226 protein-coding genes, 2 tRNA genes and 6 pseudogenes (1 of these 234 only partly in view) are annotated in these 223,083 nt (G+C 61.9%); 83 read left to right on the top strand and 151 right to left on the bottom strand.

The features are described from left to right. The 3 genes from V1286_RS11635 to V1286_RS11625 form a co-directional block, all read left to right on the top strand. Window positions 1-27: the end of an RNA polymerase sigma factor region1.1 domain-containing protein gene (locus V1286_RS11635; protein ID WP_334479688.1), read on the top strand. The gene continues 150 nt to the left of window position 1, outside the view; 27 of the gene's 177 nt are visible here — the last part of the coding sequence; its start codon lies off the left edge, out of view; its stop codon occupies window positions 25-27. Window positions 28-102: 75 nt separating this feature from the next. Further along, window positions 103-867 carry a thermonuclease family protein gene (locus V1286_RS11630; protein ID WP_334479686.1) on the top strand — a complete coding sequence of 255 codons (765 nt, stop codon included), beginning with the start codon at window positions 103-105 and terminating at the stop codon, window positions 865-867. Between the two features lie 56 nt (window positions 868-923). Next, window positions 924-3,383 carry a hybrid sensor histidine kinase/response regulator gene (locus tag V1286_RS11625; protein WP_417021127.1) on the top strand — a complete coding sequence of 820 codons (2,460 nt, stop codon included), beginning with the start codon at window positions 924-926 and terminating at the stop codon, window positions 3,381-3,383. A 32-nt stretch (window positions 3,384-3,415) separates the two neighbouring features. Here V1286_RS11625 and V1286_RS11620 read toward each other — a convergent pair whose 3' ends face one another. Next, window positions 3,416-6,076 carry a bifunctional diguanylate cyclase/phosphodiesterase gene (locus tag V1286_RS11620; RefSeq protein ID WP_417021248.1) on the bottom strand — a complete coding sequence of 887 codons (2,661 nt, stop codon included), beginning with the start codon at window positions 6,074-6,076 and terminating at the stop codon, window positions 3,416-3,418. A 152-nt stretch (window positions 6,077-6,228) separates the two neighbouring features. Then, a complete protein-coding gene (locus V1286_RS11615) occupies window positions 6,229-6,762 on the bottom strand; it encodes a hypothetical protein (protein WP_108518326.1) in 534 nt (177 codons plus the stop codon). Window positions 6,763-7,075: 313 nt separating this feature from the next. Here V1286_RS11615 and V1286_RS11610 point away from each other — a divergent pair, with 313 nt between their 5' ends. Then, complete coding sequence (locus V1286_RS11610) at window positions 7,076-7,639, top strand: phosphatase PAP2 family protein (RefSeq protein WP_334479681.1); 564 nt, start codon at window positions 7,076-7,078, stop codon at window positions 7,637-7,639. A gap of 72 nt (window positions 7,640-7,711) precedes the next feature. Here the strand turns inward: V1286_RS11610 and V1286_RS11605 are convergent, their stop codons facing one another. Further along, a complete protein-coding gene (locus tag V1286_RS11605; RefSeq protein ID WP_334479680.1) occupies window positions 7,712-8,203 on the bottom strand; it encodes a YciE/YciF ferroxidase family protein in 492 nt (163 codons plus the stop codon). Window positions 8,204-8,274: 71 nt separating this feature from the next. Then, complete coding sequence (locus tag V1286_RS11600; RefSeq protein WP_334479678.1) at window positions 8,275-8,727, bottom strand: PPC domain-containing DNA-binding protein; 453 nt, start codon at window positions 8,725-8,727, stop codon at window positions 8,275-8,277. A gap of 211 nt (window positions 8,728-8,938) precedes the next feature. On the opposite strand from V1286_RS11600, the gene V1286_RS11595 reads away from it, so the two are divergent. Both V1286_RS11595 and V1286_RS11590 read left to right on the top strand, forming a co-directional pair. After that, window positions 8,939-9,838 carry a DUF6328 family protein gene (locus V1286_RS11595; protein ID WP_334479676.1) on the top strand — a complete coding sequence of 300 codons (900 nt, stop codon included), beginning with the start codon at window positions 8,939-8,941 and terminating at the stop codon, window positions 9,836-9,838. 180 nt (window positions 9,839-10,018) lie between these two features. Next, the gene (locus V1286_RS11590; RefSeq protein ID WP_334479674.1) at window positions 10,019-10,369 is read left to right on the top strand and encodes a hypothetical protein; all 351 of its coding nucleotides are present in this window, start codon (window positions 10,019-10,021) and stop codon (window positions 10,367-10,369) included. 81 nt (window positions 10,370-10,450) lie between these two features. On the opposite strand, the gene V1286_RS11585 is transcribed toward V1286_RS11590, so the two are convergent. Beyond that, the gene (locus V1286_RS11585; RefSeq protein WP_334479672.1) at window positions 10,451-10,738 is read right to left on the bottom strand and encodes a hypothetical protein; all 288 of its coding nucleotides are present in this window, start codon (window positions 10,736-10,738) and stop codon (window positions 10,451-10,453) included. Between the two features lie 196 nt (window positions 10,739-10,934). Here V1286_RS11585 and V1286_RS11580 point away from each other — a divergent pair, with 196 nt between their 5' ends. Beyond that, on the top strand, window positions 10,935-12,773 hold the full coding sequence (locus V1286_RS11580) for an alkaline phosphatase family protein (RefSeq protein ID WP_334479670.1): 1,839 nt from the start codon (window positions 10,935-10,937) through the stop codon (window positions 12,771-12,773). Between the two features lie 19 nt (window positions 12,774-12,792). Here V1286_RS11580 and V1286_RS11575 read toward each other — a convergent pair whose 3' ends face one another. From V1286_RS11575 to V1286_RS11540, 8 genes are all read right to left on the bottom strand, one after another. After that, window positions 12,793-12,972: a hypothetical protein gene (locus V1286_RS11575; protein WP_108518311.1), complete on the bottom strand. Its 180-nt coding sequence runs from the start codon at window positions 12,970-12,972 to the stop codon at window positions 12,793-12,795. A 42-nt stretch (window positions 12,973-13,014) separates the two neighbouring features. Continuing rightward, complete coding sequence (locus V1286_RS11570) at window positions 13,015-13,251, bottom strand: hypothetical protein (RefSeq protein WP_334479668.1); 237 nt, start codon at window positions 13,249-13,251, stop codon at window positions 13,015-13,017. Between the two features lie 311 nt (window positions 13,252-13,562). Continuing rightward, window positions 13,563-14,240 (bottom strand): hypothetical protein, encoded by a 678-nt coding sequence (locus tag V1286_RS11565; RefSeq protein WP_334479666.1) that lies wholly within the window; start codon window positions 14,238-14,240, stop codon window positions 13,563-13,565. A 374-nt stretch (window positions 14,241-14,614) separates the two neighbouring features. Continuing rightward, the gene (locus V1286_RS11560; protein ID WP_334479664.1) at window positions 14,615-15,169 is read right to left on the bottom strand and encodes a hypothetical protein; all 555 of its coding nucleotides are present in this window, start codon (window positions 15,167-15,169) and stop codon (window positions 14,615-14,617) included. Then, on the bottom strand, window positions 15,166-17,010 hold the full coding sequence (locus V1286_RS11555) for a caspase family protein (protein WP_334479663.1): 1,845 nt from the start codon (window positions 17,008-17,010) through the stop codon (window positions 15,166-15,168). The genes V1286_RS11560 and V1286_RS11555 overlap by 4 nt, the downstream gene beginning before the upstream one ends. 17 nt (window positions 17,011-17,027) lie before the next feature. Continuing rightward, window positions 17,028-18,833, bottom strand: coding sequence for a caspase family protein (locus tag V1286_RS11550; RefSeq protein WP_334479661.1), 1,806 nt, complete (start codon window positions 18,831-18,833; stop codon window positions 17,028-17,030). 64 nt (window positions 18,834-18,897) lie between these two features. Continuing rightward, complete coding sequence (locus V1286_RS11545; RefSeq protein WP_334479658.1) at window positions 18,898-20,757, bottom strand: caspase family protein; 1,860 nt, start codon at window positions 20,755-20,757, stop codon at window positions 18,898-18,900. Between the two features lie 822 nt (window positions 20,758-21,579). Beyond that, window positions 21,580-22,170 carry a hypothetical protein gene (locus V1286_RS11540; RefSeq protein WP_334479657.1) on the bottom strand — a complete coding sequence of 197 codons (591 nt, stop codon included), beginning with the start codon at window positions 22,168-22,170 and terminating at the stop codon, window positions 21,580-21,582. Here V1286_RS11540 and V1286_RS11535 point away from each other — a divergent pair. Then, on the top strand, window positions 22,133-22,453 hold the full coding sequence (locus V1286_RS11535; protein ID WP_334479656.1) for a hypothetical protein: 321 nt from the start codon (window positions 22,133-22,135) through the stop codon (window positions 22,451-22,453). The genes V1286_RS11540 and V1286_RS11535 overlap by 38 nt on opposite strands. 193 nt (window positions 22,454-22,646) lie before the next feature. Then, a complete protein-coding gene (locus V1286_RS11530) occupies window positions 22,647-23,306 on the top strand; it encodes a peroxiredoxin (protein WP_334438931.1) in 660 nt (219 codons plus the stop codon). 98 nt (window positions 23,307-23,404) lie between these two features. Here V1286_RS11530 and V1286_RS11525 read toward each other — a convergent pair. The 3 genes and pseudogenes from V1286_RS11525 to V1286_RS11515 form a co-directional block, all read right to left on the bottom strand. After that, a pseudogene (locus V1286_RS11525) lies at window positions 23,405-23,806 on the bottom strand (DUF2177 family protein). A gap of 108 nt (window positions 23,807-23,914) precedes the next feature. Next, window positions 23,915-25,651 (bottom strand): methyl-accepting chemotaxis protein, encoded by a 1,737-nt coding sequence (locus V1286_RS11520; protein WP_334479654.1) that lies wholly within the window; start codon window positions 25,649-25,651, stop codon window positions 23,915-23,917. A 130-nt stretch (window positions 25,652-25,781) separates the two neighbouring features. After that, window positions 25,782-26,657 carry a DMT family transporter gene (locus tag V1286_RS11515; RefSeq protein ID WP_334479652.1) on the bottom strand — a complete coding sequence of 292 codons (876 nt, stop codon included), beginning with the start codon at window positions 26,655-26,657 and terminating at the stop codon, window positions 25,782-25,784. Window positions 26,658-26,985: 328 nt separating this feature from the next. Here V1286_RS11515 and V1286_RS11510 point away from each other — a divergent pair, with 328 nt between their 5' ends. Next, complete coding sequence (locus V1286_RS11510) at window positions 26,986-29,187, top strand: cation:proton antiporter domain-containing protein (protein ID WP_417021247.1); 2,202 nt, start codon at window positions 26,986-26,988, stop codon at window positions 29,185-29,187. A 125-nt stretch (window positions 29,188-29,312) separates the two neighbouring features. On the opposite strand, the gene V1286_RS11505 is transcribed toward V1286_RS11510, so the two are convergent. Next, entirely contained in the window at window positions 29,313-29,759 is a 447-nt protein-coding gene (locus tag V1286_RS11505; RefSeq protein ID WP_108518287.1) for a hypothetical protein, read from the bottom strand. Window positions 29,760-30,096: 337 nt separating this feature from the next. Between V1286_RS11505 and V1286_RS11500 the strand changes: the two genes are divergently transcribed. The 5 genes from V1286_RS11500 (at window position 30,097) to fabA (ending at window position 33,295) form a co-directional block, all read left to right on the top strand. Then, window positions 30,097-30,354: a hypothetical protein gene (locus V1286_RS11500; RefSeq protein WP_334479648.1), complete on the top strand. Its 258-nt coding sequence runs from the start codon at window positions 30,097-30,099 to the stop codon at window positions 30,352-30,354. A gap of 153 nt (window positions 30,355-30,507) precedes the next feature. Further along, window positions 30,508-30,584, top strand: a tRNA-Arg gene (locus V1286_RS11495). Window positions 30,585-30,899: 315 nt separating this feature from the next. Continuing rightward, window positions 30,900-32,090: an ImmA/IrrE family metallo-endopeptidase gene (locus V1286_RS11490; protein ID WP_334479647.1), complete on the top strand. Its 1,191-nt coding sequence runs from the start codon at window positions 30,900-30,902 to the stop codon at window positions 32,088-32,090. Continuing rightward, window positions 32,090-32,590, top strand: a complete 501-nt coding sequence (locus V1286_RS11485; protein ID WP_334489624.1) for a DUF4411 family protein — start codon at window positions 32,090-32,092, stop codon at window positions 32,588-32,590. The genes V1286_RS11490 and V1286_RS11485 overlap by 1 nt, the downstream gene beginning before the upstream one ends. A 174-nt stretch (window positions 32,591-32,764) precedes the next feature. Next, window positions 32,765-33,295: a bifunctional 3-hydroxydecanoyl-ACP dehydratase/trans-2-decenoyl-ACP isomerase gene (fabA, locus tag V1286_RS11480; RefSeq protein WP_334479645.1), complete on the top strand. Its 531-nt coding sequence runs from the start codon at window positions 32,765-32,767 to the stop codon at window positions 33,293-33,295. A gap of 547 nt (window positions 33,296-33,842) precedes the next feature. Here the strand turns inward: fabA and V1286_RS11475 are convergent. The 4 genes and pseudogenes from V1286_RS11475 to V1286_RS11460 form a co-directional block, all read right to left on the bottom strand. Beyond that, window positions 33,843-34,190, bottom strand: a complete 348-nt coding sequence (locus tag V1286_RS11475; protein ID WP_334479643.1) for a hypothetical protein — start codon at window positions 34,188-34,190, stop codon at window positions 33,843-33,845. A gap of 335 nt (window positions 34,191-34,525) precedes the next feature. Next, window positions 34,526-34,903, bottom strand: a pseudogene (locus V1286_RS11470) (EAL domain-containing protein); the annotation flags it as partial. A gap of 19 nt (window positions 34,904-34,922) precedes the next feature. Then, window positions 34,923-35,939 carry an alpha/beta hydrolase gene (locus V1286_RS11465; protein ID WP_334479641.1) on the bottom strand — a complete coding sequence of 339 codons (1,017 nt, stop codon included), beginning with the start codon at window positions 35,937-35,939 and terminating at the stop codon, window positions 34,923-34,925. A 479-nt stretch (window positions 35,940-36,418) separates the two neighbouring features. Further along, window positions 36,419-37,588, bottom strand: coding sequence for a cupin domain-containing protein (locus V1286_RS11460; RefSeq protein WP_334479640.1), 1,170 nt, complete (start codon window positions 37,586-37,588; stop codon window positions 36,419-36,421). Between the two features lie 231 nt (window positions 37,589-37,819). On the opposite strand from V1286_RS11460, the gene V1286_RS11455 reads away from it, so the two are divergent. Continuing rightward, the gene (locus tag V1286_RS11455; protein WP_334479638.1) at window positions 37,820-38,284 is read left to right on the top strand and encodes a hypothetical protein; all 465 of its coding nucleotides are present in this window, start codon (window positions 37,820-37,822) and stop codon (window positions 38,282-38,284) included. Window positions 38,285-38,303: 19 nt separating this feature from the next. Here the strand turns inward: V1286_RS11455 and V1286_RS11450 are convergent, their stop codons facing one another. Continuing rightward, window positions 38,304-38,771, bottom strand: a complete 468-nt coding sequence (locus tag V1286_RS11450) for a hypothetical protein (RefSeq protein WP_334479636.1) — start codon at window positions 38,769-38,771, stop codon at window positions 38,304-38,306. Between the two features lie 142 nt (window positions 38,772-38,913). Further along, window positions 38,914-39,495, bottom strand: a complete 582-nt coding sequence (locus tag V1286_RS11445) for a hypothetical protein (RefSeq protein ID WP_334479634.1) — start codon at window positions 39,493-39,495, stop codon at window positions 38,914-38,916. Window positions 39,496-39,770: 275 nt separating this feature from the next. Between V1286_RS11445 and V1286_RS11440 the strand changes: the two genes are divergently transcribed. Next, entirely contained in the window at window positions 39,771-40,166 is a 396-nt protein-coding gene (locus tag V1286_RS11440; RefSeq protein ID WP_334489623.1) for a VOC family protein, read from the top strand. Window positions 40,167-40,342: 176 nt separating this feature from the next. Here the strand turns inward: V1286_RS11440 and V1286_RS11435 are convergent, their stop codons facing one another. Continuing rightward, window positions 40,343-40,792 carry a hypothetical protein gene (locus tag V1286_RS11435; RefSeq protein WP_334479633.1) on the bottom strand — a complete coding sequence of 150 codons (450 nt, stop codon included), beginning with the start codon at window positions 40,790-40,792 and terminating at the stop codon, window positions 40,343-40,345. 236 nt (window positions 40,793-41,028) lie between these two features. On the opposite strand from V1286_RS11435, the gene V1286_RS11430 reads away from it, so the two are divergent. Continuing rightward, the gene (locus V1286_RS11430; RefSeq protein ID WP_025590730.1) at window positions 41,029-41,379 is read left to right on the top strand and encodes a GrlR family regulatory protein; all 351 of its coding nucleotides are present in this window, start codon (window positions 41,029-41,031) and stop codon (window positions 41,377-41,379) included. Window positions 41,380-41,386: 7 nt separating this feature from the next. Here V1286_RS11430 and V1286_RS11425 read toward each other — a convergent pair whose 3' ends face one another. Continuing rightward, window positions 41,387-44,068 carry a PAS domain S-box protein gene (locus tag V1286_RS11425; RefSeq protein ID WP_334479632.1) on the bottom strand — a complete coding sequence of 894 codons (2,682 nt, stop codon included), beginning with the start codon at window positions 44,066-44,068 and terminating at the stop codon, window positions 41,387-41,389. A 118-nt stretch (window positions 44,069-44,186) separates the two neighbouring features. Next, the gene (locus V1286_RS11420) at window positions 44,187-44,963 is read right to left on the bottom strand and encodes an AraC family transcriptional regulator (protein ID WP_334479631.1); all 777 of its coding nucleotides are present in this window, start codon (window positions 44,961-44,963) and stop codon (window positions 44,187-44,189) included. Window positions 44,964-45,048: 85 nt separating this feature from the next. On the opposite strand from V1286_RS11420, the gene V1286_RS11415 reads away from it, so the two are divergent. Beyond that, window positions 45,049-45,471: a nuclear transport factor 2 family protein gene (locus V1286_RS11415; protein ID WP_334479629.1), complete on the top strand. Its 423-nt coding sequence runs from the start codon at window positions 45,049-45,051 to the stop codon at window positions 45,469-45,471. Between the two features lie 7 nt (window positions 45,472-45,478). Here V1286_RS11415 and V1286_RS11410 read toward each other — a convergent pair whose 3' ends face one another. The 11 genes from V1286_RS11410 to V1286_RS11360 all read right to left on the bottom strand — a co-directional run bounded on the left by V1286_RS11410 (window position 45,479) and on the right by V1286_RS11360 (window position 57,498). Beyond that, window positions 45,479-46,402, bottom strand: coding sequence for a DMT family transporter (locus V1286_RS11410; protein ID WP_334479627.1), 924 nt, complete (start codon window positions 46,400-46,402; stop codon window positions 45,479-45,481). 131 nt (window positions 46,403-46,533) lie between these two features. Continuing rightward, window positions 46,534-47,334: an NUDIX hydrolase gene (locus V1286_RS11405; protein WP_334479626.1), complete on the bottom strand. Its 801-nt coding sequence runs from the start codon at window positions 47,332-47,334 to the stop codon at window positions 46,534-46,536. A gap of 4 nt (window positions 47,335-47,338) precedes the next feature. Further along, window positions 47,339-48,295 carry a dihydrodipicolinate synthase family protein gene (locus V1286_RS11400; RefSeq protein WP_334479625.1) on the bottom strand — a complete coding sequence of 319 codons (957 nt, stop codon included), beginning with the start codon at window positions 48,293-48,295 and terminating at the stop codon, window positions 47,339-47,341. Window positions 48,296-48,412: 117 nt separating this feature from the next. Beyond that, entirely contained in the window at window positions 48,413-49,294 is an 882-nt protein-coding gene (locus V1286_RS11395) for an SDR family oxidoreductase (protein WP_334479624.1), read from the bottom strand. A gap of 202 nt (window positions 49,295-49,496) precedes the next feature. Continuing rightward, a complete protein-coding gene (locus V1286_RS11390) occupies window positions 49,497-50,357 on the bottom strand; it encodes a MaoC/PaaZ C-terminal domain-containing protein (protein ID WP_334479623.1) in 861 nt (286 codons plus the stop codon). A 198-nt stretch (window positions 50,358-50,555) separates the two neighbouring features. Then, window positions 50,556-50,945, bottom strand: coding sequence for a Zn-ribbon domain-containing OB-fold protein (locus V1286_RS11385; protein WP_334479622.1), 390 nt, complete (start codon window positions 50,943-50,945; stop codon window positions 50,556-50,558). Continuing rightward, window positions 50,945-52,093, bottom strand: coding sequence for a thiolase domain-containing protein (locus V1286_RS11380; protein ID WP_334479621.1), 1,149 nt, complete (start codon window positions 52,091-52,093; stop codon window positions 50,945-50,947). Before V1286_RS11380 ends, V1286_RS11385 begins: the two co-directional genes overlap by 1 nt. A 1,070-nt stretch (window positions 52,094-53,163) precedes the next feature. Then, window positions 53,164-53,550: a DUF1330 domain-containing protein gene (locus tag V1286_RS11375; protein WP_334479620.1), complete on the bottom strand. Its 387-nt coding sequence runs from the start codon at window positions 53,548-53,550 to the stop codon at window positions 53,164-53,166. Between the two features lie 302 nt (window positions 53,551-53,852). Then, window positions 53,853-54,425, bottom strand: coding sequence for a tetratricopeptide repeat protein (locus tag V1286_RS11370; RefSeq protein WP_334479619.1), 573 nt, complete (start codon window positions 54,423-54,425; stop codon window positions 53,853-53,855). Between the two features lie 52 nt (window positions 54,426-54,477). Beyond that, window positions 54,478-56,298, bottom strand: coding sequence for a hypothetical protein (locus V1286_RS11365; RefSeq protein ID WP_334479618.1), 1,821 nt, complete (start codon window positions 56,296-56,298; stop codon window positions 54,478-54,480). A gap of 216 nt (window positions 56,299-56,514) precedes the next feature. Beyond that, window positions 56,515-57,498, bottom strand: a complete 984-nt coding sequence (locus V1286_RS11360) for a transporter (RefSeq protein ID WP_334479617.1) — start codon at window positions 57,496-57,498, stop codon at window positions 56,515-56,517. A 918-nt stretch (window positions 57,499-58,416) separates the two neighbouring features. Here V1286_RS11360 and V1286_RS11355 point away from each other — a divergent pair. Then, entirely contained in the window at window positions 58,417-59,049 is a 633-nt protein-coding gene (locus V1286_RS11355; RefSeq protein ID WP_334479615.1) for a nucleoside deaminase, read from the top strand. 76 nt (window positions 59,050-59,125) lie between these two features. On the opposite strand, the gene V1286_RS11350 is transcribed toward V1286_RS11355, so the two are convergent. Beyond that, on the bottom strand, window positions 59,126-59,701 hold the full coding sequence (locus V1286_RS11350) for a methyltransferase family protein (protein WP_334479614.1): 576 nt from the start codon (window positions 59,699-59,701) through the stop codon (window positions 59,126-59,128). A 482-nt stretch (window positions 59,702-60,183) separates the two neighbouring features. On the opposite strand from V1286_RS11350, the gene plsY reads away from it, so the two are divergent. Beyond that, on the top strand, window positions 60,184-60,858 hold the full coding sequence (plsY, locus tag V1286_RS11345; RefSeq protein ID WP_334479613.1) for a glycerol-3-phosphate 1-O-acyltransferase PlsY: 675 nt from the start codon (window positions 60,184-60,186) through the stop codon (window positions 60,856-60,858). A 100-nt stretch (window positions 60,859-60,958) separates the two neighbouring features. Here plsY and V1286_RS11340 read toward each other — a convergent pair whose 3' ends face one another. Then, complete coding sequence (locus tag V1286_RS11340) at window positions 60,959-64,456, bottom strand: indolepyruvate ferredoxin oxidoreductase family protein (RefSeq protein ID WP_334479612.1); 3,498 nt, start codon at window positions 64,454-64,456, stop codon at window positions 60,959-60,961. A gap of 277 nt (window positions 64,457-64,733) precedes the next feature. On the opposite strand from V1286_RS11340, the gene V1286_RS11335 reads away from it, so the two are divergent. Together V1286_RS11335 and V1286_RS11330 are read left to right on the top strand one after the other, a co-directional pair. After that, on the top strand, window positions 64,734-65,945 hold the full coding sequence (locus V1286_RS11335) for a cytochrome c (protein ID WP_334489621.1): 1,212 nt from the start codon (window positions 64,734-64,736) through the stop codon (window positions 65,943-65,945). A 201-nt stretch (window positions 65,946-66,146) separates the two neighbouring features. Next, a complete protein-coding gene (locus V1286_RS11330; RefSeq protein ID WP_334479610.1) occupies window positions 66,147-66,584 on the top strand; it encodes a hypothetical protein in 438 nt (145 codons plus the stop codon). 72 nt (window positions 66,585-66,656) lie between these two features. On the opposite strand, the gene V1286_RS11325 is transcribed toward V1286_RS11330, so the two are convergent. Continuing rightward, window positions 66,657-67,469 (bottom strand): isocitrate lyase/PEP mutase family protein, encoded by an 813-nt coding sequence (locus V1286_RS11325; RefSeq protein ID WP_334479608.1) that lies wholly within the window; start codon window positions 67,467-67,469, stop codon window positions 66,657-66,659. Window positions 67,470-67,537: 68 nt separating this feature from the next. Beyond that, window positions 67,538-67,846, bottom strand: a complete 309-nt coding sequence (locus V1286_RS11320) for an NIPSNAP family protein (protein WP_108518412.1) — start codon at window positions 67,844-67,846, stop codon at window positions 67,538-67,540. 214 nt (window positions 67,847-68,060) lie between these two features. Here V1286_RS11320 and V1286_RS11315 point away from each other — a divergent pair, with 214 nt between their 5' ends. From V1286_RS11315 to V1286_RS11305, 3 genes are all read left to right on the top strand, one after another. Continuing rightward, window positions 68,061-68,759, top strand: coding sequence for an ArsR/SmtB family transcription factor (locus V1286_RS11315; RefSeq protein ID WP_334385871.1), 699 nt, complete (start codon window positions 68,061-68,063; stop codon window positions 68,757-68,759). A gap of 305 nt (window positions 68,760-69,064) precedes the next feature. Beyond that, entirely contained in the window at window positions 69,065-70,090 is a 1,026-nt protein-coding gene (locus tag V1286_RS11310) for an alpha/beta fold hydrolase (protein ID WP_334479605.1), read from the top strand. 84 nt (window positions 70,091-70,174) lie between these two features. Continuing rightward, window positions 70,175-70,429 (top strand): GCG_CRPN prefix-to-repeats domain-containing protein, encoded by a 255-nt coding sequence (locus tag V1286_RS11305; RefSeq protein WP_108518213.1) that lies wholly within the window; start codon window positions 70,175-70,177, stop codon window positions 70,427-70,429. Between the two features lie 195 nt (window positions 70,430-70,624). Here the strand turns inward: V1286_RS11305 and V1286_RS11300 are convergent, their stop codons facing one another. Together V1286_RS11300 and V1286_RS11295 are read right to left on the bottom strand one after the other, a co-directional pair. Then, on the bottom strand, window positions 70,625-70,966 hold the full coding sequence (locus tag V1286_RS11300) for a twin-arginine translocation signal domain-containing protein (protein ID WP_334479604.1): 342 nt from the start codon (window positions 70,964-70,966) through the stop codon (window positions 70,625-70,627). A gap of 241 nt (window positions 70,967-71,207) precedes the next feature. Continuing rightward, window positions 71,208-71,522, bottom strand: a complete 315-nt coding sequence (locus tag V1286_RS11295) for a hypothetical protein (protein WP_334479603.1) — start codon at window positions 71,520-71,522, stop codon at window positions 71,208-71,210. 221 nt (window positions 71,523-71,743) lie between these two features. On the opposite strand from V1286_RS11295, the gene V1286_RS11290 reads away from it, so the two are divergent. Beyond that, entirely contained in the window at window positions 71,744-72,991 is a 1,248-nt protein-coding gene (locus tag V1286_RS11290; protein ID WP_334479601.1) for a glycerophosphodiester phosphodiesterase family protein, read from the top strand. Between the two features lie 115 nt (window positions 72,992-73,106). Here the strand turns inward: V1286_RS11290 and V1286_RS11285 are convergent, their stop codons facing one another. The 5 genes from V1286_RS11285 to V1286_RS11265 all read right to left on the bottom strand — a co-directional run bounded on the left by V1286_RS11285 (window position 73,107) and on the right by V1286_RS11265 (window position 77,621). Beyond that, a complete protein-coding gene (locus tag V1286_RS11285) occupies window positions 73,107-73,454 on the bottom strand; it encodes a hypothetical protein (protein WP_334479600.1) in 348 nt (115 codons plus the stop codon). An 82-nt stretch (window positions 73,455-73,536) separates the two neighbouring features. Continuing rightward, window positions 73,537-74,526 carry a Bug family tripartite tricarboxylate transporter substrate binding protein gene (locus tag V1286_RS11280; RefSeq protein WP_334479599.1) on the bottom strand — a complete coding sequence of 330 codons (990 nt, stop codon included), beginning with the start codon at window positions 74,524-74,526 and terminating at the stop codon, window positions 73,537-73,539. A 214-nt stretch (window positions 74,527-74,740) separates the two neighbouring features. After that, a complete protein-coding gene (locus V1286_RS11275) occupies window positions 74,741-75,535 on the bottom strand; it encodes a hypothetical protein (protein ID WP_334479598.1) in 795 nt (264 codons plus the stop codon). 277 nt (window positions 75,536-75,812) lie between these two features. Continuing rightward, window positions 75,813-77,072, bottom strand: a complete 1,260-nt coding sequence (ftsZ, locus tag V1286_RS11270) for a cell division protein FtsZ (RefSeq protein ID WP_334479596.1) — start codon at window positions 77,070-77,072, stop codon at window positions 75,813-75,815. Window positions 77,073-77,123: 51 nt separating this feature from the next. Further along, window positions 77,124-77,621 carry a hypothetical protein gene (locus V1286_RS11265; protein WP_334479594.1) on the bottom strand — a complete coding sequence of 166 codons (498 nt, stop codon included), beginning with the start codon at window positions 77,619-77,621 and terminating at the stop codon, window positions 77,124-77,126. Between the two features lie 243 nt (window positions 77,622-77,864). Here V1286_RS11265 and V1286_RS11260 point away from each other — a divergent pair, with 243 nt between their 5' ends. From V1286_RS11260 to V1286_RS11250, 3 genes are all read left to right on the top strand, one after another. Next, window positions 77,865-78,074, top strand: coding sequence for a hypothetical protein (locus tag V1286_RS11260; RefSeq protein WP_334479593.1), 210 nt, complete (start codon window positions 77,865-77,867; stop codon window positions 78,072-78,074). Between the two features lie 145 nt (window positions 78,075-78,219). Then, complete coding sequence (locus tag V1286_RS11255; RefSeq protein ID WP_334479592.1) at window positions 78,220-78,570, top strand: cupin domain-containing protein; 351 nt, start codon at window positions 78,220-78,222, stop codon at window positions 78,568-78,570. A gap of 225 nt (window positions 78,571-78,795) precedes the next feature. Then, entirely contained in the window at window positions 78,796-79,251 is a 456-nt protein-coding gene (locus V1286_RS11250; protein ID WP_334479590.1) for a VOC family protein, read from the top strand. 136 nt (window positions 79,252-79,387) lie between these two features. On the opposite strand, the gene V1286_RS11245 is transcribed toward V1286_RS11250, so the two are convergent. The 3 genes from V1286_RS11245 to V1286_RS11235 all read right to left on the bottom strand — a co-directional run bounded on the left by V1286_RS11245 (window position 79,388) and on the right by V1286_RS11235 (window position 81,836). After that, entirely contained in the window at window positions 79,388-80,056 is a 669-nt protein-coding gene (locus V1286_RS11245; RefSeq protein ID WP_334479588.1) for a Fic family protein, read from the bottom strand. After that, window positions 80,056-80,229 (bottom strand): hypothetical protein, encoded by a 174-nt coding sequence (locus V1286_RS11240; RefSeq protein WP_334479585.1) that lies wholly within the window; start codon window positions 80,227-80,229, stop codon window positions 80,056-80,058. Before V1286_RS11240 ends, V1286_RS11245 begins: the two co-directional genes overlap by 1 nt. Window positions 80,230-80,303: 74 nt before the next feature. Further along, window positions 80,304-81,836 carry an acyl-CoA carboxylase subunit beta gene (locus tag V1286_RS11235; protein WP_334479583.1) on the bottom strand — a complete coding sequence of 511 codons (1,533 nt, stop codon included), beginning with the start codon at window positions 81,834-81,836 and terminating at the stop codon, window positions 80,304-80,306. 133 nt (window positions 81,837-81,969) lie between these two features. Here V1286_RS11235 and V1286_RS11230 point away from each other — a divergent pair, with 133 nt between their 5' ends. Both V1286_RS11230 and V1286_RS11225 read left to right on the top strand, forming a co-directional pair. Continuing rightward, window positions 81,970-82,383: a DUF4260 domain-containing protein gene (locus V1286_RS11230; protein ID WP_334479581.1), complete on the top strand. Its 414-nt coding sequence runs from the start codon at window positions 81,970-81,972 to the stop codon at window positions 82,381-82,383. A 261-nt stretch (window positions 82,384-82,644) separates the two neighbouring features. Next, a complete protein-coding gene (locus tag V1286_RS11225; RefSeq protein ID WP_334479579.1) occupies window positions 82,645-83,148 on the top strand; it encodes a hypothetical protein in 504 nt (167 codons plus the stop codon). Between the two features lie 39 nt (window positions 83,149-83,187). Here the strand turns inward: V1286_RS11225 and V1286_RS11220 are convergent, their stop codons facing one another. Both V1286_RS11220 and blaOXA read right to left on the bottom strand, forming a co-directional pair. Next, entirely contained in the window at window positions 83,188-84,564 is a 1,377-nt protein-coding gene (locus V1286_RS11220; protein WP_334479577.1) for a serine hydrolase, read from the bottom strand. 76 nt (window positions 84,565-84,640) lie between these two features. Then, window positions 84,641-85,459 (bottom strand): class D beta-lactamase, encoded by an 819-nt coding sequence (blaOXA, locus tag V1286_RS11215; RefSeq protein ID WP_334479575.1) that lies wholly within the window; start codon window positions 85,457-85,459, stop codon window positions 84,641-84,643. A 152-nt stretch (window positions 85,460-85,611) separates the two neighbouring features. On the opposite strand from blaOXA, the gene V1286_RS11210 reads away from it, so the two are divergent. Next, window positions 85,612-86,724 (top strand): hypothetical protein, encoded by a 1,113-nt coding sequence (locus tag V1286_RS11210; RefSeq protein WP_334479574.1) that lies wholly within the window; start codon window positions 85,612-85,614, stop codon window positions 86,722-86,724. Window positions 86,725-86,741: 17 nt separating this feature from the next. Here the strand turns inward: V1286_RS11210 and V1286_RS11205 are convergent, their stop codons facing one another. From V1286_RS11205 to V1286_RS11180, 6 genes are all read right to left on the bottom strand, one after another. Then, entirely contained in the window at window positions 86,742-87,008 is a 267-nt protein-coding gene (locus V1286_RS11205) for an EscU/YscU/HrcU family type III secretion system export apparatus switch protein (protein ID WP_334479572.1), read from the bottom strand. Then, entirely contained in the window at window positions 87,005-88,591 is a 1,587-nt protein-coding gene (gene fliK, locus V1286_RS11200; RefSeq protein ID WP_334479571.1) for a flagellar hook-length control protein FliK, read from the bottom strand. Before fliK ends, V1286_RS11205 begins: the two co-directional genes overlap by 4 nt. A gap of 106 nt (window positions 88,592-88,697) precedes the next feature. Continuing rightward, window positions 88,698-89,093: a DUF2158 domain-containing protein gene (locus V1286_RS11195; protein WP_334479569.1), complete on the bottom strand. Its 396-nt coding sequence runs from the start codon at window positions 89,091-89,093 to the stop codon at window positions 88,698-88,700. Between the two features lie 197 nt (window positions 89,094-89,290). After that, on the bottom strand, window positions 89,291-90,082 hold the full coding sequence (locus V1286_RS11190; RefSeq protein WP_334479567.1) for an ATP12 family chaperone protein: 792 nt from the start codon (window positions 90,080-90,082) through the stop codon (window positions 89,291-89,293). 143 nt (window positions 90,083-90,225) lie between these two features. After that, window positions 90,226-91,452 carry an amidohydrolase family protein gene (locus V1286_RS11185; RefSeq protein WP_334479565.1) on the bottom strand — a complete coding sequence of 409 codons (1,227 nt, stop codon included), beginning with the start codon at window positions 91,450-91,452 and terminating at the stop codon, window positions 90,226-90,228. A gap of 96 nt (window positions 91,453-91,548) precedes the next feature. Continuing rightward, window positions 91,549-92,745, bottom strand: a complete 1,197-nt coding sequence (locus tag V1286_RS11180; protein WP_334479564.1) for an RluA family pseudouridine synthase — start codon at window positions 92,743-92,745, stop codon at window positions 91,549-91,551. 131 nt (window positions 92,746-92,876) lie between these two features. Between V1286_RS11180 and V1286_RS11175 the strand changes: the two genes are divergently transcribed. From V1286_RS11175 to V1286_RS11155, 5 genes are all read left to right on the top strand, one after another. Continuing rightward, the gene (locus V1286_RS11175; protein ID WP_334479563.1) at window positions 92,877-93,812 is read left to right on the top strand and encodes an alpha/beta hydrolase; all 936 of its coding nucleotides are present in this window, start codon (window positions 92,877-92,879) and stop codon (window positions 93,810-93,812) included. A 118-nt stretch (window positions 93,813-93,930) separates the two neighbouring features. Further along, the gene (locus tag V1286_RS11170; protein ID WP_334479561.1) at window positions 93,931-94,365 is read left to right on the top strand and encodes a hypothetical protein; all 435 of its coding nucleotides are present in this window, start codon (window positions 93,931-93,933) and stop codon (window positions 94,363-94,365) included. Between the two features lie 24 nt (window positions 94,366-94,389). Further along, complete coding sequence (locus V1286_RS11165) at window positions 94,390-95,070, top strand: winged helix-turn-helix transcriptional regulator (protein ID WP_334479560.1); 681 nt, start codon at window positions 94,390-94,392, stop codon at window positions 95,068-95,070. 12 nt (window positions 95,071-95,082) lie between these two features. Next, window positions 95,083-95,478: a TfoX/Sxy family protein gene (locus V1286_RS11160; protein ID WP_334479558.1), complete on the top strand. Its 396-nt coding sequence runs from the start codon at window positions 95,083-95,085 to the stop codon at window positions 95,476-95,478. Next, entirely contained in the window at window positions 95,475-95,762 is a 288-nt protein-coding gene (locus tag V1286_RS11155) for a YciI family protein (RefSeq protein ID WP_334479556.1), read from the top strand. The genes V1286_RS11160 and V1286_RS11155 overlap by 4 nt, the downstream gene beginning before the upstream one ends. A 120-nt stretch (window positions 95,763-95,882) precedes the next feature. Here the strand turns inward: V1286_RS11155 and V1286_RS11150 are convergent, their stop codons facing one another. The 4 genes from V1286_RS11150 to V1286_RS11135 form a co-directional block, all read right to left on the bottom strand. Then, window positions 95,883-96,548 carry a tetratricopeptide repeat protein gene (locus tag V1286_RS11150; RefSeq protein ID WP_334479555.1) on the bottom strand — a complete coding sequence of 222 codons (666 nt, stop codon included), beginning with the start codon at window positions 96,546-96,548 and terminating at the stop codon, window positions 95,883-95,885. 47 nt (window positions 96,549-96,595) lie between these two features. Continuing rightward, window positions 96,596-97,930, bottom strand: coding sequence for a replication-associated recombination protein A (locus V1286_RS11145; RefSeq protein WP_334479553.1), 1,335 nt, complete (start codon window positions 97,928-97,930; stop codon window positions 96,596-96,598). Beyond that, window positions 97,927-99,321: a DegQ family serine endoprotease gene (locus tag V1286_RS11140; protein WP_334479551.1), complete on the bottom strand. Its 1,395-nt coding sequence runs from the start codon at window positions 99,319-99,321 to the stop codon at window positions 97,927-97,929. The genes V1286_RS11145 and V1286_RS11140 overlap by 4 nt, the downstream gene beginning before the upstream one ends. A gap of 83 nt (window positions 99,322-99,404) precedes the next feature. Further along, a complete protein-coding gene (locus tag V1286_RS11135; RefSeq protein ID WP_334479549.1) occupies window positions 99,405-99,782 on the bottom strand; it encodes a winged helix-turn-helix transcriptional regulator in 378 nt (125 codons plus the stop codon). Between the two features lie 122 nt (window positions 99,783-99,904). On the opposite strand from V1286_RS11135, the gene V1286_RS11130 reads away from it, so the two are divergent. The 5 genes from V1286_RS11130 (at window position 99,905) to V1286_RS11110 (ending at window position 105,100) form a co-directional block, all read left to right on the top strand. Further along, the gene (locus V1286_RS11130; RefSeq protein ID WP_334479547.1) at window positions 99,905-100,918 is read left to right on the top strand and encodes a zinc-binding alcohol dehydrogenase family protein; all 1,014 of its coding nucleotides are present in this window, start codon (window positions 99,905-99,907) and stop codon (window positions 100,916-100,918) included. 152 nt (window positions 100,919-101,070) lie between these two features. Beyond that, window positions 101,071-101,715, top strand: a complete 645-nt coding sequence (locus V1286_RS11125; protein ID WP_334479546.1) for a hydrolase — start codon at window positions 101,071-101,073, stop codon at window positions 101,713-101,715. Between the two features lie 193 nt (window positions 101,716-101,908). Then, window positions 101,909-102,886, top strand: a complete 978-nt coding sequence (locus V1286_RS11120; RefSeq protein WP_334479545.1) for a Bug family tripartite tricarboxylate transporter substrate binding protein — start codon at window positions 101,909-101,911, stop codon at window positions 102,884-102,886. A gap of 7 nt (window positions 102,887-102,893) precedes the next feature. Continuing rightward, window positions 102,894-104,387, top strand: a complete 1,494-nt coding sequence (locus tag V1286_RS11115) for an amidase (protein WP_334479543.1) — start codon at window positions 102,894-102,896, stop codon at window positions 104,385-104,387. Between the two features lie 341 nt (window positions 104,388-104,728). Further along, window positions 104,729-105,100: a hypothetical protein gene (locus V1286_RS11110; RefSeq protein ID WP_108518126.1), complete on the top strand. Its 372-nt coding sequence runs from the start codon at window positions 104,729-104,731 to the stop codon at window positions 105,098-105,100. Between the two features lie 65 nt (window positions 105,101-105,165). Here V1286_RS11110 and V1286_RS11105 read toward each other — a convergent pair whose 3' ends face one another. The 34 genes from V1286_RS11105 to rpsL all read right to left on the bottom strand — a co-directional run bounded on the left by V1286_RS11105 (window position 105,166) and on the right by rpsL (window position 125,925). Beyond that, window positions 105,166-105,510 (bottom strand): DUF1236 domain-containing protein, encoded by a 345-nt coding sequence (locus V1286_RS11105; protein ID WP_334479541.1) that lies wholly within the window; start codon window positions 105,508-105,510, stop codon window positions 105,166-105,168. Window positions 105,511-105,659: 149 nt separating this feature from the next. After that, complete coding sequence (locus V1286_RS11100; protein WP_334479540.1) at window positions 105,660-105,956, bottom strand: DUF1330 domain-containing protein; 297 nt, start codon at window positions 105,954-105,956, stop codon at window positions 105,660-105,662. Between the two features lie 8 nt (window positions 105,957-105,964). After that, a complete protein-coding gene (locus tag V1286_RS11095) occupies window positions 105,965-106,765 on the bottom strand; it encodes an SDR family NAD(P)-dependent oxidoreductase (protein ID WP_334479539.1) in 801 nt (266 codons plus the stop codon). Between the two features lie 136 nt (window positions 106,766-106,901). Next, on the bottom strand, window positions 106,902-107,318 hold the full coding sequence (rplQ, locus tag V1286_RS11090) for a 50S ribosomal protein L17 (RefSeq protein WP_334479538.1): 417 nt from the start codon (window positions 107,316-107,318) through the stop codon (window positions 106,902-106,904). Between the two features lie 118 nt (window positions 107,319-107,436). Beyond that, window positions 107,437-108,468, bottom strand: a complete 1,032-nt coding sequence (locus V1286_RS11085; protein WP_108518115.1) for a DNA-directed RNA polymerase subunit alpha — start codon at window positions 108,466-108,468, stop codon at window positions 107,437-107,439. A gap of 105 nt (window positions 108,469-108,573) precedes the next feature. Beyond that, complete coding sequence (gene rpsK, locus V1286_RS11080) at window positions 108,574-108,963, bottom strand: 30S ribosomal protein S11 (RefSeq protein ID WP_006021048.1); 390 nt, start codon at window positions 108,961-108,963, stop codon at window positions 108,574-108,576. 117 nt (window positions 108,964-109,080) lie between these two features. Beyond that, window positions 109,081-109,449: a 30S ribosomal protein S13 gene (gene rpsM, locus V1286_RS11075; protein WP_025588626.1), complete on the bottom strand. Its 369-nt coding sequence runs from the start codon at window positions 109,447-109,449 to the stop codon at window positions 109,081-109,083. Between the two features lie 185 nt (window positions 109,450-109,634). Further along, window positions 109,635-110,483 carry an adenylate kinase gene (locus tag V1286_RS11070; protein ID WP_334479532.1) on the bottom strand — a complete coding sequence of 283 codons (849 nt, stop codon included), beginning with the start codon at window positions 110,481-110,483 and terminating at the stop codon, window positions 109,635-109,637. Between the two features lie 79 nt (window positions 110,484-110,562). Further along, window positions 110,563-111,894 (bottom strand): preprotein translocase subunit SecY, encoded by a 1,332-nt coding sequence (gene secY, locus V1286_RS11065; RefSeq protein WP_334479530.1) that lies wholly within the window; start codon window positions 111,892-111,894, stop codon window positions 110,563-110,565. A 148-nt stretch (window positions 111,895-112,042) separates the two neighbouring features. Continuing rightward, entirely contained in the window at window positions 112,043-112,531 is a 489-nt protein-coding gene (gene rplO / locus V1286_RS11060) for a 50S ribosomal protein L15 (RefSeq protein WP_334479528.1), read from the bottom strand. Window positions 112,532-112,606: 75 nt separating this feature from the next. Further along, the gene (gene rpmD / locus V1286_RS11055; protein WP_057849116.1) at window positions 112,607-112,801 is read right to left on the bottom strand and encodes a 50S ribosomal protein L30; all 195 of its coding nucleotides are present in this window, start codon (window positions 112,799-112,801) and stop codon (window positions 112,607-112,609) included. Window positions 112,802-112,838: 37 nt separating this feature from the next. Further along, window positions 112,839-113,414 carry a 30S ribosomal protein S5 gene (rpsE, locus tag V1286_RS11050; protein WP_028349043.1) on the bottom strand — a complete coding sequence of 192 codons (576 nt, stop codon included), beginning with the start codon at window positions 113,412-113,414 and terminating at the stop codon, window positions 112,839-112,841. Window positions 113,415-113,475: 61 nt separating this feature from the next. Continuing rightward, window positions 113,476-113,835, bottom strand: coding sequence for a 50S ribosomal protein L18 (rplR, locus tag V1286_RS11045; protein WP_334479525.1), 360 nt, complete (start codon window positions 113,833-113,835; stop codon window positions 113,476-113,478). Window positions 113,836-113,846: 11 nt separating this feature from the next. After that, window positions 113,847-114,380, bottom strand: a complete 534-nt coding sequence (gene rplF, locus V1286_RS11040) for a 50S ribosomal protein L6 (RefSeq protein WP_334479523.1) — start codon at window positions 114,378-114,380, stop codon at window positions 113,847-113,849. A gap of 16 nt (window positions 114,381-114,396) precedes the next feature. Continuing rightward, a complete protein-coding gene (gene rpsH / locus V1286_RS11035; RefSeq protein ID WP_057834252.1) occupies window positions 114,397-114,795 on the bottom strand; it encodes a 30S ribosomal protein S8 in 399 nt (132 codons plus the stop codon). Between the two features lie 14 nt (window positions 114,796-114,809). Next, window positions 114,810-115,115 carry a 30S ribosomal protein S14 gene (gene rpsN / locus V1286_RS11030; protein ID WP_025588640.1) on the bottom strand — a complete coding sequence of 102 codons (306 nt, stop codon included), beginning with the start codon at window positions 115,113-115,115 and terminating at the stop codon, window positions 114,810-114,812. A 44-nt stretch (window positions 115,116-115,159) separates the two neighbouring features. Beyond that, entirely contained in the window at window positions 115,160-115,717 is a 558-nt protein-coding gene (gene rplE / locus V1286_RS11025) for a 50S ribosomal protein L5 (RefSeq protein WP_334479521.1), read from the bottom strand. After that, complete coding sequence (gene rplX, locus V1286_RS11020; RefSeq protein WP_108518098.1) at window positions 115,710-116,024, bottom strand: 50S ribosomal protein L24; 315 nt, start codon at window positions 116,022-116,024, stop codon at window positions 115,710-115,712. Before rplX ends, rplE begins: the two co-directional genes overlap by 8 nt. Next, entirely contained in the window at window positions 116,024-116,392 is a 369-nt protein-coding gene (gene rplN / locus V1286_RS11015) for a 50S ribosomal protein L14 (RefSeq protein WP_011473865.1), read from the bottom strand. The genes rplX and rplN overlap by 1 nt, the downstream gene beginning before the upstream one ends. Before the next feature lie 84 nt (window positions 116,393-116,476). Further along, window positions 116,477-116,725: a 30S ribosomal protein S17 gene (gene rpsQ, locus V1286_RS11010; RefSeq protein ID WP_057843583.1), complete on the bottom strand. Its 249-nt coding sequence runs from the start codon at window positions 116,723-116,725 to the stop codon at window positions 116,477-116,479. 11 nt (window positions 116,726-116,736) lie between these two features. Next, window positions 116,737-116,943, bottom strand: coding sequence for a 50S ribosomal protein L29 (gene rpmC / locus V1286_RS11005; RefSeq protein ID WP_108518096.1), 207 nt, complete (start codon window positions 116,941-116,943; stop codon window positions 116,737-116,739). Between the two features lie 4 nt (window positions 116,944-116,947). Continuing rightward, window positions 116,948-117,361, bottom strand: coding sequence for a 50S ribosomal protein L16 (gene rplP / locus V1286_RS11000; protein WP_025588649.1), 414 nt, complete (start codon window positions 117,359-117,361; stop codon window positions 116,948-116,950). 32 nt (window positions 117,362-117,393) lie between these two features. Next, complete coding sequence (gene rpsC, locus V1286_RS10995) at window positions 117,394-118,092, bottom strand: 30S ribosomal protein S3 (RefSeq protein WP_108518094.1); 699 nt, start codon at window positions 118,090-118,092, stop codon at window positions 117,394-117,396. A gap of 19 nt (window positions 118,093-118,111) precedes the next feature. Continuing rightward, window positions 118,112-118,498 (bottom strand): 50S ribosomal protein L22, encoded by a 387-nt coding sequence (gene rplV / locus V1286_RS10990; RefSeq protein WP_247515603.1) that lies wholly within the window; start codon window positions 118,496-118,498, stop codon window positions 118,112-118,114. A gap of 10 nt (window positions 118,499-118,508) precedes the next feature. Then, window positions 118,509-118,787: a 30S ribosomal protein S19 gene (rpsS, locus tag V1286_RS10985; RefSeq protein ID WP_247515602.1), complete on the bottom strand. Its 279-nt coding sequence runs from the start codon at window positions 118,785-118,787 to the stop codon at window positions 118,509-118,511. 12 nt (window positions 118,788-118,799) lie between these two features. Then, window positions 118,800-119,633 (bottom strand): 50S ribosomal protein L2, encoded by an 834-nt coding sequence (rplB, locus tag V1286_RS10980; RefSeq protein ID WP_334479517.1) that lies wholly within the window; start codon window positions 119,631-119,633, stop codon window positions 118,800-118,802. A 12-nt stretch (window positions 119,634-119,645) separates the two neighbouring features. Continuing rightward, window positions 119,646-119,945, bottom strand: coding sequence for a 50S ribosomal protein L23 (locus V1286_RS10975; protein ID WP_108518085.1), 300 nt, complete (start codon window positions 119,943-119,945; stop codon window positions 119,646-119,648). Continuing rightward, window positions 119,942-120,562: a 50S ribosomal protein L4 gene (gene rplD, locus V1286_RS10970; protein ID WP_108518082.1), complete on the bottom strand. Its 621-nt coding sequence runs from the start codon at window positions 120,560-120,562 to the stop codon at window positions 119,942-119,944. Before rplD ends, V1286_RS10975 begins: the two co-directional genes overlap by 4 nt. A gap of 1 nt (window position 120,563) precedes the next feature. After that, entirely contained in the window at window positions 120,564-121,283 is a 720-nt protein-coding gene (gene rplC / locus V1286_RS10965; RefSeq protein WP_108518080.1) for a 50S ribosomal protein L3, read from the bottom strand. Between the two features lie 52 nt (window positions 121,284-121,335). Next, entirely contained in the window at window positions 121,336-121,644 is a 309-nt protein-coding gene (rpsJ, locus tag V1286_RS10960; protein WP_002712302.1) for a 30S ribosomal protein S10, read from the bottom strand. Window positions 121,645-121,733: 89 nt separating this feature from the next. Continuing rightward, on the bottom strand, window positions 121,734-122,924 hold the full coding sequence (tuf, locus tag V1286_RS10955; protein ID WP_334479514.1) for an elongation factor Tu: 1,191 nt from the start codon (window positions 122,922-122,924) through the stop codon (window positions 121,734-121,736). A 40-nt stretch (window positions 122,925-122,964) separates the two neighbouring features. Then, window positions 122,965-125,037 (bottom strand): elongation factor G, encoded by a 2,073-nt coding sequence (fusA, locus tag V1286_RS10950; RefSeq protein WP_334479512.1) that lies wholly within the window; start codon window positions 125,035-125,037, stop codon window positions 122,965-122,967. 30 nt (window positions 125,038-125,067) lie between these two features. Then, window positions 125,068-125,538, bottom strand: coding sequence for a 30S ribosomal protein S7 (gene rpsG, locus V1286_RS10945; RefSeq protein ID WP_108518073.1), 471 nt, complete (start codon window positions 125,536-125,538; stop codon window positions 125,068-125,070). A 15-nt stretch (window positions 125,539-125,553) separates the two neighbouring features. Then, window positions 125,554-125,925 carry a 30S ribosomal protein S12 gene (gene rpsL / locus V1286_RS10940; protein ID WP_108518071.1) on the bottom strand — a complete coding sequence of 124 codons (372 nt, stop codon included), beginning with the start codon at window positions 125,923-125,925 and terminating at the stop codon, window positions 125,554-125,556. A 677-nt stretch (window positions 125,926-126,602) separates the two neighbouring features. Here rpsL and V1286_RS10935 point away from each other — a divergent pair. Further along, on the top strand, window positions 126,603-127,826 hold the full coding sequence (locus V1286_RS10935) for an FAD-dependent oxidoreductase (RefSeq protein ID WP_334479510.1): 1,224 nt from the start codon (window positions 126,603-126,605) through the stop codon (window positions 127,824-127,826). On the opposite strand, the gene V1286_RS10930 is transcribed toward V1286_RS10935, so the two are convergent. From V1286_RS10930 to rplJ, 7 genes are all read right to left on the bottom strand, one after another. Then, window positions 127,769-129,796, bottom strand: coding sequence for an ABC transporter ATP-binding protein (locus V1286_RS10930; protein ID WP_334479508.1), 2,028 nt, complete (start codon window positions 129,794-129,796; stop codon window positions 127,769-127,771). The two genes, V1286_RS10935 and V1286_RS10930, sit on opposite strands and share 58 nt — an antisense overlap. Before the next feature lie 164 nt (window positions 129,797-129,960). Next, a complete protein-coding gene (locus V1286_RS10925) occupies window positions 129,961-132,015 on the bottom strand; it encodes an FAD-dependent oxidoreductase (protein WP_334479506.1) in 2,055 nt (684 codons plus the stop codon). 252 nt (window positions 132,016-132,267) lie between these two features. After that, complete coding sequence (locus V1286_RS10920) at window positions 132,268-133,365, bottom strand: helix-turn-helix transcriptional regulator (RefSeq protein ID WP_334479505.1); 1,098 nt, start codon at window positions 133,363-133,365, stop codon at window positions 132,268-132,270. Between the two features lie 160 nt (window positions 133,366-133,525). After that, the gene (gene rpoC, locus V1286_RS10915) at window positions 133,526-137,725 is read right to left on the bottom strand and encodes a DNA-directed RNA polymerase subunit beta' (protein WP_334479504.1); all 4,200 of its coding nucleotides are present in this window, start codon (window positions 137,723-137,725) and stop codon (window positions 133,526-133,528) included. Window positions 137,726-137,879: 154 nt separating this feature from the next. Next, window positions 137,880-141,998, bottom strand: a complete 4,119-nt coding sequence (gene rpoB, locus V1286_RS10910; protein ID WP_334479503.1) for a DNA-directed RNA polymerase subunit beta — start codon at window positions 141,996-141,998, stop codon at window positions 137,880-137,882. A 370-nt stretch (window positions 141,999-142,368) separates the two neighbouring features. Beyond that, entirely contained in the window at window positions 142,369-142,746 is a 378-nt protein-coding gene (rplL, locus tag V1286_RS10905) for a 50S ribosomal protein L7/L12 (protein ID WP_334479502.1), read from the bottom strand. 51 nt (window positions 142,747-142,797) lie between these two features. Next, window positions 142,798-143,316, bottom strand: coding sequence for a 50S ribosomal protein L10 (rplJ, locus tag V1286_RS10900; RefSeq protein WP_334479501.1), 519 nt, complete (start codon window positions 143,314-143,316; stop codon window positions 142,798-142,800). Window positions 143,317-143,961: 645 nt separating this feature from the next. Here rplJ and V1286_RS10895 point away from each other — a divergent pair. Genes V1286_RS10895 through V1286_RS10885 form a run of 3 tightly spaced genes read left to right on the top strand, consistent with a single transcriptional unit; the run spans window position 143,962 to window position 145,745 of the window. Beyond that, window positions 143,962-144,339, top strand: coding sequence for a hypothetical protein (locus tag V1286_RS10895; protein WP_334479500.1), 378 nt, complete (start codon window positions 143,962-143,964; stop codon window positions 144,337-144,339). Continuing rightward, complete coding sequence (locus V1286_RS10890; protein ID WP_334479499.1) at window positions 144,332-144,880, top strand: carboxymuconolactone decarboxylase family protein; 549 nt, start codon at window positions 144,332-144,334, stop codon at window positions 144,878-144,880. Before V1286_RS10895 ends, V1286_RS10890 begins: the two co-directional genes overlap by 8 nt. Beyond that, window positions 144,858-145,745 (top strand): sigma-70 family RNA polymerase sigma factor, encoded by an 888-nt coding sequence (locus V1286_RS10885; protein WP_334479498.1) that lies wholly within the window; start codon window positions 144,858-144,860, stop codon window positions 145,743-145,745. The genes V1286_RS10890 and V1286_RS10885 overlap by 23 nt, the downstream gene beginning before the upstream one ends. 3 nt (window positions 145,746-145,748) lie before the next feature. Here the strand turns inward: V1286_RS10885 and V1286_RS10880 are convergent, their stop codons facing one another. From V1286_RS10880 to secE, 5 genes are all read right to left on the bottom strand, one after another. Further along, on the bottom strand, window positions 145,749-146,702 hold the full coding sequence (locus tag V1286_RS10880; protein ID WP_334479497.1) for a 2-hydroxyacid dehydrogenase: 954 nt from the start codon (window positions 146,700-146,702) through the stop codon (window positions 145,749-145,751). Between the two features lie 122 nt (window positions 146,703-146,824). Next, a complete protein-coding gene (rplA, locus tag V1286_RS10875; RefSeq protein WP_334479496.1) occupies window positions 146,825-147,517 on the bottom strand; it encodes a 50S ribosomal protein L1 in 693 nt (230 codons plus the stop codon). A gap of 6 nt (window positions 147,518-147,523) precedes the next feature. Further along, window positions 147,524-147,952, bottom strand: coding sequence for a 50S ribosomal protein L11 (rplK, locus tag V1286_RS10870; RefSeq protein WP_334479494.1), 429 nt, complete (start codon window positions 147,950-147,952; stop codon window positions 147,524-147,526). Window positions 147,953-148,110: 158 nt separating this feature from the next. Further along, the gene (nusG, locus tag V1286_RS10865; RefSeq protein ID WP_247787048.1) at window positions 148,111-148,641 is read right to left on the bottom strand and encodes a transcription termination/antitermination protein NusG; all 531 of its coding nucleotides are present in this window, start codon (window positions 148,639-148,641) and stop codon (window positions 148,111-148,113) included. A 20-nt stretch (window positions 148,642-148,661) separates the two neighbouring features. After that, window positions 148,662-148,853: a preprotein translocase subunit SecE gene (secE, locus tag V1286_RS10860; RefSeq protein WP_334439133.1), complete on the bottom strand. Its 192-nt coding sequence runs from the start codon at window positions 148,851-148,853 to the stop codon at window positions 148,662-148,664. Window positions 148,854-149,112: 259 nt separating this feature from the next. On the opposite strand from secE, the gene V1286_RS10855 reads away from it, so the two are divergent. Then, window positions 149,113-149,403, top strand: coding sequence for a hypothetical protein (locus V1286_RS10855; protein WP_334479492.1), 291 nt, complete (start codon window positions 149,113-149,115; stop codon window positions 149,401-149,403). A 32-nt stretch (window positions 149,404-149,435) separates the two neighbouring features. Here the strand turns inward: V1286_RS10855 and V1286_RS10850 are convergent. Next, window positions 149,436-149,511 (bottom strand) — tRNA-Trp (locus V1286_RS10850). Between the two features lie 163 nt (window positions 149,512-149,674). Here V1286_RS10850 and V1286_RS10845 point away from each other — a divergent pair. After that, on the top strand, window positions 149,675-150,898 hold the full coding sequence (locus tag V1286_RS10845) for a serine hydrolase domain-containing protein (protein WP_334479490.1): 1,224 nt from the start codon (window positions 149,675-149,677) through the stop codon (window positions 150,896-150,898). Between the two features lie 137 nt (window positions 150,899-151,035). Here the strand turns inward: V1286_RS10845 and V1286_RS10840 are convergent, their stop codons facing one another. Together V1286_RS10840 and V1286_RS10835 are read right to left on the bottom strand one after the other, a co-directional pair. Further along, window positions 151,036-151,803, bottom strand: coding sequence for an SDR family NAD(P)-dependent oxidoreductase (locus V1286_RS10840; protein ID WP_334479488.1), 768 nt, complete (start codon window positions 151,801-151,803; stop codon window positions 151,036-151,038). 88 nt (window positions 151,804-151,891) lie between these two features. Then, entirely contained in the window at window positions 151,892-152,599 is a 708-nt protein-coding gene (locus V1286_RS10835) for a histidine phosphatase family protein (RefSeq protein WP_334479486.1), read from the bottom strand. A 139-nt stretch (window positions 152,600-152,738) separates the two neighbouring features. Between V1286_RS10835 and V1286_RS10830 the strand changes: the two genes are divergently transcribed. Further along, window positions 152,739-153,524 (top strand): SDR family NAD(P)-dependent oxidoreductase, encoded by a 786-nt coding sequence (locus V1286_RS10830; RefSeq protein WP_334479485.1) that lies wholly within the window; start codon window positions 152,739-152,741, stop codon window positions 153,522-153,524. Between the two features lie 75 nt (window positions 153,525-153,599). Here V1286_RS10830 and V1286_RS10825 read toward each other — a convergent pair whose 3' ends face one another. Genes V1286_RS10825 through V1286_RS10810 form a run of 4 tightly spaced genes read right to left on the bottom strand, consistent with a single transcriptional unit; the run spans window position 153,600 to window position 157,263 of the window. Further along, window positions 153,600-153,956: an NIPSNAP family protein gene (locus V1286_RS10825; protein WP_334479483.1), complete on the bottom strand. Its 357-nt coding sequence runs from the start codon at window positions 153,954-153,956 to the stop codon at window positions 153,600-153,602. 45 nt (window positions 153,957-154,001) lie between these two features. Then, a complete protein-coding gene (locus V1286_RS10820; RefSeq protein WP_334479481.1) occupies window positions 154,002-154,913 on the bottom strand; it encodes a DMT family transporter in 912 nt (303 codons plus the stop codon). Between the two features lie 3 nt (window positions 154,914-154,916). Further along, entirely contained in the window at window positions 154,917-155,975 is a 1,059-nt protein-coding gene (locus V1286_RS10815) for a phosphotransferase family protein (RefSeq protein ID WP_334479480.1), read from the bottom strand. A 55-nt stretch (window positions 155,976-156,030) separates the two neighbouring features. Continuing rightward, entirely contained in the window at window positions 156,031-157,263 is a 1,233-nt protein-coding gene (locus tag V1286_RS10810) for an acyl-CoA dehydrogenase family protein (RefSeq protein WP_334479479.1), read from the bottom strand. A 214-nt stretch (window positions 157,264-157,477) separates the two neighbouring features. Between V1286_RS10810 and V1286_RS10805 the strand changes: the two genes are divergently transcribed. Together V1286_RS10805 and V1286_RS10800 are read left to right on the top strand one after the other, a co-directional pair. Beyond that, the gene (locus V1286_RS10805) at window positions 157,478-158,170 is read left to right on the top strand and encodes a TetR/AcrR family transcriptional regulator (RefSeq protein WP_334479477.1); all 693 of its coding nucleotides are present in this window, start codon (window positions 157,478-157,480) and stop codon (window positions 158,168-158,170) included. Between the two features lie 432 nt (window positions 158,171-158,602). After that, window positions 158,603-158,929: a hypothetical protein gene (locus V1286_RS10800; protein WP_334479475.1), complete on the top strand. Its 327-nt coding sequence runs from the start codon at window positions 158,603-158,605 to the stop codon at window positions 158,927-158,929. A 10-nt stretch (window positions 158,930-158,939) separates the two neighbouring features. Here the strand turns inward: V1286_RS10800 and V1286_RS10795 are convergent, their stop codons facing one another. The 5 genes from V1286_RS10795 to V1286_RS10775 form a co-directional block, all read right to left on the bottom strand. Then, window positions 158,940-159,332 carry a RidA family protein gene (locus tag V1286_RS10795; RefSeq protein ID WP_334479474.1) on the bottom strand — a complete coding sequence of 131 codons (393 nt, stop codon included), beginning with the start codon at window positions 159,330-159,332 and terminating at the stop codon, window positions 158,940-158,942. Window positions 159,333-159,425: 93 nt separating this feature from the next. Next, complete coding sequence (locus V1286_RS10790) at window positions 159,426-160,652, bottom strand: CaiB/BaiF CoA transferase family protein (protein ID WP_334479473.1); 1,227 nt, start codon at window positions 160,650-160,652, stop codon at window positions 159,426-159,428. A 237-nt stretch (window positions 160,653-160,889) separates the two neighbouring features. Continuing rightward, a complete protein-coding gene (locus tag V1286_RS10785) occupies window positions 160,890-163,229 on the bottom strand; it encodes an ABC transporter substrate-binding protein (RefSeq protein WP_417021126.1) in 2,340 nt (779 codons plus the stop codon). A 431-nt stretch (window positions 163,230-163,660) separates the two neighbouring features. Then, the gene (locus tag V1286_RS10780) at window positions 163,661-163,912 is read right to left on the bottom strand and encodes a hypothetical protein (RefSeq protein WP_334479471.1); all 252 of its coding nucleotides are present in this window, start codon (window positions 163,910-163,912) and stop codon (window positions 163,661-163,663) included. A gap of 81 nt (window positions 163,913-163,993) precedes the next feature. Beyond that, on the bottom strand, window positions 163,994-164,923 hold the full coding sequence (locus tag V1286_RS10775; RefSeq protein ID WP_334479469.1) for an AraC family transcriptional regulator: 930 nt from the start codon (window positions 164,921-164,923) through the stop codon (window positions 163,994-163,996). A 164-nt stretch (window positions 164,924-165,087) separates the two neighbouring features. Between V1286_RS10775 and V1286_RS10770 the strand changes: the two genes are divergently transcribed. The 6 genes and pseudogenes from V1286_RS10770 (at window position 165,088) to V1286_RS10745 (ending at window position 170,200) form a co-directional block, all read left to right on the top strand. Then, window positions 165,088-165,258: a hypothetical protein gene (locus V1286_RS10770; RefSeq protein WP_334479468.1), complete on the top strand. Its 171-nt coding sequence runs from the start codon at window positions 165,088-165,090 to the stop codon at window positions 165,256-165,258. A 117-nt stretch (window positions 165,259-165,375) separates the two neighbouring features. After that, window positions 165,376-166,329 carry a helix-turn-helix transcriptional regulator gene (locus tag V1286_RS10765; RefSeq protein ID WP_334479467.1) on the top strand — a complete coding sequence of 318 codons (954 nt, stop codon included), beginning with the start codon at window positions 165,376-165,378 and terminating at the stop codon, window positions 166,327-166,329. Window positions 166,330-166,353: 24 nt separating this feature from the next. Further along, window positions 166,354-166,985: pseudogene (locus tag V1286_RS10760) on the top strand (helix-turn-helix transcriptional regulator); the annotation flags it as partial. Window positions 166,986-167,129: 144 nt separating this feature from the next. After that, entirely contained in the window at window positions 167,130-167,393 is a 264-nt protein-coding gene (locus V1286_RS10755; protein WP_334479465.1) for a hypothetical protein, read from the top strand. Between the two features lie 546 nt (window positions 167,394-167,939). Next, the gene (locus tag V1286_RS10750; protein ID WP_334479464.1) at window positions 167,940-169,145 is read left to right on the top strand and encodes an NAD(P)/FAD-dependent oxidoreductase; all 1,206 of its coding nucleotides are present in this window, start codon (window positions 167,940-167,942) and stop codon (window positions 169,143-169,145) included. Window positions 169,146-169,246: 101 nt separating this feature from the next. Continuing rightward, window positions 169,247-170,200 carry an MBL fold metallo-hydrolase gene (locus tag V1286_RS10745; RefSeq protein WP_334479462.1) on the top strand — a complete coding sequence of 318 codons (954 nt, stop codon included), beginning with the start codon at window positions 169,247-169,249 and terminating at the stop codon, window positions 170,198-170,200. 193 nt (window positions 170,201-170,393) lie between these two features. On the opposite strand, the gene V1286_RS10740 is transcribed toward V1286_RS10745, so the two are convergent. From V1286_RS10740 to V1286_RS10695, 10 genes are all read right to left on the bottom strand, one after another. Then, entirely contained in the window at window positions 170,394-171,587 is a 1,194-nt protein-coding gene (locus V1286_RS10740) for a M20/M25/M40 family metallo-hydrolase (RefSeq protein ID WP_334479461.1), read from the bottom strand. A gap of 180 nt (window positions 171,588-171,767) precedes the next feature. Beyond that, window positions 171,768-173,171: an amidase gene (locus tag V1286_RS10735; protein WP_334479460.1), complete on the bottom strand. Its 1,404-nt coding sequence runs from the start codon at window positions 173,169-173,171 to the stop codon at window positions 171,768-171,770. Window positions 173,172-173,305: 134 nt separating this feature from the next. Beyond that, window positions 173,306-174,067, bottom strand: a complete 762-nt coding sequence (locus tag V1286_RS10730; RefSeq protein WP_334479459.1) for an SDR family NAD(P)-dependent oxidoreductase — start codon at window positions 174,065-174,067, stop codon at window positions 173,306-173,308. A 78-nt stretch (window positions 174,068-174,145) separates the two neighbouring features. Further along, window positions 174,146-174,856, bottom strand: coding sequence for an ABC transporter ATP-binding protein (locus V1286_RS10725; RefSeq protein WP_334479458.1), 711 nt, complete (start codon window positions 174,854-174,856; stop codon window positions 174,146-174,148). Continuing rightward, window positions 174,846-175,565, bottom strand: a complete 720-nt coding sequence (locus V1286_RS10720) for an ABC transporter ATP-binding protein (protein ID WP_334479457.1) — start codon at window positions 175,563-175,565, stop codon at window positions 174,846-174,848. Before V1286_RS10720 ends, V1286_RS10725 begins: the two co-directional genes overlap by 11 nt. Window positions 175,566-175,567: 2 nt before the next feature. Next, window positions 175,568-176,641, bottom strand: coding sequence for a branched-chain amino acid ABC transporter permease (locus tag V1286_RS10715; RefSeq protein WP_334479455.1), 1,074 nt, complete (start codon window positions 176,639-176,641; stop codon window positions 175,568-175,570). A 12-nt stretch (window positions 176,642-176,653) separates the two neighbouring features. Continuing rightward, on the bottom strand, window positions 176,654-177,520 hold the full coding sequence (locus tag V1286_RS10710) for an ABC transporter permease subunit (protein WP_334479453.1): 867 nt from the start codon (window positions 177,518-177,520) through the stop codon (window positions 176,654-176,656). Window positions 177,521-177,635: 115 nt separating this feature from the next. Beyond that, complete coding sequence (locus V1286_RS10705; protein WP_417021125.1) at window positions 177,636-178,874, bottom strand: urea ABC transporter substrate-binding protein; 1,239 nt, start codon at window positions 178,872-178,874, stop codon at window positions 177,636-177,638. 32 nt (window positions 178,875-178,906) lie between these two features. Then, the gene (locus V1286_RS10700; RefSeq protein ID WP_334479451.1) at window positions 178,907-179,902 is read right to left on the bottom strand and encodes an acetamidase/formamidase family protein; all 996 of its coding nucleotides are present in this window, start codon (window positions 179,900-179,902) and stop codon (window positions 178,907-178,909) included. Between the two features lie 17 nt (window positions 179,903-179,919). Further along, window positions 179,920-181,320, bottom strand: a complete 1,401-nt coding sequence (locus tag V1286_RS10695) for an amidase (RefSeq protein WP_334479450.1) — start codon at window positions 181,318-181,320, stop codon at window positions 179,920-179,922. 422 nt (window positions 181,321-181,742) lie between these two features. Here V1286_RS10695 and V1286_RS10690 point away from each other — a divergent pair, with 422 nt between their 5' ends. The 3 genes from V1286_RS10690 (at window position 181,743) to V1286_RS10680 (ending at window position 184,812) form a co-directional block, all read left to right on the top strand. Further along, window positions 181,743-182,918: a transporter substrate-binding domain-containing protein gene (locus tag V1286_RS10690; protein WP_334479448.1), complete on the top strand. Its 1,176-nt coding sequence runs from the start codon at window positions 181,743-181,745 to the stop codon at window positions 182,916-182,918. After that, on the top strand, window positions 182,915-183,514 hold the full coding sequence (locus tag V1286_RS10685) for an ANTAR domain-containing response regulator (RefSeq protein ID WP_334479446.1): 600 nt from the start codon (window positions 182,915-182,917) through the stop codon (window positions 183,512-183,514). Before V1286_RS10690 ends, V1286_RS10685 begins: the two co-directional genes overlap by 4 nt. 326 nt (window positions 183,515-183,840) lie before the next feature. Further along, on the top strand, window positions 183,841-184,812 hold the full coding sequence (locus V1286_RS10680) for a tripartite tricarboxylate transporter substrate-binding protein (protein WP_334479445.1): 972 nt from the start codon (window positions 183,841-183,843) through the stop codon (window positions 184,810-184,812). A 153-nt stretch (window positions 184,813-184,965) separates the two neighbouring features. Here V1286_RS10680 and V1286_RS10675 read toward each other — a convergent pair whose 3' ends face one another. The 3 genes from V1286_RS10675 to V1286_RS10665 are packed head-to-tail and all read right to left on the bottom strand — an operon-like array spanning window position 184,966 to window position 187,592. Then, the gene (locus V1286_RS10675) at window positions 184,966-185,799 is read right to left on the bottom strand and encodes an N-acyl homoserine lactonase family protein (RefSeq protein ID WP_334479443.1); all 834 of its coding nucleotides are present in this window, start codon (window positions 185,797-185,799) and stop codon (window positions 184,966-184,968) included. Window positions 185,800-185,826: 27 nt separating this feature from the next. After that, a complete protein-coding gene (locus tag V1286_RS10670) occupies window positions 185,827-186,204 on the bottom strand; it encodes a carboxymuconolactone decarboxylase family protein (protein WP_210205915.1) in 378 nt (125 codons plus the stop codon). 44 nt (window positions 186,205-186,248) lie between these two features. Further along, window positions 186,249-187,592, bottom strand: coding sequence for an MmgE/PrpD family protein (locus V1286_RS10665; RefSeq protein ID WP_334479439.1), 1,344 nt, complete (start codon window positions 187,590-187,592; stop codon window positions 186,249-186,251). 97 nt (window positions 187,593-187,689) lie between these two features. On the opposite strand from V1286_RS10665, the gene V1286_RS10660 reads away from it, so the two are divergent. The 12 genes from V1286_RS10660 to V1286_RS10605 all read left to right on the top strand — a co-directional run bounded on the left by V1286_RS10660 (window position 187,690) and on the right by V1286_RS10605 (window position 199,939). Next, on the top strand, window positions 187,690-188,664 hold the full coding sequence (locus V1286_RS10660) for an NAD(P)-dependent oxidoreductase (protein ID WP_334479437.1): 975 nt from the start codon (window positions 187,690-187,692) through the stop codon (window positions 188,662-188,664). Between the two features lie 32 nt (window positions 188,665-188,696). Continuing rightward, window positions 188,697-190,094: an MmgE/PrpD family protein gene (locus V1286_RS10655; protein WP_334479436.1), complete on the top strand. Its 1,398-nt coding sequence runs from the start codon at window positions 188,697-188,699 to the stop codon at window positions 190,092-190,094. Window positions 190,095-190,224: 130 nt separating this feature from the next. Beyond that, a complete protein-coding gene (locus tag V1286_RS10650) occupies window positions 190,225-191,163 on the top strand; it encodes a branched-chain amino acid ABC transporter permease (protein ID WP_108518395.1) in 939 nt (312 codons plus the stop codon). Beyond that, window positions 191,160-192,950, top strand: a complete 1,791-nt coding sequence (locus V1286_RS10645; protein WP_417021124.1) for a branched-chain amino acid ABC transporter ATP-binding protein/permease — start codon at window positions 191,160-191,162, stop codon at window positions 192,948-192,950. Before V1286_RS10650 ends, V1286_RS10645 begins: the two co-directional genes overlap by 4 nt. Further along, entirely contained in the window at window positions 192,937-193,644 is a 708-nt protein-coding gene (locus V1286_RS10640; RefSeq protein ID WP_108517981.1) for an ABC transporter ATP-binding protein, read from the top strand. Before V1286_RS10645 ends, V1286_RS10640 begins: the two co-directional genes overlap by 14 nt. A 30-nt stretch (window positions 193,645-193,674) precedes the next feature. Beyond that, window positions 193,675-194,931 (top strand): ABC transporter substrate-binding protein, encoded by a 1,257-nt coding sequence (locus V1286_RS10635; protein WP_334479432.1) that lies wholly within the window; start codon window positions 193,675-193,677, stop codon window positions 194,929-194,931. A 37-nt stretch (window positions 194,932-194,968) separates the two neighbouring features. Further along, complete coding sequence (locus V1286_RS10630; RefSeq protein ID WP_334479430.1) at window positions 194,969-196,204, top strand: ABC transporter substrate-binding protein; 1,236 nt, start codon at window positions 194,969-194,971, stop codon at window positions 196,202-196,204. Window positions 196,205-196,223: 19 nt separating this feature from the next. Further along, window positions 196,224-196,604: a carboxymuconolactone decarboxylase family protein gene (locus V1286_RS10625; protein WP_212032507.1), complete on the top strand. Its 381-nt coding sequence runs from the start codon at window positions 196,224-196,226 to the stop codon at window positions 196,602-196,604. A 15-nt stretch (window positions 196,605-196,619) separates the two neighbouring features. Next, complete coding sequence (locus V1286_RS10620) at window positions 196,620-197,393, top strand: 3-hydroxybutyrate dehydrogenase (RefSeq protein WP_334479425.1); 774 nt, start codon at window positions 196,620-196,622, stop codon at window positions 197,391-197,393. A 33-nt stretch (window positions 197,394-197,426) separates the two neighbouring features. Further along, window positions 197,427-198,167, top strand: a complete 741-nt coding sequence (locus V1286_RS10615; protein WP_334479424.1) for an SDR family oxidoreductase — start codon at window positions 197,427-197,429, stop codon at window positions 198,165-198,167. 28 nt (window positions 198,168-198,195) lie between these two features. After that, window positions 198,196-198,912, top strand: a complete 717-nt coding sequence (locus V1286_RS10610; RefSeq protein ID WP_334479423.1) for a GntR family transcriptional regulator — start codon at window positions 198,196-198,198, stop codon at window positions 198,910-198,912. A 55-nt stretch (window positions 198,913-198,967) separates the two neighbouring features. Next, window positions 198,968-199,939: a tripartite tricarboxylate transporter substrate-binding protein gene (locus V1286_RS10605; RefSeq protein WP_334479422.1), complete on the top strand. Its 972-nt coding sequence runs from the start codon at window positions 198,968-198,970 to the stop codon at window positions 199,937-199,939. A gap of 170 nt (window positions 199,940-200,109) precedes the next feature. On the opposite strand, the gene V1286_RS10600 is transcribed toward V1286_RS10605, so the two are convergent. Continuing rightward, window positions 200,110-200,487 carry a YbaN family protein gene (locus V1286_RS10600; RefSeq protein ID WP_334479419.1) on the bottom strand — a complete coding sequence of 126 codons (378 nt, stop codon included), beginning with the start codon at window positions 200,485-200,487 and terminating at the stop codon, window positions 200,110-200,112. Between the two features lie 453 nt (window positions 200,488-200,940). After that, window positions 200,941-201,330 carry a hypothetical protein gene (locus V1286_RS10595; protein ID WP_334479418.1) on the bottom strand — a complete coding sequence of 130 codons (390 nt, stop codon included), beginning with the start codon at window positions 201,328-201,330 and terminating at the stop codon, window positions 200,941-200,943. A gap of 360 nt (window positions 201,331-201,690) precedes the next feature. Here V1286_RS10595 and V1286_RS10590 point away from each other — a divergent pair, with 360 nt between their 5' ends. The 3 genes from V1286_RS10590 (at window position 201,691) to V1286_RS10580 (ending at window position 206,272) form a co-directional block, all read left to right on the top strand. Next, a complete protein-coding gene (locus tag V1286_RS10590) occupies window positions 201,691-202,371 on the top strand; it encodes an aldo/keto reductase (protein ID WP_334479416.1) in 681 nt (226 codons plus the stop codon). Between the two features lie 395 nt (window positions 202,372-202,766). Then, complete coding sequence (locus tag V1286_RS10585) at window positions 202,767-204,701, top strand: alpha-1,4-glucan--maltose-1-phosphate maltosyltransferase (RefSeq protein WP_334479415.1); 1,935 nt, start codon at window positions 202,767-202,769, stop codon at window positions 204,699-204,701. Between the two features lie 5 nt (window positions 204,702-204,706). Next, window positions 204,707-206,272: a putative maltokinase gene (locus tag V1286_RS10580; RefSeq protein WP_334479413.1), complete on the top strand. Its 1,566-nt coding sequence runs from the start codon at window positions 204,707-204,709 to the stop codon at window positions 206,270-206,272. Here the strand turns inward: V1286_RS10580 and glgX are convergent. The 3 genes from glgX to V1286_RS10570 all read right to left on the bottom strand — a co-directional run bounded on the left by glgX (window position 206,269) and on the right by V1286_RS10570 (window position 209,631). Further along, entirely contained in the window at window positions 206,269-208,500 is a 2,232-nt protein-coding gene (gene glgX, locus V1286_RS10575) for a glycogen debranching protein GlgX (RefSeq protein ID WP_334479412.1), read from the bottom strand. The two genes, V1286_RS10580 and glgX, sit on opposite strands and share 4 nt — an antisense overlap. A 699-nt stretch (window positions 208,501-209,199) precedes the next feature. Then, window positions 209,200-209,343: a putative zinc-binding metallopeptidase gene (locus V1286_RS38880; RefSeq protein ID WP_417021246.1), complete on the bottom strand. Its 144-nt coding sequence runs from the start codon at window positions 209,341-209,343 to the stop codon at window positions 209,200-209,202. A gap of 75 nt (window positions 209,344-209,418) precedes the next feature. Next, window positions 209,419-209,631 (bottom strand): hypothetical protein, encoded by a 213-nt coding sequence (locus V1286_RS10570; RefSeq protein WP_334367569.1) that lies wholly within the window; start codon window positions 209,629-209,631, stop codon window positions 209,419-209,421. A gap of 686 nt (window positions 209,632-210,317) precedes the next feature. Here V1286_RS10570 and V1286_RS38875 point away from each other — a divergent pair. Further along, window positions 210,318-210,392 (top strand): annotated as a pseudogene (locus V1286_RS38875) (transposase); the annotation flags it as partial. A gap of 178 nt (window positions 210,393-210,570) precedes the next feature. On the opposite strand, the gene V1286_RS10565 reads toward V1286_RS38875, so the two are convergent. The 3 genes from V1286_RS10565 to V1286_RS10555 form a co-directional block, all read right to left on the bottom strand. Further along, window positions 210,571-210,825, bottom strand: coding sequence for a hypothetical protein (locus V1286_RS10565; RefSeq protein ID WP_334479411.1), 255 nt, complete (start codon window positions 210,823-210,825; stop codon window positions 210,571-210,573). 188 nt (window positions 210,826-211,013) lie between these two features. Further along, the gene (locus V1286_RS10560; protein WP_334479410.1) at window positions 211,014-211,973 is read right to left on the bottom strand and encodes an IS481 family transposase; all 960 of its coding nucleotides are present in this window, start codon (window positions 211,971-211,973) and stop codon (window positions 211,014-211,016) included. A 777-nt stretch (window positions 211,974-212,750) separates the two neighbouring features. Next, window positions 212,751-213,032, bottom strand: coding sequence for a hypothetical protein (locus tag V1286_RS10555; protein WP_334479409.1), 282 nt, complete (start codon window positions 213,030-213,032; stop codon window positions 212,751-212,753). A gap of 290 nt (window positions 213,033-213,322) precedes the next feature. Between V1286_RS10555 and V1286_RS10550 the strand changes: the two genes are divergently transcribed. Next, window positions 213,323-213,574: a cupin domain-containing protein gene (locus V1286_RS10550; protein ID WP_334490256.1), complete on the top strand. Its 252-nt coding sequence runs from the start codon at window positions 213,323-213,325 to the stop codon at window positions 213,572-213,574. A 384-nt stretch (window positions 213,575-213,958) separates the two neighbouring features. On the opposite strand, the pseudogene V1286_RS10545 reads toward V1286_RS10550, so the two are convergent. Further along, window positions 213,959-214,297 (bottom strand): annotated as a pseudogene (locus V1286_RS10545) (ATP dependent DNA ligase); the annotation flags it as partial. 35 nt (window positions 214,298-214,332) lie between these two features. On the opposite strand from V1286_RS10545, the pseudogene V1286_RS10540 reads away from it, so the two are divergent. Further along, window positions 214,333-214,800, top strand: a pseudogene (locus V1286_RS10540) (SOS response-associated peptidase family protein); the annotation flags it as partial. Between the two features lie 54 nt (window positions 214,801-214,854). Here the strand turns inward: V1286_RS10540 and V1286_RS10535 are convergent. The 3 genes from V1286_RS10535 to V1286_RS10525 form a co-directional block, all read right to left on the bottom strand. Continuing rightward, window positions 214,855-215,094 carry a helix-turn-helix domain-containing protein gene (locus V1286_RS10535; protein ID WP_247832113.1) on the bottom strand — a complete coding sequence of 80 codons (240 nt, stop codon included), beginning with the start codon at window positions 215,092-215,094 and terminating at the stop codon, window positions 214,855-214,857. A gap of 193 nt (window positions 215,095-215,287) precedes the next feature. After that, window positions 215,288-215,560, bottom strand: coding sequence for a hypothetical protein (locus V1286_RS10530; protein WP_334479407.1), 273 nt, complete (start codon window positions 215,558-215,560; stop codon window positions 215,288-215,290). A gap of 196 nt (window positions 215,561-215,756) precedes the next feature. Next, window positions 215,757-216,332, bottom strand: a complete 576-nt coding sequence (locus V1286_RS10525; protein ID WP_334479406.1) for a hypothetical protein — start codon at window positions 216,330-216,332, stop codon at window positions 215,757-215,759. Window positions 216,333-216,952: 620 nt separating this feature from the next. On the opposite strand from V1286_RS10525, the gene V1286_RS10520 reads away from it, so the two are divergent. Both V1286_RS10520 and V1286_RS10515 read left to right on the top strand, forming a co-directional pair. Then, window positions 216,953-217,147 (top strand): hypothetical protein, encoded by a 195-nt coding sequence (locus tag V1286_RS10520; RefSeq protein ID WP_057852314.1) that lies wholly within the window; start codon window positions 216,953-216,955, stop codon window positions 217,145-217,147. Next, the gene (locus V1286_RS10515) at window positions 217,144-217,374 is read left to right on the top strand and encodes a hypothetical protein (RefSeq protein ID WP_057852315.1); all 231 of its coding nucleotides are present in this window, start codon (window positions 217,144-217,146) and stop codon (window positions 217,372-217,374) included. Before V1286_RS10520 ends, V1286_RS10515 begins: the two co-directional genes overlap by 4 nt. Before the next feature lie 48 nt (window positions 217,375-217,422). Here V1286_RS10515 and V1286_RS10510 read toward each other — a convergent pair whose 3' ends face one another. The 4 genes from V1286_RS10510 to V1286_RS10495 all read right to left on the bottom strand — a co-directional run bounded on the left by V1286_RS10510 (window position 217,423) and on the right by V1286_RS10495 (window position 219,727). Continuing rightward, window positions 217,423-217,653 (bottom strand): hypothetical protein, encoded by a 231-nt coding sequence (locus V1286_RS10510; protein ID WP_057852316.1) that lies wholly within the window; start codon window positions 217,651-217,653, stop codon window positions 217,423-217,425. Continuing rightward, window positions 217,637-217,879, bottom strand: a complete 243-nt coding sequence (locus tag V1286_RS10505; RefSeq protein WP_334479405.1) for a hypothetical protein — start codon at window positions 217,877-217,879, stop codon at window positions 217,637-217,639. The genes V1286_RS10510 and V1286_RS10505 overlap by 17 nt, the downstream gene beginning before the upstream one ends. Window positions 217,880-218,646: 767 nt before the next feature. Then, window positions 218,647-218,784 carry a hypothetical protein gene (locus V1286_RS10500; RefSeq protein WP_334479403.1) on the bottom strand — a complete coding sequence of 46 codons (138 nt, stop codon included), beginning with the start codon at window positions 218,782-218,784 and terminating at the stop codon, window positions 218,647-218,649. 667 nt (window positions 218,785-219,451) lie between these two features. Then, window positions 219,452-219,727 carry a hypothetical protein gene (locus tag V1286_RS10495; RefSeq protein ID WP_275186094.1) on the bottom strand — a complete coding sequence of 92 codons (276 nt, stop codon included), beginning with the start codon at window positions 219,725-219,727 and terminating at the stop codon, window positions 219,452-219,454. Window positions 219,728-220,279: 552 nt separating this feature from the next. Between V1286_RS10495 and V1286_RS10490 the strand changes: the two genes are divergently transcribed. Together V1286_RS10490 and V1286_RS10485 are read left to right on the top strand one after the other, a co-directional pair. Then, on the top strand, window positions 220,280-220,525 hold the full coding sequence (locus V1286_RS10490; RefSeq protein ID WP_057852319.1) for a DUF2934 domain-containing protein: 246 nt from the start codon (window positions 220,280-220,282) through the stop codon (window positions 220,523-220,525). Between the two features lie 217 nt (window positions 220,526-220,742). Beyond that, window positions 220,743-220,931 (top strand): hypothetical protein, encoded by a 189-nt coding sequence (locus V1286_RS10485; protein ID WP_334479402.1) that lies wholly within the window; start codon window positions 220,743-220,745, stop codon window positions 220,929-220,931. Between the two features lie 645 nt (window positions 220,932-221,576). On the opposite strand, the gene rocD is transcribed toward V1286_RS10485, so the two are convergent. Further along, the gene (rocD, locus tag V1286_RS10480; RefSeq protein ID WP_334479401.1) at window positions 221,577-222,791 is read right to left on the bottom strand and encodes an ornithine--oxo-acid transaminase; all 1,215 of its coding nucleotides are present in this window, start codon (window positions 222,789-222,791) and stop codon (window positions 221,577-221,579) included. Between the last annotated feature and the right edge of the window lie 292 nt (window positions 222,792-223,083).

The following is a 223,083-nucleotide window of genomic DNA, read 5'->3' as shown; positions in this document are numbered from 1 at the left end:
CGAGGAATAGACGTCAGAGAGGCGTAGGGCCGCCGCGCTTGGTTCATTGACGCCAGCATGTGCTAGAACGCATCGGTGCAAAATCTATTTAAAGTGAAACAGATGCGGTCACAAATTTTTCTGGTTGCGGCGTTGCTATCGATCGTACTTCCGGCCAGCCAGAGTTCGGCCACCACCGCCGTCGTTCGGGATGGCGGCACGCTTCAGCTTGGCAATGTCACCTACCGGCTCGACGGCATCGATGTCCCGACCGTCGACCAGCTCTGCATCGACGAACACGCCGATAGCTGGACCTGCGGGATCGAGGCGCGCGATCAACTGACAAAACTGATCGGCGGTAAACAGGTCCGCTGCGACGATCTCGGCCCCGATCCCGCCTACAAGAAACGGCGCATCGGCGTCTGCAAGATCGAGGGTGAAACGACAAGTCTCAGCCAGTTGCTGGTCCGCAACGGCTTTGCCTTGAATGTCGAAGCCGCCGCCAGCGGCCGCTTCCAGGTAGACGAGGCCCGCGCCAGGGAAGACCGCCAGGGATTGTGGAAAGGCTGCTTCGCCGCGCCACGCGAGTTCCGCGCCGGCAAGAAGGACGGCGCCCTGCTCGGCGCCGCGTGCCGTACCGATCGCGACCGCGAAATCCGCGAGGCCCTGTTCCCAGAGGATCTCGTGATGCCGGCGGGCTGCAACATCAAGGGCAAATACGCCGTCCGCGCGCGCGTCACCGGGAACCTCGGCATCTACCACCTGCAGATGTGCCGCTCCTATCCGGGACTGACCAAGCCGGATCGCTGGTTTTGTTCCGAGGAAGACGCGCAGGCCGCCGGGTTCCGCAGGGCCTATAACTGCCGCGCGGCAACAAAGAGCAAATGAAGCTGGCAAAGCCGCCGGCTCCTGTGTGAGAGTACCGCCAGAGGTTGCTGGCGCGCATGACCCCTTCCGACACTTCAAACGTTCTGCCTGAAGCTGCCGCTGATCGCTTGCGGCGACATCTCCAGCAAATCGCGAGCGAACGCGATCGGGCTCATCGCGCCCTGCAGGAACGCGAAGCCGAGCTGGCGCGGATTCAGCGCATCGCCGGCGTCGGCGGTCTCGAAATCGATTTCCGCGACGGCGTCAAGAACCGCCGCTCCCCCGAATATCTGCTGGTTCACGGCTTGCCGCCCGAGGCGACCAACGAAACCTACGAGGAATGGGTCAGCCGAATCCATCCCGAGGATCGCGAGCTAACGGTCCAGCATTTGTTCGGCGTACTGAAGAGCGAGAGCGAGGACTATTCGGCCGTATACCGCATCGTGCGACCGAATGACGGCGCGACCCGCTGGATCCGCGTCGTCGCCAAGATCGAGCGCGACCCTGATGGCCGTGCGCTGCGCCTGGTCGGCGCCGATTGCGACGTCACTGCTCAAATGCTGGCGCAGGCAACCTTGCGCGAAAGCGAGGAGCGCTTCCGCCTGATCGCCAACAGCGCGCCGGTGCCGATCTGGGTCACCAAGCTCGACCGCACCCGCTCTTTTCTCAACCAGGCCTATCTCGATTTTCTCGGGCTGCCGTTCGAGGAAGCCATCGTGTACGACTGGCGCAAGATGCTGCATCCGGACGACCTGCCCCGTTTCCTGAAGGAATTGGCCGCGGGCGAGGCCTCGCTCAAGCCGTTCACGCTGGAAGCCCGCTACCAGCGCGCCGACGGCGACTGGCGATGGATGCGATCGGAATCCCTGCCGCGCTGGGATCCGACCGGCGCCCACATCGGCTTCATCGGTGTCGCCCACGACATCACATCAGCCAAACAGGCCGAGCACGATCTTCGCCGGCTGAACGACATCCTCGAATTGCGGATCACCGAGCGGACGGCGCAGCTGGAATCCAGCGAAGCCCAGATGCGCGCGATCCTGGAAACCAGCCATCAGTATCAGGGGCTTTTGAACCAGCACGGCGATCTCCTGTATGCCAACAAGACCGCGCTTGCCGGAATCTGCTGTGACGCCGGCGACGTGGTCGGCAAGCCGTTCTGGGAAACGCCGTGGTTTTCCGGCACCGAAGGCATGCGCGACGCCGTCCGGGACGCCTTCATGGCCGTGATGCGGGGCGAAGAAGCCCAGATCGAAATGCGACTATGCCTGCCGATCGGCGAGCGTTATTTCGACTTCGTGATGCGCCCGTTGCGCGATCAGCACGGCGCGATCGTCGGCGCGGTGCCCGACGCCGTCGACATCACCGAGCGCCGCCTGGGCGAGGAAGCGCTGCGCCAGTCGCAGAAGATGGAAGCGGTCGGACAATTGACCGGCGGCGTGGCGCACGATTTCAATAATCTGTTGACCATCATCCGCTCCGCGACCGACTTCCTGCGCCGCCGCGAACTGCCGGAAGAGCGGCGCCGGCGCTACATCGACGCTATTGCAGAGACCGTGGAGCGCGCCTCCAAGCTGACCGGGCAGTTGCTGGCGTTCGCCCGCAAGCAGCCGCTGAAGCCGCAGGTATTCAATGTCGGCACCCAGGTCGAGGCGGTGGCGCAACTGATCCGCCCGCTGGTCGGCGCCCGGGTCAGGATCGACCTCGACATCGCCGATCTCCATTGTTTTGCGATCGCCGATATCGCGCAGTTCGAAACCGCGCTGATGAATCTCGCCGTCAACAGCCGCGACGCCATGAACAGCGAGGGCCGGCTCATCATCCGCGTCCGGAAAGTGGATGTCATTCCCCCGCTCCGCGCCCAGCCCGCCCGCGACGGCGACTTCGTCGCCATCACCGTGACCGACACCGGCTGCGGCATTGCGTCCGAACTGCTCGAGACGATCTTCGAGCCGTTCTTCACCACCAAGGAAGTCGGCAAGGGCACCGGCCTCGGCCTCAGCCAGGCGTTCGGCTTTGCCAAGCAGTCCGACGGCGACATTGCGGTCGCGAGCGAGCCCGGCCTGGGCGCGACGTTCACGATCTACCTGCCGCAGGCCGCGATGCCGGCCGATGCGGTCGAGGCCGCCGCGACCGGCAGCGAACCCGCCGCGCGCGGCCGCGGCTATCGCGTGCTCGTCGTCGAAGACAATGACGACGTCGGCCAGTTCTCTACCGAGCTCTTGGAAGATCTCGGCTACACGGTCCGCCGCGTCGCCAGCGCGGATGCCGCGCTGGCGATCCTTGCCGAGGACGAGTTTTCCGCCGACCTGGTGTTTTCCGACGTCATCATGCCCGGGATGAACGGCGTCGAGCTCGCCGGCATCGTGCGCGAGCGCTATCCCGGCCTGCCCGTGGTGCTGACCAGCGGCTACAGCAACGTGCTCGCGGAGAATGCTCACCGCGGCTTCGAGCTGATCCAGAAGCCCTATTCGGTGGAACTGCTGTCGCGGATTCTCAGGAAGGCGATTTCCGAGGCACGGCCGCAGGAGGCCTAAAGCAACCTGGTCTTGAGCCTTACCTGGGGGCCCTACGCCGCGTCCTCGACGCCTGCCCTGCCCGATGCCAGCAGCGCGCGGATTTCCTGCGCCGGGCGCGCCGCGCTGAACAGAAAGCCCTGCATCTGGGTACATCCGAGATTCTGCACGGTCTCGCGCTGCTGCAGCGTCTCGACGCCTTCTGCCGTGGTGATCATGTTGCGGTCGGCGGCGATGCTCACCACCGCGCGGATGATCGAGGCCGACGAGGAGTTGCGCGTCACTTCCTTGACGAAGGAGCGGTCGATCTTGATCTTGTCGAACGGGAAGCGCTGCAGATATTGCAGCGAGGAATAGCCGGTTCCGAAATCGTCAAGCGCGATGTGAACCCCGAGCGCGCGGAGCTGGTTCAGCGTCGCGAGCGCCGCGTCGTCGTCCGCGATCAGGACGGCTTCCGTGATCTCCAGCTCCAGCCGGCGCGGGTCGAGCCCGGTCTCGGAGAGGACAGAAGCGACCTTCAGCGATAGCGTTTCCGACCGGAACTGGATCGGCGAGACGTTGACGGCGATGCGGACATCGGCCGGCCAGGCCGCCGCTTCCGCGCAAGCCGTGCGCAGCACCCACTGCCCGATCTCCTCGATCAGGCCGGTTTCCTCGGCCACCGGCACGAAGTCGGCCGGCGAGACCATGCCGCGCACCGGATGCCGCCAGCGCAATAGCGCCTCGCAGCCGGTGACACGATCGCTGCCCAGGTCGACCTGCGGCTGATAGTGCAGTTCGAAGCCGCCCTGCGCCAGCGCCGCGCGCAAATCCGCCTCCAGCTCGCGGCGATGATTGGCCTGCTGTTCCATCGCAGGATCGAAGAAGCGATAGGTCCTGCGGCCGGCCGCCTTCGCCGCATACATCGCGAGATCGGCGTTCTTCAGGAGATAGAACAGCTCCGAGCCGTCGCGCGGGGCGATCGCAATGCCGATGCTGGCATCGCTGGAAAGCTGGTGGCCGTGGCAGTCGAACGGGGTGCGCAGCGCCTGATAGATCCGCGTGACCAGCGCGTGAACGTCCTCGCCGCTCTCGATGCCGTGCTGAAGGATGGCGAATTCGTCCCCGCCGAGGCGGGCGATGAAATCTTCGGGGCCGACTGACTGCCGCAGCCGCTCCGCCACGCCCTTCAGGAATTCGTCGCCGATCAGATGTCCCAGCGTGTCGTTGATGCGCTTGAACTCGTCGATGTCGAGATAGAGGATCGCGAATTCGCGCCCCTCGGTTTCCAGCAGCAATCCTTCCGCATGGCGCTGGAACAGCGAACGGTTCGGCAGATTGGTCAGCGCGTCGTAATGGGCGAGATGTTCGATCCTGGCCTGGTCGCGCCGCCCTTCGGTGACGTCTTCCAATGTCGTCGCCCAGCCGCCGTCCGGCGAGCGCTTGAAGATCAGCCGGATCGTGCGGCCATCCGGCGTCGAGGTCACGGTGTCCTGAACCAGGCTGCTGTTGGGGTCGAGAAACCGGGCGCAATAGGCGTTGACGTCGCCGACAAAGGAGCCGCGCTCCTGACGGTGCCGGATCAGGTCGCGCAGATGACAGCCGGGTTTGACCACGTCGGCCGAGAGGCCGAACATGTCGATATATCGCCGGTTGCAGATCACGAGGCGCCCCGAGGCATCGAACAACAGCAGGCCCTGCGTCATGTTGTTGATGGCGGTGTCGAGATGCTGGCTCTTCTCCGAGAGCTTGCGCTGGGCTGCGGCATGCTGCTGGCGTAGCTGACGCTCGATCAGGAAGACCATACCGATCACGACGACGATCGCCAGCGCCGCCGCAAAGAATTGCAGCCTGGTCTGCGCCCGCCAGTCGGCGAGTGCGGTCTCGGTCTTCGTGGTCGCGACGATCAGGATCGGAAAGTGCATCAGCGACTTGACCGCGCCGACCTTTTCTTCCGACAATCTCGCACTGGTGAAGCGTCCCGATATGTTGCCGTCCACGGCCAGCGCGCGTTGAAACGCCTCGGTGCCGGCAACATTGAAGCCGATCAGGCTGTCGTTCTTGGGATAGCGGGCGATGATGGTACCGTTGCGGTGAATCATCGAGATCGCGGTACCGCTGTTGAGCTCCAGCGATCCAACAAAAGCGTCGAAATGCGAAGGCTCGACACCGCGGCTGGCGAAGCCGATGATCTCGCCGTTCCGGCCAACGATCCTGCGCGCAAACAGGGTGGTCCAGTTCTTCGTCACCTTGCTGACGACCGGCTCGACGATCACGTCGGACGTCGGTCTCCCGGATGTGAACTCCTTGAAGTACTGGCGGTCGGCGATGCTGAGGTCCGGCACCGGCCACATCTCGGAGGAATTGATCAGCCACCCCTTGGCGTTCCACAGATTCAGCGCGCCGACATGCGGCAGCGCCGAGAGCTTGGAGCGGAGCATCTCGTGCGCGCTTAAGCTCGACATTCTCTGTTCGAATTCATCAGACGTGTCGACCCCATCGGCCTGCATGCCGGCGACGACGTCCTCGTGTACGTGTTGGAGATCGCTCAGTTGCTGGTCGAAATGCCGCGACAGCAGCAGCGCGCTGTTGTTGAGTTCGCGCTCGGCGACTTCCAGCGCCCGCTCGCGATATTGCATGGCGAAATAGCCGGTGCCGAGCATGATTGCGATCACGAGCACCGCAGCGCTTAAGATCAGCCACTGGATGGCACTCAACCTGATCCGCCACGGCATGCCGCCGTCAAACAGCGGCTGGCTCTCCGCGACGATGTCTTGCGATGAATTATTCAGCATTACCGCTGCCCCCACAGGCGCTTGTTGTAGGGAACACAACCCAAAAGGGCGTTAGCAAAATGAGTTATCGCGAGGTTAACGCGGCGGCGGAATCAGGCGGTTTCGGTTTCCGCCAGTTCGTCTTCCTTGAGGCTGCACTCGATCAGCGCGCCGTCGATCGTGAATTTCGAAAACAGCGAAGCCGGCGGCGAGGCCTGCAGCGCCGCGAAGTATTGTGAATCTCCGGGGCTCTTCAGGAAGAAGCGGATGTGGTTGGCCGACATCGTGTCCCTCGACAGCCACACGATGCCGGAGAACAGCGCCACCATCATCTGGGCGTATTGGCCAGCGTCTGCGATGCCCAGTTCATAGACCGGCGACACCAGGATAAAGCGCGCCCGCAGGATCGGCGACGGGAATTTGCTCATCATCAGGCGGCTGACCTGGCAGGCCGCATGAATCCGCTCGCCGTCGGAAAGGCAGTACAGGCTGGGATGGTCGCCGTCCTTGGTCAGGGCATCATAGGTCGTGAAACTTCCCGTCGAAAAGGTCGAAAAGTCCTCGCCGACGCTTTCAGCGTCCTTCTTCCACTGGCCCTTGATCGACCGCCAGGACCTGTCCGGCTCTTTCATCGGCAGAAGGCGCATGACTAACCAGAGGTTAATGCAGGAATTGATGCCGGTATTTTACGGACGGCGGCTAAACGTTTGCTTACGCTGGCGCCTGTCCGCGCAAATATTTGTTCGGCCTCGTAAAACTACTACCTTGGGGGCGTTTTGCCGCGGCGTTTCCTCGCAGTGTCGGCCTCGCTGCAGCCAGTGAAAGCGACCACAGGAACGATCGGGCCCGGTGCGGGTTTTCCCGTATCGACGTTTCTCTCCCCCGCGACGTCGAACTCGAACCCCGCCGAACATCCATGGACGGGTTGGCAGGGATCCTTTTATTCCGGTTGAAAGACGGATGATGGCGCTGTTTCCGATACGGCCAACTCAGGCCGACATCGAAATCGCGGAACGGATTTCGGATCACACCCGTCCGGAAGTCGAACAGATTGCCAAGATCCTCACCTGGGGCGCCGACGAGCACGTCGTTTGCGCGCTCGCCGCAGGCTGGTGGCTCTACTGCAGGCATCGAAGCGCGCGCCATCGCACCGACAGCAACCATATCCTGCTGACGACGGTCGCCGCTACGCTTCTGCCGCATCTGTTGAAGTCGATCTTCGACCAGAGACGCCCCGACCGTCTGATGGTCCGCGGGCACCTTCACGGCGTGCCGTTTTCGGGAAAACCTCTCGACGCCTTTCCATCCGGCCATGCCATCCATGTCGGCGCGCTGGCATCGGCGGCCGCCGTGCTGCCGCCCGCGCAACGCAGCCTGGCCTGGTCGATCGGCGCGGGCCTGGTCCTGACGCGGATCGTTCTCTTGGCGCACTGGACCAGCGATGTGATCGCCGGCCTTGCGATCGGCGCTGCGGTCGAACGACTGCTCCGACGCTGGACGGGTTTCGGATTGTCGCACAGATAGTCGAGGCTTGCGGCGTCTCGTGCAGACAGGGCCGGCGGCGCTCGCCACGGCGCCGTCGGCCGGCTTGCGGTCTTACGCCGCGGCCTCATAGTTGACAGCGGTCTCCGCGATCTTGGTCAGGGTTTCGTCGGTCTTCTTCTCTTCTGTCAAAGTCTGGTCGATCAGCTTCACAGCTTGCGGATTATTGAGCTTGGCCGCCCAGGCTTTCAGGGTGCCGTAGCGCGAAATCTCGTAATGCTCGACCGCCTGGGCTGCGGCCAGCAGGCCGGCATCGAGCGCAGGCGTATCGGCATACTCCTCCATGATCTCCTTGCCTTCATCGAGGATGCCCTCGATGGCATCGCACTTCTTGCCGCGCGCAGCCTTGCCGAGCAGCTCGAATATCTGTTCCAGGCGCTCGACGTGCCCCTCGGTCTCATCATGGTGCTTTTCGAACGCGCCCCGCAGCTTGTCCGAATTCGCGGCCTTCGCCATTTTCGGCAGCGCCTTCAGGATCTGCTTTTCGGCGTAGTAGATGTCCTTGAGCGTATCGAGAAATAGTTCGTTGAGATCCTTCTCAGCCATGTCGTCCTCCATTGTTTGGCAGGCGGACAACATGGGATTGAACGTAATGTTCCTAAGCCGCGCGCGACGCCTCAACCGCGCGCAGCCGCAAGATCGATCAGCGCAATCCCGAGGTCCGGCCGCTTCTTTCGTCGAAGTGTTGCCGGGACTTCGGTCAGGACCACCTCGAGCGTTGGCCTCACCGTGCCTGCCAGCAGGTGGCCGCCGCGGGTCGAGCCGTCGGCGAGCCCCAGCACGATGTGGACATGGAGGCTCGGCTTGCCGTCATCGCCGACGGCGATGTCTCCGATCGCACTGAGAACCTCGCATTGCTCATTGACCTCGATCTTGCGGTAGCTCTTCGAGGCGATGTCGAACCAGCCGACGGTGGCCCGCTCGAAGGCGCCGATGGCGGTCAGGGAGGCCGCGGAAATCCCTGCTTCATTGGCGAAGCGGGTGAGCACTGCAAACGCCTCCTCGCCCGTGTCAAGAATGATGACGTGAACCTGCGCCTGCTCGTCGGCGCCGATGCGCTTGCTCTTCATGGGTAACCTCGCAATTGCCGTTCAGGCCGCGCCACGTCTGCAGCTCGACGGTTGCGCCAGCCTCCTTGAGGCGGATCGCGCGGCACTCCCGTTCAATCGGCGTCGCCAGACATCGTTCCAAGCGGCTCGAATTCGAGCAGGTTCGCGATGCCGCAGGCGAGCCGCCCTGGAACTCCGCAATCTGAGGGAAGTTCAATAGGCGGAGATAGCGATGGATGTCGAAAGCCGCCTGAAGACTGCGCTCGATGAATCGAGGCTCCTGATCCTCGGAGCCCAAGTGCTGTTCGGATTCCAGTTCGAGGCGGTTTTTCAGGAACGCTTTCCGGACGTCTCCGACGCAGCGCGGCATATGCATGGTGCGGGGCTTGTGCTGATGCTGATGAGCATCAGCCTCCTGATTGCCCCTTCGCTGTTTCATCAGATCATCTTCGCCGGCGACAGCCGGGTGGGAGCCATCGCAACGGCAACGACGCTGGCAGGCATCAGCCTGCTGCCGCTGACCGTCGGATTGGGCATCTCGGCCTTCGTGGCCCTCGAACATATTTTCGGCCGCACCTTCGCTATCGCCGCCGGCTCGTCATTTACCGCCGTCGGCCTGGCGCTGCTGTACGGCCTCGGCTTTGCGCTGAGACGGGATCGGAAGAACCAGATGCAGGAAATGTCCAACGAGACCTCGCTGAAATCCAAGATCGAGCAGATGCTGACGGAGGCCCGGGTCATCATCCCGGGCGGCCAGGCGCTTCTCGGGTTTCAACTGATCGCCACCTTCACGAAGGCGTTCAACGAGCTGCCGGACCTGTTCAAATATATCCATTGTGCCGCGCTGTGTGCGGTGGCGCTAGCCGTCATCCTCTTGATGACACCCGCCGCCGTTCACCGCCTGGGCTTTCAGGGCGAAGACGATCCGGATTTCTTCGAGATCGGCTCCCGTCTTGTGATCGCCGCCTCGATACCATTGGCCATCGGCATTGCCGCTGACGTCGCAGTGGTGTTCTTCAAGACCACCGACGATACGGTCATAGCGCTGAGCGCCGGCGCGATTGCGCTGGTCGCGTTGCTTGCGTTCTGGCTGGTTTATCCGATCTGGCACCGCGCTCGCGTTTCAGGATAGTCGCGGATGGAAGGCACATTTCGACAGCGTTGCCGGAACGCTACGTTCCGTTTTTTGGACCCCAAGGCGGAACTGAAACCTCACATCCGTTTGAAGTAATCCGATCACGATATCGGAACGGTCGCTGGCGCCCCTCGTTGGCCCCAGGTCACTGCAAGGCCACTCAAACGGAGGCAACTTATGAACTTGAAGCTCCTGACCGCAGCCGCAGTTCTTTCTACTGCCGTCGCGGCGCCGGCACTGGCGCAGGATGCTCACGGAAGGTCGGATGCCATCCGGCAGTATCAGACCAGCGACCGCTACTATCATCGACACGGCGGATTCTGGCCGGGTGACGTAGCGGCCGGCATCGTCGGCGGCGCCATCGGTACCGCGGGCGCGATCGCCACAGCGCCGTTCCGGAACGACGTCTACGCGTATAATGACGGCTATTACGGGCGCCGCTACTATGGCGGCTACAACAGCGGTTTCGTCTGTCAGCCCGGAACGACGTTCTGGGGTGACGACGGTCGACGTCATATCTGTCAGTAACAAGAGCGCATGAAAGACTGGAGAGGCGGCCCCGCGGCCGCCTCTTTTCTTGTGACTTGCCGGTTAAATCCGCAACCGACGTCAGGTAACTGATGAGGCGCGCCTGGGCCGACCCTTCTTGCCCGGCGGATCGCCGCCGCGATCCACCCGGCTCACACGCTGGGCACGCTCCTTGTCCCGCGGCTGCTCCTGTCCGCGTTCGTCGCGGACGATGCCTTGGTCATGGCCGCCCTCGTCGTGGTGGCCGCGTCCCGGCTCCGTCGCCTCGCGTTGCTGCTCCTTGCCCTCCTTCACCAGCAGCTCATCTCCGAGCATTTGCCCGATGATCTGTTTGGTCTGGGCTTCGGCTTTCTGTTGGAACTTGCTCATGGCTGGCCTCCTGCCAATGAAAACGGCGCCGGGGCTCCGATGTTTCCTCCGCGAGGCCCAACCTTTGACGGGGCGCGGATGCTTGCTGCCCGCCCTTGAGGCCGGTTCCACACAATGTAACAATCCTGTCGCAGAGCAAAACTAAACGGAAAGCGGCGGCGGATCGCCGCAACTGCTTTTCTGTGGGGGGAACCAGATGCGCCACACAACCCTGTTGCTATCAGCCGGTCTGATCGCACTCATCGCGGGCTCGGCATCCGCGCAAAACGCCACCCCGCGTAACCTGATCCTGTTCGTACCGGACGGTTTGCGCGGCCGCATCGTGACGCCGCAGACCGCGCCTGCGATGGCCGAGGTACGCGACAAGGGCGTCAACTTCAAGAACTCGCATTCGCTGTTCCCGACCTTCACCATGGCGAACGGCTCGGCGATGGCCAGCGGCCATTACCTCGGCGATACCGGCACCTTCAGCAACACGATCTACACCGGCCGCCCCATCGCCCACTCCAACAACACGGTGACGCCGTTCCTCGAGGTCAATCCCGTCCTGCTCGAGGTCGACGAGCATTTCGGCGGCGACTATTTGAACGAAGAGACGCTTTTGAAGATGGCGCGCGAGAAGGGCTACAGCACCGCCGCGATCGGCAAGCTTGGTCCGACCTATCTTTTCGACCATACCGACGGTGGCAAGAATTCCATCGTGATCGACGACTCCACCGGTAGCAAGAATGGCGTGCCGCTGTCCGATGAAATGAAGGACGCGCTGATCAAGGCCGGCCTCCCCTTGGTGACGACCCCGCGCGGGGAAAACAGCAAGGCCGGCGACGCCAAAACACCGGGCACCACGACGGCGAATGTCGCGCAGCAGGCCTACATGGCCGACGTCGCGGCCAAGGTCGTATTGCCGATGTTCAAGGCGCGCAACAAGCCGTTCGTACTGGTGTTCTGGTCACGCGATCCCGACGGCAGCCAGCACAATACCGGCGACAGCCTCAACACCATCACCCCCGGCATCAACGGACCGACCTCGATGGCCGGCATCAAGAACGCGGACGATAACCTGGCGCAGTTGCGCAAGGCGCTGGACGAACTCGGCCTTGCGGCGACGACCAACATCATCGTCTCCTCCGATCACGGCTTCTCGACGATCTCGAAGGAGAGCAAGACCAGCCCTGCGGCGAAGATCGCCTACGAAGACACGCCGAAGGATTTCCTCCCCATGGGCTTTCTCGCCGTCGATCTGGCGAAGGCGCTGGACCTGCCGCTGTTCGACCCCAACGACAAGAACGCGCGCGTCGCCGACAATGCCCATCCCAAGGCAGGCAACGGCCTGTTGGGCAAAGACCCGGCAAAACCCGATCTCGTGGTCGCGACCAATGGCGGATCGGACCTGATCTATATCCCCGGCAAGGAACGCAAGCTCGCGGACCGCACCATCAAGGCGCTGCTGGAACAGGATTACGTCAGCGGCCTCTTTGTCGATGACGAACTTGGGAATTTCCCCGGCACGCTGCCGATGTCGCAGCTCGGCCTCAAGGGCAAGGCGGTCGTGCCGCATCCGTCGATCGTGGTCAACTTCCGCTCCTGGTCGTCGGGATGCGAGGAGCCGACCAACTGCTCGGTGCAGATTGCCGACACCGTGCTGCGCCAGGGCCAGGGCATGCATGGCAGCTTCAGCCGCGGCGACACCTTGAATTTTGCGGCGGCGATCGGGCCCGACTTCAAATCGGGCTATGTCGATCCCCTCCCCGTCAGCAATGCCGACGTCGGCGCCACCGCAGCTAAGATCATGGGACTGACGCAAAAGGCAAAGGGCAAGCTGATCGGCCGCGTCATGACCGAAGCCATGCCCAATGGCGCAACGCCGATGGCCTATGCCGGCACCGTGAAATCGAAACCGGCGGCGAACGGCCTGCGCACCGTGCTCAACTTCCAGCGCGTCGGCTCGCAACGCTATTTCGACGCGGCGGGCTTTCCCGGCCGCACGCTCGGGCTGGATGCGGAAGGCGGCAAACAGAAAACGGCGGGGAAATAACCCCGCCGCATGTATCGGACTATCCGATGAGCCATAGCCCCTTGTGGATGTCGAATTTCACCAGGCCTTCGTCGCGCATTTTCAGAAGCAGGGATTGGCAGGCTTCCTCATTCGGAAGATTGGCACGCCGCATGAGTTGGTAAGCCTTCTGCGGCTTCTCGCGGAGCGCATTCAGGATATTCTCGCGATCTTTCAGCATGACTGGTCCTAAAATCCAAAACTGGCGTTCATGATGAACCGCTCAGGCGATAACGAGTTTGATCGGGCCGTCTTCAAGATTTCCCGCCGCGAGCGCGTCGCGTGCCATCTTTTCGACAACAGGCCAGTTTGCGAGAAGATATTTTTGGGCCAGCGCCTTCGTCGGCAGCTCGGTTTGCAGAATGCAGCTATGCCGCGCATTCCCGTTCGCGATCTGAAAGGATACCGCTTGCGGCCCCTCGATCATCTCTTGTTCAGTGGGTTTGGCGGCAATCCGCATTCGTTAGGTCCTTTGTGATTTCTGATTTGGCCATGCTGTCGGGATCGGCATCGAGCGCCGCACGTTGGCCCGTCTCTTAGCGATTGCGAATGAACGACCGGCGGCCAGCTAGGACTGATCGTCCTCGGCCTCCGGGGATCGCTTCGGCCTCTGATCCGCGATTGGCTGCGTGTTGCGGACCGCCTCGGCCAGCATGAGGCGCAACTCATCCTTCGTCATCGGTGGTTGCCGCGTGGTCGATGCTTTCCATTGTGCCATGAGAGGCTATATGGGGATGCCGGGGTGAGATTTAAACCCCCTGGCTCGCCCCATCAGTGTCCCAGCACGCCTTTTAGCCCGGTGTAGATCGACCCGCCGGCCGTCACCACCAGGCCGGCGAGCGGACCAAGGGTTTTCATCAGTTCCTGTATCCGGCGCGCCCGTCGGCGCATGACATCCGGCCCCACATGCTGGCCAAACATCCGGGCGAGCCGCACCGCTACAGCACTCGGGCGGCCTGAAGCCGCGATCGCATTCGGCAGCGAGCGAAGGATCAGCATGACCAGCAGATTTCCCGTCAAATAGGCCAGCATGATACTGAGCGCGTATTCGACGGCCTCGCGCCATTCGCGGAGGCTCTCCGGCAGGATCGGTACCTTGTCGACAACTCCGATGGTGATCAGCATGGCCATCACGCTGAGGAAGGCTGTGGCGATTCCAAACCCGGCGGCCCCCCTCACCCCGATCTTGTTGACGGCGTAGAGCATCACCCCGAACGGAATCGGGATGATCACTGACGCGATCCGCAGGTAGAGCGCGGAAACATCCAGCAGGATCGTCACAACGACATGCGCGGCGAGCAGCAGAAGCGCCGGGATCAGGACATAGAGCGCCGCGTGCCGCAGCACGAAGCGAACCGGACGGTCCAAAAACGCGAGTTGCGTGTTGACCCGGTCCAGCTCCCGCTGGAGCCGGTCAAGTTCCGCTACGAGGTTCTGGTTTTCGATCACAATCGGCTGCACGACACGGAGATCCCTGCTGCAATGCCTGCAGATGAGAGCCTCGTCCTTAATCGTCTCGGCGCAGAAAGGGCATTCCATCAGGCGATCAATCTGCCCATGGAAGATTGGAACGCGACAAGGGTTCGCGCGCGATTTGTCTGATCAATCTTCATGCGCTGACCGGCCTGCGCCGAAGCGACTCGAGCCGGGCCTTTGCCTCAACGAGCTCGGCCCGCAAGCGATCCCGCTTTTGCGACAGCGCCTGATGTTCGGCGGCCAGCGGCAAAGGAACGGCCGTATCCCGTCCGCAGGCCGCGCAGACGAGCGTATGCTCATCCTTCTCCGTTTTGCAAAAGAAGCAAGCTTCCGGCATCCCTGCCCCTCTAGTGTGCGACGCTGAGCAAAAATGTCGTCGCCGTGCGACGTCCCTCGGAATCATGGACTTCCACGCGGACCAGATGTTCGCCCGGCGGGGCTTCGGCGTCCGGAATCTCGATGCCCGTCGGCTGGGCATAAGGCTTTATTCTTGACGTCAGATCGACGTTTGGCATTTTCAGGTAAGTCACACGAAGCGAGTCGAGATTGATCGTTGCACCGCCGAATCCCCGAAATTTGAGCTGCAGACGTAGCGGGGAACGCGCCTCACTGGCATCGGGACCGGCAAGGTCGATACGCGGTCCGCGCGTGATGGCGCGAGCGGCATGAACGCCTTTTGGCGTGGGAAGCTGCGCTTCTTCCGGCGTGATCAGGACAACGCCTGCTTTGGCAGTCGGCGGCGGCTGCAATATGAAAATGAACGCCGCCAGAAATCCCGCGCAAAATATCTTCACAATACAGCCCCCGATCAGAGCGTTAAGTATTTTCATCGATCGAAGCTTCAAACCAGACACGTCCGACGGCAACCCAACAGCCGCCGCACTGTTTGCACAACTGGTCAATTACAGACTTCGACATTTGCAGGCGTTCCGCTTTTCGACCCCGTTACACTGCCCACAACCAGCCGGCAGCCCTTTTGTACGGGTCGGCAACCGCCGTGACCGCAGACAATCTGACCCGACCCTGCCACCGGCTTCGTGGATGGTGATTCAACTTGCTTTCGTTCCGTATCGGGCATCGGCTGTACACGTTCTCGAATTGCGGCTGGCTTCCTTGTTTCTTGAATCTTTTCGCACTCATTTTCGTTACCAAGCCGATAGCCGGCCCGGCACGTAATCTTTGTGCATCGATCTCCGTCCGCCCTATATCCGGTCTCACAAATCAGCGGGCAAACGCGCGTCGTTTTGCCCTTGACGACATCCAATGCATCGACGCTCGCAACCTTGACCTCCAGCTTCATCCCCGCGTGCTTGTTGAACAGATCGAGCGACCGCTGCGAGGCCGCATTCCAGTTGCCGTCCACCGCGCCGGTGTTGCAGCCGACCCGGCGCAGCTCGGCCTGAAGCGAGCGAGGAAGATCGACCGCCTTGGGTTGCTCGGAGTTGTCGGCCGACGGCGCTAACGCGGCGAGCTTTTCTTCCTTCGCCTTCTTTTCGGCAGCAGCTTCGGCGTCTGGAGCAGCCTTTTTGGCCTCGGCGGCAGCCTTGGCCTCTTCGGCCGCTTTGACGCGCTCAGCCTCCTTCTCGGCGGCCTTCGCAAGCGCTGCCGCCTTCGCGCGCTCGGCTTCCGCGACCTTCGCCTCTTCGGCCTTTTTCGCCAGCTCGGCAGCGACACGGGCTTTCTCGGCGGCTTTCGCCTGTTCCGCAGCTCTGGACTGCTCTGCGGCCTTGGCGCCTTCGATCGCGAGCCGCGCCTGCTCGTCCTGGGCTGCCTTGGCCTTGTTGGTGGCTTCGATCCGCACAGCTTCCGCAGCGAGCTTGTCACGCTGCGATTTGGCGAGCGCTGTATAAAAACCTGACGGATACTTCTCGATGAAGGCATTCCAGACGGGCTTGGTTGCTACCTGGAGCGCGAACTCATAATCGCGCCGCATCGTGGCGTCCTGATCGACCGGCGCAGCAACCGCCGCGGGAGCGGCTGGAACCAACGTTACATCGTTGCCACCCAGCGAGCCGTACACGAACGGTTCCTGCGCATTGCCCGTCGCCTTCAAGACATCGTCGCGGACGAAGCCGAACGCCTTGCGAAGATCGAGGCCCGGTTTGGCGAGGTGATTGACCAGCGCCGCGGCGAACGGGCTGTTCTTGCTGTCGCCGTCGGAAGCGGTCGATCCGGCCTTCGCAGCAAAGGCGATCATCGTGTTGGGGCTGGAAGGCTCGACCTTGGCCAGCCCGCGGCCGATCGCGCGGGACGCAATCGTTCGCTTCATGTTTTTGGCGAACGGGTTGTCCCGGCAGGCATCAAGGATTACCAGCCGCAATTGCTTCGCCGGCTCGACTGCAACCAGTACACGGTCCAACGACAGCGTCTCGTCCAGAACATCCGTATCAGTCTCAAGCGTCGCGTCGACCGGGATGAGATAGTTGGTGCCATCCAGCTCGATGCCGTGCCCGGCATAATAGATAACCGCAACGTTCGCGTCGCGGCTCCTGTTGCCGAAGTCGCGCAGCGTCTTGCGCAACTCGCCGACGGTCAGGTTCAGCTTGGACTCGACGGTGTCGAAGCCTGCCGACTTGAACATCGCAGCAACAGCCGCCGCATCGTTCGCGGGATTGCTGAGCTTGGCCACGTTCCGGTAGGCCGAATTGCCGATCACCAAGGCCACGCGTTTGTCAGCCAGCGCGGGCTGGCCAGCCAGGAAAATGAACCCGACCGTCAAAAAGATGTTTAGCAAAGCGCGCATTAAAAATTCCAATAATCTCAATTGCAGATCTCAACTTGATCGACACCACGGCCCGATCCGCCCTGACGTTCAACGCGGCAACCGCTTCTTACAGGGCGGCAACCTTGCATCGTACAAAATATCTGCCCGGATGCCTGCGGCTTTGCCGGAGCCGCGTCGGCTTTGGCGCGTTCAGGTTTGTCGCGTTGTGCTTTCGGTTCTTCCCGCTTTGCCGTCGGCTTCTTCACTTCGATCTTTTCACACATGTTGTCGTCGCCAACTTCGTAACCCGCCCTGCACGTGATCTTCGTGCAACGGTCACCATCAGCTTTAAATCCATGATCGCAAATCAGCGGGCAAACGCGCGTCGTTTTGCTCTTGACGACATCGAGCGCATCAATGCTGACGACCTTAACGTCCAGCTTCATCCCCGCGTGCTTGTTGAACAGATCGAGCGAACGCTGCGAGGCCACATTCCAGTTGCCATCCACCGCGCCGGTGTTGCAGCCGACCCGGCGCAGTTCGGCTTGGAGCGACCGGGGAAGGTCGATCGCCTTGGGCTGATCGGATTGGTCAGCCGGTGGCGTCAGCGCGGCCAGCTTTTCCTGGCTGGCCTTATTTTCGGCAGCGGCCTTGGCTTCTGCGGCCGCCTTGGCTGCTTCCACCGCTCTGGCTTCGTCCGCCGCCTTTGCTATCGCCGCGGCCTTCACACGCTCCGCTTCTGCGACCTTCGCCTCTTCGGCCTTCTTGGCCTGCTCGGCGGCGATGCGGGCTTTCTCGGCGGCTTTGGCTTGCTCGGCAGCCTTGGCCTGTTCCGCGGCCTTCGCACCCTCGATTACGAGCCGGGCCTTTTCTTCCTGCGCTGCCTTGGCCTTGTTCGTGGCGTCAATTCGTGCCGCTTCGGCCGCCAGCTTGTCGCGTTGCGCTTTTGCGAGCGCCGTGAAAAAACCGGATGGATACTTTTCGATGAAGGCATCCCAGACTGGCTTGGTGCCAATTCGCTCGGCGTAATCGTAATCGCGCCGCATCGTGGCGTCCTGATCGACCGGCGCAGTCGGCGCAGATACGACCGGCGCGGCGGGCACGAGCATCACGTCGTTACCGCCCAACGAACCGTAGACAAACGGCTCCTGCGCATTGCCGGTTGCCTTCAAGACATCGTCGCGGACGAAGCCAAATGCCTTGCGAAGATCAAGTCCGGGCCTGGCGAGATGATTGACCAGTGCGGCTGCGAACGGACTGTTCTTGCTGTCGCCGTCGGATGCGGTCGATCCGGCCTTCGCGGCAAACGCAATCATCGTGTTGGGACTGGAAGGCTCGACCTTGGCGAGACCGCGGCCGATCGCGCGGGACGCGATCGTTCGCTTCATGCTTTTTGCAAACGGGTTATCCCGGCAGGCATCGAGGATGACCAGCCGCAATTGCTTGGCGGGTTCGACCGCTACCAGCACACGGTCGAGCGACAGCGTCTCGTCCAGAACATCTGTATCGGTTTCAAGCGTCGCGTCGACCGGGATGAGATAGTTGGTACCATCAAGCTCGATGCCGTGACCGGCGTAATAGATAACCGCGACATCCGCGTCGCGGCTCCTGTTGCCGAAGTCGCGCAGCGTCTTTCGCAACTCGCCGACGGTCAGGTTCAGTTTGGACTCGACGATGTCAAAGCCTGCGGACTTGAACATCGCGGCAACGGCTGCCGCATCGTTCGCGGGATTGCTGAGCTTGGCCACGTTCCGGTAGGACGAATTGCCGATCACCAAGGCCACGCGTTTGTCAGCCAGCGCGGGCTGGCCAGCCAGGAAAATGAACCCGACCGTCAAAAAGATGTTTAGCAAAGCGCGCATCAAAAAAACTTCCAAATCGGCATACCGAATCCTAGATCCAAACACCGCGCACTTCGTCAGCCGCTCAGTTGCAAACTTCGATCTGTCCGCTGGCGCCTGAGACATATCCCGGCGCTCCGGGCCTCACGACTTGAATGCTACAGCCTTTGCCTACCGGCCTGCATCCTTGACCGGTACAAAATATCTGGCCTGAGGCTTGCGGCTTCGAAGGGGTCGATTCTAACTTGCCGCGCTCTGCCTTGTCGCGCTGCACCCTCGGTTCTTCGCGCTTTGCAGTAGGCTTCTTCGTCTCGATCTTTTCGCACGTGTTGTCATCGCCGACCTCGTAACCTGCACGGCAGGTAATCTTCGTGCAGCGATCGCCATCGGCCTTGAACCCATGATCGCAAATCAGCGGGCAAACGCGCGTGGTTTTGCTCCTGACGACATCGAGTGCATCGACGCTCGCAACCTTGACCTCCAGCTTCATCCCAGTGTGCTTGTTGAACAGATCGAGCGACCGCTGCGAGGCCGCATTCCAGTTGCCGTCAACCGCTCCGGTGTTGCAGCCGACCCGCCGCAGTTCGGCTTGTAGGGAGCGAGGGAGGTCGATCGCCTTGGGCTGATCGGACTGGTCGGCCGGCGGCGTGAGCGCGGCGATTTTGCTCTCGCTTCCCCTCTTCGCAGCGGGCTCCTTTTCTACTTCGGCGGCTTTCAACCTCGCGGCCTCCGCAGCCTTTGCTTCCTCGGCGGCTTTTACTGCTGCTTTCGCGCGCTCGGCTTCGGCAAGTTTTGCTTCTGCCGCGGCCTTCGCACGCTCGGCTTCCGCTACCTTCGCCTCTTCGGCCTTTTTCGCCAGCTCGGCAGCGACACGGGCTTTCTCGGCGGCTTTGGCCTGTTCGGCAGCCTTGGCCTGCTCCGCGGCTTTGGCGCCTTCGACGGCGAGGCGCGCCTGCTCGTCCTGGGCTGCCTTGGCCTTGTTCGTGGCCTCGATCCGCGCGGCTTCAGCCGCGAGTTTGTCACGTTGCGCCTTGGCAAGTGCAGTAAAGAAGCCGGACGGATATTTCTCGATGAATGCATCCCACACCGGCTTGGTGCCGACCTGAAGTGCGAATTCGTAGTTCCGCTGCATCGTAGCGTCTTGATCGGTCGATGCGGCTGCCGGGGGTACAGGCGCGGCTGGCACGAGCGTCACGTCGTTGCCGCCCAACGAGCCATAGACAAATGGCTCCTGCGCGTTGCCGGTTGCCTTCAAGACATCGTCGCGGACGAAGCCGAATGCCTTGCGCAGATCAAGGCCCGGTTTGGTGAGATGATTGACCAGCGCGGCTGCGAACGGGCTGTTCTTGCTGTCGCCGTCGGATGCGGTCGATCCCGCCTTCGCCGCAAAGGCGATCATGGTGTTGGGGCTGGAAGGCTCGACCTTGGCCAATCCCCGTCCGATCGCGCGGGACGCGATCGTGCGCTTCATGTTTTTGGCGAACGGGTTGTCCCGGCAGGCATCAAGGATTACCAGCCGCAATTGCTTCGCCGGCTCGACAGCGAACAGCACGCGGTCGAGCGGCAGCGTCTCGTCCAGAACATCCGCGTCCGTCTCGAGCGTGGCGTCGACGGGAATCAGATAGTTGGTGCCATCCAGCTCAATGCCGTGCCCGGCATAGTAGACAACGGCGACATCGGCATCCCGGCTCCTGTTGCCGAAATCGCGCAGCGTCTTGCGCAACTCGCCGACGGTCAGGTTCAGCCTGGACTCGACGGTGTCGAAGCCTGCGGACTTGAACATCGACGCAACAGCCGCCGCGTCGTTCGTGGGATTACTCAGCTTGGCCACGTTCCGGTAGGCCGAATTGCCGATCACCAGCGCCACGCGCTTCTCGGCAAACGCGGGCTGGCCAGCCAGCAAAGTCAGCCAGGCCGTCAGGACCACTCCCAAAAACGCGCGCATCAGAAAATTTCCAAATCGGCAATGAAAACCGACACTAGCATCGAATTTAGCGGTCACAATACGTAGGAATGCCGAGCGGTTAATGTGACTTAAGTCACAGTCCTCGGTCGTGGCTTTCACTGACGTAGGCGTCGACCGCTCGGCGCGCGTCCAAAATGCCGCAAAACGCGCTGCGCGTAAAAACGAATTTCACCAGCCGGTTCAACGTGATTTGGGTCGTCCAGATTGCGCGGCAAAAATATACCGCTTCCACCGCCGGGCAAATCACCCGCATAACTCCGCGCGTCTCACCCAATTGAGGGACGCTCGCGATCGTCACGAACGTGCGGTGAGATGCGGTGGACGCTGGTGGCGCGCTAGACGTACGCGCCGGATGCGTACGGTGAAGTCGTGTGGTTCGGGCGCCGCGGTGCTGGCGCTACGTTGGCGGGAAGCGTCCCGCCAATAACGGAGGCAAAAGAGCCGTTCTCCGGGAAGAGCACGAAGTAAGCCGTAAAGCCATTGCGCAGGGAAGGCCGGGATGCTCCGCCTGTACCTGTATGCTCGTGTGCGTGTTCTTCTGTGCACGTTGCACACGAGACCGCGGGTGCAGCAAGCACCCGGTCTTCCCTGCGCCCTCTATTTCGAGGAGGGCAAACGAAGATGCAAACCTCGGACGCAATGCGCCGCGAGATCGCAAAACTGTATCTACCGTCATTGCGAGCCATCCGGCGGCGCTTCGCGCCGACCGGGTGGCTCGCAATGACGGCCTCATCAGCGGTGCCAAAACAAAACGGCGGGGAATGACCCCGCCGTCTTCAGGTCAGTGATCGCCAGATGAACTTACAGCATCCCCATATCCAGCATGCCCGGCAGTTGCGCGAGCGGGAGCGCGGCGGCGCCGATCAGGGTTGCGACCAGCGCTGTGAGGCGGTGGTTAACGCGGCGCTTGCCGCGCATCTGGCTGGCAAGCCATTCCAGCACCTTGGTATCGATCTTGGCGGCTTGCGTCGGCGCCCAGCTCTCGATGTCGGTATCGGGCGACAGCGCCACCGTGCGCGGCGGCACCGGCAGGCCGGATTCGGACGCCGCATGATGGGCGACCGCCTTGGCCAGCAGGTCGTCGAAACGTCCGTCGTCGGTACGCTCGGCGGCGGCGTCGCTGATTTCAAACAGCGCCTCGACTTCGGCGCGGCTCACCGGCTGATGCTCGACCGCGCTGACGGTCAGGATGCGCGCGCACCAGGCAGCGTCATCGGCATCGAGCGCGCGGGAAAAATGGATACGGCCCTTGGTCGTGGGCCCCTCGCCAGTGATCACGCCGTCGCGCACGATGGTGAGCGCGTGCGCCGCGGTCTGGCGGCAGGACGGTTGCGGGACGTCGTCGGATGTCTCAATGGACGTTTCAGTGGTCTTGGCAGTCGGGGCAGGCATAGTTGCACTTCTCGATTTCTTTTTCAGGTCCAGCATTTCCATACCGGGCATGAACGAGCGGTTAACGATTCGAAACTGGCATTTCGAGATTTTTACATGGTTGCCAATTGGTCGCTGTGATGCCGGTCACGGTTCAGGCCAAAGCACCCACAACGCACCCTCGGGTGCAAAGCGGCCCGGCGTGATGCGGGCGATAAAAGGCGACATCGGGGCAGCGGCGGCAGAAAAGTGGAACAGTGTTGAAAAGATTGCGATCAAACAAAAGGATAGCTCCAGAACCTGACTCATCTTCGCCAAATGCGGGAGCAAACGGGTTCTTTTCGTCGCAGAGGCGCGGATCAAAAGAAGATGCTAGGAGTTCCGGGCTTGCGGAGAAGGATCTCACCTTTTGCGCTAACTGGTTCACTTAACCGCCTCAGACTCGTATAATGCTAGAGACGAATTCTCCTGTAACTTTAATAAGATGAGGTCACATCATGGCACTCCCTATTGGCGCAACCGCCCCCGATTTCGAAGCCCAGACCACCGAGGGAAAAATCAAATTCCACGACTGGATCGGCAATAGCTGGGCGCTCTTGTTCTCGCACCCGAAGGATTTCACGCCGGTTTGTACCACCGAACTCGGCGCTCTCGCGAAGTTGAAGCCGGAGTTCGACAAGCGCGGCGTCAAGCTGATGGGCCTGAGCGTCGATCCCGTCGACCGGCATTCGAAATGGTCCGAGGACATCAAGGAGACGCAGGGTGCTGCGCCGAACTATCCGATGATCGGCGATACCGACTACAACGTCTCCAAGCTTTACGAGATGCTGCCGGCTTCGACCTCGGGCGATCCTCTCACCCGCACGCCTGCAGACAACCAGACCGTCCGCAACGCGATCGTGATCGGCCCCGACAAGAAGATCAAGCTGACGATCGTCTATCCGATGACCACCGGCCGCAACTTCCAGGAGATACTGCGCGCGATCGACTCGCTGCAGCTGACCGCAAAGCATCGCGTCGCGACGCCGGCCGACTGGAAGCAGGGCGAGGACGTCATCATCGCAGGCTCCGTCAGCGACGACGAGGCGAAGACGATCTATCCGGCCGGCTGGAAGGCGCCGAAGCCCTACATCCGGATCGTGCCGCAGCCGAAGTGACGAATTGAGATGGCGTAGGGTGGGCAAAGGCGCGCTTGCGCCGTGCCCACCATCAAGAGCGATGCAAGAAGTGGTGGGCACGCTACGCTTTGCCCACCCTACATTTTCGGCACCACCCAATCCGCCACGAGCAATCCGGCGGTCGAGGAGACCGCCGTCACGAACGCCCCCCACGCGACGTCGACGATCGCGACCGGCTAACTCCAATGCTTGAGCAGCGCCAGCGAGGTCAGGTCGAAAGTCGCGTAGCAAAAGAAGCCGAACAGCGCGCCATAGAGCAGCGTGGATTGCCAGGTAGCGCCCTGCCCGCCGCTGACGAAGGTCACGACGCCAGCAACATAGATCAGATAGAACAGGATCGCGGGTGCGAGCTTGATCTCGCCCAGCATGTTGCCGACCTGGGAGGCGAGGAAGTCCCTGGCGACGACGCCAAGGAACAGAAAATCAAGGGGGAGGATGACGAGCAGCGTCACCAGATAGAGCGCGGCGTATCGGTTCACGGAAGCCCTCCAGCCCGGGAAACGAGGGGCATTCGCAGTATGGGGAAACTACGAATCCGGAAGCTTCCGGTTTCACCGGCGGCGGGCGCCGCAGCCGTGACGCTTCCGTCAGGCGGCGCGGACGCGGTCGAGGAATTTTTCGACCTCGGCCTTCAGGTGCAGGCTCTCGCTCGACAGATTCTGCGCGGAGGCAAACATCCGGCTCGAGGTCTCGCCGGTCTCGTCGGCGCCCTGCGCGGCGTTGCGGATGTTGGCCGCAACGTCTGCCGTGCCGCTGGCCGCCGCGCGAACGCTCTCGGCGATGTTCTGGGTAGCGCCGCGCTGCTGCTCGACCGCCGCCGAGATCGAGGTGGCGATATCGCTGATGCGTTCGATGGTCTGGCCGATCGCCTTGATCGCGCTGACCGACTCTTCGGTCGCAAGCTGCATGTTGCCGATCTGGCTGGAAATCTCCTCGGTCGCCTTCGCGGTCTGGCCGGCGAGGCTCTTGACCTCCTGCGCCACCACGGCAAAGCCGCGGCCGGCATCGCCCGCCCGCGCCGCCTCGATGGTGGCGTTGAGCGCCAACAGGTTGGTCTGCTCGGCAATCGAGGTGATCAATTTCACCACGTCGCCGATCCGGGCGCCGGCTTCGGACAATTCGTTGATGCGCTGGTCGGTGGCAGCCGCCTGCTTGACGGCGTCGGCCGCGATCCCGTTCGATTCCTGGACCCGGCGGGTGATTTCGGCGATCGAGCTGGAGAGCTCGTCGGAGGCGGTCGCCGCGGTGCGGACATGCTCGGAGGCGGTCTCCGAAGCGCCGGCCGACTTGCCCGACAGGCCAGCCGTAGTCCGCGCGGTCTCGGTGAGCTGCTGCGCGACACGCTCGAATTCGCTGGAGGAGTTCAGCACCTTGTCAAGGATGCTGCCGACGCTGGTCTGGAACTCGTCGACGAAGCTCCGCAATTCAGTCTTGCGCTGCTCGGCAGCGGCGGCGGCAGCCGCAATCTGTTCGTCGCGCAGGCGACGGCGTTCGACCGAGTTGTTCTTGAAGACCGCGAGAGTACGCGCAATCTCGCCGATCTCGTCCATTCGGTCGTGGTAGTCGACCTCAACCTCGGTGTTGCCGTTGGCGATTGCCGTCAGCGAGGCCGTGACCGAGATCAGCGGCTTGGTCACCCGGCGCACCAGCACCATGGTCAGCATCATCACGAGCAGCGCAGCGATGCCGGCTGCGATCGCCATGTTCTGAATGGCGTGCGACAGCATGCTCTCGTAGTGCGCCATGGGAATGCCGACATAGAGAAGTCCGATCACCTTTCCGGCCGGATTCATGATCGGGTAGTAGGCCGTCATGAAGGTCTTGCCGAACAGCGTCGCCGGCCCCCGGTAAGCCTCGCCGCGACGCACGACCGCCTGCCCCGGATGGTCGGGGGCGAGCTGGGTGCCGACGGCACGGTCGCCGTTCTCCTTCTTGACGTTGGTGGTGCGGCGAACGAACTGGTTGCTGGCATCGTCATAGACGAAAAGCGTCGCGTTGCCGCCGGTATAGCCGACCGCGCGATCGACGATCGCGTGGTCCTTGAACTCCGGCATTTTGGAAATTTCGGCGCGGGCGACGGCCCCGTCCTTGATCGTAATCTTGGCGTCGCTGTAGGTCTCGGCAAACGCCAGGCCCAGGGTGCGCAGGTTGACCTCGATATCCCGCAGCGCCCGATCGCCGAACTCGGAGGTAAGCGACCAATGGGCCGCTCCCACCACCAGCGCGGTATTGACCGCAATCAGAAGGATGGCCGAGATAACGGCTTTGGTGCCGAGCCGCAGCTTGAGCGCCGGCAGGAACTTTCCAATGGATTGCGTGGTCATACGAGAAATCCCCCAAAATCGTGCCCAATCTGACCCGTTTTGCTTACGATCGCCTTAATGGGCACAACCCAGAGAAAATATTGAGAAGCCTCACGAAATTTATACGTGCATGAAGGTCGAGAACTCTACTTCAAACTGAACGGCGGTTGACCACCAGCACCGCAGCAGCACAGGCGATCATGCCGACAATCGAAACCGCGTCGAGCTTCTCGCCGAACAGCACATACGCCATCAGCGACGTCACGGCCGGGACCAGATAGAACAGGCTCGCCACCGACGTTGCGGCCGAGCGGCGGATCAGCCAGTACAAGAGTCCGATCGACCCGATCGACAACACCACGGCAAGCCAGGTCAGCGCCAGGATGAACTCGGTGGTCCAGTGCACCACATTGGTCTCGAACAGCCATGCGCCGAGGCCGAAGAAAATCGTCACCGCGACGTATTGCACGAGATTGCCGGAACGCCAGTCGATCGTGCTGCAGTAGCGGCGCTGGTAGAGCGTGCCCAAGGTGATGCTGACCAGCGATATGGCCGAGGCAAGCCATCCCCAACCCGCCTCGCCGCTCATCGGCCGGTCGTGCAGGATCAGCACGACGCCGGCGAGCCCGAGCAGCAATCCGCCCCATTGCAGTGGCGTGACGCGTTCGCCGAGCCAGCGGCTTGCAAGCGTCGAGGTAAGAATCGGCTGCAGCCCTGGGATCAATGCCGAGAGCCCCGCCGGAATCGAATGCGCGATCGCGATCGCCGTGCCGCCGAGATAGATTCCATGCACCAGAATGCCGGCGACGGCGCTGTGCGCGATGCCGATGCGATCCGGCCAGCGTGGCCGCGCGATCGCCACGATGATCGCCATCAGCCCCACGACGCAGGCCATGCGGATCGCGAGATAGGTCAGCGGCTCGGCATTGTTCAGCACATATTTGGTGCCGATGAAGCCCGTGCTCCAGAGCACGACGAAAATCGCCGGCGCCGCGCGCGCGGCCATTTTTTCGAAGTCGCCAGTCATTTGCGCCCCTGTTGCCCGATCATATGCCGTGCGGCAAGGACTGATCGCGCCGGGCTGCCGAGCGCAACCACCCCGGCCGCGATCCAGGCGCCAAACATTCGTTCAACTGCCAACGCCGCGCGGCCGGATTCGCGTTCGATTCAGAAATCGGCACTGCCTCCTCATGCCAAAGGTCCGTTAGCCGCTTGAAACCAATCATCATGAACGCAATTGACCCCGGGAAGGCACGGAATCCAAAACTTCCGGATCGCGGATTTTGGGGAATTAAGCGATGGCAATCAGATGGTGCCGGTCGCGAACCTTGTGGACGCTCGCTGCATTCCTGCTGATGACAACAGTCGTCAGCGCTGAGGGCGAAAAATCAGCCCGTCCATCCGAATTCCTGCTGCTGGCCCAGATCGCGCTCCTGGTAGCGGTCGGACGCGGGCTCGGCGAAATCATGCAGCGGATCGGCCAGCCATCCGTGATCGGGGAACTGTTGGCCGGCCTGTTGCTGGGCCCTTCCCTGTTCGGATGGCTCTGGCCCGCCGCCCATGCGGCGATCTTTCCCCCCTCGCCCGAACAGAAAGCGCTGATCGAGGGCATCGCGCAGGTCGGCATCCTGTTGCTGTTGCTGCTGACGGGGATGGAAACGGACCTCAAGTTGGTCCGCAAGGTAGGGCGTGCGGCTGCCTCGGTATCGATTGCGGGGATCGTGGTCCCATTCATCTGCGGCTTCTCGCTCGGCCAGGTTCTGCCGCAGAGCCTGCTTCCGCATCCCGAAACCCGCCTCGTGGCCTCGCTGTTTCTAGGTACCGCGCTCTCGATCTCGTCGGTAAAAATCGTCGCTGTGGTCGTGCGCGAAATGAACTTCATGCGGCGGAATGTCGGCCAGATCATTGTTGCCACAGCCATCATCGACGACACCATCGGCTGGATCATCATCGCCATGATCTTCAGTCTGGCATCGCACGGCACGCTCGATGTTTCTTCCGTCGGTCAGGCCGTGCTTGGTACCCTTCTCTTCCTGGCCATCAGCTTCACTGTCGGTCGACGGCTGGTATTCCGCCTGATTCGCTGGACCAACGATTATCTGGTGAGCTCAGCCGCGGTGATCACCGTCATCCTGCTCCTGATGAGCACGATGGCGATGATCACGCACCTGATCGGGGTTCATACCGTGCTCGGCGCGTTCGTCGCCGGCATCCTGGTCGGCGAATCGCCGATCCTGACGCGGCAGATCGACGAGCGCTTGCGTGGCTTGATCACGGGTCTGTTCATGCCAGTGTTTTTCGGTATGGCCGGCCTGAGCACGGATCTGACCGTGCTTCGGGATCCTGGTCTGCTGATGCTGACGGGCGCGCTGGTGTGCATCGCCAGCATCGGAAAATTCGGCGGCGCGTTTGCGGGCGGCGCGCTTGGTGGGCTCACGCCAAGGGAATCCTACGCGCTGGCAACCGGAATGAATGCGCGCGGCTCGACCGAAGTCATCATCGCCACCATCGGTCTTTCCATGGGAGTACTTAGCCAAAATCTGTTCTCGATGATCGTGACGATGGCGATCCTCACCACCATGGCGATGCCGCCGATGCTTCGCGGCGCGCTTTCCCGTCTTCCGCTCGGGAAGGATGAAAAGGCGCGCCTTGAGCGCGAGGAGTTCGAGCAAAAGGATTTTGTCGCGAATCTCGAGCGCCTGTTGCTCGCCGTAGATGAAGGCGCGAATGCGAAATTTGCCTCTCGTGTCGCGGGCCTGCTCGCAGGAACGCGTGGCCTGCCAATTACGGTTCTTCATGTAGGTGCCCGTGCAAAGCAACAGGAAGGAAAGCGCCAGGATGAAGAGAGCCACGAAGCGGTCGTAAGAGAAGCCGCCACGAAAATCGCAGAGGCCGACCAAGAGAGCGTGGGCGACGTCGAGATAACGACGCGCGCCCGGGCTCAAAAGGCCGCCGATGCCGTCGAGGAAGAGGCGCGAAAGGGATTCGATCTTCTCGTTGTCGGAATGGAGAATGTCTTGGGCAAAGACGGCTTCGACCAGAAAGTCGAAGACGTCGCCTCGGGCTTCAAGGGGCCTGTTGCTCTCGTTGCGGCAAAGGGCGTCCACCTCAAGCAACCCGCGGGTGCGGAGTTCAGGATCCTGGTTCCGGTTTCCGGAAGTGCCGTATCGCGACGCGGTGCGGAGGTCGCGGGCGCGCTGGCGCGCTCGAGCCCTTGTCCACTCAGGGTGGTTTATGTGTCCACGACGAGGGACAAAGGCGCGCGCCGGCGCGGCGCCAGCATGTCACTCGCGCGCGAGGAAGGTATTTTGAAAGACGCCGCCGCGGCAGCGGCCCGCTATGATGTCGACGTCAGAACGACGCTGCGTGCGAATGCGACTCCTGAAGAGGCCATCTTGCAGGAGATCGAGACCAGCGGCGCCGATCTCGTCATATTGGGGGTCGATCGGATGAAGGGGGATGCGCTGAACTTTGGCGGCGTAGCCGCCGCGATTCTCAGCAAATCAAAAGTGTCGGTGTTGCTGATCGCGGACGGAGAAGCCAACCGGAAAGACTAGAGCATTATCGGTTCTGATTGAATCAGAACCGAAGCTCTAGATTCTTGTTTTGACGCGTTTTCTTTACGCGAACCGGTATCCACTTCGCTCAAAAACGCTATAAGCCGCGGTAGACTTGCTGCGCCTCACCACTCTTCCGGGCAGGCATCGACGATCTTCCAGAGCTCGCCGCCGTTCTTGATTTTCTTCATCTCGGTGGTGAGCCCGCCATTGCGGCGGATCCAGTCCTTCACGGTGTCCGGGTAATAGGACATCAGGTCTGACGTCCCTTCCAAACTCGTGACCTTCATGCCGAAGGTGAAGGCCTTGTCGTAATAGGCCTGGTGGAAACCGAGGCTCGCCTTCGGCGTCACGCAGATCTTGTTCATCGGCACGATGCCGAACACCAGCGTGCAGGCCGAGTTGCAGATGCCGTCGATGATGACGCGCTCCTTGCGGTCGCGGATGCGCTTGTACTTGGCCTTGTACTCCTCGACATATCCGCCGTGATCGCGCCTAATATGCAAGTCGGCGCGCGCTGGCGTCGCGACCAGAACCGAGAGGGACAGCAGGGCAAGGGGCGTGATGCGCATGGGTCGATCGGGAACCGGATAGCCTTTGTCAGACGCGGGATAAGTCGGCCCGTAGAGTCAGGACCGGACAGCAAAACTTTGGCCGGACTGTGTTGGGAATTCGTTAAGCATCCCTTGAGGCCAAAAATGGGCGCGTTACGGTGCTTTTCCGCAGCTTTTCTACCCGCTTCTCCTAGAATGCGAAATCAGATCAGCCAAAATGTCAGGGAATACGGGCTTCGATCGAATCAGAGGTTCAGCATCTATCATATTGTTTTGACGTGCTTTTCTTCACACCAACGGCTATCCGCTCAGCTCGAATTCGCACCTGTTTCTGTGAAACTTCCGGAGAATCGAAATGACCAAAGCGAAGTTTTTCGTTGCCGCCACCCTCCTCGCCACCGCGACCCTCGCCCCAGGTCTGGCCGACGCCCGCCATAATCGGCACCACCTGCACAATTGGGGGCTGCCCTACCCGATCAGCTACCTGCACAATTACGGCCCCGGCCTGCAGCCCGGCACCTTCGCCTATTACGACGGTCCCTCTACCATCCTCTGCCGCCAGGGCGCGGCCGCCTATATCGGCCAAGACCGCCGGCGGTATCCCTGTTACTAGCTAAAGCGTTTTCCAGTGAAGTGGGGACCGGTTCGCGTCAAGAAAACGCGTCTAATCGAGAATCTAGAGCCCCGTTCCGATCTCAATCGGAACAGGCTCTAGGCATCCACTGCTGGCCCTGCCGGGCCAAGTCTGATAATCGGCAGACCGCACGCGCTCGTAGCTCAGCTGGATAGAGCATCGGATTTCGATTCCGAGGGTCGGGAGTTCGAATCTCTCCGAGCGCGCCAGTGATTTCAATCAGTTAGCTGCCATCCTCATCTTCCCGTAGAAGCGGTTCACCGTGCGGGGTTGACTCACGTTCTTTCTATGTTCTCATGCGTGGATCAGGCCGATCTACTGCGACCCGAAAAGCGATCCATCTGGGTTCTCGGCAGTACTTTCGAAGGTCCGGCGACTGCGACGCCGCACCTTCGCAACCGCACCAGGCGCCCGTTATTTCGAGGTTGAGACAAGCAATCGGGGCGCACTTCTGGAATAAGCCGCATAGCATCGACTGATGAGCGCACGATAAAATTTACAATTTGCGGTAGGGTGATTCCGTTATGGCAAGCTCCGCACGGAAGAAAGAGCCAATTCCATTCAACGCCGACGTGCTCAAATGGGCGCGAGAATGGCGTGGCCGATCCGTGGACGAAGTAGCGTCGAAGCTTAAGCAGCCAACTCAGAAAATTCTCGATTGGGAAGACAAGAAAAGTGGGACCGCACCGACCGTCCCCCAGGCTAGATCTCTTGCTGAATTTTATGAGAGGCCATTCCTAGAGTTTTTTCGTAGTGCCCCGCCTCCCGTAAAAGAGCCAGAACTGGTCCCCGACCTTCGACGCCCCCGAGATGCCAAAAGGCTGAACGCTGAGCAAGAGCGCGATCTGAGGTCCATCCAATCGTGGGCTGAAGCTCAACGGGATAATGCGATCGATCTCTTTAGCGAGATTGGGGAAGAGCCACCGCCCCTCCCGACAGAGCTGCATGCAGCCGTCGCGAACAACCCTAATACTGTGGCGGACGAAGCGAGGAATGCTCTCCATTTTGATATTTCCGAGCAAACGGCACTCAGGTCTAAGCAGCATCTCCTCCCTAACGTTCTACGTAACAAGTTCGGCAGCGCCGGAGTCCTAACTTTCCGAAGAAGCGAGCTTAAGAAGCTTGGAATTCGCGGCATCTGCATTTTTGCAGACCCTCTTCCGGTGATCGTCTACGGAAACGAATCTCCGTCTGCCCAGGCGTTCACGCTGGCGCACGAACTTGCACACATCGTGCTCGGCCACAGCGGAATCATTGGACCAGTCAGAAAGAATTCATCGCCAACTGAAAAATGGTGCGATCAATTTGCAGCATCATTCCTCATGCCACAGAAAGATGTGCGTGACGTTGTTGGCGCAATGCCAAATACGCCCGCTGACGAGATCAGCGACAGTGACCTTTCAAGGTACTCACGTCATTTTTCTGTCAGCCGGCACGCGATGCTTATTCGGCTAGTTCATCTCGGATATGTGAAAGAGTCCTTTTACTGGAACAAAAAGAAATCTCAATTTGATACTGAGGAAGCCAACTTTAAGCAGTTTGGACGTGCCGAGTATTATGGCACGCGATACCGCAACACACTTGGCGATCTCTACACCGGACTAGTGCTGCAAGCGTGGACGTCGGGCCGGATTACAAATCACAATGCTGCAGAATTCATGGGCATTAAGAATTTTTCTCATCTCAACGATATTCGCGAGCATTTTTGGAAGTGATGAAGAAGTATTGCTTCGACACCTCAGGCATTTCTAATCCCTTGGAGTCGATGCCCGAAGACATACACGAATCTCTGTGGACAGGATTCAAGGCAAAAGTGCTGGAGAGCGGAATCGTCGCTGTCACGCAAGAGATATTCACGGAGATGGAGCACATTCCCGGCTCGGTTGGCCAATGCATCAAGGATAATAAGGACAACATCCTCTTGGAAGTCGGAGAGGATTGGGATTGGGGAACCTACATCGACCACTGCAACAATATGGAAGATCAGCACAAGGATTCAATTTCGGAGTTCATCGGAGGCACGAAGAAGACAGTTGGCTTGACTGACATTTCAATCATAGCGTTAGCAAAGACACTAAAGCTCCCAGTGGTCAGCATGGAGTCGCCAGTAACGAGTCAATCCAAGAAACTGCACATTCCGGATGTGTGCAAGCTTCAGTCGGTTGACCATCTGACATTTAGCGAGTTTTGCCGGAAAGAAGGTCTAAAGTTCTAAATTTCCGTCGTGCTGAGCGAACAACGACCCGATCCGGAGAAACTCACGGATGAAATTTGGGCCTTCATAGCCGGAGCCCTGCGCCTGACGGCTGGCGCCGGCATCAAAAAAACCGAACGCGACAAAGTCGCCTGACGCCGAGCTAGCGGCAGCCAAACGCCGAAGGAGTTTGCCTTGTCCAACCCTCGCGACTTTCACGCGCCGCAATCGTCCTACACCAAGGAAGATCTGCTCAGATCGAGCGAAGGCGGTTATTTCGGCCCGGGCAATGCCCAGCTGCCGGCACCGCCCATGCTGATGATGGACCGTATCACCGAGATCAGCCTGGACGGCGGCGAATTCGGCAAGGGCCACGTTATCGCCGAGCTGGATATCACGCCTAGCCTCTGGTTTTTCGACTGCCACTTTCCCAGCGATCCCGTGATGCCGGGATGTCTGGGTCTGGACGCCATGTGGCAGATCGTCGGCTATTGGCTTGGCTGGTCGGGCTCACCGGGCAAGGGCCGCGCCGTCGGCGTCGGCGAGGTCAAGTTCCGGGGGCATATAACGCCAGACGTCAAGCGCGTGCGCTACGAAGTCAACATGCGCCTCGTAAGGCGTGGCAAGCTGGCTGTTGGCATTGCTGACGGCAGCGTGTTTGCCGACGACGCATGCGTGTATCTCGCCAAGGATATGAGGGTCGGACTGATCGCACCTGCAATCTGAGATGCGGTCCGAGGAGACTGTGGCCTTTTCATCGGCCGCAGCCCACCGCGCCCCTCACAGCCGAGCGCCGTCAAATAGCAGCGGGCATGCCGATCAGGAACAAATCCAGATGATCGCAACCGCAATCGGGAGACCCAAACCAAGCGCGCCGAAAATCGCCAGGACGAATTCGGAAAGCAGACTTGCCTGGTGTCGTACGCCAGGTGACGACATGACGTTACTCCTTGGAGCCCCGCGAGCCTCAGCCCGCCCCCAAGATGAACGATCAATAGCGCCTCGGACCAAAGCCCGTGGCGACTCTCTACAGAGGGGCAATGCTGGGGCGTTATGGTTAACAAGTGGTTAATGGCATAAAGAGAAGTTTGCAGACCGCGCCTTGACGACGCGCCGCTTGATCGTGAATCGCGTGCCGGCGGTGCACACGCCGTTTCGGCCAATGTTCCGGAAGCGCGCCTCGCCGGCATCGTCGGCCGCTCCCCCGTCTCGCCCGCCGCCGTCAAGGAATAGCGCCTACTCGGCGCCATTCCTTTTCAGCGGCGCACGCCGATCAGAATGAGCAGCCATACGCCGTGAGCGAGGCCTTCGTCGCATCCAGCGTCTGCTTGCAGGTCGATTCCATGGTCGCCTTCGCCGATGGATTCTTCGCCATGTCGACCCACGCCTTGCGCGTCTGGTCGATCTGCGTCTTGTACATCGCGCGCTGTGCCTCGGGGACCTTGGAGACGATGCAGGCATCGTATTTGGTCAGGAAGTCGTCACAGGCTGCGATACCCGTGCTCTGCGCGTGAGCCGAGGTGACGCCCGCGAGCAAGGCGATGCCCGCCGCGAGTGACAGCACTTGTCGGCGGTTCGCGCTCGAACCTGCCGCGGCCTTCGATGTTGCTTGACGCATCATTCTTATTCCTCTGTATCAACTGAATAATTCGGATCGCCGGCAAGCGCCCGGCGCCGCCCTGTATCTCCACGACCTATCCGCAAAGCGTCGCGCGCCGACAACCGGTCGGCGTTGCGCACGTTGAGCAGTTCAAGCGTTGAGCAGTTCGAGGCGAGACCGGGCACCTTCGTGCCGGCCACGAATAAATGTTCCGTCAATTTGGCGACATTAAGGGTGACAGCATGGTGACATTGCGACGGCCCACGCGATCAATGACAGGTTGTCGCCATCATGTGCGGTGCGATTCCGCTGCACTGTGCGGCAACGGCGCTACGACATCAGGTGTCGATCGAATCTCACCCGGCCACGGCGGCGAGTCGCGGATGATCCGACATGCGGTAGCTAGCGATGAAGCTCTCGACCTCACCTTGCGGCATCGGCTTCGCAAAGAAATATCTTTGCATCGTCGAGCAACCGAGACGGCCGATGATCTCGACCTGCTCGGCCGTTTCCACACCTTCGACCACGCAGTCGAATTTCAGGTTGCGGCACAGGTCGATCACCGTCTTGACGATGTTGCGGGCGTTGTCCTGCGTCGCGATATTGCGAATGAAGCCGCGGTCGATCTTGATCTTGTCCGGCGACAATTGATGGACATAGCTCAGGCTGGACTGCCCCGACCCGAAATCGTCCAGCGCCACCTTCAATCCCATCGATCGCAGAATCCTGCACCGCTCGTAATCGGCACCCGCCTTACGCGGCTGAGGTGTCGATCGAACGGCGTATCACCCGCCGCACTTCCGCATTGGACAGGAACAAATCGTGGTTGATGATGCCCCAGCCGGCCTCGGAGGCATCGATGACGCGCACCCCGAGTTGCTCGATGGCGGCTTTCTCGGCGGCGCCGACCCGTGTCATCCCGCCAGCCAGTCGTCCCGACAGCGCCAGAGCGCGGTCGTTCGTCGCGGCGACGACGGTGATCTTGCGGCCGAGCGGACCGATGCGGACAACCGCCGACGAGAACACGTCCATATCGATGTCAGGTGAGGCAAACACCACGGCCCCGATCTTGTCCGTAACGCTGTCGCCATTTCGCGCATAGAGCTGGCGCAGGCTTTCGAGCGTCAGCATGGTGCCCATACTGTGCGCGACGATGTGAACACGGCCGACGCCGGGAGCCGTGACGGCGGATTGGAGCACGCGTTCGAAGCCATCGCGCGACCACATCGCGCTGTCACGGTCATAGGCGTAGTCGAACAATCCCGCCTTGGACGGCCAGGAGAAGACCATCGTCTGGCCGCGGAATTTGATGCCATCGGCAAGATGTGCGGCATCGAGCGCCGCTGTCTCAAATGTCTGCTTGAAACCGTGCACGTAAATCAGGACGTCGCCTCCGCCGCTGGCGAGAAGATCGCTGACCTCTCCCGACACCGGCTCGACCCCGTCGAGACGCCAATCGCCAATACCGGCTGCGGCGAGCGAGAAGCGGCTCTCGTCAGGCGGCACCAGCTTCGCCCGGCCGACGGTCATCCTTGTCGCGCGCTCCGGCCCGAACCAGGGTTTCGTCCGCCCGCCGTTCACCGGCTTGCGCGTGGTTGCAACGAGCAATGTCGGCTCCACCGAGAGCGACGCAGCATCGTAACGCGCGCCCGTCGCGCCCAAGCTGGCGCAACCGCCGAGCGCGAGCACGCTGGCTGAGGACGCAATCCCGCGCAGGAACGCGCGGCGGGACGTAATAGCCTCGTCTTGCAGCAAATGTCGAACGATCACGCGGAACCTTTGGGAACACGGCCTTCGCAGACCTGCCGCCGCAGGTCTCTCGAACTAGGATGGCGAGAAAAGGGCGGGCGACGACGATCGAACGTCCAGTTCCGTCGCGATTCCGTGATCCGCAGCCGGCGCAACGAAACCATTTCGATCCGCCGCGAAGTCCTCCGGAAACAAAGGTCCCCTACGGTGTTATCAATCAAACCACGGGGTTAGATCATGTTTGTATCGGTCCTCAACCTCATCTACCGCGAGTTCCTCAAGCGTGCCCTTCTCGGCATGACCATACAGGGAGGAAGGCTATGACCGAGGTCGTGACGGCATTCCTTATCTTCGTCAGTATCGGCATATTCCTGGCTCACGCATTTGACGCCTACCGCCTGCGCTAGATCGGCGCGATAGCATACGGACGCAATTGCGCCACGAGATCAGTCGACGTTTTAATGCACGCTTGTTAATCCAGGCTTGGCGGCCCTCTCCTATCAGGCGCCATCCTTGCCGGCGATGAACACGTCGCGATCCGGGAATTTTCCGAACACTTCCGCCGGCTGGCCAAAATTCGTGGCGAGCACATCCTTTGGATTTGCCGCGATCCATTGCGACAGGTCGATGGTCTCGTAGATGCCGGCATTGAATCCGATCAGGATGCGCGCCGGTCCGCTGCCGACATTCTCGATCGAGTGACCATAGCCCTGCGGGATGTAGCCGACGTCGCCCTTCTGCAATCGCTCGACCCGGTAGCGGCCGTGCGAGCCGAACAGAGTGACGCTCACCTCACCCTCGACGACGTACTGCCACTCGTCGGCGTTCGGATGCCAGTGCAGCGTCCGCAGCGCGCCGGGATCGAGATCGAGTACGACGCCCGTGATCGTCTTCGCAATCGGGAAGCTCAAGGAATCGACGCGCCACTCGCGGCCGCCCCGATAGGTCGCATGCGGCGGCTGCGCCAGCAGGCGGTATTTATGGGTCTGCGGCGGCAGCTTCCAGCCCTGCAGCGGCTTCGACGGCTCGGCAGGCGGCAGATTGCCGCGCGCAAAATACACTTCCTCCTTCGGAAACGTTGCGAACGCTGCTTCGGGCAGGCCGAAATTCTTCGCCAGCAGCGCCGGCGGCGTATGTCCGACCCAATCGGTGATGCTGAAGGTGCCGAATTCGGAGAAGTAGCCGTTGTCGAAGATCAGGATGAAGTGACAGGGCTTGTCGCCGAGGCATTGCAGCATGTGGCCATGGCCGCGCGGGAAGTACCAGACGTCGCCGGGATCGAAATCGTTGGTCTCGGCGAGGCCACCTGGGTCAACGACGGTGGTGCGGACGCGGCCCTCGAGAACGAACGCCCATTCCGCCGCGGTGGCGTGCCAATGCAGCTCGCGCATCGCGCCGGGCTCAAGCCGCATCGAGACGCCGGCGATCCCCTTGGAGATCGGCAATTGCGCAACGGTCGCCTCCTTGCCGTAACTGTTGCCGATGACCTTGCCGTCCGACTTCTCCAGCGCGAATTTGAAGGTCGGCAGATCCTTGCCCGCGAGCGTTGGGTCCGGAACATTGTTCATGAAGCTCGGGTCGCCGCCGGCGGCCGGCTGCGCTCCGCCCAGCGCTGCCAGCGAGGCAATGCCTGCGGCGGCCAGAAACTCCCGACGTTGCGGATCGGACATTGATGCTCTCCCTCTGCGGGCCAGCGAAAATGCTCCGGCGCCGCCCACGCGACCGCCGAAGGGAGTGCCCACTAGACTACAAAGCTGGCGATGGGGTGTGTCGACCACAAGCCGGAGCGGCCCGGGGCAACGAGACGTCAAGCAAGGTCCGGCCCTCCGGGCCGCCGCGGGCTCAATTGAATGGCTATTAAATCAACAAGTTAGACAGACGCTCGGGGATGATGCTAGAGAATGCAGGCGCGCAGCGGGACTTCGATTCCGAGGGCTCGGGAGTTTCTGGTCTCTCCAGGCGCGCTCGTTCGGCTTGCAGCTATTCGGACATTTCACATGAGAAAGATCATACTGACGCTGGCGATCCTGTATCCGGCGGCGGCGCTGGCTCAGGGGACCGCCCCCGCCAATCCTCCGACCATTGGCGGCAAACCGCTGGTTGTGGTCGGGTCGCAGAAAGCTGCTGCGGGCAAGAAGGAAAAAGAAAAGCCTTTATCGGTCGCCCAGAAGTTGCAGGCCTGCCAGGACATCGACGATGCGACCAAGGAACGGCTGAATTGCTACGACGCCGTTTATGCGCCGCAGCCCAAGCCGAAGGCGCCGGCAGCGAAGGGCGTCAATGACTGCCGCTTCCTCAAGGAGGAAGACGAGCGGCTGACCTGCTACAACGGTTTTGCGGATAAGATTCCGAAGCTGCCGCGCTAACTAAATCAGGCGGGGCACCCTACCAAGTGCTGTTCCAGTTCGAACCGCCGAAGAAGCCGAAATGCGACTGCTGCGCGACCCGCATTTGCGGCGGCTGCGCGAACTGCATCGGCGGCGCCTGACGGCTCTTGGCGATCTTGCGCTTGCGCTGAACCTGCGGCTCGGGCTTCTTCGCCTCCGGGGGCACGAACTGGGCAAACGTCTCCCGCGCGCGGGCCTGGGCGGTGGCATCGGCCGAGGCCACGGCAGGCACCGACGGCGCGACGGCCCGGGCCGTCACAGTCGGCGGAACAATCGTCGGAAGGCTGGTGTCATAAACCACCCGCTCCGGCGGCTTCTGGTCGGAACGAATGCGAACCACGGTCTTGTCGACCGAAGGAGCGGTCTGGCTGGCCACGACGGCCTGCTGCGGGACGAGCGCATCGATCGCCAACAACAGCGCGAGCAGCACTCCGCCGACAAACAGGAAATAACGCGCTACGGGCATCGATCTCGCTCCCCCCGCGCGAGCACCGCGCGGTTCAATCGCCTAACGGGCGATACACCAGTTAGTTCCTACCCCACCGGCAAGGTTCAAAGGCGGCGATCACATTTTCGGGTACGGGAGCGCGCGTTTGATTCGCACAGGGTTAAATTCGGCTGGCTGTAACCACTGAACATTTCGCCTTATTTGCGTTGACGTTGACGAACCCGACCAGCATGCCGGCATAGCGCTTCCGGCTCTTCATGTTCACGGTATCGGGAATGATACGCCTGCGGTCGGTCAGGTGGCTGCCGTCCCGGCGGGCGAAACTGCAGGCGATTTCGATATCCCTCACCGCGTAGTCATTGGCGTTGCGGAGCGTGAAGGTCACCAGCGCTTTCGAGCCCAGTCCGCCCCTTCGCCACGACTGCGAAATAATTTTCAGGCCGTCGAGCGGCGACGTGGCGGACTCCACCGTTTCCGGCGGCGCGATGTCGAGAGGCGCGGCAGCGGGGTTGGCATCGGTCGGCGCCGGGCTCGACAGGGTCGCCTGGGTCCCGGCCGTGTCGTCGTTGCGGGATGTATCCTGCGTGACGGGGGTGACTTCAGGCGGCGTTGCGGTGGCATGCCCCTCGGCATCGCTTGCTTGCGGGAGCATCAACCATATGGCGCAGCCCGCGATGGCGATGGCCGGTAGCACGGCGAGCCGTGCTTCGGACTTCCCGAACGACCACCCGGCGATTCTCATAGCCGCGCCCTCACCCCGCAGCGCCGGCGATTGCCGTGCCGCGCACGAAAAAAGCCCTACGGGCGTTTCCCCGTACGGCTTCTGTCACGACCGCCGCTGTACGGATCCCGCCGCCCGTCAACAATCACCCAGAGCAGAAATGGTTTCATGCCACCTCGACAATATTGCATTGCGGCGGCGGCCCGACCGGGATGGAATTGCGGATGCGCGGCGGCTACATTGGCCGCGCCGCAACCGGCCTTGAGCGCCGCAACAACAATAATGGGGAGACCGAAATGCCGACCGTCGATTGGGCAGTTACTTGGGATCATGTTCATCTGCGCAGCCCGGATCCCGAAGCGACCGCGGCCTGGCTGGAAGACATCCTGGGCGGCGAGATCATCCGTGGTCCCGGGCGGATCGACGTCAAGCTCGGCGGCGCCAATGTGTTCATCGCACCCGTCACCGCCGGCGACGGCGTCAACACCCCGCCGGTGACGCCCTATCAGGGTCTCGACCATTTCGGCCTGACCGTGAAAAACATCGACGCGGTCGCCGCCGAGATCAAGGCCAAGGGCGTCGAGTTCACGAAGGAGCCGACCACCATCCGGCCCGGCGTACGCATCTGCTTCATCCGCGGGCCGCAGGGCATTTCGATCGAGCTGCTGGAGCGCGACAAGAAATACGCGTGAGCGTCGCTTGATCCTCATGGTGAGGAGCGCGACACGCGCGTCTCCGGACGATGCTGCGCATCGCCGTGCGAACCATGAGGCCACAAGCGGGCCTGCATCATTCGAGACGCCGCTGGCGCGGCTCCTTCGGAATAAGCGCAAGAGCGCTTATTCCGAAGATGAGGATTGATGGTTGCTCACGTCATGCTGCCCGGCATGAAGCAGCGGATGCTCAATCCTTGATAACCGCGCATCGGCCAGACCATGGTTCGGCCGACGCGATTCGGTTCGGTGATCACGGCGTCGTCAGGCACCTCGTGCCATTCGCCGTCGATCCGCACGCGGTAATGCCCGTTGCCGGACTCCCAATCGACATCGCTCAGCGCATATCCATCAGCGTCGGAACAGCACGGCCCCTTGCCGCTTCTCAGACTGTCGAACCATTGCTTCAGCGGTGAGTTGGCATAGCGCCCGTCGGGATCGCGGGCCTCGCCGCGATCGGCGGCGAGCGGCAACATCAACAACACGCTGCCGATCATCATCCACTTTTTCCAGCGGCCCGCGCGATGACGGCCCGTAGTTTCACGGTTGCTGTTTCCGATGTATGGGTGCGGCACGTGGCCGCCGGAATTGATCCAGTTGGTCACCTGTTTCTCTTGCTCCAGCACCCGCCGGCCGGTGCCATACTGGACTATGCATTTCGCGGGCCAACTTGATTCGGTCCATCGTCCATCACCCTCGCATCACGTCGGAGTGGTACGCTTCGCGTTTGCTTCCTTACGGGGAATTGGCAGGCAACCTGACGCGTTGACGGTGCATGCCGCACTTTGGCATAACTCCTTGACCGGCTTCCGTGGGCGCGGCGGCCGGCATCTGGGACGTCATGAAGAACGGGCTCTATTCGATCCACGTCACCCTGCTGGATGGGCGCATCGGCAAGGGCAGTGGCGTCATTCTGTTCCGGGACGGCCAGATCCTCGGTGGCGACGCCTATCTGTTTTATACCGGCAGCTACACCGTCAAGGGCGATACCTTCAAGGGCGAGGTCCTGGTGCAGCGCCACACCACCCCGCGCGACAATGACAATCCGCTGTTCGGCGGACCTAATCCCGTCGGCATCGGCGTATCCGGAACTTTCACCGACACCCGCGGCAGCATGAATGGAACCGCGCTGGTCGGCAAAGCGAGCCAGATCTTCGGCGCCACACTGCACAAGCTGGCTGACATCAATTAGCAGTTCCCTATTCCGCCGCCTGTTCCAGCGGCGCGGTGCGCGGCAGGATCATCTGGATGCGCGTGCCGCCGCCCGGCTGGGAATCGAGATCAAGCCGGCCGCCCAATCGCGTCGTCACAATGCTGTAGACGATGTGCAGGCCGAGCCCGGTGCCGCCCTGGTCGCGCCGCGTGGTGAAAAACGGATCGAAGGCGCGGCGGCGGACGTCGAGGCTCATGCCGATGCCGTTGTCCGAAAAGATGATCTCGACATTGTCCTTGCCGGACTCGCGCACCTGGATATCGACCGTGCCGGGCTTGCCGTCCGGGAACGCATGCGCCACCGAATTGAGGAACAGGTTGGTGAGCACCTGTCCGTAGGGACCAGGGTAGCTGTTCATCATCAGGTTGGGCTGGCACTCGACATTGAGCGTCAGATTGTGTTTGCGCAGGCCCGGCCGCAGGCTCATCACCACCTGCTCGGTGAGATCGCCGAGGTCGAAAGAGCGCTGGTCGGAATAGTTGCGGTCGGCGGCGACCTGCTTGAACGACTGGATCAGCTCGGCGGCGCGGTTGAGGTTGGCGACGAGCTGTGATGATGCATCGCGGCTGGTCTCGAGAAAATCGTTCAGGCTGGAGCGCCGCAGTTCGCCGCGGGCGACCTCCGCGGTAAAGTTCGACGTCTTGCGCTCCAGCGCGGACGCAACCGTCAGGCTGATGCCGACGGGGTTGTTGACCTCGTGGGCTACGCCCGCCACCAGCCGGCCCAACGCCGCGAGCTTTTCCGCCTCGATCAGCGAATTCTGCGTCTCGCGCAAGTTCCGCAGTGCCCCCTCCGCCGAGTCCTTGGCCTTGCGCATCTCGGATTCGACGCGCTTGCGCTCGCCGATGTCGAGCGCGACGGTGACGATGTTCTCGATCTCGCCGGCCGCATCGAGGATCGGCAGCTTGTTGACCAGCCATTGCCGCATATGGCCGGACGCATCCTTGTATTCCTCCTCGTAAAAGCCGAGCTCCTTGCCGGCCGCCAGCACCCGCTTGTCGGGCTCGTCGGTCTTTGCGGCGCCGTAGCGCGACATCAGGTCGGCGGTGGTGCGGCCGATTGCATCCCCCGGTTCGACCCCGAAAATGCCGGCCATATAGCGGTTCATCAGGACATAGCGGAGTTCCTTGTCCTTGACGTTGATGACCGCCGGCACGGTGTCGATCACCATTTGCAGCAGGCGGCGGCCTTCGGCGATCGCGTCCTCGGCCCGCTTCTGGTCGGTAATGTCGCGCACCGTTCCCTCGTAGCGGACGATGACGCCGGCCTCGTTGTGCACGGCGCTGGCGCTGTCGGAGAGCCAGAGCACCAAGCCGTTGCGCGTGCGAACCTGGTACTCGTATTCACGGACCATGCCGTCGCGCTGCATCAGCCGCTCGTATTCCGCCCGCGCCTCCGGATGGACATAGACCGTACCCGCGATGTCGCCGATGCCGTTGATCAGATCCTGCGGCGTGGCATAGCCCATCATCCGCGCCAGCGCCGGGTTGGCGTTCAGCAGCGTGCCGCCGGGCGTCGTGACATAAATTCCGTCGACCGAGGACTCGAACAGCTTGCGGTAACTTTCCTCGGCAAGCCGCTGTTCGGCGAGCGCGCGCACCGCCGCCTCGCGCGCCGCGTCTGCGTCGACCAGCGTTTGCCGGAATACTTCGGCCGCGCGGGCAATGTCACCGATCTCGTTGTCTACATCCGTCGCCGGGATCGAGGCGTTCTTTTCGCCGCCGGCCACCGCGCGGATCGAGGTTGCGATCGCGCCAAGCGGACGCACGGTGCGGCGAACCACCAGCAATGACGCGAATATCCCGATCAGCACGCCGGCGGTGCCAAGCACGATGCTCTGCCACTTCGCTTCCGCCAGCGTCCTGGCAAAATCACGCGAGAGGACGCGACCCCGCCGCTCACTGACCTCGCGCAGCAATTCCGTGACGCGCTGGATCAGGCGGCCCTCTGCGCCCAGCACTTCCTTGTCGATGTCTGATATCTGCCCTTCGCGCCTCGATATGCCGATAATCACGTCGGCATAACCATCAACAGCCGCGCGAAGCTTCGGCTCCGTAATGGTCATCGAGCGCATGCCCTCTGCGGCATTTTCGGCAGCGGATGGATTACGCGCCAGCAGCGCCGAGGCGATCCGGCTCTGGGCCTGAAACAATGCCGATGCAATGTGAGGATCGGGCGTGTCGGCGATCGCGGCATCGAACTTCTCCCGCAGGGGCGGCAGGGCCACGATCATTTCGGCGCGGCGATTGATCAGCGCGGAAATGCGCTCGATGCCGTTTCGATAGGTCGTCAGGCGCTCGGTGACGCCGTCGATCATGTCCTGCTGCTCGGGGGCGAGCTCCAGCCGCGTCTTCTTCAAGACGTCGCCGAGCGCGGTCGCGGCTTCGCCGACCTGGACCGACTGCGTGCCGGGGTCGGTAACGAAATCCCGCGCGGCGAGCCGCAATTCGTTCATGCGGCGGTCGATGTCCTGGGCGAGGTCGCCGACGCTCTGCAGCCGCTGCAGCTCGGCAAAGGTCGAATCGATGTGGCGGATGGCGATGACACTGGCGGTCGAGGTGATGATAATCACCGCCAGCACCAGCATGAAACTGCCGAATGTCAGTTGGCCGATCGAAAGCGAGAACGATCGCGGCGGCAGCGAATTCGGCGGCGTTTCAGCGGTCATGTGGGTCGGGGCCGGCTCCTATCGGGGCGCAATATACGATTTATTTCGGGCCATGGGGAACATGCCGGCCGGTGGTTAATGGCGTTATATAAGTCGAATTCCTCGGGGGTGGCCCGGCTCACAGCCCGGTCACACTTGGGCCCCCCGGGCTCAGCGCCCTCGCCAAATCCGACGGCGTCATGCCGAACATGTCGCGAAAAGCGCTGGAAAAATGCGCCGAGCTGGCAAAGCCGGCGGCGTGGGCCGCTTCCGTAAGCGAGGCGCCCTCGCCGCTGGCGCGAAGCGCCGCGCCCATCCGGTTCCAGATGCGGTAGCGCCGCAGCGGCACCCCGGTCTCCGCCTTGAACAGGTGCAAAAACCGCGATGGCGACAGGCTCGCCCGCGCCGCCAGGGTCGTCAGCCGATGGGCGCGCTGCGGTTCATCCCGCATATGCCGTAGGGCTGCAGCGATGCGCGCGCTGGTTTTCCCGCGCGTCCCCACACCCAGCAGTTCGCCGAGCAATGCGCGTCCCTCCTGCGGCGCGATCCGGCTTTCGGCCAGACCGGTCATGATTTCGATCACGCCGGACTCTTCCCTGAGGTCGAAGGCAGCCCGCGGCGTTGCGTTCGTCATCCGCGCGATCAACGCCTTGAGGTCGCGCCCCAACGGATCGACATAGAGGAATGCCATCCGGCCCCGTTCGATGCGCAAATGATGCAGGCTGTTGGGCAGGATCAGCACGCTGCGGGCTGCGCGATAATGCGCCGTGCGATCCGCCGGATCGTCAGCGACTTCGAGCGGCTCTTCGAGGCCGACGGCAAGGACGGCGGTCGCATTCCGGTGCGGCGTCAGCCCGAAGGCCGGGCCCAGATACAGCACCCGTGCGCCCCACCCGATCAGTTTCGCTGCCGTCATTGCGCGCATAGCCAGTTCTTGAAAGCCCGGATTGTCGGGTGGATCTAATGTCAGGGATGGCAATGATCCCCCGAGATGGACAAGGATGGCAAATAACCGGTCCGAAATCGAGCACCAGGCCGCGATTGAGCGCACACGACTGGTCGTCAGCCGCTACGCGAGCGCATGGCTCGCTGGCGACCACGCAGCGCTTGCCGCCTGTTATCATGACGACTTCACGCTGCATTATTTCGGCCGCAACCCGCTGGCTGGCGACCACGCCGGCAAGGCCACAGCGCTCGGCATCCTGGCCGAGGTGACAAGGCGGACCAATCGCAAACTGCTTGCCATCGTCGATGTCATGGCCGGGCCTGAGCGTGGTGCGCTGCTGGTTCGCGAGCGTTTCGAGCGCGACGGCAGGACGGCCGAAGTCGAGCGCCTGCTGGTCTATGCCGTGCGCGACGGACTGCTGTCCGAATGCTGGGTCTACGATCAGGACCAGGCGCAGGCCGACGCCTTCCTGACGTGAAGTCCGTTCAGGCAGCCTCCCCGATCGGTCTCGTCTTCCGCGCCGGAATTGTCATCGCGGCGACGCCGACGACGACACAGGCGAGCCCGATCCAGGCGGTCGAACTCAACTGCTCGCCGAGGAAAACCACGCCGACCGCGACGCCGATCGGCACGCGCAGATAGGCCTGCGCCGTGGCGCCGATCGATCCCAGGGTCCGGATCAGGCGGAAATAGATCACGAAGGCGAGCGCGGTGGAAAACACCGCGAGCGCGAGCAGCGCCAGCATCGAACCGGCCGACGGCTGCAGCGTCCACGGCCGCTCCAGTACCAGGCTCACCGGAATCAGGATCGCCGCGCCGCACAGCAACGATCCCGCCGCGGGCACAATCGGATCGAGATCCCTGAACCCCCGGCCGAGGATGGCGGCGCCTGCGTAAGCGATGGCGGCAAGCACCATCGCGAGCTGGGCCGTCAGTTCCTCGCCGAAGCCGGCCAGCGCCTGCATCCCGACGATCAGGCAGATGCCGGCCATCCCGGCGAGGACGCCGAGCAGCTTCCGTGACGTCACCGCCTCATGGCGCGTGATGGCGAGCGTCAGGAAAAACGTGAATATCGGCGCCGTGGAGTTGAGGATGGTTGCCACCCCCGCATCCAGCGTCCGCGATCCCCAGGCAACCATCGTCCATGGGATGACGCTGTTGAGGCAGGTCTGGAACAGGAAGCGCCGCCAGGTCGTGGCATCGACGGGCATGCTCACGCCGCGCCAGCGCATGATGGCCAGCAACAGCAATCCGGCAATCAGCGTACGGCACGCGATCAGGGTGATCGGCGGGATGGTCGCAACGCCGATCCGGATGAAGGTATAGGACGCCCCCCACAGCGTCGCGAGCGCAAGCAGCAGCGCCAGTTCGGTCGCCGCGCTGGCGCGCTTGGGATGGCTATCGCCCATGTCCGTCTTTTCCCGGTCTCGATCAATTCCGGGACGGACATTACAGCCGGACGCCCGTCGATACTTCGTTATGCACCGAAGTGTGGATGCAGCTTTCGCCCACGGCGGGGGCTTCGCGCGCGACGGACGCGTCAGCCGACCGAGCCGACCTCGAACACCTCGCCGTCGTAACCGGCTTCGAGGGGAATCCGGAGCTGGCGGCCGCCATTGTTCCGGGTCATGACAGGCGTCACGGTGACGACGGATTTGCCTCTGGAGTCGTCGAGTGCTGCCTTTACGCTCGCCTGCTTGCCGAGCTTGATCAGGTTGCGCGTGGTCGGGAACGGCAGCTTGAAGCGCCCGCTCTCGCCGCCTTCCAGCGCCTCGCGCGGCGAGACCCAGATCGAATCGGTGGATTCCTTGCCGTCGTGGGCGCCGATCTGTTCGGGCGGTGCGGCGGCGAGGAAGAACCAGGTGTCGAACCGCTTGGGCATTCCCTCCGGCGTGATCCAGTGCGCATAGGGCACGAGTTCGTCGAGCGCCAGCACCATGCCGTTATCGGAGAGCACCTTGAGGAAAGTGATCTTGCCGTCGCAGAGGTCGGCGCGATGCGCCGCCTCGATTTCGCTCGCGCGCTTGGCGTCGACCAGCACCTTAGACCCCTTCGGCCGCGCCAAAAGGATACCGCTCTCCTCAAAGGTTTCGCGGATCGCGGCGATGCGGAAACTCAAGGTGGCCTCGTCGAGCCCCTCGCCGCCCGAGTAAAGCGCCGGCGTCGCGATGATCTCCTTGTCGCCTTTGTCGACGCTGCCGCCGGGGAACACCAGCGCGCCGGAATTGAAGTCGATTTCATAATGGCGAACCATCATGAAGACCTCGACCTCCTTGGCGGCAGCGCTGTCGCGCAGCAGCAGGATGGTGGATGCGGGACGCGGGGCGACGGTTTCGGCCATTGGACTAGCCTGCCGCGCTGGATTGCGGTTGCAGATTGGCGCGGCGGTCGACGCGCGCCACCCGTGACAACAGATAATCGACCTCGGCCTTTGCGGTTGCCGTAATCGTCGCGCCGGGCTTGCGCTGCGCGCTGGACGAAATGATGCCGCGCTTCTGCAATACGTATTTGCGCACAGCCAGGCCTGCGCCGGGCTGCTGCTCGTAACGGATCAGCGGCAGATGGGCGTCGAACAGGTCGTGCGCGGCATCGCGCTTGCCGGCCTTCGACAGTTTTACGACGTCGATCAGCAATTCCGGGAAAGCGTAACCGGTCATGGCACCGTCGGCGCCGCGCTCCATTTCGAAATCGAGGAACAGTCCGCCATTGCCTACGAGAATTGAAAGCGGCCGCAGCGAGCCGTCTTTCTGATAGCCGCGCAGCGTGGAGATCTTCTCCAGGCCGGGCCAGTCCTCATGCTTGAGCATCACGCAGGACGGCGAGTCCATCACGATCTTGCGGATCACGGCCGGCGTGAAGATGACGTTGAGCGTCAGCGGATAGTCCTGCAGCACCCAGGGAATCTCGTCGCCGATCGCTTCCTGCGCCTGCTTGAAATAGCCCGTGATCTGGTCGTCGGTGCGCAAGTTCGGCGGCGGCGCGATCATCACGCCGGCCGCGCCCGCATCCATCGACGCTTTCGCCAGCGAGCGCATCGAAGCAAATCCCGGCGCCGAGACGCCGACGATGATCTGCATGTTCTTGGCGCGCTTGACGAAGCGAACCGCCACCTGCTCGGCTTCCGCCGCATCGAGCTTCGGCGCCTCGCCCAGGATGCCGAGCACGGTGACGCCGTCGCAGCCGACTTCGGCGTAGAAGTCGGTCAGCCGATCGATGGATTTCTCGTCGATGCGGCCGTCATCGTGGAACGGGGTCGGCGCGATGGCGAAGGTGCCGGCGGCCTGGGCGGTGAGTTTGGTCATCGAGTACCTCTATCCTTTTCGTCATTCCGGGGCGCGAAGCGAACCCGGAATCTCGAGATTCTCAGGTGCGCAATTGCGCACCATAGTTCGATGCTTCGCATCGCCCCGGAACGACATTTACTTGAATCGCCGCGCCGACTTCTTGATATCCTCCTCGGAGAAGAAGATGTCCTTGGCGTGGGTAACGATATCCTCAGCCTTCCACCCCGTAAACGGCGGCGTCCAGCCTTCCATTTCCATCATCCGCATCTCCCGCACGCCGCGCGGGCCGGAGACGCCGAGCACCTTGCCGGTCTGGTCGCCCGACAAATCGCTGACCATGTATAGCACGGCCGGCGCGATGCCGTCCGGGCCCAGCGCGGCGCCGGGGTTCTCCTTATAGCGCGGCAGGTCGGCGGTCATGCGGGTCAGCGCGCCCGGGGCCAGCGTCCAGATTCGGATGTTGTATTTGCGGCCCTCGATCGCCAGCACGTTCGACAGTCCCCAGATACCGCCCTTGGCGGCGCCGTAATTGGTCTGGCCGAAATTGCCGATCAGGCCCGAGGTCGAGGACGTGTTGACGATGACGCCGCCGCCGTTCTCGCGCATCCATTTGAACACCGGCTGGGTGCAGCAGAAGGTGCCTTTGAGGTGCACCTTGATCACCCTGTCCCAGTTGGCCTCCTTGGCTTTTGCAAATGTCTCGTCGAGCAGGATGCCGGCGTTATTCACCAGAATGTCAGCGCGGCCGAAATTCTTGATGGCGTCCTCGAACACGGATTGTCCGCCTGCGATGGTCGAGATGTCGGATCCGTTGGCGACGGCACGGCCGCCCTCTTCCTTGATCGCGTTGACCACCTTCTGCGCCATCGACACGTCGGCGCCGGAACCGTCGCGGGGACCGCCGAGGTCGTTGACCACGACCGCCGCGCCCTCGCGCGCGAACAGCTTTGCGTAGGCCTCACCGAGCCCGCCGCCTGCACCGGTGATGATGGCAACCTTGCCGTCGAGTAGTCCCATGGTGTTTCTCCCTTTCGGTTTCTTCCTTAACCTCGCCCCGCTTGCGGGGAGAGGTCGAAATTCGCATAAGCGAATTTCGGGTGAGGGGGTACAAGTCTATCCAGCAAACCAGACTCGCGGTGAGAGCCCCTCACCCCAACCCTCTAAGAGCGAGCTTCGCTCGTCTCGACCCCGCGAAGAGCGGGGCGAGGGAGCGCACCGTCTAACCCAGCACCGTCTTGCCGCTCTTGATCACGGTGACGCCTCTCGCCTTCACCTTCGCTTCGAACGAGACGACATTGCCATCCTTCCACAATTCCATCGTCACGGTCTCGCCGGGAAACACCGGCGAGGAAAAGCGCGCGACGTGTTGCTTGAAGGCGGACGGATCGTAATCGGCATAGGTCTGCAGCACGCCGCGGCAGGTGATGCCGTAGGTGCACATGCCGTGCAGAATCGGCCTCGGAAAGCCGGCCTTCTTCGCAAACTCCGGATCCGAGTGCAGCGGGTTGCGGTCGCCGCAGAGGCGATAGACCAGCGCCTGGTCCGGCCGCGTCGTGATGTCGACGATCTTGTCGGGCGCGCGGCTCGGCACCTTGTGCGGCTCGGGTTGGCCTTCGGACGGCCCGCCAAAGCCGCCGTCGCCGCGCGCGAAACGCGAGGCAACCAGCGTGGCAAGCTTCTCGCCGTTCTCATCCTTCAGCACGGTCTGGTGCCGGATGACGGCGCCCTTGTCCTTGCCCTTGTCGAAGACGTCGAGCACGGTCGAGTCGGCCGTGATCTTGGCCGCGCCCGGCAGCGGCTTGTGGAAGGTGATGTCGCGCTCGCCGTCGACCACCATCACGCGGTTGAGATTCATCTCGCCGGGTCCTGACCCCCACGCCGCTACCGAGGCGAAGGTCGGTACGACCTTGAGGGGACGCGGGGTGAAGGTGCCTTCGTTGACGTAGGCGAGTTCGTTCTCATCCATGGGGTCGGCGCCCATGCCGATACCGTAGGCGTAGAGCATCACCTCACGGTCGGTATAGGCATATTTCTGGCCGAGATTTTTCAGGGCCATGAGCTGTTCGTAATTGATCGGCATCTAGTAGTTCCTCTCCCGAACTTTCTTCTTCAGCGGCGCCAATTGCAGCGCCCTCTCCCCTTGTGGGAGAGGGCATCACCGGCAGCAGCCACAAACTCGCTTGGGTGAGGGGTTGGCTCCGCAAGCACAGTGCTCGCGGTGAGAACCCCTCATCCGGCGCTTCGCGCCACCTTCTCCCACAGGGGGAGAAGGTACTTCTTAGGCCGCCGTGAAGAACGGCAATGGCGCGCCGTCGGTCGGCTTGAACACCACTTTCACCTTCTGGCCGATCTTCAGCTTCTCAAGATCGCAGTCGACAATGTTGGTCTGCAGCGACGGGCCTTCCTTCAGCGTGACATAGGCGATCGCGTACGGGCCGGTCGGCGACTTGCGCATCAGGCTGTAGGTGTAGATCGTGGCTTCACCGGAAGCTTCTTCCCACACCGTCTTGTCGGAGAAGCAGAACGGGCAGATCGAGCGCGGGAAGTAATGCGGCTCGCCGCAGGCGGTGCAGCGCTTGATCATGAACTTGCCGGCCTTGGCCGCTTCCCAGAACTGCGCGGTCTCGGGATTGGTCACCGGCGCCGGATATTTTTTCGTTTCAGCCATCACACGCGCTCCAGAATGCAGGTTGAGGCGGCGTGACGCACGCCGAGAAGTCCGCCGGTGCCATGGGCGATTGCGAGGTCGCAATTCGGCACCTGCACCTTCGGATGGGCTTCGCCGCGCAACTGGCGGACCGCCTCGAGAATTTTGGTCATGCCGCCGCGGTTGACCGGGTGATTGCTGCAGAGGCCGCCGCCGTCGGTGTTGAACGGCAGCTTGCCGACGCCCGAAATCAGATTGCCGTCGGAGACGAACTTGCCACCCTCGCCCTTCTTGCAGAAGCCGAGGTCTTCGAGCTGCATCAAAACCGTGATGGTGAAGCTGTCATAGATCGAGGCGTATTTGATGTCCTTTGGCGTGATGCCAGCTTCCTCGAAGGCGCGCGGGCCGGACCAGACGCCAGCGGAATAAGTCAGGTCGAGATCCTTGCCGCCGCGCGGGCCTTTCATCGCTTCGCCATGGCCGATCAGCCGCACCAGCGGCTTCTTCAGGCTCTTTGCGATTTCCGGCGTCGTCACAATCATCGCGCCGCCGCCATCGGTGACGACGCAGCAATCCATGCGGTGCAGTGGGTCCGAGATCATCGGCGAGTTGATGACGTCCTCGACGGTGACGACCTCTTTCAACATCGCGTGCGGGTTGTACTGGGCGTGATGGGAAGCCGCGACCTTGATCCAGGCGAGCTGTTCGCTTGTGGTGCCGTAGTCGTGCATATGGCGCATGGCACACATGCCGTAGGCATTGTGGGTGGTGGCCCCATAGGCCGCCTCGAAATCGGCTTCCGCGCCCGCGGCGCGCGGCGGCATCACCCCGGTGCGCGGCTTGCCGGCGAGCGTGACCAGCGCGATCGAGCATTTGCCCGCCGCGATCGCCTCTGCGGCGTGGCCGAGATGGATCAAATAGGAACAGCCGCCGGTCTCGGTGGAATCGACGTGACGCACCTTCAATCCGAGATAATCGACCATCGGCCAAAGCCCGCCCGGGGCGTCGCCGGCGCAGAAATAGCCGTCGATGTCGGCCTTGGTGAGCCCGGCATCTTCGATCGCGCCCTTGGCGACCTCGGCATGCAACTGCGCAGTTGATTTATCGGGTGCGTGCCGGGTGGGATGCTCGTAGATCCCGGCAATGTAGGCTTTGCCCTTGATGGTCAAATCGTTCTCCGTTGGCGTTTCTTCTTCCAGGTTTTTTTCTGGCCTGTCGCCGCTCCCTTGGCAAGCGCCGAAATATTCCGCCGGGCGAGACGGTAGCGACTGGACTCAAGTCGGGATGATTATCGACGGAAATCGTATCAAGTCGTGAGAGGCGGATATGCCGGTACGCTCTCGCGGCGCAGCGCGCCCGAGTTGTACCTGATCGCTTGCCCCCTCAGGGATGAGAGGGCGCAGGGAAGACCGGGTGCGCGCTGCACCCGCGGTCTCGTGTGCAATGGCACAAAGAAGTGCGCACACGAGCATACAGGTCCAGCGGAGAGCATCCGGCCTTCCCTGCGCAATGGCTTGACGGCTTATGGCGCGCTCTTCCCGGAGACGAATTCCTCTTGCCTCCGTCGCTGCCGGATTGACGGCCCAACGAACCCGGTTGGATTCGATCAGCCTCCGCCAGCTTGACACCAGCCACGGGTGCCAGAACCACACGCTTTTGCCGTACGCAATAACGCCGCTCGTCCTGCGCGGATCGATCGCTCACAGCCTCAAGACAAGCTTGAGGCCGCCCTGCAATGCCTCGCGCGCGCAACGCCATCGCGTCCACCGCAACCCGCACTCCACGTATCGTGACGACGCGTACGCCCCTCTTCGATGAGGCGGGATGGCGCGAAGATGGAGCTGATTTGGGGGAAATGAGAAGCGATATATTTTTGCCACGCAAACTGGACGGCCCAAATCACGTTGAATTGGCTGGTGAAATTCGTGCTTTGGCGCAGCGCTTTTCATGGGCTTGGGTTAGCGGGTCGGGCTGTCGCGCACCCGAAACGCTTACTGATTTGCCCGTCCGGCGACCGGCAAGAGCGATGCCTTCAATGGGAAACCGAACAACAGCACTTCCGAAATTACCCCGTCATCGGACATGAAGCAGACATACCAAGATCGACGCGAATGACTCATCTCCGACATCACCTCGCCCGCAGGCCCTCACAGAACCGCTCCTGCCCTTTGGTGGCGCGGAAGGAAGAAGGCCGCCAGCTAAGGCGGCCTTCAATCCGGCACGCCCGTTGTCCGAATAGCTATTGAGGTACCCCCTCAACGGCGTAGCTGCGGAACTTCGCCATGCTGTTGCGGAGCGGCAAGAGGTCTTTGAAGGCCGCTGAATCGCGATACGCTTGGATTTTCTCAACGCTATCCCACTGTTGGATAACAACGCGTGCTTTCGGCGGCTCTCCTTCGATTGTCGTGGTCTTACCTCCGGCGGCAAGGAACTTGCCGCCAGCAGCTTTGATGGCGGCCTGAGCCTTCGGGACGTAGTCCTTCACGTAGGCCTCCATGTTCGAGGGCTCGATTTCAACGACTTGGTATACCGGTGGCTTAGCCTGGGCATGGAGTCCTTCAACCGCGACTGTACCGAGTCCGAAGCCCGCCAGCATCGCTAATGTCACTGAATGGTGAGTCTTCATGACGTTTCTCCCTTGTCACTGCGAAAAGGTCGTGCTGGCTCGCACGACCGTGCGATTGCGAAAAAGCACCGGCTAAAAGATCGTCGGTCTATTGAAGTGCGACGCCTGCCGACAGCATCGACGCTGCCAATACGAAACGGGGACTTCGGCACGCCCCAGTGGCAGCTCGAGGACTAACTCGATGTCCGTCCATTCAGCCTACAACGTCGGCCGGGTTGTCGTAAGAGTACAGGACAGACTAGGCCCTCGCGTTCCAGTCTCTCTCGCTGAAAGGCGTGGCGCGGCCGGCCGATGAATCGATCTCAATGCCCGGCCAGCGTCTTGTACGCGGCAATCGCACGCTTGAGGTCGTCGTACTCCTCGCAGGGAAGCAGGCAGAGATTTTCCAATGCCACCAACAATTGCTGTGCTTTGGCCGGTTCGCCCAGCACCAAATAAGCTTCACCGAGATGCTCATGCGCGCTGCGGTGGCGGGCATTCAACAGCAGTGCTTTCTGATAATGGCCAATCGCTGGCCCCATCTGACGCATCCGCCGATAGGCGTAGCCGATGTAGTTCTGGATATCGGCATTGGTCGGGTCACGCAGTGCCGCGAGTTCGAACGCCGCGATTGCGCCACTCCAATTCTCTGCGCGCAGCGCCTTTTTGCCAGCCTTGAAATCGGGATCGAGTTGGGCCCAGTCGGCGTCCGGTGCAACGGAGGCCATGGAGGTGCAGATCGGCCAGGCTTCGGCCGTGGCGGCGGTCTCAACCGGACGGTCGCGTACGCCGACCAGCGGTGCGATCGCGGTCCGCCAGCCCGGCGTTATGATATGGGCGGCCACGCCGCTCACGAGCACGCCGAGCATCATTGCCAATGCGACTGCGCGGATCATCGCTGTCTTCTCGAACTGATGGCTGCCGGGCGCCGGGCCGGCAGCCAAGGGACTATTTTCGCGCACTACCTATCGTGTCATCCTGGCGCGCATATGCCCGGGCCACACGGATTTCCTGCCGCTCCGTATCGGCATTGCTGGCGAGGTTCACCAGCTTGTCAAAGTAGTCGGACGCCTTTTGACGATCACCGGCGCTGTCGGCGGCGCGGGCGGCTCCCCAGAATGCGCGGAAGCGGTTGGGCGTCTGCTTGAGAGCGGTCTCGAACTCGTTCAGGGCCGCGGCGGGCTGGCCCGTCTCAAGGAGTAGTTCGCCAAGCAATTCGCGGAACGGATAGAGACGATTCTCCATCGCCACATGCTTGACGCTGCCATCTTCGCCATCGGCGGCGGCGCGCATGAACCGCTGCGCCTGATCGGTCGCGCCTTCCTTCAGTGCGATCCAGGCCAAAACGGCAAGCATCTGCTCCTCGGTCCGGTCCGCCCAGTAGGACTGGTCGGCGCGCTGCAGTGTCGTTTGCAACGCCTTCATTGCTTCGATCTCTGCTTTGGCGCCCGAGAGATCGCCGGTGCGCGCCATGCCCAGACCGCGTGTAAAGCGGACCAACGAATCCGCCATGGGATATTGGGTGGCGGTTATCGGCAACGCGGCAGCGCCGGCCCAATCCGCCCGTTCCAGGACGTAACGCGCCGGCATCGCGGCCTTGGCGGTAAAATGAACGAAGTTGATCGGACGATCGCCGCGGTCGGCGGTGGCGAGCGACTTCTTGATCATCGCCTCGGCCTTGGCATCCTGCGCGAGTTGCAGATGGGCGTAGACCGAAAAATCCGACGCGTGATAGTAGTCGGGCTGGATCTCGAGCGACGACGCGTTCGAGGCGATGGATTCTTCCCAAAGCCCGACCATCGAGTAGATATGCGACGGCATGTGCCGGGCGTGTGGCACGGCCGGCGCAATGCCGGCATAGCGCCGCGCCGACGCGATTCCCTTCTCGGCAAGCGGCGCGAAGTCGTAGGCGTGGATGAGGTAGTGCGTCACGCCTGGATGCTGCGGATTCTGCTCGAAGAGTTTCTCCAACAGCGCCGCCGACCTGATCTGATTGGCGTAGGTGAGATCGCTCTTCGGTGCCGAGGCTTGAAGCGTCAGCGCGTAATAGACCTGCGCCTCGTAGTCATCAGGATAGGTTTGCGCCACCCTCTCCATCGCGGCACTATAGGCTGCCAGTCGGGCATCCACGGCCACCTTGTCATGATCGCGGAAATAGACGCCAAGGGCATCGATCCAATCGCGCTCCCGCTGCGTCTTCGCACCCGTTGCCTGCGCTTTTTCGATTGCTTCCCAACCCGCCTGGGCCTCGGCTCGCGTCGGCGTAGTGGCAAGGGTGTTACCGAGGCGATCCATCGCCACGCCCCAATACGCCATGGCGCAAGTGGGGTCCTGCTTCAGGATCTCTTCGAATTTGCGGCGGGCAATCAAGAACCAGTACGAATGGAGCATGGCGACGCCGCGGTCGAACTCGACTTGCACAGCGGGGTCGCAGGAGGTAGCGAAGGTTACCTTACCGAGCTTGTCGTCTTGCTGGCCGATTGCGCCGCTGATGAGCGCCGCACTGATCAGGCCGGCGGCAAATAAGGTTCGTCCCGATTTCGCGTTCATCGTGAGTCTCCTCTGGGCCTTGCGAGTGATCGTCCGTAAGCTTGAGTGATCAGATACCTCTCTGTCCCTCATTCTCCAGTTTCGACCTATTGCCCTGTGTCCGTGCGTTACACGCACCGGCCACTGCGCGGCACTTGCGCGTGCAACCAGTCTTGAATGAATGTGCGATGCTTGCTGTTGAAGGCACCGACGTCGCCCCCAATCACAGGATTTCGGCACGATCTATCTGGCGCTGATCGACCGAAGTCTAACTCTCTTTCCACGCCCTCGAAAGAGCGGAGAGTTGAGTAGCGGAATGTGCACAAAGGCGGGCATTTGACCGCAGCTTTGGATCCATAGGTTCCGCGCCGGGGTGGGCGGAGCGAAGCGTGCCAGCCGGGGCGATGCCTGCTTCGCGGGCATGCCGGCAGAGGCTCGTGTCACACCATGATCGGCCTACAGCGCCTTGGTCCGCCTGAGCAGCCACCAGGTCAGTCCTCCCGCGGCGATCACCAGCAGCAGCGCGTACCAGGTGCCGCCGTCGCCGCTCTGGAACGGCATGTCCTTGGTGTTCATGCCGAAGAAGCCGGTGACCAGCGTCGAGGGCAGCATGCACGCGGTCAGGACCGACAGCGTGAACAGGCGGCGGTTGGTGATCGCCGTCATGCGGCCGGCGATCTCGTCCTGCAGCAGCCGCGCGCGCTCATAGATCGCGCTGAATTCGTAGTCGAGCGCGTCGAACTTCTGCGCCAGCTTGCGCATTGCCGACAGCAGGGTTTCGGATTCAATGTCCTCGCGCGTCTCCAGGCGGTGAAACAGCGCCCGGATCTGCGAGAGCTGCCGCCGCGTGCGGATTGCTTGCAGGCGCACGCGGCCGAGCCGCAATCGCTCTTCGTCGATCTCGTCGTGCAGCACATGATCCTCGACGATGTCGAGCTCGTCGCCGAGGCCCGCCGAATAGCGTCCGATCACATCGGCGAACTGGTCGACGATCGCATCGAACAGCGACACCGGCGTGGGAAACTTGCGGCCGCTATCGATCGCACGCCGTGTCAGCTCGATCGCGCGCAGCGGCTTGCGCCGCGCGGTGACCATCAGCTTCGACGAGATCGCAAAGTGGACCCGCAGGAGATCGTCGCCCTCCTGCATGAACTCCTGATGCAGGTCCGGCAAAACGCCGGCGATCTCCTCGTCGAAGATATCGAGGCGGATATGCTCGTCGGCATCGATCAGGGTCTCGCGCGCGACATCGGACAGCGCAGCACTCCTGGCGAGCCAGTCGTGGCAGCGACGGTTGGACAGATTGAAATGCAGCCACAGCCAGCCGTGCGGATGGGCAAGTTCCGCATCGAGGTTGGCGACATCGAGCTTCGTCGCGGAGCCGTCGCCCTCGAAGCGATAGGCGGAGATGATGCCGATATCGGCGAGGACCTGGTCCATCCGCTAACCCGTTGCTGTTGTGAAGCAGGCCATGCGTCAACGCAGTGACAAGCTGATGACGACTACACCCCATCGAAGCTCTGGAGACAAGCTTTTGATTCAATTGAGCAGTTCATCGGGCGTGCGGTCGCTGATCTTTCTGAAATTGGATCGCAAGCCGTTGCATAGCTCCCCGGCCAGATCTGCAATTCTCGCCATACAGTGGGGTATTGCCCCAAAGGGCAATGCGCCTCCTACGATGTTTTGGTAGGCTAGAGCAGCCTGACAAGGACTCGTCGTGTCTGAACCTCAAAAGTAACGTCAGGCCGTCGCTTCGGGCCGGCGTTGAACGTGCCCGATTGAGCCGCTGCGCTGGTCGAAGGCGTCGTCAGCCGCATCTGAACGACAACGCGAAGGAGCCGACAACTTGACTTAAATGGAGCACCCGAATGACACACATAATGCGAGCGTGTTCAGTACTCATTGCGGTCACGCTAGGCTTGGTAGCAGTAGCGACGCCAGCACCTGCCCAGAACCAATGCGTGGTGTCGGGATCACCGCCAGCAGGCTGGGGCTTTAACTCGATCGGCTATATCATGATCGCTTCCGGGGGCAGTTGTTTGTTTACCATCAATATTTCGGGCGAAATATTGAGTTCGAGAGTTTCACAAAGACCGGCGCACGGGAAGTTGCAAAGGCTCAACAGGTCCTCTTACGTATACACATCGCAGGCAGGATATAGAGGCAGCGATGCTTTCTCCGTTCAAGCGACAGGCAAGAGTCCGACCAGTTCCGGCACGTCAGTAGCTACCGTTAACGCAACCATACAATAGTCGTTCTAACCCTCCGTCAGGATGATCGCCCGCTGTGCGAACCATAGCGGGTGGTAAAGCGGCGCCGATGTGCTGCAAAAGTCAGTGCCATGACCAAGTCAGTGCCATGAACAAGCATGATTCAGAAGCATTCGATATAGCAATGATGCGCCGCTGCGTTGCTCTGGCACAATCCGCGAGTTCAAGGAGGGAATACCCGTTTGCAGCCGTCATCGGACGACGAGGCGAATTCATTTGCGAATCGTTCAATATGGTCAGAAACGAACGAGACGTTACGCGGCACGCCGAGATGGTCGCAATTTCTTCAGCTCAGAAAAAATTAGGGTCAACGAGCCTTGATGAGTGCACGATCTATTCAACTATTGAGCCCTGCGCGATGTGTTCTTACGCCATCCGGGAAAGCAGGATCGGCAGAGTGATATTCGGCCTGCGATCCCCGGTAATGGGCGGTAACTCACGATGGAATATTCTAACCGATGCCGGTTTGTCCTCAACATTGCCGGAGGTGTTTGCTTCCCCGCCCGATGTCGTGTCAGGATGTCTGCACGACGAAGTTCAGAAGGTTTTTCAGAAGCGGAATCCGTTCATCTGGGAATTCGTGAAAGCTCGAAGGATATTTGTAGATGGCTCCGGAGATGATCGCGCCGGGACTTTAAAAGGCAAGATGCGAGTTGGGCGCGGCTCGCGCCTTGCAACTTGGGCAAGGGTTTTGGTTGTTGATCGCTTTTGGCGCGGTTAGGATTCTTCACATCCCTGATGTCCCCCAATTGGTTTATTGGGTCTGTCCCGTTTGGATTGTTATCTCCGACGCGCTCCTAGAGAAGGTACGGGATGATCATCTTGGTTCGCTGTCGATAGACCTCAAAGCGCTCGCCAAATGTACGGCTGAGCAGTTTCTCCTCCGCGCGGGCGCGCCAGGCCAAGGTCGGGACGATCCCCGACAGCGCAATAAAGAGAGCCGGCCAGCTGCCGAAGGCGAGCGCTTCGCCCATGACGAGCAGTGCAAGGCCCAGATAGATGGGGTGTCGCACGAGGCGATAAGGGCCGGTTGTGACGAGTCCGGTGCTCTGATCTGCTTTGGGCGCGAAGCTCCAAGCGGCACCGAGCTCGGCCCGGCATCTGACGACGAGAGCGGCGCCCATTAGCGCAAGAAGGGACCCTGACAGCGCCAGCAGCAGTGCCGTGAAACCGGCGGGGCTGCTGGAAAAGATCAGAAGCGAAAGGAAGAACAGGCCGAAAGCAGTGAGGTTTGCCACCAGCGGTGCTCGGTCGCCACGATCCTGACGTGCTCGCGTCTTGGCTTGTCCGCGAGACCAGCTGACTGTCAACAACGTGAGTCCCGCAAAGGCCAGCAGGGCGACGATACGGAGGACGATGGTCAGTGTTAACATTTCTTAGGCGCCGAGTCGCATCAGATAGAGCGCGATGGGTAGCGGGAGTATGGAGAGCACATAGCTCACCGCAAGGGCAGCGACCGGCCGGTTCCAAGCATTCTTCGGAATGAATATCATTCCGCCCTTCTCAAAAGGGTGTCTAGCATTGTTCAGCGTGAAAATTCCGCTGCCTTTCATAGCATAGAAGGCTCGTCCATCCGCAAGTATCGGTGGATCGGAATGCCCCCACCGACCGGCACCTGCTGGGACCCAAGGTGAGATTGTCGGAGCCTATGGCGGGGCCGACCTTGATGCAGTGCGTAGGTGGCAAAGCGAAGCGTGCCCACCGTTGACGCCGCGAATGTTGATGGATGGTGGGCACGGCGTTTTGCGCCTTTGCCCACCCTACGGACTGAATCCGTCTACAATGACCCATGACGGTCAAAGAGGTAGACGACCAGATGATGATCGCCTGAAATCAGAGCGTTGAGGTGAATCCCATGGTTTTCTGGATAGCGAGCGTGGTTGGATTGGCGATCGCCTATCTCTTCGGTTCTACGCCCACGGGCTATCTGGCGGGGAAACTGCTCAAGGGCATTGATATCCGGGAGCATGGCTCCAAATCCATTGGAGCAACGAACGTACTGCGGACCCTGGGGAAATGGCCTGCGCTGGTGGTGCTCCTGGTGGATGTGCTGAAAGGTGCGGCGGCGATCGTCTTTGCCCGCTGGTTTTATGCATTGCCGTCCGTCACGCCACCGGCAGCGCTTGATCTGCAAACCTGGGTGCCATGGGCTGTTTGCCTGGCCGGACTTGCCGTGTTGATGGGGCATGGCCGTTCGATTTGGTTGAATTTTACAGGTGGCAAATCCGCTGCGACGGGGCTCGGCGTGTTGCTGGCGATGTCTTGGCCGGTAGGTTTGGGTGCTGCGACGGTTTTTGGCGTTGTGCTGGCTATTTTTCGGATTGTTTCCCTTAGTTCGATGCTGGCGGCGTTGACTGCGATCGCCCTCGTCTGGGCTTTGGAGCAACCGTTGCCCTATCGGTTACTGGTGATGGCAGGTGGCATTTACGTGATTGCGCGCCATCGTGCCAACATTCAGCGGCTACTGGCTGGGACAGAGCCACGCCTGGGGCAAAGCAGCCCAGAAGCGAAAATGGAATCGCAAATTTAGAATCGTAGGGTGGGCAAAGCGAAGCGTGCCCACCATTGCGAGCGGAATGCTTGATGGTGGGCACGGCGCAAGTGCGCCCTTTGCCCACCCTACGGCAGCCCTACTCCGCCGCTATCTGTCGCGGCGCTGGCGGCGGACTGACGAGATCGGCTGCCAACTGCGCGTAGCGGGCTTTGGCGTCCTGCACCGCCTTCTCCTTCACCGGACCGTAGCCGCGGATGCGGTCGGGCAGCGCGAGAATTTCGACAGCGGTATCGTGCGTGACCGGCGACAGCAGGTCGAGCACGGTGGCGACGTCTTTCTCATAGCCGGCGATCAGGTCGCGCTCGAGCTTGCGGTCGGGGCTGTAGCCGAAGATGTCGAACGGCGTGCCGCGCAGGAAGCGCAGTTTTGCCAGCGTCCGGAAAACCGGCATCATCCACGCGCCGAACGCGCGCTTCTTCGGGCGACCGAGTGCATCAAGGCCGCCGCCGAGAATGGGCGGCGCGAGATTGAAGTTGAACTTGAACTCGCCTTCGAACTGGTCGCGGAGCTGCTTTTCGAAACGGCCGTCGGTGAACAGCCGCGCGACTTCGTACTCGTCCTTGTAGGCGAGCAGCTTTGCGTAGTTGATCGCAACCGCCCGCGGCAGCGCTTCGCCATAGCCGCCATCGGTGGCCGCATCGCGCACTCGCTTCACCAGACCCCGATAGCGCTCGGCGAGCGCGGCATTTTGATATTCGGCGAGGTGCGCGCTGCGATGGGCGATGATTTCCTCCAGCGACATCGCATCCAGCGTCTTCGGCGCGACCGTCTCGTCCTGGCCCTTCATCATCGCCTCAAGCCGCGCCGGATCGGCAGCGGCGAGACGGCCGAGCTGGAAGGCCTGCGTGTTCATCTTGATCGAGACGCCGTTGACCTCGATCGCCTGCAGAATAGCCTTCGCCGTCAGCGGCAGCAGGCCCTTCTGATAGGCGTAGCCCAGCATCATGATGTTGGTGGCGATGGAGTCGCCGAGCAGCGCTTCGGCCGGCTTGGTGAAATCGTAGAACGACGAATCCTTGCGCAGCTCGGTCTCCAGCACATGGTTGACCTTGCGGCTCTGGAAATTGAAGTCGCGGTTGAGGATGAAATCGGCGGTCGGAATGACGTGGGTGTTGATGACGCCGACGGTGCGGCTGGCTTCGCAGAGCGTGATGGTGTCCTTGGCAGCGGCCACCACCTCGTCGGCAGCCATCACGAGATCGGCGGTGCCGGTAACGATGCGCGAACAGGTGACGTCGGCGGTGTGTTCCGAGAGACGGACGTGGCTCAGCACCGCGCCGCCTTTTTGCGCGAGGCCGGACATGTCGAGGATCATGCTGGCCTTGCCCTCGATATGCGCGGCCATGCCGAGCAGCGCGCCGATCGTCAGCACGCCGGTGCCGCCGACGCCGCCGACGGCGATGTTGTAGGGCCGCTCCAGCGAGGGGAACGAGGCCGGCTCGGGCAGATCATCGAGGCTTGCGTCACCGAGGCTTGCCGGCGCGCGGCGGCGCGGCTTGCCGCCGTCGATGGTGACGAAGGACGGGCAAAAGCCCTTCAGGCACGAATAGTCCTTGTTGCAGGTCGACTGGTTGATGGTGCGCTTGCGGCCCATCTCGGTTTCCAAAGGCTCCACCGAAATGCAGTTCGACTGCACAGAACAATCACCGCAGCCTTCGCAGACGGCCGGATTGATCATGACGCGGCGCGCCGGATCTTCCATCAGGCCGCGCTTGCGGCGGCGGCGCTTTTCGGCGGCGCAGGTCTGCACGAAGACGATCGCCGAGGTGCCCTTCAGGGTGCGGCAGGTTCTCTGGACAGTGTCGAGTTCGTCGCGATGCGCGACCTTGACGCCGGGGGCGATGTCGGAGGCCGGATAGGCGCCGGGATTTTCCGAAACGAGATAGATATTGCGGATGCCTTCCGAATGAAGCTGGAAGGTGATCTGCTGCGGCGACAATTCGCCGTCGACATGCTGGCCGCCGGTCATCGCGGTCGCATCGTTGTAGAGAAGCTTGTAGGTGATGTTGGCGCCTGACGCGATCGCCTGGCGGATCGCGAGGCTGCCGGAGTGGAAGTAAGTGCCGTCGCCGAGATTGGCGAATACGTGCTCTTCCTTGGTGAAGGGCGCGACGCCGACCCACGGCACGCCCTCGCCTCCCATATGGGTATAGGTCTCGGTGTTGCGGTCCATCCACAACGCCATGAAGTGACAGCCGATGCCGGCGAAGGCGCGGCTGCCTTCCGGCACCTTGGTCGACGAGTTGTGCGGGCAGCCCGAGCAGAAATACGGCGTGCGGGTGACGGGGGCGACCGCCTGCATCTGGGTCGCCTGCCGGCCGTTGAACCAGTCGGCCTTGGCGCGAAGCATCGCGGCGATTTCGGGATTGAGATTAAGTCGAAGCAGGCGCTCGGTCAGTGAGCTTGCGAGCGAGGCGACGCTAAGTTCGGCGGCGAAAGTGAGAAAACGCTTGTCGTGATCGTCCATCTTGCCGACGATGCGGGGCCGGACGTCGTCGCGCCAGTTGAACAGCTCCTGCTTGACTTGATTTTCGACGATCTCGCGGCGCTCTTCGACGATGAAGATTTCCTCGAGGCCCACGGCAAAATTGCGAACGCCTTCCGGCTCCAGCGGCCAGGGCATGCCGATCTTGTAAAGCCGCAAGCCGATCTTGGCGGCGACTTCCTCGGTGATGCCGAGCTCGCGCAGCGCCTGACGGATGTCCTCGTAGCTCTTGCCTGACGCCATGATGCCGTAGCGGGCATTCGGCGAATCCATGGTGATGCGGTTGATCTTGTTGGCGCGCGCAAACGCAATCGCAGCATAGCCCTTGTAATCCTGCAGGCGCAGGTCCTGCGCATAGCGATCATCGGGCCAGCGCAGGTTGAGTCCACCCGGCGGCATCTCGAAATCGGTCGGGATCGCGAATGGGGTCATCTCGTCGGTAAGGTCGATCTCGGCGGTGGTTTCCACCGTCTCGGTGATCACCTTCATGCCGACCCAGCAGCCGGAGTAGCGCGACATCGCGATACCCAGCAGGCCCATCTCGATGATTTCATGGATGCTGGAGGGATAGAGATACGGCATCAGCGCGGAGATGAAGGCGTGGTCCGACTGATGCGGAACGGTCGAGGACTTTGCGCCGTGGTCATCGCCGGCGAGGCAGAGCACGCCGCCGTTTTTGGCCGAGCCTGCCGTATTGCCGTGTCTAAAGACGTCGCCGCAGCGGTCGACGCCGGGGCCCTTGCCGTACCAGATGCCCACCGCGCCATCATATTTGGCGCCGGGCGAAAGGTTGAGCTGCTGCGACCCCCAGATCGCGGTCGCCGCGAGATCCTCGTTCACGCCGGGCTGAAACTTGATGTTGTATTGTTCGAGGTGTTTTCGCGCGGCGAAGAGCTGCTGGTCGTAGCCGCCGAGCGGCGAGCCGCGGTAGCCGGAAATGAAGCCCGCGGTGTTCAGCCCCGCGGCGCGGTCGCGGCGGATCTGGGCCATCGGCAGGCGGACCAGGGCCTGGATGCCGGTCAGGAAGATGTGCCCTGTACCTTGGGTGTATTTCTGATCGAGACTGATCGGACCCTGGTTGATTCCCATTGCACCCTCTTGAGCCTGGATCGGGATGACTGTTTTTAGCTAGTCATCTGAGCTTGTTAGAACCAGTCTATGTCGGATTTTCTTGGCCACGCACTACAAATCTCGCCCCCAGCGCCGCGCTTTCAAAGATCGCAATTTCGTGCCGGGAATAACGGCGCAGCTTTTCGGTTTGTGTCGTCCGGGAGCCTCGGCGCGAAACGGCATGACATCCCTCCCCTGTCCGCTTTCGCGCTATAACGCCCCGGGAGGCCAGATGGTGCAGGGACCACGCCTGATGATGCGGACGATTCTCGCTGCCATGCTTTTGTGCACTGCGTTCGAGCGCGGCGAGGTCCATGCCCAATCTGAGCCAACTGCTGAGGATATCGCGCGCGGCAAGGCGCTGACGGAAGCCGGCGACTGCGCGAGCTGCCATACCGCCGATCCCGCAAAACCGTTCGCCGGGGGCAAGCGGATCGATACCCCGTTCGGCGGCATCTACTCGTCCAATCTGACGCCGGATCGCGCGACGGGCTTGGGCGCCTGGAGCAATGACGATTTCTACCGCGCCTTGCGCTTCGGCGTGGCGCGCGACGGCTCGCGCTATTACCCGGCCTTCCCCTATCCGAATTTCACCAGGCTGACGCGCCAGGACATTTTCGCCATTCGCGCCTATCTGGCGACGCTGACGCCGGTGAGCAATGCGCCACGTGCGCCCGAGCTGCGCTTTCCGTTCAACTATCGCGTCGTAATGCGTGGCTGGAACTGGCTGTTCTTCAAGCCCGGCATTTTGACGCCCGACCAGCAAAAGAGCGCGGAGTGGAATCGCGGCCGCTATCTGGTCGAGGGCGTCGCACATTGCGGCGCCTGCCATACGCCGAAGAACATGTTTGGCGCCGACAGACGCGGCCAGAAGTATGGCGGCGGGCGGGTCGCGGGCATGTTCGCGCCGCGGCTGGACGGTGCTGAACGTAGCGGCCTGAAATCCTGGAGCGTGGAGGACATCACCGAGTATCTGCAGAGCGGCCGCAACGCCAGGAGCCATGCCGGCGAGCTGATGTCCGAGGTCGTGGTCAATTCGACCTCGAAGATGAGCGATGCGGATGTCAGAGCCATCGCGGTTTACCTGAAGGACCTGCCGGTGGGCGCGCCGGAACCGAAGGTCACCCCGCCCTCGCCGGCACAAATGGCAGAAGGCAAAAAACTCTATGACGGCGCCTGCATCGCCTGCCACGAAGAGGATGGCTCAGGTGCGCCGCGAATCTATCCGCCGCTGCCCGGCAACGCCAATATGCAGTCCGCCGATGCCACGAGCACGCTGCGCATCATCCTCGACGGCGCGGAAACCGTGACGACGCCGCGCGCGCCGAACAAGGGATCGATGCCGGCCTATGCCGCGAAGATGACCGATCAGCAGATTGCCGACGTGACGAACTACATCCGCAATGCCTGGGGCAATGCGGCACCGCTGGTGACGGCGGAACAGGTCGCGAAAGCGCGGCGCAAATGATCGTGTCCCGCGCACGCGGTGCGCCGCAGAGCCGGGACCCAAGCCGTGCCACGGACCCCTGGATCAGCAGCGATCACGCCGCGAGCGCGGCGCTACCTCACATGGGAACTGAGGTTCCAACATTACGGGGTTGCAACATCGGCGCGGAACATCCGGGCGCGCCAGCCATTGTCTTCGGGATGCTAACGGAGGAACCCATTCATGGCTTACCAACCCAATCCGAACGATCCCTACCGCCCCGGCCTGAGCGATGAAGAAATCCGCCATCAGGCCCGCCTCAACAATCTCGACAATGAGTTGCAGGCCGATCCCGGCCTCGGTGAGGGTCCTCCCAGCGGCGCCAAGGTCGCCATGTTCGCCGTCGCCATCGCCGTGGTGCTGGGCGCCCTGTTCTATGGTCTCAACAATACGACCGTGAACCAGGCGGGTACCTCGCCGGAGAACCGGACCGCGCAGCAGACGCAGCCGGCTAACCCTGCGGCGCCTCCGGGCATGCGTGACGTAACGCCGCGCAGCAACGCCGATCCGGGTACGACCACGGGTGCGGCGACGAATCGCCCGACGCCGCCATCTCCGCCCAGCACGGACATGAACAAGTCGACCACGCCGCCTGCGGACAACGCGCCGGCCAAGCAGTAACGGTCATCATCCGAAACAACGCGCAGCGGGCCGACCGGCCCGCTGCTTTTTTGTGGCTCGCTGACTTTGGCGCTAGCTGAACATCTTGTTGAGTTCGCCGCCGGGATAGCCGTTCGCGAATTCGGTGAACGTCCCCTGCTCCGCCATCTCCTTTGATGCCTTCATGAAGCCGGCCCATGCCATCCGCGCCAGCGAGGCGCCGACGCTGATCCGGCGCACGCCGAGATCGGAGGCCGCCTTCAGCGACGGGCCGGCCGCGCCGACCAGGAGATTGACGGGCTTTGGATGCACCGCCTTCACGACAGCCGAAATCTCTTCAGCCGTCGTGATGCCGGGCGCATAGAGGCAATCGGCGCCCGCCTCGGCATAGGCGGTGAGCCGGCCGATCACGAGCGTCAGATCCTTCTGCCCGCGCAAAAACGCCTCGCAGCGGCCGGTGAGCAAGACGCCGCTATTGTCGGCATCGATGGCTTTGCGCGCCGCGCTGATGCGATCGATCGCAAGCGCGCGATCGAACAGCGGTTTTGCGTTGTCTCCGGTAAAATCCTCGATCGAAAGGCCGGCCACGCCGGTTTTCACGGCGCGGGCGACGTTGACAGCGACCTTGTCCGGTTCGTGGGCAAAGCCGTCCTCGAAGTCGGCATTAACAGGAATATCGACCGCCGCGCAGATCGCGGCCAGATGGTTGCAGACGTCGTCGACGGTGACGCGGTTGTCGGCCTTGGCAATCGTCCAGGCAAAGCCCGCGCTGGTGGAAGCCAGCGCCTTGAAGCCGAGATGCTGCAAGGCTACCGCGCTGCCGACATCAAAGGGATTGGGGATGATGAAGCATCCGCTCTCGTGCAATTTCCTGAACGCGGCGCGTTTGTCAGCAGGTGTCAGCATGGGTCGCTCCCCTCAATGTTTGTTGGCGCCGCGTAGATAGGAACGCAACGCCTGTTCTGCCAGACGCCTCACGCCACGACCTTGCGCAGGAAGGTCCGCTCCTCAGTGAGGATGAACTTGTTCTCCTCGGCGAAATTGAAATTGGCCATGCCCTCGCTGTCGGCGCGCAGCCGTGCGCGGTAGCTTTCATAGGCGGCGAGACTCTCGAACGAGATCAGCGCAAACGCGATGTTGTTGGTGCCCTCATGCGGCATCCAGTAGCCGAGCAGGTCGCCGCCGCATTTCGGGATGATGGTGAGCCAGTTTTTTGAGTATTGCTCGAACTGGGCGCGTTTGAACGGATCGAGCTGGTAGCGGATGAAAACGGTGATGGTCATGGCGAATCTCCGATGGTTCCACGTCATTGCGAGCGCAGCGAAGCAATCCATCGCGCAACACGCGGATAGATGGATTGCTTCCGCCTTCGCTAAAGCTACGGCGGACAAGTCGTCGCTTCGCTCCCTTGCGCAAACGCTTCGCGTTTGTCGCAGGCAATGACGGCAGAGAGAATACCCGCTTGCCCGACGTCAATGCTTCGGCTATCATCGAACTATGAAAGCAGGCCCCGATATCGCCATGGTCGCCTCGCTCGTCGGCGATCCCGCGCGTTCCAACATGCTGACCGCGCTGATGACCGGCCGCGCGCTGACCGCGAGCGAGCTGGCGCACCAGGCCGGCATCACGCCGCAGACCGCGAGTTCGCATCTGGCGAAACTCGAAGCCGGCGGCCTGATCGAGCCTGAAAAACAGGGCCGTCACCGCTACTACCGCCTCACCGGCCCCGACGTCGCGCATGTGCTCGAAGGCCTTGCGGGCCTTGCCGAGCGCGCCGGTCACACCCGCGTGCGTACCGGACCGAAAGAGCCGGCGCTGCGGCGGGCGCGGATCTGCTACGACCATCTCGCCGGCGATCTCGGCGTGCAGATGCTCGACAGCCTGCGCAAGCAGCGGCTGGTCCGGCAAACAAAACAGGACATCGAACTCACCGGCGAGGGCAAGCGCTTTATGGCCGAGGCGCTGCAGATCGACACGGAGGCGCTGGCCCATCCGCGCAGGCCGGTCTGCAAGGCATGCCTCGACTGGAGCGAACGCCGCCATCACCTCGCCGGCACGCTGGGGGCAGCCGTGATGAACCGGTTCACCGAACTCAACTGGGCAGCGCGCGATCCTGCGCCGGGCAGCCGCGTCGTGAATTTTACGCGCACCGGCGAAAAGCGGTTCGCCGCGCTGTTTGGCAGCGAGCCGGCCTAGCGTTCCCACCTGGAAGGAATTACGCCGGCTTGGCCTCGTGGTTCTCCCGGCGATGCGGAGCCTCGTCCGAAGACGGCGTGGAGCCTGTCATTACTTTGCGAGACTTTGCGAGCGCAATTGCGCTCGTCATCACTTTGCGAGCGCATTGCGCTCGTCATCGGGCCGCGCTACGCGCGGACCCGCTGGCGCCTCCTCACCATGAGGGTCGACCAGCTCATGCTCTCGCCAAAACGTGAAATGGAAAGTCTTTACACTGCGCGACGTCCGCATCAATACGCACCTGCCTTCAGAACAGGAGCCTTGGGATGCGACGAACATTTGTTGGTGTGCTGGCAGCCGCCTTGTCCGTACTGTCGCTGTTGCCTGCAATCGCAGCGGAAACTGAGCGACCCGCTCAACGCGAGCCCTACGGCATCGGGCTCGAGGGTTTTGCCTATCCCTACCCCGTCCACCTGTTGCCGCTGGTGAACGACGGCGAACAGGTGCGGATGGCCTATATGGACGTAGCTCCCGCGCAGCCGAACGGCCGCACCGTGGTGCTGCTGCATGGTCGCAATTTCCCATCGAGCTATTGGGCGCCGGTGATCAAGACGCTGAGCGATGCCGGCTATCGCGTGGTGGTGCCGGACCAGATCGGCTTCGGCAAATCCTCCAAGCCGCAAGGCGACCTGCATTTCGATACGCTGGCGCGCAACACGATCGCGCTGCTCGATCATCTCAACATCGCCAAGGCCGACATCGTGGCGCATTCGCTCGGCGGCATGCTCGGCGTGCGTATCGCGCGCGCCTGGCCCGACCGGATCGCGCATCTGGTGCTGACCGCTCCCATCGGCCTGGAGGATTATCGGCTCTACGTGCCGCCGACGCCGACCGAGAAGATCTTGGAGAACGAGGACAAACTCACCGCGGACGGCTATCGCAAGCAGCTCGAGACCAACTACGCGCTAAAGCTGCCGCCCGAACAGGTCACACCGTTCATCGACGCGCGTTTCAACATCAAGGGCAGCGCCGAATATCCGCGCTGGCTGCGCGCCTTCGTCAGCTCGGCGCAGATGATCTACCGCGAGCCCGTCGTGCACGAGATCCCGCTGATCACGCAGCCGACGCTGTTCGTGATGGGCGCCGACGATCACAACGCGCCGGGACGCGCGAATGCGCCGGAGGCGCTGCGCGCGAAAATGGGGCAGAACGCCGAGCTCGCCAAAGCGCTCGCCGCCAGGATGGCCAAGGGCCGGGCCGAGGTGGTGGCGAATACCGGCCATCTGGTATTTTTGGAGGCGCCGGCCAGATACAGCGAACTGGTGCTCGGATTTCTGGCCGTCGCCCCATGACAAATCACGACATTCATGTTCCATTCAGGTGTTCGTGACTAGGTTCCGACCGTGCCGCCTTGCGGCCAAGAACGGGAGAAAACATTGAAGTACCTTTTCGCAGCAGTTTTGGCCCTGGGCACCGTTGCCAGCTTCAGCGCGGCGGAAGCCGCAGGCGGATGCGGCCCCGGCTGGCATCGTGGCCCCTATGGCGGCTGCCAACCCAATCGGCGGGCCGTTGTGGTTCGTCCAGGCCCGGTCGTCGTGGTGCGGCCCGCAGCTCCGGTCGTCGTGGTGCGGCCCGGCCGCGGTTGCCCTTACGGCACCGTGTGGCGGTATGGACGCTGCCGCGCTTACTGACATTCCCAAAGTATGACAAAAGCCCCGCTCGCGCGGGGCTTTTTTTATTCCTTGCAAGCCCGTTCCGATAAAATCGGAACGGGCTTTCAATTTTTGATTTGACGCGTTTTCTTGACGCGAACCGGTCTCCACCCACGGATCAAGTCCGAGGGCATGCTTCGCGGGAAAACGCTCTGAACAATCCCTGACGGCGACTTACCAGTAGTAACGACGACGGCGCCAGTAGCGGCGGCGCCAACGACGGCGGCGATGCCAGCCCCAATACCTGCGACGCCAGCGGCGGCGGCGCCAACCCCAGTGCCGGCGGCCCCAGCCGCGATGACGGCCGCGGCCACGGCCCCAGCGCACTTCTTCGGGTGTGAGGCGATCGACCTCCTCGCCCGACGTGACGGCGGGTTGGGCATCAGGATTGACGGGCAGTTTGGCGTCGTCAGCGAGCGGCGCCGGCATCAGCGGCGCGGCCTGCGCGCTCGCTGCAAGCGCGACACCGCCCGCGGCAAATCCAAAGGCGAGTTTCAGAAAGTGGCGGCGTTCCATCACATCTCCTCCTCCGTCTGCTGGGTGCGAAGAAGAGAGTTTCAAGCTGCCTAGATGAACGCGCGGTGAACTGCGCGTTCAGCTTTGCCGCGAACGAAGCCGATCCGGAATTATTTTCGTAGCGCTGCTACTCGCAGCGGAACATTTGTCGCCGCTGCGGCATTTCTGCATCGTGCGCGCGTGTGATCCGGCTTCGCTCTGCGAGCTACGCCGGACAAGCTTCGCGGGAACGACTACCGTCTTACGCCACGCGCTCCTCGGCAAGCACCAGCACATCACGCGTGCGCGTCACGTCCGGCCAGTCGCGGTTGAAATCAGCGATCAGGCGCTTCATCTCCGGCCCCTCGATCGCGCGGTCGAGCGCAGTCTTGTCGGGGAATTGGTACATCGCCTGGTGCAGCGATGGATCGGTGAGGCTCCAGTAGCGCCATGCCTTCACGGCCCCGAACGATTTCATCGCATCCGGCAGATGCTCGCGTGAATACCAGGTGTCGAATGCTTGGCGCTTGGCGGGGTCAGCCACGGTGGCGCGGACGACGAAAAAGGCTGCAGGCATGATTTTCTCCCAGGAATTGTTCTTGTAGGGTGGGCAAAGCCAACGGGTCGCGCGAATGCGCGCCCGATGACAGGCTCCGCGTGCCCACCATCCATCAACAACGGTGCAAGACATGGTGGGCACGCTGCGCTTTGCCCACCCTACACACCTTTCAACACGCAACTGTCACATGCTCCGTGATATCAAGGCCGCACGCAACGCGTTATCCGAGGGATCACCCTATGCCTGCCCGCCATCGCTCCGCCCTTCTCGCAGCCCTCTGGCTGTTGACGGCGGCCGTTCCCGCCCTTGCCGACGACATCATGCTCCCCCGCGAGCCGCAGATCGGGCCGCGGCCATTTTACCTGGTCGACAAGATGAAGGACGGGCCGCTGAAGCAACAACTCAGCCAGTGCACCGGGCCGTTTCGCAAGACCGACTTCTCCATCGGCCACCGCGGCGCGGCGCTGGAATTCCCAGAGCATACGAAAGAGTCCTATGTCGCGGCCGCCCGGATGGGCGCCGGCATCATCGAGTGCGACGTGACCTTTACCAAAGACCGCGAACTGGTCTGCCGCCATTCGCAGTGCGACCTGCACACCACGACCAACATTTTGACGGTGCCGGAGCTTGCCGCCAAATGCTCGCAAGGATTCAGCCCGGCCGATCCCGCCACCGGCAAGAAGGCCTCGGCAAAGTGCTGCACCTCTGACATCACGCTCGCCGAGTTCCGTCGGCTCACCGCGAAGATGGACGGCTTCAATCCGGATGCGAAGACGCCGGAGGAATACCAGAACGGCACGCCGCGCTGGCGCACGGATCTTTACGCCAATTCCGGCACGCTGATGACGCATGACGAGAGCATCGCGCTGATCAAGAGCCTGGGCGCCAAATTCACGCCGGAATTGAAAGCGCCGGAAGTGCCGATGCCGTTCGACGGCGATTACAGCCAGGAGAAATACGCTTCGCAAATGCTGGACGCCTACAAGAAAGCCGGCATTGCCCCGGGCGATGTGTTTGCGCAAAGTTTTAATCTCGCCGACGTGCTCTATTGGGTGAAGACCGAGCCGGCGTTCGGGGCGCAGGCGGTGTATCTCGAGGACCGCTACGAGAAGCAGGGTCTCGATCCCAATAAGCCCGACACCTGGAAACCCTCGATGGCGGAATTGAAGGCGCAAGGCGTCGCGATCCTCGGCCCGCCGATCTGGACCATGCTGACGCTGAACGACAAGCGCGAGATCGTCCCCTCCGAATACGCCAAGGCCGCGAAGGCCGCCGGGCTCGACCTGATCGGCTGGTCGCTGGAACGCGACGGCCCGCTGCACAAGGGCGGCGGCTTCTATCACAAATCGATCAAATCAGTGGTCGATCGCGACGGCGATACGCTGACGGTGCTGGACGTGCTGGCAAAGCAGGTCGGCGTGCGCGGCATGTTCTCGGACTGGCCGGCGACGACGACGTTCTATGCGAGTTGCACCGGGATGAAGTGAAGAGGCTTCGTAGGGGCAAAGGCGCATATGCGCCGTGCCCACCATCTCTGTGAGGCAGCAAAAGCGGTGGGCACGCTTCGCTTTGCCCCCCTACGCACTGCCTTTGCGAGGCACGTCAACTCAGTTTCATGGGGCTATCCCCGACCACCCGGAGATCGATCCTGCCGATCAGATCCGAACGGAGCGCCTCGGCGGCGCTGATGGCGTCGCTGGTCTGCCGCAGCGTGCTGACATTCGATCCGAGCGACACGATTCCACCCAGCACCGCGGCGATCGACCCGAGGGCAACGACCTGACTGGACCCGAACAGGCCGAGCATCATGACGAGCAGCAAGGCTGCGCCGCCGGCGATGGCCACCTTGGAAAACAGAATGATCTTTCGGCATCGCTCCGAGACTTCGGCAAGCTCCTCAAGCCGCTCCTCGATGAGCGAAATCTCGTCGGTCGGGTCGTCCTCAGCCATCACATTCAAGATCGAGCACCAAGCGGTTTCGTAGGGTGGTTAGCGTAAGCGTACCCACCCTACCCGCTGGTCGGCTTTCGCGCTAGACGGGCTCCAGGCCGAGCGCCTGCGCGCTCTCGATCCAGGTCGGCAATTCACGCTGATACAGGGCGTTGCTTTCCTTGAAGCCGAGCGCCGGATCCAGCACGAAGGTAGAGAGAACTTCCTTCACCTTGGGATCGCCATTGGCCGCCACGCACAGTTCCGCCAGCCGATCGACGATCGGTTGCGGGGTCGCCTTTGGCAACGCCCAGCCGGTGAAGCCGCTTACCGTGAAGAACTTCGATGTCGCGCCTTGTTCAGGCAGGGTCTTGATATCAGGGATCGCGGCGACCTTCTTCGAATGCACCGCGAACACAACGCCTTTATTGCCTTGCAGGACGGTTTGGGCTGCCGTGTAGCTGCCCATCGCGACATCGAGCGTGCCGTCCAGCAGCCCCGTCCACATCGGCGCCTCGCCCCGGTAGTGGATCGGTTCGATCTTGAGATCATACTGCTTGTTGAGTTCGTTGATCGTCATGTGCGGCACCGAGCCCGCGCTGTAGGTGCCGAAGTTCACTTGCCCCTTCTTGCGCGCGAACGCGACGAAATCGTCCAGCGTCTTGACGCCGGACGCCAGGCTCGCGACCAGCGGCAGCCCGGCGCCCGGGATGATGCTGACGAGGGTCAGGTCTCGATCCATGTCGTAGCCGGGGTTCTTCATCATGACCCGGTTCATCACATAGGTGGTCGAGATGGAGCACAGGATGGTGTGGCCATCCGGCGCCGCGCGCGCGACTTCCGCCGCGCCGATCGAGCCGGAGGCGCCCGCCTTGTTTTCGACGACGACGGTCTGCCCCACCTGCCTGGAGATGAAATCGCCGAAGGCGCGCGCCAGCAGGTCGGTCTGCCCGCCCGCCGGGTAGCTGCAGACCATCCGGATATTCCGCGACGGCCACGCGGCTTGCGCCGAGGCGCTGCGCGCGAGCAAAGGCATCGCGGCGGCCGCCGTACCGGCAGCGATGAAGTGACGGCGATTGATTCTCACTGACATTGATTCCTCCCTGATTTTTCAAGGGAGCGTAGCGCATCGTCCGGCTACCGCCACATGCCAAGGCCGGGACAGATTGGCGCACTTAACGAAATTCGCGTCAGGCGCGCCAACTCAATGAATGGTATTTGCGTCGGCTATATTCCGAGCGCTGGAAAATATTGCGACCAGCGAGAGAGGCGACACAGCCTTCGGTGGACGGCGGCGCCTGTGAAAACTACTGTTGTCGGGCCTGCAACTGCACTGGCGCCCGCGCTTGCTTCGGCGGAAGCGTCGACACGGGTTTGCGCGCAGCGTTGGCAACCCGCCGTGGCGGATTGGCTGATGTAGCAGCAGGTGTCGCGGCAGATGCCGGCACTGATGTCCTGAGCCGCAGATTCTGCTCGGAGGCGCTGGAGATCGCGCGCGCCATTTGTTCCTGGTGTTCTTGGCCCGCCTTGAGCTGTTCGGCAGTCCTGGCATTTTCGCGGGCCAATGCTTCCTGGGCGGCCTTGAGCTGCCCGATCTCCTGCTGCACGCTTGCGAGATCACGCGCCATCGTTTGGAGCGACTGCGTCACCTCGGGTGGGATCGCGGCGGGTGCCGCGTCTTGCGGCGCGATCGGAGCCGGAGGTGACAATTGCGAAATGGCCGCGTCCGCCGCAGCCACCTGAACAGGTGGCGGGCTCTGCTGGGCGGCGAGCTCCGGTGTTGCCGACGGCAACGACGAAGCCAGTTGCGGCGCCCACCGCGAGATCATCTGCCTGGCCGTCTCGCCATAGGACTGCGAAGCGAAAGCAGCAAAACAGATGCCCGCTGTCAGCAGCAGGCCCATGAAGCCGCGCAGCGCCGGCCTGCCACGCGACGGCCGACGAAGCTTGCTCACGGCCTGCTTCCGCGCGGCATCGTCCTCCATCCTGGAAATCTGTTCATTGACACGCGCGAGTTGCTCATCCGCGCTGGCGATCTGCTCATAAGCATGTGCGAGCCGTTCATCGGCGCGCGCGACCAGCTCCAAGTCTTGCGTGGACAATCCTTGCGTAGACAGTCCTTGTGTGGACAGTCCTTGCGTGGACAGTCCCGGACTAACATCGCCCGGACTGACATTGCGAGAATCGGTTTGCTTGGTGTTCGCCGAGGACTCCATAGGCGCCTCCTCCCAGTTTTGCCGTCAACTGAACGGGCGATCGTCGGATTGTGGACACTCCCTACCGCCGTTTTGACCAAAGCAAGGCTGGAGGATGGAAAGTATAGGGCAACAGCCCTTCAGGAACCGCCTGGGAGAAGACCAGGGCCCGCGGCAGCACGGCTCAGTTCGCCTTGCGGCTCAGGAAGGCCGGGATATCGAGAACCTTTTCCTCGACCGGGTTGCGTACGGGCGCGGCGCGGCCGAACGGATCGAGGCGCTGCGGCGCCGCCGGCCGCGCATGTTCCGCGACCGGCCTTGCCGGTCGCACTTCGGGGTGGCGGGCCACCGGGAGCATCGACGGATTCTCAAATCGCGGTGGCGATACACTGCGCTCGATCCGCTCTGCGGTTCGGCGCCTGTCGTTGCTCAGCCGGCTGGCGAGGTCCGTCAGTGAGCTTTCCGCCGGCTGGCGCTCGCGCGCCGCGCCGAGATTATCGATGCCGGTCGCCACCACCGAGACGCGGACGACGCCGTCGAGGCTGGCATCGAAGGTGGCGCCCACGATGATGTTGGCGTCCGGATCGGCCTCGTCGCGGATGCGGGTGGCGGCCTCGTCAACCTCGAACAGCGTCAGGTCCCTGCCGCCGGTGATGGAGACGATCAGGCCGCTGGCGCGCTTGATCGAGGGATCCTCGATCAACGGATTGGAAATCGCGGCCACCGCGGCGTTGAGCACGCGCTTGTCGCCGGAAGCCTCGCCCCTGCCCATCATGGCCTTGCCCTTCTCGCGCATGACCGAGAGAACGTCGGCAAAATCGAGATTGATCAGGCCTTCCTTGACGATGAGGTCGCTGATGCAGGCGACGCCCGAATAGAGCACCTGATCGGCCATCGCGAAGGCATCCGAAAATGTGGTCTTCTCGTTTGCGACCCGGAACAGGTTCTGGTTCGGGATGATCAAGAGGGTGTCCACCTCCTTCAGCAGTTCCGCGATGCCGGCTTCGGCGTAACGCATGCGGCGCTGGCCTTCGAACTGAAATGGCTTGGTGACGACACCGATGGTGAGGATACCGAGTTCGCGCGCGGTCCTGGCGATAATGGGGGCGGCACCTGTGCCGGTGCCACCGCCCATGCCGGCGGTGACGAACACCATGTGCGCGCCGTTCAATTGCTCACGGACCGCCTCGATGGCCTCTTCCGCTGCCGCGCGCCCGATGTCGGGCTGCGCGCCAGCGCCAAGACCGCCGGTCACCTGCCTGCCCATCTGGATGACGCGCCCGGCCTTCGAACTGGTGAGCGCCTGGGCATCGGTATTGGCAACGATGAAGTCGACGCCTTCGAGCCCGGCCTCGATCATGTTGTTGACGGCATTGCCACCGGCGCCGCCGACCCCGCATACAATAATGCGCGCCTTCAACTCGCGGATATCAGTGCTAGACATTCTTGCCCCACGATTGCTCCGCGACGCTGCGGAATGAGAAGACTGGGATAGCTACCCACGTGCCGCCTTGCGGTCTGATTCCACCAGGGTCGCGGCGAGCTGCCCCAGCCGGCGTTCCGTCTTGTCGATCGAGCTGTCAGTTCGGGCACGGGCCCGCAGGACTGCCACCTCCCCCTCAAGCCGCGCAGCCGCCTCTCGGGCGGCCGTGGTCTCGGCAGCCGCATGCAGCAGCTCGGTCACCAGGCGTTCCGCGCGCTCGCGTTCGCGCTCGAAATCGGCGCGGTGACCGGCGGCCATTGCTTCGAGCTGCACGATCTCGGCCTGCAGTGCCACGACCTTGGCCGTCAGCTGGGCGACGGCGCCTGCCTGGCGACGGCCCGGCGGCTGTGGCGTGTGCCTTATTTCGGCGAGATCAACGCTCACCAGCGCCTTGCCGTCGTCCGACAGCGAGCGCGGCAGCCGGAGCCGCCTGGCAAGCGAACGGGCGGCCACGGGCGAGATGTTCAGGCGGGCGCCGAGGGCGTCATAGGTCAGAGTCTCAACGGACATCGGCTGTTCTCCCCGAACGAACCGGGCGGTAATCCGCTAGTGGTAACAGGCAATGACCGCAGGCTAGGCCGGCATGGTTAACAGAGGGTTAACGGAGCGAGCGGCGCGCCGCCGATGCGGAGCCTGCCGCGGCAGCCGTGACCATCTGACCTCGCTCGCGGGCGACGATTGAGCGCGTCGAAAGCTGGCGCGGGATCAACAGGTTGCGGTATATTTGGGGATAGCGGCTGAGGCGCGATGCCCATGGACGACGAACAACTCGCTGACCTGCACAGATTCCTTGCCGAGTACCATCGAAAGCTCGCCAAGGACGCCGTGCTCGACGTCGTGCAACAATATCACTCCGACCTCGCGCAGCGACTCGCGGACGAGGCCGCGCTGATACCGAGGCGAACGGCGATCGCGCAGCGCCTTCGGGACGGCGAGCAGCAGAAGAAGAACAATCTGGAGTGATGAGGCGCGGCGCGGCAGTCTCAGCTTCATAGGATGGATAGAGCGGAAGCGAAACCCATCCTACTGCCCATTTCGTGAAGGCCAGCGCAAGGCTATCATCGCGCATCACCACGCGTTGGGGACGGATGATCCGAGGGAGGCCGTCATGAACCAGCCGCAGCCAGTCAAGGACGCCAGTCCGCTGTACGAAGTCGAGCGTCGCGCCGAGCACGCCGCACGCCCCGGCTTTCGCATTACGGAGTTGCAGCTCTCCGCAACCCAGAAGGTGCCGTGGCACACCCACACCAATGTGTCAGATACGTTTTACGTCCTGGAAGGCCACATGCGGCTGTTCCTGCAGGATCCGAAAGAGGAAGTGAATTTGCAGCCCGGCGAAGTCTATGTCGTCAAACCTGCGCGACCGCATCTGGTGACCAACGGCGGCACGACGTCGCTCACCTTCCTGGTTCTGCAAGGGGTCGGCGAATACGATTTTGTTCCGCTGGTGTCGCGTTAGGCTGAGCATGATGTCGAGGAATGCTCCGCGCGATCTGCAGAAGCGTGCGCCTGCGCGCGCACGCAAAACCATCGCGTCATCGTGATGACGCGGAACCCGCGACCCTGCCGTCGCGGCAATGAACCTGTCACACTTTCTACAAACAACCGCGTGAAAATCCAAAGGAACAAGGGGGAATGTTGGGTCGTTCTGCTGCAGGCGTCATCCAAACCAGAGGAGACAGCTATGGCAACTAAAGTAAAACCCGTTCCTGAAGGATATCACACCCTCACGCCCTATCTCGTCGTCGACGGCGCGGAAAGGATCGTCCAGTTCATGAAGAGCGCATTCGGCGCACAATTCGTGTTCGAGCCGATGATGCGGCCCGACGGCAAGATCATGCACGCGGAGCTCAAGATCGGCGATTCCGTCGTGATGATTTCCGATTCTTCCGAGCGCGCAAAGGCCACCTCGGCCATGCTGCACCTCTACGTGCCCAATGTGGATGCGGTTTACCAGATGGCGCTGAAGGCCGGCGGCACGTCGGTGATGGAGCCTTCGGACATGTTCTATGGCGATCGCAGCGGCGGCGTGACGGACCCGGCCGGCAATCACTGGCACATCGGCACCCACGTCGAGGACGTTTCGCCTGCCGAGCTCAAGAAGCGCGCGACGGAATTCATGAAGCAGCAGGCAGCCTAGCGCCCTCGCTGTAGAACAATGCGGGGCGGGTTAGGCGCAGCCGTAACCCGCCCCGCACCCGTTGCCACGGAAAGATGGCGGGTTACGCTGGCGCTAACCCGCCCTGTACCTACGCGCTGCGCGCTAGGCAACGAGCCTACTCAGGCAGCCTCCCGCCCGCGGCCTGATAGAATCCCGCCAATTGCTTCGCAAGCAATGTAGCTAAGAGATCCTCCATCTTTGACACGTCGATTTTTCCTTCGCGACACGCCGCATCAGCCGCATCGAGCGCTTCGAAATAGGGATTACGATTATCGACGATCTGGTCGGGAATAGTCGGTGTGCCTGGCAGTATTGCTCCCGCTCGAATTGAAAGCACGACGTAAGATACTATTCGCGAGGTCCGCCCGTTGCCATCGGCGAATGGATGAATCCAGTTCAATCGCCACATCAAATATGCCGCGAGATGGATCGGCGTGCTCTCATTCCAACGATCGTTGACATAGTCGCACATGTCTTCGACCAATTCGGGAACTAAATGCGCACCGACTGGCTCATGCTTGCTGCCTTCGATGGCAACGCCTCCGGGTCGATAGTTTCCCGCATAGGCGCTGATCCCCGCAAGCGCTTCTCGCTGCAATCCAAGTATAAGCGAGGGACGAAGCTTGAACGAACCTCGGTCCAGCGAGCTATGGATAGCGCCTATCGCTGCGTCATATTGGCGGAAGCCATTTCGTGCTTCGGCTGCAGCTTTAGCTTGGGGATCAGAAATAAGTTCAGGCTCAAGCGCGCGGCTATCTCGCCGGTCACGCTCGCTGCCCGTCATTACTTTTCCTTGGCCAGCTTTTCAGCTTCGCGATCGACCATCTCTCGCGTAATTAGCTCATTTTCAAAGTGAGTATTGCCGTAGACAAAGCTTCGTCGCTGTTGTTCCCGATGTTCCGCGGTAGGCTTGGCCGTCTTAGCGGCTTCAATGAGCTTTTTCAGATCGTCAGTCATGGCGATAGTATACTCGAATCGATTGAGGGTGCCACGTCATTTTACATAGCCACTTGGACCAAACTCCAGTCCTCTCACAACGGCAAATTGTCGTGCTTCTTCGCCGGCATCTCGACCTTCTTGTCTTTCAGCATCGCCAGCGCGCGCGCGATCCGCTTCCTTGTCGAGTGCGGCATGATGACGTCGTCGATGTAGCCGCGTTCGGCCGCGATGAAGGGGGACAGGAAGCGGTCTTCGTATTCCTTGGTGCGTTTGGCGATCGCATCAGGGTCGTTCATATCGGCACGGAAGATGATTTCCACCGCGCCCTTGGCGCCCATCACGGCGATCTGGGCGGTCGGCCAGGCGTAGTTCATGTCGGCGCCGATTTCTTTGGACGCCATCACGTCGAACGCGCCGCCATAGGCTTTGCGGGTGATTATGGTGACGAGCGGCACCGTGCATTGCGAGTAGGCGAACAGCAGTTTCGCGCCGTGCTTGATCAGGCCGCCATACTCTTGAGCTGTGCCCGGCAGGAAGCCCGGCACGTCGACGAACGTCACGATCGGGATGTTGAAGGCGTCACAGAAGCGGACGAAGCGCGCGGCTTTCCGTGAAGCATCAGAGTCGAGCACGCCCGCCAGCACCATCGGCTGGTTGGCGACGAAGCCGACCGTGCGGCCGGCGATGCGACCAAAACCGGTGACGATGTTCCGGGCAAAGGTCTCCGAGATTTCGAAGAAGTCGCCCTCGTCCACGACCTTACTGATCAACTCCTTCATGTCGTAGGGCTTGTTCGGATTGTCGGGGATCAGCGTATCCAGCGACATGTCCACGCGCTCGATATCGTCAAAGCTCGGCCATTCCGGTACGCCGTCGGTGTTGTTGGACGGCAGGAAATCGATCAGCCGGCGCATCTGCAGCAGCGTCTCGACGTCGTTCTCGAACGCGCCGTCGGCAATCGAGGAGCGCGTGGCGTGCACCGAGGCGCCGCCGAGCTCTTCGGCCGTCACCACCTCGTTGGTGACGGTCTTCACCACGTCGGGGCCGGTGACGAACATGTAAGAGGTGTTCTTCACCATGAAGATGAAGTCGGTCATGGCGGGCGAATAGACGTCGCCGCCGGCGCACGGGCCCATGATGACCGAGATCTGCGGGATCACGCCCGAGGCAATAACGTTGCGGCGGAACACGTAGGAATAGCCCGCGAGCGCCGCGACGCCCTCCTGGATGCGCGCGCCGCCGGCGTCATAGAGGCCGATGATCGGCGCCCTCGCCTTCATCGCCATGTCCTGCAGCTTTGTGATTTTCAGCGCATGGGTCTCGGAAAGCGAGCCGCCGAACACGGTAAAATCCTTGGCGAACACAAACGTCTTGCGGCCATTCACCGTGCCCCAGCCGGTGACGACGCCATCGCCCGGCACTTTGGTTTTTTCCATGCCGAATTCGGTCGAGCGATGCTCGACGAACATGTCGAATTCCTCGAACGAGCCCTTGTCGAGCAGCAGTTCGATGCGCTCCCGCGCGGTCAATTTTCCGCGGGCGTGCTGCGCCTCGATGCGCTTTTCGCCGCCGCCGAGCTTGGCGCCGGCGCGCCGTTCTTCGAGGGTGTCCAGGATATCCTTCATGCTGCTCCCGCCCGCCTTTGCTGCCGATTTAGGGGCCTTCTAACACGGCATTTTCCGATCCGGAAACACCCTTCCGGCCTCTGGTACCGCCGCCCGGCGAACCCTATATCCGCATCCTGATCAGGGGAATGGAATGACCGATACTGCTAGCGCCGACACCTCAGGCGCCGTCACCGGGGGCGTGCGCACGGTGCTCCGGCTGGAAGGATTAGCGCTCTTTATCGGCATGACGCTGCTTTATTATATTTGGGACGGCGACTGGTGGGTTTATGCCATCCTGTTCTTCGCGCCGGACCTCAGCTTTGCGGCCTACCTGTCGGGACCGCGTTTTGGCGCACTCATCTACAACACCGTGCACAGCTACCTCGCGCCCGTCGCGATCATGACGACCGGATTTGCCACCGCCTCGCCGCTCATTCTCTCGATCGCCATGATCTGGCTGGCCCATATCGGCTTCGACCGCGCGCTCGGCTACGGCCTGAAATATACCAGCGGTTTTGGCTTCACCCATATGGGGCGGATCGGGAAGCCGACCATCAAGGCTTAGGCCGGCGATTTTCGATTCAGGTGAACTGAACGCCGATCTGCGTCGGCTTGCGCCAGACCACGGCGCAGCGCCGCGCGGTGGACTCCATTTCCATCAGAAGCTGAAAGCTGTCGCCCAGGAAGCGCGCAAGGCGGTGAGCGAATCCCTGCAGGCGCTGTTGAAGCTGGGGTAGCGGCGGCGTGATGGAACCCGCCCCACAAGTCAGGCGGCGGTGAAACCAATGAACCCGTTTGCAGTTCTGGCGTTGATGGCCATACCGAAATGGAGGCCATCAAGATGTCTGGATCCAGTTTTACCCAAAAGGCGCTGCTGTTTGCGGTGTTATGCCTGCCCTTAGGCGCAGCCGTGGCCGCACCTGTCTCGCCTTTCGTCGCCATGGCAGGTACGTGGTCCGGCGGCGGTGTTCTCAGCACTAGCGACGGACAACAAGAGCAATTGCGCTGCCGCGCGACGTACAACGTCGCCGGAAGCGGCGAGCAGCTTCGGCTCAATCTGAGGTGCGCCAGCCCAAGCTATAATTTCGATCTCGCAAGCGACGTTGAATACCGTGGCGGCGCGATCTCGGGTTCATGGAGCGAAGCGAGCCGCAACGCATCCGGGACACTTTCCGGACGGGCGGCCGGCGATCACGTCCAGGCTGCAGCAAGAGGCGACAGCTTCTCGGCCAGCCTGTCGTTGACGACGCGTGGCGGACGGCAGACGGTGTCGATCCAGCCTCAGGGCACCAACATCACGTCCGTCTCGCTGGCGCTGAGCCGGCGTTAGCGATATCGGCGAGGCGATCCGGCGCACGGCGATCCAGCCTTACGGCAGCCGCTTGCCCGGCATGTCCTTGCCGTTCTGATGCAGCGTCAGCGACGGCGCCACGCCGCCTTCCGGCCGAGCGAAGCTGACCTGCGCGTCAACCACGCGATAGAAAAACTCGGCCTCGCTCTCGGCGAAGACCTCGAACTCGCGCTGCGCCGTCGCCTGAATGTACAGCCGTCCGCCATCGGGGCGCACCGTCAGGATGAAGGTCGGCGTCACCTCATATCGGCCGGCATAACTTGCGAGAATTTGCGGATCGACCGGCACCTGTCGGCGCAGCCTGGGAAGCGCGTAAGCGGCATTGATGAAATGCATGCCCGCACGCGTATTGGCCGAGTAGTCGGCGGCATTGGACAGCAGGATGCGGGCACGCTTGCTCTTCGTCGAAAATCCGACAAATGATGCGTAGCCGCCGGTGCCGCCATCCTTCCAGACGATCTCATCATTGTGAAGGGTCGAGATAAACCAGCCTTGCCCGACCAATGGCGTACCCTGGCCGGTCGGCCGGCGCTCGGCGAAGGTCATCTCCATGGCAGCCGCCAGCGGCGTGCGCCGGTTACCCAAGCTCACGTCCAGAAACGTAAAAAGATCGTTCGCCGTCGAGCGGAGCGCACCGGCGCCCGCCAATGTCGGAATGTCCCAGTTTGCCACCGGCGCGAGGCTGGCGTCGTGACCACGCGCCAGGCGTTCCTTCATGGAAGGCGACAGTGCAATGCGGGTGCTGTCCATTCCGAGCGGCGCACAAATACGCGAGACCACGAGTTCCTCGTAACTCGAGCCCGCACGCAAGGCGAGCGCATGGCCCAACAGGCCGAAGCCCAGATTCGCGTATTCATAATGCGTTCCGGGCGCAAACGATAATTTGTAACTGGCTAGAAAATCGTAGAGCTGCCCGACCGTGTAGTCTGCATAGGGATTGTTCTTGTCAGCCGGCTTGAAGTTGGAGGGCAAGCGCGGCAGGCCCGACGTGTAGGTCGCAAGATCGAGCAGCGTGATGGGTTTGCCATCGAACTCGGGCACGTGCACGTCGCGCGGCAGAAATTTGGCCACGGGATCGCCGGGCGAGACTTCGCCACGCACCACCATGTCGGCAAACAGCAACGCGGTGAAAACCTTGGTGATCGAACCGATCTCGAAAACCGTGTCGACGTCGAGTGCACGATTGCTTTCAGAACCGGACTGCCCGTACGCGAAAACGCTGCGCCGGTCACCGTCAAGACCGCCCGCGACAAGCCCCAGGCTTTCGCGCCCGACATCCACGCGCTCCCTGAGAACGGCTGCCACGCTCTCTTCCGACGACGCCTGTGCCCAGGCGCGGGCGGGCCCAAGCGAAAGCGCCAACCCTCCCAGCACGATCGAGCGGCGAGACAACATGCAGAGCCCCATAGCGGCGAGTGACGCTAGTCCGGCGTACTCCTGTGTGCCAGTAAAGTCGGCGTGGATCGGTTCGTCAAATCGCCACGATATCGGCAAGGCACTGCTGCACCACCGTCATGCGGGCGGCGATGTGGCTTTGCTCCTTGCAGTCCATGTTCATGGCGAACACGGTGGGGGAAGAGCCCTTCTCGACCCAGCCGACCATCCAGCCCAATGACGGCTTGCCCTGCTCGGCGCCCAGAAGGCCGCTCTTGGCGCGGATGGTGGCGTCGCCGACCTTCGTCACGGTGAGGATATCGCGCGTCAGTTCCTGGCTGCGCTTGGACACCGGCAGCACGCCGCGGCGCAACCGGTCGACGAAGTCGATCTGCTGAATGGGATCAATGCGAAGGTTTCCGGTGAGCCAGAACTGGTCGATGCCACCGCCGATGTCGCGGTTGCCATAGTCGAACAAGTCGAGATATTTCTGCATGCGCTCGGCCCCGATGCGCCGGGCGATTTCCTGATAGACCGGCACGGCCGACACCGCGATCGCCGAGCGCAGCGTGTGGTCCTTGTTCCAGGACTCGATGCTGCGCGTTACGCCGTCCCACTTGAAGACGTCCTTGTCGGGGTCCTCGACCACGCCGGTCTCCAGCGCGATGATCGAATTCGGAATCTTGAAGGTCGAGGCCGGCAGCCTGCCCTCGCCCGAGCGCACCTTGTCGCTGGCGATGATCAGGTAATCGTCCACCTTGTAGGCGACGAAGGTACCCGTCGTGCCGAGATCGAAAAAGCGCTTGGAGAGATCGTCGCGAAACTCGCTACGCTGGTAGGAGACATTGGCAAGGGCGCGCGCGGGCACGAAAGAGGTCGCGGCAAGGAGACCGAGCGCTTGGCGGCGATTGATCACGGTTGTATCCGAATTGGTTGAGGATGCGGAAATGATGCTAATGGCATCGTGGTAAAACAATGACAACCAAAATCTCAGATAGCAATTCTTCGGCCAATACGAAGGTCCGATTTCGCGTTAAATTGCTGCCGATCTGACGATGGAGCGTTTGCTTGCGGCTGATATTTCTTCCCATGATCTTCTGCCTGGCCGCCAGTTCAGCCGCCGCCGCGCCGTTCGTGCCGCCCGGCGTCACGCCGCCCGACTACGTCGTCACCATGAAAGAGACATTTGCTGATCGCAAGGGAAGCAGTATCAGGGTCGTGACCCGTCATGGCGAATGGACCCGCAGCGACAGCACGTACGCCACCCCACCCGAGACCGCCTATTATCGGCACGGCAGCAATGCCTACGTCATTGACAACGGATGGATCAGCCACTTTCTGCGCAATGTCAAACTCGAATACGACCACCAAGCCCGCAACACCGGCGAGCGGCAGACCCATCTCGGTGAAAGCTGCACGGTGTGGGAAACGGCGCGGAGCAAAGCCGATAGCCCAGCCCGGCATAGCTTCACCGACCTGAGCTGCTTCACCGATGACGGCATCGAGTTGTGGCGCCGGAGGTCCGGTGCCCAAGGTATTAGTTGGTCGGCCGAGGCGATCCGGGTCGAGCGTCGGCCGGTTGCAGCCGAGGACGCCCGGCTGCCGCGCGCGCTGCTGGCGCTGAACTGGTGGGACCGAAAGGACTCCGCGAGCTCGACGGCGGCAGAGCATGAGACGGTCATGGAGCTTTCGGAAGAAAGGATACTTCCGGACGGATCGAACCCGGCTTCGCCTACCGTTCGCACGACGCGCCGGGCTGGCCCGTGGCTATTCAAGGAAGTGATCGCAGGCACACAGCGGAAGATCGAGATTTCCCATGATTCAATCCGGATGCGCTTGACGTACAAGAGCGGCGGGGCCGACGTGGAAGAGGAACTCACAATCGCGAGGCCCGACTCCGAACGCGCGAAGCCCGTCCACACCTTCCAGCCTGTTCCCAGCGACCGCTACGATACCGTCCTCGGCGAACGCTGCCGCTGGTTCGACATGACTCCCGGAATGGCCGATGCCAGCACGAGTGCGTGTTTCACAGATGACGGCATCATGCTCAAAGAAGACCATCGCTCCAGGATCTACCGGGGCACGTGGACCGCAACGCGCATCGTCCGGCGCCCGGTCGCGATCGACGAAGTCAAGCCGCCGGCCGAACTGCTGCAGCCGCGCACATGGGACCTCGACTGACGCGGTTTCGCGCGAAGCTAGCGCACGCGGCCCGACAGGCGCAGCACGAAGATCAGCACTTCGGCGACCGCCTTGTAGAGCTCCGGCGGAATTTCTTCGCCGAGCTCGACATGGGACAACGCGCCCGCCAGCACCTCGTTCTCCTCGATCGGAATGTCGTGGGCCTTGGCGAGTTCGATGATCTTCGCGCCGATGACGCCCTTGCCCTTTGCCACGACCCGCGGGGCGCCGGTCTTGTCATAGTGCAGCGCGACCGCAAGCTTGCTTTTGGTATCGACGCTCATAGCGCGCGGTCCAGAAAATGGCCGGCACGGGCGGCGCGCGCGAGCTGCGGCGGCGCGCCGTCGCGGATCACGATATCGCCGGGCTGCAATTCGGCCCGGCTCAGCGCCTGGCTCAGGTCGGATGCGCCGTCGCGCAGTTGCTCCGCCGTCACCGGCCGTTCCGCCCAGATCCGCACCGAGGTCTTTTCGCCCATGAGCGATATCAGCGCATGAACCGGGCCGGCCGGCTCGACGTCGAGCGAAAATCGCGCCCGCCACACCCGTTTGGCGGCCTCGACTTCCTCGCTGCCGCCATCGCGGGAAATCTCGAACTGCGCCATCGCCGTGCCCTGCGGCGTCGCGAACGGAATTTCGAAATTCCAGCGCGGCGCATTCATGTCGGCCTTCGGCGCCGAAGTGTCGATACGATCAGGCAAGGACGCCACCTGCAGCAGGGTTTGCCGCGCGATGGCGGCATCGGTGTCATCGAGCAGATGATGCGCGGTTGCTTCGAGCGGCGCATGCGGCGCAAGCGTCGGCGATGCAATCGGCTGCGCGGCCGGAAGCGCGCCGCGGACGGGTGGCGGCGGCGTGTTGGTGTGGAAGGCCACGTCGCTGCCTCGAACGTCTTTCGGCGTGGCGGCTATCCGCGCCGGGGTGCCAAGCTCCTGCAGCGCTTCCTGCAGCAGGTTCAAGGTCGCGCCGGCCGAAGGTCCGGCGTCGAGCACCGCCGCAAGCGGACTGCGGGCGGCCTGGCCGGCCAGCGCGAGGTTTTCGGCGGCCGGCAACCGTGCCTGCGGCAGCAGGATTTCCGGCATATCGAGATTGGGCGACGCAGACGGTGCAAGGTTCGCGGCGGCGGCCTGTGGCGGCGCGGCTTGTTGCGCCCCGGCCGGTGTCGCCGGCGTTGCGTTACTGCCAAGCGCCGACTGCAGCGTCTGGCGAAGCACGATCAGCGCGGCCTTGAGATCGGGAACGCCGCTCGGGGGAACTGAACCCGCCGCCAGCGACGCCTCGAGGAAGATTCCGGATTTCTGGAACGCGGTCTTGATGTCGCCGCCGTCGAGGTTCTGATCGAGGCTGGTCTGTTGCGCCAGCACCTGCGCGATCGCCGCCTGCAATTTTGGCGGCAGGTTGCTGGAGGAAACCGCCGCGCCGAGATTGGAAAACAACGGCGCCAGACTGTCCTGTTCGGTGACCGCGGCCTGCGCGGCTGCGGAGACGGCTATGCGCTCCAGCGGCGTCAGCACATTTTTCGGTGACACGATGGCCGGCCGATTGGCTGCGGCATCGGCCAGCGCATCGGGTGACAAAATGATGGCGTCGGCCGCGGCATCGCCGCCCTGCCCCAGCAATGCGAGGCGGATGCCGCCATCCTTGCTCTGCATGACCGCAAGCTGCAGGTTCTGGCCCTGCTGCAACGGAATTTCCGAGGCCACGTCGATCGAGAGGCTGGCGATCGCAATCCGCACCAGATTGGCGGACAACACCTTCAGGACCTGCGCGTTGACCACGCTCCCCGGCTGCAGCACGAGCTCGGGCGCAATGCCGCCAGCCTCTTGGGCTGATAGCACCGGGAGAACGGGATTGATTGATATCGCCATGTCATGAGGTCTCGGCCAGACTGCAGACTAACCAGGCGTCGTAAACCTCTCGTTAATACTCTGCCCTTTCGGGCCCGTTAGTAGCGGCAGTTCCACTTGCGCGCCGTCAGGCAGCGACACCCTTGGGAGCCTGTGCGGTCTCCGGTTGTTCAACAACGGTGTTTGCGGACTTTGGCCGTTTGGCCATCTTGCTTGAAACTTCACCCCCGGTATCCGCCGGGGTGTTCATGGCGGCGACCATCTCATCAAGAACCATCTTGTATTCGCCGGCGACCTCCCCCAAACGCGCCTTTCGTTTCCTTGAAGAGTTCTTCTGCAACCGTGCGGGTTCGATCGCATCCTGTCCGAACCGTACGCGCTGAAGCTTCTCGCCGACAAACCAGACGCAGACGATCCCCGTGACTTTGTTGTCATCGAAAATATCGGTGTTCACCGCATCCACGGTCATGACCGGACCGCCGGATTTCAGCACCACGAGATTTCCCGGTTTGAAAACGGTCATTCGCAGATCCGCGGTCAACAATTTTGATGAGCGCAACTCGCGGCAACAATCGTTTCGTCTTGAGGTTGCCGCACCTGCCAAAGCAAGACGCAAACCCAATACGACGCGCGATTGTCCAGACAATGCGCCGTCACCATGCCGATACGTGCAACTTATACTAGCACATCGCCCCGATTCGCGGTGGGCGGAAGCCGATCTCAGCGCGAGGAAGGCGCGCCGGGATTCAATTCCTTGAGAATGCGCACCGCGGCCCGGAAATCGACCAGCCGGGCGGCCCGGCGGGCCGCCACCTCCTCGTCCACGCCCCATTTTTCGGCGTTCCAGTCCTCATCGACATAGGCAGCCGCCCAGACCTGATCGGGATCGCGGACGCCGTGCAGCAGCGCCAGCGCCAGTAGCGCCGAGCCCGTCAGCGTCGTCACCACATGCAGGGCGGCCACCGACCAGGGGTCGGCCGGAAACACGCCGCGGGCGGCCTTGATCGCCTGCGGCGGCTGGGCGGCATGCACGATGCCCTCGGACAGGATGAAATGGGCGCCGAGTTCGTTCGCGGCCCAGGACAGTACCGGGTCCCAATGCGCGGCTTCGCGCGCGACCAGCGCCTCGGGATGGCCGGCGCGATAGAACAGCAAATCCGTGCCGAGGTATTTTGCGGCATCGTCGGCCACGGCATCGACGCGATCGGTGATCTCGGCGACGCTGTTGGCAAAGCGCGTCAGCGGCATGGTCAGGGGATCGATGGTCTCGCCTTGGGCATTCCATTCCGCGGCGATCGCTTCCGCGATGGCGCTGGCCGGCGCGACGACCTGCCGGCCGGAAGGCGTGCGGATCGGCTTGCCGTCGAGCGTGACGGCAAACCCGCCATCGGCCACGGCCGTGCCGGCCTCCTTGTAGAAGCGCTTGCGCCGGGGAGTGCGCGTGGCGCGTCGCACCGCCTCCTCCGGATCGAGCGGCGAATGTCCGGCGACTTCATCGAATAGTTCACGCATGCGGGTCTCGGCTTCCGGCAGTCGATGAATAATCCAGCCCCGACAATACGATATCGGGGAATGCAAATAAAGCCGATGAGGCCGTTGCGGAAACTACTTGCGATTTTGGATCCGGCAATGGGCTGTGCCGGGTTCCGCTGACTTCAGAGCTTTTGATAGATCACCTTGCCGGCCCGGATGGTGTAGGCAACCCTGGCCAGGTTCTTGACGTCGGCAACGGGATCGCCGTCTAGCACCACGACGTCGGCGTCAAACCCCTTCTCGACCCGGCCCTTCTTCGCGGCCTTGAAATACTGCGCGGGATTGGTCGTCAGCGACGCCAGGATCTGGCGTTCCGACAGCGCACGGTGCATCAGCTCATATTCGAGCGTAGTGTCGTAGAGCTGGATGTAGCCGACGTCGGTTCCGAACAGAACCGTACCGCCGCTCTCGGAGAAGCTCTTGAGCTGGCCGACAATGTTGTCGACGATGCGCGCGACGATCTCGGGCGGCAACGGCAGCTTCGCAAACAGGGACAATGTCGGCGTCAGCGCAATCCCCTGCTGCTTGAAGCGCGCGAGCTGCTCGGGAGGATAGCCCGGCTGCCTGGCGACGGTATGCGCCATCACGTCGACCCCGGCGGCGATCACGGCCTCAACACCGGCCGTATTCTGGGGATGCGCGAACACCGGCTTCCCCTGCGCGTGCGCGATATCGACCGCGGCCTTGGCAACGGCCACGTCCATGTTGACGACCGGCTTGTCCTCCCCCTTGTAGGAGCCGGTGAACAGTTTGATACCGTCCAGGCCGGCCCGCAGATAGCCGCGCGTCATTTGCGCAGCTTCGTCGGGCGTGGCGGCTTCGGGGAGTTGCATCTCCGGCGGCAGATAGGCGGGATGACCGCCCCTCGGAAAGATGCTGCCCGCCGTATGGATGTCTGGACCCAGCACCTCGCCCGAGTTGATCCGCCGTCGCAACGGCAAGGTATCGCTCGGGTCGGAACCAACGTCCCACACCGTCGTAAAACCCCACCGCGTCAGCATCTCCCGCATATGCTCCTGCAACGGCGCGGCGGGTGCAGAGCCCGCGTTCTTCCAGACGGCTTGCGTGAAATGGACGTGGCTGTTCCAGAAGCCCGCAACAACAGTCTTTCCGGTGCAGTCAATGACCTTCGCATCCGAGGGAATTTGAACTTCGTTGCGGCTGCCGATTGCAGTAATGACGCCGTTGGTCGTGACGATGACCGCATCGTCGAGCGGAACGGCGTCAGGCGACGCGTACGCCTTGCCGCCCACAAGGGCGAGGGTCTGCGCATTGGCTGTAGTGCCGATGCCGATGGCCGCCGCAAGAAGGCAATAGACAAGCGCGGCGCGGAGCAGATATCCAGTCATGCGGAGCCCTCAATTGAATAACACAGCCGACAATACCTGATGCGTGCGCTACCGGTTTGACAGTTGTTGCGCAGACCCGCGCGTCACGTATCTGTGTTATTCCTCCGGCGCGTTCTCGATCGGATCGAACCGGTCGTGCTCCAGTCCCAGCAAATTCCAGGATTGCAGCATGTGCGGCGGCAGCGGCGCGCTGACGTCGATCACGCCGCCGCGCGGATGCGGGATCACGATCCGCCGCGCCAACAGATGCAGCCGGTTCTGCAGGCCGCCCGGCAGCGCCCAGTTCTCCTTGTTGAAATATTTGGGATCGCCGACGATGGCGTGGTCGATATGGGCCATATGGGCGCGCAATTGATGGGTTCGCCCGGTGACCGGCTTCAGCGACACCCAGGCGAGTTTTTGGGCGGAGGTCTCGACCACGGCATAGTAGGTCACCGCGTGGCTGGCGCCCTCGTCGCCGTGTTTTGCAACCCGCATGATGCTGTCTTCCTCGCTCTCTTCCTTGGCGAGGTAGGTCGAGATGCGGCCCTGCTTCGGCTTCGGCACGCCGGCCACCAGCGCCCAGTAGATTTTTCGCGCCGAACGGTGGCGGAACGAGCCGGTCAAGGCGGTCGCGGCGAAGCGGGTTTTCGCGATCAGCAGACAGCCCGACGTTTCCCGGTCCAGCCGGTGCACCAGCCGCGGCTTCTGTCCCTTGGCGTCGCGCATCACCTCCAGCATGTCGTCGACATTTCGCGTGATGCCGGAGCCGCCCTGCACGGCAAGCCCCGCGGGCTTGTTCAGCACCATGACGTCGGCATCCTCGAAGATGATCATCTCCTTCAGCGCCTTCAGTGTTTTGGTGGCGGCTTCGGACAGCGGGCCCGCGCCTTTCGGCGTTTCGAGCTTCAGCGGCGGAATGCGAACGCTCTGCCCCTCCTCGAGCCGGTCCTTGCTGTCGGCGCGCTTGCCGTTGACGCGCAATTCGCCTTTGCGAACGATGCGCTGGATGTGGGAGAACGACAACCCAGGAAAGCGCGCCTCGAGGAAGCGATCGACGCGCATGTTGTTCTCGTCCGCGGTGACGACGACGGTCTGGACCTTGGTCGGGAGCGGCGGCGGCTCGGGCGCGACCTTCGCCGGCTCGGCGACAAAAGGCTTTGAAGCACGGAGTGGCGAGGCCGCAAACCGCGCCGCTGGCTTTCCGCCCGCGCGATGTGCCGGGGCCCGCTCGGCCTGCGAACCCCGATACGGACGCGCACCCTTGGGGCGATCGCCCGCGGGGCGGAGAGGTCTCTTGACGCGTCGGCTCATGTGGCTGCGGCTCCGAAAGTTATGCGGTTGGGTAGCGCAAAAGCAGCGAATCGTCACGGCGAATTCAGTACAAATCAGGGGCCGGATCGGCCAAGTTAGGCCAAACAACCAAGAAACGTGGGGTAGTCCGGATGAAATTACCAAGATCGGCTTTGACCGTTCTGGCGGCAATGGTCGCTAGCACGGCGTGGGCGCAGATGCCGGAGGATCTGGCCTGGAAGCTCCTGGAACTCGGCCGCGTCATCGACCCACCCAAGACGGTAGAGCTCTACGCGCCGCTGCAGGAAAAAGAGCCGTATCAGGACGTCAAGGTCGAGCGGGACGTTAAATACGGTCCCGCAGATCGCAATCTGCTCGATATCTTCGCACCGGATAACGTGACATCGGCCCGGCCGGTGCTGATCTTTGTCCACGGCGGCGCCTTCGTCGGCGGCAACAAGCGGACCACACCGATCAGCCCGTTCTACGACAACATCATGCTATGGGCCGCAAGGAACGGCTTCGTCGGCGTCAACGTCACCTATCGGCTCGCGCCACTGGCACCCTGGCCGGCGGGCACCGAGGATATCGCCGCCGCGGTCAAGTGGATCACCGACAAGATCGGCGAGCGTGGCGGCAATCCCGCGCGCATCTACCTGATGGGACATTCCGCCGGCGCGGTTCACGTCGCAAACTATGTCTCACATCCCGAATTCCACAAGGTGAAGGGTGGCGGCCTCGCCGGCGCGATCATGCTCTCGGGAATTTACGACCTGACCGCGACACCGCTCGCCGATACCGGGCGCGCCTATTTCGGGGCCGATCCCGCGCGCTACGCCGAACGGTCCTCGCTGTCCGGTTTGGCAACAACGGATATCCCCCTAATGATAGCCGCCGCTGAACTTGATCCGGAAGGCTTCGTGCTGCAATTCGATCTCGCGAAAGAGGCGAGTTGCAAACGCGCCGGCGGATGCGCGCGCACTTTCCTGCTGCCGCAGCACAGCCACATGTCGGAGGTGTATTCGATCAACACCGCCGACACGCGCCTGACCGATCAGATCCTGGATTTCGTGAAGACAGGGAAATAGCGACGGAATTCAGGGCGCATTACGGCCTTGCGCCCGGAACGCCGTTACAGCTGCCACGAATATTGACTCCAGATTTTATAGTATGTACTATAAAAAATGTAGTAAGCTGGAGCCTCCGATGTCAGCAGCATCCGATGTCGCCCGCCCAACCGGCGTCCGCAGCTTTTGGCTTGGCTTTGCCGCCTATCTGCTTCCGTCCTTTCCGATCGCCTTCGTCTGGCATCTCGTCCTGTTCGAGCAGAAGTACCACGCGCTCCAGATCTATCGCGACGAGCCGGTGATTGCCTTCGGACTGGCTTCGATGATCATCCAGGGCGCGATCTTCTCGTGGTTGTTCCCGCGCGTATTCACCCAAGGCAGCGGCTCCTTCGTGAAGGACGGGCTCTTGTATGGTCTTGGCGCGGGCCTGCTGTCGTGGTCATTCACCACACTCGCGGTCGGAGCCAAGAATGTGATGGTTTCCGTGCCGGACTATGTGCTGCTCGAAACCGCGTTCACGATCCTGCAATTCGCCATCGTGGGTCCATTGATCGCGCTTGCCTACCGAAGATGATGCGGAGGACACCAGCCTAGAGGCATGAGCAACCTTCACTATCCGCAATTCTGCGCACTTGCCCGCGCGGCGGAAATCATCGGCGAGCGTTGGACTCTCCTGATCATTCGGGAGCTTCTTCTCGGGCCGAAGCGATTTGGCGATCTCCTAGATCATCTTGACGGCATGAGCCCAACCTTGCTGACAACGCGCCTCACCGCCCTGACCGAATGCAACGTCGTGCGGCGGACCGTCTTGCCGCCTCCGGTCAATGCACAGGTGTACGAGCTGACGGAGATCGGCCGGGAGATTCAGCCCGCGATCCGGGAGTTGATCCGCTGGGGCGGCCGCTTCCTGTTTCCGCCGGTGCCGGGCGACACGTTCGAGCCGGATTGGGTGCTGCTCGGCCTTGATGCCATTGCGAAGCGCTCACCCGTGCCGGAAATCAGGGTCGGCCTCGTGGTCACCCATGGCAAGAAATCGGCCGGCTTCACCGTCGCGGGCAGCAGCGTCGGAACAACGATTCAGAGAGGCCTCACCGATTGCAAGGGGACGCTGGAAGCCCCGTTCGACGCGGTGCTGCAGATTGTCGGAATGAGCGTATCGCTTCAGGACGCGATTGAGGCGAAGCGCGCCACCGTAAGCGGCGCAATCGCGCTCGTACGCAAGCTTCCCCTTCTGTTCGACCTCGCGGATCGCCGGCGGATCGCGCCCGCTGCAAACTGACAGGAGGGACCGGTGGCCTGGACGAAATCACCGCAGTCGCTGATCGATCTGTTCGAGAAGTCGGTTCCGTCAGGCACAAGCGTTTCCCGCCGCAAGATGTTCGGCTACCCGGCGGCCTTCGCCAACGGAAACCTCTTTATCGGGCTGCATCAGAACGATTTCATCATACGGCTATCGGAGAAGGATCGCGCCCGGTTCAGCGCCGAATTCGGCGAACGGCCCTTCGAGCCCATGCCGGGCCGGCCGATGCGTGAATATGTGCGATTGCCCGGCGAACTGCTAACCGACCCGCGCAGGCGCGCATCCTGGATCGATCTTTCGCTGCGCTATGCCGAGGCCATCGTGCCCAAGGCGAAGCCTCCAAAGAGAAAGCAAATGCCCCAACCGGTGAAAAGGAGTCGCACGTGAAGAAATTTGTGCTGTTGCATTACGGATTTGAGAAGCCTACCCCGGAAATCATGGCCGCCTGGGGCAAATGGTTTGAAGCAACCAAGCCGCATACCGTTGACACGGGCGGCTTCAGCAGTGGTCGCGAAATCTCGAAGGGCGGAACGAAGGACCTTCCGCTCGGGCCCGACTCCATCACCGGCTTCACGATCGTCAACGCGGCAAATCTCGACGACGCCGAGAAGATGGCCCAAGGCAACCCCTACATTTCGAGCATTCGTGTCTACGAAGTAAGGTCGGCTTGACGCGAAAGACGTTGCAGCGAACGGCGCGGTTCAGCGGCACTGCTGATGCGCCGTTTCGGCTGCGGCATGACAACCGCGTCGCCCGGCTAGTCTAAGCGGCTTGAGCTATTTGCACTCGAGCTATTTACACTGGGCGACGTTTCTGACCGCCGTCAGATCGCCCATGGAATTGTTGGACGGACGGTGCTTGGCAGCCTCCTCCGCCGCCGCGCAGGCCGCCGCCGCGTCGCCATTCTGGAAGCGCGCCCAGGCGAGATTGGTCCAGGCGTCGCCAAAATCCGGCGCGTCCTTGACCGCCTGTTCCAGCACGGACTGCGCATCACGCGGTCGTTTGGCGACCAGCAGGAAGCGGCCATAATCGGCCTTGAGGGCCTTTACCGGGTTGGGCCGCTCCAGCGCGATCCGGAAGAACTCGTCCGCGGCATCCAGGTCATTGAATCGCGCTTGGGCAACCACCGCGAAGCCATGATAGACGCGGCTCTGTTCAGGCAAAATGAGAAACGCCTGATTAAATCGCACCGCGGCTTCCTTGATCTTGCCGGTATTTATCGCTCTCCAGCCACGCATCGTCGTTTCGTCGAAAGCCTTTTCACGCGAGCCGGCGGCTCCCACGATGGCGTCTACAAATTTTTCATCAGCGGCCTTCTCCTCCGGACTCTTGACCGCGAATCCAAAAAATGGCTGCTCGTTGACCGGCGCGGAATACGTCCGCTTCGTCACTTGCACGCCCGGCACGACCTCGACGGTCTCGGCAGCAGCCGCAAGCGTGGACGCCAGCGCCGCCACAAAGGCCGTGGCGCGAATGGTCTGTACAAGATAGTTCCCGAAACTGTTCATTCGCGCTCACGTTCCCTTCGCAACTTCGCCCAGTAATCCAGCCGCTTGCGGATTTCGCGCTCGAAGCCGCGATCTGGCGGATCGTAGAAGGTCTGCCGCCCCAGCGCTTCCGGAAAGTAGTCCTGCCCGGAGAAGGCGTCCGGCGCGTCGTGGTCGTATTCATAGCCGGAGCCATAGCCTTCCGACTTCATCAGTTTGGTCGGTGAATTGAGAATATGTTTTGGCGGCAGCAGCGATCCGCCCTCCTTCGCCGTCCGCATCGCAGCCCCAAAGGCCTTGTAGGCGGCGTTCGATTTCGGCGCGGTGGCGAGATAGATCACGGCCTGCGCGATCGCGAGTTCGCCTTCGGGAGACCCAAGAAAATCGAACGCATCCTTGGCGGCATTGCAGATCACCAGCGCCTGAGGATCGGCAAGGCCGATATCCTCGACCGCCATCCGCACCACGCGCCGTGCCAGGAACAGCGGATCCTCGCCGGCATCCAGCATGCGCGCGAGATAATACAGCGCCGCATCCGGATCGGAGCCGCGCACCGATTTGTGCAGCGCGGAGATCAGATTGTAATGGCCGTCGGCGGATTTGTCGTAGATCGGCGCGCGGCGCTGCAAAATTTCCTGCAACTGCGCGGCGTTGAAGATTTCATCCTTGCGCGCGGCGCGCCAGACCTCTTCGGCCAGCGTCAGCGCGGCGCGACCGTCGCCATCGGCCATCCGCACCAGCACGGCGCGCGCCTCCGGATCGAGCGGCAGTTTCCGGCCCTCGATCTTTTCGGCATGCGCAAACAGTTTTTCGATCGCGGCGGCATCGAGCGAATGAAACACCAGCACCCGCGCCCGTGACAGAAGCGCGGCGTTGAGTTCGAACGACGGGTTTTCCGTGGTGGCGCCGACCAGCACCACGGTGCCGTCTTCCATCACGGGCAGAAACGAATCCTGCTGGGCGCGGTTGAAACGATGCACCTCGTCGACGAACAACAGCGTGCCCTTGCCCATCTCGCGGCGGGCGCGCGCCGCGTCGAACACCTTCTTGAGGTCGGCGACGCCGGAAAACACGGCCGAAATCTGCTCAAAATGCAGTTCGGTGGCATCAGCCAGCAGCCGTGCCACCGTGGTCTTGCCGGTGCCGGGCGGCCCCCAGAACACCAGCGAGCCCAGCGTGCGCGTGGCCAGCATGCGCGTCAGCGCGCCGTCGGCACCAAGGATATGATCCTGGCCGACGACGTCGGCGAGCGTGCGCGGGCGCAGCCGGTCGGGCAGCGGATGCGGCGCATCCTGCTCCATCCCCGCCGCGGCGAAGAGGTTGGTCGCCTCGCGCGGTTGTTTCGGGCTCATCCGCCCAGCGTCACGTTGATCTGCTGGCCGCCGCGCACCACGACGATGCGCCAGAGCCTCGACGATACTTTCGACGCCTTGTCGAGGTCGCTGGTCTTGGCGATCTTCTGGCTGTTGACCGCAAGGATGATGTCGCCCTTCTGGAACCCGACGCTGGCCGCAGTGCCGCCATCGGCGAGATCGATCACCACGACGCCCTCGGTCTGGGAATCCAGATGCAGCTCGTCGGCAATCGCCGGCGAAATATTGGCGACCTTGGCGCCCTGGAACGGCGAGCGCGCGGTGAGCACGATTTCATCGCGGTTGGTGTCGGGGGCGGTCTCCAGCGGCACCGTCAGTTTCACGGTCTTGCCGGCGCGCTGCACGTCGATCTGCGCAGCGCCGCCGAGCTGCCTTGTAGCGAAGCGGTAGTCGAACGCGTTAGGCTCGTCGATCGTCTGGCCTTCGATCGCAACAATCAGATCCGAAGGCTTCAGCCCGGCGCGGGCAGCCGGACTGTTCGGCGCGACATTGGCGACCAAGGCGCCGTTCGGCAGTTTCAGCCCGAGCGTCTCGGCGATTTCGGGCGTCACCGCCTGCAGTTTCGCGCCCAGCCACGGCCGCTTGACGGCCTTGCCGCCGCTCTTGGCGGACGCCACGACCACGCGCACCATGTTGGCCGGGATCGCAAAGCCGATGCCTTGCGAGCCGCCGGAGCGCGAGAAGATCGCGGTGTTGATACCGACGAGCTTGCCGGTCATGTCGACCAGCGCACCGCCGGAATTGCCGGGATTGATCGCAGCGTCGGTCTGGATGAAGAACTGGTAGTCGGTGATGCCGACCTTGGTGCGGGCCAGTGCCGAAACGATGCCGTGGGTGACGGTCTGGCCGACGCCGAAGGGATTGCCGATCGCGAGCACGACGTCGCCGACCAGCAGTTCATCCGAATTGGCGAACTCCAGCGTGGCGAATTTCTCCCTGCCGTCCTTCACGCGCAGCACGGCCAGATCGGTGCGGCTGTCCTTGAGCACGATCTCGGCCTCGAACTCGCGCTTGTCGGCCAGCGAAATCTTGACCTGATCGGCGCCCTCGATGACGTGGTTGTTGGTGACCACAAGCCCCGCCGGATCGACCATCACGCCCGATCCGAGCGAGCGCTGCATCTGCTCGGGCTGCTGGCCGGGCACGCCGAAGAAGCGGCGGAAGACCGGGTCGTCCAAAAGCGGATTTCGGTTCTGCACAGTCTTCGCGGCATAGACGTTCACCACTGCCGGCTGCGCGCGCTGCACGATCGGCGCGTAGGACAGCCGGAGCTCGGCGCCCGAGGCCGGCACGCGCCGGTCCTGCGCCAGCGCTGGTGTTGCAACGACTGCTGCAACCAGCAGCAGGGCGAAGGAGCGGATCAAATTCATGCGAAAATCCTGGAATTTGGCGCCACACATATAGTCGCGCGGCGGCAACGAGAGAAGATAAAGTGGGACACAATACCGGCCAGTCAGGCCGCGCGATCGGGCGTTTCGACGGCGTCGGGCGCAGGCCCGCAGGATAGCCGTTCCTGATGGCCCTCGCCCCACGCCCGCAGCGTCTCGATCACGGGCCGCAGGCTCTCGCCAATGTCCGACAGCGTGTATTCCACCCGCGGCGGCACCTCGGCATAGACCTTGCGAACCACGAGCTTGTCGTCCTCGAGCGCCCGAAGCTGCTTGGTCAGCATGCGCTGGGTAATCCCCGGCATCCGCCGCCGCAACTCCCCGAAGCGCTGGGTCCCGGCCTGCAGGTGGAACAGGATCACGCCCTTCCACTTGCCGTCGATCAGGTCAAGCGTCGCTTCGACCGCGCAACCCGGCCGGTGGGCAAAATTCCGCCGTTTCATGGATTTTTCCCAATAGTATACAAACAGGGACTAGTTCCCCGAATTTACAGTACTTGCCAAGTTGATGCTAGCGCGACAGTTAGGCCCTAATCGCTAAATCAGGCAACCAGGAGGGCACGGACATGAAAGCCGTCGGCTACAAAAAATCGCTCCCCATCGAGGACGCGCAATCGCTATTCGATTTCGAAACCGCAAAGCCGGAACCGAAGGGTCGCGACGTCAGGGTCGCCGTCAAGGCGATCTCGGCCAACCCGGTCGACTACAAGGTCCGCAAGCGCGCCGCCCCGCCCGAGGGCGAGACCAAAATCCTCGGCTACGACGCCGCCGGCATCGTCGATGCCGTAGGTCCCGACGTAACCCTGTTCAAGCCGGGTGATGAAGTGTTTTACGCCGGGTCGATCCTGCGCCAGGGCACCAATGCGGAATTTCATCTGGTCGACGAACGGATCGTCGGCAAGAAGCCGAAATCGCTATCGTTCGCGCAGGCCGCCGCGCTGCCGCTCACTTCGATCACCGCTTGGGAGTTGCTGTTCGACCGACTCGGCGCCGTGCCGGGGAAGAGCGTCGATCCGCGCACGCTGTTGATCACCGGCGGCGCCGGTGGCGTCGGTTCGATCCTGATCCAGCTCGCGCGCCGCCTCACCGGCCTGACGGTCGTCGCCACCGCCACGCGCCCCGAGTCGCAAAAATGGTGCCTCGACCTCGGCGCGCATGCCGTGATCGACCATTCCAAACCGATGAAGGAGCAGACCGAGAAGCTGAAAGTGCCGCCGGTCGCCCTGGTCGCGAGCCTCACCTTCACCGACCAGCACTACAAGGCGATCGCCGATTTTATCGCGCCGCAAGGCAAGTTCGGCCTGATCGACGATCCCCCGGAATTCACGGTCTCTGCCTTCAAGGGCAAGGCGGTCTCGATCCATTGGGAATCGATGTTCACGCGCTCGTCGTTCCAGACGGCTGACATGATCGCTCAGCATCATCTGCTCAACGATGTGGCAGATATGATCGACAAAGGCGTGCTGCGCACCACCCTTGACCAGACTTTTGGCACCATCAACGCGGCCAATCTGAAGCGGGCGCACGCATTGCTAGAGTCAGGCAAATCGCGGGGCAAGATCGTGCTGGAGGGATGGTAGCAGGCGGATTTGATGGCGGTCGATCACGGAATGCTGGTCGCGAGTGCAATGGCGCACCGGAGAGGATGAAACCGCGACCGCTATATGATTGGGTCTGATACAGGTTAGATCATCAATGACGACTGCTTCACTTCGACTCGAAGGAGAACAACGTGGCAAAGACAAAGACCCAGCCCGAGCCCGTCCGCGACCCCAAGGCCGATCATCTTCTGACCCCGCAAAACTGCGTTCTGGTCCTGATCGACTACCAGCCTGAGCAGTATTCGACCGTGACCTCATCCTCCCGTGAGGAGATCACCCTCAACGTGGTTGCGCTGTGCAAACTCGCTCAGGCCTACAGTATCCCCGTGGTGCTCTCGACGGTCGCGGTAGGCATGGGCGTGAACGAAGGCACGATTCCGGCGATCCGCGAGGCTCTGCCGGGAGTGGAAGAGATCGACCGCACGGGCGTCAATGCCTGGGAGGACGAGGACTTCCGCAAGGCCGTCCAAGGCACGGGGCGGCGCAAGGTGGTCATCGCCGCGCTTTGGACCGAAGTCTGCCTGGCCTTTCCGACCCTCGACATGCTGGCCGAAGGCTACGAGGTGTATCCGGTTGCCGACGCTGTGGGCGGCATCTCGCCGACCGCACACACGCGTGCGTTTGACCGAATGATTCAGGCGGGGGCAAGACCCATCACTGCGATCTCGTTCGGCTGCGAGATCATGCGCAACTGGGCGCGCGGAGATTCCGACAGTCTGCGACACGTCATGCGATGGTATTTCCCCGAGCATCGCCATCTGCACAAATCAGCTTGAGGGACGCAGAGGTTGTGCTGCGGACTTATGGAAAATGTGGCGCCCTCCCCGGCTAGAGGGTGGCAGGAGGCCCAACAACAGGGTTGATCGGGACGTCGATTCAAGGGACGCTGCTCCATCGATCCGGGATGGCTGTCGCCGAAAACCCGGCGCGAATTGCCGGGGACACGGAAGACAGGAGACCTGTTTCGACATGATACGGATGTTTCTGACGGCCGCGATAGCGTCGGCCTGTGTGGTGGGCTGTGCCTCGATCGCAACAGCGCAAGGTAGCTACCCCGAAAAACCGCTGCAGTTGATCGTGCCCTTTCCGGCGGGCGGCGCCTCCGACGTCGTCGGGCGCATCCTTGCCGGCGAGCTCGAGACCCGTCTGGGCAAGCCCGTCATCGTGATCAATCGCCCCGGCGGCGGCACCACGATCGCCGCCAAGGAGGTCGCCATCGCGGCTCCCGATGGCTACACCCTGTTCTCCAGCTCGAATTCGACCTTCACCTTGCAGAATGCGGTGAAGGAGAACGTGCCGTATGACAGCGCGAAGGATTTCGAGCCGATCGCCCAGACCGGCACCATAACGATGGTGCTGGTCACCAATCGCGACAATCCGATCAAGGACGTTGCTGCGCTGGTTGCGGCGGCCAAGGCCAATCCAGACAAGCTATCGCTGGCTTCCTTTGGCGTGGCGACCATTTCGCATTTTGCCGGCGAGCTGTTCAAATCGAGTGCCGGCATCAAGATGGTGCACCTGCCCTACAGGGGCAGCGCGCCGGCGATGAACGACCTGATTGGTAAGCACATCGAGTACCACGTCGATACCGTGATCGCGATCAGGCCGCAAATAGAAGCCGGCACGGTTCGCCCGCTGGCGGTGTTCTCCGCCAAGCGCTCGCAGTTCCTCCCCGACGTTCCGACGCTCGCCGAACTCGGTTATCCCAATATCGACCTTGTCTCCTGGGGTACCGTGGTCGTGCCGAAGGGAGTCCCGCCGGCCATTCGCGATCGGCTGACCTCGGTGCTGGAAGAGGCGATCGCAAGCCCTGCGGTGATCGAGCGCTTTAAGAAGGTCGGATACGAAGCCGGCTTCAAGCGTTATTCGGACTGGCCGGGTTTCATCGCCAAGGAAACCGCGGAGATGAAAGAACTGGCCCTCAAGGGCGGGATCAAGGAAGAGTAATCCCGACATGACCGAGCCGTGCGATCTGCCCGCGGTAACGGCCCGGGCGCTGATCGGCGAGCGCAAGCTTTCGCCGGTCGAACTGATGGACAGTTGCATCCGGCGGATCGAGGAGATCGATCCCGCCGTCAATGCGGTCATTGCGCGCTCGTTCGAGTCCGCGCGCGCAACGGCGCGGGAGAGCGAGGCTGCCGTGATGCGCAGCGATGCGCTCGGCCCGCTGCACGGGCTTCCGCTCGGGGTGAAGGACCTGATAGACGCCAAGGGGCTGCCGACGAGTTTTGGCAGCGTGCTGTTCACGGACAACATCGCGGCCGAGGATGAAGCTATCGTTGCGATGCTCAAGCGCGCGGGCGCGATCGTCATCGGCAAGACCAACGTCCCCGAATGGGGCGCCGGCGGCAACACCCGCAACGCGCTTCATGGCGCCACCGGCAACCCGTTCGATCCCGAGCGTTCCGCCGCCGGCTCGTCCGGCGGATCGGCGGTCGCGCTTGCCACCGGCATGGTGCCGATCGCGACTGGGTCGGATACCGGAGGTTCGGTGCGAAACCCCGCCGCGTTTTGCGGTGTCGTCGGCTTCCGCCCCTCGCCCGGGCTGATCGCCAGCAACAGCCGCAACATGGCATGGCTGCAAATCTCACAGCTTGGACCAATGGCGAGAAATGTATCGGACGCCTGCCTGATGCTTTCCTGCATGCTGGATCGCGACGCGCGGGATCCGCTATCGGCGATCCTTCACGCCGGCGGAACGCCCGAACGTGCGACCTATCGCAATCCGCCAAGGGTCGATCTCGCTACCTTGCGGATCGCAGCGACATCCGATTTCGGATTTGCGCCGACGGAGCGCGCCATCGCTGCGACATTCGAGAGGAAGCTCGCGACATTCGGATCGGCGTTCCGCAGCCTCGAATGGACCCATCCGGACTGCAGCCATGCCGACGAGGTGTTCCGCATCCTGCGCGCCGTCGCATTTCTGGGGCGTCACCGTGAACTCGCCGAGAAATATCCGGACAAGGTGGGCCCCAATATTCGCGACAATGTCGCCGAGGGGCTCGGCTATTCCGCGCTCGACGTGGCGCGTGCGCTGTCGCTGCAGACCGCGCTCTATCGGAGCTGGCAGACATTCTTCGGCGCGCATGATTTTGTCATCGCGCCAACGGTCACGATCAGCCCGCGGCCGTGGTCGGAGCTCTACCCAGCCATGATCGACGGCACGCCGACCAAAAGCTATTTCCACTGGCTGGCGCTGGCCTATGCCGTCACCAATGCCGGACATCCGGTGGTGGCGATACCGGCCGGCCGCGACGGCGCCGGATTGCCGTTCGGTATCCAGATCATCGGCCCGCGCGGCGGCGATGTCGCAACGCTTGCCGTTGCCCGCGAGATCGAGGCGCTGCTTGCCGCCAATCCGGAGACGGCCCGCCCCGTCCCCGATCTCGCCTGGCTGCGCCGTCAGCCGCCAATTTCCTCCCGGCCGGGTTTTCTAGATTTCGACTGAGGCGATACTCGTCCGTGGCTCGCTTGCTGGAAAACGGCGTGCCGCGCGGCAAGATCGCCTGGCGTGATGGCCGATGTTCGCAGCGCAGCGCGAGCAGTATTCTCGCGCTGCAACGAGTTCCGGACCGTGAAAAAAAATGGTGCTTCGCGACGGCGGCTCCTTCCCCGTCGCCTGAACACCCATTCATGAAAATTAAATCTGCCGCCAAAGCCGTTTGGAAGCCGGCACTTAGGCAACGAACTTCACTCGAATGTGTTTAGCGAGTGTCTGTTTTTGCAAAAGAATGAACTTCGCTCGAATGTAATGTGGCTGGCGTCTGTCTTTAAGGAAAGGAGTGGTCCATGAGGAAAGCACCTTTAGCTCTGGCTGCTGCGGCGGTCCTGGGCATGACGGCCGTAACGGCGCCATCGCCGGCGGAAGCCCACTGGCGCGGAGGGGGATGGGGACCAGGCTTGGCCGGCGGACTTTTGGCGGGAGCGATAATCGGCGGCATCGCATCCAGCGCTTACGCCTATGGTCCGGGTTACGGATATTATGGCGGCTACCCGGGCTATTACGGCGGGTACGCGCCGGCTTACTATGGTGGGTATTACGGCGATCCCTACTATCCTGTGGTTCGCTATCGTCGCGTGATCCGCCCGGCGTACGCCTACTATGGCGGTCCGCGATTCTATGGTCCGCGGTATTATGGCGGCTATTGGCGTCGCTGGTGATCCGGCAAAATGAAAAAGGGCCGCCCGATTGGCGGCCCTTTTTTGCATGGCGCTGCGAGAGCACCTTAGTCGATTTCATGCACCACGGTACGGGTGCCTGGATCGACCAGCATCACGCGGTCGTTCGAGTAGACGTAGCGATACTTCGTCACTGACGGGCCCCAATCCGAAGGCACCGGCACGAGTTCGACGTCGGTCGGCACCTTGGCGCCAACCACGATCCGTTCCCGTGTTTCCACCGGACGGATCTTGTGCTCGGTCACATAGCTCTTGATCCGGGTGCGATATTCCGGCTCGATCCGGACTGTCGCGCCAGCGGCTCCGGTCGTCGTCTCGACGGTAGTAGTCTGCGCATTGGCCATCGTCGCAACCAGCGACGCTGCCGCCGCAATCATGAATAGCTTCTTCATCTGGTTCCTCCTCAAACCGCATCAATGCGGCTGCAGGGAAAACAGATTTTTCTCGCTCTTGTTCCGAGAGGAATGCGGCACTGCAATGCATTGAATGCGCAAAGTTATCGCCTGATGCGCCGCTCTCAGCGCGACATCGCATTGCAACCTCAAGCCAGCGGCACGCCCTCAACGAAGATCAGCCGCCGATCGAGCGCCGTCTGCCGCACTTTCAGGGCCTCCGCATATTCCGGCGATGCGTACCATTCGCGTAAACGTTGCATCGTCGGAAATTCGACGACGATGATGGTTTTCGGCGGCGGGCCGCCTTCGATCAAGTTTGCGCCGCCGCCGCGGACCAGATAGCGACCGCCATAGTGCGCTATCGTTTTCGCGGCGGTGGCGCGATAGGCCCCGAAGCTTGCCGCATCGCGCACATCGACTTCGGAAATAACATAGGCCGACATCTCGCACCTCACGCGATGGTCTGAATCAATCCGCCTTCTGCCCGCAGCGCGGCGCCGTTGGTGGCGGAAGCCTCTTTCGAACTGACGTAGATCACCATATTGGCGATCTCCTCGACGCTGGCAAAGCGCTGGATCAGCGATCCAGGGCGATGCTGCTTGATGAACTGCGCGGCCGCATCCTGCTCGGACTGGCCGTTCTGCCTGGCGAGATCGGCAACGAAAGTCTCGACGCCTTCGGACATGGTCGGCCCCGGCATCACTGAATTGACGGTAACAGCGGTACCCCGGGTCAATTCGGCAAGACCGCGCGAAACGGCGAGCTGCGCCGTCTTGGTCATGCCGTAATGGATCATCTCCTTCGGGATCATCAGCGCCGACTCCGAGGCGATGAAAACGATACGGCCCCAATTCCGCTTCAGCATGCCCGGCATGTAGGCGCGCGACAAACGGATGCCGGACATCACGTTGATATCGAAAAAGCGGCTCCAGTCCTCATCCGGAATATCGAAGAAGTGCTTCGGCTCGAAGATGCCGGCGTTATTGATGAGAATGTCGACATCAGGCAGCGCCGCAACCAGGGCCTTGCATCCCGCCGCCGTCGAGACATCAGCGGCAACACCCCGCACCTTGCCGCCGGCCTTGTCAGCAGTCTTGCCGAGCGCGGCAACCACGGCATCGACCTTGGCTTGCGTCCGGCCATTGATCACCACGTCCGCGCCTGCAGCAAGGAGGCCCTTGGCAATTGCGTGGCCGATACCGGAGGTGGAGCCCGTCACCAGCGCCGTCTTGCCCGAAAGATCGATTTTCATCCGTCATCTCCATCGTTGATGACAGCGATATCGGGAGCGGCGGATACGATCACAATTGCAGCCAGCGCGCGTCAGATGCGCAAATAAAAAGCGGCGCCCCGGGGGACGCCGCTTTCGAAACGAATGTAGACGGAGCTTACGCCGCTTCCGCTTCCTTTTCCTGCACCGGGCCGGAATCCTGGCCCTTGGCATCGACGTCGCGGTCGACGAACTCGATCACGGCCATCGGGGCGTTGTCGCCGTAGCGGAAGCCGGCCTTGATGATGCGGGTGTAGCCGCCCTGGCGGTCCTTGTAGCGGGTCGCCAGCGTGTCGAACAGCTTCTTGACCTGATCCTTGTCGCGCATTTCCGAGATCGCCTGGCGGCGCATGGCCAGCCCGCCCTTCTTGCCGAGGGTGACCAGCTTCTCGACGATCGGGCGCAATTCCTTCGCCTTCGGCAGCGTGGTGACGATCTGCTCGTGCTTGATCAGCGCCGCGCACATGTTGGCGAACATCGCCTTGCGATGCTCGGCGGTGCGGTTGAGCTTACGATGAACCTTGCCGTGACGCATTGAACTATTCCTTCTATTCGTCGCGACGGTTCGTCGGACTTGTTGCTCAGGTGGGCTGCCTGCGTTCGCCCGTTAAAAAGCGCGACGAAACATCATCGCGCTCTGGCTTGTTGTTCGATCAGTAGTGATCTTCGAAGCGCTTGGCGAGCTCGTCGATGTTCTCCGGCGGCCAGCCCGGCACTTCCATGCCGAGATGCAGACCCATCTGGGCCAGCACTTCCTTGATCTCGTTCAGCGACTTGCGGCCGAAGTTCGGGGTGCGGAGCATTTCCGCTTCCGACTTCTGCACGAGGTCGCCGATGTAGACGATGTTGTCGTTCTTCAGGCAGTTTGCCGAACGCACCGACAGTTCGAGTTCGTCGACCTTCTTGAGGAACGCCGGGTTGAAGGCGAGATCGGGGATGATCTCCTGCGCCACTTCCTTGCGCGGCTCTTCGAAGTTCACGAACACGTTGAGCTGGTCCTGCAGGATGCGAGCGGCATAGGCCACCGCGTCCTCCGGCGAGATCGCGCCGTTGGTCTCGATCGTCATGGTCAGCTTGTCGTAGTCGAGGATCTGGCCTTCGCGGGTGTTCTCGACCTTGTAGGAGACCTTGCGCACGGGCGAGAACAGGCTGTCGACCGGGATCAGGCCGATCGGCGCGTCCTCGGGCCGGTTACGCTCGGCGGCGACATAACCCTTGCCGGCGGCGACCGTGAACTCCATGCGGATTTCCGCGCCCTCGTCCAACGTGCAGATCTGCAGGTCGGGATTGAGCACCACGACGTCGCCGACGGTCTGGATGTCGCCGGCGGTGACAACGCCCGGGCCGGACTTCTTAACGACCATGCGCTTGGGGCCTTCGCCCTGCATCTTGATCGAGATGTCCTTGATGTTGAGCACGATGTCGGTGACGTCCTCGCGAACGCCCGCGATCGAGGAGAACTCGTGCAGCACGCCGTCGATGTGCACCGACTGCACGGCGGCGCCCTGCAGCGACGACAGCAGGATGCGGCGCAGCGCGTTACCGAGCGTCTGCCCGAAGCCGCGCTCTAGCGGCTCGGCGACCACAGTCGCGAACCGGGTCGCGTCGGTGCCCGGCGATACCTGCAGCTTGTTCGGTCGAATGAGTTCTTGCCAATTTTTCTGGATCGTCACTTTGTCACCCATGGGCCAGTCGATCTGCCTTCAAATCACCGGCGTTGGAGATCGCGGATCAGTCCGCGGAAAATTCCAAAAGCAACTGCGGGCGGCAAAACCGCCCGCAATCGAATGTCAGACGCGCCGGCGCTTGCGCGGACGGCAACCATTGTGCGGGATCGTCGTCACGTCGCGGATCGACGTCACAGTGAAGCCCGCCGCCTGCAGCGCACGAAGCGCCGATTCACGGCCCGAACCGGGGCCTGCAACTTCCACTTCCAGCGTGCGCATGCCGTGTTCCTGCGCCTTCTTGGAAACGTCTTCGGCCGCGACCTGCGCGGCATAGGGGGTCGACTTGCGCGAGCCCTTGAAGCCCATCGTGCCGGCCGAGGACCAGGCAATGGTGTTGCCCTGCGCGTCGGTGATGGTGATGGTCGTGTTGTTGAACGACGAATTGACGTGCGCGATGCCCGAGGCGATGTTCTTGCGTTCGCGACGGCGTACGCGGGTGGCTTCCTTGCCCATTACCTAAAACCTTCCTGTGATCTCAAACGCCGCCGTACTGCCAGCGGCTACACCTAAGAAGCGAACGGTGAGCGGCGAATAATTCTATTCGCTGCTCACCATCTGCTATTCGAAAAATTACTTCTTCTTGCCGGCGATCGACTTGGCCGGGCCCTTGCGCGTGCGCGCGTTGGTGTGGGTGCGCTGGCCGCGCACCGGCAGGCCGCGACGATGACGCAGGCCGCGATAGCAGCCGAGGTCCATCAGCCGCTTGATGTTGATGCCGGTCTCACGGCGAAGATCGCCTTCGACGAGATAGTCGCGGTCGATCACTTCGCGGATCTGCAGGACTTCCTGGTCGCTCAGCTGGCTGACGCGACGATCGAGGGGGATCTTGACCTTCTCGACGATCTCGGCCGCGTTCTTCTGGCCGATGCCATGAATGTACTGGAGCGCGATCAGAACGCGCTTGTTGGTCGGGATATTCACGCCGGCAATACGGGCCACGGACTTCTCTCCTGTCGCCGATCCCTCATGGGCCGGCCTTAAGTTCTTGCTATCTCGGGCAGGTTTCCGCAAACGCGAACACGACGCCCTTCCCCTCATCTGCTTCGGGGCCCGGCATCGTCAAAAACTATCCGACTTGGATGCGGGGCTTATTAAAGGATTCAACTCGGTTTCGTCAACCGCCTCTATCGCTTAGCTCGCTTTTTCGTGACCTTTTTGGCAGGCCTCGAAGTGGTCTTTTTTGCTGCCTTTTTGGCCTTGGCGGTTCCCCGCCCCTTGGCCAGCGAAGCGGCCTTACTAGCCGCCCTGGAAGCCGGTTTGGTGGCCTTACGGGCCGTTTTGACGGCCTTCTTGGCGGTTTTGGCGGCCTTTTTGCCCGTGAGCCCGGCAGTCTTCCTGGCGGCTCCCCTGGCCTTCCGGGCCGGCGCCGCCGCTCTGGGTTCCACCGCCCCGATCGCCGACAGGATCCGGTTGATCTCGCGGGTGACGTGCTCGATGGTCATCATCCCGTCGACCGTCAGGAGCTTCCGGCGCTCGGAATAATAGTGAATCAGCGGCTCGGTCAGCGAACGGTAGTTCGCCAGCCGCTTCGACAGCACTTCGGGGGTGTCGTCGATTCGCACTTCCTCGCCACGGGCCCGCATCTCGGCGACGCGCGTCTCGACGCGGTCCAACAGCGCGCTCTCGTTGACGCGCAGTTCGACCACGGCGTCGAGCTTGATGTGCTTCTTCTTCAGGAGTTCGTCGAGGGCGGCCGCCTGCGGCACCGTGCGCGGAAAGCCGTCGAGGATGAAACCGTTCTTCATGTCAGGCTGGTCGAGACGGTCGGAGATGATCCCGATCACGATCTCATCCGGCACCAGCGCACCGCTCGCCATGATATCCTTGGCCTGCAGGCCGACCGGCGTTTGGGATGCGACCGCCGCGCGCAGCATCTCGCCGGTCGAGAGCTGGATGATGCCGTACTTCTGAACCAGCCGCTGTGCCTGGGTTCCCTTACCCGCACCCGGCGGACCCAAAAGGATCAATCTCATGACTTTTCGCCCCCCGGCTTGGTGAGCGAAACGCCGCACACCCTCTTATTGAAATTCAGACCGCAGCGTTTCCGCGAGATCAGCGGCGGCGGCCCCTCAGCTTGGATTTCCTGATCAGCCCCTCATACTGATGGGCCAGCAGATAGCCCTGCACCTGCGCCACCGTATCCATGGTCACGCTGACGACGATCAGGAGCGAGGTACCGCCGAAATAGAACGGCACCGACGCGTAGGAAATCAGGATCTCGGGAATCAGACAGACGATCGCCAGATAGATCGCGCCGAGCACGGTAACGCGCGACAGCACGTAATCGATATATTCGGCAGTGCGCTCGCCCGGCCGGATGCCCGGGATGAAGCCGCCATGCTTCTTCAGATTGTCGGCGGTCTCGGTCGGGTTGAACACGATCGCGGTGTAGAAGAATGCGAAGAACACGATCAGGCCCAGGTAGAGGATCAGGAACAGCGGACGGCCGTGGCTGAGCTGGGTGTTGAGCCACTGGAACCATTCAGGGCCCTTGCCGGCGTTGAAATTCGCAACGGTGGCCGGCAGCAGCAACAGCGACGAGGCGAAGATCGGCGGGATCACGCCTGACGTGTTGAGCTTGAGCGGCAGATGCGAGGACTGGCCCTCGAACATCTTGTTGCCGACCTGTCGCTTCGGATACTGGATCAGAAGCCTGCGCTGCGCGCGCTCCATGAACACGATGAAGGCGATCACGGCGACCGCCATCACGATCACGACCAGGATCAGGGCGGTCGACAGCGCGCCCTGGCGTCCCAGTTCCAGCATGTTGGCCAGCGCCGAAGGCAGCTCGGCGACGATGCCGGCCAGAATGATCAGCGAAATGCCGTTGCCGATGCCACGCGAGGTGATCTGCTCGCCGAGCCACATCAGAAACATGGTGCCGCCGGTCAGCGTGACCGTGGTGGAGATCAGGAAGAACATCCCGGGGTCGCTGACGACGTTGCCGGCGCCCTGAAGTCCGATCGCGATGCCGTAGGCCTGGAACGTGGCGAGAACCACCGTGAGGTAGCGGGTATACTGGTTCAGCGTCTTGCGTCCCGCCTCGCCTTCCTTTTTCAAGGCTTCGAGCTTGGGCGATACCGTCGTCAGGAGCTGGATGATGATCGATGCCGAGATGTACGGCATGATGTTCAGCGCGAAGATCGCCATGCGGTTGATACCGCCGCCGGCGAACATGTTGAACATGCCGAGAATGCCGCCGGCCTGCGACTTGAACACCTGCTCCCAGATCGCGGGATCGATGCCGGGCAGCGGGATGTAGGTGCCGAGCCGATAAACAAGCAGCGCACCCAGCGTGAACCAGATGCGCTTCTTCAGTTCGTCGGCTTTCGCCAAGGCGCCGAAATTGAGGTTTGCCGCAAGTTGTTCTGCTGCTGAGACCATGTTCAGGCTTTCTCCCGCCGCCCCTCAAACCGCCGCCCCTCCCCCGGGGCGATCGGCAGACGCCGGACATTATTTGGTGCTCGGCTTCGATAAGTCCATTGCTCTCACGTGCGGATCGCCCGCGACAAAACGGGCGATGACGCAGATGTTACGCCGCCTCGCCTTCGTCCTTCTTGGCCGGGGCCAGGATCTTCACCGTGCCGCCGGCCTTCTCGACCGCCGCGACCGCCGATTTCGAGGCGCCATGCACCTCGATCGCGAGCTTGGCCTTGAGTTCGCCGCGGCCGAGCAGCCGAAGGCCGTCCTTGGCGCGACGGATCACGCCGGCCTTCACCAGCGATTCGACGGTGACGGTTTCCTTGGCGTCGACCAGCTTGGCGTCGATCGCCTCCTGCAGCCGGTCGAGATTGATCTCGGCGAACTCGAGCCGGAAGATATTGTTGAAGCCGCGCTTCGGCAGGCGGCGATGCAGCGGCATCTGGCCGCCCTCGAAGCCCTTGATGCGCACGCCCGAACGCGCGGTCTGGCCCTTGCCGCCGCGGCCCGAAGTCTTGCCCTTGCCCGAACCGATGCCACGGCCGACGCGCATGCGCTTCTTGCGCGAGCCGGCGTTGTCGGCGATATCGCTGAGCTTCATCGTTAGTTTCCCTTATCCTTGGAGCATGATCTTAGCCGAAAACCGGTACCCACTTTTCGGGATCATGCTCCGATCTTACTTCTCGCCGACGACGCGGACGAGATGTTGAACCTTGGCGATCATGCCGCGAATTGCAGGCGTATCCTGCAGCTCGGTGACACGACCGATCTTGTTGAGCTTGAGGCCGATCAGCGTCGCACGCTGCGAGTGGTGGCGGCGGATCGCGCTGCCGGTCTGCTCGACCTTGATCGTCTTTGCGGCCTTGGCCATCGTCTTAACTCCAAAGAGCGCTTGAAAATCGCGCCGGTTATTCAGCCACCACTTCGGCATCGCCGCCGACGCGGCGCGACTGCAGCGTGGACACCTTGATGTTGCGGCGTGCGGCCACCGAACGCGGAGAATCCTGATGCTTCAGCGCGTCGAAGGTGGCGCGAACCATGTTGTAGGGATTCGACGAGCCGATCGACTTCGCCACCACGTCCTGGATGCCGAGCGTTTCGAACACCGCGCGCATCGGGCCGCCGGCGATGATGCCGGTACCGGCCGGAGCGGCGCGCAGGTAGACGCGGCCGGCGCCGTGGCGGCCGGCGATGTCGTGATGCAGCGTGCGGCCTTCGCGCAGCGCTACGCGCGTCAGGTTACGCTTCGCCGACTCGGTCGCCTTGCGGATCGCCTCGGGAACTTCGCGCGCCTTGCCGTGGCCGAAACCGACCCGGCCCTTTTGGTCGCCGATCACGACCAGCGCCGCAAAGCCGAAGCGCTTGCCGCCCTTGACGACCTTCGCCACGCGATTGATGTGGACGAGCTTGTCGACGAACTCGCTGTCGCGCTCTTCGCGATCCCTGCTCCGTTCGCGTCCGCCGCGTTCGCGTTCACCTGCCATGGTGTTTTCCAATCTTTAGGGGAGTAATGCCCCTGTCCTCGTAATTATCCAAAACAGTTCGTTAGAAGCTCAGTCCGCTTTCGCGGGCCGCATCTGCGAGCGCCTTGACGCGCCCGTGATAGAGATACTGACCGCGATCGAACACCACTTCCTTGACGCCCTTCTGCACGGCGCGTTCCGCCAGCAACTTGCCGACGGCCTTGGCCGCATCGATGTTGGCGCCCGTATTGCCGCCATCGCGCATGGTCTTTTCCAGCGACGAGGCGGAAGCGAGCGTTTCGCCTTTCAGGTCGTCGATGACCTGGGCGTAGATATGCTTCGACGAACGGAACACCGACAGACGCGGACGTCCATTGGCGGACCGGCGCAGCGAGTTGCGCACGCGCTGCTTGCGCCGGGCATTCGTGACCTTGATTGACATGACCGGCTCCGTTACTTCTTCTTGCCTTCCTTGCGGAAGATGAATTCGTTGGCGTACTTCACGCCCTTGCCCTTGTAGGGCTCCGGCGGACGGTAGGCGCGGATTTCCGCGGCGACCTGGCCGACGCGCTGGGAATCGGTGCCCGTGATCGTGATCTCGGTCGGCTTCGGCACCACGATGGTGATGCCTTCCGGGATCGCGTAGACGACGTCGTGGCTGTAGCCGAGCGCGAGCTGCAGGTTCTTGCCCTGCAGCGCAGCACGGTAACCGACGCCGGTGATCTCGAGCTTCTTCTCGAAACCCTTGGTGACACCCTCGACCAGGTTCGCGACCTGCGCGCGCGCAGTGCCGTACATCGCCTGCGCGCGGTTGGTCTTGAGCTTCGGTGCGACCTTGACCTCGCCGCTCTCGAACTTCACTTCAACGTCGTCATGCACGACGAACTGAAGCTGGCCCTTCGGCCCCTTCATCTTGACGGTCTGCCCCTCGACGGTCGCCGTCACACCGGACGGGATCGGAACGGGCCGTTTGCCAACACGTGACATGGCTCTAAATCCTTCCTCAGAACACCGTGAAGAGAATTTCGCCGCCCACATTCGCGTCACGCGCGGCGTGGTCAGCCATGATTCCCTTTGGGGTCGACAACACCGAAATACCGAGACCGTTGTTCACGCGCGGCAGGTTCTTCACCGAGGCGTAAACCCGACGGCCCGGCTTGGAGACCCGCTCGATCTCGCGAATGACGGGCTCGCCGTCGAAATATTTCAGCTCGATCTCGAGCTCGCTGCGGCCCGAAGCATGTTCGACGCTGGCGTAGCCGCGGATGTAGCCCTCGGACTTCAGCACTTCGAGCACGCTGGCGCGCATCTTCGAGCCCGGGGTCGACACCTTGGACTTCGAACGCATCTGCGCGTTGCGGATGCGGGTAATGAGATCGCTGATCGGATCGTGCGTTGACATCTTGACGACCCTCCTTACCAGCTCGACTTCACGAGCCCGGGAACCAGGCCCTTGGAGCCGAGTTCACGCAGCGCGATGCGGGAAAGCTTGTTCTTGCGGTAGTTCGAGCGCGGACGACCGGTCAGCTCGCAGCGGTTGCGGATCCGCGTCGCCGACGAATTGCGCGGCATCTGGGCGAGCTTCAGCGTCGCCGCGAACCGCTCTTCCATCGGCCGGGTCTTGTCGGCGATGATCGCCTTCAACTTCGCACGCTGCGGGGCGGCGTTCTTCGTCATCCGCTTGCGCCGGTTGTTCTTCTCAATCGAACTCTTCTTTGCCATGCTTGGCTCCTGGGTTTCCGCGTTTGAGAGGCTTTAGTGGCTTCTCACTGCCGGAACGGGAAATTGAATGCGGTCAACAAGGCACGCGCCTCGTCGTCGGTCTTGGCCGTGGTGCAGACCGTGATGTCCATGCCGCGGGCTTCCGAAACCTTGTCGAAATCGATTTCGGGGAAAATGATGTGTTCCTTGAGGCCGAGCGAGTAATTGCCGCGACCATCGAAGCTCTTCGGATTGAGGCCACGGAAGTCGCGCACGCGGGGCAGCGCCACGTTCACCAGGCGGTCGATGAATTCGTACATCTTGGCCTTGCGCAGCGTAACCTTGCAGCCGATCGGCTGGTTCTCACGCAGCTTGAAGGTCGCGATCGCGACGCGCGAATAGGTCACGACCGCCTTCTGGCCGGCGATCTGCGTCAGTTCGCCAGCCGCGGTCTCAGCCTTCTTGCGGTCGTTGACGGCATCGCCGACGCCCATGTTGAGCACGACCTTGTCCAGCCGCGGCACCTGCATGACGTTGGCATAGCCGAACTTTTCAGTCAGCTGGCCACGAATGCTCTTGTCATACTCCGCGCGCAGGCGCGGTGTGTAAGCGGTATCAGCCATCGATCTCTGCTCCCGAGCTCTTGGCAATGCGTACCTTCTTGCCATCAGCCTGAATCTTGAAGCCCACGCGGGTCGGCTTTCCGTCTTTGCCGACATAGGCGATGTTGGACAGGTGGATCGGCGACTCCTTGGAGATGATGCCGCCTTCCTGGTTCTGGGTCTGCTTCTGGTGACGCTTCACCAGGTTGACGCCGCGCACCAGCGCCTTGTTCTCGGCGGGGCGGACCTCGAATACTTCGCCGGTGCGGCCCTTGTCGCGGCCGTTCAGCACGATGACCTTGTCACCTTTCCGGATCTTGGCAGCCATCACAGCACCTCCGGCGCAAGCGAGATGATTTTCATGTGGTTCTTGGCGCGCAGCTCGCGCGGCACGGGCCCGAAGATACGGGTGCCGACCGGCTCCGACTGATTGTTGATCAATACGGCGGCGTTGCGGTCGAAGCGGATGACCGAGCCGTCGGCGCGCCGGATGTCCTTGCGGACCCGGACCACGACGGCCTTCATCACGTCGCCCTTCTTCACCTTGCCGCGCGGAATCGCTTCCTTGATCGACACGACGATAACGTCGCCCACGGTGGCATAGCGGCGCTTGGAGCCCCCGAGCACCTTGATGCACATGACACGGCGTGCGCCTGAATTGTCGGCCACGTCGAGGTTGGTCTGCATCTGAATCATTGATGCACCTCGTCCTCTTTCTGTTGCGCTCGAATTAGCGCCTAAAATTTTTCCTGATTACCCGTCCGGCCAAGCCGAACGAACTCAGGCGGTTTTCTTCTGCTCGCCCCGGACCACGGTCCAGCGCTTCAACTTGGAGATCGGCTTGCTCTCCTCGATCCACACCATGTCGCCCGGCTTGAACTCGCTGTTCTCGTCGTGCGCGTGGTAGTTCTTGGAGCGGCGGATCGTCTTCTTGTAGATCGGATGGGTGAAGCGGCGATCGACGCGCACCACCACCGTCTTGGCTTGCTTGTCGCTCACGACCACGCCCTGAAGGGTACGTTTCGGCATAATAAGGCCTCTTACTTCTTCTTCGCGCGCGTTTGCGCGGCGATGGTCTTGATGCGGGCGATGTCGCGGCGGGCTTCGCGCAGCCGCGAGGTGTTCTCCAGCTGCCCGGTGGCGCGCTGGAAACGCAGATTGAAACGCTCCTTCTTCAGATTGAGGACGGCGTCCTCTCTCTGGTCGTCGCTCATCGCGCGGATGTCTTCAACTTTCATCGGGGCCATGACGTTACTCCGCAATGCGCGCGACGAAGCGCGTCTTGATCGGCAGCTTGGCGGCGGCAAGCGAGAGCGCCTCCTTGGCGGTCTGCACCGTGACGCCGTCGATCTCGAAAATCACGCGGCCGGGCTTGACCCGCGCCACCCACAATTCCGGCGTCCCCTTGCCCGAGCCCATGCGGACTTCGGCGGGCTTCTTCGACACCGGCAGGTCCGGAAACACGCGGATCCAGACCCGGCCGGCGCGCTTCATGTGACGGGTCAGCGCGCGGCGCGCGGCTTCGATCTGGCGGGCGGTGATGCGCTCGGGCGCCATCGCCTTCAGGCCGAATTGACCGAACGACAACGTCGCACCCGAAGTCGCAACGCCGTGGATACGGCCCTTATGCGCCTTCCGGAACTTCGTTTTCTTTGGTTGCATCATGGCTTTAAGCCCTCAAACCTTCTTCTGATGTCTCACGCTGCGTCGCGGCGCGGACGTGCGGTGTCGCCTTCGGCCATCTTCTTGTCCTGGGCCATCGGATCGTGCTCGAGGATCTCACCCTTGAAGATCCAGACCTTGACGCCGCAGGTACCGAACGTGGTGAACGCGGTCGCCACGCCGTAATCGACGTCGGCGCGCAGCGTGTGCAACGGCACGCGACCTTCGCGGTACCACTCCATGCGCGCGATTTCGGCGCCGCCGAGACGGCCCGAGCAATTGATACGAATGCCTTCGGCGCCGAGACGCATCGCCGACTGCACCGCCCGCTTCATGGCGCGGCGGAAAGCGACGCGGCGCTCGAGCTGCTGGGCGATCGATTCGGCGACCAGGGTAGCGTCGAGCTCCGGCTTGCGGATTTCGACGATGTTGATGACGACGTCGGAAGCCGTGATGTCGGCAACCCGCTTGCGCAGCTTGTCGATGTCGGCGCCCTTCTTGCCGATCACCACACCCGGACGCGCCGAGTGGATCGTCACGCGGCACTTCTTGTGCGGACGCTCGATCACGATGCGGGCGACGGCCGCCTGCTTGAGTTCCTTGTGCAGGATCTCGCGGATCTTGACGTCTTCATGCAACAGCTTGCCATATTCGTTCTTGCCGGCGAACCAACGGGAATCCCACGTGCGGTTGATGCCGAGACGCAGTCCGATTGGATTGATCTTTTGACCCATCGTTTTCTCCCGCGCCGCTTTAAGCGCTTGCCTCGGCCTCGACCTGACGAACCACAATGGTCAGGTGCGAGAACGGTTTATAGATACGCCCCGAACGGCCGCGGCCGCGCGGTGAAAAACGCTTCATCACGATGCCGTTGCCAACATGCGCCTCGGCGACGACGAGATCGTCGACCTCGAGGTCGTGGTTGTTCTCGGCGTTCGCGATCGCCGATTCCAGGCACTTCTTGACGTCGACCGCGATCCGCTTGCGCGAGAACTGCAAATCGGCGAGCGCAGCCGAAGCCTTCCGGCCGCGGATCAGCTGCGCGACAAGATTGAGCTTCTGCGGGCTGACGCGCAGCATCCGGGCAACTGCCTTGGCCTCGTTGTCCGCGAGGACACGTTCGCGCTTTGGTTTGCTCATCGTCTATTCCTCAAGCCTTCTTGGCTTTCTTGTCGCCAGAATGGCCATGGAAGGTACGGGTCGGCGAGAACTCGCCGAACTTGTGACCCACCATTTCCTCGTTGATCGATACCGGCACATGCTTCTGGCCGTTGTAGACACCGAACGTCAGGCCGACGAATTGCGGCAGGATGGTCGAGCGGCGGCTCCAGATCTTGATGACGTCGTGACGGCCCGACGCGCGCGCAGCATCTGCCTTCTTGAGCAGAGAGGCTTCGACGAACGGGCCTTTCCAGACTGAACGTACCATGTCCGGCGTTCCTTACTTCTTCCGCTTGTGGCGGCTTAGGAGGATGAATCGATTGGTCGACTTGTTCGAACGGGTCTTCTTGCCCTTGGTCGGCTTGCCCCACGGGGTGACCGGGTGGCGGCCGCCCGAGGTGCGGCCTTCGCCGCCGCCGTGCGGATGGTCGATCGGGTTCATGACGACGCCGCGGTTATGCGGACGCCAGCCGAGCCAGCGGGTACGACCGGCCTTGCCGATCGAGATGTTCATGTGATCGGGGTTCGACACCGCACCGATGGTGCCGCGGCAACGACCGTGCACCAGGCGCTGCTCGCCCGAGTTCAGGCGCAGAATGACGTAGTCCTGGTCGCGACCGACGATCTGGGCGTAGGTGCCGGCCGAACGTGCGATCTGGCCGCCCTTCCCGATCTTCATCTCGATGTTGTGGATGATGGTGCCGACCGGCATGTTGCCCATCGGCATGACATTGCCGGGCTTGACGTCGACATAGTTGCCGGCAACCACGGTGTCGCCCGCAGCCAGACGCTGCGGCGCCAGGATGTAGGCCTGCTCGCCGTCCTGATACTTGATCAGCGCGATGAACGCGGTGCGGTTCGGATCGTACTCCAGCCGCTCGACGACGGCGGGAACGTCGACCTTGTTCCGCTTGAAGTCCACCAGGCGGTAGGACTTCTTGTGGCCGCCGCCGCGGAAACGCACGGTGATGCGGCCGGTGTTGTTGCGGCCGCCGTTGCCGAGCTTGCCCTCGGTCAGCGCCTTCACCGGTTTGCCCTTGTAGAGGGCCGAACGGTCGACCATCACCAGCTGGCGCTGGCCCGGCGTCGTCGGATTGTATGTTTTCAATGCCATCGCTGTGTCGCCTTATAGTCCGGTAGTGACGTCGATGCGGTGGCCCTCTTCGAGGGTCACGACAGCCCGCTTCACGTCCGACTGCGAACCGAAATTGCCGCGGAACACCTTGGTCTTGCCCTTGCGGACCAGCGTATTCACGCGCTTCACCTTGACGTCGAACAGCTTTTCGACGGCTTCCTTGATTTGCGGCTTGGTCGCCTTGCTGGCGACCCTGAACACGACCTTGTTGTGCTCGGACGCAACCGTCGCCTTTTCGGTGACGACGGGCGCTACGATCACATCGTAATGGCGCGGATCGATATTCTTCATTTGAAGCGCGCCTCCAGCGCATCGACTGCCGCCTTCGTCAGCACGAGCTTCTGACGACGCAGAATGTCATAGACGTTGATGCCCTGGATCGGCAGCACGTCGATATTCGGAATGTTGCGCGCAGCGGTCGCGAAACCGGCATGCACCTCGGCGCCGTCGATGATCAGCGCATTGGTCAGGCCCAACCCTGAGAAATGACCGACCAGCGCCTTTGTCTTGGCGTCCTTGACCTGCGCATTGTCGATCACGATCAGGCCGCCGTCCTTGGCCTTCGCCGACAAGGCATGCTTGAGCGCCAGCGCGCGCACCTTCTTCGGCAGGTCGGTCGCGTGCGAGCGAACCACCGGACCGAACGCACGGCCACCGCCGCGGAACTGCGGCACGCGGGCCGAGCCGTGACGTGCACCGCCGGTGCCCTTCTGCTTGTACATCTTCTTGCCGGTGCGCCAGACGTCGGCGCGGCCCTGCGTCTTGTGCGTTCCGGCCTGGCGCTTGTTGAGCTGCCATTGCACGCAACGCTGGATGATGTCGGCGCGCGGCTCGAGACCGAAGATCGCGTCCGAGAGCTGGACCGATCCGGCTTCCTTACCTTCAAGGGTCGTGACTTTCAGTTCCATCTCACGCGCCCTCCTGCTCGGCCGGAGCCTGAGCCTGCTCACCGCCGGCGACCTTGAACTTGCCGGGCTTCGGAGCTTCCTTCGGCAGCGGCTTCTTGACGGCGTCGCGCACCGAGATCCAGCCGCCCTTGGAGCCGGGAACGGCACCCTCGACGAGGATCAGGCCGCGCTCGACGTCGGTCTGCACCACACGCAGATTAAGCGTGGTGATGCGATCGACACCCATGTGACCGGGCATCTTCTTGTTCTTGAAGGTCTTGCCGGGATCCTGACGTCCGCCGGTCGAACCGATCGAACGATGCGAAACCGACACACCGTGGGTGGCGCGCAGACCGCCGAAATTCCAGCGCTTCATGCCGCCGGCAAAACCCTTACCGACCGAGGTGCCGGTGACGTCGACGAACTGGCCGACCACGAAATGGTCCGCCTGAATCTCGGCGCCAACCGGGATCAGCGCGTCCTCGGACACGCGGAACTCGGTGACCTTCCGCTTGGGCTCGACCTTGGCGACCGCAAACTGGCCGCGCTCTGCCTTCGGCAGATAGACGGTCTTGCGGGTACCCGAACCGAGCTGCAGCGCGACATAACCGTTCTTCTCGGTCGTGCGGTGGCCCAGCACCTGGCAATTGCCCAGCTTCAGCACGGTCACAGGGATATGTTCGCCGGTCTCCGTAAAGACCCGCGTCATCCCGACCTTTTGTGCGATCACTCCGGAGCGCATCGGCGTGCTTCCTGTTCTTTCTGTCCGCTAACTTCGGACGATCCTGAAAATCTTAGAGCTTGATCTCGACGTCGACACCGGCGGCCAGGTCGAGCTTCATCAAAGCATCGACGGTCTGCGGGGTCGGATCGACGATGTCGAGAAGGCGCTTGTGGGTGCGCATCTCGAATTGCTCGCGGCTCTTCTTGTCGACGTGCGGTGAACGGTTGACGGTGAACTTCTCGATGCGGGTGGGCAGCGGAATGGGTCCGCGAACCTGGGCACCGGTACGTTTCGCCGTGTTCACGATCTCGCGGGTCGACGTATCGAGGATACGATGGTCGAACGCCTTGAGACGGATGCGAATATTTTGGCCGTTCATTGCCGTTGTCTCTTTCTTCGTCGCTTGATGCGAGTAGTGAGCGGCGGATAGCGAATGAAACCATTCGCTATCCGCTTTTCGTTTTCTCTTTACTCGATGATGGAGGCGACGACGCCGGCGCCGACGGTGCGGCCGCCTTCACGGATCGCGAAGCGCAGCTTTTCTTCCATCGCGATCGGCACGATCAGGTGCACTTCCATCGCGATGTTGTCGCCCGGCATCACCATTTCGGTGCCTTCGGGCAGATGCACGACACCGGTCACGTCGGTGGTGCGGAAGTAGAACTGGGGCCGGTAGTTGGTGAAGAACGGGGTGTGACGACCGCCCTCTTCCTTGGTCAGGATGTAGGCCTCAGCCTTGAACTTGGTGTGCGGCTTGACCGAACCGGGCTTGCACAGCACCTGGCCACGCTCGACTTCCTCGCGCTTGGTACCGCGGAGCAGCGCACCGATGTTGTCGCCGGCCTGGCCCTGATCGAGCAGCTTGCGGAACATTTCGACGCCGGTGACGATGGTCTTCTGGGTGTCGCGCAGACCGACGATTTCGATTTCCTCGCCGACCTTGACGATGCCGCGCTCGACGCGACCGGTCACAACGGTGCCGCGGCCCGAGATCGAGAACACGTCTTCGACCGGCATCAGGAACGGCTGATCGATCGGACGCTCCGGCTGCGGAATGTAGGAGTCGACGTTCTTCATCAGCTCGAGGATGGCGTCGTGACCGAGCGCCTTGTCCTTGTCTTCAAGGGCAGCCAGCGCCGAACCCTTGATGATCGGGATGGTGTCGCCCGGGAATTCGTACTTCGAGAGCAGTTCGCGGACTTCGAGCTCAACGAGTTCGAGCAGTTCCGGATCGTCGACCATGTCGCACTTGTTCAGGAACACGACCAGCGCGGGAACGCCGACCTGACGGGCGAGCAGGATGTGCTCGCGGGTCTGCGGCATCGGGCCGTCGGCGGCCGACACGACCAGGATCGCGCCATCCATCTGGGCTGCGCCGGTGATCATGTTCTTCACGTAGTCGGCGTGGCCCGGACAGTCGACGTGGGCGTAGTGCCGGTTGGTGGTTTCGTATTCGACGTGGGCGGTCGAGATCGTGATGCCGCGCGCCTTCTCTTCCGGCGCCTTGTCGATCTGGTCGTACGCCGTGAACGTCGCACCGCCGGTTTCAGCCAGCACCTTGGTGATCGCTGCGGTCAGCGATGTCTTGCCATGGTCGACGTGACCGATGGTTCCGATGTTGCAGTGCGGTTTATTACGTTCAAACTTTGCTTTGGCCATTTGACTCTCCGTTCAGTCGTTAGCTTTGAACCAACGACAATCAGGCAAACTTCTTCTGGACTTCTGCCGACACGTTCGCCGGCGCTTCAGCGTAGTGATCGAATTGCATCGTAAAGGTCGCGCGTCCCTGGCTCATCGAGCGCAGGTTATTCACGTACCCGAACATGTTCATGAGCGGCACCATCGCGTTGATGACGTTGGCGTTGCCGCGCATGTCCTGGCCCTGGATCTGGCCGCGCCGCGAATTCAGATCGCCGATGACGGAACCGGTATAGTCTTCCGGGGTCACCACCTCGACCTTCATGATCGGCTCGAGCAGAACGGACTTGCCCTTCTGCAGCGCTTCGCGGAATGCCGCGCGCGATGCGATTTCGAAGGCCAGAGCCGAAGAGTCGACGTCGTGATACTTGCCGTCGACCAGCTGGACCTTGACGTCCACCACCGGGAAGCCGGCGACCACGCCGGAGCCCATCACGCTGTTGAGGCCCTTTTCGACGCCGGGGATGTATTCCTTCGGCACCGCGCCGCCGACGATCTTCGATTCGAACTCGTAGCCCTTGCCGGGCTCGTTCGGCTCGACGATGATCGACACTTCGGCGAACTGACCGGTACCGCCGGTCTGCTTCTTGTGCGTGTACTTGACTTCCGCGCGCTTGGTGACCCGCTCGCGGAACGCCACCTGCGGCGCGCCGATGTTGGCGTCCACCTTGTAGGTACGGCGCAGGATGTCGACCTTGATGTCGAGATGGAGTTCGCCCATGCCCTTGAGAATGGTCTGGCCGGACTCCTGGTCGGTCGACACGCGGAACGACGGATCTTCGGCGGCGAGCTTCGCAAGTGCTACGCCGAGCTTTTCCTGGTCGGCCTTCGACTTCGGCTCGATCGCGATCTCGATCACCGGCTCCGGGAATTCCATCTTTTCGAGGATCACCTGCTTGTCGGGATCGCACAGCGTGTCACCGGTGCGCGCTTCCTTCAGGCCCGCCAACGCGACGATGTCGCCGGCATAGGCTTCCTTGATGTCTTCGCGGTTGTTCGCATGCATCAAAAGCATACGGCCGATACGCTCTTTCTTTTCGCGGGTCGAGTTCACGACGCCGGTGCCGCTCTGCAGGATGCCCGAATAGATGCGGCAGAAGGTGATGGTGCCGACGAACGGGTCGTCCATGATCTTGAACGCGAGCAGAGCCAGCGGCTCCTTGTCGTCGGCCTTGCGCACCACTTCATTGCCATCGTCGTCGGTGCCCTTGATCGCGGGCACGTCGACCGGCGACGGCAGATAGTCGACAACGGCGTCGAGCAGCGGCTGCACGCCCTTGTTCTTGAAGGCCGAGCCGCACAGCACGGGATAGAAGGCGCCGGTCAGCACGGCTTTACGGATCAGCCGCTTCAGCGTCGCTTCATCCGGCTCGTTGCCGTCGAGATAGGCGGCCATCGCGTCGTCGTCGAGCTCGACGGCGGCTTCGATCATCTTCTCGCGGTATTCCTTGGCCTGGTCGACCATGTCGGCCGGGATATCGACGTAGTCGAACTTCGCGCCGAGCGATTCATCGTTCCAGATGATGCCCTTCATGACGACGAGGTCGACGAGGCCCTTGAAATTGTTCTCGGCACCGATCGGAAGCTGGATCGCGATCGGCTTGGCGCCGAGGCGGTCAACGATGTCGGCGAGACACTTGAAGAAGTCCGCGCCGGTCTTGTCCATCTTGTTGGCGAAGACGATGCGCGGAACCCTGTACTTGTCGCCCTGGCGCCAGACGGTCTCGGTCTGCGGTTCGACGCCCTGGTTGGAATCGAGCACGCATACGGCGCCGTCGAGCACGCGCAGCGAACGCTCGACTTCGATGGTGAAGTCGACGTGGCCGGGGGTGTCGATGATGTTCAGACGCTTGCCGTTCCAGAACGCGGTGGTCGCAGCGGACGTGATCGTGATGCCACGCTCCTGCTCCTGCTCCATCCAGTCCATCGTCGCGGCACCTTCGTGCACTTCGCCGATCTTGTGGCTCTTGCCGGTGTAATAGAGGATGCGCTCGGTGGTCGTGGTCTTGCCGGCATCAATATGCGCCATAATACCGAAGTTGCGGTAATTCTCTATGGCATGAACGCGGGGCATGGGCTGTTCCTTAAAATCCGTGTTTCGCCGTTACCAGCGATAGTGCGAGAAGGCGCGGTTGGCTTCCGCCATCCGGTGCACGTCTTCACGCTTCTTGACGGCATTCCCCCGGTTATTCGATGCGTCGAGCAGCTCGGCCGAAAGCCGCTCCGTCATCGTCTTTTCGTTGCGATCGCGCGCTGCCGTGATGATCCAGCGAATGCCCAGCGCCTGGCGGCGAACCGAACGCACTTCGACCGGCACCTGGTAAGTGGCGCCGCCGACGCGGCGCGAGCGCACTTCGATGGTCGGCATGACGTTTTCGAGCGCCTGCTCGAACACCGGCAGCGGGCCCTGCTTGGTCTTGGTTTCGATCATGGCGAGCGCGCCGTAGACGATGCTCTCGGCGGCGGACTTCTTGCCGTCGTACATGATCGAGTTCATGAACTTCGTGATGATGACGTTCCCGAACTTCGGATCCGGGTTCACTTCACGCTTTTCAGCAGAATGGCGACGAGACATCTGATCTGTTCCCGCTTACTTCGGACGCTTCGCGCCGTACTTCGAACGACGCTGCTTACGGTTCTTGACGCCCTGGGTATCGAGGACGCCGCGGAGGATGTGATAGCGCACGCCGGGCAAGTCCTTGACGCGGCCGCCGCGGATCATGACCACCGAGTGCTCCTGAAGGTTATGGCCTTCACCCGGGATGTAACCGATCACTTCGAAGCCGTTGGTCAGGCGCACCTTGGCAACCTTACGAAGCGCCGAGTTCGGCTTCTTCGGGGTCGTGGTGTAGACGCGCGTGCAAACGCCGCGCTTCTGCGGCGACTGCTGCAGCGCCGGCACCTTCTTGCGTGACTTCTGCACCGCACGCGGTTTTGCGATCAGCTGGTTGATCGTCGGCATGTCAGCCTTCACCCTTTAGTTCGCGCGAAACCTTGAATGGCTTTCGCAGATTCTTCTCGGAACTAGCCGTTCCGTTCGGCCCGCCCTGCGTGAAAAAACATCCACGCAAAACGAAATCGCGCCAACCACCCATCGCTGAGCGGAAAGCGCTTCGACGCCACAGAGGACCGCAAGCACAGGCCGATCAGCGGTCGCTGTCCGGCCTGGTACCGAGGTCATGCATCCGAGTTCACTCTCAAGAGGACGTGCTCAAGAGAACTAAAATCGTCCTGGCATTGCCTAGCAATATGATCGACAGCGTTTGAGCGGCATTCGTCGAGGTTGGTGCCCGTCCAGGTCCCTTAGGAAACTTCCGTAAGGATTTGAAAGGGTGTTCCGTTCCGACGCTGGCGTTGCTCACCGCCTGTCGTTAAGTGGCCGTCTTCTATAAGCGGTGGATAGCTAAGTCAAGCGAAACGAGAACGCTGGAAACGCCTATGGCGTCTGCGGATTCAGTGCTTCGCGCGAATTCGGCAAGTTCAAAATGGCGGCGCCCCGCCTCCCTTGAGTCGCGCCAGCCGCTAATTTTACCCGGATAAAAATATCCGGAAACACTAAATACTGGTTCCACTTTTTCCCGGCTAAGCCTTTGTTTGCCTTTCGGGGCGCAAAACTACCGCTTCGAGCCCGGGAATCCCATGAAGTATACCGACATCGCGATCATCGGCGGCGGCCTTGCCGGCTCGACCGCGGCCGCCATGCTCGGACGCGCGGGAATTCCGACGGTTCTGATCGATCCGCATCAGGTCTATCCATTCGACTTCCGCGTCGAAAAAATCAGCGGCGACGAGCAGCTCGATCGTTTTTATCAAACCGGAATCGCCGATTCGGTGCTTCGCTCGGCCACCCATGACGGCGAAAACTGGATCGCGCGATTCGGCTACCTGCTCGACAAGAAGCCGAGCCGCCAATACGGCATCATGTACGACGCGCTGATCGGCGCGATCCGCGCCCAAATCCCGTCCCCCGCCGAACTGATCTACGCCAAGGTGACCGATGTCTCGACCAGCGCGGAGTGGCAGAATCTCACGCTGTCCACCGGCGAAACCATCTCGGCGCGGCTAGTGGTGCTGGCCAATGGCCTGAGTGTCGGGCTGCGCCGCAATCTCGGCATCGAGCGCCGGATCATCAGCGTCAGCCATTCCATCTCGATCGGATTCGACCTGGTGCCGGTCGGCCGCCCGGCCTTCGAATTTCCCGCCCTCACCTATTTTTCGGAACGGGTAAAGGAGCGCGTCGCCTATGTGACGCTCTTCCCTGTCGGAAACCGGATGCGCGCCAACCTTTTCGTCTACCGCGAGGTCGACGACCCCTGGCTGCGCGAGATGCGCCACAGGCCGGTCGAGACCATGAACGCCGCGCTGCCCAGGCTGCGCCGCATCACCGGCGAATACGGCGTTGCCGGCGACGTCAAGATCAGGCCCGCCGATCTCTATGTCTCAACCGGCTACCGCCAAGCGGGCGTCGTTCTGGTCGGCGACGCCTTTGCGGCCACCTGCCCGGTTACCGGCACCGGCACCGACAAGGTGTTCACGGACATAGCCCAGCTCTGCAACGTCCATATCCCCGTCTGGCTTGCGACCGAAGGCATGGGCGCGGACAAGATCGCTTCCTTTTACGACGATCCGGTCAAGCAGGCTTGCGACACCTGGTCGATGGCAAAAGCCATAAGCTTCCGCAAGGTCACGATCGAGAACGGGCCATACTGGCGTGCGCAGCGCTGGGCGCGCTTCCTGGCGTGGTTCGGTGAAGGCGCCGTGCGGCGGATGCGCAACCGCGTCAGCGCGGGGTCAAGCCGCCGGGCTCACTCCTCATCGTCATCCTCATCATCGTCGTCGTCTTCATTGTCGTCGTCGGCCTGACCGGCAGCGTTGTGCGGCGTGCGGCCCTGGTCGTCCCAGAGCTTGCGATAGACGCCGTTGGCCGCGAGCAACTGCGTATGCGAGCCGCGCTCGATCGCCTTGCCGCCTGAAATCACGATGATCTCGTCCATCTCGACCACTGACGTCAGACGGTGGGTCGACCAGATCATGGTGCGGCCCTCCGCCACGTTGAGAAGCGTGCGGTTGATCGCGGCTTCCGTGGTCTGGTCGAGCGCCGACGTCGCCTCATCGAGCAGCAGCAGCGAGGGATTGCGGATGATCGCGCGCGCGATCGCGATGCGCTGGCGCTGGCCGCCCGACAGCGTGTCGCCGCGCTCGCCGACCGGCGTGTCGTATTTCTGCGGCAGGCTCATGATGTAGCTGTGGATCTCGGCCTTGCGCGCCGCCTCCTCGACCTCCTCGTCGCTGGCGCCTTCCTTGCCGAGCCGGATGTTCTCCCGGATCGACATGTTGAACAGCATGTTCTCCTGGAACACGACCGCCATACCGCTGCGCAGGGATTCGCGGGTCACGCGGCGGATATCGACGCCGTCGATGGCCACGCGCCCCTCGTCCGGCGTGTAAAGACGCAGGATCAGGTTGAGCAGCGTGCTCTTGCCCGAGCCGCTGGGGCCGACGATCGCGATGCGCTTGCCGACGCCGAGCTTGAGGCTGAAATTGTCGAGCACCGGCGTCTCGCTGCCCTCGTAAGCAAAGGTAACGCGGTCGAAGGTGATGTCGTTGGTGATGCGCGGCATATCGGGCGCGCCCGGGCGATCGGCGCCCCGCGTCGGCTCATCCAGCAGTTCCTGGATGTGCCGCACCGCCGCCGCCGACTGGATCGACACCGGAATGAAATGCATCAGATGGGCGATGTTGTAGGACACCTCCCAGAACGCGCTCTCGAAGGTGACGAAGGTGCCGATGGTGATCTGACCCTTGGTGGCGAGATAGGCGCCGATCGCCAGTACCACGAGGTGCAGCAGCAATACTGAAATGGTGACGGTGCGCTCCACCATCGTGGAGAGGAAGACGGCGGACGCGGTCTTGATGCGCACTTCCTGGTTGCGCATGGTAAACCAACCCAGCGTGCGGCGCTGCAGGCTGAACGCCTTGATCACCGCCTGCGCGGCCACGTTTTCCTGCACCGTGCCGAGCAGCGCCGATTCGTTGAGCTTCTGCTCGTAATTCGCCTGCACCGCCTTCGGCGTCAGGATCCGCGGCCCGATCAGCGTGATCGGGAATACCAGCAAGGCGACCGCCGCGAGCTGCCAGTTCAAAAACAGCATCAGGATGATGCCGGCAATCAGTTCAAAGAACGGCAGCGCCGCGCTGTTGGCAAAAGTCTTGATCGAGCCTTCGAAGGCCGCAAGATCGATCGAAAAGCGCGAGAGTATCTCGCCGCGCTTGGTGCGGGCAAAATACGACGCCGGCAGGTTCTGGACATGCTCGAACAGCCGCGTCCGCACGTCGGCAATGATGCACGCCGCCAGCCGCGCATCCCAGCGCTCATACCAGACCGCAATGATCGAGGTGATGATGCCAGCGACCGCAAGCACGCCGAGGATCTTGTAGAGCGCCTGAAAGTCCTCCTCGCCGAGCGCGTCGTCGATCAGGAATTTGAGGCTCAGCGGCATGATGACGTTGAACAGCGTCTCAACGAGAACGCCGAAGGTCACGAAGACGAGAAGCTTCCTGTAATTGCCGAGATACGGCCTGACGAAGCCGTAGATGGTCGCCATCGCGCCGGCGGCTTCCTTGGCGGTGAAGACGACGAGGTCCTCATCATCATCATCGTCGTCGAGCTCCAGCTCGTCCTTTTGGTCGTCCTTGTCATCGTCGGGGGGCGCGACGGCCCCCTTACCGCCGGAAAGTGGCGCGACGGCCTCCAGCACGAGCTTCTTCGTCAGCTCAGGATCGTCCGCCGGCGCGGGATTCTGATCATCCGAGGAAGGAGGCTTGGGCGCCATGAAACCAACCGATGCTGCACGGCCGGCTTGACCGCAAATCGAACGCGGCAGCGGCGAGCGCTACCCGTGCGGATTCTATGCGATCGGGATCAATTCGGCAAACATTTGGCGCGACCGGCGCTGATCCATCAGGGCCGGCCGTGCCTTAATACACCGTTCGGACCTCAATCGTCCGATTCGACCTTGTCGAAGAACGAATAGCGCAGGCTGTCGGCGTCGGCGTACCACTGCCCCGGCCCCTTGTTGGCAGCCAGCGTCGCCGCCCACACCGCATCGGTGCAGTCGCGGCGGTGCATCGAGAGGTCGAAGCCGTTGCCGAAGAACAATTCAGACCATTCCCACCAGGTGCCGAGCTTCTTCACGCCGCGCAACAGGTCGTAACGGTCGATTAGCGCGGGGGCCATGTCGGACGTCACCGATCCGAACAGCAGCCCAGTCTTCACGACGCGGTTGAGTTCGCGCACCGCCCGCGGGACCTGCTTTTCGGCGACGTGACACAGGCTGGTCTCGAACACGAAATCGAATTCGCCGTCCTTGAACGGCATGTCGACGATGGAGCCGAGCTTGTTGTACTTTTTCAGCGCCTTCGGGGTTTTGGCGTGGATCGCCTTGTTGTTTTCGATACCCCAGGCATCGATGCCGCGCTCGCGCAGCGCGCCGACCAGTTCGCCGCTGGCGGAGCCGGCAACCAGCAGCTTGTAGCCCTTGGCCCTGTTCCAGACGATCTTGATCAGGTCCGTCAGATAGGCCGGATCGGTAAACCGGTCCCAGACTTCGCTGTAGGGGCCGACGCCGCGGTAATTCTCGAAATAGCTGCGGTCGATCTTGTCGGACGATACCCCGTCCTCTTGTGCGCGGGCGCGGCGCAGCCGCATCATCTCGGTCAAGATGATATCGGTGGCGGCGTCGGAGGAGTCGAGCAGGCCGTTCAGCGTCGAATCGAACAGATAGTCGCCGACCACGACGATTCCCGGATGCTCTTTCGGTTCGGGGCGATGGTTGGTCATGACGTCGCGCACCGGCAGGCCGCCTGGCAGCGCATTCACCGACGACAGCCAGCGGTGGATCTTGCCTTCCATGAAATGGTCGCGGGCGTTGCCGAGCGAGGCCGGCAACGATTTCAGCGCGGCGTCGATCAGTTCCTGATCGCTCAGATTGGCGAACGCCAGCGCGTCGGAACCTGCGATCAGCCAGTTCAGCACGCCGTGCTTGCCGACGTCGTGGCGGGCGCCCTCGTTGTACACGCAGCAGCCGCCGAACGCTTCCGACATGAACCAGGCGCCGGTGATCTTCTCGCCCCAGAACGGTTCGTCGAACAGGATCGAAACCCGAAGATAATGGGCCGGACGGTCGAAATAGGCGACGTGCTTGACCATCGACCTGCGCAGCTCTTCGCCATCCCAGCGCATGGTGGCGAGCCAGGAATGCGGCAGGCACATCAGCACCAGATCGAAATCCCGCGTCTCCGGCCCCTTCCCGTTCATCATATTGAGTTCGTAGCGACCAGAGTCGGTCTTGCCGACCTTGAGCACGCGATAGTTGAGCTGGATATCAGCATCGACTTCCGAGCGCAGGCACTCGATCAGTTGCTCGTTGCCGTTCTGGATCGAATACAGGCCGATATAGCCGTCGACATCCATCACGAAGTTCTTCAGCGCGTTCAGCCCGTTAGTGTTGTGGCTTTCGGTCGCGATATCCGATCGCGCCATCACCTTGAGGAAGCGCTTGGCGGTGGGATCGTCGACTTCCTTGTCGAGCACCTCCTCGCAGGTCATGTAGGCCCAGGGGTGCTCATTGTCGTGGGCGCCGACGCCCTCATAATACTCGATCGGCGATACCATATCGCTGCAGCGCTTGCGGAACGCCTCGATCGCGGCCGCGGTCTTCTCACCATATTTGCGGCGCATGCCCGGCACGTCGTGGAGCAGCTCACCGTCGAGGTGCACCTGCTCGGCGTCCATCGGTATCGTCTGCAGGCCGAAATGCTGGATCAGTTCCCGTAGCGGATCCGGGCCGGTCATCGAATAATCGTAGATTTCGGCGACCCCGGCCTCGTACATCGCCGGCGCGGAATCGAATTTCCGCGAGACGATCTTGCCGCCGACCCGGTCGGATGCCTCGTAGATCGTGACGCGGCAGAGATCGCCGAGCTTTTTCTTCAAATACCAGGCGCTCATCAGCCCGCCCGGGCCACCGCCTACGATTGCAAGATCCAACATGTCTTTTCCGTCGCCCTCCGGCCCCCCCTGCCTTCTGGAAGCAGCCGGTCTAAACCACAAGCAAAAGCCCTTTTCACCCTGAAGGGAAGATGAACAAAGCAGGTCTCCGCAACGCAGCAATGAAAGAAAGCAGCAAAAAGGCCGGCTTGTGCCAGCCTTTTGTCTTCGCACCGTATTCTTGCGGAAGCCGTATCCCGTCGGCGGAAGGGCCAGCGATTCCGCCCCTGGAGCCGGAGCCGTGGGTGCGGCCAGCTACCCGCTACGGAACGCCTTGCCGGCCAGCAGGCTGACCAGCTCCTGCTGGCGCGACAGGCCGGTCTTGGACAGTACGGCCTTGAGCTGGCTGCGCACCGTCTCCCGATTGACGCCTGTCGCGTCGGCAAGTGCATCAACGGTTTCGGCCTGGCCAATGCCTCGCGCCACGCGCGCTTCCGCCGGTGTCAGGTCGAACAGGCCTTGCAGGACCTCCGCGGTCGGCACCGCGGCGCGGTCGACCGGCGTTACCACCAGCAGCGCGGTGGCCTGGGTGAAGATATCGCGGGCGGCGCCGCGTACCGGGATGACATGCAGCACCATCGGCACGTGATCCACCGTCGCGGCGACCGGTATGGATTTCACGGTCCGGCTGCCGGCAAGAGGCAGCGTACCGAGCGCTTCGGCGAGCAGCGCATCCGCCGCAACGTCCGTCATCATCACGCGCTGGGCGCGATCCTGAAACAGCGAAGGCATCAGCGTATCGAACAGGCCGTTCGTCGCGAACACCCGGCCGGGCCCGCGCAGCACCGCGCCCGGCAGGCCGAGCGCCTGCAATGCATCGACCTGAGCAAGTGCGCGCTCGAAGCCAAGACGGTTTGCTGCAAGGGAAGCCCGGGCCAGATGCGGCCGCAGTCCATCCAGCAGATTGACGACCTGTTGCGGCACCGGGCCGTGATCCTGATGCCGCGGCAGCACAATCGCGATTGAATCGCCGCTCGGCATCGGAATGATCGTCCCGGCCCGGTAGCCGAGGCCGTGTTTGCGGTAAAAATTGCAGTAGACTTCGTTGGTCGCAATCTCCTCCTCCGAGAGGAGGTCATAGTCCGTGACGAAGCCTGCACGATTCAGCGCGATGGCGCGCGGCAGGTTAGGATCGCGTTCGCTCCATCCCTCTGTCAGGAAAACCGGCATGAGCGCGTCATATTCGACAGAATTGACCGCGCTTGTGTAGCCATCCCGCACGCCGAACAGAAAACCGCCGTTGCCGCCGACCGCCGCACCGAGTTCGCCAAGCAGGGCTGGCCAAAGCGAGGGGATGAGTCCGGCCTCATAAATGCGATCGATCAGGCGTTCTGGATCAATTGATGCGTTCATGGGGAATCGAAGGGGATCGTCAACATGGCCGGACTGCACACCGTGAGCTGGTAGCACGTATCACCCTTATGGGTGAAGCACGGGTCGCGCCGTTGAAAAAGGAAAAGCCGGCTTCGCAGCCGGCTTTTGTTGTTGATCGGAACCAGGTGGAACGGAACCCTTACTCCGCCGGCGGCAACGCCAGCGGTTCCGCTTCCGGAGCGGTCGGCACGATCGTCGCCTGCTTCTCGCGCTCGTCGAGGATCAGCTTGTCGCGCTTGACCGCGACTTCGCGGATCTTGGCCATCGAGGCGCCGGTGCCCGCCGGGATCAGCCGGCCGACAATGACGTTCTCCTTGAGGCCTTCCAGCGGGTCCACCTTGCCGTTGACGGCGGCTTCGGTGAGCACGCGGGTGGTCTCCTGGAACGAGGCCGCCGAGAAGAACGAGCGGGTCTGCAGGCTCGCCTTGGTGATGCCGAGCAGAACCGGCGTTCCCGTGGCGGGCTTCTTGCCCTCTTCCTTGGCCTTCAAGTTGAGCGCGTCGAACTCGATCTTGTCGACCTGCTCGCCCGAGATCATGTCGGTGTCGCCCTGGTCGGTGACCTCGACCTTCTGCAGCATCTGACGGACAATCACCTCGATGTGCTTGTCGTTGATGAGCACGCCCTGCAGCCGGTAGACTTCCTGGATTTCGTTGACCAGATAGGCAGCGAGTTCCTCGATGCCCTTGATCGCCAGGATGTCGTGCGGCGCCGGATTGCCTTCGACGATGAAATCGCCCTTTTCGACGATGTCGCCGTCCTGCAGATGGATGTGCTTGCCCTTCGGGATCAGGTACTCCCTGGTCTCCTCGGTCTTGTCCATCGGCTCGATCGAGATGCGGCGCTTGTTCTTGTAGTCGCGGCCGAAGCGGATCGTGCCCGCGATTTCCGCGATGATCGCCGCGTCCTTTGGCTTGCGGGCCTCGAACAGTTCGGCCACCCGCGGCAGACCGCCGGTGATGTCGCGGGTCTTGGCGCTTTCCGTGGAGATACGCGCCAGGATGTCGCCGGCCTTGACCTTGGCGCCGACGTCGACCGACAGAATGCCGTCGACCGACAGCATGTAGCGGGCATCGCCGCCACGTGCGAGCTTCAGCACCTTGCCGTCCTTGCCCTTGACCACGATGGCCGGGCGCAAATCCGCCCCGCCCCGCGACGCGCGCCAGTCGATGACGACGCGCTTGGCGATACCGGTGGATTCGTCCAGCGTTTCCGAGATCGACTGGCCTTCGACCAGATCCTCGAACCCGATGGTCCCTTCGACTTCGGTGAGAACCGGCCGCGAGTACGGATCCCACTCCGCGATGCGCTGGCCGCGCTTGACCATGTCGCCTTCATCGACGTGCACGCGCGCGCCGTACTGAATGCGGTGGGTCGCACGCTCGGTGCCGTCGGCATCGGTGATCGCAAACACCATGTTGCGAACCATCGCGACCAGATGACCTTCGCTGTTCCTGGCGATGGCCTTGTTCTTGATGGTTACCTTGCCGTCGAAGTTCGACTCCACGAACGACTGCTCGTTGATCTGCGCCGCGCCGCCGATGTGGAACGTGCGCATCGTCAGCTGCGTGCCGGGTTCACCGATCGACTGGGCGGCGATGACGCCGACCGCCTCGCCGTGGTTGACCGGCGTGCCGCGGGCCAGGTCGCGGCCGTAGCACTTGCCGCAGATGCCGTTGACGAGTTCGCAGGTCAGGGCCGAACGGATCTTCACTTCCTGGATGCCGGCCTGCTGGATGGCGTCGACATGCGTCTCTTCCATCAGCGTGCCGCGCTTGACCACGACCTTGTTGGTCGCGGGATCGCGCAGGTCCTCGCCCGTGGTGCGGCCGAGGATACGCGACGCCAGCGAAGCGACAACCGTGCCGGCATCGACGATGGCGCGCATCTTGATGCCGAGCTTGGTGCCGCAATCGTCCTGCGTGATGATGCAGTCCTGCGCCACGTCGACCAGACGGCGGGTCAGGTAACCGGAGTTCGCGGTCTTCAACGCGGTGTCCGCGAGGCCCTTGCGGGCGCCGTGGGTCGAGTTGAAGTATTCGAGCACCGACAGACCTTCCTTGAAGTTGGAAATGATCGGCGTCTCGATGATTTCACCCGACGGCTTCGCCATCAGGCCGCGCATGCCGGCGAGCTGACGCATCTGGGCCGGCGAACCGCGCGCGCCCGAATGCGCCATCATGTAGATCGAGTTGATGTCGGCGTCGGCGCCCTTCGGCGTCTTCTTGGTCGAGGAGATTTCCTTCATCATCTCCTTGGCGATTTCTTCGGTCGCCTTCGACCAGGCGTCGACCACCTTGTTGTACTTCTCGCCATGGGTGATCAGGCCGTCATTGTACTGCTGCTCGAAATCCTTCGCCAGCGTACGGGTGGTGTCGACGATCTTCCACTTTGAGTGCGGCACCACCATGTCGTCCTTGCCGAACGAGATGCCGGCCTTGAACGCATTGTAGAAGCCGAGCGCCATGATGCGGTCGCAGAAGATCACGGTCTCCTTCTGGCCGCAGTGACGGTAGACCTGGTCGATCACGCCGGAGATTTCGCGCTTGGTCATCAGCTTGTTGATGATATCGTACGAGATCTTCTGGTTCTTCGGCAGCAAGGTGCCGAGCATGACGCGGCCCGCGGTGGTTTCGATCCAGCGCCTGGTGGTCTTGCCGTTCTCGTCGGTGCCCTCCCACCGGTACTTGATCTTGGTGTGGAGGTGGATGACCTTCGAATGCAGGGCGTGCTCGAGTTCGGCCATGTCGCCGAAGATCTTGCCCTCGCCGGGCAGGCCTTCGCGCATGATCGACACGTAGTAGAGGCCGAGCACGATGTCCTGCGACGGCACGATGATCGGCTGGCCGTTCGCCGGGTGCAGGATGTTGTTGGTCGACATCATCAGGACGCGCGCTTCCAGCTGCGCTTCCAGCGACAGCGGAACGTGCACGGCCATCTGGTCGCCGTCGAAGTCGGCGTTGAACGCGGCGCAAACCAGCGGGTGCAGCTGGATCGCCTTGCCTTCGATCAAGACCGGCTCGAACGCCTGAATGCCGAGGCGATGCAGCGTCGGCGCGCGGTTCAACAGCACCGGATGCTCGCGGATCACCTCATCGAGAATATCCCAGACCTCGGGACGCTCCTTCTCGACCAGCTTCTTCGCCTGCTTCACGGTGGTGGACAGGCCCTTGGCGTCGAGCCGCGAATAGATGAACGGCTTGAACAGTTCGAGCGCCATCTTTTTCGGCAGGCCGCACTGATGTAGGCGCAGTTCGGGACCGACCACGATCACCGAGCGGCCCGAATAGTCGACGCGCTTGCCGAGCAGGTTCTGCCGGAAGCGGCCCTGCTTGCCCTTGAGCATGTCGGCCAGCGACTTCAGCGGACGCTTGTTGGCGCCGGTGATGACGCGGCCGCGGCGGCCGTTGTCGAACAGCGCGTCGACGGCCTCCTGCAGCATGCGCTTTTCGTTGCGGATGATGATGTCGGGCGCGCGCAACTCCATCAGCCGCTTCAGGCGGTTGTTGCGGTTGATGACGCGGCGGTAGAGGTCGTTGAGATCCGACGTCGCGAAGCGGCCGCCGTCGAGCGGCACCAGCGGACGCAGGTCCGGCGGAATCACCGGCACCACGGTCAGGATCATCCACTCCGGCTTGTTGCCGGAATAGCGGAACGCCTCGACGATCTTCAGCCGCTTGGCGAGCTTCTTGTGCTTGATGTCGGATTCGGTCTCGTGCATTTCCGCGCGCAGGGACTGCTCGAGCTTTTCGAGCTCAAGCCCCTTCAGCAGCTCGCGGATCGCTTCGGCGCCGATCATGGCGGTGAACGAATCCTGGCCGTATTCGTCCTGCGCCTTCAGGTACTCGTCTTCCGACAGCAACTGACGGTCCTTGAGCGCGGTCAGGCCGGGCTCGAGCACGACGTAATATTCGAAGTACAGGATCCGCTCGAGATCCTTCAGCGTCATGTCGAGCAGAAGGCCGATGCGGGACGGCAGCGACTTCAGGAACCAGATGTGGGCAACGGGCGCGGCCAGTTCGATATGCCCCATGCGCTCGCGCCGGACGCGCGACAGCGTCACTTCGACCGAGCACTTTTCGCAGATGATGCCCTTGTACTTCATCCGCTTGTACTTGCCGCACAAGCACTCGTAATCCTTGATCGGCCCGAAGATGCGGGCGCAGAACAGGCCGTCGCGCTCCGGCTTGAAGGTCCGGTAGTTGATGGTCTCCGGCTTTTTGATCTCGCCGTAGGACCAGGACAGAATCTTCTCCGGGGACGCAATCGAGATCCGGATCTGGTCGAAGACCTGGGCCGGGGTCGTCGGATTGAAGAGATTCATAATTTCTTGGTTCATCGTCTTCTCCTCGCGTGCCGATCGTCACCGGCAGCAAATTCGAAACTCTTTTTTAGTGCGCGCCCCGCTCAACGTCCGAGAGAAGCGCGAATGCCCGGCCGATCTGCGCGAAGACATGCTTCGCGCTCCTGGCCGGACATGGAATCTTTAAGCGTTACTCAGCAGCCTCGGACGTGGTCGCCGGCCCCACCTTGGAATTGTGCAGGTCGACATTGAGGCCGAGCGAGCGCATTTCCTTGACCAGCACATTGAACGATTCCGGAATACCCGCCTCGAACGTGTCGTCGCCGCGCACGATCGCCTCGTACACCTTGGTACGGCCGGCGACGTCGTCCGACTTCACGGTCAGCATTTCCTGCAGCGTGTAGGCCGCGCCGTAAGCTTCCAGCGCCCACACCTCCATTTCGCCGAAGCGCTGGCCACCGAACTGCGCCTTGCCGCCCAGCGGCTGCTGGGTGACGAGCGAGTACGGTCCGATCGAACGCGCGTGGATCTTGTCGTCGACCAGATGGTGCAGCTTGAGCATGTAGATGTAGCCCACGGTCACCTTGCGATCGAAGGCGTCGCCGGTGCGGCCGTCATAGACGGTCGACTGGCCGGAGGCGTCGAAGCCCGCGAGCTTCAGCATCTCCTCGATGTCGGCTTCCTTGGCGCCGTCGAACACCGGTGTTGCGATCGGCACGCCGTGGCTCAGGTTCCTGCCAAGCTCCATCAACTCGCCGTCGTTCAGCGTCTTGATGGTTTCATCGTCGCCATAGATCTTCTTCAGGGTCTCGCGCAACGGCTTGAGGTCCTGCTTCTGATAGTAGGCGTCGATGGTCTGGCCGATGCGCTTGCCGAGGCCTGCGCAGGCCCAGCCAAGATGCGTCTCCAGAATCTGGCCGACGTTCATGCGCGAGGGCACGCCGAGCGGATTGAGCACGATGTCCGCGTGCGTGCCGTCCTCGAGGAACGGCATGTCCTCGATCGGAACGATCTTGGACACCACGCCCTTGTTGCCGTGACGGCCGGCCATCTTGTCGCCGGGCTGGATCTTGCGCTTCACCGCGACGAAGACCTTGACCATCTTCATCACGCCGGGTGGCAATTCGTCGCCACGCTGCAGCTTTTCGACCTTGTCGAGGAAGCGCTGTTCAAGGCCCTTCTTCGATTCGTCGTACTGCTTCCGCATCGCCTCGATTTCGCTCATCAGCTTGTCGTTCGGCGAAGCAAACATCCACCACTGCGACTTCGGATACTCCTCGAGCACGGCGCGCGTGATCTTGGTGTCCTTCTTGAAGCCCTTGGGACCCGCGATGCCCTGGCGATTTTCCAGCAGCTCCGCGAGGCGGCCGTAGACGTTGCGGTCGAGGATCGCCTGTTCGTCGTCGCGGTCCTTGGCCAGACGCTCGATCTCTTCCCGCTCGATCGCCAGCGCACGCTCGTCCTTGTCGACGCCGTGACGGTTGAACACGCGCACTTCCACGATCGTGCCCTGCACGCCAGGCGGCACGCGGAGCGAGGTATCGCGGACGTCGGAAGCCTTTTCGCCGAAGATGGCGCGCAGGAGCTTTTCTTCCGGCGTCATCGGGCTTTCGCCCTTCGGCGTGATCTTGCCGACCAGGATGTCGCCGGCACGGACTTCGGCGCCGATATAGACGATGCCGGCTTCGTCGAGGTTCTTCAGCGCTTCTTCCGAGACGTTCGGAATGTCGCGGGTGATTTCCTCAGGGCCCAACTTGGTGTCGCGGGCCATCACCTCGAACTCCTCGATGTGGATCGAGGTGAAGACGTCGTCCTTCACGATCCGCTCCGAGAGCAGGATCGAGTCTTCGAAGTTGTAGCCGTTCCACGGCATGAACGCGACCAGCACGTTGCGGCCGAGCGCGAGTTCGCCGAGATCGGTCGAGGGACCGTCGGCGATGATGTCGCCCTTCTTGACGATGTCGCCAACCTTCACCAGCGGACGCTGGTTGATGCAGGTCGACTGGTTGGAGCGCTGGTACTTCATCAGCCGGTAGATATCGACGCCCGACTTGGTGGGATCGAGATCTTCGGTGGCGCGGATCACGACGCGGGTGGCGTCGATCTGGTCGATCACGCCCGAGCGTCGTGCGGCAATCGCAGCACCGGAGTCACGGGCCACCACGCCTTCCATGCCGGTGCCGACGAACGGCGCCTCGGCGCGAACCAGCGGCACCGCCTGGCGCTGCATGTTCGAGCCCATCAGCGCGCGGTTGGCGTCGTCGTTCTCGAGGAACGGGATCAGCGCCGCGGCCACCGAAACGAGCTGCTTCGGCGACACGTCCATATAGTCGACCTTGTCGGGCGTGATCGGCAGCACTTCGCCGGCGTGACGGCAGATGATCAGGTCCTCGGTGAAGCGCCCCTTGGCGTCGAGCGGCACGTTAGCCTGCGCCACGCGATAACGGCCCTCTTCCATCGCCGAGAGGTACACGACCTCCTCGGTGACGCGGCCGTCCTTGACCTTGCGATAGGGCGTTTCGACGAAGCCGTACTTGTTGACGCGCGCGAACGTCGCCAGCGAGTTGATCAGGCCGATGTTCGGACCTTCCGGCGTTTCGATCGGGCAGATGCGGCCGTAATGCGTCGGATGCACGTCGCGCACCTCGAAGCCGGCGCGCTCGCGGGTCAGACCGCCCGGTCCAAGCGCCGAGAGACGGCGCTTGTGGGTGATCTCCGACAGCGGGTTGGTCTGGTCCATGAACTGCGACAGCTGCGAGGAGCCGAAGAACTCGCGCACCGCGGCAGCCGCCGGCTTGGCGTTGATCAGGTCCTGCGGCATCACGGTGTCGATATCGACACTGGACATGCGCTCCTTGATCGCGCGCTCCATGCGCAAGAGGCCGATGCGGTACTGGTTCTCCATCAGCTCGCCGACCGAACGCACACGGCGGTTGCCGAGATGGTCGATGTCGTCGATCTCGCCCTTGCCGTCGCGCAGATCGACCAGCGTCTTGATGACGGCCAGGATGTCTTCCTTGCGCAGCGTGCGATGGGTGTCGGGCGCGTCGAGTTCGAGGCGCATGTTCATCTTGACGCGGCCGACCGCGGACAGGTCGTAGCGCTCACTGTCGAAGAACAGCGACTGGAACATGGTCTGCGCCGAATCGATGGTCGGCGGCTCGCCCGGACGCATCACGCGATAGATGTCGAACAGCGCGTCTTCACGCGTCATGTTCTTGTCGGCATGCAGCGTGTTGCGGATGTAGGCGCCGACATTGACGTGGTCGATGTCGAGCAGCGGCAATTCCTTGTAGCCCTGCTCGTTGAGCGCCTTCAGCGACTTCTCGGTCAGTTCCTCGCCGGCTTCGGCATAGATTTCACCGGTCTTCGGATTGACGAGATCCTCGGCGAGATAGTTGCCGACCAGCTCTTCGTCCGACAGACGCAGCGCCTTGAGGCCCTTTTCCTGCAACTGGCGCGCCGCGCGCACCGTCAGCTTCTTGCCGGCCTCGAGCACGACCTTGCCGGTATCGGCGTCGATCAGGTCGTTGATGGTGGAATAGCCGCGGAACCGCGCGGCGTCGAACGGCACGCGCCAGCCTTCCTTGGCGCGCTTGAAATTGATCTTCTTGTAGAAGGTGGACAGGATCGTCTCGCCGTCGAGACCGAGCGCGTACATCAGCGAGGTCACGGGGATCTTGCGGCGGCGGTCGATGCGCGCGAACACGATGTCCTTGGCGTCGAACTCGATGTCGAGCCAGGAACCGCGATACGGAATCACGCGCGCGGCGAACAACAGCTTGCCGGACGAATGGGTCTTGCCCTTGTCGTGGTCGAAGAACACGCCGGGCGAACGGTGCATCTGGGAAACGATGACGCGCTCGGTGCCGTTGACGACGAAGGTGCCGTTCATGGTCATGAGCGGTATATCGCCCATGTAGACGTCCTGCTCCTTGATGTCCTTCACCGACTTGGCGCCGGTTTCCTCGTCGATATCGAACACGATCAGGCGCAGCGTCACCTTGAGCGGCGCAGCATAGGTCATGCCGCGCTGGCGGCACTCGTCGACATCGTATTTCGGCGGCTCGAATTCATAGCGGACGAATTCCAGCATCGAGGTGCCGGAGAAATCCGAGATCGGGAACACCGAGCGGAACACCGCCTGGAGGCCCTCGTCCAGCCGGCCGCCTTGGGGTTCCTCGACCATCAGGAACTGGTCGTAGGACGCCTTCTGAACCTCGATGAGGTTCGGCATTTCGGCGACTTCCTTGATGTGTCCGAAAAACTTGCGAACGCGTTTGCGACCGGTGAATGTCTGCTGCGCCATCGTGGCCTCTCATTTTCGTCGCCCTTGTGGGCGAACCTTCCGAAGCGCGACTGCCATCGCCCCCGGGTTGAATTTCGAATCGCTCAAAAGGAACAAAGCTCAATTTCAGGAATTAAGTCCTGAACTCGCACCTTAGACCTTCAAAACGCAAAACGACGCGCGGGGCGCATGACTGCACCCGCCCGTCTCAACTTGCCGCTTCACGGACTGAAAAAGCCCGAAATCTGACTGTCTCCCAACGGCTTACGCTGGGAACCCTGCCGTCCCCACCGCCTACCGCCTTTTCCTGCTGCCGCTCCGATATGGGGCGGAATCGTGGAGATTCGAGGGGCTAACCCCGCGAATCCCCACACTTTTCTGTGTAGTACGCTTACTTCAATTCCACCTTCGCGCCAGCCTTTTCGAGCTGGGCCTTGAGCTTGTCGGCCTCTTCCTTGTTCACGCCTTCCTTGACCGGCTTGGGCGCGCCTTCGACGAGGTCCTTGGCTTCCTTGAGGCCCAGGCCGGTGATGGCGCGGACTTCCTTGATGACTTCGATCTTCTTGTCGCCGGCGGCAGCGAGAACGACCGTGAACTCGGTCTTCTCTTCAGCCGGAGCAGCGGCAGCGCCACCACCCGCGGGACCGGCAACCGCCACGGCGGCAGCGGCGGACACGCCCCACTTTTCTTCGAGGAGCTTGGCGAGTTCGGCAGCTTCGAGCACGGTCAGGCTCGAGAGGTCGTCGACGATTTTCTGTAGGTCAGCCATTGATCAGTTTCCTTAAACGTTTGGTTCGAACCAGGTTTGATTTGCGAAGGGTCAGGCCGCTTCGCTCTTTGAGGCATAGGCCTGGACGACACGCGCGAGCTTGGCCGCGGGCGCAGTCGAGAGCTGAGCGATCTTGGTCGCCGGCGCCACCAGGAGGCCGACAAGCTTTCCGCGCAGTTCGTCGAGTGACGGCAGCGAGGCAAGCGCCTTCACACCGTTCACATCCAGGACGGTTTTACCCATCGAGCCGCCGAGGATGACGAACTTTTCGTTCGCCTTGGCAAATTCGATGGCAACCTTCGGCGCCGTTACCGGATCGTTTGAAGTCGCGATCACGGTCGGTCCCTTCAGCAGGGAGCCGATGGCAACGACATCCGTGCCTTCAAGAGCAATTTTGGCGAGACGGTTCTTCGAGACCTTCACCGACGCGCCCGCCTGCTTCATCTGCATGCGCAGCTTTTGCATCTGGGCCACGGTGAGGCCGGAATAGTGGGCGACGACTGCGACGCTCGTGGTCTTGAAGACCTCGTTCAGCGCCCCAACCGCGTCCTTTTTTGCCGCTCTTTCCACAGCAAGCTCTCTCCGGTTGGCGGCCTTCGCAAGAAGCGAGACCGCCGGGTTGCACCCATCGTCTCGCCCAAAACCTGACCTCTAGACACCAGTCTCAAGGACACGCCGGGCAGGACGACATTGATAAGCCTGCCCTCCCGAACCAGATGGTGCGGGGTGTCGAGGTTCGAACCAAATCAGCCAGGGCGCCACACGAGGCGACGCTGAAGCGAAATCCGGTCTTCACCCGTCTATGCAGGCTGTAAGATTAAGCCGTTGAAGAAACTTGCGTTTCGGCACAAATTTCAACTTGGGCGCCTGCAGTCTCGGACAGGATCGAGGCCATCCGGCAAGCCGAAAGACCCCTGCCGCACTCCACCGAAGCGATGGGTTTTCCTTCCTTTCGAGCAATCCATGCGGATGTCCTGAAAGGAATGATCTCCTACCGTGTCGGATTTTCGTAATGCGCGCACGAACGTGCCAGCAACTGCCAGCACGCCCGGAAGCGGTTGTTTACCGAGTCTTGTCCGGCTTGCCAAGGGCAAAATTCACACCAGTTCATCGGCCCGGCCGGAACAAAAATTTTCGCCCCGAATCGCAGAAAATTCTTTGACGAATTCTGTCACACCGGGGGCTCCTGGTTCGTCTTGGCCGCAGGAGGTTCCCATGCGGCGTCAGTTGGCGGCAATTCTTGCGATACCCACGGTTCTGAACGGACTGGCTATGCTGGTGGCTGGCCCCCTCTGGTACGAAACCGTACCCGGTGTGCCGGACACCGGCCCGTTCAACCCACATTTCGTTCAGGACATCGGGGTCGCGTTCCTCGTGGCCGGCCTGGCGCTGGCCGCCCGGGCATGGCGGCCACGGTATTGGCCGGCGGCCGTCGCGGGCGCCAGCTTTCTCACTGCCCATGCCCTGCTCCACTTGGTGATGCTGGCGGGCGGGCACACCCATCATCCCACCTTCGACCTCCTCGCCATCGTGCTGCCGTCAGCAGCCGCCCTCTATTCCGCCTTTCCCAGCCAAGGAGAAAATCATGCGTAGTTGGATCGCGCGCCGCACGCTGCGCGCATTTGCCAGGCGTTACGGGTACGACGTCAGCTATATGGAAATGATGCTGAACGTATCCCCTGCCGCCTTCTTCAAGTTCGCGCCCCTCATGAAGGCGGCCGCCCACCGCGAAGCGGTCCCGATCGAGGCGACTTTCGCAGCCAAGATCGTCGGCGCCCTCGCGGAGGATTGTGGTCCGTGCACGCAGCTGGTCGTCGACATGGCGCTGGAAGCCGGCATGCCCAGGGACCAGATCGAGGCGGTTCTCCGCCGCGATCCCCGGGCGATGAATGAGGCGACGACGCTTGGATTCCGGTTCGCCGACGCCGTGGTGCGCCGGGCCGCCGAGGCGGAGGACGAGTTTCGCGACGCCGTCCGGGCCCAATGGGGCCAGAAAGGCGTAATAGATCTGACGCTGGCGCTGCAAATGGGCCGCATGTTCCCGATGGTGAAGGCGGGCCTCGGCTATGCCAAGGAATGCCGCCGCGTCACCGTGAGTGGACACAATGTCGATGTCGTCAAACAGGCCGCATGATGACAACCCGCTGGCGCCCCATCGCGGGCGCCTGCTCGGACTCGCCTATCGCATGCTCGGCAGCCGTAGCGACGCGGAAGACGTGGTGCAGGATGCCTACCTCCGTTTTGCCGGGGCGCAGGACGTTCACAACACGGAAGCCTTTCTCGTCACCGTGGTGACCCGACTCTGTCTCGATCGCCTGAAGAGCGCGAAGGCGCAGCGGGAGATCTATGTCGGCCCGTGGCTCCCCGAGCCCGTGTTCGACGCGGAAGGCCTGTCAGCCGACGCCGCCACCGAACTGGCCGACGATCTCTCATTCGCCTTGTTGCTGGCGCTGGACCGGCTGTCGCCGATGGAACGCGCGGCCTTCCTGCTCCACGACGTCTTTGACACGCCGTTCCCCGAAATCGCCGCCATGCTCGACCGCACCGAGGCGGCTTGCCGGCAACTGGCCTCGAGGGCCCGCCGCGCAGTGCGCGACAATCGCCCGGCCCCGGCGCGCGCACCCGACAATCACGCCCGCCTGCTGCAGGCATTTGGCGAGGCGGTTACCAGCGGTAACGTTGCGCAGCTCGCCGCGCTGCTGCGAGAGGATGCCGTGGCGCTCACCGATGGCGGTGGCCGCAGGACGGCAGCGCGCAATCCGATCATCGGCGCCGACAAGATCGCGCGCTTCTTCATCGGTATTGCCGCCAAGAACGCCGGCCACGACATGCGCATCGAGCCTGCCATGATCAACGGAGCCTTCGGCGCCCTGCTCTACCTGGACGGCGAACTCGACAACACCATGAGCATGGCAATCGACGGCGAGAAAATCGCCGCGATCTATATCGTCCGAAATCCCGACAAGCTGCGCCATCTGCCGGCTGCCAGAATGCACTGACGATCAGCCGAGCGGCACCTTGTATGGTAGCGGCTTGCCGGCGAAGAACGCATCGAGATTGGCCAGCACGCAGTCCTGCATCGCCACATGCGATTCCAGGGTATGGCCGCCGATATGCGGCGAGAGCACGACGTTGGGCAGCGCCGTCAGCGCGTCAGGCGCATGCGGCTCCTTCGCATACACGTCGAGGCCCGCCCCGGCGATGGTCTGGTCGGTCAGCGCCGCGATCAAAGCCGGCTGGTCGATCACCGAGCCGCGCGAGATGTTGACGATATAGCCGTCCTTGCCGAGCTTCTTCAGGACATCGGCACCGACGGCGTGATTGGTATCCGCCCCCGCCCGCACCGCGATCATCAGCACGCTGCACCATTCGGCCAGCCCATCGAGCGTCGGAAAATATTGATAGGGAACGTCGTGCTTGCTGCGGCTGAAATAGCCGACCTCGGTCTCGAACGCGGCGACGCGCGCCGCGATCTTGCGGCCGATCTCGCCCATGCCGTAGACGCCGATTTTGCGGCCCAGCATCCCGGCCTGCGGTCGCATCATCGGTGACGGCTTTGCGGCGGCCCAGCTGCCGCCCCGCACATAGTCGTCAGCCGCGAGCAGTCGCCGCGTGGTGGCCAGCATCAGGGTGACCGCGATGTCGGCGACGGATGCCGCATTCGCCCCCGGGCTGTGGCCGACCGCGATGCCGCGCTTCGCCGCCGCCGCCAGATCGACGCCGTCATAACCGGTGCCGTAGCAGACGATGGCGCCCAATTTCGGCATGAGATCCATCGCCTCGCCGCGAAGCGGCGTGCCGCCGGCCGTGATCATCGCGCGAATGTCGGCGAGCTGTTCGGCGGAAAACACTTCATTGGGCGGCTTGCCGGCCGCGTTCAGGAGCTCAAAACGCTCGCCGAAACGCTCCATCTGGGCTTTTGGAAAACGCGAATAGATCAGGACCTTCTCGGGCATTGTTGTTCCTTCTTGGCAAGTCCGGCACTGCGACGATTACGCAATTGCCACATCAAACGCAAAGGGCGGAATCGGTCACCCGATTCCGCCCTTTTTTATTTTATTCGCGAAGCCGCGAGGAACTAGCCGAGCAGCGTGCCCGGCTCGACCTTGACGCCCGGGCCCATGGTGGAGGAGACCGCCACGCGCTGGATGTAGGTGCCCTTGGCGCCGGCGGGCTTTGCCTTCGCCACCGCGTCCGCAAGCGCTTTCACGTTCTGCACCAGCTTTTCCTCGGAGAACGAGGCCTTGCCGACGCCGGCCTGCACGATGCCGGCCTTCTCGACGCGGAATTCGACCGAGCCGCCCTTGGCGCCCTTCACGGCGGTGGCGACATCCATCGTCACGGTGCCGATCTTCGGGTTCGGCATCATGCCGCGCGGGCCGAGCACCTTACCGAGGCGGCCGACCAGCGGCATCATGTCGGGGGTGGCGATACAACGATCGAAATCGATGTTGCCGCCCTGCACCTTCTCGACCAGGTCTTCGGCGCCGACGACGTCAGCACCTGCTGCCTTGGCTTCTTCCGCTTTCGCGCCGCGGGCGAACACGCCGACGCGCAAGGTGCGGCCGGTGCCGTTCGGCAGGTTGACGACGCCGCGAACCATCTGGTCGGCGTGACGCGGGTCGACGCCAAGATTGATCGCGATCTCGATCGTCTCGTCGAACTTCGACTTGGCGCGTTCCTTGACCATCTTGATGGCATCCGCGAGCGGATAGAGCTTCTCGCGGTCGACACCCTCGCGGGCCTTCTTCAAACGTTTTCCGATTGCCATGGCCCGTTACCCCGCAACTTCCAGACCCATCGAACGGGCGGAGCCCTCGACCATCTTCATGGCCGCATCGATGGAATCGCAATTGAGATCCTTCATCTTCTTCTCGGCGATCTCGCGCACCTGCGCGCGGGTCACCTGGCCGGCCTTGTCGCGGCCCGGAGCTTTCGAACCGGACTGGATCTTGGCGGCCTGCTTGAGGAAGTGGGACATCGGCGGCGTCTTCATCTCGAAGGTGAAGGAACGGTCCGCATAGATGGTGATGATCACCGGGATCGGGGTGTTCTTTTCTTCCTTCTGCGTCTGCGCGTTGAACGCCTTGCAGAATTCCATGATGTTGAGACCGCGCTGACCAAGCGCGGGACCGATCGGGGGCGAAGGATTCGCCGCACCGGCCGGCACCTGCAATTTCAGGTATCCGGTCACTTTCTTTGCCATGTATCACTCCTGTTGTGCCGGGTTTCGAAGCCGGCGGTTTCAGGTTCGTGGTTCGGATCAAGGACGGTTGGCAACCGCCTCTTCCTCCCACGGCCTCTTGATACGCGAAGACGCTTCGCGCTCTCTAAGTGCGGAGACGCGCTCCGCGCTTTTGCCGATCAGACCTTCTCGACCTGACCGAATTCCAGTTCGACGGGCGTGGCGCGGCCGAAGATCGACACCGCGACCTTCACGCGCGAACGCGCCTCGTCAATTTCTTCAACCACGCCGGAGAACGACGCGAACGGGCCATCGGCCACGCGGACGTTCTCGCCGATTTCGAACGACACCGACGCCTTCGGACGTTCGACGCCTTCCTGCACCTGATGCAGGATTCGCATCGCCTCGGATTCGGAGATCGGCATCGGCTTGTTTTCAGCGCCGAGGAAGCCGGTGACCTTGGGCGTGTTCTTGATCAGATGGAACGCCTCGTCGGTCAGCTTCATCTTCACCAGCACGTAGCCCGGGAAGAACTTGCGCTCGGCATCGATCTTGCGGCCGCGGCGTACTTCGGTGACCTTTTCGGTCGGCACCAGCACCTGCTCGAACAGATCCTCAAGCCCGCGCTGCTTCGCCTGTTCCCGGATCGATTCCGAGACCTTTTTCTCGAAGTTCGAATAGGCGTGAACGATATACCAGCGCTTGTCCATGGTTTGGGTTCCGGTGCTCATCAGTGGACGCCCAGCAGGAAAGTGACAACGAAGCGGATCACCAGATCCGACATGAAAAAGAAGATCGACGCCAGTGCAACCATCACGAACACCATGATCGTGGTGATCGTTGTCTCGCGGCGCGTCGGCCAGGTGACCTTGGCGGTCTCCGAGCGCACTTCCTGCAGGAATTTGAACGGGCTGAAAGCCATCGTTGGTTACCGCGTCCTTCGTGAGACGATTGCAATTTAAGGCGAATCCGAACAGCCCTCTCGCGCCCAGCCCTCTCTCGAAGGATGAGCCGCCAAGCGGGCTCGATTGTTCGGGGGAATTCAAAGCCGCGCCGGATATCCGCATCTAGCGGGCCGGCTGCAGGTGGCGGGTATCTACTGCCGGCCGGGCAAAAGGTCAAGGTACGGGGTGCCGCGGGGCTGCCACCGCCCCCTGATCTCCTTGGGGCGGCGGCCGTCATTGGTTAATCACCAGTACCGCCATGCCTCAAATGCTTACAAGGCCGCGATCTGGTTCTTAAAAGCTGTCGGCTATCCTGCAGGCTCCAAAGGGGCGAGATTGACCATGGCTCAGTTAGGCCACGACCAGGAGCGACCCGCGGGCGAGACGGCCTGGACCGTTCTCGACGCGGCCAACGACCTCGGCGACATCCTCACAGTGGATGCATGCCGGCGGGTCATCGATGCCGACCTGCGGGGCGAGACCCCGGCGCGCTCCGACGTGGCTGTGCTCAGCGCGTTCTTCGCCTAAGTTCAAAAATCGGTCTAAGCATTTGATTTAGCTGGCAGGAGTGGCAGGGCTCGAACCTGCGACCCCCGGTTTTGGAGACCGGTGCTCTACCAATTGAGCTACACTCCTGCAGGGAACCGGCGCGTGCGCCGCTTCGCGCCGTTTCAAGCATAGGCCATGCCCCGATTGCAAGGGCGAAGCGATTGCTCCCACATCAAGAACTCTATCCAAGCCAGGGCTTCTGCGCCAAAGTTCGCGTCTGTCACAAACAACAAGCGCAACGGGAGACACCATGAACGCGCAGACCGCCGCCCGGCAGACGTCCGCCCCCCAGACCCCCGCCCTCCCCGACGCCAAGCCGGAAACGATCGGGCTCTCGAGCGTACGCCTGCAGTCTATGTCGGATGCCTTCCGGCGTGAGGTCGACAAGGGAACCCTGCCCGGCGCGACCGTGATGGTGGCGCGGCGCGGTCAGGTCGGCTGGTTCGATGCGATCGGCCGGCAGAGCCCGGCGGCGGCCACGCCGATGGCGCATGATAGCATCTTCCGTATCTTCTCGATGACCAAGCCGATCGTCTCCGTCGGCATCATGATGCTGGTCGAGGACGGCCACTTCGTCCTGGGTGACCCCGTCGCAAAATTCATTCCGGAGTTTGCCGAGCAGAAGGTCGGCGTCGAGAACAACGGCAAGCTCGAGCTGGTACCGGTGAAGCGGCAGATGACCGTGCAGGACCTGCTGCGGCACACCTCGGGCCTGACCTACGACCACACCGGCAACGGCCTGGTCCAGCAGCTCTACCAGCAGTCCCGGCTACGCAGCCGCAAGATCACCAACGCCGAACACGCGACCATAATCGCCGGCATGCCGCTGATCTGCCAGCCCGGCGCGGAATGGAATTACAGCCGCTCGACCGATGTGCTCGGCCGCATCATCGAGGTTGTCTCCGGCAAATCGCTCGGCGCCTTCCTGACCGAACGCATCCTGGCGCCGCTGCAGATGGCGGAGACCGCATTCCATACGCCGGAAGCGAATGCCGGCCGCCTCGCCGAACCGTTCCCGACCGATCCCTGGAATGGCGACAAGGTGCAGCTCTTCAACATGCTTGAGAAGCCTGCGATGGAATCCGGCGGCGGCGGGCTGGTCTCGACCACGATGGACTATGCGCGCTTCTGCCAGATGCTGCTCAACGGCGGTGCGCTGGACGGCAACAGGATCATCGGCCGCAAGACGCTGGAGCTGATGGCCTCGGATCACCTTACCGCCGGCGTGAAGGTCGACTCACCGCTGATGCCGCCCGGCCACGGTTTTGGCCTCGGCTTCGCGGTCCGCACTCACAGAGGGATAGCGCCGTTCCCGGGCTCGCTCGGCCAGTTCTTCTGGAGCGGCATGGCCGGCACGTTCTTCTTCATCGATCCCGCCGAGGACCTGTTCACGGTGTTCATGATGCAGGGCCCCGGCCAACGCGAATATATCCGCAACCTGCTGCGGGATCTGGTGTACGCCGCGGTGGAGTGAGCCCACCCATAACTGTCATGCCCCGCGAAGGCGGGGCATCCAGTACGCCGGGAATTCTCGATCATTCACAGCCGCCGCGGCGTACTGGATCACCCGCATGCGCGGGTGATGACACTGGTCGCGTTAGCCGCGTCCTATCAACTAATCGTCGCCCCGCCGTCGATCACGATGGTCTGGCCGGTCATGAAGTCGCCGGCCTTCGATCCCATCAGGACCGCGGCGCCCGCGATCTCGTCGGGCACGCCGATGCGGAGCAGCGGCGAACGCGCGGTGGACGCCTTCAGCGTCTCCGGATTGTCCCACAGCGCCTTGGCAAAATCGGTCTTGATCAAGCCGGGCGCGATGCAGTTCACGCGAATATTGTGCTTGCCGTATTCGCAGGCGAGGTTGCGCGCGAGCTGCATGTCGGCCGCCTTCGAGATCGCGTAGGCGCCGAGCACGGTCGACCCCTTCAGGCCGCCGATCGAGGACACGATCACGATCGAGCCGTCCTTGCGCTCGATCATCTGCGGCACGACCATCGAGATCAGCCAGTTGTTGGCAACGATGTTATTGTCGAGGATTTTTCGGAACTGGTCATCGGAAATGCCGCCGAGCGGACCGTAATAGGGATTGGATGCGGCGTTGCAGACCAGCACGTCGATCTTGCCGAAGGCGCGGTTGGATTCATCGACCAGGTTCTGTAGATTTTCCTTGCTGGAAATGTTCGCGGCGATCGCGACCGCCGTCCCCTTACCGAACTTTTCGTTGACCTCCTTGGTGACCTGGTCGCAGACGTCCTGCTTGCGCGAGGAGATCACCACCTTGGCGCCGTGTTCGGCCATGCGCTCGGCGATGGCACGGCCGATGCCGCGCGTGGAGCCAGTGATGACGGCGACTTTCCCGGTCATATCGAACAAGCTCATGTCTCTCTCCCCGATGTTGATCCAGCGCGATGCCGGCTTGGTCTTGAATTCGAACTAAGCGCGTTTGCGGTCCTCGACAACTCGAGGCTCAAGCGAGTTTCGTCTCCGGCGGCTTCACCTCGGGCCCTGCCGGCTGATGCATCGCGTTGTGCGAAGCGTCCGCGATCCAGGGCTGCTGGTTAACCATCGGCAGCCGCCAGCCGGTGTAATTCGCGCTTGAGAGATAATCGAGCCGCGTCACCGAACAATTGTCGATATCGAAGGCGAGACCTCTCTCTGGCTGACCGAGTGCAAGCCCGACAGCGGCCCTGATCGTGCCGCCATGCGCAACGACGATGACGTCCCTGCCCGCCTGCTCGGCGTTGATGCGCTCGATGGCGCCGCATGTGCGATTGTACAGGTCAATGAAACTCTCGCCGCCGGGCGCGGGTTCGTCGATCTCAGTAAGCCAGTGGCTGCCGATCGGCCGGCTGGCGAGGAACGCCGCGCGATTCAGGCCTTGCCACTCACCGAGATGCTGTTCGGCAAATGCATTCACGTGCGGCATATCTGACGGCTTAGGAAAGCCGGCGGCCCAGATAGCGTCCGCGGTCTGGTGCGTTCGCTTCAGATTGCTTGCATACCAGACCGCATTGCGCGGTAGGATTTTTCCGACCGCTTCGAACACCACCCGATCGCTGGTGTCACAGCCAAGATCCTTTTGCCCGTAAATGCAGCCGTTATCTTCGCGGACCGGCGCATGGCGAACCCACCACCATCGCGTCGCAATTACCCGCGGTCTGTCTGGATTGGACATCGCCAAAGCCCTTCAATACTGTTTGTTGTCGCTGTACGTCAGAGCACGCATCGTCTCAAGTGGCTTTGACGTTTGAAATCTTGTTTGAATTCCGCAAGGCGGCAGACGCCGACACGCATAATACCACAGGGAGAAACTCATGGGCCGCCTCGAAGGCAAATCCGTCGTCATCACAGGTGCTGGAAGCGGCATCGGGCGCGCCGCGTCGGTGCTGTTCTCCAGGGAAGGCGCGAAGCTCGTCATCGTCGATCGCACCGAGGGCGTGAAGGAAACCGCAAAACTCGTCAGCGATGCCGGCGGCATCGTCGAAGCCGTGATGGCGGATGCGGGTTCCGAAAGCGACGTGAAGGCCTTCATCGATAAGGCGGTCGCGAAATATGGCAGGCTCGACGCGATCTGGGCCAATGCCGGCGTCAGCGGCGGGCTGGTGCCGCTCGCCGAGCAGACCGTCGACCATTGGCAGGAAGTCTTGCGCGTCAATCTCATCGGGCCGTTCCTGGCGATCAAGCATTCGATGCCGCACATGATCAAGCAGAAGTCCGGTTCGATCGTCTGCACCGCCTCGGTCGCCGGCCTCAAGGCCGGCGCCAGCGGTCACCCTTACGGCGCGAGCAAGGCCGGCGTCATCAGCCTGGTGCAGACCACCGCCTACTCGCTGTCCGGCACTGGCGTCCGCATCAACGCGGTATGTCCCGGCCTGATCGAAACCGGCATGACCAAGCCGGTGTTCGACCGCGCCAAGGAGCGCGGCACCCAGGACAAGATCGGCCAGCTCAATCCGCTGAAGCGCCCGGGCCAGCCGCACGAACTCGCGGCGATGGGACTGTTCCTCGCCAGCGATGACGCCTCCTACGTCAACGGCCAGGCGATCCCGGTCGACGGCGGCCTCACCGCATCGATGCCGTACACCGGCAAGCCGATTTAGCCGCGACCTCGAACTAGGACGCGGCGCAGCGCGACGCTCCATGCCGCACCGCGTTCGGGGCACGAGACTGATTTTCTATGCGGAGATCGCAAAGAGGCTCCTGCCTTTCGCCGGCGAATAATCTGTTGGCACCAGCAAGCGGTCCTCGATCTGGCCGACCATCGAGCCGTGTTCCGCATGCGTCACGCGCTTGATGTCGGACCATTCGGTATCGGCCATGAAGGCCGACCATGCAGCAGTCTTGGTTGCCTCGTCGGGCCATTCCAGCAGGTAGGCGAACCCGGTCCTGTCGCCGAATTTGGTCTCCCACATCGCGACGATCCGGAAACCGTATCTGGTTTGCATGATGCGCGCGGCGTGATCGCGAAAGCGGGCGTGGAACGCAGCCTTGTTGTTCTCGAATATTTCGTAGATGCGCAGTTGCTGAATCATGACCATCTCCAATCAGCTTCGGAGATATGGGCGCCCGCGACGCGATCACAACCCGTCGGGCGGCAGGCCGGATGATTCCGCCGCCAGCGCGCGGTGGCGGATGCGCTCGCGGTAGAAGGCGTAGAGGCCGGACAGTACGATGATCGAGGCGCCCGTCACCATCATCACGTCGGGCGCGTCGCCGAACACGAGATAGCCGAGCAGCATCGCCCACAGCAGCGCGGAATAGCGGAACGGCGCCACCGCCGAGATGTCGCCAGTGCGCAGCGCCGTGATGATGCATTGGTAGCCGATCAGGAGCAGCACGGCGGCCAGCGCCATGAGGCCGAGCGCGCCTGTCGACGGCGGCGTCCAGCCGCCGAGCGGAACGAGGATCACGCCGCCGGCGGTCGTCACCGTCACGGCAGTCAGCAAGGTGATGAACAGCGACGGGATCTTTGCGGGGATCCGCCGGGTCGCGAGATCGCGCAGCGCGCAGAAGGCGACCGATACCAGTGCCAACAGCGAGTACTGGCTGAAGCCGGCAAGTCCCGGCCGCACGATGATGAGCACGCCGATAAAGCCGGCCACGATCGCCGACCAGCGCCGCCAGCCGACCGGCTCGCGGAATATCACGGCAGCGCCGAGCGTGATCGCCAGCGGCAGCGCCTGGAGGATCGCCGAGGTGTTGGCAAGCGGCAGATGCACCAGCGCCACCATGAACGAGATCGTGCCGCCGATCTCGCCCAGCACCCTGAGCGCCACTGGCCTCAGCATCAGCGTGTGCAGCGGCCGCAGCGCGGCCTGTTGGTACGCGAACGCCGCGACCAGCAGAACTGCAAACAGCCCGCGCACCAGCATCACCTGGCCGATGTTCATCTCTGACGACACCGCCTTGGTGATGGTGTCAACCACAGTGAACGCCGCCATGGACACCGCCATGAGCAGGCTGCCGCGAATATTCGGTGAGAGTGCCAATTGCTAGATCGCGCCGGCCTTCTGAGCGTATTCCCAGGAAGATTTCGACAGCGGCACCGTGCGCGCCGCCGATTCCAGCGCCTTGGCGTTCGCCGCGGTGCCGTCGCGAATACGTCCGGCGATACCCTGCGTAATGCCAGCCAGGCGGAACATGTTGTAGGCGAAGTACCAGTTGAGGTCGGGCACTTCCATGCCGGTCACGTTGCAATAGATCTGCGCGGCCTCATCCACACTCGGAATGTTCAACGCCTTGATATCGGCGTTGGCCAGACCCGGCATGGTCCATTGCATCAGGAGATAGGTGAAGTCGGCCATGGGATCGCCGAGCGTGGACAGTTCCCAATCGAGCACCGCCTGCACGCGCGGTTCCGTCGCGTGGAAAATCATGTTGTCGAGGCGATAGTCGCCGTGGACGATCGAAACGCGCTTCTGTTCAGGTACGGTTCGCGGCAGCCATTCAGCCACCTTCTCGAATTCCGGAATGTGTTGCGTCTCGGAGGCGCGGTACTGCTTGGTCCAGCGATCGATCTGGCGCGCGAAATAATTGCCGGGCTTGCCGAAATCGCCGAGGCCAATCGCTTCCGGGTTGAATACGTGGAGATTTGCCAGCGTCTCGATCTTGCTGGTGAAGATCTTGCGCCGGTTTTCCGGCGTCTGGCTCGGCAGCGTCGGGTCCCAGAACACCCGGCCCTCTTCCATCGACATGATGTAGAAGGTCGCGCCGATCACGGCGTCGTCGGTGCACAGCGCATAGGCTTTCGCGACCGGAAAGCCCTGCTTGCCGAGCGCTGCGATGACGCGGAACTCGCGATCGACCGCATGCGCCGACGGCAGCAGTTTGCCGAACGGTTTTCGGCGCATCACGTAGGATCGGCCTGACGTCTCGAGCTTGTAGGTCGGGTTGGACTGGCCGCCCTTGAACTGCAGGACGGTCAGCGGCCCCTGATAGCCTTCGACATGCTCGCGCATCCAGCGATCGAGGTTCGCCTCGTTGATGCGATGACGCTCCTCGACTTCCTTGGTGCCCGAGAACTCTTCGTCTTTCCTGACGCCGTCCGCCACGATGACGCTCCCTCAATTTTCTTAGACGTTGGGGAGCGCCATTCGTGGCCTCCCGTTAGTGCGTAGCGTTTGCATACTTCCGAAGTTCAAGTCTGGCAATGGCGCGATTGTGCACCTCGTCCGGACCGTCCGCCAGGCGGAGCGTACGGATGTGCGCATAATCCCGCGCCAGGCCGGCATCGTCGGAGACGCCCCCGCCGCCGTAAGCCTGGATGGCATTGTCGATGATCCTCAGCGCCATGTTCGGGGCCGTGACCTTGATCATCGCGATCTCGGCCTGCGCAGTCTTGTTGCCAACCTTGTCCATCATGTCGGCGGCCTTGAGGCAGAGCAGACGATTCATCTCGATATCGGCGCGCGCTTCGCCGATGCGTTGTTCCCACACCGAGTGCTCGATGATCTTCTTGCCGAACGCGGTGCGCGAGGCCAGCCGCTTCACCATCTTCTCCAGCGCCTCTTCGGCCTTGCCGATGGTGCGCATGCAGTGATGGATCCGGCCCGGGCCGAGGCGACCCTGCGCGATCTCGAAGCCGCGGCCTTCGCCGAGCAGGATGTTTTCCTTCGGCACGCGAACGTTTTCCAGCAGTACCTGGGCGTGACCGTGCGGCGCATCGTCAAAGCCGAACACCGGCAGCATCTTCTCCACCTTGATGCCGGGTGTGTCGAGCGGCACCAGGATCTGCGACTGCTGCTGGTGCTTCGCCGCCTTCGGATCGGTCTTGCCCATCAGGATCGCGATCTTGCAGCGGGGATCGCCGACGCCCGACGACCACCATTTGCGGCCGTTGATGACGTAGTGGTCGCCGTCCTTTTCGATGCGCGTCTCGATATTGGTGGCGTCCGACGACGCCACGGCCGGCTCGGTCATCAGGAAGGCGGAGCGGATTTCGCCGTCCATCAGCGGCCGCAGCCACTTCCGCTTCTGCTCCTTGGTACCGTAGCGGATGAACACTTCCATGTTGCCGGTATCGGGAGCCGAGCAGTTGAACACCTCCGAGGCCCAGGAGATGCGGCCCATCTCTTCCGACAGCAGCGCATATTCGAGGTTGGTCAATCCCGCACCGCGGAATTCGTCATCCTCATGCGCGTTCGGCGGCATGAACATGTTCCAGAGGCCTTCGGCCTTCGCCTTTTTCTTCAGTTCCTCGAGGATCGGGATCACCTTCCAGCGCGGGCCTTCTGCATCCTGCTTATCGTAGATCGGCACCGCGGGGCGGACATGCGTCTTCATGAACGCCTGCACGCGGTTCAGCCATTCCTTTTGCTTTTCGGACATATCGAAGTTCATGGGACGCTCCTCGGCTCTGGGCTTTCTGAATTCGTTGGGCCGCACTGTCCGCCCGCCGCTTTTGACCCGCAAGGCATTTTGCGAATTTCGCGACGATGGCAGTCCGGACTGGCTGGAGATGCGACACGTTCGCAAACGTTGTTGACTTTCCGGTCCTTCAAACGATAGTTTCATACAACTGTTTGAATTGCAACTCCCCGAACGGGGCCCAGATATGTCGAGCGATCGGACCCGGTCTGCCATCCTTGCCGCCGCCGAACGGCTTTACGCCGATCGCGGCTTCGGCGACGTGACGCTGCGCGACATCGTCGCCGAAGCGAACGTCAATCTCGCCGCGGTGAATTATCATTTCGGCTCCAAGGACGAATTGATCGCGGAACTGTTCGTCACCCGCAGCCTCGCCACCAACCGCGAGCGGCTCAACGAGTTGAAGGCTGCCGAGGAAAAGGGCGGCGGCCGCGCCCCGATCGACGCCATTTTGCACGCGCTGGTGGGCCCTACCCTGCGCGGCTGCCTCGGCCCCGACCGCGAAGGCTCGACGGCCGCACGCTTCATGATCCGCGCCTCGATTGAATCGGTACCGCCGATCCGGCGCATCAAGAACCGCGAGGTCGATCACTTGCGGAAATTCATCGCCGCGATGCGCCGCGCGATGCCCGGCCGCGACGACGCCGATCTCTATTGGGGCCTGCATTTCGCGCTGGCGATGTCGCATCACACCATCCGGGAAAAGGAGCGGCTGACGAAATTGTCGGAAGGCCAATGTGACCTCAACGACGTGGACGCCATCGTCGATCGCGTGGTCTCGGTCTCGGTGATGGCGCTGACGGGTAGCGAGGCGCCGGCGAAGAAGGCGCCTGCCCGGCCGGCGGTGCCAAATGGAAGGCTGACACGGCAGGACTTGTGAGCCTGGATGAACCAACGCGTGACAACGGCTCGCTCCACGTCATCGCGAGCCAACGGGTCGCGCGAATGCGCGCCCGATGACAGGCTCCGCGAAGCAATCCATTCTTTCTTTATGCCGGGGTCATGGATTGCTTCGCTTCGCTCGCAATGACGGTGGATATGGTTTCGCGTTCTCGCGGCGCTGATCGCCCGAGGGTTTGCATCTTCGTTTGCCCTCTTCGAAATAGAGGGCACAGGGAAGACCGGGTGCTTGCTGCACCCGCGGTCTCGCGTGCGATTTGCGCTAACAAAACTGCACACGAGCATACAGGGCAGCTGGAGGATTCCGGCCTTCCCTGCGTCGATCAGCCTGCCGGGAGTCGCTTCGGCATCTCAACGCCCGGAACGGTCAGGCTGGCTCCGCGGTTATAGCAGGCCAAGGAAGGAGCTGATCATGCCAAGCCAGCCGACCATCGCGCGCATCTGGCGCGGCCGGACGCGGCCCGACGTCGCGGACAGTTACGAAGCTTATCTGAAGACGGATGGAATCCCGCCGCTGGAGAAAACCGCTCTTGGCGTCCAGCTATTCCGCGAGGATCGCGCACACGAGAGCTGGTTCACGACCATTTCCTATTGGCCGGACCTCGACTCGATGACCGCCTTCACCAGGGGCGAGCCGACCAAGGTTCACCATCTCGACCGCGATCCCGAGTTCCTGATCGAACTCCCGGAGTTCATCCAGATCCACCGGATCGTGATCGACCGTCAGGGGCTGCGCTGAATTGGAGCGCCTACATCACCGCGACGCAATCGATTTCGATATCGAACGGCCCAAACCATTGGGGAACGCAAACGAAGATGCGCGCCGGGGGCTCTTCCGGAAAATAGCGCGCATAGATCGCGTTGACGGCGGCGAAGTGCTCGACCGAGGTGCAGTAGACGTTGCACTTCATCACGTTGCGCAGCGATGTGCCCGCGGTCTCCAGGCACAGCTTCAATTGCTCAAGGACGAGCTCGGTCTGACGCTCGATCGGGCCGGCGAAGAGCTCGCCGGTATCGGGATCGAACGGCGGCAGGCCCGAAACAAACACCATGCCGCCGCCGCGCGTCACCGGCGAGACCGGTGCGCTCCGCTTCGCAAGCCAGGACGACATCGGCTCGACGTGAATGACTTCCCGCTTCATCGTTGCGCCTCTCGAACGGACTGATCGAGGGTGCAGACTAGCGCAATCTGGCGCCGCCATGCTTCGATAAAGATGGAAGTGTCGATGTCGAAATCAGACGATCTTCTGCGCCTTCAACGCCTCGACCTTGGCCTCGTCATACCCGATCGTCGCCAGCACATCCTTCGTATCCGCGCCGAGCAGCGGCGGGGCGCGATATTCCTTTACCGGGGTGCCGGAGAAGGTGATGGCATTACGGATCAGCGACAGGTCGTGCTGCAAGGGGTGGTCGACCTTGACCTGCATGCCGCGCGACTGCACGTGCGGATCGTTGAACACCTGCGAGAAATCGTTGATCGGGCCCGAGGGAACGCCGGCCTTCTCCAGCTCCTCCAGCCAGTAGGCCACCGGCTTCTTCAGGAAGAGGCCTGCAAAGATCGCCATGATCTCCTTGCCGTGGACGACGCGATCGTTGTTCTTGAGAAAGCGCGGATCGGTCGCGAGTTCCGGCGCCCCGAGCACGCCGCAGGTGCGCTGGAACTGGCCGTCATTGCCGACCACCAGCATCAACTCGCCGTCGGTACAGCGGAACACGCCGGCCGGCATGCCGCCATTGCCCCAGGTGCCGCGCCGCGGCGGGGTCTGGCCGTTGACGAGAAAGATCTGCGCGTAATGCGATAGCGAGGCGATCACAGTGTCGAACAGGCAGACGTCGACATGCTGCCCCTCCCCGTCATTGGCCTTGCGGTGATAGAGCGCCGCCAGAATGCCGATCGAGGAATTCATGCCGGTCATGTAGTCGACGATGGAAGGACCGACCTTCATCGGCCCCGCGCCCGGCTCGCCGTCGAGATGACCGGTGACGCTCATCAGCCCGCCCATCGCCTGCAGGATCGCGTCGTAGCCGGCGCGCGGCGCGTAAGGCCCGGTCTGGCCAAAGCCGGTCACCGAACAATAGATGATGCCGGGGTTGATCGCCTTGATCGCTTCGTAATCCAGCCGGTAGCGCTTGAGATCGCCGACCTTGTAGTTCTCCATCATCACGTCGCAGGTTTTGGCGAGCTCGCGGACGATGTCCTGCCCTTCCGCCGTCGCGATATTGACGGTGACGGATTTCTTGTTGCGGTTGGCGCAGAGATAGAACGAGTTGTTGTTGTTCGCCTTGCCCTCGGGATCTTTCAGGTAAGGCGGGCCGAAGGCGCGGGCGTCGTCGCCGCCGCCGGGGCGTTCGATCTTGATCACCTCGGCGCCCAGATCGGCCAGCATCTGTGCCGACAACGGGCCTGCAAGCACCCGCGTCAGGTCGAGAATTTTGATGCCCGAAAGTGGCAGAGCCGACATGAATTTCCTCCGAATTTTTGGCGTGGTGGCGCGGGAACGTGTCCGGGCGCTGCGAAGCCAAGCCGATACACTATTTTATGTGACTGAGCCCTGCATTACCGGCATGACGCCATCCGTTCGGCGCCCGCTCTTGCGCGCTGGCGGCCGGACCCCAAAAGCACGACGGCCCGCCGAAGCGGGCCGTCTTGTCGTCAAACCGTGTTACCGGCTGGTCCGATTACCTGCTGCCGCCGGCCTTTACCTGCTGGCGCCGGCCTTGGCGCGGCTGGCCCGCCATTCTAGGAATTCGCGATACAGGGGATCGCGGTCCTGCGGCGCAAGGGCTGCGGCCGGTGCAGCAAACGGAGCCGGCGGCGGCGCCACGGCGCCTGATGCCGCCGACACGGCCGAGCCTGCGGGCAGCGGCATGTTGCGGTCGAGCCATTCCTGCGCCGCCTTGAAGCGGGTCCAGCCGGACACCGTCGCGCGTGGCGCCATTTCCTTCCACTTCGGATGGAACGGCGGACGCTGCAACTGGCCGACCTTGTCGAACATGGTGTCCACCAAAAGCGCCAGACGGCGGTAGCGGTCGCTGTTCGGCGCCCAGTTATACGACGCCAGCACCGCCTCGGCCGCAATCGTCTCCACAGAGCCGCCATCCGCGACCAGGTTCGGGTAGTCCGTCGACGACAGCTTGGACGGCAGATATTCCTCCTGCAGCGGCTTGGCATAGTCGACCGGCACCAGATGCAGGTTGCGGTCGTTGATCTGGTTCAGCCATTGCAGCGGCTTGCCTTCGATCGCCACGATGGCGTCGACCTCGCCCTTGCGCAGCATGTCCACCGCCAGCCGCGGCTCCTGATAGATCAGATGCGGCCTGATGCCGAGCCGGTCGAACACGTTGATCGCCGTCACGAAGGTCGAGCTGTCGGGCAAATCGACCACCACGGTCTTGCCGTCGAGATCCCGCATGTTGGTGATCGACCTCGGCGCCAGCACGTGCATTTCCTCGTTGAACATCTTGGCGACGTAGACGAACTGGTTGCGGATGTCCTTGGCGAAGTCCTTGCGGTCTAGGTAGGACAGCGTGTCCTTGCGGACGATGCCGGCGTCGACGCCCCGCAGCAGCAGGATGTCCGACACCGCTTGCACCGATCCACGGCCCATCACCGGCAGGATCCGCAGCGAGGTGCCATTGTCGAGCACCGAGGCGAGATCGGCGCCCACCTGGGCGTAGGTAGAGCCGAACGAACCGGTCATCAGGCTCACGGTATTGGCGTTGAGCTGGTTCGCCAGATCGCGCTTGGTGGCGGTGCCGTACTTGAAGATGGTCTTGAAGGAATCGCTGACGGCGCCCGCATCGACGCCGCTTCGCACCGGGCCGAAGTGCTGCCACTGGCCGTTGGTGAAGCGCATCATCCGCATCTGCTCGATTGGCGCGTGGTCGGACGGGCTGGTGTCGATCTTGATGCCCTGCACCATCATGGGAAGCTGGATACCCTTGAGCAAGCGGGCCTGCTTCATGATGTTTTCGCGCGACAGGTCGTCGCCGCAGTTCTTCAGGACCTCGACCGTCAACTTGCCGACCAGATAGCCGAGGACGGCCTGGCCGTTGGTCTTGCTCACGCTCGGAAGATAGCGCTGCATGAAGGCGCTCCATTCGCGGAACACCGCCTCGCCGGCCGCCGCCGCGTCTTCGCCCTCCAGCCTGTATGCCGCCGACAGCAGGCCTTCCGCATTTTGCGGGCCCGCCGGCTGAATCACGGCCGAGTACGAATTGGAGATCGACGCGGCGAACTGTAGCGGCCTCCAACCGAGTTCGGCGGCTCGCTTGATCGCCATGATCGCGAATTTCGGCGTGGTGAACTCGATGAGGACGTCGGCGCCGGAGGCCTTGAGCTTGGCCATCTGGGCGTCGATGGTGGTGTCGGTCACCTTGTATGGCGCCTCGGCCACGATCGCAATCTTGCCACCCAGGCCGTCCTTCAGGCCCTTCAGGTATTCCTTGCCCATCCCATCCTCCTGATAGAGGACGGCGATCCTGCTGCGGGGATGATTCTCCAGCAGATACTGCGCAAAAATTTGCGCTTCAGCCGTGTAGGTCGGCAAGAAGCCGATGGTCCAGGGAAACTCTTGCGGCTGGTCCCAGGCCGCCGCGCCCGACAACGCAAAAAGTTGCGGGACCTTTTTTGAGTTCAAATAGGGCTGGATCGCGGCGTTCGTGTTCGTGCCGATGGTCCCCAGGGCGAGGAGAACGTTGTCTTCCTCGACCAGCTTGCGGGTCATCGCCATGGTCTTGGTCGGTTCGTAGGCGTCGTCATAGGTGATCATATTGACCTTGCGGCCGTTGATCCCGCCTTCGGCGTTGACCTTGTCCAGATAGGCCGCGATGGTCTTGGCGATAACGCCATAGGCGGAGGCCGGACCGGTATAGGGCGCGGTGTTGCCAATCCGGATCTCCCTGTCGCTCGGGGGCGGCAGCCCCTGGCCAAAAGCCGGCCCCGCCATCGCGGCAAGCACTACCAGTGCCGCCGCGGCGCTGCGCCGAGGCGCGGAGAAAAGCCCGCGCAGACCGTCGCGGGTCCCAGACCCGGACAATTGTGCCACCCAACGAGTATCGATCAAAGCCCGCATCTGCCTGCGCCCCCTAAAGCAATATACCTGCGATTTCCCAGCAGCGAGAAGGATAACGTTTCAGCCCTACTCGCTGACATTGTGTCTCAATCGGATTGATTTTGTGTCAAGCCCAGTCGTTTACCAGAGCGCGGTTAGTCGATTGTGTGTTCTACCGCGACAATGCAGCACATTAGCGTTACCGAATCGGGATTCGGTTGCATCAACGAATATCGATTCGTCCTACGGTTGCAAATACAGCCTGCGGTCGATTTTGAAGGCCGACCGAGGATACCGACCGAAACACAAGACACGTTGCGCCGCCCCTATCCCAAAAACACGGCGGCCCGCCGAAGCGGACCGCCCTTATCGTCAAACCGCGTTATCGTCAATCCGCGTTATACCGGTTGGCCTGATTATATGTTGGTACTGGCCTTGGCGCGGCTGGTCCGCCACTCCAGGAATTCGCGATACAGCGGGTCCTGCGGGGCAAGGGCTGCGGCCGGTGCAGCCGGTACCGGTGCCGCGCCGGATGCCGACGACACGGCCGCGTTCGCGGGCAGTGGCATGTTGCGGTCGAGCCATTCCTGCGCCGCCTTGAAGCGGGTCCAGCCGGACACCGTCGCGCGTGGCGCCATTTCCTTCCACTTCGGATGGAACGCGCGCATTTCGCCCTCAGAAACGCCCCGAAATTGACGCCAACTTTTCACCGCGCGATCAAAGCGTGCGGCGCCTGACATTTCCCCGGATCACAACGCGCCTTCCGGGACGCCATGCGCCTCGCGGCGCCAGGCGCCCGGGCTGACGCCGACCGCGGCCGAAAACACCCGCGTAAAGTGGCTTTGATGGGCAAACCCTGCCGATATCGCAATCTCGGACAGCGGCAAGTCTCGGACAGTCATCAACCGCTTGGCCGCCTCCACGCGCTGGCGAAGAAGCCACTGGTGCGGCGGCAGGCCGGTGGAAATGCGAAATGCGCGTGAAAAATGGCTGACCGAGAGATCAAACTCGGCGGCGATTTGCTCCAGCGAGAGCTTTCCGTCGAGGTTGGATTCGAGCCTTTCGCAGGCTCGCTTCGCCTGCCACGGGGCAAGGCCGCCGCGGTGCGGATCGATGATGCGCTGCAGCCCGCCATAGGTCTGGGCGACGTGGGCCGCGAACGCGAGCATCATATGATCGACGAAAAGCTGGTTGGTTTCGTCCGGCCGACGCAGCGCTTCCAGAAACGACGCGCCGAGATGACGGACGACCGCGTCGTCATGGCCGATGCCGGGCTGATAGCCGAGTTCGCCAATGCGTGGCGCGCCGGTCTGTTTGGCGATGTCGTCGAGCGCCGTGCGCGGCAGATAGAAGAACAGGGAGTGGAACGGCTTGTCGATCAGATAGCGCGGATCGCGCTTCAGGTCGTACAGATAGGTTGCGCCGGCGCGGACATCCGTCTTGATCACGCATCGGCCGCGCTCCCAGCACTCGCAATCCCTGTAATCACGAAATTTGAGGCTGACGAGATAGGCATCCTCGGAGGGAAACGAGCCGGAAAGACCTGGCGCAGGGTTATCATCCCGGGTTTCGGTAACCGCGAGTGCAGCACTGCGCAGGGAGCGGGTTATCAGCGAAGGCGCGTCCTTCAGATGCAAGGGCTGCCCGAGCCTTTGTCCGTACACGCCTTGCAGTGACATAGGGGCGGCCCCACCCGTCGAATTGGATCGGGCACCATCGCCCGCGAGGTCGCTGCACATTATCGGGGATCGGTGAGCGGCCGTCCAGATTTTCCACGCGGAATAGCTGGTTGCCCCGAGTGCATGATCGAGCCTGCGATGTGACGGTTCTGTAAAATGAAAGTTTGATCGTCTTGCCCAAGCTTTGGGCGCTGGTGTTCATCGGCAATATCGTTGCTCAACACGAAGGCATTTGCAGGCGTCGCGGCTGCATTCGCTGCGACGGATCGCAACTGTTGGCTGCATATGGCATTGGCGAGATTGCAGCAGGATCGGGCAAAACATGGCTGCTTTAGGAAATACGCCGGACCTGCCAAGCATCTAGAACGCGCACCGAACGTAGCTTCGCACCAGCCCACAGACAGGGCCCAAGCGGAGCGAATCCATGGCCCCCTCAACGCGAGCACACCGCCATGAGCAAACCGATCTTGCGCGATCCTTCCGAGAATCTGCCGGCCGCATCCGAGGCTTGCCCGGGCGAATTATCGGTCGCCGAGCGGCTGCGTCCCGCCGATGCGGAGATGGCGCGGGTGCTAAGGACCGCCCCCCTTCGCATGGCTTCTGATCCAGCCAGTGGCGCGATCGCCTATTGGAAACATGATCCCCTGCACGATGTCGTCGAGCCCATGGCTGATCATGTCATCATGACTTACCCCGCCGGCTCACAGCGGCTGGAGCGGCGCACCGGGAAATCTGCTGCAATTGCAACAGCGCGTCCCGGGGTTGTGACGGTCATTCCGGCCGGCTCGACCTCCCGGTGGGACATTCACAAGCCCATGCATGTCGTCCAGCTCTACCTTCCCCACAGGACGCTCGAGCGTGTTGCCGGCGAAGCCGGCATGGCCGCTCCTGGCGATCTCTTGGAAAGAACCGGGCACACCGACCTCATTACATCCCGATTGCTGATGAGTGCGGCGGATGCGCTTGAGGGCAGCGCGGCCCTGGATGCCCTGTTCAGGCAGCAATTGACGGATCTCTTGGCCAACCGCCTGCTGGCCGCGCACGCCGGCTCGCCGATCATGTCTCAGCCGGTCGTGGGCGGCCTCTCGCCGATGGCATTGCGGCGCGTCATCGAGCGCCTGCGCGCTGATAGCGATGCGGACGTCTCTCTCACGGCGCTGGCTGCGGACGCCGGCTTGTCGCGTTTCCATTTCTGCCGCGCCTTCAAGGAAAGCACCGGCCTTTCCCCTCACGCCTGGCTGCGCCAGCACCGGCTCGAGCAGGCCATGAACATGCTGCGCGACACCGACGAATCCGTCGTCTCGATTGCAGCCGCGCTTGGTTACTCCTCCCAGACCGCCTTCGCCGCCGCATTCAGGAAGCTGACCAGCGAAACACCGAGCGAGTGGAGACGGCGTACGCGATAACAGCAACGCTCTGCGGGTAACGAAGTGACTTTCCCCTCGGGATCACTGCGGTTCGAGCGGCGGACCGGGAAATCGGTGGTGTTTGGAACGGCGCGTCCCCGCACGGTGACGGTCATCCCGGCCGGCTCCACCTCGCGATGGGACATTCCCGAGTCCTTGAACGTGATCCACCTCTACCTTCCGCAAACAACGCTTGAGCGCGTTGCGCTTGAAGCGGGCACGGCATCTCCCGGCGATCTGATCGATCGATCGGCGCATCCCGACCCCATTACATCCCGTCTGCTCCTGAGTGCGGCGGATGTGCTGGAAGGTAGTGCGACCCTCGATGCCCTGTTCAGGCAGCAGATGACCGATCTCCTGGCCACGCGCCTGCTGGCAGCGCATGCGGGTTCGCCTGCCGCGATCCAGCCGGTCATTGGCGGGTTGTCGCCGATGGCGATGCGCCGCGCCATTGAACGCCTGCGTTCGGACGTCGACGAACACTTCTGGCATCTGTACAGCCAAGGACTCCTGGACCGCCGAAACGAACTACGCCCCCGCGAGCGCATGACAGCAGGGAAGCGATGAACATGCTGCGTGACACCGACGAATCGATCGTCTCGATTGCGGCCGCGCTTGGCTATTCGTCGCAGACCGCTTTCGCTGCGGCGTTCTGAAAGCGACTGGCGAAAGCGAGCGATTGGCAAAGCGCAGGCGTTAGCAGCAATCGCTCTACAGGTACGGCAATCGCTCTGGCGCAACCGCAGCTTCTATCCGCTAGACCATCACGGTGCCCACATCCAACTGGATGGAGAAAAAAGATGATCTGGAAAAGCATCGACAGCCCCCGTGCGATCGCACCGGCTTCCGCGCGCTGGTCCGCGATGTCTGGTTTTGCCAGCAAGACGGCTGAGACAGTCTCCGACTTCGCCAGCGTCGTTCACAATCTGCTTATGGATGTACGCGATTGCTACCGGCCCGAACTGCACTACATGCGTGGCCCCGGTCCGAAATGGCGCGCCAAGAATCAGCCCTGGCTAAGATTCGATTCTGCCCCAGACGATTGGCGGAAGCGCATGCGTTAGCAGCAATCTCTCGACAGGTACGGCAATCGCTCTGGAGCAGTCACAGGTTTGGTCCGCTAGATAAAGACCATCGCAGTGCTCACCGCCTATAGGAGACAAACTATGGCCTGGAAGAATTTGATCGGCCCATGTGCAATCACATCGCGACGCAGGGTGGTCGCGAGCGCCCTCATGTACGGACTTTCGTTGTCGGTTCGCTTCACCTCGGCAACGGGCGAGGAGGTGGAAATACCGGCGCAGTCCGTGCAAAGGACCAATCCCGTGATTTCCATCATGGCCAGGAATGGCGCCCAGCTCCCCTACCAGGACTGGGGCCTGAGGTCCGCTCAGCCGATTGCCTTTCGAGAAGGCTCGCGGCTGAGTTCCGGAGGCTGCCGCGCGGCATGTGAATCCCCCATGCCGATATCGTCAATGCCGGGCTGCGTCTCTCCTTAAGAGCCCGCGATTTCGTTTCACATCTTCGCGTCGTCGTCGAGCGCTGTCCTCAACGAGATCAGCGAGCGGTAGCGCGCGGACTTTTGGAAGTTCAACCACAGGAGCAAACACATGCGACTAGTCATCATCGGCGCGGGCTTCTCCGGCATGTATGCCGCCCTCTCCGCGGCGCGCCTGCGCGATATCCAGGGCGTTTCGCCGGAGGAGCTCGAAATTGCGCTGGTTGCGCCCGAGCCGACGCTCGTCGTCCGCCCGCGGCTCTACGAGCCGAAGCCCGAAACAATGACGGCACCTCTGCTCGATGTCCTCAACGCCATCGACGTCGTCTACGTGCAAGGCAGTGCCGAGACGGTGGACGCCAAGTCTCGCATGGTGCAGATCACCACCAACAAAGGCACACGAAAGACCCTCTCCTACGATCGCCTGGTCGTAGCCACCGGCAGCCGGCTGTTCCGCCCCAACATTCCTGGTCTCGCCGAACACGGCTTTTCCGTCGACTCGTTCGATGATGCGGTTGCCCTCGACAAGCATCTGCACGACCTGGCCGATCGGCCGGCGGTGAACGGCCGCGACACGGTCGTCGTCGCAGGCGGCGGCTTCACCGGCATCGAGGCGGCGACGGAGATGCCCACGCGGCTGCGCGCGATCCTTGGCAAGAATGCCAAGCCGCGCGTCATCATCGTCGAACGCAACCCGGCGATCGCCCCCGATATGGGCGAAGGCCCCCGCCCCGTCATCGAGGAAGCCCTGCGGAAGGTGGGCGTGGAAACGCGGGTCGGCGCCGGCGTCGCCTCGCTGGACAAGTCCAGCGTCACGCTTTCAAACGGCGAGCACATCGAGACGGAGACGGTGATCTGGGCGGCCGGCATTCGCGCTGCGCCGTTGACCCAACAGATCCCCGCCGAGCGCGACAATTTCGGCCGCTTGCTGGTCGATCGCTGTTTGCGCGTGCCGGGCGTCCAGGGCGTGTTCGCCACCGGCGATGCCGCTCGTGCCGCCTGCGACGATGAGGGCAACTATGCGCTGATGTCGTGCCAACACGCCACGCGGATGGGCGCCTTCGCCGGCAACAACGCCGCAGCGGAGCTCCTCGGTGTTGCGACCAAACCCTATCACCAGAAGGCCTACGTCACCTGCCTCGACCTCGGCGAAGCCGGCGCGCTGTTCACGCGCGGCTGGGAGCGCAAGGTGGAGATGGTCGGCGACGTCGCCAAGAAGACCAAGCAGGAGATCAACGGCGTCTGGATCTATCCGCCCAAGCCCGAGCGTGCCGCCGCCCTCGCCTCGGCCGATCCGGAGCGGGTGACCGATCTCTAACGCGCGACGCAACACGGGCCGCGCCTTCCACGCGTGAAACGCGGCCGTTGAGAATCCAGCACCAAGATCGAACGTCAACATCGAACAATCGAGCCTTCAAAATGAACCAGATGATCCGCAACATCAGGCAGAAGACACTCAAGAGCCTGGACAACACCTCACACCCGGGCAGAGCGGGGACCGACGAGTTGGTTCCGTCGCGCTATGCACTGCAAATCGGTGAGATTGATGTGCTTGTGATCAGCGATGGGGTGCTAACGCCGCCATCCGAGTCCATGGCCACCAACGCCGATCCGGCCGTCCGGTCGGCCTGGCTGGACGACATGTTCTTGTCGCGGGACGCGTTTGATTGGGCGCTGAACGAGGTCGTGGTACGCAGCGGCGGCCAGACCATACTCATCGACGCTGGACTGGGGGAGGAGTACCCGGACTTTCCGCGGGCCGGGCAGTGGGGCCAGCGACTGGAGGCCGCCGGCATCGATCTTGGATCGGTGACCGACGTGGTGCTGACCCACATGCACTTTGATCACGTTGGCGGACTGCTCGTCGACGGCGTGAAGGATCGATTGCGCCCGGACCTGCGGATCCACGTGGCCGCCGCCGAGGTCAAGTTCTGGGCGTCGCCCGACTTCTCCCGCACCGCCATGCCGCCGGCGCTCGCGGACTTGGCTCGACGGGCGTCCAAGCAATTCCTGGACGAATACCGCAGCCAGCTGCGGCCGTTCGATGAGGAGTGTGAGGTTGCGCCCGGAGTCGTCGTCCGTCGCACCGGCGGCCACACCCCCGGGCACAGCGTGGTTCGCCTGGCGTCCGGCGATGACCGACTGATGTTCGCCGGCGACGCCATATTTCCGGTCTCGTTCGATCATCCCGAATGGCACAACGGCTTTGAGCACGACCCAGAGGAGGCGACCCGTGTTCGGCTCCAACTCTTGCGGGAGTTGGTGGCGACCGGCGCGTGGCTGGTGGCCACGCACATGCCCTTCCCCTCCGTTGGCCGGGTCGCGGCTGCCGGCGACCTCTTTCGTTGGGTACCGGCCTGGTGGGACTACTGACAGCTTGTTGGGTTAGGGCCGAACCAGGGCGCGTAGCAAACGCTTCATCCGATACGGGCCGCGTTTCCAGCGCGGGAGCGCGGCCCACTCACCCAGAACCCTTTTGGAGTTCGACCTCGATGAAGCACGAGACCGTGCGCGCGAGCGCGTTCGCCATGCCGCTGACGATGGCTCGGGAGCTGAACGGCGATGCTCATCGCATCGTCGCGAGTTGGACTGCGAGAGCACACGCCCGGTCGTACTCGTCGAGATTGATCCACTCGTCGATCGTATGCGGCTCGTTCTGCCCCGCGCCGAAGGTCACCGTCGGAACGCCGTGGCGGACCATCCAGTTTGCATCTAACCCGCCATTCGCGGCGCGGATGCTCGGTGTTGCGCCGATGCCGGACACCGCCGCGACCGCGCGTTTGACCACGGGCAGGCTCTCCTTCATGCGGAACGGATAATAGTCGGTCTCAGCCTTGAACTTGACGCGGCCCGACTTGCCATCGCTGTTGTTCACGCGCTTTGCTGCCTTCTCGAACGCCGCCTTGTAGGCCTTCGTAATCTCCTTGAAGAACTTGCTGTCGTGGCTGCGGCTTTCGCCGCGCACGTGCACATAGTCGGTGACAACATTGGTGGCGTCCCCGGCCGGCCGTCCGTCGCCGCCGGTGACGGGGCCGACATTGCTCGTGCCCTGCCGCTTGCGCTTCACCACCTTGCCGAACCAGCCACCGGCCTTCACATCGGCGAGCGCAAGCGCCAGGATCATGGTCGAACTGATCCCGCGCTCGGGTGCGACACCTGCGTGCGACGCGCGGCCGAAAATCTCGACCTGCCAGCGATCCGCACCAACGGCGCCGATCGTGACATTGGAGGCAGAGCCGCCGTCGTAGTTAAAGGCCATGACCGGCGAGCCGAGGTCGGCGGTCTTGACATGGCGCGCGCCGTAAAGCCCGCTCTCCTCGCGCACGCAGAACAGAAGCGTGATCGGCGGATGATCGAGCTTCTGTTTAGCAAGCTCGGCCGCCAGCGTAACGAGAACGCCACAGCCGGCGCGGTTGTCGCCGCCGAGCGCGGTCTTCGCCTGATTGACGATCTTGCGCCCCGCAAGCATCGGCTTCGCTCCGGCGCACAGCGGCACGGTATCCATATGAGTCATGAACATGATCCGCGGCTGGTTGTGCATTGCGCCCCGGCCGGGCAGATCGACAATGAGATTGCCGGTCTCTGTCGGCACGGGAATGCGTGTATTGGCGTCGTCGAGGCGGATCGCGGTCGCCGGAACGCCACTTTCCTGCAGCGCCGCGCTGAGCTCGCGCCCTATCGCTGCCTCCTTTCCGGTCACTCCCTCGACAGCGAGGAAGCGCATGAGGCGATCGGTGGCGGTTTTGACGTCGACGGGCATGACGATCCCTTGATGTGGCTTGCGGAGCTTGTAAGCATCGTTCGAGACGCGCTGCTTCGCAAGGCTCATTTGGAAGAGTCGGGCATGCCGAGCCGTAGGTAGCTCGCGGCCGGAAGGCACCCTACCCTTAGGATTCCCAGTCCGATGTCGGCTTCCAGGCCACCCGCATCAGCCAACCCGTTATCGGATGGGAGGCCGCTGCGTATGCCAGTCCGTCATCGACTGGAAGGCATGCGCGGCGCGTGCAAGCACCTCCTCGGAAAGATGAGGACCGACCAGTTGCATGCTCAGCGGCATCTGATCTGAAGCCATCCCCATTGGCAGCGTAATCGTGGGGCTCCCACTGAAGTCGAATACGGCTGTGAACCGCAAAATACTCAACAGCACGCCAGGATCGGCGCCATATTCACTCATTTTGGCAAGCGTCGGAATCGGCATCGGCATCGTGGGGACGAGTAACAGGTCGATGTCCTCGAACAATGCCGCCAGGCTGCCGGAGAATTTCAGCCGCTCGTGATGAATGGCCGCGATCTCGACACCGCTTACCGAACTGCCTTGCTCGATCAACTGCGCAAGGTCCGGACCGTACTCTGACTTGCGCGACGGATACGTCTCCAGGTGAGCTTCGGCCGTCTCCACCGAGCACATCGGAATCCACTGACTGACGAGCTTCTCGTAGGAGGGAAATTTGACTTCACGGATTTCTGCGCCGAGATCAGCCAGAGTGCGCTCCGCTTCCAACAGGGCTGCCACGACCTGCGCGTCTATTCCTTCCTGAATGTATTTGCGATCCACGCCAATCCTGAGACCGCGTACGCCATCGCCAATCCGAGCCGGATAATTCGGAACGGGAGCCAGCAAAGCCGTTGGGTCGTTTGGATCCGCGCCTGCGATAACGCCCAGCATCGCCGCGGCGTCCGCGGCGCTTCGGCACATCGGTCCGACATGATCAAGCGAGTCCGCCAACGGGAAAACGCCGTACCGGCTGACCCGGCCCCATGTCGGCTTGATTCCGGTCAGCCCGCAGGTAGCCGATGGAAACCTGATCGAACCGCCGGTGTCACTCCCGATCGATCCGTAGCAGAGCCCGGCCGAGGTCGCGACACCAGATCCGCTCGATGAGGAGCCAACCCAGTAATTCGCATTCCAGGGATTGAGCGGGGCCTGATCATCCGGATGATGGCTCGTATAGGCGCCTTCCGTCATCTTGAGCTTTCCGAGCGTTACCGCACCGGCGCGCTCGAGCCGGTCAACGATCGTAGCATTGAACGACGGTACGAACTTCGCATGAATCTTCGTGCCGCCCGCGGTCGGTGCAAATGTCGTGTAGCACAGGTCCTTCAGCCCGATCGGAACGCCATGAAGGGGGCCGCGCCAAATGCCCTTGATGATCTCGCTGTCGTGCTTCTTCGCCTGCGCCATGGCTCGCTCCGCCAGGACAACAGCATATCCGTGCAAGCCTCCATCGAGTTTAGCGATACGGTTCAGGATCGCTTGAGTGACCTCTGAGGGCAATGCCTCCTTGCGACGATACAGTTCGGAGAGTTCAGTGATGGATTTGTAGTGCAGCTCATCGGCAGACATATTGACACCTCATCGGGATTGCTTCGACGCAGTCGACGACGAGAGCGGCATCGCTTCACCGCGGCGCTCCCTTGCCATCCCGCATCGATTTTCAGAATTGTCTCACGCCCACGCGGGACTCGCCGCCGTCACGCCTAGAACTGGACACCACGTGTCAAGGCACCGTCCACAACAAGGTTCGTTCCCGTGATGAAGCTGGCGGCCCGGCTCGCAAGAAACACGACGCCATTCGCCATCTCCTGCGGCGTGCCCATACGGCCGGTCGGATTCAGCGCCAGCGCGGTGTTGTACAGTTCGGGGTTGTTGTCCTTGATCATGTTCCAGACTCCACCCTCGAAGTAGGTGTTGCCCGGTGACACGGAATTGGCCCGTATCCCCTTGCTGGCCAATTGGTAAGCAAGGCCTTGCGTATAATGGATGATCGCGGCCTTGAACGTGCCGTAGGGACCGCTTGCGAAATCGACCTCGCGTCCCGACACGCTGGAGATCGTCACGATCGAACCGGCGCTGCTTTTCTCCAGGTACGGCATCGCGGCATTCACCAGGCGTACCGTCCCCATCATGTCGGTAGAGAACTCCTTCTCCCAGCTCTCCTCGTCCTGCCCGATGGACAGTGCGCTGACATTGGCGACGACGACATCGACGCCGCCGAGCTTCGATGCCATATCGCTTACCCAGTCCTTGAGGGCCGCTCCGTTCGAAACGTCGACTGCCCCACCATGGGCCGCAATGCCTTGTGCCTTGAGCGCCGCGACGGCGCTATCCACGTCGGCCCGATTGCGCGAGCAAATCCCGACATTGGCGCCTTCGGCGGCGAACGTTTCGGCGATCGCCCTGCCGATGCCCTTGGTGCTGCCCGTGACGAGAACCCTGGCACCCTTGAGTCCCAAATCCATGTTCGACTCCCTCTCTGATTATTTCTCTTCAAATATCCCCCCTCGCAAACAAGAGCAGTTCGCGGGAGGTCGTCAGCTTCACAAGAGGAGCTGCTCGCGCACGCTCTGCGCATTGACGCCATCGCCGGCCAGCGATCGCGTGATCGTTCCCTTTTCCATGATGTAGCATCGCTCGGCGATCGCCAGGATCGTGTCGAGATTCTGCTCGACGAAGACGACCGTCGTCCCAAGTTCGTCCCGGAACGATTTCAACGCTTCGCAAATATGCTGCACGATGGACGGCTGAATGCCCTCCGACGGCTCGTCCAGGATCATCAATGACGGATTGCCTATGAGCGCCCGTCCGATGGCCAGCTGCTGTTGCTCGCCCCCCGACATAGTGCCCGCAACCTGCCGCCGGCGTTCCTTCAATCGCGGAAAATACTCATAGACCAGCTCCGGCAGCTTCTTCCCCCTGGGTCCGCCGATCAGTTCACCGACCTGCAGATTCTCCTCGACACTCATCTGCGGAAAGACATCTCGCCCCTGCGGGATATAGCCGAAGCCGGCACGTGCCCGTGCATCCGCCTGCAGCGGCGTCACATCCCGGTCCATGAACGTGATCGTCCCCCGCCACGTATCGAGAAGGCCGATGAGGCATCGCATCAGCGTGGACTTGCCCACGCCGTTACGGCCGATCACGCCGACGATCTCGCCCCGGGAGATTGACATGCTCACGCCCTGGAGGATTGGGGTCGCGCCGTAGCCTGCCCAGAGCCCCGACACCTCAAGAATCCGATCAGTGGTCATGCGTCTTACCAAGATAGATTTCGGCGACTTTCTCGTCCCGAATGATGGTTTCGAGGCTGCCGCGCGCAAAGATCTTGCCGAGATGCAGCACCGTGACACGTTGGGCGATCTGCCGTACAAACGTCATATCGTGCTCGACGACGAGAACTGTCATGCCCTCGGCATTGAACGACTTGATGAGCTCACCGGTCCTGAACGTTTCCTCCGGCGACATGCCGGCCGTCGGCTCGTCCAGCAGCAGAAGCTGCGGTCGCAATGCCAGCGCCATTCCGATCTCGAGCCATTGCTGCTGGCCGTGCGAGAGGGCGCCGGCAAGCTTGCCGCTATCCGGCGCCAGATTGAGAAGCGCGAGCAGCCGTTGTTCCTCGACGTCGCGTTGAACGCCTGAAAACCGCGCCTGGAGCGCGATTTGAATATTTTGCCGAACCGGCAGCTCCTTGAAGACACTCGGCGCCTGCATCTTGATGCTCATGCCGCGCTGCACCCGCGCAAAGGGCCGCTCCTCGGTAATATCGATGGAATCGAACAGGATCGTGCCTTTGGTCGGTGGATAAAGACCAACGATCAGCTTGAACAGCGTGCTCTTCCCCGCCCCATTGGGGCCGATCAGGCAGTGCACCTCGCCGGCATTCACAGTCAGATCGACATCGGAAACGGCGGTCAATCCACCGAAGCGCTTTGTCACACCCTGCACATCGACAAGCGCCATGGTCACGTCTCATCCGGTTGCAGGCGGCTGGCGTCCGCCAGAGCTTGGCTCGCGCCGCGTCGCCGGCGCCCAGTCCATCGATCAGCAACAAGCTTGCCGACACCGAGGACAAAGCCCTGCGGCGCCAGCATCACGGTGGCAAGCAGAAGGGCTCCCATCAGCACCAGCGCCGCCTGCTGGCTATAGACCGTGATGGTCTGGAAGCCGAACAACAGCAGGAACGAGCCGACCAGCGTCGCTGTCAGATCGCTTCGGCCGGAGAATGCGACCCACACGATCGGCATGGCCGCCGCCGGCAACCCGATACTGGACGGGGTGATGAATTGACCCCAGGACGTGTAAAGGGCGCCGCTAAGGCCCGCGAGCCCGCTTCCGATGGTGAAGGTAAGCAATTGATATTTACGGACGTCGTAGCCGAGCATTTCAGCGCGCTGCGGGTTCTCTCGCGTCGCAACGATCACGTTGCCGATGCGCGAATTCACCAGCATGCGCAGCGCAAGGTAAACGATCACGATCAGCGCCACCATGAAGTAGTATAGCGCAGAACCCTCGATGTAGAAATCGCCGATGGCGAGCGGGTCCATGCCCTTCATGCCGTTATAGCCGTTCAGCCGTGCGGGGCCGATGTGCCATTCCGGCCCGGCCGTCTGTCCAAGGAAGAACGCCAGCACCAGCGTCGCCGACAGGGTCACGATACCGAAGAAGATGCCGTTGATACCGCCCCAGATCATGAAGTAGCCGAGGATCCCCGCTGCGATCATCGCAATGACTATCGACAGGACGAGCGCGGCGATCGTCGCCGACCCACCTCCCATATTGATGGCCAGCACGCCATAGGCATAACCGGAGATGCCGAAGAAGAGCGTCTGGCCGAACGACAGCATGCCGCCATATCCCCACATCAGACAGAGACCGAGCGCCATGAAAATCCAGATCAGGAAATACGAGAAATTGCCGACATCATAGGAGTCCGCAAAGACCGGATAGATCAACGCGGCTGCCAGTACGACGAGGAAGCAGGACCAGAAAGTCCGTCCCCGTCCTAAGGTCTGCGAACCATCAAGCAGCTTGAACATCAACTCTCCCGTTCAGCGTCCACGGCGGACCAACACACTGGAAATGCCTTCAGGCAGGACGCGAATGATAAGGATGACAGCAAACAGCATGCCGATCTGGCCGATGATTTGCCCATAGCTTGCATTCAAGGCCATTCTGATTATCGCGAGAAACACCGCCGCCGGCGCAGTCCCGAGCAGAACATTTGCACCGCCGACGACGACAGTGACGAAGCTCTCCACCACAAATGTCGCCCCCATTGTCGGGATCAACGTCATCGTCGGCGCGTAAAGCGCGCCACAAAGGCCCGCGAGCCCGGCGCCGATGCCGAAACTGATCGCATAGATGCGTCCCGTGCGCGCACCCAACGCCCTCGCCATCGCGGCGTTCTGCATGGTTGCGCGCGCCATCATGCCGAAGCGCGTCTTCATGAAGGTCACATAGAGACCGATCAGAACGGCAACCGCACAAGCGAACAGCACCAGGCGATACGTCGAGAACGTGTAGCCGCCGATTGCGAAGCTGCCTTCCGGCGTGCCGATGCCCGTGATCGACGATCCGACAATCAGCAGCATCGATTGCGTAACGATCAGGCTGAGGCCCCAGGTCGCGAGCAGCGAATCCAGCGGCCTTTTGTAGAAGCGCCGTACCACGAGGTACTCGACGGCTACGCCGATCAATCCGGCTGTCACCGCGGCGAGCGCCTGGGCAATCGCAAGCGGCACGCCGAGTTTCACCAGTCCGACTGTCACATAGGCGCCGCACATGATGAATTCGCCGTGCGCCATGTTGATGACGCCCATCATGCCGAACACGATGGCAAGGCCCGCCGCCGAAAGGATCAGAAACGCAAAGACGTCGGCGAACTGGTAAAATACCGAGAATAGTTCAGCCGACATCCTGGTCTCCGGTTCTCTCTTCACGGCGCCGCATCGTCGCGGCGCCCGTGCAATTCAACGTCATGACGCGATTGAGCACGATTGCACGAGCAAGATTCATGCCCATCAGCGCGTGTCACGACTTCTTGGGAAGATGACTCGGCGTGTACTGATCCTTGTCATTCTTCTTGGTGAGATCACAGCCGATCTCACCAAGCCAATACGGCTTGATCGTTCCGTAGTCCTTCTCGACCTTCACTTCATGTTGGGGACCAACGGAGATCAAACGCATGCGGTGGGATGTGTGCTGGCTCTTCGGGTCAATACAGACCTGGCCTTCGGGCGCATCGATGCAGGCCTCACCTGTCGCGATCACCTTGCGCATGTCGTCGAGCTTGATCGACTTCGCCTTCTCGACCAGCGTCTTGTACATATAGAGGGCGTTGTAGGCATTGTAGCCCATGTCGTTGATGTAGAGTTCGTCGGCGAACTTCGCACGCCAGCGCTTCTTGAAATCGCTGGCTTCAGGCGTATCGATCTCCTCGAACCAGTTCGCGGTGGCATGCATGTTGTTGAGCGCCGGCGGCTTGAATCGCTTGTGCTCGAAGCCGAGCATGACCTTGATCGACGAGCCCATCGGCAGGTTGAGCTTGGCGGCGGCGGCCTGCTCGAAGAACGAGTCCTGGGCGGCGCCGACATTGATCGTCAAGATCCAGTCCGGCTTCGCCTTCTGGATATTCTGGATCGTCTGCGCGAACTGTGAAACGCCGAGCGGGATGAATTCCTCTCCGACGACCTCGCCACCGAGGTCCTTCATGATCTTCCGGTTCCACTCCGCCGAGATCTGACCGAAATTATAGTCGGCGGCGATGACGTAGACTTTCTTGCCGAACTTGCCGACCATCCACGGGATCAGCGTCGAGAACTGCTGCTCGGGTACCGCCCCCATGCTGATCATGCTGGCATCGCACACGCCGCCTTCATACTGGTTTGTATAGAAATACGGCGTGGTCGTTCGGTCGATGATCGGCCGGATGGCTTCGCGCGAGGCAGAGGTTATGCCTCCGATCAGCACATCGACCTTGTCGCGGCTGAGCAGGCGTCGCGCAAACTCCTGATAGCGGGCGTTATCGCCCTGCGGATCGAGATGGATGAGCTCGATCTGCCGTCCGAGAATGCCGCCCTTCTTGTTGATCTCCTCGACGGCAAGCTGCGAGCCGTGGAGTTTCGGCATACCCATGAACGCGAGATCGCCGGAGACGTCTTCCAGCAGGCCGATCTTCAACGGAGGTTCGGCCGCCTGAGCGACGCCAAGCGCCGCCGTCCCGATTGCGGCGCCAAGAAACGCTGTTCTGAGCAGATGTCCCGATTTCACTTAAATGTCCCTTCGTTGAAAGCTGGTGCAGTTCACGCCTTAAGATAATTTTTCAGGATCGACGCACCCATCGTGTATTTCGGGTCGACCATATTGCCGAGCCGCATTCGTCCGGCCTGGCTGAGCAGCATGTAGGCGTCGATCTCGTCAAAGCCGTAGTCGGCGCTCATCCATCGCGTGAGTTCGCGATAGGCGATGCGCGCCGCATCCTCGAGCGGGCGGGCGCTGCCGATCGTCATGATAAAGTCGCGAGTCTCCAGACGCGGCCAGGCAAAACTCCAGTTCTTGATCAGATCGACCTGAAGCGTGACCGTCGCACGCTGTTCAAGCGCGACACCGGAGAGTTCGCCGTCACCCTGCGTTGCATGGCAGTCACCGACGTAGAGAAGCCCGCCTTCGGTGTGCACCGGCAAATAGATGATGGCCCCGGGTGCGACATCCGGGAGGTCCATGTTGCCGCCGTGATAGTCCGGCTGCAGGGAAGAGATCGCCTCGATCTCGGGCGACACACCGATCGTGCCGATGAACGGCTCGTAGGGCAGCGTGATCTTGTCGTTCCATCGCACGCCGTTCCTGTCGACATGTAGCTTCCGGACACGTTCGGGCAGAGGCGGATTTAGCATCGCCGTGGAGCGGGTCCCGACGAGCCCGCCGAATTCCGGGATAATGCAGGTCGTTCCGGCCGGCTGTTCGCCGCGCGTCTCGACGTCGTGGATATAGACCGCGAGGCAATCGCCCTTCCTGGCGCCCTTGACCGCAATCGGACCGCATTGCGGATTCAAGTATGGAAAGTTCAGCTTCGCCGTGGGGCTGTCGCTCTCGCTCGTGAGCGCGCCCCCGAAAGCGTCTTCGGTTTCGACGACCACGATGCCCCCGGGATCGATCGACAAGGTCGGTTTCGCGTAGGGCCCGTAGACGTAATGAAAGCTTCCCTGCTGCTCGATCGTCAAACTATGGCGGGCGCCAACCACGCCGTTGGCGACGGCTCGCTTCGCCATGATGGAACTTTTCAACCAATCTTCTGCCATGCGGACGGCTCCTCGGATCAGAGAGCGGGATGACGCGTGTGCCAGTCGGTGACGCGCTGGAACGCGTCGCCCGCACGGACGAGACCCGCCTCGTCGAAGTGGCGGCCGACAAACTGGAAGGCGATGGGGCCGCCGTTCGGAGCGAAGCCGGCCGGAAGCGTAATGGTCGGGCTTCCGGTCATGTCGAACGGGCAGGTAAAGCGCAACAATCCGGCTATGAGCGACGCGTCTTCGCCGAGCGCAGCCATCTTGGCGAGCGTGGGCGCGGCGAAGGCCTGGGCCGGCACCGCGATAAGATCGACCGACTCAAACAGAAGGCGCACCGCGCCGCGAAACGCTTCGCGCCGCAGCACGACCTTCTGGTAATCGGTGCCGGACTGCGCAAGGCCAAGATCGAGCAATCCCGCAAGCCCGGGGCCATACTCGTCCTTGCGCGAGGGATAGGTCGCCTCGTGCGCGACCGCCGCCTCGACGCCACAAAGCGGAAACCAGTCATCGATAACCGCCTTGGGGTCCGGGAAAGTGATCTCGCTGATCTTCGCGCCAAGTTCCGCCGCGACCCGCAAACCATCGCTGAAGACTTTGCTTGCGGCTTCATCAGTACCTTCGCTGGTCCAACGCCGATCAACGCCGATGGTCACTCCCCGCAGATTGCCGGGCAGACCCGCAAGATAGTCCGGCACCGGCAAGGGCACAGAGGTGGTATCCTTGGCATCCTGGCCTGCAATCGCACCGAGCATTGCGCCGCAATCGACTGCATTGCGCGCCATCGGTCCGATATGATCCAGCGTTGCCGCGAGTTCGAACGCGCCGTAGCGGCTGACCCGTCCCCAGGTCGGCTTCAGCCCCGTGATGCCGTTGGCCGCCGAAGGAAACCTGATCGATCCGCCGGTGTCGGTTCCAAGAGATCCGAAGCAGAGGCCGGCCGCAGTCGCCGAACCAGAGCCGCTCGACGACGCGCCCGGCCACAAGTCGGCATTCCAGGGATTCTTCGGCGGGTCGATTTTCGGGTGGTGATCGGCGTAGGCGCCTTCGGTCTGCTGCAACTTGCCGAGGATGATCGCGCCAGCATCCTTCAGGCGTGCGACGACCGTGGCATCCTCGCTCGGGCGGAAGTCGCGATGGATGGTCATGCCGTGCGCGGCCGGTGCGCCCTTGGCCCAGCAAAGATCCTTGATCGCCACCGGCACGCCGTGCAGCGGCCCCCTGGTCTTTCCAGAAGCGATTTCCTTTTCGGCAACGGCCGCTTCCGCAAGCGCGGAATCCGCCATGACACAGGCGTAACTCTTGAGCCGGGCATCGAGCCGCTCGATCCGTTCGAGCATCGCCTTCGTCACTTCGACGGGCGAGAGCTTCTTCGCCTGTATCTGTCGCCCAACCTCAACCAACCCGAGGTAACAAAGATCTGTCGCCGGCATTGCCATACGCCCCCACGCTCGTCGCTTCTCAAGCGCACTCACGGCTCGATCACCGCGCATGCGTCCCCGGCTTGGCGGCACGCATGCATCGCCAACTACTTTTGCGGCAAAAGAAAAAAGCCACCCGCCCCTCCCGAATGAGGTGACGAATGGCTCTGATGCCGCGGCTATGATCTATCGCATGGACCCTGAATCGAACGGAGCACCGAAAGCAGGGATCGGGACGTCATCGGCCCGATCGAAGCAAGCAAGGTTCGACAGGAAGCCCTGTGGGACAAAAGTCTAAGTTCGTGTACTGCACGTTGTCAACGAGCGAGGATGCACAAATTTCGCAGGCCTCATGCGCAGCAAATGAGCAAGACTTGTCGCACCAGCATCGGCGATGATGACGCCTCAAGGCGTCGCCCAGCCGAAAGCCATCAATGACGAAGCCGTCGATTCCAGTTGGCATCATATGTTCGCAGTCCGGGCCCTATCAGGCCATGGGGCGAGAGATACTCAAGAGCGCCTTGATGGCGGTCGACGAGATCAACAGTCACCCCGATTTCGATTTCTCGCTCACGGCGCATGTCCGCGATCCGCACGGAGTCATTTCAGAATACCACACGGTCTGTGACGACCTTATTCGCAATACGGGCGTCGAGCATATTATCGGCTGCTATACGTCCGCATCGCGCAAGCAGGTGCTGCCAATCGTCGAGCGTACCGATCGCCTGCTCTGGTACCCTGCCCGTTACGAGGGTTTCGAATGCTCCGACAACGTCATCTATGTCGGCGCGTCACCCAACCATAACGTCCTGCCGCTTGTGCGCTACATGCTCGACAACATATCGCGGCACGTTTTCTGCGTCGGATCCAACTATGTCTGGACATGGGAAACCAACCGCGTCACGCGCGAACTGGTGACGGCGGCACAGGGAAGCATTCTTGCTGAACGGCTGCTCGAACTGGGCGAATGCGCGGTCGAGCACATCGTCGATGAAATCATCCGCCGCAAGCCTCCGGTCGTCTTCAATACACTCGTCGGCAGTTCGAGCTACGATTTCATCCGCGCTTTTCAGGCCGCCACCACGGCGGCCGGTCTCGACATTCCAATGCTGAGCTGCAGCCTATGCGAACCGGAACTCAAGATCGTTGGACCGGTATCTGCCGGATGCATCACCTCGTCGGCCTATTTCGAGAGCATCCAGCTGCCCGAGAACCGCGCTTTCGTCCAACGCTGGAAGGCGCGTTACGGTGAAGCGAGCAGCCCCTCCGTCGACGGGCAATCCGCCTATGTCGCGGTCTATCTGCTGGCGCGTGCGCTCCGTCGGGCAGGCACCTCCAGTATTGGTGAAGTGCGGCGTGCGGCGGCTGGCTATCGCTATAATTCACCGCAAGGGCCGGTCTGGATCGATGGCGACAACAACCATTGCGTTCTTACGCCACGCCTGGCCGTCTCCAACGCGCAAGGACAGTTCGACCTCTTCTGGGAAGCCGATGCCCCCGTCAAACCGGATCCCTATTTGACGCAACTCGACGTCGCCGCTGAGCCTGCGCGCGATACGTCAAGGAATGGATCGTCGCCGAGTGCGCCCCACTTGCGGATTGTCAAATGAGCAAGCCGTCCTCATTTTCCCTCCGCGGACGCAGGGCTCTCGTCGCCGTCAAGGATGAGCGTGACTTGTCGATCGTCAGGCGGCAGTTCGAACGCCTGGGAATCGACATCTTCACATGGGAGCCGGGTTGGGAGCCGGGCGGCGCCCTCGAATGCCATCCGGACGTGGCGCTGATCGACGATGAATTCCTGCCGCTCACCTCGCCCGCGCAGCGGGCTTTGCCTGGACGATGCCCTGTCATCGCCCTGCTGGGCACGGAAACTCCGAGCCGGCTGAAGCTTGTGCTGGAGCTCGATCCGGCATCGTTTCTCGTCAAACCGCTGCGCTCCGCGGGCATTTATGCGGCGCTGGTCATGGCGTTCGAGCGGACCGAGCGCACCAACGAGTTGAAGCAGCATGTCGTCAAGCTGGAAGAGCGCCTTCGCTCGCGTCGGGTCGTGCTCGCTGCCGTCCTTCAAGTGATGCATTCGCACTCCATCGCTGAACCCGCCGCCTTTGCACTAATCCGGCGAGCCGCCATGGAGCAGCGCAAAACAATTGAGCAAATGTCAGCGGAGATCGCGGCAAACGGCAGCCTACCCCGCGCGACCGGATAGATTCACCATCGCCTGGTCGCCGGACTTCGCGGCAAGTTCCGTACCGGTCGCGCACGGCAAGGATGCCCAGGGTCACGAAGTCTTTCATATGGCCACGCGGAGCAGCCCGCTGCCTACCTGCTTGCTCGAGTATGTCCAGTTCAGCTGAAGTTCAACGGTGTGTCGAGGGTCCTGGCTCAGTTCGTGTCACTCCACGCGCAGGGCGCTGTCTGCCGAGATCGGTCCTGTCAGGCTCATTCGTGCGGGCGGCAACGACGTCAATTCAATTTGCCTGCCGGCGAGACCGGCATATGCTCACAGCAATAAAAATTTCAGGGAGGCGATAAATGGCAAGGCATTTTATGGCGGCGGCTGTTCTTCTCATGGCGGCCGGAATGAATGGCGCACAGGCCCAGGATTATCCCGCGAGAACGGTCACGATTATCGTTCCGTTCGCAGCCGGCGGGCCGGCCGATATCACAGGCAGGATCGCCGCCGACATTTTCAACCGTCATCTCGGCCAGAAATTCGTGGTGGAGAATGTCGGAGGTGCCGGTGGCACCATTGGCGCACTTCGCGCCGCTCGCGCGCCGGCCGACGGATACACGATCCTGTCCGGCCACTTGGGCACCAATGCGCTGGCGCCGGCGTTCTATCCGAATCTGGGCTACGATCCGCAGAAGGATTTCGAGCCGATTGGACTGACCGCCGAATATCCCGAGCTGCTTGTCGTCCGCAAAGACTTCCCCGCCAATAATCTCAACGAATTCGTCGCCTATGCCAAATCCAACGCGAGCCAGCTCAATGTTGGGCACGCCGGACTTGGCTCAGTATCCTACATCGGCTGTCTCCTCCTCAACGCGGCCATCGGCATCAAGCCGACAATGGTTCCGTTTACCGGCACAGCCCCGGTGTTGAATGCGATGCTCGGCGGTCAGATCGACTATGAATGCGATCCGGTGCTCGGCACATTGAGCCAGGTGCGGGCTGGCACCGTCAAGGCGCTGGCAATCGCCGCCAGGAAACGCAGCCCGATGTTGCCGGATGTACCAACTTCCTATGAACAGGGCCTTCCCGAGTTCGACTGCGCTCCTTTTTACGCGGTGTTCGTACCAAGTGGCACGCCGCAGTCAGTTATTGATAGACTTGCGGAAGCCCTGAACAAAGGCCTCAGCGAAGATTCAGTGCAAAAACGGTTGGCTGATCTCGGCGCCGATATCGTGGAGCCTGACCGCCGTGGACCAAAGGCACTCGCGAACCTGATAAAAAGCGAATCTGCCCGGTTGATGCCGATTCTAAGAGAAGCGGCGGAGAAATAAGCGCGGCGAATGTATCTGCCGTTGGAACGCGTTCGCTTCCGTTAGAGCATTATCGGTTCTGATTGAAGCTCTAGATTCTTGTTTGACGCATTTTCTTCACGCGAACCGGTACCCACTTCGCTCGAAAACGCTATAGTAGCTCATCGACATTGGCTAATGCCCCGCCAGATAATCGGCGCGAACGGGCGCGGTGCCAGATGGCGGCACATCAAGGCGCACGGCGATGCCCTCCAGTTGCGGGCTTGGAGCTGGATAAAGCTTCATGACGAGCGGATCATGCCCCGGAACGATATGGCTCTCATCCGGCGCAAGCGCCCGCAACCGATCAAATCCCTCCAGCATTTCGCCGATATGGAGGGCGGTCGTAAACGGACGCTCACTGGCCATATTCTCGTAAAAATGACTGACATCGGAGGCAACGACGACAAATCCCCGGCGTGTCCTGACGCGAACGAACTGAAGCCCGGCGGAATGGCCGCCGGCCGCATGTATCGTAAGGCCGGGAGCGAGCTCGGCGTCGCCTTCATAGAACAAGACGCGCCGCGCATAGTTCAACCGTACAATCCCGCAGACGTCCTCGACCTCGAACGAATGCGACAACCTCGGATATCGCATAAAGCGCCCCGTGGCATACGCCAGTTCGCGTTCCTGGAGGTGGAATCGCGCGTTCGGGAATCGGTCGAAATTGCCCGCATGGTCGTAATGCAGATGCGTGAGGATGACATCCTCGACCTCGTTCGCACCGATGCCGAACGCACTGAGCGTCTCCACCGGACAACGCAGGAACGTCCGCTTTCGCTTCTTCGATACTTCCGCGTTGAATCCGGTATCGATGATAAAGGTGCGGCCCCCTCCCCTTGCCAGCCACATGAAATAGTCCATCGGCATCGGTCCGTCGTGCGGATCGCCGCCGATGAAATGCTCGCTCCGCCGCGCCTCGCGAGTGGCATAGCGGATAGCAAAGAGTTCGTACTCCTGCTCGGCCATGCTATCTCCTCATAGAGCGGCGATTCATCACTTTGCGTCGACTTCGTTGAACGCCTCGCGCGCATTCCGGAAGGCATCGATTCCCGACGGGATGCCGCAATACACCGCGACCTGAAGCAGTATCTCCTTGATCTCCTCCTTGGTGAGGCCGTTCTTCAGTGCTCCCTTGACGTGCAGCTTCAGCTCGTGAGGCCGATTCAGCGCCCCGAGCATCGCCAGATTGACGATGCTGCGGGTGCGACGGTCGAGTCCCGGCCGGGTCCACAACGCGCCCCAGCAAAACTCGGTCGACCACTCCGCCATCGTCCGGGTGAATTCGTCGGCGCCGGCGATGGATTTGTTGACGTACTCTTCGCCGAGTACTTCCTTGCGGACCTGCAGGCCTTTTTCGAACAACTCGCTCATCATTGGTTCCTTCCATTGTTTGAGTATTGCTTTTCAGGTGCGGCTCAGCCGTGTGCCCTCATCAGGCTTGAGACGTCAGCAAGCGTGTCGAGACGCCAAACATCGTCGATGATGCGATCGATATCCCAATCGCTTTGCCCCAGCCGCGCACAATCGCGCATTTTCGCTTCGATATCACGGTCCGACAGCGGATCGGCAAGACTGCCTTTCGCTTCCATCACGACCTCACTAAGCATCTCCCCCGACGCCATTTGGATAGCGACGCGCGCGGCGCCGTCCGGAAGCGAAGCGTCAAGCTCCGCCTTCACTTTCTGCCGCAAGGCCGCGATCTCCGGCCGAAATACGATCGCGTCCGAGAATTCGGTGATGCCGGCCGCGCCCAGCAGCAATGCACAGGCGGCACAATGATGAATGCTGACCCGCGCATCGCGTTCGTTGCAAACCGGCCGGTCGCCGCGCGCCAGCAAAAGCGCCGAACCCCGCACCGTGATGAAGGCGATATCGTCGATGCGCCGATCCAGCTTTTCCCGCAATTTGAAGCAGGCGTCGATCACGGCATGAAACACGATGCCCGCAGGATAGGGCTTGTAGGTGTTCTTCGCGATCTCCCAGGTCTTGCCGAGACTGTCCGTCAAACGCTCAAGATCAGGTTCGTCGCCCATGGCACGGGCCCAGCCGAGCGGCCCTTCGATGGCCCGTGGCGATGCGGAATAGCCTTCAGCCGCGAGCAATGCCGCAAACAGGCCGTTGCGCGCCGCATTGCCGACACTGACATTCTTGGCGGCGCTCGGAAGATTTTCGACGATGCCGGCCGATTGGCTTGCCGCAATTCCAATCGCATTGGAAATCTGGACTGCCGGGAGGCCGAGCAATTTGGCGCAAGCGGCCGCCGCGCCGAACACGCCGCAGGTCGAGGTGATGTGCCAGCCGCGCGCATAGTGTCCGGGAGATACCGCATTGCCGACGCGGCATTCGACCTCCACGCCGAGAATGAACGCGATCAGAACGTCCCGCCCCGAAAGCCCGCGCGCCTGCGCCAATGCCAGGACCGGTGCAGCAACGGGCGCTGCCGGATGAATGATCGTGTCCAGATGGGTATCGTCGAAATCGAGCAGATTGGCCGAAATCGCGTTGACGAACGCCGCGCCCATCGCATCGAGCCTCTCGGAGCGGCCGATGATCGCCGAAGTTGCGGCGCCGCTGAACGGCGACAGCACGCGCAAGGCAACGCCGACCGCAGGGTCATGAGCCGAACCGAGGGCCGTCGCAAAGAAGTTCAGAATCGAACGCTTCGCTTCGTGATTCTGCCTCGCGACATCCGTCCACGTTGTACCGGCAACGAAATCGGCGAAAATTGTGCCGACGCCTTGCGCTTCATCTTGCCGCACTGAGCGAATTCCCCGGAGCTTGTTTTTTCCAATCCTATTCCGGCGCATTGAGCCCTGTCGACAGAATTCTTATGCTTGACAGATTAACTGACAATCTGTGAGTTTGGTCAAACGCGGCCAGGGAAACCCTGCCGCGGCAAGAACAAGAAAGCGCCAGCGGCGCGACAGGGAGCGAATCATGGCAGCAGAAACAATCGGCTTTGTCGGAACGGGCCGAATGGGCGGACCGATGGCCGGGCGCCTGCTCGACGCCGGCTATTCGCTGTGCATTTACGATGCACAGGCTGAAGCGACCAAGCCGCTGGTTGCGCGCGGCGCACGGCTGGCGAAATCGCCCGCCGAAGTCGCGTCCAGCGCAGACATCGTGCTGGCCAGCCTGCCGACCCCCGACATCGTCAAGGCCGTTGCGCTGGGGCCCGATGGAATCGTCGCCGGAAACCGCGCGACCGTCCTGATCGACTTGTCCACCACCGGGCCCGGCGCCGCCAAATTGATCGCGAAGGGATTTGAAGCGCGCAACCTGACGCTGGTCGATGCGCCGGTCAGCGGCGGCATCAAAGGCGCGGTGAACGGCACGCTTGCAGTGATGGTGTCCTGCCCGAAAGCGACCTATGACAGGGTTGAGCCGATCCTGAAGCACTTCGGAAAGCTGTTTTACACCGGCGACAAGCCGGGCACGGCGCAGACCGCAAAGCTCGCGAACAACCTGATGGCGGCGGCAGCGCTTGTGATCACCTCCGAGGCGGTCGCGATGGGCGTCAAGGGCGGCGTCAACGCCAAGGTGCTGATCGACATCATCAACGCCAGCAGCGGGCGCAACAGCGCTTCGGAAGACAAATTCCCTCGCGCCGTGCTTCCCGGCACCTTCGATTTCGGCTTTACCACCGGCCTCTCCTACAAGGACGTGCGGCTCTGCGTCGATGAAGCCGAGGCCATGGGCGTGCCGATGGTCTGCGGCTCGGTGGTCCGGCAGATGCTCGCCATCACCAACGCCAAATATGGCGCGTCTTCCGATTTCACCTCGATCGCGAAAGTGCTGGAGGAATGGGCCGGCGTGGAAATGCGCGGCTAGACCCGGGTCAACGGCGCGCGAGGACGATTGCCATGACAATCGGATCGACCGGATCAAGCAAGGTGTCGTTGGCGCGGGCGTTGGCACGCACCGCGCTTGCCGTCGACCTCGGCCGTTTTGACGCTGATGTCATCGCCAAGGCGAAAATCTGCCTGCTGGATTTTCTTTCCTGTGCCTTCGAGGCGAGAAACCATCCATGGAGTCGCCAGGCCATCGGCATCGCGCGCGAGGTCGGAAACGGCGCAACCGTCATCGGCACCCGCACCCTCGCCTCGCCGGGCGACGCGGCCTTCGCCAACGCCACCATGGGCCACGGCCTGGTGCGCGAAGACATGCACGCAGCCAGCATCTGTCACCATGGCGTGGTGATCTGGCCGACCCTGCTCGCTTTGTCGGAACGAACGCCGCTGTCCGGCGCAACGTTCGTTGGCGCCGCGATCATCGGCTATGAGACCGGCGCACAGATCGGTCGCGCACTGTTTGCCGCCGACCTCGCGCGCCTCTACCGGCCGACCGGGCTTGTTGCGCCGCTCGGGGCAGCCCTTGCGGGCAGCTATGCTCTCGGCCTGACCGAAGACGTCGCAACCAGCGCAATTGCCATTGCCGCAAACACGTCGTCCGGCCTGAACGAATGGCCGCGCGCCGGCGGCTCCGAAATGTATTTCCACCCAGGCTTTGCGGCGCGCAACGCGATTGCCGCGGTCGAACTGGCCGAGGCCGGCGCGTGCACCTCCGAAACCATCCTTGAGGGCGAAGCCGGACTGTTCGCCGCCTTCCGCCGCCAGCCTGCCCCCGCCGGGATCCGATTGTTTGCCGGCTCCCAGCCCGAGATCATGGCCGTCTACAACAAGCCCGCTCCCGCCTGCAATTTCGCACAGACCGCAGCGCAGACAGCGTTACGTGTCGCGCGCGAACTCGGAACATCCGAAGACATCGCGACCGTTGCGATCAGAGTCCCCGAGGCGGCGGCCCGCTACCCCGGCTGCGACTCCAAGGGGCCATTTCACAACGCGCTACAGGCCAAGATGAGCATTCCCTTCAGCGTCGCAGCCGTGCTGGCGCGCGGTGCGCTCGAAGAGGACAATTACGCTGATATTGACGATATCAGGATCCTCCGCCTCGTCGAACGAACCGAGCTGCAAAGCGAGCCCGGTCTCACCGCCGCGTTCCCGGCCAACCAAGGCGCCGAGATCCGGGTTGGCCTCCGCAACGGAAACACCGTCCATCAGCGTCTCGACAACGTGATTGCCGCGACGCCCGAAGAAATCCGCACCCGCTTTCGGGGTGCTGCCGCCGCCGTTATCGGCGACAAGCAGGCGCGGCATCTGGAAGAGTTGATCGACAATTGCGCATCACTTCCGGACAGCCGCGTCATCGCCGCCCGGTGCCGGCTTGAGCCGACCGAACAACGGCTGCGGCCAGCGTCATGATCGATAACGACAAACAGAAAATGGGGGGCATCATGTTCAAACCGGAGACCGCCGATACGGCCATACCGATAATAGCCGGTGCGAAACACGGATGTTCCGTTCCTGTGCGAGGTTGCCGGTGACCCAGGCACTGGAAGGCTTCCTGCAGGCGTTGTCCGCCGGGCTTTTGATCGGCGCGGTCTACGGCCTGATGTGCGTCGGGCTCGGGCTGATCTTCGGCGTCATGCGGGTGATCAACTTCGCGCAAGGCGATTTCATGATGCTCGGCATGTATGCGGCGTTCTATTTCTTCACCGCGCTCGGCGTTCAGGCCACTTTCGGCAACACCTTCGGTCCGTTCGTCGCGATCGTGCTTGCGGGCCCGGTGCTGGCCGTCTTCGGTTACTTCGTCCACCTCACCCTGATCTCACGGGTATCCGGCACGCGCACCTCTTCACTCGAGGGCGAGGGTCACTACGCCCAGCTCATTCTTACGCTGGGGATCGCACTGATCCTGCAAAATGGTGGTCTGCTCGTGTTCGGCTCGGTATTGGCCTCGATCCGGACGCCGCTGTCGAGTTCGGCGTGGGAGCTCGGACCGCTGTTTTATGACGTCAGTGTCTTCATCAACAAGGCGCGCGGGATCGACGCGGTCGTCTCGCTGGTGACGATGCTGCTGCTGACGCTGATGATCACGCGGTCGCGGATCGGAAAATCGCTGCGTGCCGCGGCCGACAATCCTACCGCGGCGACCTATATGGGCATCGACGTCGACCGTGCGCACCGCATTGCCTTCGCACTCGGCACCGGCATTACCGCGATTGCCGGCGGCCTGCTCGCCACCAACTACCCCTTTCACCCCTTTGTTGGTGTCGAATATGTCATCGTCATGTATGCCGGCGTCGTGCTTGGCGGCATGGGCAGCATCATCGGCGCCTTCTGGGGCGGCATGACGATCGGGCTGGTCCAGCAGATGTCGACGCTGATCCTGCCGACGCAATTGCAGAACGCCGCGATCTTCGTCGTGTTCCTCCTGATCATCTTCTTCCGTCCGCAAGGTTTCTTCGGGCGCATGGTCGAAAGGACATGATCATGCGCGGATGGCGTTCGCTGCTCCCTATCATCGTCTTCACCGCGCTCTATGCCACGGTGTCGCTAAGCGTGACCAATTCCTATTACCAGTTGGTGATGACGCTGGTTCCGGTTTGGGCGATCTTCGGCTTGTCGTGGAACCTGCTTAGCGGATACACCGGGTTGATCTCGTTCGGTCATGCCGCCTTCTTCGGCGTCGGGGCCTATGCCGTCGTGCTCGGCCAGATCCATTTCGATCTATCGCCGTGGATCATGATCCCGATCGCGGCCATCCTCGGCGGCATCGCCGGACTGCTGATCGGCTTTCCGACCTTCCGCCTGCAGGGGCACTACTTCGCGCTGGCGATGCTCGCCTACCCGCTCGCCATTCTCTACGTGTTCGAATGGCTCGGCCTTCAGGAAGTCACGCTGCCGATCAAGCGCGATAATCCGATCGCCTATATGCAATTCGCCGATCACCGTCTCTACACGCTTCTGGCGCTGGCGATGATGCTGGCCACGATCCTGCTGACGCGTGCCATCGAACGATCGCGCTTCGGCATGGCGTTGCTCGCGATCAAACAGAATGAAGCCGCCGCGGAAGCCGCGGGGATCAACACGCTGGCCTGGAAGCTCCGTGCCGTCACGCTCAGCGGCGCCATCGCCGGAGCGGTTGGCGGGTTTTATGCAGTCGTGCTGCTGGTGGTGACCCCGCAATCCGTGTTCGGCATGCTGGTGTCGGCACAGGCGTTGACGGTCGCCATGTTCGGCGGCGTCGGAACGGTCTGGGGTCCGGTGATCGGATCGGTGATCCTGATACCGCTGGCCGAAACGCTCAATGCCGAAGCGGGCTCGCGCTTTCCCGGAATTCAGGGGGTGATCTATGGCCTCGCGATCATATGCGTCATTCTTCTCGCGCCTGAGGGCCTGTTCTGGAAAGTGCGAGACTTCCTGCGCAAGCGGTCGGCACCACCGGCTGCGGCAACGTCGAGCGCGCCGGATGTCCCGGTTGCGGTTGCCATCCCCGCCGCACCGGCACCAGCGCGTGCCAAACGATCCGTCGGAACAGGCGACGTCGTCCTGGAAGTTCGCAACCTGTCGCGCTCGTTCGGCGGATTGAAGGCCGTGCAGGATGTCAGCTTCAAGCTGCGGCGAAATGAGATCCTCGGGATCATCGGTCCCAACGGGGCCGGCAAGACCACGCTGTTCAACCTGCTGAACGGATTCCTTCGGCCAGGTACGGGCGAAATTCTCCTCGACGGGCGGGAGATGTCCGGCCGCAAGCCGCATGAGCTCTGCGAGGCAGGCATCGGCCGCACCTTCCAGATCATGCGCCCGTTCCTGCGCATGTCGATTTCGGACAATGTCGTGGTCGGAGCCTATGTGCGCGCCAAGACCGATGTCGAGGCAAGGAAGCTGGCGGCCGATGCAATTGCCCGCGTCGGACTGTCCGAGATCGCCGAGCGCATCGCCGGCGAACTCACGACCAAGGAATTGCGGCTGATGGAACTCGCCCGCGCGCTGGCCGGACAGCCGCGCATCCTGCTGCTCGACGAGACGCTCGCGGGCCTCGGACACGACGAGGCTGATGAGGTCGTCGCGGTAATCCAGCGGCTTGCCCGCGACGGCATGACGATCGCGATCATCGAACACACGATGCAGGCGATGGTTCGCCTGGTTGACAGTTTCCTGGTGCTCGACCACGGCGCCGTGATCGTCGAGGGCGAACCAGAAGCTGTCACCCGCGACAGCCGCGTTATCGAGGCCTATCTCGGCAAAAAATGGGTGGCCCATGCTCCGCATTGAAGGGCTGACCGCCGGATATTCCGCGATTCCCGTTTTGAACGGCGTCTCGATCAAGGTCGAGGAAGGCCAGTTCGTTGCGATCGTCGGACCGAACGGCGCCGGCAAGACCACGCTGTTCAAGACGATTTCCGGCATCGTGCGCCCAAGCGCGGGAACGATCACATTCAGGCATCACGACCTGCTGTCGATCCGGCCGGCGCAACGCGCGCATCTCGGCATCGCCCACGTACCGGAAGGCCGCCAGGTGTTTCCTTCGCTCACGGTGATGGAAAACCTCGAAATGGGCGCGATGACCGAGGCCGGCCAGCGCGACTGGAAACACAACATCGAGCGCATCTTCGAATGGCTGCCGATCCTGGCCGAGCGCCGCGGCCAGTTCGCGGGCACGCTGTCGGGCGGACAGCAGCAGATGCTCGCGATCGGCCGCGGGCTCGCAGGCTCGCCCAAGCTCCTGATGCTGGATGAACCCTCGATGGGCCTCGCGCCCACGATCGCCGATTTCATCTTCGAACGGCTGATCGAAATCCGCCGGCAATCGAACCTGACGATCCTGCTGGTCGAACAGCGCGTGGCGGAGGCCCTCGAATCCGCCGACCACGGCTACGTGCTCGAAGCCGGCCGCGTCGCACTCGAAGGCAACAACCAAACCTTGCGGGCGGACGACCGTATCCGCAAGGCCTACCTCGGCATGTAACCAACAAACGACACCATTGGGAGGACGAAAATGGGCCAGGACAACCGATCCGACAAGGTCTCGCAGACGTCGCTGACGCGACGAACCGTGCTTTCCGGTGCGGCTGCGATCGGCCTGTCGACGGTAGCTCGCGCGCAGCAGCCGGCGGAGGTCAAGGTAGGCCTGATCGTGCCGTTGTCGGGTATCTATACCCGTCCGGGCCAGGTGATGCGCATGGGCGCCGAGATGGGCATCGAGCACATCAACGCGCAAGGCGGCATCAAATCGCTCGGCGGCGCGAAGATGAAGCTTGTCGTAATCGATTGCGGCGACACCACGGAAAAGGCCAAGAACGCGGCGCAGCGCATGGTCGCACAGGAGGCCGATCTGGTTGCGGCGACCGGCTCCTATCTGAGCTCCTTCACGCTGGCTGTGACTGAAGTCACCGAGCGCGCCGAACTGCCGATGCTGACGCTGTCCTATTCGGATCTGCTGACCGAGCGCGGCTTCAAATTCATCTTCCAGACGGCGGCGCCTGCGAGCCGGCAATCGGAACTCGGCTTGCCTGAACTGATGAAGCTTGCTGAGGCTGCCTCCGGCAAGCGCCCGAAGACAGTGGCGATGCTGATGGACAACACGGCGACGTCGGTTGCGACCGCCAAGGCGCTCAAGGAGAAGATCTTTGCGCAGGAAGGCCTGCAATTGGTCGTGGAGGAAGTGTGGACACCGCCGCTTTCCGACGCCACGCCGCTGATCCAGAAGGTCAGGTCAGCCCGACCGGACCTGCTGCTGTTCATGCCCAACGCCATCTCGGACGCCAAACTCGGCCTCGAAAAAATCAACGAGTTCGGGCTTGGCCAGGGCAAGATTCCAACCGTGTCCTTCTCGATCACGATTGCGGAGCCGGACATGCTGCAAAGCGTCAGCACCGACGCCGTGCAAGGCATCATGACGGTTGTCGCCAACTGGGGCTCAAAGGGCCATGAGGCGCTGATCGCCGAGTTGAAGGCGAAGTACAAGGAGCCCTGGATGACGCAGAATGTCATCTCGACCTATGGCGACATGTGGCTGATGAAGGCCGCCCTGGAGCAAGCCGGCAAGGCCGACCGACTTTCCGTTGCGCAGGCGTTCCGCACCATGGATGGCGGGCCGTCGAAACACTACCCCGGCGGCCAGCTCAAGTTCGACGAAAAGGGCCGCCGTGTCGGCGCCGGTGTTGTCATCGTGCAATGGCAATCCGGCGTGCCCGTCACCGTCTATCCGTCCGACCTCGCATTAGCTGCTCCGTTCTGGCCGAAGAAATCTTGACTGCAACGCATCTCAAAAATTTCAGGGAGGAATAGTCATGACAAAAATTACCTCGGCCGCATTGACGCGGCGCAGCTTGCTCGCCGGCGCATCCGCCGGCCTGATCTCGTCTCGCGTGTGGGCGCAACAACCGTCCGAAGTGAAGGTCGGGTTGCTGGTGCCGATTTCCGGCCTCTATGCGCGTCCGGGAGCCGTGATGCGCCACGGTGCCGAGATGGGGGTAGAACACATCAATGCGCAGGGCGGCATCAAGTCGCTCGGCGGCGCCAAGCTCAAGCTGGTCGTGCTCGATTCCGGCGATACCACCGAGAAGGCCAAGAATGCCGCGCAGCGCATGGTCGCGCAGGAACCCGATTTGGTGGCGGCCAGCGGCTCCTATCTGAGTTCATTCACACTGGCGGTCACCGAGGTCACGGAGCGGGCCAATCTTCCGGTCCTCACCCTCTCCTACTCCGACCTGATTACCGATCGCGGCTTCAAATATGTCTTCCAGACATCGGCTACGGCGGGATCGCAGGCAAAACAGGCTTTGCCGCAGATCGTGAAGCTTGCTGAAACCGCTTCCGGAAAGAAGCCCAAGACGGTCGCGATCATCACCGACAACACCGCGGCATCGGTTTCCTCGGCAAAGGCGATGCGCGACGGCCTGCTCGCCGAAAACGGTCTGCAGTTGATCGTCGATGAAACCTTTACTCCGCCGCTCGCCGACGCCACCCCACTGGTTCAAAAAATCCGGTCGGCGAAACCCGACTTGCTCTTCTTCCTGCCGACCGTGATTTCCGACGCCAAGCTGCTGCTCGAGAAGATGAACGAGTTCGGCCTCGGGCAAGGCAAGATTCCAACCATCTCGTTCGGCATCGCCATTGCCGAACCCGACATGCTGCAGACCGTCAGCCCGGAATTGCTGCAGGGCCTCCTCACTTGTGTCGCGAGTTGGGGCGCCAAGGGCCACGAGGCGCTGATCGCCGAACTCAAGACCCGCTACAAGGAGCCCTGGATGACGCAGAACGCGATCTCCACCTATGGCGACATGTGGGTGATCAAGGACGCGCTCGAGAAGGCCGGCAAGGCTGACCGCGTTGCGGTCGCCGATGCGCTGCGCTCGATGGATGCCGGTCCGTCGAAATATTACCCGCTCGGCGAAATCAAGTTCGACGAAAAGGGCCGTCGCGTCGGCGCTGGGATGACCATCGTGCAGTGGCAAGCCGGCGTACCGGTCACGGTATTCCCGCCGCAACTGGCACTGTCCCAGCCGTTCTGGCCCAAAAGCTAGCTGAAGATTGGATAGCGATATGGACAAGGCGACATACGATCGAGGCCTCCAGATCCGAAAGAACGTTCTGGGCAATGAATTCGTCGACAAGGCGATCGCATCGGCCGACGACTTCAACCGTCCGATGCAGGACCTCACGACGGAGTATTGCTGGGGCTATGTCTGGGGCCGCGACGGCCTTACGCACAAGACCCGCAGCTTTCTCAACCTCGCGATGCTGTGCGCGCTCAACCGGCCGCAGGAACTCAAGACCCATGTTCGGGGCGCCCTGACCAACGGCGCGACGCGCGAGGAAATACGCGAGGTGTTCATGCAGGTCGCGATCTATTGCGGCGTGCCGGCCGGCGTGGACGCTTTCCGTAACGCCAAGGAAGTGTTTGCCGAACTGGACAAGAAGTAACCGGGGCCTGAGACGATGTTGAAGGGCAAATGGGCTCTCGTGACCGGGGCAACGGCGGGCCTGGGCCTGGCCGTGGCCGAAAGCCTTGCCGGAGCGGGAGCCAACATTGTCCTGCACGATCTGAACGAACCGGTGCAGACGAAAGATCGTCTACGCACGCAGTTTGGCGTCGAGGTGATTAGCATCGCAGCCGACCTGTCGCAGCGCACCGCCATAGAAGCGATGATGAACGACCTGCTCCGCCGCGTCAGCACGGTCGATATCCTGGTGAACAATGCGGTGGTGCGGCATTTTTCACCGGCCGAAAACTTCCCGCCGGAACGATGGGACGAAGCGCTCGCCGTCAATCTGTCGGCCCCGTTCCACCTGATCCGTCTCGCATTGCCCGGAATGAAAGAGAAACGCTGGGGCCGCATCATCAACATGGCGTCGATCTATTCGACCCGCGCGGTTGCGGACCGCATCGATTATGTGACCACCAAAACGGCCATTGTCGGCATGACCCGCGCCGTCGCGATCGAGACGGCAAAGAGCGGGATTACCTGCAACGCGCTTTGCCCGGGCACGCTGCCGACGCCGGCCATTCAGGGAAAAATCGCAGGGATCGCGGCCGCCGACGGCAGCACCGTCGAGGAAGCGACGCGCGATTATCTGGCGGCACGCCAGCCGACCGGACGGTTTGTCGCCATGGAGGCCGTCGGTGCGATGGCTGCCTTCCTGTGCAGCCCTGCCGCACAGGATGTCACCGGAGCAACGCTGCCAATCGACGGGGGCTGGTCCATCGCATGAGCACCGTCGGCCGTCTCACTCAGGAGATCTGCAATGGCTGAAGCATTGAGCCGAAATGCCGTGGTGACCGGCGCCGCCGGAGGCATGGGTCGCGCCATCACGAAAGCGCTGGTCGAAAGCGGACGCCGGGTCGTGCTGGCCGATCGCGACGGCGAATCCCTTCGTCAATTCGCCGGCGAAATGGGCGGCGGCACATTTCCGATCCAGCTTGATATCACCGACCCGACCAGCGTGGATCGCCTGCCCGACCTCATCCCGGACTCCTTCAAGCCGATCGACATTCTCATCAACAATGCCGGCCACGACATTGGCGGCCGGACGCGCTTCGATGCCGGCGCGGCCGACGATTGGTCCGGAATCATCCAGACCAATCTGATCGGCCTGATGCGGGTGACCCGCAGCCTGCTGCCCGACATGGTCAGGCGTAACGCAGGCCACATCGTCAACATCAGCTCAATCAACGCCGTACGCATCATTCCCGACATGGCTGCCTACAGCGCCAGCAAGGCGGGCGTACACATGTTTACCGAAACGCTCCGGGGAGAGCTCGCGGAAACGGCGATCCGGGTCACCGAGATGCAGCCCGGCCTGACCAGGACCAACATCATCCTCACCCGCTATCGCGGCGACCGGGAGAAGGAAAAGGACTATTTCGACCAGTTCAAGATGGCGCTCGATCCGGCCGATATTGCCCGGTCGATCGTCTTTGCGTTGGACCAGCCGCCGCATGTTCAGATTGCGGAGATGATGATTCTGCCCGTAAATCGCTATTGAACCAATGCCGGCACCAAGGCGGTAGACAATGGACAAACGCGGTGAATTGCAATCTACGCTCCGGATCGAGGACGTTCCGACCGTCCGGTCGAGGGTCGCCCAGAAGCTGCGCGAGGCGATCATGTCCGGAAAGCTAAAGCCGGGCCAGCGCCTGGTCGAACGGGAGCTTTGCGAGATGACGGGTGTAAGCCGGCCGTCCATTCGCGAAGCGCTCCGGTTGCTGGAAGCCGATGGTCTCGTCAATACGGTCCCTCACCGTGGCCCTGTCGTCAGCACTATCAGCCTTGAGGAAGCAAAGCAGCTCTACGCAGCCCGCGCCGTCCTCGAAGGATTTGCCGGACGAGAGTGCGCGCGCCTGCACGATCCCGCTGTCGTTCGCCGGATCGGGGATGCCCTGACCAAATTGAAAGCCGCATTCGCCGAAGGCGATCTCATGACGGCTCTCGAGGCCAAGACGGAGTTCTACGCCGCGCTGATCGGCGGCTGTCAGAACGCCTTCATCGAGCGAATGCTCAGGCCGCTGCACGACCGGATCACGCTGTTGCGAATTACGTCGATGTCGCAGCCGAAGCGAATTAACAAGAGCCTTCGTGAGGTCACGGCGATCTGGCGCGCCATCCAGAACGGCGATCCCGACCTCGCTGAGCAGTGCTGTGTCGATCATATCAAGGCGGCGGCCGTGGCCGCGCTCAGCATGATCGAGCGAACATCCGCATCGGACGAAAAGGTGAACGCGGACGAATGACCGATCCTTTTCCCGATCGAGCTACGAAGGGCCACAAGGCCGATAGGAAGCTGCCATGAAGTTCGTAAAAGGCGTTCTCCTGATGTTGCTGCTGTCGCCGATGCTGCCGGCATTGGCGCAGGAATTCCCAAACCGACCGATCACCATGGTGGTTCCCTTCTCGGCCGGCGGCCCAGGCGACGTGATCGCGCGCCTGCTCGGCAGCTCAATGAGCGCGACACTCAAGCAGGCGGTAGTGATCGAGAACGTCGTCGGCGCCGGTGGCACTATCGGCACCAACCGGGTCGCCAAGGCCGCACCCGACGGCCACACTCTCTTGCTCATGCATGTCGGCCAGGCGACCGCGCCCTCGCTCTATGCGAAGCTGCCGTTTGATCCCGTCGGCGACTTTGCCCCGATCGGCCTCGTCACCGACGTGCCCATGATCCTGGTGGCGCGAGCCAATTTTCCCGCCAAGGACCTGAAGGAACTGGTCGCATATGTGCGCTCCCAGGGCGACAAGGTTACGTATGGCAATGTCGGCCTCGGCTCCGCATCGCATCTCTGCGGGCTGATGTTCATGAGCGCCATCGAAGCCAAGCTGACGCCGATCTACTACAAGGGCGGTGGTCCCGCGCTCAACGATATCATCGCCGGTCACATCGACGTCTATTGCGATCCGGCAACCGGACCGACGCCTTATATTCAGGCCGGCACCATCCCGGGCTTCGCCATTACCAGCAAAAAGCGCGTCGCGACCTTGCCGAATGTGCCGACGTCTGCCGAGGCTGGTGTACCGCAATTCGACGTCACGACCTGGTATGGGATGTATGCGCCGCGCAATACGCCGAAGCCGATCATCGATGCGCTCGTGAACGCGCTGCAGAAGGCACTCGCGGATCCGCCTTTGGTGAGCCGCTTCGCCGAACTCAGCATGGCGCCCGTCGAGCAGGAGCGCGCAACGCCAGCGGCGCTCGAAGCCCTCCTCAAGAGTGAAATCGACAGATGGGACCGCATCATCAAGCAAGCAGGCATCAAGCCTCAATGAACGAGGTCCGATGGGCCAGGATTCCATCGGTAGAGGGCTCGAAGTGCGCGAAGGCAGGTCGCACCAGATCGAAAATCAATCGCGGTCTTGCGCTGAGCGGGCCAGCTTTGCCGGCCGGACACGTCGACGGCCGCGCTGATCTGGCGCCGCCCTCCACCGAACCGGGTGTCCTAGACGGAGGAGTCCGGATCGACGATCGCCGGACGCGATACGACGTAGGCAGCACCGGCCAGGAACAGCACCGCCACACCCGCAGCAAGCGGCATTGACGGATCGACGCTATACCAGAATACGACGAACCCGATCGTCATCCCCGCGCAAGCCATGGCCTTGGCCGGACGCGGGATGGCCCCGGCGGCGCGCCAATCCCGCAGCGGTTTGCCAAATGTCGGATGATCGAGCAGCCATGCCTCCAGCCGGGGCGAGGAACGCGCGAAACACGCCGCTGCCGCGATCAGGAAAACCACTCCCGGCATCAGCGGCATCACCAGGCCGATCACGCCGAGCGCGACCATCACCCAACCCAGACAGAAGTAGATGATGCGCATCAGACCTGCCGCCCATCTGTCTCTTCAAGCAAGGATCGCTCGCTCCCGGCTGACGCCTTGGCCGGGCATCAGCTTCTTCACGGCAGGAATGAAATGGAGCGGGTGAAGGGAATCGAACCCTCGTATTCAGCTTGGAAGTCGGGAAATTCCGCAATCCGTGCAAGGGCCATTCCGACATTTTGCAGCCTTCCGAAGGATTGAGACCATTAGGGAATTTCTCTTTGTCGGAATGGCGACTACTACCCTTCGGTTAAATTCATCATGAGACAGCTTTGGGTAGCTCCGGCAAACGAGAGGCAAAATTGATTCGCCCTTTGAATAGAGCTCAATGGCCGCTTTGCGCCGCCAGAAGCAGCCATTAAAAAAACAGACGTGCGGGATGTCTGCTTTTCATCCGGAAGCAAAAACGCGTCACTCACGGCGCTAGATCAGCTTTGTGCCAAAGGCCCGACATTATTCGATGAATTCAAAAACGCGCATATCCGCCACGTAAGGTCGGTGAACCGACAGGTGGCGCAGCCCTGCTGTCAACGGAATTACTTTTCCCCTCCGGCTCTCTGCCTTTCCACGTTTGGCCCGCTTACTCATATATTTCTCCAGGTCACGTTGCTTGGAAGGCGTACCCAGCAAAAATTTAACAAACTTCGAAGCGATTTCACTCAGACTGGAACTCTTGGCGGTGGTTAACGCCAAACTCTTGTTCGGCAACATAAAAAGTGGACGGAGCGCTCTTTCGTTAACGGCCGCTTTGCGCCATGAAGCGACATTCGCTCCCGCAAGTCCGCACTCTACTCCTCGAAGCTGCTTGGGGCTGCGCACGCGAGAAATTGCAATTTCAGCCATTGTAGAGCAGCCCCTGCGGCCGTAAAGGCCGCCCAAAGCTCACCGGTTATGCTTGTCGCTCGCTTGACGATCAACGTCGTTCGCAAGAGTTTACGCTCCGAGACTGACACTTCCGAAAAATGCCAAAGGTAGACCGTTTCCGAGAATGCAGCATGTACGTTGCGGTTTCGATGAGATGGAGTTGCGGGTGGAACAGTCTCCAAACAAAGGCGCAGCTGTTGCTGGAACAATTGGCCTTGGGGACTTAACAGTCAACCGATTGGGCTTCGGCGCAATGCGCCTATGCGGAGATGCAGCTTGGGAAGACCAAGGGATCGAGGGCATGCCAATCGGGTTCTGCATCGCGCGGTCGAGCTTGGCGTGAACTTTATTGACACGGCGGATAGTTACGGCCCCGAGACGAACGAGTCATTAATCTCGCAGGCGCTGTATCCTTACCCTCCGGGTTTGGTCATTGCCACGAAAGGTGGCTTGGTGCGACCAAATCGCCGATCTTGGGTCCCAGACGGTCGCCCCGACCATTTACGACGCGCGGTTGAAGGTAGCTTACAGCGCTTGCGGCTAGAGCGCATCGATTTGTATCAATTCCATGCGCCTGATCCCAATATGCCATTTATAGAGTCGGTTGGAGCACTGGTTGATTTACAGCGCTCAGGCAAAATTCGCCATATTGGCATTTCGAACGTCACGGTTGCGCAGCTCGAAGTGGCGCGCTCCATCACGCCAATCGTGTCGGTTCAGAACATGTACAATCTGCGAAACCGAACCAGCGAAGACGTACTCGCCGCGTGCGAGCGTCTTAGAATTGCTTTTCTGCCGTGGTATCCTCTGGGCGGCAAACGCGGCCTAAGGGCACTCAAGATAAAGCAAGTCGCCTCGCGTCGCGGTCTCACGCACGCAGCCTTATCCCTTGCGTGGCTGCTCGCCAAATCACCTGTTATGCTGCCAATCCCCGGCACTCGATCCATTGATCACCTAGAGGATAATGTGCTTGCGGCCGCCCTCAAGCTTGCGCCGGAAGACTTCGACGATTTGGGATGAAGATGCGTTTCATTGTCGGCTTGTTCGTCGATACTATGCCTGCGCGTCATCCGGGTCCTATTTCATGTTGCCGATTGGCTCCGTTTTCGGGCTCATGATGACATTCCTCGTTAATGCGCGCCGCCGCGCACTCTTGGCCGCGGCACGTTTAGCAACCAGTCCGTTTCGAACGAGTGGTGGCAAGAAGATGCACTGATTCGTAGCGGCAACTCGAAATATTCGAGTACCTCTTGGTAGCTCAATGCGTCGCCGAAGACCAAGATAAATGGTCCGGAAAGTCTAACCGCGTGATGCCCAAACAGTTCCTTCCCGAGGCGCCGGCAGCACTCAGGAACCAATCCGGCACATCCGGCATTCGTACATAAGTCTCTGTGCTGCCGCGTCCCCATCATGCCATGAGCGCTCCTGTAAAACAGGCTTTTCATATCGAGGAGATCTTCCCCTCAATTGACTGTGGCCGCTTTGCGGTCAAACGGATCGTGGGCGAGGCCGTCGAGGTCTGGGCAGATATCTATCGCCACGGCCACGATGTCGTTGCCGCCGACTTGATATGGCGCCGCGAGCCCGAATCCGATTGGCAGCGGACCGCCATGATTCACCACGGCAATGACCGCTGGGTGGGATCCTTCGTGCCTGAGAAGACCGGCCTCTGCAGCTACGCGATTGAGGCGTGGACTGACGAATTCGCGACGTGGCGACATGGCTTTGAGCAAAAACGCAAAGCCAATGTGGCGACCGAGCTTGACGCCATGGAGGGAGCTTCCCTGCTTACCCGCGCCGTGAGCGGCGGTCAGGAAGCTACAGCGAAGATTGCACGTGCATGCGAAACCTTCTTACAGTCGGGCAAGTGCGAGGTCCTGCTCTCCGATGACCTCAAAAAGGCGATGGCTGAAGGGCAAGAGCGTACGGATCTCACCCGATCGAAGCCGCTTACACTCATGGTGGATCGGCCCCAGGCTCGCTACAGCTCCTGGTACGAGATGGTGCCGCGCAGCCAGAGTCCTCACCCGGGACAGCACGGCACGTGGAACGACTGCATTGATCGTCTTCCCGACATCCAGGCCATGGGCTTCGATGTCGTGTATTTGACGCCCATCCACCCGATTGGACGCACGAACCGCAAGGGAGGCAACAATGCTCTCAGGGCGGTCGACGGTGATCCGGGCAGCTTTTACGCGATTGGCTCACATGAGGGTGGACATGATGCCATCCATCCTCAGCTTGGAAGCCTGGATGAATTTCGGCGGTTTGTTGCGGCATGCGCTGCCGCCGGCATGGAGGTCGCGCTCGACTTCGCTATTCAATGTTCACCGGATCACCCCTGGCTCAAGCAGCATCCGGAATGGTTCAAACGCCGTCCAGACGGCTCGATGAAATACGCGGAGAACCCCCCAAAGAAATACGAAGACATCGTGAATGTTGATTTCGAGTCGGACGATGCTGAGGGGTTATACCGAGCGTTGCGCGATGTCGTCCTGTTCTGGGTCTCGCAAGGCGTCAAAATCTTTCGTGTCGACAACCCACACACGAAGCCGTTTCGCTTTTGGGAATGGCTGATCAAGGAGGTACAAGCGCGCGATCCTGACGTGCTTTTCCTTTCGGAGGCATTCACCAGGCCCAAAGTCATGAAGGGGCTTGCCAAGCTCGGCTTCACGCAGTCTTACACGTACTTCACGTGGCGCACGGAAAGATGGGAGATCGAGCAATATGTGAACGAGCTCGCGGGCTACCCCGAGCGCGAATTTTATCGTCCTAATTTCTTTGTTAGCACGCCCGACATCCTGCCGTTCCACCTTCAGCGCGGCGAGCCATGGACGTTCAAGACGCGGCTTGCGCTGGCTGCAACGTTATCAAGCAACTACGGCATCTATAACGGTTTTGAACTTCTCGAGCATGAGCCGATACCCGGCCGCGAGGAGTATCTCAATTCCGAAAAATACGAATTGAAATCCCGCGATTGGGACAAGCCCGGAAACATCAAGCCTTATATCGCCCAGATCAATCGTATCCGGCGCGAAAACCCGGCACTGCAACAGACCTCCGCGATTCGGTTTCTGCCCGTGGAGGACAACTCGGTCATAGCCTACGTCAAACATTCTGCCGATCAGACAAACGTAGTCGTGACCGTCATCGCGTTAACGGGTGGTTTCCGGGAATTCTGGCTCCCGCTCGGTGATGTGCAAGTGCGGCCAGGCCATGGCGACTTGAAGCCCGTGACCGCGCTCGAAAACCTCAAATCCGGTCCGACCTCGCCCGTCGCCTATGGCGGTATGCGGCTTTGGATCGATCCCATACACGATCCCGTGCTTATTTTCCGATGCTTGGGTTAACGAACATGGGCACCGCCGGTGAAAACCTTGCGTTCTTGGACATACCGGAAGGTTCTTCATGGGTTGCGAATAGAGAGGTGACCGCAGCTCTCGAAAGACATTTTCTTCCGTCCTATCTCGCCAAAGCCCGGTGGTTCCCTGGTAACTCTGAAACGCGAATTAAGCCAAAGATCATTGCACGCCTTCCTTTCACCGCGGACTCAACCACTTTTGTCATTATCGAAACCAACCATCACGCGCGCTATCTCCTGCCCTTGCGGGTCGACTGGTCCGTTGATGCGGCTCCCGAACCGGATAAATCCATCGTGGCCCGTTTGCACCAGGGTGAGCGTGAAGGATTGCTGTGCGACGTCGCTGCTGATCCGGCTTTCATCCGACGAATCCTTGAGCACCTTCGACGGGAGGCCTCCATTGCCGGCTCGGGTTGGCGGCTAGACTTCAAGCCCACGAGCAAACTCGGGAGCCAACCACCGAATACTCCATCCCGGATCCGCGCAATTCAAGGCGAACAATCCAACAGTACGGCGCTGGTTGATCAGGACTATGTCGTCAAGCTGTATCGCCAAATCGAGCCCGGCCAAAACCCCGAAGTTGAGATGGGACACTTTCTGACCGAGGCGGCGAATTTTACGCATACACCTGCGCTGCTTGGCCACCTCGAGGCTGCTCATGCTTCCGCGAGTTATGCCCTTGGTATCGTCCACGCATTTGTGCCGAACCGCGGTGATGCCTGGACCTGGTCGGCCGACCGCCTCAGCATTTATCTCGATTCAATCGCGAAAGGCTCTGAAGAACGCGACAAAGCGATCACCGCACGACGGGATTATCTCCAGTGGGTGCGGCGTCTGGGATGCCGTGTGGCGGAGATGCATCGCTCATTGGCGAGCCGCGATGACATAGGGGCGTTCAAGCCTGAGGCGATCGACGAAGGCGATCTCGATTTCTGGATCGGCGACGTTATGGAGCGCGCTGCTCGTATCTTCAAGAGGTTGGAGGAATCGCCGCTGGATGTGAACGACCGCCCCCTCATGGAGCGCTTGTTTCGGGTCAAACCCCGACTGTATGATTACGCAGCTAACCTCATCCGTCCTTCGCTTGGCCGCTGCAAGATACGCCATCACGGCGATTTGCATTTGGGCCAGGTGCTTGTAGCCAATGAGGACGCAGTCATTATTGACTTCGAGGGCGAGCCCAGCCGACCCTTGGCAGACCGGAGGCGCAAGGCTCCTGCTGCGCGCGACGTCGCAGGTGTGTTGCGCTCACTAGACTACGCCGCCATGGCATCGAGGCAGCAGAGGCAGAAGTTAGAAAAGTTCAACACCCCGACGTCGCGAGCCTTATTCGCATGGCGCCAACAGTCCACAGATGGCTTTCTGAGCGCTTATCAGGATGTGATAGGCGCCTCGGTTTTGTGGCCCGACCGCGCCGACGATACGAAAGCGATGTTGAATTTCTTTCTGCTCGAAAAAGCGCTCTATGAGGTCGAATACGAGCTTTCCTACCGGCCGGCTTGGATTTCCGTGCCATTGCAAGGCGTCCTGCGCGTTCTCGAAGAAGGAGGCGTGGCCTAGACCTGAAGTGGAAATTCGGCAATATCCATGATGGCACCAAGACCCTGGCGGAGCCGTCGCGTCATGGTCTCTTCCGTCGCGAGGCCGAGCGCCAGCATTGATCGACCAGCGGCCTTTAAGCGATGGCCAAAAGGATAAGCCGTCACCGTCACATCCGGTACATGCGTATCAATGAGCCCGGCCCAGGCGCGGCCCTGCGCCACTTCGGGCAAGACGAATTCGACGAAATCATGATGCGCGTTATAAATAAGCAGCAGCGTCGCATCCGAGCCTTGCCGTTTGACGCCAGTGTCCTGGGCCCTTCCGTCAAGCAGCATACCGAAACATCGCGTGGCCGGATTGTCCCAATCCGCCGTTGTCATCTCCAGGCCGTTCGGAGCGAGCCAGCTTACGTCCTTCACGTCTAGTTCTTCATTGACGTTGCCGATGACGAACCTTGAGCGATGCAGGATGGGAAAGGCCTGCCGTGTCGCGATTAGCTTGCGGACGAATTCCCGCAACGCGCGGCCTTCGGCCGAGATACCGAGCCAGTTGAGCCATGTCGTGTCATTGTCCTGAGCATAGGCGTTGTTGTTGCCACCCTGGGTATGGCCAAACTCGTCACCCGCGAGAATCATAGGCGTCCCGTGCGACAGCAGCGCCGTCGCTAGGAGATTGCGCTTTTGCTGCTCGCGAAGCTCGATGATCTCTGGATCATCAGTCGGCCCTTCAGCGCCGTGATTCCACGAATGATTGTCCGAGTGTCCGTCGCGGTTGTCTTCGCCATTGGCCTCGTTGTGTTTATCATTGTAGGAAACGACGTCGTTCAGTGTGAAGCCGTCATGCGCCGTAACGAAATTGACGGACGACCATGGCCTGCGGCCACGCTTGTTGAAGAGGTCGCCCGATGCGGTGATGCGCCGCGCAAATTCGGGTGTCATGCCTTCATCCCCTTTCCAAAAGCGCCGCACGTCATCCCTGAATTTATCATTCCATTCCGCCCATCCAGGGGGAAATTGGCCGACCTGATAGCCGCCCGGGCCTACATCCCAAGGCTCGGCGATCAGCTTGACAGACGAAAGGATCGGATCCTGCCGACAGGCATCCAGAAAGCCGCCGCCTTCATCGAAACCGTAGGGCTCCCTCGCAAGAATGGTCGCAAGGTCGAAGCGGAAACCATCCACGCGCATTTCGGTCGCCCAGTAGCGCAGGCTGTCCGCGACCATCTGGAGCACGCGCGGGTGCGACAAGTTTACGGTATTGCCGGTACCGGTATCATTGATGTAGTAGCGCTTCTGGTCCGGAAGCAGGCGATAATAGCTCGCATTATCGATGCCCTTGAAGGAAAGCGTTGGCCCGAGTTCGTTCCCTTCGGCAGTATGATTATAGACGACGTCGAGAATCACCTCGATACCATGGGCGTGGAACTGGTTGACGGCTTCCTTGAACTCATTCGCAAAAAGCGTCTTGAGATAGCGCGGCTCGGGCGCGAAAAACGCAAGCGAGTTATAGCCCCAATAGTTACGCAGGCCCTTCTCCGTAAGATAACTATCGTCCACAAATGCATGGATGGGTAGAAATTCAGCGCTCGTGATCCCAAGCGCGCGAAGATAAGGAGGGATATGCGGATGGCAAAGTCCGGCGAAGGTACCGCGGTCGCCTTCCGGTACAAGCGGATGGCTTCGGGTAAAACCTTTGACGTGCATCTCGTAAAAGATGGTGCGGTCCCAGGACACCTCGGGCTTTGCCGCACGGCCCCAGGTGAAGGCGGGGTCTATCACGCGGCATTTTTGCATAAGATGCGCGCTGTCGCGTGAATCGAAGGACTTGTCCTTGTCCGAGTGACCGAGCTCATAGCCGAATAATTCTGGTCCCCAACGCAGCGCGCCCACAAGCTGCTTAGCATAAGGATCAATCACGAGCTTGTTGGGATTGAAACGGTGTCCCGCATCTGGCTCGTAAGGGCCGTGGACCCGGTAGGCGTAGACTGTACCCGGACGTGCGGTCGGTATATAACCGTGCCAGACTTCATCGGTGTATTCGGGCAGCTCGATGCGTTCGATCTCTTTCTTTCCGCTGTCATCGAAGAGGCAGAGCTCGACCTTGGTGGCATGAGCCGAAAACAGTGCGAAATTAACGCCAAGGCCATCCCAGGTGGCTCCAAGCGGAAAGGGCTTACCTTCCAGCACGGTAGCACGCCGAAGGCTTGCCGCCGCCCGGGCTAGTCTCTTATCCTTGACCTTGTTCATGAACAATCCCGGGACGCATCCCCTGCAACGCGCAAGGGCGGCTGTGCGCTATCCAGTAAAAGCGCTATCCATGCTTTGGTTCCCGTCACCCACCAGGCATAAAAAGCAGCCGCCCTTGTTCGGAGCGACCCTTGAACTCCCGCAGCTTTAGCGATCCAAAGTCTTTGTATGCCGCTCGATCCGGGCCCGTGTCTGAAGCGAAGGGACTCTACCGGCCATCGGCTACGTTCAATACTGACATTACGGACGGCGTGCCGGTGAGTTAGCGCAGAGCCATCTTTTGCAACTCGCCGCTCAATCCGTCGAGCATAAGGCTTGCGCAGGATTGAACACTGCGAAGCAACTTAACTTCGCCATGCCTCCTCCGACTGGTGTGGATGGAGCCTGACTTTGTCTTCCTCGTATTCCCTGATGAGGTCAGCGAGAGCTTCGCGCGTTAGCTTGTCATTGGTTGAGTTTTCTAATCTCCGACACGCTTCGATCTTATAGTCCAGCTCGCGGCACAAATCGCACATGCGCACCTCCTGTATCATATCGGGAGCACACACTATCTCCACCCGCGTCTTTGGCTGACCATTGCCGGTGATGTGCTACAATGCGATTAGACCGGCTTTGTTTCAAGGGAACGTCACCTGGGCGACTGTCCCCCTACCCCGCCGCCGGAGTCGGCGGTAATGCCGACCGCTCGCGTTGAACCAGCTATTGAATAAACGCCAGCTTGCCGATCACCGGGCGCGTCAACACGAATGGGTACATGTCCGAGGTGCCGATGGCGCGGCACAGGCTGTCCATCGCGAGTACGAATAGAAACCACGCCCGCGTCGCGGCATCGAAATCCTCGATCGCATAGTGTCCAACTCGACCCTCGCGCGCAGACCGCCAATGCAGTCGGCGGCCAGTCGACCTTCCTGACGCTCGTCAGTCGTTGACCAGGGTGCCGATCAACTGGAGTAGAGCCTGGTGTTCGGGACCGTTGGCGCCAGCTCGAAGGAATTTTCCGATTTCGATCAGGGACGCACGTCCCCCGGAGCTGGCATTGGGCTTGTGCTCCACCATCGCGACACCCGACTGCGGATCGCGGACCAGCCGCCAGACGTCACCGTTGGCGCTTTCGTAGAGAATTCTTGTCATGCCTTTTCAACCAGGTGATCTCCGAGGGGTTCCTGGAGGGGCGGGCGGAAGAACCAAAATCCCCGACGGACGTTGGATCCGCATGTCGGACGCTTTTCACTATTTCCGAGCCCATGCTGTCCGAGCCCTTTGCAAGGCTCGGGCGATGCCCGTCGGACGGATGAGGCATCTCCAGATCGTGGTAGGAAGGATCTATCACCTCCTGACGAAGGAGGCCGCATACGGCCCGAACCTACATCACATGGATGACTTTCGGGCGGCACAAAAGCTCGAGAAATCGCTCGACTGATGGGCGTGGCAAATTCGTCAATCGAAGCGGCGCCCGCGGAGAACTGTGTGCGCCGCAGGAAGAAAGCGGGGTTTCCGGCGGGAGACGAAAAGTTCTGGCAACCGTCGTGCATCTCCTGGAGACCACGTCCCTGGTTCGCATCCCGCTCCCGGCCGCCGTCGCGGCGACCCGCAAACGGAGATTCGGCCCGCTAGTTAGAGCGGAGATAACTATGGCTCAAGCGTTGTTCGGCTTGGGTCATGACGCGATTTCACTTCCGACGTCCAGCTGATCATCGGGCATTGGTGCTTCGTGCTCAGGCCCGAGGTCACTAAGGGCAAGCGGCTGCGCCGCGTGCCCGTCCACAAGCACCTCGTCGAGCAGGGTCCTCGAATACGTGGAAGAACGGCGGAAGATCGGCGTTCGTTCCGAACGGCGGTTGTGCGAGGAGGTGCACCTGAACCTCGCTTATCGCTGGTTCTGCCAGCTCGGCCGGAAACTCGCAAAGCTGATCCCGATCCCTGCGCTCCAGCCCGCTTAGGCACAACCAAGCACCCGTGCGCCGGTCGCATTGTCCGATCCCAAATTGCCAGTTCGCGGACTTCTTCAACACAATCCGCCAGAAGCTACCCTCCCCGCGGGATCGCGTCTTTGACTCACTACCGCGCAGTTCAGTATCGTCGACCTACAAACGTGCCGAGCAAGAACGCTATCACCAACGAGTGTAGGGGAGCCGCAAGCGTCATCCGGCGCAAGTGATCGGCCAGGGGTTCGGTAAGCGATCGCGACCTTGGCGCAAGCGGTGCGGAATTGCCCGTCATGTCGTCAGTCATGTCACGTATGGCCTCGGAAGCGTGCTCGATCCGCTCCTGGTCGCTCGTCAGCCCGGAAGCTTCGGTCATCGCAGAGGCGTCGGTCTTGTCCATGGGAGTTCTCCCTTAGCTTCTCTTCAAGCAACTGGCGTGAGAAACCTTAGTTCCTGGGGCCTTGGCCCTGACTCCACGTCGCACCTAGGGATCCCGCTCGCGTCAGTCTCCTTTTGGGTCAGACTCGGAAGTCTCTAACAGCGCAAACGTAGTCCGTTTTTCCTCCAGCAACCGACGTAGACCCGGACTTAGTTGTGGAGCCTCAAGAGGTTGTTCCCGGCTAGACCGAGTCGGCTGATGGGAGTGTTGGCCTTCAGGCTACCATGCGGCCGGTGCCAATTGTAGCGATGCAGCCAGTTGGGCAGTTCGGCCGTTCGCTGGTCTGAGTTCTGGTAGGCCTGCGCATAAGCCCATTCGCGAAGCGCGGTTTGGATGAAGCGCTCGGCTTTGCCGTTGGTCTTGGGCGTATAAGGCTTGGTGAAGATTTGGCGAAGGCCGAGGCGTTTACAAGCTGCTCGGAAGCTCTCTGAGCGGTAGCACGAGCCATTATCCGTCATCACGCGCTCGACGCGGACTCCGAGCCTGGCGAAATAAGCGACGGCGGCCGCAAGGAAAGCCACAGCACTTTCCTTGCGCTGATCGGTCATGACCTGGACGAAGGCGACGCGCGAAGCATCATCGATGCAGACATGGACGAACTCCCAGCCGATGCCATGGTGGCGGTTGATCGCGCCAGGATACCGCCCGGTGATGCGATGTCCCACCGAGCCGATCCGGCCGAGCTTCTTGATATCGAGATGGATAAGCTCGCCCGGGTGCTCGCGCTCATAGCGGCGGATCGGCTCGGCTGGCTCCAGCGCGGCGAGCCTATTCAGCCCGAGCCGGCGCAGGATGCGGCTGACGGTCGCTGCCGATACCCCGACCTCAGTAGCGATCTGCTTGCCCGTGTAGCGCTGTCGGCGCAACGCCTCGACGGCGGCACACGCGGCCGCTGGGGTTTGGCTTGGCAATGAATGAGGCCGTGAGGAACGATCCCGCAACCCATCCACACCTTCTGTGCGGAAACGGTTGACCCATTTGGCGGCGGTCTTCGGCGTAATATTGAACTGCCGCGCGGCGGCTGCCTTGCTCAGCCCTCCCTCAACAACGCTTCGCACCATGGCCTCTCGACCTTTGGGCGTCAGAGGCGCATTCTTGTGAGTGTCCATTCGGTCCCCCGCGAATCACTGTGTGTTTGGCGACATCAGCGTTCACGGCCGGGCCCGAATGGACAACCTCCTGAAAGTTCACACTTAGCTAGTTCGTCAGGTTCATGTTGGCTTCCGGGGATGGAATAGCTCTTCGACAGACTGTTTCGGGTCCTTGATCCGAGAGCGGTCCCTGCGATCGTTCCTTTGTGCTTCGAGCTTCTGCAGGAAGCGGAAACGCGGCGATCGGGTCGCGTGCCCTGATCGGCCGTGCTTGGTCATGCCGAAGCCCTTTTGGCCGCTGTGCGCCATTTGATCACCAACGAAAGCTGTGCGGCTCATTTCTTGCCATTCACGCGCTTCGCCGAAACCACGATCGGAGAGAAAGAATAGCCCTGATCATCAAAAGGCGCGAGGGGACGGTCGGTTCGCGGGAGCGAAATGCTGCAGTGCGGCGCACTCGAGTCGGCCAATAAGCGATATCACTCCCGTTTATTCGATCACCTCGGCTGGGTCACAAGCAACGCCGACGGAACCTTTAGGCCGAAGTCTTGGCGGTCTTGCTCGAAGGTTTAGCCTGTCGAAAGTCTGTGCCGTCTTGGCTGCGTGGGACTATCGTTCATTTGCAACGAGCGGGGCTGACGCTGAAGACGATTTTGGTACCAACCAAAAGCACCCCGACCATGCAATCCACGCTCGAAACGGCGGTGCTGCTCGCGCAGCGCACCGGCGCCTATATCGAGGGCGTTCCGCGTCGGTCGGCATGTCTCGAAAGTGCCCCACGAGCAGAAATATTTATTATTTAGCCATCCGCCAAGTGAACAGCACCACAGTCGCCCCGAGCGCCGCTGCAATTACCGACGTCACTATCCCGCCGCCGAGCGCGATAAGCACCGCGATGTGATAGCCAATCAACGCGCCAGCCGTACCCACCAATGCGCTTGTGACGATGCCGCGGGTTGATCCGGAGAATTGACGAGCAAGCCATGACGGCCCCGCAAGCCGGTCGAACAGAAAGCCAGCGGCAAGGCCGATTACGAGAACTACAACAAACGTTACGACGGGGTCTGGGGCGCGCATGTTAGGCCGCCTTGAGCGTGGTTTAGATAAGTTTACGCAAACGTTGGGACGCTTCAGTTCAAGCGTCACAGGAACGGTGCGCCCTTACGGGAGAGAAGTCGACCAATATGTCGTGAAATCAGCGACCCAAAAATTTAGGCCGACCACTTCCGGTCTACCCCGATATGCAGACACTCTCCGTGCCGGTTGGCACTTCGCAAAAGTGCCAAGAACCGACGTTGGAGGCCGTTGGATGCATGAGGTGCTGAATGATACCATTCAAGTAGTATCCATCGGATCGGAGGAACAGCATGACCCAGGCTCAGTCCGCGGCGTCGCAAGGATATGTACTTGGCCCCGCCGAAGGCGAACATCTCGTTCATTTTCGCGACGTCGGCAATATCTTCATCAAGGTCGGCCCTGCCACGGGCTCGGACAGTCTTGCCTTGGGGACTCAGCAGGTGACGGTCGGTGTGGGTATTCCGATCCACCGACACTTGCTGATGGACGAAGCCTTCTACGTTCTGGAAGGCAGCGGAATTTTCGCATTGAACGATACATGACACCCTTTCGAGAAGGGCGGAACGATATTCATTCCCAGGAATGCTTGGCATGGGTTCGCCAATCCCGATCACGAATTGCTCCTGCTCTGGATCATGGCGCCTGCTGGCTTGGATGGCTTTTTCCGCGACACCTGCAATCCGCCCGGGGTCCCGCCAAAGCAGCTGACTCGGGAGCAGGTCAACGAGATCGCCAGCAAATATGCAACGGAATACAGATAATCGGCCCTCGCAATATCCCAAGTGGCCGGCTGCGCCATTCCGACGAATACATAGTGCTTTAGCCGTTACTAAATTCCCGCGCGGCTGATGTCGCAAAGGGGTCAGCAACGGACATAAGAACGGGCTGGTTAGGTGCGCCCCCGTTCCCTTGATCAGACCTTTGAACGAACTCGCCCGCAGCAAGCCTTCCGATGTGATGTCCCGGTACTCAACATCGGCATAGAACTTTGGCTCTACCCATGTTGCCTTCGGCTTCCTGATAGGTCTGGTTAGCTTTGATTTCGGGCTGACCACAGTGTCGAGCTGCTTTCTGATCTGGCTTGAGACCGTGCGCGACCAGCCTGTCCCGACCTTGCCCATGTAGACAAGGTCTTTGCCTTCCTGCTTGCCAAGATACAGCGCGGCGACGCCGCTCGGGTCTTTGACAAAGCCGACGACAGGGAATTTCCCCTTGTGCACGGCCTTGACTGGCGCGACGTCGGCGTCTGGCGGCCGAGGAAGCATAGTTCCAATGTTCGCAATGGAAATGAAATCATCCAGAGCCGACGATGATGCGCTGGGGCACGTCACCCGCACCTCGCAATGGCGGACCGCCGCTCACCAACATCAGGGACACGTCGTCCCCGCACTGGCGAATGTGGGCTGAAGCCGGAAAACCGCTGCCTGGTCCGGTTCAACAGCTTTGCCGAGTACGCGCCGGAGCCGAACCCGGAGACGAAGAAAGGACGTGGTCTGGTTCGCGATCAACGATCGGCCGCTGACCTGCTTCGCCGGCATCTGGACCGAGTTCAAGGGCGACCGCGGAACGAAATCGAAACCGATTCCCGGCCCGCATAACGTCTACGGCTTTCTCACCACTACGCCGAATGCGGTCGTCGAACCGATCCACCCAAAGGCCATGCCGGTCATCCTGCTGATAGAGGAGGAGCACGACGTCTGGATGCGCGCGCCGTGGAATGAAGCCAAGGCGCTAGCGGCCGCTGCCGGATGATGCGCGGCGGGGATAAGGAAGACAGGGCTGCAGCATGACGGATAACGGTGGAAAACGCTGGCGCTGCTGATCAATGGAGGCGGCGCTCCCAGCACAGCAGCCACTCCGGCATCACGTCGAGCGCATGACACAGCTTTATCAGCTCGATCGGGTACAGCCGCGCGCGTCCGCGCTCCCAGCTCACGATCTGTGCCTCACTGTAGCCCGTCAGTTCGGCAAGCTCGCGGCGATCCATGTGGGCCTTGGCCATCGCACGCGTCAGGCGCTCGCCGATCCGTTGCTGCTTGGCAGCGTAATTCTCTTGAGGCATCGCCGCGCCTCCCTCTGTCCGACTGTAGCCTACACCAAAATGTTAGGAGACGGCAGACTTTCCCGCGCCAAAGGATGCGCGCCGTGGGACGAGGCGAAGGCGCTGCAGCGGCCGTTGCGGATGATGTGCTGAGGATCGTCGCGCGCGGGGTTGAATATGAAGATCGAGCAGCGGCGGCATGACGGGGTAGAGCCTAATCCAGAAGCCAGCCTTCCGCGGCGGCCGCCGCCCGAAACGACCACCAAGCGCGAATTTCGCTATCGTCTGACACGCCGGCATTGTTCAGCGCCTGCCTCGCCACTTGCCAATGGGGTTTGTTCTGATCTGAAAGCCGCATGTGCATCATAAATGAATAGGCGTCATCCGCGCTCTTGATTCGATTGGCGCCCGATGCTGGTTTCAGTTTCAGTGAGGAGAAAGCCATCTTCCGGCGCACCCATTTTACAAGACGCAGAGTATCGTTCAAAAAGTTTAGGCGCCGCTGGCAAGGTAATGCAAGGCAGTTTGAAACGCACGGGTGCCCCGCCTCCCCGGTCTAATAGAACTTAGTAATCAGCGAACGGTTGAGTGTCGCCGGTTTCCTGTTGCGTTGGAATATTACAATGCCCAGAACGGGCTGGTCACCGAGTACCGTGCCCTACGGCGCGGATCAGACGGCCTATCTAGTAGTTGATCGCTTTAGCAGCGGTAGCGTCTACCGTGAGAGCGAGTTCGAGCGGACCGATCTTGAAACAATCATCGATGATTTTCCGACAGGCCAGTTTAACGACCCGGTTCGCGTCGTTCGCGAGCGCACCCGCCGCCGTTGATGCAGTTTCATCATCCCAGTAGATCACCTCCGGCAAGTTGACCGTGTCCTTCTCGTTGAGAAGCGGCTCAACGTATCTGCAGAGGGCCGCTACACCGGCAAGTGTAGTGGGCTTGGAATTCACCAGATCGCAGCCAGCGTCATCCAACTGGTCCCAGGCATCGGCCCCCGCGGCCTCAAGGACGGCGAGTTGCGCCTTCTGTTCGTCGTTCATGTTGACGTCGTTGAAGGCAGCACGAACATCCGTAACCGCATCATGTGCGGCGACAGCCTGCCGGTGCGCGTCGATCGCGGCGTAGATCGGGTCGACCGCAGGCGCGGTCGCCGACACGGCGGTAGGGATCATGGCAACGGTGCCGGAGGCAACAACGGTCAGGAAGTGGCGCCGCGCTTGGTCGACGGGCGGAAACATGGGTCTTTCGATGGTCATGGGGGTTGCTCACTGGTTTGGCTTCTTAGGGCCTTTGTCGCGGATCAGCCGCGGCAGCCGGGGGCTAAGAACCTGCCAGTGAGACAGGCGCGACGGTTTTGGGCCTTGCGGCCTTGGACATGGCGGCGCCCCCCGGCCAAAAGGCCGAGACAGCCGTGATCCATGGTCACAGGACGCCCGAAGGCGGCGAGCAAATCAGGGATGACACGGGCAGCACTGGTTTCGGGTTCTTAGGCCCACGGGCATGCTGCGCCTGATTTGCTTAAAAAACAATTCCCCACCCCGGGGAAACGTGCTCGATTGGAGCGGAGAAACGACGTCTGCGGCGCACTTAAGGATTTCCGACCGTGCTCCGGACTTTTTTGACGCTGTGCGCACTCTGCTCATTGGTCTCGGCCTGTGCGAGCGGGCCCCATGTCGCCGACATGCCGCATTGGATCGGCGGATTGCCGCCGGACGCGCCTCCGCGACGTGGGACGCCGGAATATGATGCTTGGCAGGCCGAGCGCGCGAAGGAGGCTGCGAGGCCGAAAACCGGAAGTACCAGCCAGCCGACCCGCTGATTTGCGTTAAGAAGCCATCCGCCGCCTGGTCGAACTCGGGCTGAAGGGAAAAAGCAAATGATCAAGCCGAAGCGGTCTGCCGAGCAACAGGTTGCGGACGAGCTCGAGCGACGGGCTCTCCACCCGCTTTCGTCGAGGCAGACCATATCGGACAGCCAAGCCGAGCCAGAATTCCATGCAAACCACAAACGCCTTAGAGCAGAAAGGCTGGCGCGAGAGGCAGTCGAGATCGGGCTGAAGGCGAAGAAATGACAAAGCCGCCGGGCGGGCTTCAACCACCAAAGCCGACCACCAAAGCCGAGCGCGATGCGCGTAAGGCATTTCGCCAAGTCGATGCCAAGAAGGCAATGACTGAGCACGAGATCGCGCAGAAGGCCTTCACTAACAACCGTGAGCGTCTGAAGGCAGAGCGGCTCGCCAGGGAGGCTGCGGGGCCCCCGCCCGCGAAAACCAAAGGCTCCAAGGCGAAGGGAAAATGACACCATCCCCTTCCGGGGGCGCCTCTGCTTGCTTGCAAGCAGACTCTTTTACTTTCCCCAGCGTTTTTCCGCAGCCTTCTTGGCGATCTCTTTCCGCTTCTTCGCCGACATGCCCGCGGCCCGCGCCTTGCCGCCCATGCGCCCCAGCGCCACGGCGGCCGCGTTCTTGCCGTCCTCGGTGGTGATGTCCTCGATCTCGCCGGTGGCGATCTTGGCGATCATGATGGCGTTGCCGATGGCGGCGGCTGGCCGCTTCTCGCCCTTAGGACCCCTTGGCATCTCTATCCTCGAACATGCGGTCGATTAGCAACTGGATGGCTTTTCCCACCGCACCGTTTCTATCCTTGGCAATAAACTCGTTGATAGGTGCGCGCGTCCTGCCGTCCTCAGGGGAGACGTCATTCTCATAATCGATGAACAGCGCGCCATTGTCGTCTTGTACCAAATACCACCAAGAATCGCGCTGGCTCGACATGTGGCTGTGCAATACCCTGCTTTGACCCATTTCCACCTCCTGCATTGCGATAAGCCCAGCTATAGGTAATGCTTAGCGGTAAGCTTCCAAGGGAGGGTCAAATGCGGTAGCGGGCTCTTTCAGCGATGGCCGCGAATGTTACCAAGCGGCTTTGGGAAATCGGTGTTATCATTGGGGGTGTTGGAAGCGTGGGAGGTCACCCAAGTGAGGCGGTCTATCTGGGAGGAAAGCCATGGAATGGTTTAGCCGGAAGACATCGATAGCGGGTAGTCAAGTTCCCAATTGGATACTTGTTCTAGCGGCTCTCGTCGTAATCTGGATTATCTACTCATTCGTCGCGCGGTGAGTGAATGGGGACGAATGAGCAGATAATTGTGGCAACGGGAAGTGACGATAGCGCGGATTGAAAAGCTTGATACTGATTTGGCCGCCAAGTTCAGACGGGAAGGCAAGTTCTAAATTTCAAACTGAGGCACTACCGGACTTCACGGGCGGCCGGGCTTTGTAGCTTCTTGGCGCCCCATCGATATCAACAGGCCAGTAAGCAGGTCGGCGACAAGGAACACCTAAGGATCTTTGCGAGCGAGAAAGCCGCCGAGACATGGCTTCAGGAGAATGACCCGGAAGGCGTGGCGTTCCAGTATGAGGTGGAGTGAAGACAGGCGCCTATGCACCACCTTTTCGCGCGGGGCGTTCTGACGTTCTCACTTATGGAGCGAACTGAGATAGGCGAAGTAAGCCGAGCAGGCCGAAGCGGCGGCCGCGAGCGCTGCGATCACCACGGAAGCGAACATGATTCAGCTCCGCCACTGGTCCTGTACGGCGGCTCTTCGTGCCATTTCGGCCTTTGCGGTGAGGTGGATGAGACTGTCAGGCCGTGTGGACAAATCCTGCGCGAGTTCGGCGTTGGTCTTTTGGTGCGGTTCTTTTGCCATGCGTAAACCTCCCAATGGTCACGCATCATATTCCTAAAGTTCTGGCCCGGCGCGGGGCATTCCAAACCGGATGTAAGGCGGCTCTTGATACGCGGGCGTTCTGGCGATGATGGCGCGGATCGAGGTCATGAAGGCGCTGAATCGTCATGTCGAGAGGGTGTTCAATCCCGAGCGCAAGGATACCGATTGGGGGAAGCGGAAGCTCAAGAGGGACCAATCATGACCGTCTGGATCTACGTCGAAAACGCCAAGCAGGTTGGTGACCGCGATCACCTGAAGGTCTTTCGAGCCAGGACGCGGCCCAGAATAGTTCGAGGAAAACGATCCTGAAGGAGCTGCCTTCGAGTATGCAGTTCAGACCAACTGCTCAGAAAATCGCCTTGTGGGAACCTGATGTAAGACGTTTGCTCGTCGAGTAGGTCCGTGGCGCGACACCTAGGAGCAACCTCCCCTAGCCCCGCACCATCCACCCGCAAGAACCCCTGCTGTCTTACCCAGACCGGCGGGGGTTTCGATTTACGTGGGACACGTATGAAAAAATCCGCCCCGGATTCTCGAATAGCAATCTCGTCTCTTGCTGATCCTCAGCTTCGCCGGCGTGAATACATGACGTATCGGCGTTCGTGGAAGATGCCGGTGCCCAGCATGATCTGGCTGATTACAGGTCCTAATCTTTCGGAAGCGGTTCGACTAGCAAGCAGCGAAGTTCATCGATCTGCCGTGCAAAGTCTATTGCCTTTGCCTTCAACACTTCCATCGCATGGCCGCGATGGCCTTCATTTTCCAATTCTATGATTCGCTCGTTAAAATCGCTCAATTCCTTTTGCAGTTGCTGGATTTCGTGTTGAACCGGGAAACGCGCGGCTGGAATTTTATCGACTTTCTCTCCGGTCTCTGCACGCATCGCTAAGAGGTTACCGGTTCTTGGCCGCGGCTTGGTCATGGCCCCTCCGAATCGCAGGCAGTTCAGTGCATCATCCTACCTGTTCAGGCGACCTTCTCCACCTATTGTCTGTTGCTCTCAAATCCCAACCAGCGACTGGAATGGTTTTGGCTCCGTGCCGGGCTGGAGGCACATTGGCGCAGCTTTTGAGATGATCGACGTCGGCCGCCGCTCCGTTGGCGCCCATTTTGGCGGCGCGAAATATGCGCACGCCCTCTTAGGATTTTTTCTTCTTTTCGCCAGGTCTGAGGAAATAGACGCCAACCTGATTGCCAACGCAACCCTTGCGCCTCGGGTTGGATACCCCCCGGGACGAGGAGATGCCAGAGCGTTCATCAGGGTGGGGCCGTAAGTTCGACGAGCCGATCGCGCTGCCGGGCGGCGGCAAGCTCGTCCCTCACCCGCCGCCGCGATCTTGACGCGCTTCAAAGAGACCTGGTGATCGCAATCCGACCAGGCAATCCAACCGACACAAGCGGTTAAGATTTCGCTAACCTTACAGGAGCAAGACTTTGCCTGCCGGGGCTGGGCGCATCATGAAAGGAGAATCCCATGCCAAATCTGGAAGAGGCCATTCGCGAACGTGCCTACCACCTCTGGATCGCCGATGGTGAACCCGAGGGCCAGGCAGACATCTATTGGCTCAATGCTCAACGCGAAATTCTCACGACATCAGTTGAAAACTCAGGCAGCAACGCTGACGCCGCAGCGCCCACCGACACGAGATTGGTTGCGACGAAATCCGCCAAAAAGGCAAAGGTCGCCCGATCGGGAAAAAACAAAACCCGCGCCGCATAGTTTCATGCGAGCACCGTCACGCGGACCCGTAACGACGACTCCGTCATCAGCGGAGCGGGTAGCCCCGCTCCTATTCGTCAAAACGAATCGAGGCCGATTTTCAGGAACGGCGAGACAAACGGGATTGGACCGCCGAGAAGTACCGGCGCTTTCCCCGCGGCCGTTTCGTGGGAGCGCTCATCAACTGCCGCCCGTTCCAAGATCGCGCAGCGCCTGGGTGAAGTTCGACGAGGACAAGCCGTTGGCTAAGCAGGAAGCGATGATGCGCCGAGTGAGCGATCTCGGCAGTCCTGACCACCGCGGCGATCGTGGCGCTGCCGCCGCCCGCCAAGATGGCCTGGGCGACGTCATTTTGTCGATTGCCTTCGGAGGCAACGCAGGTTGCGGCGTGCGCTCGGTGATCTGACTGGATGATAGCCAATTCAACGCGGGAGCGCGCCTCTTCCATCTCCAATAGTCATCAGTTCGCGCCCCACCGGGGGGGCTTTTGCTCGCTTTCTTACAGCTACTAATCCAAGCTCCCGCGCTTTCGTTTTCACCGAACCAACGTAGCGTCCAAGAGATTTCGATATTTCTGCCGCACTATGCCGCTACCCGCTCATGGAGATCAGGGTCTTAACCTCTAGTTCGGTCCATTCCCGGGGCTTAGACAACTTCATCGCGAGCCTGATGATCAACGGAAAATCCAATGATGGGCTCCAATCTAGGCGAACAGGAGGCCAAGTGGGACCATGGACGATTTAGTCCCATAGGCGAGCGCAGTGCTCTCGCGACAGTGACATGGAAAAATCTTCGGCCTGATGGAAGCTTGGCAAGGCAGTGGCGGCAGTCGTACAACGTCATTCGCTTTGCCGAACGCTGGCGCATCCTACGGCGACATTTCACCTGAGCGTCACTCGACACCAGTAGCTCAGCGAAGGGAAATAGCTCAGCGAGCGCATGCATCTGCCCGCGAGTTTTAAAATGGGTTTTCGGTTTACCCGGAAGATGAGGCATGCGGGCGTGTATTGGGACTAACAGAACGACGGCAGTCGGCGGCGCTGGCCAGTGGTCACGAGAAGTCCTGCCTCAAAGTGGCGGCGATCTGTTCCAGCGCCCAGTCGACCTGATCGCTGGAGATAACTAGCGGCGGAGCGATGCGAATCGTGTGCCCATGTGTGTCCTTGGCGAGGATGCCTCGGGCCTGCAGGGCCTGACAGTAGCGACGTGCACCGCCCGCTTCCGGGTGAAGCTCGACGGCCAGCATCAGCCCGCGTCCGCGCACTTCCCGGATCGTGTTGCTGCGGATGCTGCTCAGGCCATCGAGAAAGCGGGTGCCCTGGGCGGCTGCGTTCTCGATCATCCCTTCCTCGACCAGCACGCGCAGCGCGGCGCGAGCCACCGCACAGGCCAGCGGATTGCCGCCGAAGGTCGAACCGTGCTGGCCAGGTTTCAGGGTGCCGAGCACCGCGTTGTTCGAAAGCACGGCCGACACTGGGTAAAAGCCGCCGGACAACGCCTTGCCGAGCAGCGTGACATCCGCCTCGATGCCCTCGTGCTGTTCCGCGAGCAGCTTGCCGGTGCGGCCGAGCCCGGTCTGGATCTCGTCCAGAATCAACATCACGTCGTGCGCGGCGCAGAGTTCGCGCACTTCTGTAAAGTAACCTGACGGCGGGATGACGACGCCCGCTTCTCCCTGGATCGGTTCGACCAAAAAGGCGACCGTGTTGGGCGTGATTGCCTTCTTCAGCGCCGCGGCATCGCCGAAGGCGATGATCTTGAAGCCCGCCGCGAACGGTCCGAAATGGTCACGTGCCGCCGGGTCGGTGCTGAAGCCGATGATGCCAAGGGTGCGGCCGTGAAAATTATCGGCGCAGACGATGATTTCGGCCTGCCCGTCCGGCACTCCCTTCACCTCATAGCCCCATTTGCGCACCGACTTGATCGCGCTCTCCACCGCTTCGGCACCGCTGTTCATCGGCAGCACCTTGTGGGAGCCGGTCAGCGCCGCGATCTCTTCGTAAAAGAGGGCCAGCTGGTCGTTGTGAAAGGCGCGCGACGTCAGCGTCAGCCGGCCCGCCTGCTCCACCATCGCGGCCAAGATCTTCGGATGGCAGTGGCCCTGATTCACCGCGGAATAGGCGGAGAGGCAATCGAGGTAGCGATGGCCCTGCGTATCCCAAACAAAGACGCCCTCGCCCCGCGACAGAACGACGCCGAGCGGTTCGTAGTTCTGGGCGCCAAAGCGCGCTTCCCTCGCGATGAAATCAGTGACCGATGGATCCATGTTTCGTCACTCCAGTTGGAGCGAACTGGCAGGCAGTGGGCTATCGCCATTTTCCAGCCTGCGAATGCCCGATGATCATCATCAAGTTACCACAGGCATTTTGCTTGCGGACACATTGGGTGACGCTAAACGGCACTGCCACTCCCTATCGGGCTGGACAGCAACAACCCGGCGGGCCTCCTTGCCAACTCTCATTATAAGATATTGACTAATAAGACGATTTGGCAATGCTCACCCCGAGAGACCGCACCGTGTGGTGCCCTCGGCTGGCAACATCCTGCGGACTTATCAA

This window comes from Bradyrhizobium algeriense (genome assembly GCF_036924595.1).
Lineage (GTDB): Bacteria > Pseudomonadota > Alphaproteobacteria > Rhizobiales > Xanthobacteraceae > Bradyrhizobium > Bradyrhizobium algeriense.
The sequence above is the reverse complement of the archived record's forward strand: the minus strand, read 5'-3'. Positions and strand labels throughout refer to the sequence as shown.

What these genes read in the sequence shown, in the direction of transcription:
- V1286_RS11630 (WP_334479686.1), top strand. Translation starts at nt 103, where the DNA reads ATGCGGTCACAAATTTTTCTGGTTGCGGCGTTGCTATCGATCGTACTT.
- V1286_RS11625 (WP_417021127.1), top strand. Translation starts at nt 924, where the DNA reads ATGACCCCTTCCGACACTTCAAACGTTCTGCCTGAAGCTGCCGCTGAT.
- V1286_RS11620 (WP_417021248.1), bottom strand. Translation starts at nt 6,076, where the DNA reads ATGCCGTGGCGGATCAGGTTGAGTGCCATCCAGTGGCTGATCTTAAGC.
- V1286_RS11615 (WP_108518326.1), bottom strand. Translation starts at nt 6,762, where the DNA reads ATGCGCCTTCTGCCGATGAAAGAGCCGGACAGGTCCTGGCGGTCGATC.
- V1286_RS11610 (WP_334479681.1), top strand. Translation starts at nt 7,076, where the DNA reads ATGATGGCGCTGTTTCCGATACGGCCAACTCAGGCCGACATCGAAATC.
- V1286_RS11605 (WP_334479680.1), bottom strand. Translation starts at nt 8,203, where the DNA reads ATGGCTGAGAAGGATCTCAACGAACTATTTCTCGATACGCTCAAGGAC.
- V1286_RS11600 (WP_334479678.1), bottom strand. Translation starts at nt 8,727, where the DNA reads ATGAAGAGCAAGCGCATCGGCGCCGACGAGCAGGCGCAGGTTCACGTC.
- V1286_RS11595 (WP_334479676.1), top strand. Translation starts at nt 8,939, where the DNA reads ATGGATGTCGAAAGCCGCCTGAAGACTGCGCTCGATGAATCGAGGCTC.
- V1286_RS11590 (WP_334479674.1), top strand. Translation starts at nt 10,019, where the DNA reads ATGAACTTGAAGCTCCTGACCGCAGCCGCAGTTCTTTCTACTGCCGTC.
- V1286_RS11585 (WP_334479672.1), bottom strand. Translation starts at nt 10,738, where the DNA reads ATGAGCAAGTTCCAACAGAAAGCCGAAGCCCAGACCAAACAGATCATC.
- V1286_RS11580 (WP_334479670.1), top strand. Translation starts at nt 10,935, where the DNA reads ATGCGCCACACAACCCTGTTGCTATCAGCCGGTCTGATCGCACTCATC.
- V1286_RS11575 (WP_108518311.1), bottom strand. Translation starts at nt 12,972, where the DNA reads ATGCTGAAAGATCGCGAGAATATCCTGAATGCGCTCCGCGAGAAGCCG.
- V1286_RS11570 (WP_334479668.1), bottom strand. Translation starts at nt 13,251, where the DNA reads ATGCGGATTGCCGCCAAACCCACTGAACAAGAGATGATCGAGGGGCCG.
- V1286_RS11555 (WP_334479663.1), bottom strand. Translation starts at nt 17,010, where the DNA reads ATGCGCGCTTTGCTAAACATCTTTTTGACGGTCGGGTTCATTTTCCTG.
- V1286_RS11550 (WP_334479661.1), bottom strand. Translation starts at nt 18,833, where the DNA reads ATGCGCGCTTTGCTAAACATCTTTTTGACGGTCGGGTTCATTTTCCTG.
- V1286_RS11545 (WP_334479658.1), bottom strand. Translation starts at nt 20,757, where the DNA reads ATGCGCGCGTTTTTGGGAGTGGTCCTGACGGCCTGGCTGACTTTGCTG.
- V1286_RS11535 (WP_334479656.1), top strand. Translation starts at nt 22,133, where the DNA reads ATGGACGTTTCAGTGGTCTTGGCAGTCGGGGCAGGCATAGTTGCACTT.
- V1286_RS11540 (WP_334479657.1), bottom strand. Translation starts at nt 22,170, where the DNA reads ATGCCTGCCCCGACTGCCAAGACCACTGAAACGTCCATTGAGACATCC.
- V1286_RS11530 (WP_334438931.1), top strand. Translation starts at nt 22,647, where the DNA reads ATGGCACTCCCTATTGGCGCAACCGCCCCCGATTTCGAAGCCCAGACC.
- V1286_RS11520 (WP_334479654.1), bottom strand. Translation starts at nt 25,651, where the DNA reads ATGACCACGCAATCCATTGGAAAGTTCCTGCCGGCGCTCAAGCTGCGG.
- V1286_RS11515 (WP_334479652.1), bottom strand. Translation starts at nt 26,657, where the DNA reads ATGACTGGCGACTTCGAAAAAATGGCCGCGCGCGCGGCGCCGGCGATT.
- V1286_RS11510 (WP_417021247.1), top strand. Translation starts at nt 26,986, where the DNA reads ATGACAACAGTCGTCAGCGCTGAGGGCGAAAAATCAGCCCGTCCATCC.
- V1286_RS11505 (WP_108518287.1), bottom strand. Translation starts at nt 29,759, where the DNA reads ATGCGCATCACGCCCCTTGCCCTGCTGTCCCTCTCGGTTCTGGTCGCG.
- V1286_RS11500 (WP_334479648.1), top strand. Translation starts at nt 30,097, where the DNA reads ATGACCAAAGCGAAGTTTTTCGTTGCCGCCACCCTCCTCGCCACCGCG.
- V1286_RS11490 (WP_334479647.1), top strand. Translation starts at nt 30,900, where the DNA reads ATGGCAAGCTCCGCACGGAAGAAAGAGCCAATTCCATTCAACGCCGAC.
- V1286_RS11485 (WP_334489624.1), top strand. Translation starts at nt 32,090, where the DNA reads ATGAAGAAGTATTGCTTCGACACCTCAGGCATTTCTAATCCCTTGGAG.
- V1286_RS11475 (WP_334479643.1), bottom strand. Translation starts at nt 34,190, where the DNA reads ATGATGCGTCAAGCAACATCGAAGGCCGCGGCAGGTTCGAGCGCGAAC.
- V1286_RS11460 (WP_334479640.1), bottom strand. Translation starts at nt 37,588, where the DNA reads ATGTCCGATCCGCAACGTCGGGAGTTTCTGGCCGCCGCAGGCATTGCC.
- V1286_RS11455 (WP_334479638.1), top strand. Translation starts at nt 37,820, where the DNA reads ATGCAGGCGCGCAGCGGGACTTCGATTCCGAGGGCTCGGGAGTTTCTG.
- V1286_RS11450 (WP_334479636.1), bottom strand. Translation starts at nt 38,771, where the DNA reads ATGCCCGTAGCGCGTTATTTCCTGTTTGTCGGCGGAGTGCTGCTCGCG.
- V1286_RS11445 (WP_334479634.1), bottom strand. Translation starts at nt 39,495, where the DNA reads ATGAGAATCGCCGGGTGGTCGTTCGGGAAGTCCGAAGCACGGCTCGCC.
- V1286_RS11440 (WP_334489623.1), top strand. Translation starts at nt 39,771, where the DNA reads ATGCCGACCGTCGATTGGGCAGTTACTTGGGATCATGTTCATCTGCGC.
- V1286_RS11430 (WP_025590730.1), top strand. Translation starts at nt 41,029, where the DNA reads ATGAAGAACGGGCTCTATTCGATCCACGTCACCCTGCTGGATGGGCGC.
- V1286_RS11425 (WP_334479632.1), bottom strand. Translation starts at nt 44,068, where the DNA reads ATGACCGCTGAAACGCCGCCGAATTCGCTGCCGCCGCGATCGTTCTCG.
- V1286_RS11420 (WP_334479631.1), bottom strand. Translation starts at nt 44,963, where the DNA reads ATGACGGCAGCGAAACTGATCGGGTGGGGCGCACGGGTGCTGTATCTG.
- V1286_RS11415 (WP_334479629.1), top strand. Translation starts at nt 45,049, where the DNA reads ATGGCAAATAACCGGTCCGAAATCGAGCACCAGGCCGCGATTGAGCGC.
- V1286_RS11410 (WP_334479627.1), bottom strand. Translation starts at nt 46,402, where the DNA reads ATGGGCGATAGCCATCCCAAGCGCGCCAGCGCGGCGACCGAACTGGCG.
- V1286_RS11405 (WP_334479626.1), bottom strand. Translation starts at nt 47,334, where the DNA reads ATGGCCGAAACCGTCGCCCCGCGTCCCGCATCCACCATCCTGCTGCTG.
- V1286_RS11400 (WP_334479625.1), bottom strand. Translation starts at nt 48,295, where the DNA reads ATGACCAAACTCACCGCCCAGGCCGCCGGCACCTTCGCCATCGCGCCG.
- V1286_RS11395 (WP_334479624.1), bottom strand. Translation starts at nt 49,294, where the DNA reads ATGGGACTACTCGACGGCAAGGTTGCCATCATCACCGGTGCAGGCGGC.
- V1286_RS11390 (WP_334479623.1), bottom strand. Translation starts at nt 50,357, where the DNA reads ATGCCGATCAATTACGAACAGCTCATGGCCCTGAAAAATCTCGGCCAG.
- V1286_RS11385 (WP_334479622.1), bottom strand. Translation starts at nt 50,945, where the DNA reads ATGGCTGAAACGAAAAAATATCCGGCGCCGGTGACCAATCCCGAGACC.
- V1286_RS11375 (WP_334479620.1), bottom strand. Translation starts at nt 53,550, where the DNA reads ATGAAGACTCACCATTCAGTGACATTAGCGATGCTGGCGGGCTTCGGA.
- V1286_RS11370 (WP_334479619.1), bottom strand. Translation starts at nt 54,425, where the DNA reads ATGATCCGCGCAGTCGCATTGGCAATGATGCTCGGCGTGCTCGTGAGC.
- V1286_RS11360 (WP_334479617.1), bottom strand. Translation starts at nt 57,498, where the DNA reads ATGGACCAGGTCCTCGCCGATATCGGCATCATCTCCGCCTATCGCTTC.
- V1286_RS11355 (WP_334479615.1), top strand. Translation starts at nt 58,417, where the DNA reads ATGAACAAGCATGATTCAGAAGCATTCGATATAGCAATGATGCGCCGC.
- V1286_RS11350 (WP_334479614.1), bottom strand. Translation starts at nt 59,701, where the DNA reads ATGTTAACACTGACCATCGTCCTCCGTATCGTCGCCCTGCTGGCCTTT.
- plsY (WP_334479613.1), top strand. Translation starts at nt 60,184, where the DNA reads ATGGTTTTCTGGATAGCGAGCGTGGTTGGATTGGCGATCGCCTATCTC.
- V1286_RS11340 (WP_334479612.1), bottom strand. Translation starts at nt 64,456, where the DNA reads ATGGGAATCAACCAGGGTCCGATCAGTCTCGATCAGAAATACACCCAA.
- V1286_RS11335 (WP_334489621.1), top strand. Translation starts at nt 64,734, where the DNA reads ATGCGGACGATTCTCGCTGCCATGCTTTTGTGCACTGCGTTCGAGCGC.
- V1286_RS11330 (WP_334479610.1), top strand. Translation starts at nt 66,147, where the DNA reads ATGGCTTACCAACCCAATCCGAACGATCCCTACCGCCCCGGCCTGAGC.
- V1286_RS11325 (WP_334479608.1), bottom strand. Translation starts at nt 67,469, where the DNA reads ATGCTGACACCTGCTGACAAACGCGCCGCGTTCAGGAAATTGCACGAG.
- V1286_RS11320 (WP_108518412.1), bottom strand. Translation starts at nt 67,846, where the DNA reads ATGACCATCACCGTTTTCATCCGCTACCAGCTCGATCCGTTCAAACGC.
- V1286_RS11315 (WP_334385871.1), top strand. Translation starts at nt 68,061, where the DNA reads ATGAAAGCAGGCCCCGATATCGCCATGGTCGCCTCGCTCGTCGGCGAT.
- V1286_RS11310 (WP_334479605.1), top strand. Translation starts at nt 69,065, where the DNA reads ATGCGACGAACATTTGTTGGTGTGCTGGCAGCCGCCTTGTCCGTACTG.
- V1286_RS11300 (WP_334479604.1), bottom strand. Translation starts at nt 70,966, where the DNA reads ATGGAACGCCGCCACTTTCTGAAACTCGCCTTTGGATTTGCCGCGGGC.
- V1286_RS11295 (WP_334479603.1), bottom strand. Translation starts at nt 71,522, where the DNA reads ATGCCTGCAGCCTTTTTCGTCGTCCGCGCCACCGTGGCTGACCCCGCC.
- V1286_RS11290 (WP_334479601.1), top strand. Translation starts at nt 71,744, where the DNA reads ATGCCTGCCCGCCATCGCTCCGCCCTTCTCGCAGCCCTCTGGCTGTTG.
- V1286_RS11285 (WP_334479600.1), bottom strand. Translation starts at nt 73,454, where the DNA reads ATGGCTGAGGACGACCCGACCGACGAGATTTCGCTCATCGAGGAGCGG.
- V1286_RS11280 (WP_334479599.1), bottom strand. Translation starts at nt 74,526, where the DNA reads ATGTCAGTGAGAATCAATCGCCGTCACTTCATCGCTGCCGGTACGGCG.
- ftsZ (WP_334479596.1), bottom strand. Translation starts at nt 77,072, where the DNA reads ATGTCTAGCACTGATATCCGCGAGTTGAAGGCGCGCATTATTGTATGC.
- V1286_RS11265 (WP_334479594.1), bottom strand. Translation starts at nt 77,621, where the DNA reads ATGTCCGTTGAGACTCTGACCTATGACGCCCTCGGCGCCCGCCTGAAC.
- V1286_RS11260 (WP_334479593.1), top strand. Translation starts at nt 77,865, where the DNA reads ATGGACGACGAACAACTCGCTGACCTGCACAGATTCCTTGCCGAGTAC.
- V1286_RS11255 (WP_334479592.1), top strand. Translation starts at nt 78,220, where the DNA reads ATGAACCAGCCGCAGCCAGTCAAGGACGCCAGTCCGCTGTACGAAGTC.
- V1286_RS11250 (WP_334479590.1), top strand. Translation starts at nt 78,796, where the DNA reads ATGGCAACTAAAGTAAAACCCGTTCCTGAAGGATATCACACCCTCACG.
- V1286_RS11245 (WP_334479588.1), bottom strand. Translation starts at nt 80,056, where the DNA reads ATGACGGGCAGCGAGCGTGACCGGCGAGATAGCCGCGCGCTTGAGCCT.
- V1286_RS11240 (WP_334479585.1), bottom strand. Translation starts at nt 80,229, where the DNA reads ATGACTGACGATCTGAAAAAGCTCATTGAAGCCGCTAAGACGGCCAAG.
- V1286_RS11235 (WP_334479583.1), bottom strand. Translation starts at nt 81,836, where the DNA reads ATGAAGGATATCCTGGACACCCTCGAAGAACGGCGCGCCGGCGCCAAG.
- V1286_RS11230 (WP_334479581.1), top strand. Translation starts at nt 81,970, where the DNA reads ATGACCGATACTGCTAGCGCCGACACCTCAGGCGCCGTCACCGGGGGC.
- V1286_RS11225 (WP_334479579.1), top strand. Translation starts at nt 82,645, where the DNA reads ATGGAGGCCATCAAGATGTCTGGATCCAGTTTTACCCAAAAGGCGCTG.
- V1286_RS11220 (WP_334479577.1), bottom strand. Translation starts at nt 84,564, where the DNA reads ATGTTGTCTCGCCGCTCGATCGTGCTGGGAGGGTTGGCGCTTTCGCTT.
- V1286_RS11205 (WP_334479572.1), bottom strand. Translation starts at nt 87,008, where the DNA reads ATGAGCGTCGATACCAAAAGCAAGCTTGCGGTCGCGCTGCACTATGAC.
- fliK (WP_334479571.1), bottom strand. Translation starts at nt 88,591, where the DNA reads ATGGCGATATCAATCAATCCCGTTCTCCCGGTGCTATCAGCCCAAGAG.
- V1286_RS11195 (WP_334479569.1), bottom strand. Translation starts at nt 89,093, where the DNA reads ATGACCGTTTTCAAACCGGGAAATCTCGTGGTGCTGAAATCCGGCGGT.
- V1286_RS11190 (WP_334479567.1), bottom strand. Translation starts at nt 90,082, where the DNA reads ATGCGTGAACTATTCGATGAAGTCGCCGGACATTCGCCGCTCGATCCG.
- V1286_RS11185 (WP_334479565.1), bottom strand. Translation starts at nt 91,452, where the DNA reads ATGACTGGATATCTGCTCCGCGCCGCGCTTGTCTATTGCCTTCTTGCG.
- V1286_RS11180 (WP_334479564.1), bottom strand. Translation starts at nt 92,745, where the DNA reads ATGAGCCGACGCGTCAAGAGACCTCTCCGCCCCGCGGGCGATCGCCCC.
- V1286_RS11175 (WP_334479563.1), top strand. Translation starts at nt 92,877, where the DNA reads ATGAAATTACCAAGATCGGCTTTGACCGTTCTGGCGGCAATGGTCGCT.
- V1286_RS11170 (WP_334479561.1), top strand. Translation starts at nt 93,931, where the DNA reads ATGTCAGCAGCATCCGATGTCGCCCGCCCAACCGGCGTCCGCAGCTTT.
- V1286_RS11165 (WP_334479560.1), top strand. Translation starts at nt 94,390, where the DNA reads ATGAGCAACCTTCACTATCCGCAATTCTGCGCACTTGCCCGCGCGGCG.
- V1286_RS11145 (WP_334479553.1), bottom strand. Translation starts at nt 97,930, where the DNA reads ATGAGCCCGAAACAACCGCGCGAGGCGACCAACCTCTTCGCCGCGGCG.
- V1286_RS11140 (WP_334479551.1), bottom strand. Translation starts at nt 99,321, where the DNA reads ATGAATTTGATCCGCTCCTTCGCCCTGCTGCTGGTTGCAGCAGTCGTT.
- V1286_RS11135 (WP_334479549.1), bottom strand. Translation starts at nt 99,782, where the DNA reads ATGAAACGGCGGAATTTTGCCCACCGGCCGGGTTGCGCGGTCGAAGCG.
- V1286_RS11130 (WP_334479547.1), top strand. Translation starts at nt 99,905, where the DNA reads ATGAAAGCCGTCGGCTACAAAAAATCGCTCCCCATCGAGGACGCGCAA.
- V1286_RS11120 (WP_334479545.1), top strand. Translation starts at nt 101,909, where the DNA reads ATGATACGGATGTTTCTGACGGCCGCGATAGCGTCGGCCTGTGTGGTG.
- V1286_RS11115 (WP_334479543.1), top strand. Translation starts at nt 102,894, where the DNA reads ATGACCGAGCCGTGCGATCTGCCCGCGGTAACGGCCCGGGCGCTGATC.
- V1286_RS11110 (WP_108518126.1), top strand. Translation starts at nt 104,729, where the DNA reads ATGAGGAAAGCACCTTTAGCTCTGGCTGCTGCGGCGGTCCTGGGCATG.
- V1286_RS11105 (WP_334479541.1), bottom strand. Translation starts at nt 105,510, where the DNA reads ATGAAGAAGCTATTCATGATTGCGGCGGCAGCGTCGCTGGTTGCGACG.
- V1286_RS11100 (WP_334479540.1), bottom strand. Translation starts at nt 105,956, where the DNA reads ATGTCGGCCTATGTTATTTCCGAAGTCGATGTGCGCGATGCGGCAAGC.
- V1286_RS11095 (WP_334479539.1), bottom strand. Translation starts at nt 106,765, where the DNA reads ATGAAAATCGATCTTTCGGGCAAGACGGCGCTGGTGACGGGCTCCACC.
- rplQ (WP_334479538.1), bottom strand. Translation starts at nt 107,318, where the DNA reads ATGCGTCACGGCAAGGTTCATCGTAAGCTCAACCGCACCGCCGAGCAT.
- V1286_RS11085 (WP_108518115.1), bottom strand. Translation starts at nt 108,468, where the DNA reads ATGGGTGACAAAGTGACGATCCAGAAAAATTGGCAAGAACTCATTCGA.
- rpsK (WP_006021048.1), bottom strand. Translation starts at nt 108,963, where the DNA reads ATGGGCAAGGAAGCCACCCGCGTACGCCGTCGCGAACGCAAGAACATC.
- V1286_RS11070 (WP_334479532.1), bottom strand. Translation starts at nt 110,483, where the DNA reads ATGAGATTGATCCTTTTGGGTCCGCCGGGTGCGGGTAAGGGAACCCAG.
- secY (WP_334479530.1), bottom strand. Translation starts at nt 111,894, where the DNA reads ATGGTCTCAGCAGCAGAACAACTTGCGGCAAACCTCAATTTCGGCGCC.
- rplO (WP_334479528.1), bottom strand. Translation starts at nt 112,531, where the DNA reads ATGAAGCTCAGCGATATCGCCGACAACGCCGGCTCGCGCAAGAAGCGC.
- rpmD (WP_057849116.1), bottom strand. Translation starts at nt 112,801, where the DNA reads ATGGCCAAGGCCGCAAAGACGATCAAGGTCGAGCAGACCGGCAGCGCG.
- rpsE (WP_028349043.1), bottom strand. Translation starts at nt 113,414, where the DNA reads ATGGCAGGTGAACGCGAACGCGGCGGACGCGAACGGAGCAGGGATCGC.
- rplR (WP_334479525.1), bottom strand. Translation starts at nt 113,835, where the DNA reads ATGTCAATCAAGGTCACGAATGCCCGGCGCAAGCAGCGCGTGCGCAAC.
- rplF (WP_334479523.1), bottom strand. Translation starts at nt 114,380, where the DNA reads ATGTCACGTGTTGGCAAACGGCCCGTTCCGATCCCGTCCGGTGTGACG.
- rpsH (WP_057834252.1), bottom strand. Translation starts at nt 114,795, where the DNA reads ATGTCAACGCACGATCCGATCAGCGATCTCATTACCCGCATCCGCAAC.
- rpsN (WP_025588640.1), bottom strand. Translation starts at nt 115,115, where the DNA reads ATGGCAAAGAAGAGTTCGATTGAGAAGAACAACCGGCGCAAGCGGATG.
- rplE (WP_334479521.1), bottom strand. Translation starts at nt 115,717, where the DNA reads ATGGCTGATACCGCTTACACACCGCGCCTGCGCGCGGAGTATGACAAG.
- rplX (WP_108518098.1), bottom strand. Translation starts at nt 116,024, where the DNA reads ATGGCTGCCAAGATCCGGAAAGGTGACAAGGTCATCGTGCTGAACGGC.
- rplN (WP_011473865.1), bottom strand. Translation starts at nt 116,392, where the DNA reads ATGATTCAGATGCAGACCAACCTCGACGTGGCCGACAATTCAGGCGCA.
- rpsQ (WP_057843583.1), bottom strand. Translation starts at nt 116,725, where the DNA reads ATGCCGAAACGTACCCTTCAGGGCGTGGTCGTGAGCGACAAGCAAGCC.
- rpmC (WP_108518096.1), bottom strand. Translation starts at nt 116,943, where the DNA reads ATGGCCCCGATGAAAGTTGAAGACATCCGCGCGATGAGCGACGACCAG.
- rplP (WP_025588649.1), bottom strand. Translation starts at nt 117,361, where the DNA reads ATGATGCAACCAAAGAAAACGAAGTTCCGGAAGGCGCATAAGGGCCGT.
- rpsC (WP_108518094.1), bottom strand. Translation starts at nt 118,092, where the DNA reads ATGGGTCAAAAGATCAATCCAATCGGACTGCGTCTCGGCATCAACCGC.
- rplV (WP_247515603.1), bottom strand. Translation starts at nt 118,498, where the DNA reads ATGAGCAAACCAAAGCGCGAACGTGTCCTCGCGGACAACGAGGCCAAG.
- rpsS (WP_247515602.1), bottom strand. Translation starts at nt 118,787, where the DNA reads ATGGTACGTTCAGTCTGGAAAGGCCCGTTCGTCGAAGCCTCTCTGCTC.
- rplB (WP_334479517.1), bottom strand. Translation starts at nt 119,633, where the DNA reads ATGGCATTGAAAACATACAATCCGACGACGCCGGGCCAGCGCCAGCTG.
- V1286_RS10975 (WP_108518085.1), bottom strand. Translation starts at nt 119,945, where the DNA reads ATGAAGAATATCGATCCGCGCCATTACGATGTGATCGTAGCGCCCGTC.
- rplD (WP_108518082.1), bottom strand. Translation starts at nt 120,562, where the DNA reads ATGGAACTGAAAGTCACGACCCTTGAAGGTAAGGAAGCCGGATCGGTC.
- rplC (WP_108518080.1), bottom strand. Translation starts at nt 121,283, where the DNA reads ATGCGCTCCGGAGTGATCGCACAAAAGGTCGGGATGACGCGGGTCTTT.
- rpsJ (WP_002712302.1), bottom strand. Translation starts at nt 121,644, where the DNA reads ATGAACGGCCAAAATATTCGCATCCGTCTCAAGGCGTTCGACCATCGT.
- tuf (WP_334479514.1), bottom strand. Translation starts at nt 122,924, where the DNA reads ATGGCCAAAGCAAAGTTTGAACGTAATAAACCGCACTGCAACATCGGA.
- fusA (WP_334479512.1), bottom strand. Translation starts at nt 125,037, where the DNA reads ATGCCCCGCGTTCATGCCATAGAGAATTACCGCAACTTCGGTATTATG.
- rpsG (WP_108518073.1), bottom strand. Translation starts at nt 125,538, where the DNA reads ATGTCTCGTCGCCATTCTGCTGAAAAGCGTGAAGTGAACCCGGATCCG.
- rpsL (WP_108518071.1), bottom strand. Translation starts at nt 125,925, where the DNA reads ATGCCGACGATCAACCAGCTGATCGCAAAACCGCGTGCGGTGCAGAAG.
- V1286_RS10935 (WP_334479510.1), top strand. Translation starts at nt 126,603, where the DNA reads ATGAAGTATACCGACATCGCGATCATCGGCGGCGGCCTTGCCGGCTCG.
- V1286_RS10930 (WP_334479508.1), bottom strand. Translation starts at nt 129,796, where the DNA reads ATGGCGCCCAAGCCTCCTTCCTCGGATGATCAGAATCCCGCGCCGGCG.
- V1286_RS10925 (WP_334479506.1), bottom strand. Translation starts at nt 132,015, where the DNA reads ATGTTGGATCTTGCAATCGTAGGCGGTGGCCCGGGCGGGCTGATGAGC.
- V1286_RS10920 (WP_334479505.1), bottom strand. Translation starts at nt 133,365, where the DNA reads ATGAACGCATCAATTGATCCAGAACGCCTGATCGATCGCATTTATGAG.
- rpoC (WP_334479504.1), bottom strand. Translation starts at nt 137,725, where the DNA reads ATGAACCAAGAAATTATGAATCTCTTCAATCCGACGACCCCGGCCCAG.
- rpoB (WP_334479503.1), bottom strand. Translation starts at nt 141,998, where the DNA reads ATGGCGCAGCAGACATTCACCGGTCGCAAACGCGTTCGCAAGTTTTTC.
- rplL (WP_334479502.1), bottom strand. Translation starts at nt 142,746, where the DNA reads ATGGCTGACCTACAGAAAATCGTCGACGACCTCTCGAGCCTGACCGTG.
- V1286_RS10895 (WP_334479500.1), top strand. Translation starts at nt 143,962, where the DNA reads ATGCGGCGTCAGTTGGCGGCAATTCTTGCGATACCCACGGTTCTGAAC.
- V1286_RS10890 (WP_334479499.1), top strand. Translation starts at nt 144,332, where the DNA reads ATGCGTAGTTGGATCGCGCGCCGCACGCTGCGCGCATTTGCCAGGCGT.
- V1286_RS10885 (WP_334479498.1), top strand. Translation starts at nt 144,858, where the DNA reads ATGTCGTCAAACAGGCCGCATGATGACAACCCGCTGGCGCCCCATCGC.
- V1286_RS10880 (WP_334479497.1), bottom strand. Translation starts at nt 146,702, where the DNA reads ATGCCCGAGAAGGTCCTGATCTATTCGCGTTTTCCAAAAGCCCAGATG.
- rplA (WP_334479496.1), bottom strand. Translation starts at nt 147,517, where the DNA reads ATGGCAATCGGAAAACGTTTGAAGAAGGCCCGCGAGGGTGTCGACCGC.
- rplK (WP_334479494.1), bottom strand. Translation starts at nt 147,952, where the DNA reads ATGGCAAAGAAAGTGACCGGATACCTGAAATTGCAGGTGCCGGCCGGT.
- nusG (WP_247787048.1), bottom strand. Translation starts at nt 148,641, where the DNA reads ATGGACAAGCGCTGGTATATCGTTCACGCCTATTCGAACTTCGAGAAA.
- secE (WP_334439133.1), bottom strand. Translation starts at nt 148,853, where the DNA reads ATGGCTTTCAGCCCGTTCAAATTCCTGCAGGAAGTGCGCTCGGAGACC.
- V1286_RS10845 (WP_334479490.1), top strand. Translation starts at nt 149,675, where the DNA reads ATGAACGCGCAGACCGCCGCCCGGCAGACGTCCGCCCCCCAGACCCCC.
- V1286_RS10840 (WP_334479488.1), bottom strand. Translation starts at nt 151,803, where the DNA reads ATGAGCTTGTTCGATATGACCGGGAAAGTCGCCGTCATCACTGGCTCC.
- V1286_RS10835 (WP_334479486.1), bottom strand. Translation starts at nt 152,599, where the DNA reads ATGTCCAATCCAGACAGACCGCGGGTAATTGCGACGCGATGGTGGTGG.
- V1286_RS10830 (WP_334479485.1), top strand. Translation starts at nt 152,739, where the DNA reads ATGGGCCGCCTCGAAGGCAAATCCGTCGTCATCACAGGTGCTGGAAGC.
- V1286_RS10825 (WP_334479483.1), bottom strand. Translation starts at nt 153,956, where the DNA reads ATGATTCAGCAACTGCGCATCTACGAAATATTCGAGAACAACAAGGCT.
- V1286_RS10810 (WP_334479479.1), bottom strand. Translation starts at nt 157,263, where the DNA reads ATGAACTTCGATATGTCCGAAAAGCAAAAGGAATGGCTGAACCGCGTG.
- V1286_RS10805 (WP_334479477.1), top strand. Translation starts at nt 157,478, where the DNA reads ATGTCGAGCGATCGGACCCGGTCTGCCATCCTTGCCGCCGCCGAACGG.
- V1286_RS10800 (WP_334479475.1), top strand. Translation starts at nt 158,603, where the DNA reads ATGCCAAGCCAGCCGACCATCGCGCGCATCTGGCGCGGCCGGACGCGG.
- V1286_RS10795 (WP_334479474.1), bottom strand. Translation starts at nt 159,332, where the DNA reads ATGAAGCGGGAAGTCATTCACGTCGAGCCGATGTCGTCCTGGCTTGCG.
- V1286_RS10790 (WP_334479473.1), bottom strand. Translation starts at nt 160,652, where the DNA reads ATGTCGGCTCTGCCACTTTCGGGCATCAAAATTCTCGACCTGACGCGG.
- V1286_RS10780 (WP_334479471.1), bottom strand. Translation starts at nt 163,912, where the DNA reads ATGCGCGCGTTCCATCCGAAGTGGAAGGAAATGGCGCCACGCGCGACG.
- V1286_RS10775 (WP_334479469.1), bottom strand. Translation starts at nt 164,923, where the DNA reads ATGTCACTGCAAGGCGTGTACGGACAAAGGCTCGGGCAGCCCTTGCAT.
- V1286_RS10765 (WP_334479467.1), top strand. Translation starts at nt 165,376, where the DNA reads ATGAGCAAACCGATCTTGCGCGATCCTTCCGAGAATCTGCCGGCCGCA.
- V1286_RS10755 (WP_334479465.1), top strand. Translation starts at nt 167,130, where the DNA reads ATGATCTGGAAAAGCATCGACAGCCCCCGTGCGATCGCACCGGCTTCC.
- V1286_RS10750 (WP_334479464.1), top strand. Translation starts at nt 167,940, where the DNA reads ATGCGACTAGTCATCATCGGCGCGGGCTTCTCCGGCATGTATGCCGCC.
- V1286_RS10745 (WP_334479462.1), top strand. Translation starts at nt 169,247, where the DNA reads ATGAACCAGATGATCCGCAACATCAGGCAGAAGACACTCAAGAGCCTG.
- V1286_RS10740 (WP_334479461.1), bottom strand. Translation starts at nt 171,587, where the DNA reads ATGCCCGTCGACGTCAAAACCGCCACCGATCGCCTCATGCGCTTCCTC.
- V1286_RS10735 (WP_334479460.1), bottom strand. Translation starts at nt 173,171, where the DNA reads ATGTCTGCCGATGAGCTGCACTACAAATCCATCACTGAACTCTCCGAA.
- V1286_RS10730 (WP_334479459.1), bottom strand. Translation starts at nt 174,067, where the DNA reads ATGGATTTGGGACTCAAGGGTGCCAGGGTTCTCGTCACGGGCAGCACC.
- V1286_RS10725 (WP_334479458.1), bottom strand. Translation starts at nt 174,856, where the DNA reads ATGACCACTGATCGGATTCTTGAGGTGTCGGGGCTCTGGGCAGGCTAC.
- V1286_RS10720 (WP_334479457.1), bottom strand. Translation starts at nt 175,565, where the DNA reads ATGGCGCTTGTCGATGTGCAGGGTGTGACAAAGCGCTTCGGTGGATTG.
- V1286_RS10715 (WP_334479455.1), bottom strand. Translation starts at nt 176,641, where the DNA reads ATGTTCAAGCTGCTTGATGGTTCGCAGACCTTAGGACGGGGACGGACT.
- V1286_RS10710 (WP_334479453.1), bottom strand. Translation starts at nt 177,520, where the DNA reads ATGTCGGCTGAACTATTCTCGGTATTTTACCAGTTCGCCGACGTCTTT.
- V1286_RS10700 (WP_334479451.1), bottom strand. Translation starts at nt 179,902, where the DNA reads ATGGCAGAAGATTGGTTGAAAAGTTCCATCATGGCGAAGCGAGCCGTC.
- V1286_RS10695 (WP_334479450.1), bottom strand. Translation starts at nt 181,320, where the DNA reads ATGCCGGCGACAGATCTTTGTTACCTCGGGTTGGTTGAGGTTGGGCGA.
- V1286_RS10690 (WP_334479448.1), top strand. Translation starts at nt 181,743, where the DNA reads ATGACGAAGCCGTCGATTCCAGTTGGCATCATATGTTCGCAGTCCGGG.
- V1286_RS10685 (WP_334479446.1), top strand. Translation starts at nt 182,915, where the DNA reads ATGAGCAAGCCGTCCTCATTTTCCCTCCGCGGACGCAGGGCTCTCGTC.
- V1286_RS10680 (WP_334479445.1), top strand. Translation starts at nt 183,841, where the DNA reads ATGGCAAGGCATTTTATGGCGGCGGCTGTTCTTCTCATGGCGGCCGGA.
- V1286_RS10675 (WP_334479443.1), bottom strand. Translation starts at nt 185,799, where the DNA reads ATGGCCGAGCAGGAGTACGAACTCTTTGCTATCCGCTATGCCACTCGC.
- V1286_RS10670 (WP_210205915.1), bottom strand. Translation starts at nt 186,204, where the DNA reads ATGAGCGAGTTGTTCGAAAAAGGCCTGCAGGTCCGCAAGGAAGTACTC.
- V1286_RS10655 (WP_334479436.1), top strand. Translation starts at nt 188,697, where the DNA reads ATGACAATCGGATCGACCGGATCAAGCAAGGTGTCGTTGGCGCGGGCG.
- V1286_RS10645 (WP_417021124.1), top strand. Translation starts at nt 191,160, where the DNA reads ATGATCATGCGCGGATGGCGTTCGCTGCTCCCTATCATCGTCTTCACC.
- V1286_RS10640 (WP_108517981.1), top strand. Translation starts at nt 192,937, where the DNA reads ATGCTCCGCATTGAAGGGCTGACCGCCGGATATTCCGCGATTCCCGTT.
- V1286_RS10635 (WP_334479432.1), top strand. Translation starts at nt 193,675, where the DNA reads ATGGGCCAGGACAACCGATCCGACAAGGTCTCGCAGACGTCGCTGACG.
- V1286_RS10630 (WP_334479430.1), top strand. Translation starts at nt 194,969, where the DNA reads ATGACAAAAATTACCTCGGCCGCATTGACGCGGCGCAGCTTGCTCGCC.
- V1286_RS10625 (WP_212032507.1), top strand. Translation starts at nt 196,224, where the DNA reads ATGGACAAGGCGACATACGATCGAGGCCTCCAGATCCGAAAGAACGTT.
- V1286_RS10620 (WP_334479425.1), top strand. Translation starts at nt 196,620, where the DNA reads ATGTTGAAGGGCAAATGGGCTCTCGTGACCGGGGCAACGGCGGGCCTG.
- V1286_RS10615 (WP_334479424.1), top strand. Translation starts at nt 197,427, where the DNA reads ATGGCTGAAGCATTGAGCCGAAATGCCGTGGTGACCGGCGCCGCCGGA.
- V1286_RS10610 (WP_334479423.1), top strand. Translation starts at nt 198,196, where the DNA reads ATGGACAAACGCGGTGAATTGCAATCTACGCTCCGGATCGAGGACGTT.
- V1286_RS10605 (WP_334479422.1), top strand. Translation starts at nt 198,968, where the DNA reads ATGAAGTTCGTAAAAGGCGTTCTCCTGATGTTGCTGCTGTCGCCGATG.
- V1286_RS10600 (WP_334479419.1), bottom strand. Translation starts at nt 200,487, where the DNA reads ATGCGCATCATCTACTTCTGTCTGGGTTGGGTGATGGTCGCGCTCGGC.
- V1286_RS10595 (WP_334479418.1), bottom strand. Translation starts at nt 201,330, where the DNA reads ATGGCTGAAATTGCAATTTCTCGCGTGCGCAGCCCCAAGCAGCTTCGA.
- V1286_RS10585 (WP_334479415.1), top strand. Translation starts at nt 202,767, where the DNA reads ATGAGCGCTCCTGTAAAACAGGCTTTTCATATCGAGGAGATCTTCCCC.
- V1286_RS10580 (WP_334479413.1), top strand. Translation starts at nt 204,707, where the DNA reads ATGGGCACCGCCGGTGAAAACCTTGCGTTCTTGGACATACCGGAAGGT.
- glgX (WP_334479412.1), bottom strand. Translation starts at nt 208,500, where the DNA reads ATGAACAAGGTCAAGGATAAGAGACTAGCCCGGGCGGCGGCAAGCCTT.
- V1286_RS10570 (WP_334367569.1), bottom strand. Translation starts at nt 209,631, where the DNA reads ATGACAAGAATTCTCTACGAAAGCGCCAACGGTGACGTCTGGCGGCTG.
- V1286_RS10565 (WP_334479411.1), bottom strand. Translation starts at nt 210,825, where the DNA reads ATGGACAAGACCGACGCCTCTGCGATGACCGAAGCTTCCGGGCTGACG.
- V1286_RS10560 (WP_334479410.1), bottom strand. Translation starts at nt 211,973, where the DNA reads ATGGACACTCACAAGAATGCGCCTCTGACGCCCAAAGGTCGAGAGGCC.
- V1286_RS10555 (WP_334479409.1), bottom strand. Translation starts at nt 213,032, where the DNA reads ATGCGCGCCCCAGACCCCGTCGTAACGTTTGTTGTAGTTCTCGTAATC.
- V1286_RS10550 (WP_334490256.1), top strand. Translation starts at nt 213,323, where the DNA reads ATGACCCAGGCTCAGTCCGCGGCGTCGCAAGGATATGTACTTGGCCCC.
- V1286_RS10535 (WP_247832113.1), bottom strand. Translation starts at nt 215,094, where the DNA reads ATGCCTCAAGAGAATTACGCTGCCAAGCAGCAACGGATCGGCGAGCGC.
- V1286_RS10525 (WP_334479406.1), bottom strand. Translation starts at nt 216,332, where the DNA reads ATGACCATCGAAAGACCCATGTTTCCGCCCGTCGACCAAGCGCGGCGC.
- V1286_RS10520 (WP_057852314.1), top strand. Translation starts at nt 216,953, where the DNA reads ATGATCAAGCCGAAGCGGTCTGCCGAGCAACAGGTTGCGGACGAGCTC.
- V1286_RS10515 (WP_057852315.1), top strand. Translation starts at nt 217,144, where the DNA reads ATGACAAAGCCGCCGGGCGGGCTTCAACCACCAAAGCCGACCACCAAA.
- V1286_RS10510 (WP_057852316.1), bottom strand. Translation starts at nt 217,653, where the DNA reads ATGCCAAGGGGTCCTAAGGGCGAGAAGCGGCCAGCCGCCGCCATCGGC.
- V1286_RS10505 (WP_334479405.1), bottom strand. Translation starts at nt 217,879, where the DNA reads ATGGGTCAAAGCAGGGTATTGCACAGCCACATGTCGAGCCAGCGCGAT.
- V1286_RS10500 (WP_334479403.1), bottom strand. Translation starts at nt 218,784, where the DNA reads ATGGCAAAAGAACCGCACCAAAAGACCAACGCCGAACTCGCGCAGGAT.
- V1286_RS10495 (WP_275186094.1), bottom strand. Translation starts at nt 219,727, where the DNA reads ATGACCAAGCCGCGGCCAAGAACCGGTAACCTCTTAGCGATGCGTGCA.
- V1286_RS10490 (WP_057852319.1), top strand. Translation starts at nt 220,280, where the DNA reads ATGCCAAATCTGGAAGAGGCCATTCGCGAACGTGCCTACCACCTCTGG.
- rocD (WP_334479401.1), bottom strand. Translation starts at nt 222,791, where the DNA reads ATGGATCCATCGGTCACTGATTTCATCGCGAGGGAAGCGCGCTTTGGC.